This is a genomic window from Achromobacter sp. HZ34, assembly GCF_002209485.1.
GTDB lineage: Bacteria > Pseudomonadota > Gammaproteobacteria > Burkholderiales > Burkholderiaceae_B > Bordetella_C.
Window position 1 is genome coordinate 399,774 of the sequence record NZ_NJIX01000002.1, and the last position, 230,686, is coordinate 630,459.

Here is a 230,686-nt window from a genome sequence, read left to right on the forward strand (position 1 = left end):
TGCTGAAGGACGAAGCCGGCATCGACCTGCTGCATGTCCCTTATCGCGGCGGCGTTCCCGCTGTCACGGCGGTGATCAGCAAAGAGATCGACATGCTGTTCCTGGGCGTGGTCGCCGTCGCCCCGCACATCAGTTCGGGCAAGCTGCGCGCAATCGCCACCACCGGCAAGAACCGCATCCCCATGCTGAAGGACGTGCCTACCATGGCCGAGCAGGGCTTCCGCGATTGGGACACGGGCATCTGGTACGGCGTGGTGGTACCGGCCGGCACGCCGCCGGCCGTCATCGCGACACTGAACAAGGCCATCAACGAAGCGCTCAAGGATGAAGACGTCCGCCACAAGCTGGCCACGGTCGGCATCGAACCCGCGGGGACCACGCCGGAACAGTTCACCGCGCTCATGAACAGCGACATTGCGCGCTGGAAGAAAATCGTGGAGAAGCTGCCTCAGTTGAAGAGCAATGACTGAGGTCTGACGCCCTGCGCCAGGCAAAGGCAGAAGAAGGTAAAGGAAGGGGACGGCGGCGCGCAGCCACCGTCCCCTTCGTTCAGCCAGCCTCCGACAAGCGCTTGGTCAGCGCGGCACGTTCCTGCGTGGCGGCGCCCAGCAAGGCGAAGCCCAGCAAGTTGCCGTCGGCGCCCACATACAGGGACCGCACGCCATCGGCGGCCACGGCCGTGTTCCACTGCCCGCCCGCATCCAGCGGCGGCGCGGCCACGATGGTCGGGCAGGCAGGCGTCTTGATCATCACCGGCATGGGCGGAAAATTCGCCGGCGTCGCGACGCCGGTCAGCGATACCGCCAGGGCACGCGCGGAGTGCATGATGGGCAGCACATAGGGCATGACCAGCCCGTCGATCTCCGCGCAGTCGCCCAGCGCGAAGATATTGTCGGCGCTGGTACGCAGGTGCCGGTCCACCACGATGCCGCGGTTGGTCACGATGCCGGCGGCCTCGGCCAAGGCGGTGCGCGGCCGCAGCCCCACGGCGGACAGCACCACATCGGTGGCGAATTCCTTGCCATCGGCCAAGGTCACACGCAATGCGCCATCCGTCCCGCGATCGACGGCCACGACCGCGGTGTCGAAGCACCATTCCACGCCCAGGCGCGCCAGGGCATCACGCAGGAATGCGCCCCCCTCGGCCGGCACCAGCCGCGACAGCGGCAGCGCGGCGGTGTCCACCACCGTCACGGCGTGGCCGCCGGTGATCAGGTCGTTGGCGAACTCGCAGCCGATCAGGCCGCCGCCGATGATCGTCACGTGGCGCTTGCCGTCGATCAGTTCGCGGAACCTGGCATAGTCGGCCAGATCGTTGACGGTAAGCACGGTATCGGCAGCGTCCCCGCCGACGGGGACGCTGATCTGGTCGGCGCCCAACGCCAGCACCAACTGCGAATAGTTCAGCGCTTCCCCGTCGACGCGCAGGCTGGCGGCCGCCGCATCGATAGCGTCGACCCGGACATTGGCGCGGATGGTAGCGCCAAGCTGGGCGCTCATCTGCTCGGCATCGGCCATGGGAATGCTCGCCGGCAGCTTCTTGCCCGCGATGGCCGTGGAAAGCTGTGGCTTGGGATAAGAGTGCGCGCTATCCGCGGCCAGGAGCACCAGCGGAATTTCACGGTCGAGCTTGCGCATTTCCCTGGCGACGCTATAGCCCGCCAGCCCCGCGCCGATGATGACGACGGGTTCGGTATTCTTGAAAGTCATTGAATTCAGAGTTCTGCCATGACGAAGTCGGATTTGGAAGCGCCGCAATCCGAACAGGTAAAGGATTCCGGAACATCTTCCCAGCGAGTCCCGGGAGGAATGCCTTCTTCCACCAGGCCCGCGGCCTCATCATAAACAAAAGCGCACAGGACGCACTGCCAGACCTTGAATTCCGTGTTCGGTGCCCGCTCCGCCGTGGCAGTGGCGGCTCCCTGGCGAGGCAGGCTCAGGACCAGGGCGTCCAGGCCCGAGGAGCCGGCTTGAAGCTCGAACGCCGCGTCGCCAGGCTGCAGGAAGATGACGGTGATGGCGTTGCGCTGCACGCCTTCGTGGATCAGGCTGCCGCGCAGAACGACCAGGTACTGGCCGTCGGTGCCCGCCGGTGAGGGAGCCATCAATCTGGCACCGGGCGCCAGCCGCACTGCCTGCGCGTCCAGGCCGTAATTATCACGCACGCCGGCAACAGGCTCCATGGCCCCGCCTTCGGCAACTTCGGGGAACTGGATATCCGCGCCTATCTGCCAGGGATGGCGATCCTGCACGCTGTCCAGCCGCGCGCGGCTTTCCGGCATGAACTTGGCCCCGTTGTCGCTGCGGCTGCGCAGCGTCAGGAAGGCACAGCCCGCCTCGGATGCCAGGATGGGACCGTAAGGGGTGTGCTTGCGGGCGAAGTGCAGCTGGAGAGGCTTGATGGGGTGCTTACCGTTCGTCCCGCCGCCCGCGGTGAAAATCTGGAACTCGTCCTCGTCGTGGTAGTGCGTACGCAGGTTGCGGTGGGGGCCTTCCTCCACCAGCATGGCCTGGGCGGTGATGCCCTGCTCGGGATTGGCGACGATGAATTTCGATCCAGCTGGGCCGCTTGCCTGCTGGATAGCGCTTGAGCAGCGCAAGCTCCCCCGTGGCGGGCGCCAGCGCATAAACGCTGATGCGATTGCTGTTCTGCCCCGCGCACACCAGGAAGCGGCCGCTCGGGTCTATGGCGAAGCCGCGAGGGTAATCTTCCACCTCGAAATCGCCCACGCGCGTCATCAGGCCGGTGCCGGCATCGAGACGGAACGCGGTGATCGTATCGGTCTTGCGCACGCTGGCGTAGAGCAACGCCCCGTCCGGCGTGAGGTGGATATCCGCACCCATTGCCCTGCCGGAAAAGTCCGCGGGCACGAGCGATTCATATTGCAATTCCCGCAGCGCCCCCGTCACGCGGTCGACACTGTACGCAGCGACCGATCCGGCATGCTCGTTGACGCAGTAGAGCCGGTCCAGGGTCGGATGGAAGACCAGGTGGCGCGGACCGGATCCGGGACGCGTGGCGACGGCGGCCGTGGCGGCCGCTTCCAATCGTCCGGTGTTCTCGTCCAGGCGATAGACCAGGATGGTCTCGCCATCCACCGACGTGGCGTAGACGAATCCGCCGAACGGCGCTTCGATGATGCAGTGCGCCTTGGGCGGCGTAGTCAGCGTCTGCTGGCACGGCACCGCAATGCGCCCGTCAGCCTCGATGCGATTGACCGTCAGCAAGGCGCTGTCGTAGGAAGCGCCCATCAGGAACCTGCCGTTGCGCGTGGGCGCCAGATAGGCCATCGGCGCCGGCATGGGCTGGGTCTCGATCAACGCCAAGCTGCTGGTCACGGGATCGAGGGCGAACGCCGACAAGGGAAACGGATCGATGCGGATCTGGGCGTACAGCACCTTGCCGTCGCGCGACCAGGCCAGCGGGATGTTGCCGCGCGTCGGCGCGCCGGTCCCCGGCACGTCGACGACTTCCAGCAATTCCAGTCCACCGCTTGCCGGATCCATCAGGAACGCATGGATCTCCCGGCTTTCCGACGAAGAAACATGGACGAGCAAGGACATGGCTTACCTCACGCCGCGGCAGCGAGGACGACCACGCCATCGGCCGCCCTGACGCCTTGACCTTCGGGCAGCACGAACACCGGATTGATCTCCGCTTCGACCAGGCGGTCACCCAGCTGCGCCGTCATCCGCGAGAACGCCACGATGGCGGAGATCAGCGCGGCCACATCGGCCTTGGGACGGCCGCGGAAGCCATCCAGCAGCGGCCAGGTCTTCAGCTCACGCACCATCTCCAGTGCGTCGTCGCGGCTCAAGCCGCGGCCATCGCCTGGCAGCAGGCGCATCGTGGTGTCCTTGAACAACTCCGCCGTGATGCCGCCCATGCCCAGCAGGATGGCCGTGCCCAACGGATCGCGGTGCATGCCCAGGATCAGCTCCGTGCCGCCAGCCACCATTTCCTGGACCAGGAAGCGCTGCACCATAACGCCGGTCTTGCCGTGCACCGCTTCCTTCATCGCCGTCAGGCGGGCGCCCACCTGCTCGGGCGTCAGGCCGACCGCGACGCCACCTACGTCACTCTTGTGCGTGATCGCGCCGGTGAGGATCTTCAAGACGACACGGCCGCCGCAGGCCTGCGCGGCGCGCTCCGCCTCAGCTGGCGATGCCACCACGGTTTCACCGACGCAGGGCACGCCGAAGCGCGCGAACAGCTGCTTGGCCTGGGCTTCATCCAATGACGCCGAGGATGCGCCGGATGACGGATCCGCCGATGTACCGTGGGGGAGTTCGGCCGACGTTGCGCCCGATGTCGCGTCAGATACGCTGGACAGAAGATCGCTCACGTCCACTGCCGCCACGGCATCCGCACTGGTGGGCGCCTGCCACTGCGCATGGTGCAGCATGCCCCCCAGTGCCACCGTGCAGCTTTCCGCGGCGGCGAAGGCCGGCACGCCCCGCTGTGTCAGCAAAGCGGCGACAGCCGGGGCGTGCGGGCTGACGAAGGCAATCACGGGCTTGTCGCTCTCGGGCAGGCAATCCTGGATAGCGCCGGCCATCAGCTCGGGCATGGCCAGGCTGGAAGAGCCGACGATGATCGCCAACGCGTCGTAACTGGGGCTGGCCAGCAGCGCACGAATGGCGCCGCGCAGCAGATCCGGCTGCAGGCCGGCCAGGGTGACGTCGATGGGATTGCGGTCCAACGCGGCGTGGTCGCCGGTCTGCAGGGCGCGCAGGCGCGCGGCGGTCTCGGCGTCCGGAGGCGGCGTGTCGAAGCCGGACACACCCAGGCTGTCGGACACCAGCGTGCCGGCGCCGCCGGTCGACGTCAGGATGGCGACGCGATTGCCGCGCAGTGCACGGCCGGTGGCCAGCGCCACGGGGATGTCCAGCAGGTCGCCAAAGCTCTGCGCGCGAATCACGCCAACCTGCTTGAACAGGGCGTCGTACATGCTGTCGGCGCCGGCCAGCGCGCCGGTGTGGGACACGGCCGCCTTGGCGCCCGCCTCCGATCGACCGATCTTGAAGGCCACGACCGGCTTGCCGGCACGCGCGGCTTTCAGCGCCGCGGCACGGAATTTTTCGGGATTGCGTACGCTTTCCACGTACAGCGCGATGACCTTGGTGGCCTCATCGTCGACCAGATAGTCGATGAAGTCGGCCAGTTCCAGATCCACTTCGTTGCTGGTGGAGATCAGCTTGGACAGACCTATGCCACGCGCCGCGGCGCGCGACAGCAGCGCGCCCAGGATGCCGCCGCTTTGCGACACCACGCCGATGGATCCGACAGGGAAATGATCCATTTCCAGCGCACCGCTGGCCGACAGCACGATGTTGTCGGTCAGGTTGACCAGGCCGATAGTATTGGGACCGAGCAAGCGCATGGCGCCGGCGGCTTCGATCAGTTCGGCCTGCCTGCGCGCCCCTTCCGCGCCGACTTCGGTGTAGCCGCTGGCCAGCACGATGGCGGCCGCGGTGCCCCGCTGCGCCAGTTCGCGTACGGCGACGTGGGCGCGCTCGGCGCCCAGCAGCACGATGCCGACGTCAGGCACGGAAGGCAGCGAGGCGATGTCGGGATAGCAGCGCAGGCCGTCGATATTGTCGGCGCGGGGATTGACCGGGTAGATGTCACCGGCATAGCCATGCTTGCGCAAATAGGCGACGGGGCGCCCGGCAGTCTTCTTGACATCGGCGGACGCGCCGATCACGGCGACGCTGCGCGGATTGAGAAGGCGGGAAATGGCGTTCATATCATCACTTTTGGTTGTTGCGCGCAGCGCCCGGCCAGCTGGTGCTGCCCGTGGCGCTGCTATCGGCGTTGCTTATCGGCATTACTACGCGCGGCGCGCGTTCAAGCGTTCTTCGCAGCGGCGCTCTTGGCCAGGAAGGCCATCACCGACTCCCGGTGCTCGGTGCTCGTGTAGCAGATGCCTTGCGCCTGGCTGCCTTGCGCGAACACCTGTTCGGCGGACATCTCGAAGCTTTGGTTGAGGATGGTCTTGCCCAGCGCCAATGCCGTCGCCGACCCCTTGCTCAACGCCGCGGCCCAGGCTTGCGCGTCAGCCAGCAGGCTCTCGGCGCTGGCCTGCCGGTCAGCGATGCCCAGGCGCAACGCTTCTTCGGCGTCGACCTTGCGCCCGGTGAAGATCAATTCCTTGGCCTTGGACAGCCCTACCCGGCGCGGCAGGAAATACATGCCGCCGCCGTCCGGTACGATGCCGCGGTTGATGTACGACCAGGTGAAGCTGGCGGCGTCGCTGGCGATGATGAAGTCGCACGCCAGCGCGGTGTCGGCACCCAGGCCGGACGCCGCGCCGTTCACGGCGGCGATGGTGGGCTTGGGCATGGTGTGCAGCAGCGACTGCGTGTAGTGCACGCGTTGCTGCCGATGCCAACCGTTGAAGGCGATTTCACCGACCGGCGCGTTCATGCGCTTCTCCATGCCGGAGACGTCGCCGCCCGCGCAGAAGCCCTTGCCGTTGCCGCTGAGCACCAGCGCGCGGATGGCCTTATCCGCGCTGATGCGTTCCAGTGCCTGGATGAACTCGGTGCGCATGTCATCGCTCATGGCGTTGCGCTTTTCCGGGCGATTGAGCAAAAGCGTGGCGATGCCGTCGGTAACGCTCAGTTCGATCAAGCTCGTGGTCATGTCTCTCGTTTCCTCGATTCGACGTGGTGGGTGCCGGTATCTTTTTCTTGGAGATCGTGGGTGGTTCCCCCACTTTCGGTGCGTGTACCAGTGTAGGTTCCGGCATCGGGTTGCGCAGCCCCCTGATTTCCATCAAATGGAAATGGTGATACGCTAGCGCGGCGCTTGGCCACCCCGGTCCTGGCGCCCGCTTGCGCCGCTTCACGCTTACGCTACTTCCTTACGCCACTTCATTCCGCCGCTTCAACCACCAGGTTGCCTATCTCGCCCCATGTCCTCTTCCCCGCCCAAAAGCCAGCGCCGGCAGCATCACGAAGATCCTCTATTGAACCGTTCGCTGGTGCGCGGCGTGGAGATCCTGCGCGCATTCCGGCCGGGTGCGGACCAATTGGGCAATGGGGAAATCGCGGAACGCACGCAGCTATCGCGCGCCACTGTCAGCCGCCTGACGCAGACGCTGGTTGAATGCGGCCTGCTGGAGCACGACCGGGCCCGGCGCAGCTATCGCCTGGCCACGCCGGTATTGAGCTTCGCGCACGCCATGCGGGCGGGGTCTCCCGTGCTGGGCAGCGTGGCGCCCTTGATGCGCACCCTGGCGGAAAAACTGCGCATCAACGTCGGGCTGGCTACCGCGGACCGCGACGAGATGGTCTATCTGGAGTCGTTTCGCTTCAATCGCAAAGTGGCGCTGCGCAGCGTGGTGGCGGGCCAGCGGGTGCCGATGGAGCTGACCTCGCTGGGCCGCGCGTACCTGGCGGTGGTCGATGCCGCGCAGCGCGGCGAACTGCTGGAACATCTGCGGGAACGGCGGCCCGCCGACTGGCCCCAGTTGCGCGACGCACTGGACGCCGCCAGGCTGAGTGTCGAAACGAGAGGCTACTGTGCCGCGTCATGGCAACCGGAAGTCGTCGCCATTGCGGCGCCGCTGGTCCTGCCGGACCGCCCCATCTATGTGCTGAATGTCAGCGTCCGCACCACCGCGGGCATTGCCGCGACGGAGGCGCAGCTGAGCGGTCCCCTGCTCGCCCTGTGCGAGCAGGCGAAAACCGCCTTGTGGGCGGCCGACGCATAGAATGCCCGGCCACCCCCGTGCCTGTACTTGTACCGGTGCCGGTGGCTACCACTTGTACTTCAGGCCGGCCAGCACCACGCGTCCTGCGCCCCAGGTGCAGAGTCCGCCGGAGCAATAGGACAAGTAATCCCGATCGAACAGATTGCTGGCGGTCAAGGACGCCGTCCAGCCATGCATGCTGTCGAACAAGCGTCCCAGGTCATAGTGCAGGGCCAGGTCCACCAAGGTCACCGAAGGCAGTTTCAGATCGTTGGTGGTGTCGCCCCAGGTATTGCCGATGTAGCGCACGCCGGCACCCACCTGCAGGCCTGCCAGCGGGCTCGACGCTATCGTGTAGTCGGCCCAGAGACTGGCGGCATTGCGCGGAATACCCACGGGCACCCGGTTCAGGTTGCTGCTGTTGCTGCGTGTATTCAGCAAGTCGGTGTAGGTGTACGTGGCGATCAACTGCAGGTTGTTGCTGAGGCTGGCGTGGCCTTCGAGTTCGATGCCGCGCGAACGCACTTCACCGGTCTGGATGCTGAAGGTGGTGTGCTCCGGATCGGTCGTCGTGACGTTCTCCTGCGTCAGGTGAAAGCCCGCCAGGGTGACGAAGCTGTTGTAGCCCGGCGGCTGGTACTTCACACCCACCTCATACTGCTTGCCCTTCGTCGGCTGGAAAGGCGTGCCCGAGTAGTCCGTGCCGATCTGCGGTGCGAAGGACTTCGAATAGCTGGCGTACGGGGCGATGCCATTGTCGAATTTGTAGACGCCACCCAGCCGCCAGGTGAAAGCACGATCCGATTGCTCGGTGGACGCGGTGCCGGCCTTGTAGGGATCGAATTGCTCGTGGGCCCAGTCTTCGCGGACGCCGCCCAGGAAGCTCCAGTTGTCGATATCGATCTGGTCCTGCGCGTATAGGCCGAACTGGCGCAAGGTTTGATCGCCCGCCGTGGCGAACTGGAAATTGGGGTCCGGCACGGTCTGGCCGTAGACGGGATTGTTGGGGTCCAGTGACGGGCCGCCCGCCAGGTTGCCCTTGAAATCGTGGTCGTACTGCGTGTGCTGGTAGTCCGCGCCCAGCGTTACCTGGTGGGTCAGCGGGCCAGTGCCGAAGCGGGCAATCAACTGGTTATCCAGCGCATGGGCGTTGACCTGGCCATTGTTCCAATACGGCGTCCGCAGCAGCGTGCGGCCATCGGAAGACACGCTGGAATAGCTCAGGTAGCGGATGGACTGCTCATTGTGCAGGAATCGATAGTTCTGCTTCACCGACCAGGTGTCGTTGAAGCGGTGCTCGAAGGCATAGCCGATCGATTCCTGGGTCTTGCGGAAACTGTCGAAATCCGGCTCGCCGACGTCCAGGCGGCGCGGCAGCTTGACCACCCCGTCGATGGCGGTGCCCACCGCGGGCACGAAGTTATAGCCGCCGGCCTTGGGGTCCGATTGGTAGTAGGCGTACACCGTCAATTTGGTGTCGCCGTCCGGCCGCCACATGATGGACGGGGCGACGGTGTAGCGTTCCTGCCGGTTGTAATTGGTCTGCGTGCCGGTTTCGAAGCCATCGGCCGTCAGGCGATAGAACAGGGTGCCCTCCTTGTTGAGCGCACCACTGAAATCGCCGAATGCCTCGGCGCGACCGTAGCTGCCCGTCTGGATGCCGATCTCGTGCAAGGGTTCTTCGGTAGGCATCTTGCTTACCAGGTTGACCATGCCGCCTGGCGAACCCTGGCCGTACAGGACAGAGGATGGTCCGTGCAGCACTTCGATCCGTTCCAGCATGTAGGGATTGAAGCTGGTCACGTTATAGCCCGCGGCGGAACCGGGCAGGCGCAGGCCGTTCCAGTATTGCTCGACCTGGAAGCCGCGTGCGTACAGGTATTCCAGCGAGTCGGTATTGGTGCCGCGCTGCTCGGGCGTGACGCCCGACGTGTAGCGCAGGGCTTGCGCCACGCTTTGCACGTTCTGCGCCGTCATCTGGTCGCGCGTCACCACGGAGATGGCCTGCGGGGTCTTGATCAGGGGCGTATCGGATTTCGTGCCTGCGCTGCTGCGTTCGGCGACGTAGCCGATGACCGGGCCGGTGCCGGTCTGGCCGTCGGCCGTGACGCGTACCGTGGGAAGCTGCGTGGCATCCTGTGCGCCGGCCTGGGGACCTTTCAGGGTGTAGGCGCCTGCCTGGCTGGCGATCACCTGGATGCCGGAACCGGACAGCAACTGGTCCAGCGCCTGGCGGGGCGCCATCAGCCCCTGGAGGGCGGGCGCGCGGCGATTGGCGACGGTGGCTTCGTCGAACAATACCTGCTGGTGCGCCTGCGCGGAGAAAGCACGCAGTGCGCTGTACAGGGACTGCGACGGGATGTTGAAGCTGACACGGGCTTCCTGCTGCGCGTGGGCCATGGGCGTGGCGGCAAATGCAAAGGCGGCGGCCAGGGCGAGCGCGGTCGGGCGCGGGCGGCACGTGGCGGGCAAGCACCAGGCAGCCAAGGACAAGGCGGCCAAGGGCGTGCGGCCGCGACGGCGCGGCGGAAGTCCGGATTTCATTACCAAGGTTCTCCTGGGGTACGTCATCGTGCGTGGAATGCACTGCTATCTACGTGAGACGCATTCGCAGAAGAAATGAGAACCCGGCAGCGGAAATTAATTTGTAACTGGGCCGGCAGCAATCAGGGCCGGGATACGGGGTCGATCCGATAACCGCCATCGGCTTCGCGCGCCACGCGCACGGGCAGCAGATCGGGCAGCGATTCCAGGAACGCCTGGGGCTGCGCGGTCGCCGCGAAACCGGATACGGGAAGCGTACGCGTGCGCGCGTCGGTGACGCGAACCGGCCTGTCGAGATACCGCGCCAGATCCGCCGCCACGTCTTCCAGCGGCGTGCGACGGAAAATCAATTGCCCTTCGCGCCAGTCGCCTACCATGTCGGTCGTGACGCCATAGATCGGCGTGCGCGTGCAGTCCTTGCCCACGCTGATGGCCTGGCTGGCCGTCAGCACCGCCGGCGCACCGCAGCGGCTGGCGCCACGGACTTCCACGCGGCCTTCGCGGACCTGGACCGTCGTGCGCGTGGGCAGGCTGCGCACGTCGAAGATCGTGCCGACCACCCTCACCTCGTTTTCGCCCGACGCCACCGTGAAGGGATGCTCCGGCGCATGGGCGACATGGAACCAGGCCTCGCCCTGATGCAACTGGACTTCGCGGCGGCGCGGATAAAGCCTGACGCTCAAGCGGGTATCCATGTTGACGGCGATGCTCGATCCGTCAGGCAGATCCAGGGTACGGGTTTCGCCGTGAGCCGTGGCGACGTCCAGTCTATAGGTTGGAAAATTGTCGTAGGCGAACCAGCCACCCGCGGCCAGGACCACGACACAGGCCATCGCCAGGGAGGCGAACAGGCGCGGTGAACGCATGCCGCGCGGCTGCGGCGATATCCGCTCCGCGTCCATGGTCGCCTGCCGGCCTGCGGCCTGCGCCCGCTGCGCGATCGTCGCTTGTGCCGCGGAATCCAGCGCCAGGAAAGGACGCGCCACGCCGGAAAAATCCAGCCACGTCCGCGACAGCGCATGCAACGCCTCGCCATGGCGAGGATCGGCTTGCAGCCAGGCATCGAACTCGGCCTGGTCGGCATCACCCCAATCCGCGTCCTGCCGGCGCAGGTACCAGTCGGCCGCGGCCTCGTGCAGCGCCAGCGCATCGTCGGCGCGGCTCATATCGTCGGCGCGGCTCATACCGTTTCCTCCGGCTCGCCGTCCGCGGCATTGTCAGCGGCATGACGGTCCGTCATCTGATCGGCGCTGGCGTAGCGCACGCGCACTTCGCAATAAGCGAGTGCGCGGCTCAAGTGCTTGCTTACCATGCGGCGAGAGATACCCATACGATCGGCGACTTCGTCCTGTGTCAGACCATCGAAGCGGTGTAACACAAACGCCTCGCGTTGGCGTTCGGGGAGTTCTTGCAGCGCTTGCGCCAATCGCTGCAGCCGTTCGCGGTGCGCCGTCGTGGCGACGGGACAGTTCGATGGGTCCGCCGGCACGTCTTCGGTATGGGTATCAGGGTCGTCGTAGGAAACCATTTTCACCGGCCCCTGGCGCAACTGCTCCCTGGCGCGGTCACGCAGGAGATTGGCGGCGATCTGGAACAGGTAGGGGCGTTGATTCTGCAGCGCGGTGGACTGCCCCGCGGCGGCGAGCCGGGTGAAGGACTCCTGCAGCGCGTCTTCAGCATCCTGCCTGTCCTTCAGGCGACGCTGCAGAAAACGCAGCAACGGCGCGCGGAAGCTCGCGTACATCTGCGTCAGCCAGGATGGGGATTCGTCGGACGGGGCGCTCAATCGAGACTGTACACAAATGAGAATAGGTCGCAATTCTAACTGAAGCGCATTGCCGAGGAAAGCGTTGCGGGCTGCGCAGGCGACGGCGCGGCCGTCACATGCGACCCAATGCCAGGACCTGGCCCGCCCGGGCGAGCCAGGCGAGCCAGGCGGGCCAGGCGGCTTATGCCCGCACGGCCACCATCCCTGCCCAGAACATCGTGTCCTTGCCGACATCCACGTCGTAGTTGCGGGCCAGCGTCAGCTTGCCGTCATCTCCGATGCGAAATACCGTCAGGCCGGCCTGCACGGGCCGTATACGCTCCCCATCGCGCACATCCAGGGGAATATTGTGCTCGGCCACCAGCAGGCTGCCGGTAGGGTCGATATAGAACGTGCGAGGGTAGATCTTGTTCGTGTCGGCGAACTGGATCACGCGCGGCTCGCCCGTGGCCTGGTCGATGGCGTAGACCGCGATGGAGTTTTCGCCGCCCTTGAACACTTTCCTGCCCTGGTAATCCACGGTGCCATCCGCGCGGTTGGCGACGTAGACGAACTTGCCGTTGGGATGGACGTGGATCGCCCCCGCCAGCTGGCGCGGGTCGAAGTCGCCCCTGTCCTTCAGCGTGTCGACATCGTAGGCTGCCTTGGTTTCCAGCTTGCCTTGCGTCAAGCGGTACATGAACAGACGGCTCTCGCGTTCCAGCGAGACGTAAACCCAGGGCTTGGCCGGGTGGAAGTCCAGATGCCGGGGACCAAAGCCGATGCCGCCGTTCGGTGCCACGGAATACTCATGCGACAGGCGCCCATCGGCATAATCGAAGAACTTCAAGGCGCCGGGATCTTCCGCCTTGGTCGGCGTGGAGTCGTTGCCCCGGGTGACCAGGATGGCATGCCGGTTGTCGTTGGTCACGCGGATCTGATGCGCGTAGACCCCACCGTCCAGTTTGCCCTGCTTCACCTCGCCGCCCAGCGTCATATCCGGCTTGATGCGGAAGATGCGCACGCCGCTGGGCTGGTTGAAAGCGACCAGCAGGTTCTTCGAAGGGATATCCGTGCAGACATTGATGGGCCGGTCAGGCAGGGCCACCGGTGCGCCCATGACCTGCGCCTCTCCGCTCGCATGATCCAGGCGCAGCGCGGTCGCGTGATGAACCCCGGCCTTGCCGGATTGCCCGTTGCTGGAGACGACGTAAAGCGCCCTGCCCGACCGATGCGGCCAGGCGTACTGCACATTGGCCGGCAGCTTGACCGAACCGCGCCGGGTAAGCTCGGCCGTATTCAGGTTCACGTCGTAATGCCAGAGTTCGGGCCCGACATTGGCATACAAGGCCAATCGATAGGGTGCGGGTTTGAGTGTGGGTGCGTCCGCGGCGAAAACCATCTTCGGCGCCACGGTTGCGCCCGCCATCAAGGTCAACATCGAACGACGATTCAGCATGTCTCCTCCAATGTGCTTCTATGGATATTCTTGTTGTCACGGCCGCGGCAATAGCGCGAGGGCCTGAGGCTTTTTACCACCGACAGAAACAACGGAAAAGCCGTTTTGGTGCACCCATTCCCGCAGTTCAACCATCACCATCACCCGCACTTGATTTCTGCCCGGATTTTCCTCGGCGACTTGAAGGACAGGACACCGAACCCGGTGAGCGGACTTCTCATCGAACTGGAGCCGTTGCCGATAAAACCCTGACCGGGAGTGCACCTTATTAAGTCATGAGCAAAAGGTATTGGCTCCCTGCGCGCCGGCAATCCTAGTATGCGCAATCGACAGCCGGCTAACTAATAATCGTTAGCCCACGAACCACCGAGGCCATCATGACTCTCCTGCACACGCTGCGCATCGCTCCCAACGTTCCGGTCTTCGACCTACCCATCACCGTCGCCCTGGAGCACGGCCTGTTCGAAAAGCGTGGGCTGGACGTCCAGTTCGTCGACAAGCACGACCCGGTAACGTCCAGCAAGGACGCCTTCCAGCGGCAGAAGGAATCGCTCTACGAATGCGGCAAGGCCGATGCCTACAACCTGTGCGAATGGGCCGGACTGGACCGCTCGGACCGCAGCGGACGGGGCAGCCGGGTCTTCGCCCTGCGTCCGGCCGTCGTAGCCCAGGTGATCCTGTCCTTCGACCCCGCGATCCAGGAACTGCGCGACCTGGCAGGCGTTCCCATCGGCATCAATGAATTCACCGGTTCGCACTACACCGCCCTGCAGTTCCTCGACGGCGCCCTGCCGCGCGACCAGGTCGTGCTGGAGCACGTGGGTGAGCCCTATGTCCGCTACGAGCAGCTCAAGGCCGGCACGCTGCGCGCGGCCTCGCTGATGGAACCCTACGTGAGCCTGGCGCTGAAGGAAGGCGCGCACATCATAGGCGTGAATTTCTATCGGGGCGCCGAAGTGATCTCGCCGGATCTGCCACAGGACCTGCGCGACGCCTACCTTGCCGCCGTCAACGAGGCCACCGAGATCATCGAGGCCGATCGCGACCGCTACAAGCACCACCTGATCACCGCGCCGATACGCGGCCGCATCGAACCGCAAGAGATCGGCAACCACTTCTTCCGCTACGCGCACAGCCGCCCCATGGACGAAGGCCGCTTCGCGTACACCGCGGAGTGGATGGGCACCTGGAACCTGGATCTGCAAAGCGCCCAGTACGAACAACTCGTCCTTTAGTCTTTCCTGAAAATGCAGATCGCAAGTCAACTGGAGCCGTTCTTCAACACGGCTCTGGAGGAAGCGTTCGGCCTGGCGGTTTTGCCGGTGCCGCGCGGTGTCCCGCAAAACCTGCCTGAAGATGTAGTGGCGCTGGTCGCCGCGCCCATGGATACCGCCGCGCCCCGCCCGGCAGGCTGGCCGTTCGGCCTGCAGTGGATCCAGCTGGTGACCTCCGGTACCGACAAGCATCCCGCGTGGCTGCTGGACAGCGTCCCGACGGCCACCGCGCGGGGTGTCGCCGCGCAGCAGATCGCCGAATACGCCCTGGCCGCCATGCTTTATCAGGCCAAGCGGCTGGACACGCTATGGATACGCGGCCCGCAGGACTGGAACGCCGGTCCCTTGGACAGCATCGCGGGCAGTACCGTGGGCGTGGTCGGCCTGGGCGCCATCGGCAGCGCGCTGGCGCGCAAGCTGCTGGCCCTGGACGCCAAGGTGCTCGCCTTGCGCGACCGGCCTGTCCCCACGCCGATCGAGGGAGTCGAGATCCTGCACGACATCGCTGCCCTGCTTGCGCGCTGCGATCACGTCGTGCTGGCGGCCCCCGCCACACCGCGCACGCGGCACCTGCTCAATCGAACGGCGCTGGCCTCGGCCAAACCCGGCTTGCACATTGTCAACGTCGCGCGGGGTGAACTGATCGATGACGACGCTTTGCTGTGGGCGCTCGCCTCCGGCAGCGTCGGCGCGGCCACCCTGGACGCCACTGTCCCCGAGCCGCTGCCCGCCGGCCATCCCTTCTACACCCACCCACGCGTACGCCTCAGCCCGCACACCGCCGCCATCGGCCGTCTGTCCCGCTACGCGCTGGCACAGAAAACCGCGCAAAACCACCAGCGCTGGATCGAGGGACGGCCCCTGCTGGACCTGCTTCCCGCTGCCGATCCCACGCAATCCCTGACATGACCCATCTGCCCGCTCGCCGCCAACTGCTCAAAGGAGCCGCCCTCATCGGCGCGGCCGCCGTCATGCCACGCCTGGCCTCGGCCCAGACGCAATCCCCACTACGCATCGTCCAGCCCGCGCCTGGCACCGCCGGTTCCGTATGGCGTCCCATGTTGGACCGTCTGCATCTACCCCAGTCGAAGCTGCCGCCCTTGCAATGGACGGTTTCCGATCCCGGCAAGATGCAGGTGCAACTGATCGCCGGCTCGCTCGATGTCGGGTTCTTCGGTCCCATCGGCCTGGCGGCATTGCGTGCGCGCGGCCATGACATCGTCCTTTTCGGACCTGGCACCATCAATCATTCGGTGTGGCTGGTCAAGCATGACAGCCCCTTTCGGCAACCCGCCGATCTCAAAGGCCGCAAGATCGCGACGCAGCCCGAAACCGCCGAAACATATCAACAGGCGCGAACTGCCGCGGCGCTGGCCGGCCTGGACTTGAAGCGAGACTTCCAGGTAGTGCAGGGTTCGTCGCTGGCGAACGTAGCGCTATTCGAACGCGGCGACGTGGATGCAGTGATCGTGCTGGAGCCAACCGCCACACGCCTGGTGGCCCAAGGCGCACGGCAGATCGGCCGCGTGAGCGACATGTGGCGCAACGCAAGCGGCGACGCCACCGATCCCTTCCTGGTCGGCCTGGCCGCGCAACGAAGCTGGGTGGACGCGAACCGTGCGGTTGCCACGCAACTGGCGCAGGCCTTCGCCCAGGCCAACGCGCAAATCGCCACGCATCCCGAAGTGCTACGCGAGATCCACGACGAGATCGGCATCAAGGCCCAGGAAAAGCAGGCCCTCGACCTGGCGCCCACGCGTATGCGAAGCATCTATTCGACCCTGTGGAACGCTGCCGTCTGGCGCGGCATGGACAAGCAGATAGAAACCGCGATCGCGGTCGGCATTCTCGACAAGCAAACCGCCGGCACGCCCGTCTATGACGGCGTCGTCCTGGCATGAAGCAGGAGCCTGTACACACCATGAGCACACAAGCCATCGCCTTTCCCGATCCTCGCGAAGTTCGCGCAACCGTGGGCGAAGCGGAATGGGCCGTCCGCGAAGAACTGGCAGCTGCCTACCGGCTGGCTGCCCGCTTCGGCTGGACCGACCATATCTTCACCCACTTCTCCGCCCGCATTCCCGGCGTGCACGACTACTTCCTGATCAATTCCTACGGCCTGACCTTCCACGAGGTCAGCGCTTCCAACCTGGTGCGCATAGACATCGGCGGCGAGGTGCTCTATGACCCGCTCGGCCGCGGCCACAACCTGGCCGGCTACGTCATCCACGGCGCCATCCACAGCGCCCGTCCGGACCTGACCTGCATCCTGCACACGCATACGACGGCGGGCGTGGCGGTCTCCGCGCAGGAAAACGGCCTGCTGACCTATCTGTCGCAGCATGCCGCCCGCTTTCATGGGCATGTGGCCTATCACGACTATGAAGGCTTCGCCTTCAACCGCGAGGAGCAGGCCCGCCTGATACGCGACATCGGCGCGCACCGCATTCTGATCTTGCGCAATCATGGCTTGCTGACGGCAGGCGGCAGCATCGGCGAAGCCTTCCACCACCTGTACTTCCTCGAACGCGCCTGTGGCATCCAGATCGCCGCGCAGGCCGGCGGCAATGCCTTGCGCCAGCCGGCGGATGCCGTCGTCGCGGAAGCCGCGACGGTGTATTGGCGCGGGGTCGGCGGCACCTATACGGACCGCACCTGGCAAGCCTTCCGGCGCGAGCTGGAACGCAACGACGACACGTTCAATCTCTGAAGCGCAGCGGCCACGCCTACGCCTGCCCGCCCAGCAATACCGAAGAAGGAATACATCATGGTTTCCCCGCTACGCCGCGCCCTGCTGAAGGCCGCCGTGCTGGCCACGGCCGGCGGCACCCTGGCCGTGCGCGACCGCGACGGTCTGGCCGCCGCGCTCACCAAGGTCACCCTGCTGGCCGGCAACAAAGGCAGCACCTCGGCCCTGTATCCCCTGCTGCTGAAGTCCAAGGACATCGACACGTCCGGACTGGACATCGAATACATCGGCAGCGCACCCGGACAGATGCAGTTGCAGCTGTTGTCCGGCGCCCTGAATTTCAGCGGGTATGGCGCGCTCGGCGTCGTCGAGGCCAACCAGAAAGGCGCCGACTTCAAGCTGGTGGCGCCATTCGACCTGAATCATTCCAGCTGGATCGTACGCGCGGACAGTCCGTACAAGACCATCCACGACCTCAAGGGCAAGCGGGTCGCCACGCTGCCGATCAACACGGACACGGTGCGGCAGGCCGAGCTCACCGCTGCCTTGCATGGGCTGAACCTGAAGCAGGACTTCCAGATGAGCTATGGGCCGGCGCTGGTCAGCCTGGCGCTGTTCGAGCGTGGGGACGCCGATGCCATCATCGCCATCGAGCCCAACTCCACACGTCTCGTCGCCAAGGGCGCCCGCGAGATCGCCAAGGTCGGCGACTTGTGGCGCGAAGCCACGGGTGACCAGTCCCTGTTCCTGGTGGGCTGGGCTTCCAGCGACGCCTGGCTCAAGCGCAATCCCGCCGCCGCGAAGACCATCGCCAAGGCCTATTACGGCATCAATCGCCTGATCGTGCAGAACCCGGCCCTCGTCGCCGAACCGGCCTTCCTGGACGCGCTGGGCGTGCCCGCAACCGAAACGCGGGCGATCGAGTTGCTGCCGCAACGTATCTCCGCCATCACCTCGGTGGAATGGGACGACAGCGTGGCGCGTAATATCGACAAGCAACTGGACCTGGCCGTCAAGCATGGCCTGCTGGCTTCCCGTCCCGCCGCCGGCATCTTCAGCCGGGAGTACCTGGCATGACACGCGCGCTGGCGCCCGCCCTGCCGCGCGCGGGCTATGCATTGGCGGCAGTCGCCAGCCTGCTGTGCGCCTGGCAAGCCATGGCCGCCGTGGCGCATAGCCCTTTGGTGCCCGGCCTGCCCGACATCTGGCACGAAGTCGTGAGGATCGTCGGCAGTGGCCAGTTGTCGAAGAACCTGCTGGCCACCCTGGGGCGCGTGGCGTCCGGTTTTGTCCTGGCCTTCCTTACGGCATTCGCTCTGGCTTTGGGCATGGGCCGGCGCCGCGGGCTGGCCGCGTTCTTCGAACCGCTGCTGATCGTCGGACTGACCGTGCCCGGCCTGGTGTGGGCCATCCTGTGCATCATCTGGTTCGGCATCAGCCTGGTAGGGTCGGCCATCGCGGTCGCCATCTCCATCGCGCCGGCGATATCGCTGAACCTGATCCAGGGTGTGCGGTCCATCAACGCCGAACTGCTGGAGGTCGCGGCCATGCTGCGCCTGCCCTTGTCCGTGCGCTTGCGGCAGCTTTGGCTGCCCGGGCTGCTGCCCGTCGTCTTCAGCGGCGCCAGGCTGGCCTTGTCGCTGGCCTGGAAAGTCATCGTCCTGGTCGAGATGTTCGGACTGTCCATTGGCGTCGGCTTCCAGTTGAACAGTGAGTTCGGCGCGCAGAACGTCGCCGGGGTACTGGCGTGGACGCTCTGTTTCGCCGTGGTCATGGCCATCCTCGAATACGGTTTGCTGGCGCCGCTGGAAGCGCACCTGCTGCGTTGGCGCCGGGTCGCGGCCGTTTGATTGGGAGAATGATTTGACCACTGCACCCGCCGTCGCCCTGCGCGGCGTATCCAAACGCTATGCCGGTGCCATGCAGGACGTGCTATCCGGCCTCGACCTCCAGGTTCGGCCCGGAGAATTCGTCACGCTGATCGGCCCCAGCGGCTGCGGCAAATCGACCTTGCTGCGGCTGATCGCCGGCCTGGAGCCCGGCTACGGCGGCATCATGGAAATCGACGGCCAGACCGTCGATGGCCCGCAGGCCGCCTGCGGCATGCTGTTCCAGGAACATCGCCTGTTTCCCTGGTTGACGGTGGAGCAGAACGTGGCCCTGGGCGCCGTCAATGAAGCGCTTGACGCCGCGACGCTGACGGCCCTGGTGCGACGCCAACTCGCGCGCGTGAACCTGCCGGATGTCGCGGGCACGTTTCCAGCGCAGCTGTCCGGCGGCATGGCGCAGCGCGTCGCCATCGCGCGGCTGCTGATGGGTTCGCGCAGCCTGCTCTTGCTGGATGAGCCTTTCAGCGCCCTGGATGCCTTCACCCGCCTCAAGTTGCAGAATGAGATGCAGACCCTGTGGCAGACCACGGGCGCCACCATGATCCTGGTGACCCACGATATCGAGGAAGCGGCTTACCTGTCCGACCGTATCGTCGTCATGGCGGCACATCCCGGCCGCATTCAACGCATCGTCGACAACCCGCTGCCGCGCCCCCGCAACCGCGTCGATCCGGCGTTCGCGCGACTGAAAGCGACGCTGTTCGACCTGCTGGATCTGAGCCCGGATCCCGTGCCCAGCGGCGCAAGCGGCGCCGCTGTCAAGAAACTCGTGGAAGCTTGAAATGCCCCGCAATCAGCAAATCAAACTCGGCCTGTTCGTCTTGCACGCCGGCTATCATCAGGGTGGCTGGCGCCTGCCGCAGGCGCGCTCGGGCGGCGAGGACATCGGCCTGATGCGCGATATCGCGCAAAGCGCCGAAGCCGGAAAGTTCGACTTCATCTTCTTCCCCGACGTTCCCGGCAGCGATGCCACGTCCACGCCTTCGGTGGTCAGCCGCTTCGAACCCCTGACGCTGCTCAGCGCCCTGTCCGCCGTCACGCGGCATATCGGCCTGGCCGCCACGGCTTCCACGACTTATCACGAGCCCATGAACCTGGCGCGAATGTTTGCGTCGCTGGATCACTTGAGCGGCGGCCGTGCAGCATGGAATGTGGTCACCACGCTCAGCAAGGAGGCCGCTGGAAACTTCGGTGCACAGGCCCAGGTGCCGCACGCGCAGCGTTATGAGCGGGCCACCGAGTTCGTCCAGGTCGTCCGGGGACTCTGGGACAGCTGGGATGAAGGAGCCTTCCTCCGCGACAAGGACAGCGGGGTCTACTTCGACCCCTCGAAGATGCACAGGCTGGATCATCATGGCGCGCATTTTTCAGTGCGTGGTCCCTTGAACCTGGATCGCCCGCCGCAGGGCTATCCCGTCACCATCGTCGCCGGCGCTTCCGGCCCGGGCCTGGACCTGGCGGCCAGGTACGCCGACATCTCCTTCGGCGCCCAATACGACCTGGCGACCGCGCGTACCCATTACGCCGAGGTCAAGAACCGCGTCCGGGCCCTGGGCAGAAATCCAGACCACGTGCTGGTGATGCCTGGCGTGGTTCCCATCGTCGCCGCCACCGAACAGCAGGCCAAGGAGAAGTTCGACGCCTTGCAGCGCTACGTCTCGATCGAGGAAGCCATTCCCCTGCTGTCGTTCTTCATCGGCCACGACATATCCGGCCTGCCCCTGGATCAGGCACTGCCCGCCACCCTGGGCGAGAGCGAGGCGATGAAAAGCCGCACGACGCTGCTGCTCGACCTGGCGCATCGGAACAGGATGACCCTGCGCGAACTCGCCCGGAGCGTGGCGGCGGCGCGTGGCCACCTGTTGCTGGTGGGCACGCCGGCACGCATCGCCGACACCTTGCAACAATGGTTCGAGTCGCGGGCAGCGGATGGCTTCAACATCCTGCCGCCCTACTTTCCCGGCGGCCTGGATGACTTCATCGAGGGCGTGCTTCCCGAACTGCGCGCCCGCGGCCTGTTCCGCATGGAATATGAGGGCGCGACGCTGCGGGAGAACCTGGGCCTGCCCGTTCCCGCCAGCCAGTATGCGCCCTGATGGAATGGAACAAGACCCGGGATAAGACCGGGGATAAGACCCGCCGATAAACCCGTGGCCGATAAACGACGCGGCCGGATGAAGCTGTCATCCGGCCGCTGTTTCACCCCTGCAAAGCCTGCATCACCTGCCTGTGCACTTCGAACAGAGCTGGATCATCCGGGTCTCGTGGCCGTGGCACGTCGACATCGATGATGCGGACGATCTCGGCGGGCGACCCGCCCATCACCGCGATGCGGTCGGCCAGGAAGGCGGCCTCCAGCATATTGTGCGTCACCAGCACGCCCGTGGGACGCGGGCCCTCGCCGGACAACCACATGGCCTGCAGCAACTGCCGCAGCCGCCGCGCGGTGAGTTCGTCCAGCGCGCTGAACGGTTCATCCAGCAGCAGTACGTCGGGCTGCACGGCAAAGGCACGCGCGATGGAAACCCGCTGGCGCTGCCCGCCGGACAGGAACTGGGGATAGGCCTGGGCGTGTTCGGGCAGCTCGACCCGTTGCAGCAACTGCCGCACGGTACGCGCCACGTCTTCCTTGCCCTTGTTTTTACCCGCCAGCACGATGCCGATATTCTCGGCCACGCTCAGCCAGTCCAGCAATCGGGGCTGCTGGAACACGACGCCCAGGTTGATGCCCTGGAACGGCCGGTCGAAACGCACGTCGCCTTGGGTAGGCAGATCCAGCCCCGCGATCAGGTTCAGCAGGGTGGACTTGCCGCAACCCGAAGGGCCCACCAGCGCCAGCAGTTCTCCAGCACGGATGTCGAGATCCAGCTTGGTAAGGACGGTGCGTTCGGCGGCACTGCCCAGGGGTGGATAGCGCTTGGTGATGCCGCGCAGTTGAATGTTGCTGCTCATCTACCGCTCCCCCGCTTCCAACGATTGGCATGGACCTCCAAGGGCCGGAAGATGCCATGCTCGATCGCCAGCATGGCGATCCAGAACGCCAAGGTCCACGCAATGACGCCTTCGACATCCTGCGTGCTGAACTTGGAGTTCAGCTGATAGCCCACGCCATCGGACATGCCGAATATCTCCACCAGCACGATCACCTTCCACGCGATGGAGAAACCGATGCGGCAGCCCGACACGATGAAGCTGTAAAGCAGCGGCAGCCACACCTTGCGCAACACCAGCGCCGGCGGCAGGCGGAATACGCGCACCATTTCCACCCGCTCATGCTCCAGCGAGCGCACACCTTGGTGCACTGAAATCACCATGGCAGGCAACACGCCCAGGGCCACCGCCACCACTGGCGACGCCAGCGATACGCCGAACCAGATCACGCACAACAGAGCCCACACCAAACCCGGCACGGTCAGCCCCAGGATCACGCCCGGTTCAAAGAATCGCTCCGCTGTGCGCGACACCGCCGTCAGGATACCCACCGGCAAGGCAAACAACAGCGCCAGCAGGAAGCCCAGCGACATGCGCAGGAACGTCACGCCGATTTCGCTGAAGGCAAAACCGCTGCGCACGATTTCCACCAGCTCGCGCAGGATGGCGCCGCAGCCGGGCACCAGGGGTGAGTGCAGCCATACGGCCATGGCTTCCCAGGTGGCGGTCAGCAGCAGGAAAAAGACCACGGGTGGCCAGGCCCGGACCAGGAAGGCGCGCAAGCGCCACGATACGGCGGCGCGGGTCGATGCCCCGCGGGTGCCTTGGCCGCCTTGCAGAATCGCGTCGTCGGAGCTCATTCAAGCCTTCACATAAAGTTTGCGCGACGGCGCGGCATCCAGCAGGCCCAGCTTCACGGCGACTTCGATCTGCTTGTCTATGGTCGCGAAAACGCTGGCGTCCCATTTGGTGGCGTAGGTGGGCGCCAGGCGCTGCGGCAGCAGGTCTATGGCCTTGGTCTCGTCCGCCTTCAGGCCCAGTTCGGCGGCGATGGGCTTGAGACTGTCGGGATGCCGGGCGATGGTGGTGCCGATACGTTCGAACAAGGTCGCCAGCTTGGCCGCGGTCGCCTGGTTCTGCTCATACCAGGTCTTGCTGGCGGCCAGGCCGACCAGGAAAGGATCGTCGGCCTGCCCTGTCGCTTCCTTCCAGATATCGGCAACGCGGGCGATTTCCCGGGCACCGCGCCCCACCAGGCGCGTCGCCGTGGGCTCCAGCGTGATGATGCCATCGACGTCGCCGCGCTCGAACAGCGCCAGGTTGGCGGTCGGCGAGCCAAAGATCACCTTGACGTCTTTTTTCAGGTCCAGGCCGGTCAGCGACGCGGCGATGCGCGCCTGCTGATAAGTCTCGCTGGTCTCGGCCGTGGTGGCGATACGCTTGCCGACCAGGTCCTTGGGCGATTTGTAGGGGCTGTCGCCCCGCACGATCCAACGGCCATGGTTGTTCAGCGCCGGGCCGAACAGGACGATATCGCTGCCGCGATTGGCCAGCGTGGCCAGGCCCACCGACCCGAAGACGCCCACGTCCAGGGAGCCGGCGCTCAACTGCACCTGCATCTTGCCGGGGTCCGCGGTCACCCAGTCCAGGGCGATACCCAGGTCCTGGTCCAGCTTGTACTTTTCCACCAGCGGACGCCAGGCCGAACCCGCGCTACCGGCCGACGGCAAGGTGATGCGCACCTTCTTCTTGTCCTGCGCCTCGGCGGCATAGGCGGCGTTCAGGGCGCCAGGCAACAGGCCCAGCGCTACCGCCGCACCCGACGTCTGGAGAAAATCTCTGCGGTTCATTGCGTTGCTCCTTCCTTCGGCAACACCAGCGCGCGGTGCATGACGCGGCGCTGCGAACCGAAGTCCGGCACGCCACGATGCTGCACGGTGCGGTTGTCCCAGATCAGGGCGGTACCGCTTTCCCAACGATGGCGCGTCTGTACTTCCGGCGCGCTGAGCGCATCGAACAGGATGTCCAGCAGGGCCTGGCTGGTGCGCCGGCTGACGCCCAGGATGCGCTGCGTATACAGCTCATTCACGAAGATCTGCTTGCGCCCGGTCTCCGGATGCGTACGGATCAGCGGCACTTCGATGGGCGGATACTTGCGCCGTTGCTCGGCCCGCGCTTCCAGGTCGTGATAGGCCAGCGTCAGATAGCCCATGGTGTCGGCGTCGTGGACGGCGGACAAGGTCTCCAGATAGGCCACCAGCAGCGGATCGAGCAGATCGTAGGCAGCGGTCGCATTGGCGAACAGCGTGTCGCCGCCCAGCGCCGGCATGGTCTCGCCCAGCAAGGCGGTGTACGGCGGCGAGGTCGGCTGGAACACCTGGTCCATGTGCCAGATGTAGTTCATGCGCGTTTTCTTGGTCGACGCATCGATGGTGTTCAACTGGCCGCTCTTGCCCGTTTCCGGTGTATACGGGGTGTTCATCAGCTTGGCCTTGCCGAACAGCGAGACCAGTTGCTCGAAGTGCTCGACCCCGACCGTACCCGGCTCGAAGCTGAGGAAACCGTAGCGCAGCAGCGCGTCGTACAACAGCTTGCGCACGCCGGCATCGACCGCGCCGGTGCCGTCGATGCGCAGTCCGCTGACGCGCGCGCCTACCGTGGGCGAATAGGGGGTGACGGTCACGCCGGCGTTTTCAGCGGGGCTGGCGAGATAGCGGGTCATATCCAGAATCTTCGGCTGGATCCGGTCGAGTCTGTCGTTGTCGACGACGATGCCGTACATGATGTCTTGCGTCCTGTTGGGTTCTGGTTTTTTGCAGATGTGGGTTGGCGTTTCCGGCGGGGTGTCCTGGCCGGACGTGGCCTTGGCGTATCGGCTACGGCTAGACAGCGGCCGTGTCCACGGGATATTTGTCCGACGTACCCCACTCGTTCCACGAAGCGGGATAGACCGCCGCGCCGGTATGTCCCGCCAACTGCAGGGCGATGAAGGTACGAGCGGCGCGACCGCCGCCGCCGCAATAGACGATGGCGCGCTCATCGGCGGCGACGACATCCTTGACCGCCGGTGCCAGGGCCTGGGCGGCGGCAAAGCGGCCGTCGGCGGCCAATTCCAGGTTCGTGTCCCAGAAGCGCGCGCCCGGCACGCGGCCGCTGCGGCCGGCGTTGCTGCGCTTGCCGGCGTACTCTTCCCTGGAGCGCGCGTCGATGACGCGGACGCCGCCCGCGGGCGCTTGAATTTGCGTAACCGTTTGAGGTTGCGTACTCGTCTGGGTTTGCGTACTCGTCAGTGCACCCGATCCGGCTTGCGCGCTCGCCTGCACCGCGGCCAGCACCTCATCGGCCGTCGCCAGGTAGGCGCTTTGGGGCACCACGGTGAAAGCGGTCGCGGTGACCGCGGGCGGGGCGGTCGTCAGTGCGCCTGTCCAGGCACCGACACCGCCATCGAGCAGGGCGATATGGCCGACGCCGGCATAGGCCAGCGCCCATGCCACGCGGGCGGCATTGGTGTCGTTCAGCGCGCCCGTCACCACTACGCGGGAATCCGGTGTGATCCCCAGGGCCGACAGGCTCCAGGCCAGCACCACTTGCAAGCGCGCCAGCGCCGGCGCGTCGCTGCGGGCAATGGCGTACAGCGACGGCTCGACATGCCGCGCCCCCGGGATGTGACCAGCCCAGTACTCAGCGGCCGGTCGCGTGTCCAGCAACACGACCTGGTCTTGCCCCAGGTGTTGCGCCAGCCAGTCCGGCGTCGCCAGTTCGAAAATTGCCATAGCCCTGCTCCCTTGCGTCCCTTGAGTCCATTACGTCAATTGCGTCCATTGCGGATCGCCATACGGGGCATGCTATCGTCAGCAAGCTAACTATCAAACGCACATTAATTTGTTAGCTTATTTACTATTCTCACTTTTGCGCCCCTGCCAAAGCGCGCAGAATGGCGGGCGTTGTTCCGCATCCTCCTTCGCCCAGAGACATGTCATCTGCCCAACGCGACGCCTCAGATAGCACTGCGCATATCGCCCAGCCCGCCCACGCCGCGCCGGCCCACGCCGCCGAACCGAGTACCCGGGACACCAGCTTCCGGCCCCTGTCCATCCTGGTTGGCGCCGCCTACTTCATGGAGCAGCTGGACGCCACCATCATCAGCCCGGTGATTCCGGACATCGCCCACGACTTCGGCGTCGATCCCTTGAGCCTGAACCTGACGATGACCATCTATCTGCTGTGCTCGCTGGTGTTCGTGCCCTTGAGCGGGCTGGTGGCGGCACGGCACGGCACGCGTACGGTGTTCTCCTGCGCGGTAGCGCTGTTCACCGCCAGTTCCGTGTTATGCGCCATGGCGCCCAGCCTGGCCGCGCTGGCCGTGTTCCGCGCCATGCAAGGCATGGCGGCGGCGCTGATGGTGCCGGTGGGACGCACGGCCATTGTGCATACCACCAGCAGGGCGCAATTGGTGGAAGCCTTGGCGTGGTTCATCACCCCCGCCATGGTGGGACCGATGCTGGGACCGCCGCTGGGCGGGCTGTTCTCCGCCTATCTGTCCTGGCACTGGGTGTTCCTGATCAATGTGCCGGTGGGCCTGGCCGGCCTGTGGGCGGCGCGCAGCATCATGCCGCAACTGCATCACCGCGCGGACCTGCATTTCGATGTGCGCGAGTGGCTGTTGGCCGCCGTTGCGCTGGCCTTGTTGATCCTGTTGATCGAACGGGCCCGGCACGGCGCCAGCCTGCCCCTGCTGGGTAGCCTGGCCGCGGGCCTGGCGCTTTGCGTCTGGCTGTATGTCCGCCGTTTCCGCGGGCTGGCCGCACCCATGCTGGATTTCCGTCTGCTGCGCCTGCCCACCCTCGCCGCCGGTTTCTGGGGCGGATCCCTGGTGCGCGTGGGCTATGGCGCCCTGCCTTTCCTGCTGCCGTTGATGCTGCAGCTGGGCCTGGGCTATACCGCCCTGCAAAGCGGCATCGTCCTGCTGGTCAGTGGATCGATCGCCTTCTTCACCAAGACCCAGACCACCAAGGTGCTGCGCCGCTGGGGCTTTCGGCGGGTGCTTTGCTATAACGGCATCGCGTGCGCGCTGGCATTGGCCGGCTGCGCCCTGTTCTCCCTGCCGCACTGGGGTCTGGTGGGCATCACGGCCTTCGTCTCGATGGCCAGTTTCTTCCGGGCCGTGCAGTTCAATGCGCTTAGCGCCGTGTCCTACGCCGACCTGCCGCGCGAGAAGGTGGCTTCGGCCACCACTTTGAACACCATGGCCTGGCAGTTGGCCATCATGCTGGGGATCTCCCTGTCGGCGCTGGCCGTACAGTGGTCTGCTAATCTAGGCGCCCGCACGACGCCGGCCGGTGCGGATTTCTCGGTGGCGTTCATTCTCGTTGCGCTGTTCGCCTGCGCCGCCATGCCCTGCTACCGCGCGCTGTCCGCGCAGGCCGGCGCGGAACTCAGCGGCCATCGGGCCGGCCCCTAGCCTTATCGATCCCCTTACATGTCCGATCAGCACGTCGAACGACTGTCCCAGCTTTACTCGCGCCCCGGCTTCCTGCTGCGGCGTGCCCACCAGATCTACGTCGCCATTTTCGAAGCGAACTTCGAGCGCCTGTCCCTGTCGCCCGCGCAGTACTCCGTCATGATCGCGCTGCATGACCTGCACGGCATCAACCAGGGCGACCTGGCCAAGGCGATCGGCATGAACAAGGTCACGGTGTCGCAAATCGTCCAGGCCCTGGAAACGCGGGGGTGGATCGCCCGCAAGCAGACCGACGCCGATCGCCGCCGGCGCCAGCTGACCCTGACGGCCGCGGGCCAGCGGGCCTTGAAACAGACCGCCGAGATGGCCGAGGCGACGTACGCCGAACAGATGGCGCCGTTGACCGAGCCTGAACGCCAGCGGCTGTTCAAGCTGCTGCAGCGCATCGTCGACGAGCTGGAACCGCGCGCGCGTACGCCATTCGAACCCATCGTTGCCACGAAGATGGCCAGCGAGGCCTGAGAAGCGCGGCGCTGTGCGGCTGCGGGACCGCTGCGCTGCGGGACTGCGGGGTCGCGGGGCCGCGGCGCTGCAGGGCCGCGGGCCAGGAACGGCACTTGCGCCCTTTGACATTGCTAATCCCGAACCATGCTGTGGAGCGGCCCTCCCCGGCGCCGTAAGCAGTGCAAATTTTCAAGGAGTGAAAGCGATGCTCGAATCCGTAGAAGGTAAGGCCCAAAAAATGGCAGGCCGAGTTCAGGATGCCGTTGGTGGGTTGACCGGCGACGCCGCCACCCAAGTCGAAGGCAAGGTACGCCAGGCAGCAGGCTATGCGCAGGAGTCGTATGGCGAAGCACTCGGCACCCTTCGTGACAAGACCGCCGAAAATCCCATCTGGGCCGTCGCCATCGCGGCAGCGGCCGGTTACCTGCTGGGCACGCTGTCGTCGAGAAGGTAAGCCTCAAGCTTACGTCTTACAGCGTAGTCAGGCGCCGCCCACGCGATGAATCATCGCGTGGGCGGCGCTTCTTTTTGTCTCGCACTTTCGCAGTTAGATTGATTTCAAATCAAGATTGACCGACTTGATCACCAGCGGATAAGTTGCGGTTTCCGACTACTCGGCCGCCCACACTTTGCAAGCGCAGGCGGCGTTCATCAGGCGAGCATGACGATGATCACCTCCGAGCTGGGACCCGACCTGTCCACACGCTTACCCGACGCCCTGCCCAAGCAACGCGAGCTGTATTACGGGGGCGCATGGCAGGCCCCGCGTTCCGGCGTCTATCTGCGCAGTACCAGTCCGGGCACGCAAGCCGACCTTGGCCCCTATGCGCTCGCCGGCGCCGACGACGTGGACGCCGCCGTGAGCGCGGCAAGGCAGGCCTTCCCCGCCTGGCGCGAGACTGCGCCACTGGCACGCGCCGCGCTGCTGCGGCAAGCCGCTGCCGTGATTCGCGCGCATGCCCTGGAACTGGCACTGATCGACGCCGCCGACTGCGGCAATCCGGTCAAGCAGATGCAGGACGATGCAGTGATCGCCGCCACCCAACTGGAGTATTTCGCCGGCCTGGTGCTGGAACTGAAGGGCGAGACCATCCCCACCATGAACGGTTCGCTGGACTACACCCTGCGCGAGCCGTTGGGCGTGGTGGCGCGCATCATTCCGTTCAACCACCCCTTCATGTTCGCGGCCGGCAAGATCGCCGCGCCGCTGGCGGCGGGCAACACGGTCGTCGTCAAGCCGCCCGAGCAGGCTCCGCTATCGACCTTAAGGCTGTTCGAGCTGATTGCCGCTATCTTCCCACCCGGCGTGCTGAACTGCGTGACGGGAGAACGCTCGACCGGTGCGGCGCTGTCGGCCCATCCCGATGTGGCGGCCGTGGCACTGATCGGCAGCGTCAACGCCGGCAAGGCAGTGATGCGCACGGCGGCGGACGATTTGAAAAAAGTGCTGCTGGAATTGGGCGGCAAGAACGCGATGATCGCCTATCCGGACGCCGACCTGGAGAAAATGCCGCTGGGCGCGGTCCGCGGAATGAATTTCACATGGTGCGGCCAGTCCTGCGGCTCGACCAGCCGCCTGTTCCTGCACGAGTCCATCCACGACGAGGTGCTGGCACGCATCATCGAACTGACCGCCACACTGCACCGCCCCGGCCTGCCCACGGACATGCGTACCACCATGGGCGCACTGGTCTCCCGTGAGCAGATGGACAAGGCCCTCTCGTATGTCGAGTCAGCCGTAGCCGAAGGCGCCCGCGTGGCGCACGGCGGCCGGCGCAGCGCCGATCCCGCCTTGGCGCAAGGTTATTTCGTCGAGCCGACCATCCTGTCCGGCGTCACGCCCACGATGCGCGTGGCGCGCGAAGAGATCTTCGGGCCGGTGCTGGCGGTGCTGAAGTGGTCCGACGAGGACGACTTGTTCGCGGCGGTGAATGGCGTGGAGTACGGCCTGACGGCATCGATCTGGACCACCAGCCTGCGCACGGCGCATCGGGCCGCCGCGCGCGTGCAGGCGGGCTATGTGTGGATCAATGGATCGTCCGCCCACTTCATCGGCGCGCCCTTCGGCGGCTACAAGCAGTCGGGTATCGGCCGCGAGGAATGCAAGGAAGAACTGCTGGAATTCACGCAGACCAAGAACGTCAACGTCACCCTGGATTGATGCCCACCATGTCCGCCCTGTCCGCCCCCTCCCCCCTGCCCACCGTCCCCACCGAAGCCACGGATGCCGCCAAGGTCGCTACGGCCGTTACGCCGCTCTCGGCACCGTGGGGCAGCGACTATCTGGCTGCGCTGCTGCGCCACATCGGCCTGGAGTACGTCGCCCTGAACCCCGGCGCCAGCTATCGCGGCCTGCACGACAGCCTGGTCAACTACCTGGGCGACCAGTCGCCCAAGATGCTGACGGTGCTGCACGAGGAACATGCCGTCGCCATCGCGCACGGCTACGCCAAGGTGGCGGGCCGGCCCATGGGCGCCATCCTGCACGCCAATGTGGGTCTGATGCATGGCTCGATGGCCATCTTCGATGCCTATTGCGATCGCGTACCGGTGATGGTGTTCGGCGCCACGGGCCCGGTCGATTCGGCACGCCGCCGCCCCTGGATAGACTGGTTGCATACCGCCAAGGACCAGGGCGCGCTGGTACGCACCTTCGTCAAGTGGGACGCCGAGCCTTCGTCGCTGGAAGGCGCGCGCGATGCCGTGTTGCGCGCCCGCCAGATCGCCACCACGCAGCCGCAAGGGCCTGTGTATGTCTGCTTCGACAGCGCCTTGCAAGAAGCGCCATGCACGGAAGCGCCGCCACTGCTGCCGCTGGCCCGTTACGCACCGCCGCGACGCCCCGGCATCTCGGACCACGTGGCGCGCGAGGTCGCGCAGAGCTTGTACCAGGCCAGACGGCCCGTCATCCTGGCCGGCCGCGTGTCGCGCGACGAAGCGGACTGGCAACGCCGCGTGGCGTTCGCCGAGCATTGCGGCGCCACGGTGCTGACGGACTTCAAGGTGGGCGCCGCCTTCCCGACGCGGCATCCCCTGCATGGCACCACGCCGTCGTTCTTCATGGCCGACGAGGGTCTGGAGAAGCTGTGCGAGGCCGACCTGGTGCTGAGCCTGGACTGGGTCGATCTGGCCGGCACCTTGCGCACGGCCTGGGGCGCAGGGCATCCGCCCGCGCACGTCGTGCAGGTGTCGCTGGACCAAGTGCTGCACAACGGTTTCGGTGGCGAGCATCAAGGGCTGGCCGGTACCGATACGTATCTGCTGTGCGACCCCGACGAGTTCGTGGCGCAGACCCTGGATGCGCTGCGCGGCCTGGGCGCGGCGCGCGTGCAACCATCGACCCAGCCTGCGGCTTCACCCCTTCCCCAGCCAGCGGCGCAGCTTTCGCCCCAGGCATCATCCCCGTCCGCGTCCTCGTCCCGGTCTGACACGCCGGCCACCTTGCCGGCGGCCGCGCCAGACGATGCCGAGGGCATGTCCCTGGGCGTATTCGCCGGCACGGTCAGCGAGCGGCTGCTGCGCAACGCGCCAGCCTGCCTGATCCGCGCCAACCTGGGCTGGCCGGGCGATGCGCATCCCTTGGCGCACCCGCTGGACTATCTTGGCTATGACGGCGGCGGCGGCATCGGTTCGGGTCCGGGCATGGCGGTGGGCGCGGCCCTGGCCTTGCGCGGCACGCCGCGCCTGCCGGTCGCCGTGCTGGGCGATGGCGATTTCCTGATGGGGATCACGGCGCTCTGGACCGCCGTCAGCTATGGCATTCCGCTACTGGTGATCGTGGCGAACAATCGCTCCTTCTTCAATGACGAGGTGCATCAGGAGAAGGTGGCGCAGATGCGTTCGCGGCCGGTGGAGAACAAATGGATAGGCCAGCGTATCGAGGGGCCGGAGATAGACCTGGCCGGCCTGGCGCGTGCGCAAGGCGCCCTGGGCTGGGGTTCCGTACGAACCGCCAGCGAGTTGGCGGAGGCTCTGGATGAAGCGATCGCGGCCGTCCAGGCAGGCAAGGTCGCGGTGATCGATGCCCGCGTGGCCCGCGAATACGCCAAGACCATGGCGAAGGCGCTAGGCCGAGGGCACTGAGCAGCCACTGGACAGCCTCTGGACAGCACTAAGCAGCCGCTGAGCAGCCACTGGGCAGCCGCCCACGGCGGCGGCCCGCAAAGCCCGGCACCATGCCTCGGCCCGCTCAGGACGGCCCGATGTAGCGCGCCCGTGGCCGCACCAGGAATCCTGCCAGGCGTTGCTCCAGGGCGTGAGCCACCCAACCGGCTGCCCGCCCCACCGACATCAACGCCCCGGACGCCCCCACCGGCGCGTCCAGTACCGCCGACAGCACCGCCAGCGCCAGCGGCAGATTGGGCTTCAGGCCCCATTCGTTGCAGGCGTGATCCACGCCCTGCAAGGCCATCTCTCCGCGTTTGCCGGCCGGCCCTACTTCCCGCACGAGATCCAATAGCAAGGTGGCACGCGGATCGCCGTCCGGATACAGCGGATGGCCATAGCCCGGCACGGGACTCTTGCGCGCCAGCAGGTTCTTCAAGTGATCCAGGTAGGCGTCGCAAGAGCTTGCCTGCACCAGCGCGGACTCGGCCTGCTCGCAGCCCAGGCCGGTCAACATGCCTTCGAAAGCGCCCAGCGCCGTGGTCACGCAAGAGAACAGGTCCGCGCCCGCCGATGCCGCGATACGCGCCGCGAAGGTGGCGGGCGCCAGTTCGTTGTCGGCGCTCAGGATCAGCGCGGCGTCCAGCAGACGCAGGTTCTGCGGGCTGTCGCCCACCCGAAGATTGGCGGCCAGGATCTGCGCGATCGATTGCGGCGCATCGTCCAGCGCGTAGCTGGGCGTCGCGGTCAACAGCCCCGTGGCGGCGGACATGGCCTGGATCAACTGGCGCGCGGCCAGCACCGGCGCGCCCAGCGTCAATTCGGGATTGCGGCCCAGGCTGGCGGCATAGGCCTCCACCGCGACAGACAGCAAACGCCGCGAATGATTGCGCCTGGCCACCTGCGCGATGCCTTGTGCCAGGGCCTCGAAACCGGCGCCAGGGCGCGCCGGCTGCCAAACCGCCGAGGTATCGGGCAGCATGCCGTTCCACAGCAGCTCGGTGCAGTCTTCGAAGGCGCGATGGTGATGCACCAGCTCGGCCGCGGGCTTGCCGCGATAGCGCGGGCCCTCGGGACCGATGGCGGTGATGGATGTCTGCATGACGGCATTGCCGCCCCAGCGGATCATGCGTTCGGCGCCCGCGCCGGCCATGGACCGTCCGCGCCCGCGCGCGGCCAGGGCATCCAGGTCTTCCACGTAATACAGATTGCCTTTGCCGCCCACCGCCGGCACGGCCCGCACCCAACCCCGGCTGACGTACGCATACAGCGTCTGCATCTTGATGCCCAGGCGTTCGATGGCGGTCTGTGCATCGACCAGCGTGCCGGCATTGCGGCGGTCCGCGTCGGGCGCCTTCTTGCGTCGACTATCCATACAGTGATATCCCGGCCGGCGGCACAAGGCCCGGCGTTGTAGATCAGGGGACGCGCCTGCAGCGACGCGAATGACGTCCCTGAGGCGCGCGGCATCAGGGGAAGAACGAAGCATGGGGTTGATTGATTGTAAATCAATCTATACACACGTTGATTGCGTCCCTACGATAGCACAACCGATCGGGATAGAAGCCCGCGCGTGGATGCAAAGTACACAAGCAAAAAACACAAGCAAAAACCAGGAGACAACCATGACGGACCCTCTTATCCGGCTGCGGAAATCGGCGCGCCGCTGGACGCTGCAATGCGGGCTGGCGCTGCTGCTGACCGGCACCGCCCACGCCGCCTACCCCGAGCATCCCGTGACGATGGTCTCGGCCTTTCCGCCTGGCGGCAGCACCGACGTGATCGGGCGCATGCTGTCGCCACGTCTGGGCGAGATCTTCAAGCAGACCTTCCTGGTGGAGAACCGCGCCGGCGCGTCGGGCAATATCGCCACCGATTACGTGGTGCGTTCGGCCCCCAATGGCGAGACCATCCTGGTCGGCAACAACACCATGACGGTGAACGCCGCGCTGGGCGTCGCGCAGAACTTCAACCTGCAGAAGGATCTGACGCCCATCATCGCCATCGCCGAGACGCCCGTGGCGCTGGCGGTCAGCAGCAAACTGCCGGTCAACAGCGTGCAGGAGCTGATCGCCTACGGCAAGGCGCATCCCGGCACGCTCAGCTTTTCGTCCTGCGGCACCGGCACCGCGCAGCATTTCGCCGGCGTCGAGTTCGCCCATCGCGCCGGCATCGACATGGTCCACGTGCCCTACAAGGGCTGCGCGCCCGCATTGACGGACGGCCTCAGCGGCCAGGTGCCGGTGATCTTCAACGCCATTTCCAACATCAGCCCGCAGTTGAAGACCGGCAAGATCAAGCTGCTGGCCGTGGCCACCCGCCAGCGCGTGCCCTTCCATCCCGACGTGCCCGCGCTGGCGGAACTGCCCGGCTTCAAGGACTACGACTTCGCGGTGTGGCTGGGCTTCTTCGTGACGGCGAAGACGCCGCAGCCCATCGTCGACCGGCTGCGCAAGGAATTCATGGCGCTGGCGCAGGACAAGGCCACGCAGCAGGCACTGTCGGACCGCCTGTTCGTACCGCTGACCATGGACGGCCCCGCGCTGCAGAAGCAGATCGGCGACGAACTGGTGAAGTGGAAAAAGCTGGCCGACGAATATCACATCACACTCGACTGACGACCATGAGCCAGAACATCCCCCGCTTGCAACTCGACGACATGCGGCCCGACCTGGCCGAATACCTGACGCCCCGCGTGCGTCGCCTGGGATACCTGGGCGAACTGTTCCAGGTGTGCGCGCATGCCCCCGACACCCTGCTGGATTTCATGCGCTTCACGGAATCGTTGAAGGGCGCGCTGCCTGACAACCTGGCCGAGGTGGCGGTGCTGACCACGGCGACGTTGATGGAAAACGCCTACGAACGCAATCAACATGAGCGGCTATGCGTGCGCCTGGGTCTTGGCCGTGAATGGGTGCGCGAGGTAGAGCGTTTGCAGCCCGATGCACACCCGCAGCCCGGCACGGCTCCCCTGATGACGGATGCCGAACGCGCGGTGCAGCGCTACGTCCTGGCCAGCGTGCAAACGCGTGGCCTGCGGGCCAGCGCTGAATTCGAAGCCCTGGTGGCGCTGCTGCCCGCGGACCAGGCCGTGGCCATCGCCATGCTGGCGGGCCGCTACATCACACACGCATTGGTGGTGAACACCTTCGGCCTGCGGCCGCCGGTTCCCTCGATCTGGGAAGACGGCTTCGGCAGCGGCCAGGACCACACCGAGGACGCACAGGCCTCCTCCCAAGGAACGCGATCATGACGAATGCAGAACCCGTGTGGATCACGGAAAACCAGGTGACTTCGCTGCTGACGCTGGCCGAGGCGATTCCCGCCCTCAGCGCGGGACTGCGCCTGCAGGCACAGGGCAAGGCCGCCAGCATGCCCAAGACCATGCTGCAGTTCGGCCCCAACAACCTGCATGCGCTGGGCGCCAGGCTGGGCGACTATGTGGGCACCAAGACCTGGACCCATACCGAAGGCGGCACCTGCCCGCTGCTGTTGCTGTGGAATGCCGCGGACGGCCAACTGGCCGCCGTCATCGAAGCCTTCGCCCTGGGCAATATGCGCACCGGCGGCACCACCGGCGTTGCCACCGACTGGCTGGCGCGCGAGGATGCCCAGGTGCTGGCCATGGCGGGCACCGGTAAACAGGCCCTGTCGCAGATCGCCGCCGTGCTTGCCGTGCGCGATATCAGGGACGTGCGCGTCTACAGCCCCACGGCCGCGTCGCGCGAAGCTTTTGCCGCGCGCATCGCGGCAGCGTTTCCCGAACGGGGCCTGCGTGTCAGCGCCAGCGCCAGCATGGCCGCCGCCTGTGACGGTGCCGACGTAGTGACCCTGGCCACCCGCGCACGCGAGCCTTTCGTCGCGGCCGGCATGCTGGCGCGCGGCGCGCATCTGAATGCCATCGGCGCCATTGCGCCGGACCGCGAGGAATTCCAGCAGGACGTGTTCGACCGGACCGCCGTCGTGGCAGTGGATGACCTGTCCAGCGTGCAACGCCTGTCGCGCGAATTCCGCACTCGCTATGGCGACGACTGGCAGGCGGTGCAGACCCTGTCGCAACGTATCCAGGACGACGTCCGCCGCCCCGCCGACGCCGACCTGACGCTGTTCAAGGCCATGGGCATGGGCTTGTCTGACGTGGCCCTGGGCACGGAAATCCTGCGGCGCGCGCGCAAACAGGGCATCGGCCGTGCCATTCCCAAGCCACTCAAGAGCGAACCGCGCTTTTTCCCGGCGCCGATACCGGACGCCTGCTTGAGCCCCTTCGACCCCGCATAACCTCGATATCAATTCTGGAGACATCGTCATGAGTGAATTTACCCGCGCATTCGAACGGATCAACGGACGCTTCATCGACTGTGGCGGCGAGCCGCCGGCATCGCACAACACGCAGTGGGCGCCCATCGTCGTCACCAAGGAAGAGATCGATGCCGAGGTCGAGCGCCTGGCCTCCCTGCCCCTGCCGGCGTCGGGCCGCCGTGAATCGCTGATCGCGCACCCCAACGCGCGCGAATTTGCCCCCGGCATGGCGCCGGGCATACAGGTGCGCCTATCGGTGCTCAAGCCCGGCGAACGCAGCGCGCCGTTCCGCCACAACGCCACCGAAGTCAACTTCTGCATCCGCGGCCAGGGCGTCACCGACGTCAGTGGACAGAAGGTGGCCTTCAAGCAATACGACGTGTGGAACCATCCCAGCTATACGCCCTACAGCCACTACAACGACGGCCGCGACCTGCAAGTGCGCCTGACGTACTCGAACGTGCCCCTGCTGCAATTCATGGACGTGTACGTGACCGATGGCCAGCCGTCCATGGATGCACGCGTCGGCACGGGCCAGCATGAGGCGTCCGACGATCCGCGCCGTCGCAACCCCTTCGGCATCTTCCCCATCACCGACGATGGCGGCCTGCTGATGCCCTACGAAACCTTGATCAATCCGACCGCGGTGGATTCGCGTACCCTGCATTTCGCCTGGGACAAGGTCAAGCCGCAGCTGGACAAGCTGGAAGCCTTGGGCAAGGACTATGTGGGCCGGCGCCTGTACATGTACTACAACCCGGCCACCGGCCGCTTCAACGGCATCACGCCGAACTTCTTCGCCACCATGACGATACGGCCGCCCAAGATCATCGACCGCCCGCACCGCCATGTCTCGGCCGCCATCAATTACTACTTCTCCGGCAGCGGCTACAGCAGCGTGGCCGGCAACCGCTACGAGTGGAAGGCCGGCGACCTGATGCTGTCCGCACCGGGCTGGGCGGTACACAACCACGCCTCCTATGACGACTACGTCTATGAGCTGACGGTGCAGGACCAGCCGCTGAACATCTTCATGGAATCCCTGCTGTGGCAGGAAGACCTGCATCACCCCGCCGCTGTGCTGGGCAAGCAGGAAGGCTTCATCACCAATCGCCAGGCGGCCTGAGCGCCGGAGTCCCACGATGATCGAATTGAACAACGAGGCCTTGAAGGGCTCGATTCCCCCTATCGTCACGCCGTTCAGGAACGGCCAGGTCGACTACGACAGGCTGGCCAGCCTGATCGATTTCCAGGCCCGCAACGGCACGCATGGCGTGCTGATCAACGGCACCACCTCCGAACCCTCGACGCTGACCATCGAGGAGCGCAACCAGGCGGTGACTGTCGCGGTGCAGGCCGCGCGCGGCCGGCTGCAGGTGGTGGCGGCCACCGGCTCGCAGTCGCACGCCGAAAGCGTGGCGCTGACCGAGCACGCGGCGCGCGCCGGGGTGGACGGCTTGCTGGTGGTCACGCCCTACTACATCCGGCCGCCGCAACGCGGCGTGGCGGCCTACTTCATCGACCTGGGCCAGCGCGTGGATGTGCCCATGATGATGTATCACATCCCCGGTCGCACGGCGTTCAAGACCGACCTGGCGACGCTGGAGCAGATCGCCGAAGCCGTGCCGCATTTCGTCGGCATCAAGCACGCGGTGGACGACCATTCCTTCGTCACCGAGATGCTGCATCGCTTCGGCCCCGAGTTCCGCGTCTTCGTGGGCCTGGAGGAATTCACCTTCCCCATGATGTGCCTGGGCGCCACCGGCACCATGAATGCCGTGGCCAACGTGGCGCCCGCCGACGTGGCGCAGCTGTGCAACCTGGTGCGTGACGGCAAGCTGCGGGAGGCCCGCGCCCTGCACTTCAAGCTGTTCGAGCTGATGAAGATGATCTTCTGGGACACCAACCCGATCCCGCTGAAATACCTGATGAAACGGCTCGGGCTGCTGGAGAGCAACGAACATCGCCTGCCCATGGTGCCCGCGTCACAGGAACTGGAACGTCGCATCGATGCCCTGATCGACAACCTGGAACTGGAGCGCCTGGCCAGATAAGCCAGGAAATAAGCCTGGAATCCGGATCGATGATGCCCCGGGGCGGAATTTTCCCTGGGGCCGGCGGCCGGGACGCCACTACCCGGCCGGTGCATCGCACTCAGGCATCATAGGGTTCGGGGACTGTCCCGGCCGGCAGCGCCGCGCAATGCTCATAGATATCGCCAGGCTTGGTGAACCAGACGTGCTGGCGCCGCGGATGATTGGCAATGTATTCCAGCGCCTTGCGCAGCGCCCGCAGGCGGTAGGGCTGCCCCACGATCATGGCATGCAGGGCCAGGCTGGCCACCAGCGGTTCCGTTTCGCTCTGCTCCAGCATTTCATCGAACTGGTCGATCACCGCGCGCGTGAACTCGTCCGGACTCTGGTGCCGCACCAGCATGGAGGGCGAGTCGTTCAGTTCGAAGGGATACGGCACCGACATGATGCGGCCCGCACGCGTCTTCATCCACACGGGCTGGTCGTCGGCGGGCCAATCCATCAGATATTTGAAACCGGCTTCCTGCAGCAGGTCCGGCGTGACCTTGCTCACGGACATCCACGGCGCCATCCAGCCTGACGGCGCTTGCCCCCAATGTTGCGCGATCTCATCGCGCACCTCTTCGATGAAACGCTTTTCATCGCGTTCCCACATGCCCCCGTGGCGCTCGGCATTGGTGCGGCCGTGCGCGATCACCTCGTCGCCGCGCGCCTTGATCCGCTCCAGGATCTGCGGCGCATATTCGAACAGGGTCGTGTTGATGTTGTGCGATGCCGGCAGCCCTAGCTTGTCCAGCATGTCGAAGATGCGCCACACGCCGATGCGATTGCCATAGTCCGTCCACGCGAACGCGCGCTGGTCCGGCGCGGGCAGCGGTACCGACAGCGAATGCGACAAACCCGCACCGAAGGCGAAGTGTTCGATGTTCACGCCGATGAAGAACGCCAGGCGCTTGCCTTCGGGCCAAGCGTAGCGGGGGCGTTCACCGATGGGGCGATAAGCGTAACGGCCGTGGTGAGGAAGCAGCATGGTCCATCCTTGAAAGATCGGGTTATCCCTTGCCGCCAGGGAAGGCAGTCGGCGAGAGGTCCAAAAACGCTTTTGCGTCGTACCAATTTTGGTTATTATTCCATTATGGATACTTTTTACGGGTAATGGAATACCCTTATCGGGTCCTTCCCCCTCCCCAAAGACACCCGTCATCTGGCAGTGTCATCCCTTTCAGGCCTTCGGAGCGCTTCATGAAACCCGGCCGGTTTGTCTTATACGAGCCCACGTCTGTCGATCAGGCGGTGCTGATGCTCGCGGATGTCGCCGACCAGGACGGCCGCATCCTGGCCGGAGGCCAGACGCTGGTCCCGGCCATGGCTTTGCGTTTTGCGCAGCCTGCCTACCTGATCGACATCAATCGCATCGAGGCATTGGGCGCGTTGATCGAAGACGCCGGCGCATTGCGTATCCATGCCCGGGTGCGCCACGCGGCCTTCCATGCGCCGGCCGCTTCCGGCCCGCTGGGCCATCTGCTCAGTGGCGTGGTCAAGCATATTGCCCACCTGCCCATCCGGACGCGGGGAACGTTCTGCGGCAGCCTTGCCAATGCCGACCCAGCCTCGGAGTGGTGCCTGGTGTCAGTCACCCTGGACGCCACCATGCGCGCCCGCAGTCACACTAGCGGCCCGCGCGACATCGCGGCGGCGGATTACTTCCAGGGGTATATGACCACTGCCCTGCGGCCGGACGAGCTGCTGGAATCGGTAGCGCTGCCTTTGCTGCCGGCGAATGCGCGCTGGGGCTTCGAAGAGTTCAGCCGCCGTGCCGGTGATTTTGCCCAGGCAATGGCGCTGGTCGTACTGGGCATCGACGGTGACGGCAGCACCGGCAAAGGCACAGGCACAGGCGATACCCGTGGCGCAGGCGAACGCGTCACCGACGTGCGCATAGGCGTGGGCGGCGTCGAAAGCACGCCCCGCCGCCTGCGCGAGGCAGAGGCCATGTGCGCAGGCCAGGCACTTACCCCGTCGCTGATCCTCGCGGTCGCCGACCGCGCCGCGGCGCTGGTAGAGCCCATGGATACCACGCCGCAAGAACGCCAGTACCGGCGCGGCCTGGTGCGCACCGTGGTGCAGCGAGCGCTACAACGGGCATTACAACGGCCACTGCAACAAACGCTGCCACGCGCCCTGCCCGCGGACAGTTCGAAAGGGGATGAGGCGTGAAGTTGAACGACATGGACGTTGTACTGCAGGTCAACGGCGAGACCTTCCCCATCCAGGTAGAACCGCGCCGCACCCTGGTCGATGCCCTGCGGGACGATTGCGGCCTGACCGGCACGCACATCGGATGCGAACACGGCGTGTGCGGCGCCTGTACGGTGCTGGTCGACGGCGAACCGCTGCGATCCTGCCTGATGTTCGCCACGCAAGCCGATGGCCGTTGCGTCGAAACCGTGGAAGGCCTGGCGCGCGCCGGCGCACCGCATCCGTTGCAGCAGGCATTCATGGACCAGCACGCCCTGCAATGCGGTTTCTGCACGCCCGGCTTTCTCATGCTGGCGCTCGGCGTACTCAGGCAGAACCCCAACGCCTCCGACGACGAGATCAAGGACGCGATTTCCTCGAATCTGTGCCGCTGCACGGGCTACGTCAACATTCTGGCCGCGGTGAAGCAGGCGCGCGAGGCGCTGGCCCGGGAGCAGGCATGAGTAGTCTCGAAGAACTACAGCGGACGATCTCCGAACCGGAGCGCCTCGATGAGTACCCCGCGCCAACAGATGCCGTGATCGGAAAGTCCGTGGCGCGCCTGGAGGATCCTCCATTGGTGCGCGGGGAAGGCAACTTCGCCGCCGACATCAATTTCCCGCGCCAGCTGCATATGCGGGTGGTGCGATCGCAAGTGGCGCACGGACGGCTGCTGGGCGTGGATGTACGGGAAGCGCTGAAGCTGCCCGGCGTCGTCGCCATCTGGACAGGCCAGGATGTAGCCGACATTCCGCCCATCCCCTTCCGGGCGACCAAGGTGCAGGGGCTGGAGCCCTACTGCCAGCACATCCTGGCGCAGACCCACGTCAGGTATGTGGGCGATCCCATCGCGGTGGTGTTCGCCCGGGACGCCTACGTCGCGGAGGATGCGGCCGACATGGTGGCGCCGGACATCGAAACGCTGCCGGCCTTGCTGGACGCCCGTGATACGCCGGGGGAATTCCTGCCGGGCCTGGACACCGAACCCACCGTCATACGTAAAGGCTACGGCGACGTCGACGCCGCCTTCGCCAGCGCGTGGCGCACCGTGGAGCTGCAACTGGCCGTCGGCCGCCACAGCGGCGTGCCGCTGGAATGCCGTGGCGCGGTGGCCCGTTATGACGCCGGCCGCGACGTCCTGGAAATGTTCGGCGCCGCGAAAAAATCCCATTGGAATCGCGACGAGATGGCCAAGATGCTGGGCCGGGCACCCGCCAGCATGCATCTTTACGAGGGCCATGTGGGCGGCGGCTTTGGCGTGCGCGGCGAACTGTATCCCGAGGACGTGCTGGTGTGCCTGGGCGCGCTGCGCCTGCGCAAGCCGGTGAAATGGGTGGAAGACCGGCGCGAGAACCTGCTGGCCACCAACCATTCGCGCGAACAGTACCACCACATCAAGGCCGCGATCGACGAGTCGGGCCGCATACTGGCCATCGACAACGAGTTCTTCCATAGCCAGGGCGGTTATGTGCGCACGCATGGCCCGCGCGTGGCCGACATGTCCACCGGCCTGCTGCTGGGCCCTTATCTGGTACCTGCCTATCGCGGTGTCGGCCATTTCCGGCTGACCAACAAGACCCCCGCCGCGACATACCGGGCGCCTGGCCGCTACGAAACCACCTTCGTGCGCGAACGCCTGCTGGATGCGATTGCCCAGGCTGCCGACATCGACCCGATCACGGCACGCCGGCGCAATCTGATCGACAAGGCGGAGATGCCGTACACCCGGCCCCTCGACGCCTTGGGGGTGGATATCGTGCTGGACTCGGGCGACTACGCCGGCCTGCTCGACAAGTCACTCGCCCGCGTCGACTGGGACGGTATCCAGCGCGATGCCGAACGGCGCCGCGCCGCGGGCGAACAGGTCGGCATCGGCCTGGCCATGTTCGTGGAGAAGTCCGGCCTGGGCCCCTCGGATCTCGTGCGCCTGACCGTGGACCAGACCGGCACCATTGAACTGGTCACCGGCGCGGGGTCGGTAGGCCAAGGCATGGAAACCGCCCTGGCGCAGATCTGCGCCCACGAACTGGGCGCCGACTACCGGCACGTGCGGGTCATCAAGGGCCGCACGGACCAGATCGAATTCGGCAACGGCGCGCATGCCTCGCGCGTAACGGTCATGTCGGGCTCGGCCACGCAGATCGCCGCGCGCAAGGTGCGCGCCAAGGCGATCGCGGCCGCCGCGCTGGCCTGGGATGTCGAGGCGACGCGGCTGACGCTGCGCGAGGGCGCGGTGCAGTTCCTCGATGCGGCCGACAGCCGCCGCATGACGCTGGCGGAAGTGGCGCGCTATTACCACCCCAGCCAGAAGACCAGCAACGGCCACGAACCCGGTCTGTCCGCCGAGGGATGGTTCTACAGCGAACACATGAACTATCCCTACGGCGTGCATATCGCCCAGGTCGTCCTGGATGCCGGCACCGGTGGCGTCAAGGTGGAGAAATACCTGGTGGCCTATGACGTCGGCCGGGCGGTCAACCCGAAGATGGTGGAAGGCCAGATCATCGGCGGATTGGCGCAAGGGCTGGGCGGCGCGCTGTACGAACAGTTTACGTACAGCCAGGACGGGCAGCCCCTGTCCACCACCTTCGCCGACTACCTGATGATCACCGCGCATGAAATGCCCCAGGTCGACGTGCTGATCACGGAAGACGCACCCAGCCCGCTGAATCCGCTCGGCATGAAGGGCGCCGGCGAAGGCGGCACCAATGCCGTCGGCGCGGCCATCGCCGCCGCCGTGGACGACGCCCTGCGCCAGCCGGGCGCGATCACGCAACTGCCGATCACGCCGCTGGACGTCTACGAACGACTCAACGCCACCGCGTCGTCCCCCGCCCGTGCGGACGACAGCCCTTCTGCCCGCCAGGACGACGATGGAATTCTCGAACAACTTTGAAGTCTCTTTGCCCCCCGCACAGGCCTGGCCCTGGCTCATGGACGTGAAATCCATGGTGCCCTGCATGCCCGGCGCCGAACTGGTGGAAAAGCGTGGCGATGGCTCGTTCCAAGGCAAGATATCCGTGCAGCTGGGGCCGGTGCGCCTGACCTTCGTGTGCGATGCGGTGTTCACGCAGATCGACAACGACGGCCACAAGGCGCATCTGCAAGCCAGCGGCGCCGACGCCAAGGGCCGCGGCACCGCCAGTGCCGACATCGACTTCCACATGCAGCCCAGCGCAACGGGGGCCAAGGTCATCATCGACACGCAGCTGCAATTGTCCGGCGCGGTGGCGCAATACGGTCGCGGCGCGGGCCTTATCCAGAACGTCGCAAACCAGATCGTGTCCCAGTTCGCACGCAACCTGGAAAGCCGTATCGGCCAGTTGAAGGCGCACGCCGCGGCCACGGGAGAGGACTACCTGGGCCGTCCCGCGGGCGCTACGTCTTCGCCTGCGCCAATGATCGCGAACACCGGCATGACCCAAGCCGCATCCACTGCAGACTACGTCAGTGGCTTCAAGGACGGCTTCCAGTCGGGGCACGCCGCGGGCTACGAAGCCGGGCTGCGCATGGCCAGCGCTTCCGGGGGCCAGCGCCACCTCAAAGGCGCGCCGCCGCCCTTTCCACAGGCCAAACCCATCAGCGGTTTCTCCCTGTTCTTCTCCTCGTTGGGCCAGACGATAGCCGGTTGGTTCTCCCGTCCCCCTCGCTAAGCCGTCGCGCTCACTCGATCCTGATTACCGGAGTCCAATCTTGTCCATCAGAAAAAATACTGTCCTGACGCTGCTCGACGAGGGGCAGATGAAGGCCTTCTATGCCGACGGCCACTGGCGTGACGACACCATCTACACCTCGGCGCTGCAACACGCACGCAGCCGGCCCGACCGCTATGCCATCCGCGACGGCCACCAGCGCCTGACGTATGGCGAACTCATCGCGGCGGCGGATGCTTTCGCCGCGCGGCTGGCCGCTGCCGGGCTGAGCGCGGGCGAACGTGTCGGACTCTGGACCTGCAGCCGCGTGGAAACCGCCATCGTCTGGCTGGCATGCTCGCGCAACGGCTATACCTGCTGCCCGTCCCTGCATCGGGACCATACGGTCGAGGATATCTACACGCTGATGGCGCGGGTGCGCGCGTCGGCTTTCATCGGTGAAGCCCAGTGGGGCGCCGATGCCCAGCGCCACGACATCTTCGCGCGGCTCGCCGGCCTCGAATCATTGAAATTGACAGTGACCCTGGCGCCCGTCGGCACGGCAGGCAACGAGGATCTGGTGCGCGGGCCGGCATCGTCGGCTTCGTCCGCTGCGGCTGCCGCGTCGCCAGCTTCGGCATCGACCTCATCCGATGCCGGCGCACCGTCGCAGGATCCGAATCGCGTGGTCTACCTGGCCTTCACGTCGGGCACGACGGGCGCCCCCAAAGGCGTCATGCATAGCGACAACACCCTGCTGGCCAATGCACGCACCATCGCACGCGACTGGCATTTCGGCACGGACTCGGTGCTGTACACGATGAGCCCCCTGAGCCACAACCTTGGCCTGGGCGCCATGATCAGCGCATTCGCATCGGGTTCCGAAGTGGTGGTCCACGATCTTCCCAAAGGCGCCAGCCTGCTCGACCGGCTGCTGCAAACCGATGCCACGTTCGTGTTCGGCGTGCCCACTCATGCCATCGACATGCTCAATGAACTGCGTCGCCGCGGCATGAAGACCGTGGGCCGGTTGCAGGGATTCCGTGTATCGGGCGCCGCCGCCCCCACCAGCGTCGTACAAGGCCTGCTGGAACACGGCGTCACGCCGCAAAGCGGCTACGGCATGACGGAAGCCTGCTCGCACCACTACACGCTGCCCAGCGACGATGCGAGCCGTATCGTCGGCAGTTCGGGCCGCGCCTGCGATGGCTATGAGGTGCGGATTTTTTCCAAGGACGATGCGGACGTGGAACTTGCGCCCGGCGAGATAGGCCAGATCGGCGGCCGGGGCGCCAGCCTGATGCTCGGCTACTTCGACAACCAGCTGGCCACCGAGGAGTCGTTCAACAAGAGCGGCTGGTTCATGACCGGAGACCTGGGGCGCATGGATGCCGACGGCTATCTGGTGATCACCGGCCGCAAGAAGGACCTGATCATCCGCGGCGGCCACAACATCTATCCGGCCAAGATCGAGGGGCTGGCCATGCAGCATCCGGCCGTGGCACGCGCGGCGGCGCTGCCCGTGCCCGACGACCGGTTGGGAGAGAAACTGTGCCTCGCCGTGATGTTCAAGGCCGGCGGCCAGTGCACGCCCGAGGAAATGCTGGCGCATCTGGACCAGGCCGGATTGTCCCGCTACGACATGCCTGAATACTTCGTCGCCCTGCCGGAGATTCCGCTTACCGCCAGCGGCAAGATCTACAAGCGCGACCTGGTCGAAGACGTACGCACGGGCAAGCTGCAAGTCACGCCGGTGCGCTATGGCGTTGCGGCGTAAGCGGTGCCCTGACTGACGTCCTTTCCAATTTACGTCCCTACATTTACAGCCCCATGCCTGACATCCCCGACGCTCCCCCCGCCGACGCGCTGGCCGCCCTGCGTAAAGAACTGGCGCATCCGCCCTTCCACGCGGTGCTGGCGCCTGAAGCGCTGAGCGCCGACGCCGAACGGGGGGAGGTGCGCATACGCCTGCCCTACCAGCCCAGCTTCGGCCGGGCAGCCGGGTCGGACGCCATCCACGGCGGCGTCATTGCCGCGCTGGCGGACCTGGCGGCGCACGCGGCCGTGGCGGTGCAAATCGGCCGCATGGCGCCCACCATCGACCTGCGCATCGATTACCTGCGGCCCGCGCCGGGCCACGATCTCTATGCCACGGCGACCACCCTGCGGGTCGGCCGCGCCGTCGCGCGCGTGGACGTCGTCATCGGCGGTGCCGATACAGCCCCCTACGCCGTGGCGCGCGGTTCCTTCAGCACGCTCGCCCCAGATCCCGTTCGGAGTCCGACATGAAAGCCGCCATGAAAGCCGTCGTCATCCATGAGTTCGGCGAGTTCGCCAGCCACAAGGTCGAGGACATCGTGCCTCCTGCGCCGGCCGACGATGAAGTGCTGATCGAGGTACACGCCACGGCCATCAACTTCGTCGACTCCCTGGTCGTGACGGGCGCCTACCAGTTCCTGCCCGCCCGCCCTTTCTCGCCCGGCAAACTGCCCACGGGCATCGTCCTGGCGGTGGGGGCCGGTGTCAAAGATTTGAGTGTTGGCGACCGTGTCCTGACGCTGGCCGAGCATGGCGGCTATGCCCAGCAGGCTGTCGCCAAGGCCAAGGATTGCTTCCTGCTGCCGCCGACCCTGCCCTTCACGCAAGCCGCGGCGATGGCGCTTTCCTACGACACCTCCTGGTTCGCGCTGATGGAACGGGCGCGGGCACAGGCAGGCGAAACCGTCCTGGTCCTGGGCGCCAGCGGCGGCGTGGGCCTGGCAGCAGTGCAGTTGGCCAAGGCCTACGGCCTGAAGGTGCTGGCGGGGGTGTCCGATCCGGCCAAGGGCGAGCTGGCATTGCGCGCGGGCGCCGACGCCTGCATCGATCTCAGCGTCGACAACCTGCGTGACGGCCTCAGGGACCAGGTGTATGCCGCCAACGACGGCCGCGGCGCGGACATCGTCCTCGATCCGCTGGGCGACCGGTTCTTCGACGCGGCGATCCGCGCGGTCGCGTGGTGCGGCAGGCTGGTGGTCATCGGCTTCGCCGCGGGGCAGATCCCCACGCTGAAGGTCAATTACCTTCTGTTGAAGAACATCGAAGTCAGCGGCGTGCAGGTCAGCGACTACCGCAAGCGCCGTCCGGACCTGATGCAGCATTGCATGAACGAGATCTTCCGTCTCTACGGCGAAGGACGGCTGCTGCCGCTACCCGTCGAAGAGGTTGGCCTGGCGCAGGCCATGGCCGCGCTGGAACGGGTTGCCACGCGCAAGGCGCGCGGCCGCGTCATCCTGACGCCGCAACACGCCTGAACGCCATGCACGGCCGGATTCATTTCGATCGTCATGTACAAATTTCGACTCAGCGTTCCAGAATTGGCTCGCGTTGTACTATTCTGACCGTCAGCCGTCGACCGAGAATTCACGGCTGGAAACGCGCGAAACCTGAGGAGACTATCGACATGCGTTACGAGGAAATCGGGCAACGAGTGAAGGCTTTCCGCCTGGCCTCGGGCCTCAGTGCCGATGAGGTCGCGCAAAAGATCGGTATTTCGCGCACTGCGCTGTACCGCGTGGAAAAAGGCGAGATCGCCAAGATCGATACGCTGGAACGCCTGTCGGACCTGCTGGAAGTGTCCCTGCCCACCCTGCTTGGCGTTGGCATCGAATATATGCCCTCCGCCGTCAGCTACTTCGAGCGTACGCGCCAGCTGGAGGAAACCGCCGACCAGATCATCGTCCTGGCCGGTCCCGTTTCCTTCCTGCTCGCCTCCGACGGCTTCGAACAGGCGCTGCATACCTTGCTTGAAGAAAGCGTCCCTGGCGACGTGCCGCAACGCCAACGGCTTCTCGCCGACGTCAGCAGCGTGCTGGACATCCTGCGCCAGCGCAAGGAAGCGTATCGCCGCCGCCGGCCGAATATCGTCAATCTGGTTTCGGCGGACCAGATCGCCCGCTTCCTGAACAATGGGCTGATGGGCAAGTCCGACCTGCCGGATGCCGTGCGGCGGCAGCGCCACGCGCTGGCCCGCGGCGAGATCGAACACCTTGCCGCCCTGATCGAGGCCGATGATCTTGGCGTGCAGATCGGCCTGGTCACCGACACGCTGCCGATGAACGGTTTCCAGATATTCCGCCAGGCCGACCGCAGCACCTTGACCATCAGCCCGTTCCGCCTGGGTGAACAGCCCAATATCCGCGTCGGCGTCGCCATGGCGACCTCGGCGCCGGAGGCGCTCAAGCTGCATCACAAGATCGTCACCGACGCCTGGCGCACCGCCATGAAAGGCCCCACGGCGGCGGCTTACCTGCGCGAACTGCTGAACGCCGATGCGCCGGCGTCCGCCAGTCGTTCCCCCCGCCGTCCGGAGCCTAAAGCCAAAGCGGTTTGAACCGGTTTGCCAGGCGGCAGTGCCATCCAAGGAAATAACATGACCGAACCTAGAACTGTCGTCCAGCAACTGGTAACCGCCAACCTGATCCTGGCCAACGAGGGAGTCCTCGACGCCTTCGGCCATGTCAGCGTGCGCGATCCGGAACGGCCGGACCATTTCCTGCTGTCGACTTCCAAGGCGCCCGAACTGGTGGTGGCGGAAGACATCATTGCCTACGGGCTCGATTCGGAGCCGGTGGCGCCGCCTGCCGCCGCGCTCTACGCGGAGCGGTTCATCCACGGAGAAATCTACCGCGCGCGGCCGGATGTGCAGGCCATCTGCCACCATCACAGTCCCGCGGTGATGCCTTTCTGCATCGCTGGCAATCCGCTGGTTCCCGTGTACCAGCACGGCGCCATGATGGGTGCGCACGTGCCCCTGTGGGACAGCCGCGACGACTTCGGCGACACCAACCTGCTGGTGGTCAATGCGGAACAAGGCGCTTCGCTGGCGCGCGCCTTGGGTGACAGCGTCATGGTGCTGATGCGCCACCATGGGGCCACCGTGGTGGGTACCGGTCTGCAGGAGCTGGTGTTCCGCGCGGTGACGTCATGCAAGAACGCCGAGTTTCTCTACCGTGCGCTGGCGCTGGGTGCGGTGGAAGGCCTGACCGTGGGAGAAGTGGAAAAGGCGGCCAAGGTACCGCCCATGGCCATGGCGCGGGCCTGGCAGTTATGGGCGGGCCGGGTCGGCTGAATCAGATCAGGTCCAGCGCCGCTTTCAGGCGTTCCCGATGGAAAGGCAGTTGCCGCAGGCGCACGCCCGTGGCATCGAAGATGGCATTGGCGATGGCCGCCGCGCTGGGCACCGATGCCGACTCGCCGGCGCCCAGCGGCCCATGGCCTTCCGCGGGCGCGATATAGGTGACGATGTCCGGCACTTCCTGGAACTTGAGAATGGGATAAGCGCCCCACTCGCGTGACACCACGCCGCGGGAATCGAAGCGAACCTCTTCGCCCAATGCCCGGCTGACGGACTGTATGACATTGCCGTGCATCTGATGCCGCACGCCATCGGGGTTGATGACCAGGCCGCAGTCGTAGCCCACCCATACCTTGGCGACCCGGACCGCGCCCGTGCGGATATCCACCTCCACATCGCAGACCCACGCACAGTAGGCGGACCCGATCCCCGGAAACGTACCATGCACGTATTGATGCTGGGCAAAGCCGCGGCCGCGCCGAATGTGGGGCCGCGCCGCATCGATGGCCGCGAGGGGCCGCCGTGGCGCCGTCTCCCATTGCGCCAGCGCCGCCACCGCTTCGGTCAGTGCGCGCGCCCTGGCGTCTTCCATGAAGCGCAAGCGAAAGGCAACGGGGTCTTCTTCGTGCCGCGCCGCCAGCTCGTCGATGAACGACTCATGGGCGAACACGTTAGGCAAGGCCGAGACCCCGCGCATCCAGGCGGCCCGCACGATGGGTGCCATGTCGCGCACGGTGACGGCGATATCGTCGCAACGGTACTGCGGTACGGCGGTACGGTCCCCCTTGTGTTCGACGATGGGATCAGCCGGCAGCTTGCCGGTCTGCATCAGCACCATCACCGGCGCGTTGTTGGAGGGATAACGGTTGGTGAACGCGTAGGCCAGCGTGCCGGGCCCGGTGACCGCGCCCTGCACATCCATCAACTGCGCGGTGCCCTTGGGCTCCCACGCGTGTTCTTCGTCGCGCATCAGCTGCACGCGCACGGGCGCGCCCAGCTCCCGGGCCAACAGCGCCGCCTCGGCCGAAGCATCGTCGGCGCAGTTCCTGCCATAGCAACCGGAGGCCTCCATCCGCACGATGCGGACAGCTTCCTGCGGCAGATCCAGCAGCACCATGATGTCCACATGCAGGAAATGCGGATTCTGCGAGCCGCTCCACACTGTCACCTTGCCGTCCTGGAAATCCGCGACCGCGCAGGATGGACCGATGGAGCCATGCATCTGGTAAGGCCAGACATAAGTGGCCCGCAAGGCGTCCGTGGCGCCGGATAGCGCCGCCGCCGCGTCGCCGGTCTCCTTCAGGACGCGCGGTGTCGATGGCGATTCGCGCAAGGAGCCGTCCACGTCGGCCAGATCGGCCAGCGGCGGCGGTTGCCGCCATTGAACTTTCAGGGTGCGGGCCGCCTTGATGGCCTGTTCTTCACGACGCGCCACCACCGCGACGAAATCGCCGATGACAACGGTCCTGAGGATGCCGGGAATGGCGGCGATGGACTGCTCGTCCACCGACAACAGGCTGTGGCCTATCATCGCGCCGACGTCACGGCCGTAGTACGGTGGCCGCACGATGCGGGCGTGCAGCATGCCGGGCAAGCGGAAGTCGTGCACGAAGACCAGGCCGCCGGTCACCTTCGCGGGAATATCCACACGTGCCATCGACTTGCCTACGTAGCGATAGTCCTTGGCGGCTTTCAATGGCACGTCGGCACTGACGTCGAGTTCGAAGCGCTCGCCGCGCAGCAGTTCCTGGTAAGGCAGGCCGGGCCCGGCGCCGGGGCCGTACACGACGCCGTCCTTCACGACCAGGGTTTCCACGGCGCAGCCCATGGCCTCGGCGGCCCGCCGCAGCAGGAATTGGCGTGCCTGGGCTGCCGCGCGCCGCATCGGTACCGCCGCGCTCTGGATCGAGGCGCTGGCCGTGGTGGGCCCCTGATCCGGTGTCTTGTCCGTATCGCCCATGACGATACGGACCCTGTGCATGGGCACATCCAGTTCGTCGGCAACGATCTGCGTGAAGGCGGTGCGCACACCCGTGCCCAAGTCCACGTGGCCATTGGCGGCGATCACTTCACCGTCCGCCGTGATCGCCACATAGGTGTCGACGCGCCCTTTGGCGATCAGGTTGACGGCATGACGCGCGGGCGGCTCGCCCTTGGCATCCAGGCGCTCGCGCGAAACCGCTGGGTTGTCCACAACCGCGTTCATTTCACTGCCTCTGCGTGCTGTTCCAGTTCCGCCCGGGTTCGTTCGACGGCTGCGCGCACGCCGGTCCAAGGCGCGGATTGCGGGGCGTACTGTGCGCGCAGGTAGTCGAGCAAGTCCGTGACCTGTTCATCGTTCAAGGTGGCCGCGAAGCCAGGCATATAGCCCAGGCTGCTGTCGGCTGGCTCGGTGATGCCGCCCAGCACCACCCTGATCAGATTGTCGGGCTCGGCGGCCGTGATATTCGTGTTCAGCGACAGGATGGGGCGCACGCCGAACAAGGGGCTTCCTCGCGCCGTGTCATGGCAGGCAGCGCAAGCGCCTTCGTAGACGTTCTGCCCCGCGAGGGACAGGATGCGGGTTTGCGGCTGCATCTGTGGCTGCATCTGCGGCTGCATCTGCGGCTGCATCGGCGGCTGCATCTGAAGCTGCGTTTGCGACTGCGGCTGCGCTTGTGGCTGTGCATCTGCCGGCACCGCGGCCGGCCTTGGCGCGTGCTGCGGCGTTGGAACGTCTATCAACGAGAGTTCTGTCGTTGCCGCCGGGACACCCTGGGTCTGTGCCGGTCCCTGTGCTTGCCCCATGGAGGATTTACCGTGCGCAATGCTTTCCAGGTAAAAAGCCATGGCCTCGATATCCCGATCCGGCAAATCGCGCAGGTTCTCCACCACGGGCGCCATGGGGCCGGCGGCCACGCCGTGCCGCGGCGAGAATCCCGTGCGCAGATAAGCGAACAAGTCCTGCCGCGTCCAGGGCAGCGCGGTGGACGCGGTGCCGTTCAAGGCCGGCGCATTCCACCCGTCCACCACACCGCCAGCGAGAAAGTTGCCGGCATCGTTCTTCTCCGCGCCGAAGGCATTGCGGGGGCTATGGCAGGCCATGCAATGCCCGGCCCCTTGCACGAGATAGGCGCCACGATTCCACAACGCCGTTTGCGAGGCATCCTCGACGTAGGGCTCGGCCTTATGGAAAAGCAGATTCCAGTACGTCATCAGCGGCCTCACGCCGTACGGAAAAGCCAGGCGCGTCTCGGGCGGTCTGGATTTCACGGCGGGCTGCGTCATCAGGTAGGCATACAGCGCCTGCATGTCGCCATCCGAGAATCTGGCGAACGAGGTATATGGGAAAGCCGGGTATAGATGGCGGCCATCCCTGCCGATGCCCTCACGCATGGCACGGTCGAAGGCGGCATAGGACCAGCCGCCCAGGCCTGTCTCCCGATCGGGCGTGATGTTGGTGGTGTAGACGGTCCCAAACGGCGTATCCATGGCGCGGCCGCCGGTGTTGCGCTGACCGTCGGGAGCCGTGTGGCAGGTCACGCAATCGCTGGCGGCGGCGATCAGGCGTCCGCGCTCGATTGCCGCGGAGGAGTAGACGGATAGATCCGGTTGCGCCAAGGGAATCGATGGCCGCCAGGGAATGACTGCCGCGGCCAGCGCCGCAAGCCCTCCGGCGAGGCCTAGCGGCAGTCCCCACCGGCGCCCCCGCCTGGGAATATCGGCCGTGCTCAGGCCGCGGTGGGCAGGGGCTGCGCTGCCGGGTAGCGCGGCAGCGGTCAGTGCGCCTAGTGAAAGCGGCGCTTCCCGCAAGCGGATACCCGTTGCATCGAAGATGGCGTTGGCGATCGCTGCCGCGGCCGGCAAGGTCAGCGCATCGCTGCCGGACAGCCGTGATGGCAGGGCAAGCTGGCTGCCGGCCCGCGCGACACTGAGTGCGGCACCATCGGCGCCCGTGCCTTTTGTCTCGCTCAAGGGCCGAGCTTTCCAATCATCGTAGCGGGTGCCGTCGGTCAACAGATCCCGCGCAGTGCGCGTCAGATGCTGTCCCCAGCGGGCATCGTCACCGTCCGCGATGACCAGTTCATCCAGATGATGGCCGACCGTCAGACGGTCCAGGTTGACCTGCCCCGATGCCGGATCGACCGAGACGTCCACCACCCATGCCGCCCAGGCGCGCACCGGCGGCGTCCGCGACGTATCCGCCACTTCAGCGCACGCCATCCCCTGGCCTTTCAACGGTGCGAGGATCCCCCGCCCGCCGAGCGATGCCTGCTCGTTGAGCGATGCGCCCGTTGCCCGCCGCCCAGCGGGGCCGCGCGGGCCCGCGCGCCAGCCGGCGGCGGCGGCCACGCCCTCGATCAGGGCGCGGCCAGCATCGTTACGTAACTGCGCCAGGCGCCACTGCAGCGGATCGAGCTTCTCGTCGGCGGCCATCTCGTCCGCATAGGTCTCCTGCGCGAACAGGCGAGCCTGCAGTACCTCGTGTGCGCCGATAGTGGCATTCAACGCGACCGGCGCCGCCGGCGGATGCAGAATTTCCTCGTCCGCGTACGCCACATGCGATTGCGGCCCGGACACGCTGCTGCGCCCAGCCCCTGGCGCTTCGCCCGTACCGGGCAAGACATCCAGATAAGCCGCGCTTGGCCGCCCGGCGCCCGGCATCGACAACCGCGTATGCCATTGCGCGATCCTGCGCGCCGCGCCCTGCTCCACGCTTTGCGCCGTGCCATGCTCCAAGCCTCGTGTCGCGGCTTGGCCCACTCCTTGCGTCGCGCCCTGCGTAGCGCCTGGTGCCACGCCTTGCTCCACCCGCAGCAGCGGAGCGACTCCACCGCCGCGGTCGGGCCATACCGCGATGGAAGATTGCAAGGCGTGCGCGATGACGGCGGCATCGACCGCCGCATCGTAGGCAGCCTGATCCGCATGCAGATCGATAGCCACGATCCGGATGCGATCCGGCGCCACGGCGCAAATACTGGCTATCTCGGCGCGCAGCGAGGCCTGGATTCCGGCATCAGGACACGCCGTACGCACCTCAAGCACCGCGGCGTCCCAACTCGCCCAGGCAGGTTGGTCTTCGTAAGGAACGCCCTGCGCGGGCTGCCAGCGATATTCACGGCTGACCGCCGCCGGACGCTGCTCCGCCCCATCCCCGCCGGATGAGCCTCGTACATCAGGTTTGCCAGGCATGTCGGATGCGACGAACGGCCCCGACGTACCAGATTCGACAGAGACCACCGGCGCGCCGGCATCCCACGTCAAACGCAACGCCGCCGCGACCTGGATCGCCTGCTCACGCGATGCTGCAACCACCGCACAGGACGATGCGCCGCGCACCAGGCGATAGGCGACACCCAACGCAACGGCACCGCTTTCGTCCACCTGCTCCAGGACGGCGGTCCTATAAACCGTGCCATCCCAGGATGCCTGCGTCGGCCGCAGCACCACGGCCGTGGCGCAACGCCCCGTGCCGGCCAGATCCAGATTCGACAGGCTGCTCATGCCCCGGTTTCCAACAATTTGGCATCCGCCCTATCGGTTTCCACCATGACGCGAGCCACATCCCGCGTGGCCGTGGCGGGCACTGCCAGCCCGACACCCAGACGGTCCTGGCACCGGCGCGCAGCCAACAGCACCGCCTCCACGATCTCGACATGCGTCCCGCAACGGCACAGGTTGAACTGCAAGGCCCGCTTCACATCGTCCGCGGTCACATCCGGATCGCGCATGACCAGCGCGTGCGCGGTCATGATCATGCCGTTGATGCAATAGCCACACTGCACGGCCTGCCGATCGATGAAGGCCTGCTGCACAACCCCCGGATGTTCCGGCGTGCCCAAGCCTTCCAGCGTGGTGACCTCGCGATCGAGCGCAGCGCGCACCGGAACCACGCAAGAACGCGCGGGCACGCCATCGATCAACACCGTACAGGCGCCGCACTCCCCCAGACCGCAGCCGAACTTCGGCCCGTTCAATTCCAGGTCGTTGCGCAACACGTACAGCAACGGCGTATCCCGCTCGGCATCGACCTCATGGGCACCACCATTAACGCGAATTTTCAAGGGCATGATTCTTGATGAAGAAGGCAAGGCAGCCGCCAGAAACCAGATACGGACACCTCACATCATTCGAGTTCCAGCTTGCTCTCGCGCACCACCTTCTCCCACATATTCTTCTCCGACGTGAAGAAGGTCTTGACGTCGGCCAGGCTCATATAGGAAGACACTTCGCCCGCCTTTTCCAGGCCGGACTTCATCGTGGGCGACTCCAGTGCCGCCTTGACCGCGTCGTTCAAGCGCTTCTGTATGTCCGGCGGCGTCGCGGCGGGCGCGATCAGTGCCGTCCAGAACAGCACGCGAAAGCCCGGCAACGAAGTCGCCATGGTCGGCAGGTCGGGCAATAGCGGGCTGGGCTCGGCACCCGTCGTCGCCAGCCCGCGCAGGCGGCCACCCGCGATGTATTGCGCCGCGGCCGACTGCGTCGCGAACGCGAAATCCACCTGGCCGGAAATGAGGTCGGTCATCGCCGGACCACTGCCTTTGTAAGGCACGTGCACGAAGTTCGAGTTGGATCGCAACTTGAGCAGTTCCCCGGCCATGTGCGGCGTGCTACCCAGCCCCGCCGATGCGAAGCTCAGGCCGCCACCCTTGCCCTTGCCCGCCTCGACGAGGTCGGCCACGCTCTTGATCTTCGACGTCGTCGGCACCGCCAGGACCAGCGGCGACACCGTGACGGTGGAAATCGGCACCACGTCTTTGTCGACGTTGTAGGAGACATGCTTCATCAGGCTGGCGTTGATGACCAGCGCGGGGTCGGCCAGCATGATGGTATAGCCGTCCGGTTTGGACCTGGTCAGCGTGCTCGTACCTATCATGCTGCCGGCACCGGGACGGTTCTCGACGATGACGTTCTGGCCCAGATTGCGTTCCAGTTCGCGGGCCAGCAAACGGCCGACCATATCCACGCCACCGCCGGGCGGGTAGGCCAGGATGAGGGTGATGGGGTGGCTGGGATAGGCGTCCGCCCCCAGGCTGATGCCGGGCGCCAACGCTGCCAGCGTCATTGCCGACGCGCCCAGCAGGAAATCGCGGCGCATACGCCGCTTGGAAAAAAAGGCCTTGAACATGCAACGCTCCGAATTAGGCTATTCGTCCCCATGACCGCCCGTCCTCTTTGTGACGGGTCCCACGGTTGATGCTGGAACGCGGGCGTGCATGCCCTTGTTCCCCCAGTTCGAAAGATAGAGATGTGCCAAAATTGGGTCAACCGATTTAATCTCTCGCCAGACTGAATTTTTTTCATCTGTAAAGCTTCTGGAAGAACGCCCATGTCACATGCCCAGCTGCAACTCACCGCCCTGCGGGCACTGGAAGCGGCAGCACGGCTGCTCAGCTTCAAGGCAGCCGCCCAGGAGCTGCACGTCACGCCTACCGCCATCAGCCACCAGATCCAGCAGCTGGAACGCAGCCTGGGTGTCGAGCTTTTCGTGCGCGTGCACCGCGGCCTGACGCTGACGCCCGCCGCCCAGGCCTGCCTGCCGCACATCCGCGACGGCTTCGCGTCCCTGCGCGCGGCGGTCATCGCCATCCAGGAATACAAGGACGTGGGCACCCTGTCGGTCAGCGCGCCGCCGTCGTTCGCCATGCGCATCCTGATGCCCTTGAGCCAGGAATTCCTGGCCCAGTATCCGGACATCGACCTGCGTATCACCACCAGGATGCGGGTCCCCGTCCAGGAAGCGGCGCGCCCGCAGGACGAGACTGAAACGTTCCGTTCCTGGGCCGAGGAAAGCGACATCGTCATCGTCCTTGGCAAGGACGGCTTCGGCGACCTGGATGCGGAAGAACTGATGCCGCTGTCCGTGCAACTGGTCTGCAGCCCGGGCTTGCTGGAAAACGGTGCGGGCCTGCGCGACGCAGCCGACGTACAGCACTATCCGTGGCTGCACGATGACCGTGGGCTGAAGTACGGCGGCGCGCCGTTCTGGGACCAGTGGTTATCCAGCCAGGGGGTCAGCCCCAGGGAGCACGGACACGGCGCTCATTTCAACCATGCCGCAATGGCCATCGAGGCTGCCGTCAAAGGCATGGGCTTGCTGGTGACCACGCCCTGCTTGTGCTGGAAGGAACTGCGCAACGGCGAGCTGATCACACCGCTGGAACACGCCGTGCCGATCGAGAATTCGTATTTCGTCCTGAACCGGCGCACGCAGCGCCCGGCGGCCGAACTGTTCAAGCAATGGCTGCGCGCGCGTTTGCAGGAACGGAGCCTGGTGGCAAATGTAAGCGATGCGCTTGCCGCAGGATGAATTTTTATCAGTAATGAGGAGTATGAACCGGGTCTACAGGGTATACCCGCAGAGTTCACGTACCAATTTTGGTATAACTTTTGGTGCTGTCACTTCCCTCTCTCATTCGCCATCGCCATGCACCCGCCCCGCAAAGACCTGAATCTCTCCGCCCTGATCGAGCAAGTCCGCGAAAACGACCGTGACCTGCGCGCCTGGGCGCACCTGGCAACGGCGGCCGCTGCCGATGTCGCCACCATGGGTGCTGCCGCCGCTGACAAGCCCCACTCCGGTCCCCTGGTCGGCGTGCCCTTTGGCGTCAAGGACGTCATCGACGTGGCGGGCATGCCGACCCGATGCGGATCCGACGGTTCGGATGCACGCGACGCGGACGTCGACGCCACGTGTGTGAACCTGCTACGCCACGCAGGCGCCGTCCCGATCGGCAAGACGGTCACCGCGGAATACGCTTTCCGCACGCCGGGGCCGACGCGCAATCCCCATCGTCCTGACCACACGCCAGGCGGGTCTTCCAGTGGATCCGCCGCGGCGGTGGCGGCGGGCATGGTCCCCTTCGCCTTGGGCACCCAGACCGGTGGCTCGATCATCCGTCCTGCCGCGTACTGCGGGGTGGTCGGTTTCAAACCCAGCTTCGGCGCGGTCCCGCGCGCCGGCCTGACCTTCACGTGCGAATCGCTGGATGTCATCGGGTGGATGGCTGACACGGTCGATACCGCGGCCGCGATTGCCGAGGTACTGATCCCGCCAGGCCCGGCAGGCGCCGGGACCCGGCGGCCGCCGAAGGTCGCGCTGCTGGCGCAAGCCGCGGAGCATCCCCTTGACGAGCAGGCTGAACAAGCGCTGCACAGCGCCGCCGATCGCCTGCGCGAGCTGGGCGTCGATGTGCATACGCTGGGCGCCTGGGCGCATGCCGGCGAACTCACGCGCACGCATGAGGTGATCATGCGATATGAAATCGCGCGCAGCTTGCGCCCCCTCGCCGATCGCTATTCGTCGCGCCTGGGCGCCGATGTGCTCGACGTCATCGAGATGGGACTTTCGCTGCCCGCGGCCGACTACGCCGCCGCAAGACGGACCCAGGACAGCTTGCGGCACGACTGGGCCGGGCTCATCGGCGACGCCGACTTCGTCCTGACACCGAGTGCGCCCGGCGCGGCCCCCGCCGGCCTGGCCAGCACAGGCTCGTCGGCCTTTAACAGGAATTGGTCCTTATTGGGATGGCCATGCCTGCATCTGCCCACGCAACGCGATGCACTTGGCCTGCCCCTGGGCGTGCAACTGGTGGCGCCTTTCGAACACGACCACGACCTGCTCGCCGCGGCCAGGCTATGGTGGCCAGCACTGCGCGCGCAGTAATCGGCGCAAGCGGTGGCTGAGCGGTGGTTGAGCGGTGCCGGAGCAATATGAGGCAATGGCATGCCGGCCAGCCACGGCCGATACCATTGCGCCTGATGAAACCTATTTCACCTGTCGAACGCTTGTTGTAATACGCGAAACACGCCTTTAGAGTGGGGCTGGAGCGCTCCTCGAAGCGCCGCGATAAACAACAGGAGACAGGAATGTTCAGGCTACCCATGGCCGGGCGAGCTCGCGCCCGGTCCGCGACCCTTACCGCACCCCTTACCGCACCCCCTACCGCCACCGCCACCCGCTCGATCAAACGCGCACTGTTCACCGCCGCCGCCACCGTGGCCGTGCTGGCAGGCGCCCCGGCCCACGCCGACTATCCGGATCACCCGATCACCATCGTCGTCCCCTACGCGCCCGGCGGCGCGGCCGATGCCCTGGCGCGCGTATTGGCGCAGAAAATGGGCGCCAGCCTGGACACCAGCGTCATCGTGGAAAACCGCAGTGGTGCCAGCGGCACCATAGGCGCGAGCTACGTCGCCAAGGCGGCGCCCGATGGCTACACCATGCTGTACGACGCGACGCCGTTCTCGATCAATCCGCATCTGTTCCCGAAGCTGCCTTATTCCAGCAGCGCACTCAAGCCGCTGGCGCTGGTCTCGCTGGCACCCAACATCCTGATCGTGAAGGCCGATTCCCAATACAAGGACGTGAAGGACCTGATCGCGCAAGCCAAGGCCAGGCCCGGCAAGATCAACTTCGCATCGGGCGGCAGCGGCACGGTGCAGCGCCTGGCTTCAGAACTGTTCCGCCAGAAGCTGGAGCTGGACATGATGCATGTCCCCTACAAGAGCGGCGGCCCCGCCATCACCGACGTGATGGGCGGCCAGGTGGACTTCATGTTCAGCACCATGGCGGCATCCTCGCCACTGGTGGCCGCCGGCCGCCTGCGTGCGCTGGCGATCTCGTCGCCGCAGCGCTCGCCTTTGCTGCCCGATGTGCCCACCGTGGCGGAGACGGTGATCCCGGGCTACGAAGTCTATGAATGGAATGGCGTGTTCCTGCCCGCCGGCGTGCCGGACGCCGTGGCCGGCAAATTGCACAAGGCGCTGCTGGCCGCGCTCAATGACCCGGAGGTCAAGAAGCGCTTCAATGACGTGGGCGCGCAGCCCGTGGGGTCCACGCCCGCCCAGTTCGCCGCCTACCTGAAGACGGAAGACAAGAAATGGGCCGAGGTGATCCGCAACGGCAACATCCACCTCGATTGAGACCTGCGCGATGGGCCTGACTAACGGGCCGGTCGCGTGCCCATCATGGCGCGCGACAGCCGCTCCGCTGCGCTCAGGACGGCAGGCTTGTGCTGCTGCAGCACCTCTTCCGTCAAACGCGACAAGGGCCCCGAAATGCATACCGCACCCAGCAGGGTCCAGTTCAGCCCATATACGGGTGCCGAGATACTGGAGACCTCCGGATCGCGTTCACCCAGCGACATCATGTAGCCCTGGCGGCGCACGCTCTCATAGGGTTCGCCAGGCTCGCCCGAGAAAGCAAGAATGACGCGCCCCGGGCTGCCCAGATCCAAAGGCAGGCCCGCCCCCACGCGCACGTGATGGCGGATCGCCTTGGGGCCGTCCACCCGCACCACGCAGATGCGCTGGCTGCCTTCGCGCACATAGAACGTCGCGCTCTCGCCGGTGGCGACGGTCAGTTCCCGCAGCACCGGTTCCACGATGTCCTGCACATTGAACGAGGCCTGGTAACAGGCGCCCAGCCAGCCCGCCGAGCGCGCCAGGCGCCAGCTGCCATCGGCGCGTTGCGCCAGGTAGTCGTCCAGCGCCAGGGTGCGCGCCAGCCGCAACACGGTTGAGCGGTGATAACCCGTGCGCCGGCTCATCTCCGCCAGCGTCAGGTGCGGATCGTCGACGCCGAAGGCAGCCAGGATGCGCATCGCGCGGCGTACCGCGACCACGCCTTCTTCCTGGTCGCCAGCGTCTTCCGCCTTTGCTTCGCTAATGGCTTGATCTTGTTTCATGGGATACGACGTGTTCCGACAAATGAAACGCTATTGTATTAGGCGGAACAGAGTTTCAGAATGAGCCTCACCAAAAATAATCATTACGGAGACAACATGTCCTTGCCCTTCCGCCTGCCCGCAGGCGCGGCGCGGCGCCGTGCCGCCAGCTTTGCCCGCCATTGCCCTTCGCCTGGCGTCTATCTTTCCGCCTTTTTTTGCGCCCTGGCCTGCGCACCGCTGCCCGCCCCGTCCAGCGCGGCAAGCTATCCCGACAAACCCATCCGCGTCATCGTGCCCTTCCCCCCTGCCGGCGGCACCGACCTGATCGCGCGCGAGGTCGTGCGTGAAGTAGCGCAAGCCAAGGGTTGGAACTTCGTCGTGGAAAACCATCCGGGTGCCGGCGGCAACCTGGGCATCGACGCGGTGGCGCGCTCCGCGCCCGACGGCTACACCATCGGCCTGGGCCAGACCAGCAACCTGTCCATCAATCCCACCCTCTATCGCAAGATGCCTTATGACTCCGTCAAGGACCTGGCGCCGATCGGCCTGATGGCGGGTGCCCCACTGGTGCTGGTGGTCGCGGCCGACAGCCCCTATCGCACCCTGGCCGATCTCATCAACGCCGCCAGGAAAGACACCCTGGCGTTTGCCTCGCCCGGCAACGGCACCGTGGCGCATCTATCCGGCGAGATGCTGCAGAAGATGGCGGGCGTGAAGTTCATGCACATCCCCTACAAAGGAGCAAGCCAGGCCGTGGTCGACCTGATCGGCGGGCGCGTGCAGCTCTACATGTCTTCGGTGCCGACGCTGCTGGGCCACATCAAGGACGGCAAGTTCCGCGCCCTGGCCGTGACGTCCGCCAAGCGCGTGGCGGACCTGCCCGATGTGCCGACGATGGCGCAGGCCGGCTACCCGGGCTACGAGGCCGTCACCTGGTTCGGCTACGTGGCGCCCGCCGGCACGCCCCAGGACATCATCGACGCGCTCAGCACCGAAATGAACAAGGCACTGAAGCAGCCCCGCCTGATCAAGGTCCTGCAGGAACAGGGCGCCGATGTCATAGGCGGAACGCCCGCACAGTTCGCCGATGTCATCAAGGCCGACATCCAACGCTGGAAACCCGTGATCCAGGATGCAGGCGTGCACATCGACTGACTCGCATCGACTGACTCGCATCGACCGGCACACGAGGCCAGGGCACGGATATACACGCCGCGCACCGCCTGCCTTACGCCCCGACCCTTTCTTTTCATCGAGGAATTCCCCATGCCTACCCCCGACATCAACAAGACCTTCGAACGCGTATCCGCCGCCGCCGTGCGCGAAGCCGGCCAGTACCAACCCGCCATCCTGGCCGACGTCGCCGGCCGCCGCGGCGCCCTGCATGGCCGCATCCAGGCCTTGCGCCCGCATATGCGCTTCGCCGGCACCGCCTTTACCGTCGAGGTAAGGCCGGGCGACAACCTGATGATCCATGCGGCCCTGGCGTTGGCGCAACCGGGCGATGTCCTGGTGATCGACGGCAAGGCCGACCAGACCTGCGCGCTGATGGGCACCATCATGATGAACGTCGCGCGCGAGCGCAAACTGGCCGCCGTGGTGATGGACGCGGCCGCGCGCGACAGCCTGGATATCGAGGAGATGGACTTCCCCGTCTTCAGCGTGGGCACCAATCCCAACGGCCCCACCAAGCAGGTCGGCGGCCGCATCGGCCATCCGGTGTCGGTGGGCGGCGTCACCGTGCATCCCGGCGACTTCATCTGCGGCGACGCCGACGGTGTGGTGGTGGTGGAACGCGAGAAGATTGAATCGCTGCTGCCGCTGGCCGCTCACAAGGTGAAATCCGAAGCCAAGCGCATCGAGGAAATCAAGAAGGGCAATGTCGATGCGCCCTGGCTGCAGGCCGCGTTGGTGACGGCCGGCGTGCTCAAGCAGGGGGAAACATTGTGACCGCCGCCAGCAAACCGCGCGTCCTGGTGACGGGCGCCGATCTGGCGCCGGCCGCCCTGGACCTGCTGCATGACTACCAGGTCGAATACGCCGGCGCCCGCTTTACCCAGGAACACCTGGCCAGCCTGGTCGCCGTGCACGACCCCGTGGCGCTGATCGTGCGCTACGGCCAGATCACGCCCGCGGTCATCGGAGCCGGCAAATCGCTGCGCGTCATCTCCAAGCACGGCAGCGGTACGGACAACATCGATCGTGCCGCCGCGGCCGAGCGCGGCATCGCCATCGTGGCGGCCACGGGTGCCAACGCGGGGGCGGTTGCGGAGCACGCCATCGCACTGCTGCTGGCCTGCGCCAAATCGGTGGTCGCGATGAATGTCCGCATGCATGCCGGCCACTGGGACAAGGCCACGCACAAGAGCATTGAATTGCGCGGCAAGACGCTGGGCCTGATCGGCCTGGGCGCGATCGGGCGCCGCACGGCAGCCATCGCGCACACACTGGACATGCGCATCCTGGGCCATGATCCCTATGCCAATGACTTGCCGGACTACATCGCCGCGGCACCCCTGGAGCGGATCTGGGCCGAGGCCGACGCCATTTCCCTGCACGCGCCGCTGACCGACGACACCCGAGGAATCATCAACGCGGACACGCTGGCGCGTTGCCGCGATGGGGTGATCATCGTCAATACCGCGCGCGGCGGCTTGATCGACGAACCGGCACTGGTGGCCGCGGCACGCAGCGGCAAGGTGGCCAGCGCCGGCCTGGACAGCTTTGCCCAGGAACCGCCGCCGGCTGACCATCCCTATTTCGGCATGGCCAATCTGATCCTCAGCCCGCACATCGGTGGCGTCACGCGCGACGCGTACGTCAGCATGGGGACAGCGGCCGCCAACAACGTCCTGGCCGTACTGCGGGGCCGCAAGGAGGCAGCATGAGCCCACCCAACCCGCGCTGGAAACAGCGTCCTCCGGGATCCAACTGGGGCGACTTCGGGCCCGATGACCAGCGTGGCCGCATGAACTGGGTCGATCGCGGCAAGGTCCTGCAAGGCATCGCGGAGGTGCGCGAAGGCCTGACCTTCTGCCTGTCCCTGCCGCTGGACTATCCAGGCGGTAGCGCCCTCAACCCCAAGCGGCCGCCGCCACGGCGCTTCGCCACCCTGCGTGACGGCGCCAGTGCCGGCAAGCAGAGCTTCTGCTTTTCCTATGCGGACGAAGACGAACGCATCACCGACGTCGTCTGCGACGACACGGTGCTGATGAGCCTGCAGTACTCCACGCAGTGGGACAGCCTGGCGCACATCGGCAGCCGCTTCGACGCGGATGGCGACGGCCATGCCGAAGCGGTCTTCTACAACGGCTATCGCGCCGGCGTGGAATTGCAGCAGGCCAAGGAAGATCCTGCCGCCGAGCCATGGGCGCGCTTTCCGGATCCGGTGGCCCATTCCCTGGGTATCGAGAACATGGCGGAGCACGGCGTGCAAGGCCGTGGCGTCATGCTGGACTTGCATCGCCATTTCGGCGACGCGCAGCGCCGTGTCGGCTACGACGACCTGATGCGGGTACTGGAGGCGGATGCCGTGGAGATCGAGCGCGGCGATATGGTGTGCGTGCACACCGGTTTCGCGCAACTGCTGCTGGACATGCGCAAGACGCCGCAGGTGGATCTGCTGAAGCGTTCATGCAGCGCGCTGGATGGGCACGATGCGCGTTTGCTCAACTGGATCAGCGACAGCGGCCTGGCCTGCCTGATCGCGGACAATCCCGCCGTCGAGGCCATCCACGTGAACCTGCAGCCGGGCATCCGCGCGCCGCGCTTGCCGTTGCATGAACACTGCCTGTTCAAGAATGGCATCCACCTGGGCGAGCTGTGGTATCTGACCGCGTTGGCGCTCTGGCTGGCCGAGCACGAACGCACGCGCTTCCTGTTGACGGCGCCGCCACTGCGGCTGCCCGGCGCGGCCGGCTCGCCCGCCACACCGGTCGCCACCGTGTAGCGCCGCACAACGGCGAGCCGCGAAAAACACGAACAAGAAACTGGAGACGACATGAAAGTCCTGCGTAACCTCTTCGCCCTGGCCGCCATCGGCTACGGCTGCACGGCGCTGGCGCAATACCCCGACCCTCCCTTGACCATGGTGGTGCCCTACTCCGCGGGCGGCGCGGCTGACGTGCCCACCGTTGCCGAGTCCGGCATCGCCGGCTATGAGATGTACGAGTGGAACGGCATCTTCCTGCCCGCCGGCACGCCACCGGATGTGGTGAGCCGCCTGGAGAAGGCCGTCCACGAGGACGTCAATGATCCGGCGACTAAGCAGAAGCTGGCCAATCTGGGGGCCGAGCCCGTGGGATCGTCATCGCGCGACTTCGGCGAGTTCGTCGACCGCGAGATGAAGCGCTCCGCCGAAGTGCTGAAGCAGGCTGGCATCCAGGCGGGATAAGCGTCGAGCCGGCGCGGCCGCGTCACCTTAAACCGTGGAAACTCTCCCCATGATGACCTTGTACCAGCAGCCCCAGTGGCGCGATGCTGAAATCCACACGGCCATGCCGGCCCATCACCGCCGCACTGGCGTGCGATCCATATGGGCCGATGCCAATCGTGGCGGCGTACCCATCGACTCGTTCCTTGAAGGGCCGGTGTTCGATACGCACGGCAACCTGTACGTCACCGATATTCCCTTCGGCCGCGTCTTCCGCATCGATCCACAAGGGACATGGGATCTGGTCACGGAATACGACGGCGAGCCCAATGGCATGAAGTTCCTGTCCGAGCACGAACTGTTGATCACCGACTACAAGAACGGCCTGGTCAAGCTGGACGTGCGTACCGGCCGTACCGAAGACTACCTGGCGCGGCGCAACAGCGAGCGCTTCAAGGGCGTCAACGATCTGGTGTTCGACAGCCACGGCAACCTGTACTTTACCGACCAGGGCCAATCGGGCATGCACGATGCCAGCGGGCGTGTGTTTCGCCTGGATCCGCGCGGCAAGCTGGACCTGCTGCTGGACAACGTGCCCAGCCCCAACGGCGTGGCGTTGTCGCCAGACGAGAAGGTGCTGTACATCGCGGTGACACGCGGCAACGCCGTGTGGCGCGCGCCGCTGATGGAGGACGGCAGCGTGGCCAAGGTCGGCCAGTTCTTCACGTCTTATGGTCCCAGCGGCCCGGACGGGCTGGCCGTGGACGAGGCCGGCAACGTCGTCGTGGCCAATCCCGGGCTGGGCTATGTGTGGCTGCTCAATCCGCGCGCCGAACCCGTCGTGGTGTGGCGCAGTCCCAAAGGCATGTCGACTACCAACATCGCCTTCGGCGGCCCGGACCGCAAGACCTTGTATTGCACCGAGTCGGTGTCCGGCACCGTCTTGAAAATGGCGGCGCCGCAAGCCGGTTTGCCTTTGTCCCGGCCTCGTTGAATCCCTGGCCCGCGCGGACGACGCCTATCCACGACATGAACACCGCAATACCCATATCGGGCCGCCCATGCCGTGGCCCGGCCCATTGCCCTTGCAGGAGACAATCCATGCCCTCACTTTCGCGTATCCCTTCACATGTCCTTTCGCGGGTCATGTCACGTACGCTTTCTTACGCCCTGCCGCTAGCTCTCGCCCTCTCCGGCGTCGGCGCCGGCGCTGCCCACGCCGCTGAACCGGTCGCCTATCCCGACAAGCCTGTGCGCGTCTACACCGGCTTTGCCGCGGGGGGCCCCACCGACGTCATCGCCCGCTCCTACGCGCAATACGCCGGCACGACGCTGAAGCAGCCCTTCATCGTGGAAAACCGTCCCGGCGCCAACACCATCCTGGCCGCGGGCGCCGTTGCCGTGGCCGCGCCGGACGGCTATACCCTGCTGGCCGCGGCAACCAATCACACGATGATTCCCGCGCTGTACAGCGACAGGGTGAAATTCGATGCCCTGAAGTCCTTTGCGCCGGTCTGCACCGTAGCCATCAGTCCCACGGTGCTGGTGGTGCGCTCTGACTATCCCGCCAAGGACACGGCGGGATTCCTGGCCGACGTGCGGGCCCATCCAGGCAAGCGCACGTATGCGACGCCAGGGATAGGCAGTTCCGGCCACTTCGCCACCGAGCTGCTGGCCGCGCGTGAAGGCTTGCAGATGGTGCATGTCCCCTACAAGGGCGCGGCACCCGCGATGAACGACCTGATGGCGGGACAGGTGGATATGTCCTTCGCCACGTTGGCGTCCGTATTGCCGCAGATCAAGGCGGGCAAACTGCGCGCGCTGGCGGTGGCGGCGCCGCAGCGCTCCGCCTTGCTGCCCGACGTGCCCACCTTCAAGGAAGGCGGCGTCAACGACTACCGCGCGGACGCCTGGTACGGCATCCTGGCGCCAGCGGGCACCCCGGCAAGCGTACTGGCGACCTTGCAGCAGACCGCCCGCGCCTATGTCGCCGACGACAGGACCAAACAGACCATGGCTGCCATGGGCCTGGAATCGAACAGCGTGTGCGGCGCCGATCTCACCGCGCAAATTGCGAAGGAAATAGACACCTATACGGGAATCGCGCGCAAGCTGAAATTGTCGGGAGAATGACTCGGCCGCCCGGGTGCATGCTGGGTCCGGCGGGCGCCGGCACAGTGGCCATCGCCTGGATCGAAGGATCTGAATTGAAGGGCCTCACTCGGAGGCCCTGGTTCAGATATCCCGGCGCCCTCTCAGCCGCCCGCCGCCATCCGGTAATGCGCCTCGTCGAACTTGACCGTGGATTCCATTTCCTGCGGCGCAGGCGCGCTTATTTCACCGGCCAGCTCGCGTACGGGGCCGGAAGATCGGGGCACAACACCAACGAGGGACAACTGTGCATTAACCAGGGCGTCGAAAAAATCTTTCATCGGAAACTCACTTGATAAAACCTGAGATTCGATTCTGCGCGTCCATAGACGAGGGATAAACCGGGAATTCATAAAATGAGAATCCCACTGGACAGAACAATGGACGAGCACGTTCATGAGCGTGTCATCGGGCGTTCAGGTGTGACTCAGAGAGACTGCTTGGCGCGGCGAAAAAGCGGTAAAAACAGAGCGCGGTAAAGCGAAAATCCGACAATTTAGATTTCGTTCATAATCTCCAGCATTGAATCCAGGAGATACATCATGACGAACCCCATCACCGGCGCGATGCTTATCGGTGACGATAGTCTGGACAATGGCCATCGCACACTACAGGCCGTCGATCCCGGCACCGGCGCCAAGCTGGAACCAAGTTTCGCCGAAGCCGGCGCTGCCGAAGTGGATCGCGCATGCGCCCTGGCCTGGGCGGCATTCGATACCTACCGCGAGATCAGCCTGGAAAAGCGTGCACGGTTTCTCGAAGCCATCGGCGAGCAGATCATGGCGCTGGGTCAGCCGCTGGTGGACCGCGCCGTGGCCGAGACGGGATTGCCAGCGGCGCGCATCGCAGGCGAACGCGCGCGCACCGTCGGCCAGCTCCAACTCTTCGCGCAAGTCGTGCGCGCCGGCGAGTTCCTGGATGTGCGGGTGGATAGCGCCCTGCCGCAGCGCCAGCCTTTGCCGCGTCCCGATCTGCGCCTGCGCCAGATTGCCTTGGGACCGGTGGCCGTATTCGGATCGAGCAATTTTCCGCTCGCGTTCTCGGTTGCCGGGGGCGACACGGCGTCGGCGCTCGCGGCAGGTTGTCCGGTGGTGGTGAAGGGTCATCCCGCCCACCCGGGAACCGGTGAATTGGTAGGACGCGCGATACAGGCGGCGGCGCGCGCTTGCGGCATGCCGGCGGGCGTATTTTCACTGGTGCTCGGTGGTATCGAGACGGGCGCCCTGCTGGTCGCGGATTCCCGGATCAAGGCTGTCGGCTTCACGGGTTCGCGCGGCGGCGGCCTGGCGTTGATGGATATCTCCACCAAGCGCCGCGAGCCGATTCCGGTGTTCGCCGAGATGAGCAGCATCAATCCCGTCTTCCTGTTCCCCGGCGCTTTGGCGGCCCGCGCGGAAGCCATCGGCAAGGCCTTCGTCGGCTCGCTCACCTTGGGTGCCGGACAGTTCTGCACGAATCCTGGCGTGGTCGTGGCCTTGCAGTCGCCCGACCTGGACCGCTTCGTGCAGGCAGCCAGCGAGGCCTTGGGCGGCTCCGTTCCAGGCCCGATGCTGACACCTGGCATACATCAGGCGTTCGAACGCGGCGTGAACGCGATGGCGGCGCAAACGGGTGTGCAGGTACAAGCACGGGGCCAGACCGGTACCGGACCCAACCGCGGCCAGGCGGCGCTGTTCGTCACCGATGCGAAAAACTTCCTGGAACAAGAAAGCTTGCAGCATGAAGTGTTCGGCGCCGCCAGCGTGGTCGTCCGGTGCGACAGCATGGAAGAAATGCGGCAGGTCGCCGAAGGCGTGGAAGGCCAGTTGACGACCACGCTGCATCTGGAACCCGCGGACTATGCGGTGGCGCGCGAACTGATCCCCGTTCTGGAACGCAAATCCGGCCGCATCCTGGCCAACGAGTGGCCCACGGGCGTCGAGGTGGCCCACGCCATGGTCCATGGCGGCCCCTATCCCGCCACCTCGGACAGCCGCTTTACGTCGGTAGGCACCCTGGCAATCCGCCGCTTCCTGCGGCCCGTCAGCTATCAAAGCCTGCCCGTGGAGTTGCTGCCTGAAGCGCTGCGGCCGGAGAACCTGGGACGACTTCCGCGACTGGAGGACGGTGTGCGTTTGCTGCCTTGATGGGACCTGCGGGTTCGCAGCTAAGCGTTGACATGGCAGGGATGCACCGCTGCCTCATCCCTGCGCGGTAACTACTTCGAGGGCCGATGGCGCAATGCGTCCACCAAAATCCCCAGTGCCCGCGACGATTGGCGGCGGCTGGGATAATACAAGTGATATCCCGCATACGGTTGGCACCAATCGTCAAGCACGCGCACCAGCCGTCCCGACGATAGGTGCGGCGCGACCAGATCCTCGGGCACAAAAGCCAGGCCGTATCCCGCCAGCGCTGCCTGCACGATCTGGCTGCTGTTGTTGAAGATCCATTGTCCTTCCACGCGGACATTCAATTGCTGCCGGCCTTTGGCAAAATCCCATACCAGCAGGCTGCCATGCGTGGGCAGGCGCAGATTGATGCAGCGATGTTGCGCGAGGTCCCGTGGCGTACGAGGCCTGCCGTTGGCGGCCAGATAGCCTGGCGTCCCGACGACCGCGATTCTCAGATCGGGGCCGATACGAACGGCGATCATGTCCTTGGCTACTTGATCACCCAGTCGCACACCCGCGTCGTAACGCTGCGCCACGATGTCGGTCAAGCCGTAGTCGATCGTGATTTCAACCTGGATTTCCGGGTAATTCGACAAGATGGGCGACAGCTTGGGCCACAGCACGCTGTTTGCCGCGTGCTCCGCGGTCGTGATGCGGATAATTCCGGCGGGCCGGTCGCGCAGCTCGCCGACCGCAACGAGGTCTGCCTCGATGTCTTCCAGCCTTGGGGCCACATTCTCGAACAGCCGCTGCCCGGCCTCGGTCATGGACAGGCTGCGCGTGGTGCGCGTCAGCAATCGCACACCGAGACGCGACTCCAGGTCGCGCACGGTATGGCTGAGCGCCGATTGCGATACGCCAAGTTGCGCTGCCGCCCGCGTGAAACTGCCTTCCTTGGCGACGGTCACGAACACGACGAGATCATTCAGATTCTTGCGCAGCATTTATGACACCGACTCACATGACGACGTCGATTATAACGATCACATTACTGAATCCAGTTTATAGCTCGAGGACATTGAACAGCTCCCGCATAGCGCGAGCGGCAGCCCCTCGCATCTGGCGCGGCCCCGGTTGCGTGGCACCGCCACTGGCACTGAGCGCCGCCACCACGCTGCCGCGCACGCGCAGGGGCAAGGCGACGCAGTTCAGATCCGGTGCGGAGGCACCGATATCCAAGGCATAGCCCTGCGCACTCACACGGACGAGTTCGTTTTCCAGCGACGCGCCGATGGCCTCGGTACGCCGTAGCCGGCGCAGCAATTGCCCCTCGAAGGCGGCAAGCGTCAGGTCGGCGCGCGTGCCACCAGGAACGGCCAGAAAGCAATTCTGCCGAGTCATGTCAGAAAAGGCGTGCAACGCGGGCGCGAAGGCGCGCTGCAACCGCTGCCAGTATCCGTCCGCCGACTGCCCCGCCAGCAGCGACAACCGTGCGCCAAGGCAATACAGCTGCCCGGTCCGTGCCACGTCACCGGTCCCGACCAACGTGTCCAGCAAATGGTGCGTCGTGCTCTTGCCCATGCCGCATTGCGCCGCGAGACCGCCGATGTGGCCGACATCGTCGCGGACTATCCGCACAGGCGAACATCGCTGACTACGCGCTCCCCGGACGTATGGCAGGGTGAACATTACCCCCGTGCATTAGCGCCATACATCCGGCCAAGGAAGATTTATGCCGCCAAGGGCATCTTCGCCAAGAGCTTGTCCAGCGTGATGGGGTAGTCTCGTACTCGCACGCCGGTAGCGTTGTAGATGGCGTTGGCAATGGCGGCTCCCACGCCGCACAGGCCCAACTCCCCTATCCCCTTCGCTTTCATCGGCGAAGAGGCGGCATCCACCCCTTCGATGAATATCACTTCCTGATGCGGGATGTCGGCATGGACAGGAACTTCGTAGCCCGCGAAGTCGTGATTCACGAAGAATCCCACCCGCTTGTCCACCGCAAGTTCTTCCATCAACGCCGCGCCCGCGCCCATGGTCATGGCGCCGATCACCTGACTGCGGGCCGACTTGGGATTGAGGATCCGGCCCGCATCGCACACTGCCAGCATTCGCCGCAAGCGCACTTCAGCGGTGTGCACGTCCACAGCGACCTCGACGAAATGCGCAACGAAGGTGGATATCTGGAATTTCTTGCTGAGATCGCCGAATTCGATGCTGTCCTCGGCCACCAATTCGGCGTCGGCGACGGCGTCAGTGAGCGAATAACTGCGCCCACCCGTCAAAACCTTGCCATCCGAGAACTGAACATCCTGATCGGATATCTCCAGCCGCTCAAGCACGGCCTGGCGCAGCTTCACGCAGGCGGCGTAGACACCGGAGGTCGAACTATTCGCGCCAAACTGGCCGCCTGATCCTGAAGACACCGGAAAGGAAGAGTCGCCAAGCCGCACACGCACCCGATCCAAGGGCAAGCCCAGCATCTCCGCTGCCGTCTGCGCGATGATGGTATAGCTTCCGGTGCCGATGTCCGTCATGTCGGTTTCCACCGTCACGATGCCCCACTGATCCAGGCGCACGCGCGCGCCAGATTTGATGACGGGGCTATTGCGAAACCCCGCGGCCATACCCATGCCGATCAGCCATTCTCCCTCGCGCCGCGCAGCCGGTTGGGGATCGCGCTTCGCCCATCCAAATCGGTCAGCCCCGGTTTTCAGGCATTGGACGAGATGCCGCTGTGAAAACTGCCGCTCGGGATGCAACGGGTCGACCTGAGTGTCATTCAAGATACGCAGCTCGACCGGATCCATCCCCAGCTTCTCGGCCAGTTCGTCCATCGCCACCTCCAGCGCCAGATGGCCCGACGCCTCGCCCGGCGCACGCATGGCATTTCCCTCCGGCAGGTCTAGTTCCGCCAGTTGCAGCGCGGTCATGCGAACGGCGCCCGCATAGAGAAACTGAGTCTGCTGCACGGCATTCTCGGGCTTTCCGCCTGGCAGATTTCCCGACCAGCCCTCATGACCGATCGCCAGCAATTTTCCGTCCTTCCCGGCACCCAGTCGCAGGCGTTGGATCGTTGCCGGGCGGTGCGTCGTATTGTTGAAGATCATCGGGCGGGGCAGCGTCACCTTTACGGGCTGCCGCGCCACCTTGGCGGCCAGCGCGGCCATGATGGCATCCGCACGGACGAACAACTTCCCTCCGAAGCCGCCGCCAATATAAGGCGAGATCAGCCTGACCTTCTCTTTGGGTAGCCCCAGCGTCTTGGCGACATCAGACCTTCCCCAATTGATCATCTGGTTAGAGGTCCAGAGGGTGAGCTGGTCCCCGTTCCAGGACGCGATGGATGCATGAGGCTCCATTGCCGCATGTGCCTGGTCCGGCGTCGAGAAGGTCGCGTCAACCTGCACCGGTGCCGCGGCAAACGCCGCTTCGAAGTCGCCCATGGGTACGCCCGCGCCACGCGGGCCGGACGGCGGCTTGGTCGCGCCATCGCTTTTCGCCTGGGCCAGATCGAAGCGCCCCCTGGAGGGGATGTAGTCGACCTTGAGCTCCGCGGCGGCGGCCCTCGCCTGTTCGAAAGTCGTTGCGACAACCACTGCGATGGCCTGGTGATAGTGGTCGATTTCCACCCCGCCAAACAGCTTCGCGATGTTGTACGTTCCCTTGGTCAAGTTGCCCACGTCCTGCGCGGTAACCACGGCAATGACACCCGGCATGCGGCGGGCCGCGCGTGAATCGATGGAAGAGATTTTCCCTCGCGCGATTGCCGAGGCCACCGGATAGCCGTAGGCATAGCGCGGCCCCGCATCGTTGCGCTCGTAGGCATAACGCGCGGTCCCTGTCGTCTTCAAAGGGCCATCGATACGATCGTGGGGCTGGCCTATGATCCGTTCCTGGTCGATCGGATTGTTATCAGCGGGTTTTTCGAATTTCATGCTCATGCCCCCTTCGCCTGGGCCAGGGCGGCCGCGATAGTCCGTTCCACCAGAGGAATCTTGAAAGCATTGTGCGCTGTAGGCGTTGCCCCATCCAGAAGCCGTGCCACGACGGCGGCCGCCCCGTTGGGCATCTCCGCTTCGGCTTGCTCGATACGCCACGGCTTGTGGGCCACACCGCCGAGCGCGATCCGGCCGCTGCGGTCGGGCTGGACGATCGCCGCCACCGAGACCAACGCGAACGCATAGGAAGCACGATCCCGGACCTTGCGGTAGATGTGGGTGCCGCCAACGGGAGCGGGAAGCGAAACCGCTGTGATCAGCTCACCTTGCTCCAACGTCGTCTCTACGTCCGGCGTGCTGCCCGGCAAACGATGAAAATCCGCGATAGGGATGCGTCTCATCGCGCCATTCGCCCGCACTGTCTCGACCGTCGCATCCAAGGCGCGCAGCGCGACGCACATATCGCTGGGCTGCGTCGCAATGCACTGCTCGCTGACACCAATCACCGCATGCTGGCGACTCACCCCTTCGCGCGCGGAGCAGCCACTGCCCGGCGCACGCTTATTGCAGGGCATGTTGGTGTCGTAGAAATACGGACATCGCGTGCGCTGCAGCAAGTTGCCGGCGGTCGTGGCGCGATTTCTCAGTTGCGCGGAAGCGCCCGCCAGAATCGCGCGCGTCAGTACGGCGTAGTCGCGCCGGACCAGCACATGGGCCGCGAGATCTGTATTGCGCACCAGCGCACCGATGAGCAAGCCACCGTCAGCCGTCAGTTCGATCTTGTCGAGACCGATACCATTTACATCCACAAGATGAGATGGCGCCTCGACCCCGACTTTCATCAGATCCAGCAGGTTGGTCCCACCGGCAATGAATTTTGCGCCGGGCGTGCGCGCTATCGCGGCCGCGGCCTCTTCTTGCGAAGCCGCACGTTCGTAGGTAAATGCTTTCATGCGCGCCTCCCGACGACTTCGACAATCGCTTCCACAATGTTGGAGTAAGCGCCGCAGCGACAGATATTGCCGCTCATACGCTCCCGGATTTCATCGTTTGTCGGCTCGGCCCGAACCTGAAGATCAGCACTGACGTGGCTGGGTATCCCCTGCCGGATTTCGCCTATCATGCCAACGGCTGAGCAGATCTGGCCTGGCGTGCAGTAGCCGCACTGGTAACCGTCGTGTTTGACGAACGCCGCTTGCAAAGGGTGAAGGCGGTCTGGTGTACCCAGGCCCTCGATCGTCGTGATCGATGATCCTTGATGCATCACGGCGAGGGTGAGACAGGAGTTCACGCGGCGGCCGTCGAGCATCACCGTGCAGGCCCCGCACTGGCCGTGGTCGCAGCCTTTCTTGGTGCCGGTCAGCTTCAGATGCTCCCGCAACGCATCAAGCAACGTGGTCCGAGGATCAACCTCGATCTCACGGAGCTCGCCATTGACTTGAAACGCGACGGCTGATGATGCGGATGACCGAAGGTCTTCGGCTGAGGTGGCCTGCGAGGCCGAGGCCAGTGGCGGCGCGGCGAGCGCCGTCGCCGACATCGCCCCCCCAAGCAACAATCTGCGTCGAGATACCTTGACTGGGCCGGTATCGTCCATTGGTCGTTCTCCTTCGATAACCGCTATCGCGGCGGAGGGTGACCATTGATGCTAGCGGGAGGACTATCCCCTGACTAGGTACCGACGACGACATACAGTCATGTCCCTGGCTCATTAATGCCACGGATGGGCAAGCCCTGCCAGATCGACCGGCCTCATCCGCGGTGCGCTTCATCACGCCCGCCTTGCACCCCGTCCGCATGAGCATTGACCGCTTCCAGGCACGCGATGAAGCGCTGCGTGACCGGGTCCAGCGGATGATCGCGGCTCCAGATGACGCCGGTCGGCTTGACCAGCCCATGCAACTGGAAAGGCAGTGCACGCAGCAAGCCCGTCTCTCCGAAGTACTGCGCGGCGTCACTCGGCATGAAGGCGATGGCGTCGGTCATGGAAACATACGTCCGTACCAACTGCGTGGACGTCGTCTCCAGGCAATGACGGGGTAAAGGCACGTCGTTGCTGAGAAAAGCCTCTTCCAGGGGCCCGCGCATGGGCGACCCTATCGTGGGCATCACCCACTCGCGGTCGTGCAAGTCTTTCCACTGCAATTTCTTGCGCCGCGCCAGCGGATGGCCGTTGCGCGCCACCAGTGTCAGCGGCTTGGTGCCCAGCGCCTTTTCGTCCAGGTCGCTATAACTGCGTGAGGGCATCAGGGTACCCACGATCAAATGGATTCCTCGCGTGCGCAACTCCGGCAGCAAGGTGTCGAAGCTGCCTTCCCGCACCACCGCGGATGCGTCCGGAAACTGCTTCTTGAACATCGCCAACGCCCGTGGCAACAGCACGGAAGCCGCTGCCGGCAGCGTGCCGATGGCTACGCTGCCCGACGTACCCAAGGCCAGTGACTTCAAGCCGTCGCGCGCGCGGGCCAGGTCGATATCCACTCGACGTGCATAAGAGATCAAACATTCGCCATAGCTGGTAGGCGTGATGCCCCGCGGCGTCCGTTCGAACAGCTTCAGTCCCACGCCGTCCTCGATTTCAGCCAAGGCCTTGGAAACGGCAGGTTGCGTGAGGTGCAGCACGGCCGCGACGCGGCTGACGTGACGGTGATCGTCCAGTGCAATCAAAAGCCGCAGATGGCGCAGCTTGAGGCTGCCCCGCCAGAAGCTATCGATGTCCATGTCGCTCTTCTCCCCCTCTCCTGCAGGCAAGGGCAGTATAGGCGAGTCATTACCGAATGGTTATATCGGCGACGGGAAATTTTCATTGGATTGCACCTGGGCTTCGTTTCACCATTCGGCTAAGCGTAAATCGCGCCATAACGGAGACAACGATGCCCCAGATCATCAATCGCACGACGCTGCCCAACTACTACGCCACGGACGATCCGTCCCTGGCCGAGGCGGCGGACAGCGCCCGCATAGACATGCGCATGGCGCATGGCAACAAAGTCTCGCTTGCCGTCGCGGTGTGCCAGCCGGGCTACCACCCGGCGCCGCAAATCCACGCCACGGAGCAGCTCAATTACGTGGCGGAGGGCGAAATCTGGATCTATATCGATGGCGACGCGTATCACCTGCAGGCGGGCGACGCCATCCGCGTCCCCAAGATGAAGCCGCACTGGATGTGGAACCGGTCGGAACACCCTTGTACGTTCTACGAATCGAACTGTCCACCGCTGGCTGGCGATGCGCAGGGTGCGGGCGCCCTGTTCGAGGGCGACGTGCCGGCGCAGCACTATCCACACGTCGTCTGGCTGTCCGACAAGTATGCCAAGGAAGTGGAAGACCGCGACGCAGCGGCTGTGGAAGGCCCCCTGCTGGCCCGTGCCGACAGCCTGGCGACCAGCGTCCACGGTGGCGCCATCGGCGCCGCCGCCGCCGGCAAGCTGACGTCGAAGTGCATACACGGCCTGGAACACAATATGACGCTGGCGCGCCGCAAAGGCGGATATCACTCCGCCCCGCACATCCACGACGCCGAGCAGTTGCATACTCCCATCAAGGGTGACATCGACATCTTCACCTCCGACTTCGGTTTCGCTTGCCGCGAGGGAGACTTCAACATCGTGCCGTCCAATACCCCGCACTGGGCTGAAGTCAGCGGCGACGAGGACAACATCCTGCTGCAGGCGCACTCTCCCGTATTGGGCTCGGCGGCCAATCGCAAGGCCCTGCTGACGGACGAGGAACGCGGACTGCCCATTTTCACGGTGTTCAACATGACGCCGTGGCGCGAGCAGGACATCATGAACGTGGAGCAGGTGCACCGAAAAAACATGCAGCGGTCGTGACGCCCCTGGAGGCGTCGACATACCTATAAAAACTGGAGACAAGCATGAACAGGTTTTTCAAGCCACTACGCCGGGGCATCGTCCTGGCTGCCTTGGCAACGCTGGCGCTTCCCGTATGCAGTTGGGCCGCCGCCGATGCCAAAGGCCCCATCCGCATCATCGTAGGCTACAGCCCCGGCAACAGCGGCGACATGATCGCGCGTATCCTGGCGGAAAAAATGAGCACCGAGCTGGGGACGTCGGTCTATGTGGAAAACCGGGTCGGCGCCGGCTCGCGCATCGCGGTCGACGCATTGAAACGGGCAGAGCCCGATGGCAAGACGCTGATGGTGGGGACCTTCTCGGTCATGGGAATTTTTCCCATGATCTTCACCAAGACCACCTACCATTTGTCCGATTTCGAGCCGGTCGCGCACATCGCCAACAGCAACGTGTGCATTACCGCCCCGATCGACGCGCCCTACAAGACCGTGGCGGAGTATGCCGCCTGGCTGAAGCAGAATCCGTCGCGTGCGCAGTTCGGCAATGAAGCGGCGGGCAGCCCGGCACACCTGCTGGGCCTGGAGTTCGGCCGGGTCATCGATGTGAACAACACGCTGATCCCGTACAAGAGCACCACCCAGATGATCTCGGACCTGATCGGCAACCAGATCCCGGCCGCGACGTTGGCGCTGCCCAGCGTCTACAAGCTGCATCAAGCCGGACAGGTACGTATCCTGGCGGTCGCCTCGGAACAGCGCACGCCGAGCGCGCCAGACCTGCCGACGTTGAAGGAATCGGGCTACGACCTGAGCGCCAACAGCATGTACGGTGCATGGATGCCGGCTGGTACGCCCCGCCCTGTCGTCGACCGTATCAGCAAAGCCATCGTCGATGCGGTCGCGCAGGCCGACGTGCAGGACAAGTTCCGCCAGTTGGGCCTGGAGCCGACCGGCAAGGACCGCGCGGAATTTGTACGGATCAGCGATCAGTCCGAAAAGGACTGGGCACGGATCGTGAAGGATACGGGCTTTCGGATAGATGAATGATCCGACGGATGACCTGGCGTATGCCCGGATGCATGACCTGGCGATTCAGTGGCCGGCGCCGCACAGCGCCAGCAAGCCGGACACGCCGTCCTGTTCCTCGAACGACGCCAACCTGGACAGGATGGCGGTGGTGCGCGCTTCTCCCAGCGCAGGCAGGGCAATCGAACGGAACTTGTCGAACACCCGGGTCGATTGCGCCCTCTTGTCGACGATGGGATCGCCGCAGTCATAGGCCAGGGTAAGGCTGTCGCCATCGCGCCGATGGATGGTGACGATGGAATCGCTGAGGGTCATGCCGGGGACCAGGCGCACCTGCACCCGCTGCAACATGGCGGCCACGGCGGGCGTGTCGACCTGCCCCCAGGTCTGCAAGCTACCGGTGTCGATATCCAGCATGGCGAAAGCCGCCGTGGCGCGCAGGCTGAACTTGGCCTCCAGCGCCGTGCGCGGATCCTGGATATTGCAGATTGAACACGCTGCGCCCGCCACCACCTCGATGCGCGACACCGCATCGGCCGCCAGGTCGTGCGCGACACGCAGCCTGGCGATGGCCTCGATGGTCGAATGCGTGCTGTAGCAGGCAGCGTGAAACTTGAACAGGTTGTTCAAAAGGTGGAAGCCACCCCGCTCAACGCCCTCGTTGACCGGCACCGACAGCGCCAGCTCCTCATGGAAATCGCTGCCGTGCACCGCTGCGTAGCCCTGGGCGCATTCAAGCACGTCCACCCTGCTGATGAAATCCTTGCCGGCCAGCAAGGCCGCGCGCAGGCCCGCTTGCGCCGCCAGTCCGGCGTGCAGCGGCTTGGCCATGCTGCCGAACATGGCTTTCAGTCCCGCGGCCTGGGTGGCCGCGATACCTAATGCGTGACAGGCCTGGTCCCGAGACAAACCGAGCAGATGCGAGCAGGTCATGGCCGCCCCCAGGCAACCGATGGTGGCCGTGGTATGGAAGCCATTGGCGTAATGCGCGGGCTCCACCAACCTGCCCACTCTGCAGGCCAATTCATAGCCTGCCACGAACGCGGCGATCAGTGCGCTCGGCGCACTGCCGCGGTACTCGGCCAGCGCCACCGCCGCGGGCAGGATCGCCGCCGACATGTGCCCAGGCACCGACAAGTTGACGTCGTCATAATCCAGCGCGTGGGACACCGTGCCATTCACCAGCGTGGCCTGTGACAGGCTGCCGCGCCAGGAACGCCCAAGCACGGTCGCCTGGGGGTGTCCCCCCTCTTCCTGCGCCATCTCCGCCACGATTCGGCTTACTGGTTCGTCCACTGCCGCGAAAGCGCAGGCCAGCCAGTCGGCCAGGCAATCGCGTGCCACCATGCGCACGTCTGGTGGCAGCGCATCATGGCGTACCGTCAGCCCCTGCTCCACCAGCAGGCGGGTCAAAGGCAAGGAAACGCCGGCTGTCGTCGCCATCATGCGCTACTCCTCCAGGTCGATGCCGGCGCTCTTCAAGCGAGCACCAAGCTTGTCGATGTCGGTTTTCAGCATATCCGCGACCTGCTGCGGCTGCATATACGTCACTACATTGCCCTGAGCGTTCTGCAGCTTCTGGTATGCGGCGTCATCGGCCATCGCCTTGAGCGCTGCATTCACTCTATTCACCGCATTCGTGGGCGTCCCCTTGGGAGCGAACAAGGCATACCAGATCGGGAAGACCATGTCGGGATAGCCCTGCTCGGCCAGGGTCGGCACGTTGGGCAGAAACGGCAGGCGCTTGGCCGACGTGGTGGCCAATGCCACCAGGGTACCGTTCTCGATGGCGGCCTTCACGGCGTCGGTATAGCCTGGACCGGAAATCGACACCACCCCGGCCATGGTATCGGCCATCGCCGGCGCCGCGCCTTTGTACGGCACATGCAGCAGCTTGATACCGGCGCGATGGGCGAACAGGGCGATGGGCAAGTGCGTGGTCCCGCCTATCCCGGCCGACCCGAAACTGTAGCCATCCGGCTTGTTCTTCGCCGCCCCCACCAGATCGGCGATGTTCCTGATGCCCAGGTTCTTGTTGGCCACGATCACATGCGCCGACTCGGCAACGCTACCGATCGGTGCGAATCCATTGGGATCGAAGGGCAGCGGATTGCTGGCCGAACGGGTGTAGGGAAAGATGGCCATCGAGTTGACGGCGAACAGCAGCGTGTAGCCGTCGGGCTTGGCGCGATTGACGAAATCCGTGCCGATGATGCCGCCGGCACCCGGCATCGACATGACGACGATGCTCTGGCCGAGGCGCTGCGACAAGGCTTGCGCCATGACGCGCGCCGCCACATCGGTGGGCCCTCCAGCGGAATAGGGAACGATGAGCTGGATGGGCCGGTCCGGATAGTTCTGTGCATGAGCGGCCTGGACAACGAAGGCGCCGGCCATGGCGGCTGCCACGCCGAGCAGCCGCCGGCGGTTTGGTATGCGATTCACGATGCTTGTCTCCGTTTGTTTTTTTATTGCGCTCATGCGCTGACGCGCTGATGCGCCAACGCGGTACTGCACTAATGCGCCGTGGCGCTACCGCCGGGCCGTGGCGGCATGCTCCCCTGCCCTGCGGCCGAATACCGCACCGCGCAATACCGACGTCGCGCCGGGATAGCGGCCGTAGTAAAGCCCCATCGTTTCCCCCGCCGCATACAGGCCCGGCAGGACGCAGCCCTCGTTCTTGACGACCTGCGCGTTCGAATTGACCTTCAATCCTCCTAGCGTGAAAGTGTTGGCCGAAATAATGGGGTAGGCGTGGAAAGGCGGCGTGTCCAGCGGCACGGCATAGTTGGATTTGCGCGGCGACAATCCTGCCGTGGCCAAGCCATCCAGGGTATGCGGGTCGAACTGGCCACTGCCGCAAGCCCGGTTGTACTCGTCTATCGTGCGCTGCGCGGCCTCGCCATCGAAGCCCATCTTGCGCGCCAGCGACGCGATGTCAGGCGCGGACTCCGGCGGTTGGTCGCTGCGCACGCAGCGCTTCCAGTTGGAAATCCGATTGATCTTGTCGTCCAGGATGCAGTAGGCGATGCCCTTCTTCTGCTCGGCGATCAAGCGTATGGTTTCCTCGTAATGGGCGTCGATGGTGCCGGGCGCTTCGTCGATGAAGCGCCTGCCCTCGCGGTTGATGAGTACGCCGTAGGGATAGACCATGACCAACGCCTCCGATGCGCTGGAACGCGGATCGATGGGCTGGCCATGGTATTCAGCGAAATCACCGGAGGGCGCCGCGCCGATATGCAAGGCCATCTTGATGCCTTCACCCTTGTTGTAATAGCCGCCTGGCGCAACCGGGCGCAGATAGCGCCCCTTCGCCCCGATGTAGCGGATGACCATCTCCGAATTACCCTGGAAGCCGCCCGACGCCAGGATGACGGCGCGGCAATCGAACTGCCGGGGGACGTTTCCCGTATCGGTGGCCTTGACGCCGCAGACCCGGCCATCGGCCGATTGCACGAGTTCGTAAGCAGTCATCTCGTAGAAGAAGCGGACGCCGGCCTTCTCCGCGCAAGCGGTCATCGTTTCCACCAACTGCAGGCCGCCGCCGTTGACGGCGATACGCGGCGAAGGCCGGGGTGTCAGGCCGTAGAAGCCGGCCTCGCCGAAGCTCACGCCATGCGCCTTGAGCCAGGCGATTGCCGGCGGCACGGATTCGGTGAACGTGGAGATCAGCTCCGGATCGGTAAAGGGCAAGGCCTTGACTACAGGCGACCAGTTCTCGTAGTCACGCACGGTGGACTCAGCGAAATCTGGCTGGATGTAGTAGCCGCTGTTATCGACCATCAAGGACTCGAAGTCATGCGCCAGTTCGGTCTCGCTTTTCATGCGCAGATAGGCTTCTGTGTAGCGGGTGTTGCCGCCCCGCTCTTCGTAAGTCGACCGTTCCAGCAGCGCGACTTTGGCACCGGCCTCCGCGGCAGCCACGGCGGCGCTCAGGCCAGCCACCCCACACCCCACCACCACGACATCGAAGCGCGACTCATCATGCGCAACCATAAGGATTTCCTTGCGAAAGAGATATACGGAGTGGCTAGTCTTGGTGATTTCAACGGGCCTCTCAATCGATATTTTCGCCAGCTTGCATGAGTCGTACTCATGTCAACCGTGCGTAGATATCGTGCAGGGACTCGCCTGGCCGCTGTGTATAGTCGGTCCATCGAATTCAAGAAAACAAACGAGGAGACAGCGATGCAATCCGAGTTCACGATGCTTGGTTCCATGGTGGCGCAGGCCGACATCCGCGCCGAACAAACGTCGGCACGGACCGCCATCGACCAGGGCATCAGGGCTGCGTTGCTCTGCACGCTATTCGGTGTCGAACGCGAGGCCTGGGTCTGGCCGTTCCGAGCAGCCCCGGCGTCCGCGCTGCACACCCAGCCCACGGCTACCGGCAAAGTGCAAGTGCGTGCGGCGCAGCGTAACGCGGCGCGCATGCTCGGAGACCTGATGGAGCCGCTGGGCCGCATCGGTCACCTGGGCACGTTGGCGGGCGCCTCGGACCTGGACCCGATGGACCCAGGTCCTTCGCATACGGTATTGGCTGCCACGCTGGCCGCGTGCGTCGCCCAATCCCTGCTGGATGAACAACCTTCCGACGACGCCAACAGCGACGCGGCGATCGGCTCGGCAGTGCTGGCGGGTGTCGAGTCGGCATGGCGCGTGCGCGGTGCGATCACGGGCACCCGGCCGGGCGTCGGCTTCCATAGCCCCGGCGTGTTCGGCACCCTGGCGGCGGCAGCGGCGGGCGCACGCATGTTGGGCCTGGCCCCGGACGCCTGCGCCAGCGCATTGGCCATTGCGCTCACTCGCGCCTCTGGCCTGGGCATCAACAGCGCGGCGTCGATGATAGGCATGACCCATTTCGGTTGGGGCGCGCTGCATGGCCTGGAGGCGGCGCTGCTGGCATCGCAGGGATGGGACGCATCGCGTGATCTCCAGCGTGCCCTGGCCACGTTGTTCGGCGAAGACCAGGCCCGTGCCGCGGCGCAGAATCTGGCAGTGCCCGGTACCCGGGCCGCCGACGCGCTGGTGTTCAAGCGCTATCCCTGCAACATCTACCTGAACCTGCTGGTGGCCATGCTGGAAGAAGTCATCCAGGACGGCCCGGTCGATCGTATCGAGGTATCCATGCCCTGGGTGCCGCACCTGGACTGCGCCCAACCCAAGGATCTAAGGCAGGCGCGCAATAGCGCGCAGGCCGTGGCGGCCATCGCTGGCGCGGGCGATGTTTCCTATGCCGCCTTTTCCGGACCGCCGGGCCCGTGGGTGCCCGGCGCGGGCGTCGCACGCCTGCTTCCCAACGTCCAGCTGCTCATGGACAAGGACGCACCCACCGGCCTGCGTAAGGCCGTGATCGGCGTACGGGCGTGGCGCGGTGCCTCGCTCATCCAGGAGGCCCAGCGGTCCATGCAAAGCCTGCGGGGCTGGGGCGCCGAACACGCGCGCAGGTTGATGGGGCCGTCCGATCCGCATGACGGCGTGGCAGCCTTGTACAACGGCAGCTACCTGCGCGGATTCGCGCATGTGAAAGCGCGGCTGGCCAGCGTGGCGCCATGAACCACGGGAAGTGGTTTTTCAAGTCCCTGCCGGCTCTGCCATCAGCGGTGGACCAGCGGCCGTCGGCGCTGACGCCGCGGCAATTTCGTCCAGCAGCCACTGCCGGAACAGTTCCAGGGCCGGATCGCCGCAATGCCTTGGAGAACTCATCAGGTAGTACGTGCGTTCTGACGGCACTTCATGGGGGAACAGGCGCCGCAAGCTGCCTTTGGCAAGTTCGTCCTGGATGAGGAAGCTTTGCGCCAGCGCCACGCCCAGGCCCTGCTCGGCGGCCCGATAGGCCATGGCCGAGGACTCGAACTTCATGCCGCTTTCCAGCGGCACGTCTTGCGCGCCCACCGCTTGCAGCCACACGCCCCAATCCTCCGGCCTGGCCAGTGAATGCAACAACGCCACGTTCTTCAGATCGGACGGCACACGCAGTGGGCGGGTCCCCAAGCCGATGGACGGTGCACCTACCGCGATCAACCCGTAATCGAATAACTTGTCCGCACGGATGCCATCGTCCACACGGCCATTGACCGCGCGAATCGACGCATGGATGTCGCTGTGCTCGAAGTCCAGGGGCGCGACGGATGCTGTCAGCCGCACCTCGATTTCCGGGTTGATTTCCTGAAATCGTCCCAGGCGCGGAATCAGCCAGTACATCGCGAAGGTGGAAAAAGCCTGCAGATTAAGAACATTCTGGCGTCCCGAATAACGCAGGCGGCGCGTGGCCAGATCGATACGGGCAAAGGCTTCGACGACGTCGCGCATATAGGCTTCACCGTCGGGGGTCAGCGTCACCGCCCGGTGATTGCGATAGAACAGCGCGATGCCGAACAGTTCTTCCAGGTTGCGCACGTGCCGGCTGATGGCGGACTGGGTCAGGAACAACTCTTCCGCGGCCTTGGTGAAACTACGGTTGCGCGCGGCGGACTCGAACGCTCGCAACGCCGTCAATGGGGGCAGGCGAGCCATGGACGGGTATTGCATGATCACGGCGCTTCCATGAGTCAGAGTCATGGACGGTAGCACAAGAAGTCGTTTGAGCAAATTGGCGTCAACCCAGAGAATGAAAGGCTGCGCATCGAGACAAGAGAGACAAATGAAACGCTATCAGCTGTTCATCAACAACGAGTGGGTCGATCCAAAATCGAATACGTGGTTCGAGACCCACGACCCGTTCTCAGGTGAGGCGTGGGCGGAAATCCCCCGCGCCAATGCGGCCGATGTCGATCTTGCGGTGACCGCGGCGCACAACGCGTTCGAGGGCCCCTGGTCGGGCATGTCGGCGAGCGATCGCGGCATGCTGCTGCACAAGCTGGGCACGCTGATAGAACGCGATGCGGCGCATCTGGCAGCGATCGAGAGCCGTGACAATGGCAAGCTGTCCCGTGATGTGCTGGCGCAGATGAAGTACATGGCCAGGTATTACTACTACTACGGCGGCCTGGCGGACAAGATCCAGGGCGCGGTCGTGCCGATCGACCGGCCCAAGGTCTACAACTTCATCCGCTACGAACCCATGGGCGTGGTGGCTTGCATCACGCCCTGGAATTCCTCGCTGCCGCTGACCACGTGGAAGATGGCGCCGGCCCTGTGCGCCGGCAATACCGTAGTCTGCAAGCCATCCGAGTACACCTCGGCATCGCTATTCGAGCTGGCAAGGCTTTTCGTTGAAGCGGGCTTCCCGCCGGGCGTATTCAATATCGTCACCGGCTTTGGCGGCGAAGTGGGTGACCCGCTGGTGCGCCATCCGCAAGTCCCGCGCATCGCCTTCACTGGCGGCGACGAGGCCGGCCGCAAGATTTATCAGGCAGCCGCTGACAACCTGAAGCGTGTCTCACTCGAGCTGGGCGGCAAATCGCCGAACATCGTATTCGACGATGCGGACCTGGACGAGGCGGTGAAAGGCGTCATCGCCGGCATATTCTCCGCCACCGGCCAGACCTGCGTGGCGGGTTCGCGCGTGCTGCTGCAGGAATCCATACACGATGCTTTCGTCGAGCGCCTGGCGCAAATAACCAGGAACGCCAAGGTGGGCGACCCGGCGGACCCTGCCAGCGAGATCGGGCCGGTCACCACCAAACCGCAGTTCGAGAAAATCCGCGACTACATCGATATCGCGAAGAAGGAAGGCGCGCGCTGCATTGCCGGCGGCCATGTCCTGGACGGGCCGGCTTACGGGGCAGGCCAGTTCATCGAGCCCACTATTTTCGTCGATGTCACCAATGACATGCGCATCGCGCAGGAAGAAGTGTTCGGTCCCGTGTTATCCGTCATCAAGTTCAAGGACGAGGAAGACGCCATACGCATCGGTAACGACATCCGCTTCGGCCTGGCTGCAGGCGTGTGGACCACCAGCCTGCACCGCGCCATGCTAATGTCAGAAAAGCTGAAGGCCGGTACGGTATGGATCAACAACTATCGTTCCAGCAGCTACACCACGCCCTTCGGCGGGGTGAAGCACAGCGGTATCGGCCGGGAAGGCGGTATCGAATCGGTCAAGGAGTTCATGGAGGCCAAGAGCGTGTGGATTTCCACGGACCTGAAGATGCCCAGCATCTTCGCGGGTAAGTGATTCGCACGGCTTGGGTGTTGTTGCAACGCGTTCGTCCGCCCGCTGCGGCGGGCTTCAGGAGCAGCCCTTGTTTCCCACGGAAACTCTCGCGGACTATGCGGCGTCGTTTGGCGGCGCCGATCTGCCCGCCGACGTCATGCATCATGCCAAGCGTGCGGTCATCGATTGGTACGCCTCGGTCTTTCCCGGCCTGGCCAGCCCCGTGGTCCGCAAGCTGGAAAGCGCGCTGGCCGAGGACCTGGACCGTGGCCACGCTCGCCTCACAGGCGGACGCAAGGCGACGATGCGCACCGCGGCGTTGATCAATGGCACGGCGGCGCACGCGGCGGAGGTGGACGACAGCTTCCGCGACGCCATGTATCACCCGGGCGCGGCGACCATCGCCGCGGCGCTGGCGGCGGCGCAGCAGGCCAACGCGGACGGACGCGAATTCCTGCGCGGCATCGTGCTGGGATACGAGATCTCGACCCGTATCGGGGTGGTGCTGGGACGAGCACACTACCGCTATTGGCACAACACCGGCACGGTCGGCACCTTCGGCGCGACGGCGGCGGCTGGCCACATCCTTGGCCTGGACCGGACGGCCTTCGCGCATGCCCTGGCGACTGCCGCCACTTTCACCGCCGGCTTGCAGCAGGCGTTTCGGCTGGACTCCATGTCCAAGCCCCTGCACGCGGGCCGCGCCGCGGAAGCCGGCGTACTGGCGGCCTTGCTTGCAAGCACAGGCGTGACAGGATCGCTGGACGTGCTGGACGGCGATGCCGGGCTGGGCCGCGCCATGGCCGCGGGACCGAGCTGGGCTGACATCGGCGCCACCTTGGGCAGCGACTTCCATATCAAGCGCCTGACGTTCAAGAATCATATCGGCTGCGGCCATACCTTCGCCGCCATCGACGGCGCGCTGGCACTGCGCCAGCGTCACGGTCTCGCGCCCGAGGACATCGCCGAAGTGCGCATCGCCACTTACAAGCCGGCGCTGGACATCGCCTGCTACGGCGCGCCAGCAACCGCCAACGAAGCGCGCTTCAGTTTCCCCTTTGTCGTGGCGGCAGCGCTGGTGCACGGCAGCGTACGGTTGACGGCCTACGACGACGACAAGCTGTGGGATCCGCGCACGCGCGCGCTGCTTGAAAGGGTCACGGTCCAGGTCGATCCCGAGATCGATGCCGCTTTTCCGGGCAAGCGCTCCTCGCGCGTAGAGATCATTACCCGCGCCGGGCATCGCCATGAGCATCTACAGGCCAACCGCAAGGGCGATCCGGAAGATCCCTTGACCGATGCCGAACTGCACGACAAATTCATCGAACTATCGGTGCCGGTCATCGGCATGGAGGCCGCACGCGCACTGCTGGCGCGTTTGTGCACCTTGGACGAAGCGGCGTCGCTGGACTTGTAGGACACATGAACCATGGAAGACTCCGCGCAAGACCAAGCCGCCAGCAGCCCAGTCGCAAGACCCTTGCTGTTCACGCCGCTCACGCTACGCTCGGTGACGCTGCGTAATCGCATCGTGGCCTCTCCGATGTGCCAGTACCATTCGGTGGACGGCGGCCCCGGCGCCTGGCAAGAGATCAATTTCGGCAAGTTCGCCGTGGGTGGCGCGGCCGTCGTCTTCGGTGAAGAGACCGCCATCGAACCGCAGGGCCGCAAGACCTACGCTTGCGCCGGACTGTGGAACGAGCAGCATGTCGCGGCCTATCGGCGTCTCAACGACTTCATCACTGAGCAGGGGGCCGTGCCCGCGCTGCAGTTGGGCCACTCGGGCGGCAAGGGTTCATGCCACACGGCATTGCGCGACTGGGCCCCGCTGACCGACGGCGACGCGGCTACCGGCATGCCGCCCTGGCCGACCTTGGTGCCAAGCGCGCCTGCCGCCCCTGCCCCGTGGCCCAAGGCGCACGAAATGGATGCCGCCGACATCCGGTCGCATATGCGGCAGTGGGTCGCTGCCACGCAGCGGGCCGCCGACGCAGGCTATCGGATACTTGAAATCCACGGCGCGCACGGCTACCTCATTCATCAGTTCCTGTCACCCGTCGCCAATCGCCGGCAGGACCACTATGGCGGCTCGCGCGAGAACCGTATGCGATTCGCCCTGGAAATCGCGGAAACCGTGCGCGCGGCCTGGCCACGCGACCTGCCGCTGTTCTTCCGCGTATCGGCGGTGGACGGACGCGGTGGACTATGGGATATCGAGGACACCGTGGCGCTGGCCGCGGCGCTGAAAGACCGCGGCGTGGACGTAATCGATTGCTCGTCCGGCGGGATATCCGGTACTTCCTCCATGCCCGTGGTTCGGCGTATCCCCGGCTACCAGGTGCCGTTCGCGGAGACGATACGCCGGGAGACCGGCTGCGCGACGATGGCGGTGGGCCTTATCACCACCGCCGGTCAGGCGGAAGACATCCTGCAGGCTGGACAGGCGGATTTGGTGGCACTGGCACGCGAGCTGATGTGGAACCCCAATTGGCCCGCCCATGCCGCCGTGGAAATGATGGGGAAGGAGGCCTACGCGCTGCTGCCGCCGGAAGTGTCCGTGCGGCTGCTCCGCCGCGAGGTGATCAACGCGCTGCCTCTGAACCGGACCGGCGCAGCGGCGTCGGCTGGCGAGGAGGCGCTGAGCGAGCGGATCTGACGGGCGGTTGGACACGGCTCACGACATAGCGGAAAAAGGAATTTGCCAGAGTCTATAAAATAGGGAGCCACGGTCCCTATTCAGAACTCTGCCTCCATGCGTACCCGCATCAAATTCTGCGGCATGACCCGCAACGAAGATATCGCCGCTGCGGTTGCGGCTGGCGCCGATGCCATCGGCATGATCTTCTATCCGAAAAGCAAACGCTGCATCGACGTGGCGCAAGCTGCGCGCTTGCGGCGCGCGGTGCCGGCTTTCGTCGACGTCGTGGCCTTGGTGGTCAATGCAACGGAAGAAGAGGTTCGCCGCATCATCGGCGAGGTCGGGCCCGACCTGTTGCAATTCCATGGTGATGAAACGCCCGCCGACTGCCGCGTATACGGCCATCGCTACCTGCGCGCCTTGCGCGTAGGTGGTCCCGGCATGGACACCGCCGCCGCGCTGGCCGCCACGTGCGCGACCTATGGCGATGCCGCGGGCTGGCTGTTCGATAGCTACACGTCGGGATTCGGCGGCAGCGGCCTGGCGTTCGATCACCATTTGCTGGACGACGTCCGCAAGGCGTCCGTGGCAGCGGCTTGCAGCGCGTTGGGGGAGCAGCATGCGCATGCCGCGGTGCCCTTGATTCTTTCCGGCGGATTGACGCCTGAAAACGTCGAAGCCGCGGTCCGCACGGTGCGTCCGTATGCGGTCGATGTAAGCAGCGGCGTGGAGCGTTCGCCTGGAATCAAAGTGCATGATAAGATGCGCGCCTTCGTCGATGCGGTGCGCCGCGCCGACGAGGCTTGAGGAAGGGTTCGGGTGGGTCGAACGTATCGAGAATTTTTGATGCGATTTGACAGTCAAAAAAAACACCCATATAATTCTTCTTCTTTGCAGGCGGTTAGCTCAGTTGGTTAGAGCGCTACGTTGACATCGTAGAGGTCGTTGGTTCGAACCCAATACCGCCTACCAAACGAATTCCAGGCAGCGCTCCGGCGTTGTCCAAGAAGCCCGGTTAAGTCTCTGACTTGCCGGGCTTTTTGTTTTGCCCGTCGTTCAGGGTGGACTATCGCGACCGTCATAGGTCTGTCCCTTGGGTCCGCCGGCCTGCGCTTCGGGGTCGTGAAGACGATGAAGCCCACGGTGCCTGCGGCTGCATCCGCGCCTATCGGCATCCAGGTGCCTCAACCTGCGGCGCTGCCCGATCCGGCCGGCAGGATCAGGCGGGTGCCGTCCAGCTCGCCTAAGGTGAAATGTTCCGGATACTCGATGGCGGCCAGGTAGAGGCCGTCGGGCATGAAGGTGGGCGCGCCCTTCCTGCGATCGCGCGCGGCGAGCAGGTCGGCCATCCATGCCACCGGCTTGCGCCCCTGCCCTACTTGCAACAACGCGCCCATCAGGTTGCGCACCATGTGATGCAGGAAGGCATTCGCACGCAAAGTGACGACGATGAGGTCGCCACGCGTGGCAATGTCCAGGCTGTGCATGACACGTACCGGATGCTTGGCCTGGCATTGCGATGACCGAAAACTGCTGAAGTCGTGCTGGCCCAGCAGCGCCGTGGCCGCCTGGCGCATCGCCTCGATATCCAGAGGCTGGAAACACCAGCCCGCGCGCCCCGCCCACATCGGTGAACGAACGCGATCGTTGATCAGCAAATAAACATAGGTGCGGCTGGCCGCCGAAAAGCGCGCATGGAAATCATCCTGGACGACGCGCGCCCAACGCACCGCAATGCTCGGCGGCAACAGCGCGTTGACGCCGCGTACCCACGACTCCTCACGCCGCTGCGCTTCGGTGTCCAGATGCACGACCTGCATGGCGGCATGCACACCAGTGTCGGTACGGCCAGCGCAGATCGTGGCGACCGGGCGGTCAGCGAATTGCGCGAGCGCCGCCTCCAGCGTGTCCTGCACGGTTTTCCCATGCGGCTGGGTCTGCCAGCCGTTCCAGGCGGACCCATCGTACGCCACGCCTAAAGCAATACGCGGCATCGATCAGGAACGGACGGGATTGCGCGGCGCGACGCCAGGTTCGCGACGGACGGATGCGTCCGTGGGCCTGGAATCGAGATCGAGGTCGATGCCGTCCAGGCGCCGGTCGATCGCCGCGGGATCGATCTCGGTGGCATAGAGGTCTTCGTCCATGTCGTCGTCCTCGTCGTCATCACGGCGCGCGCCGGCTCGGCGCAACAGCCATGCGATGACGAAGGCGATCAAGGTCAAGACCAGCGTCATGAAGATCAGCAGGTTGTCCGAAAGCCAACGCGGCAACGCAGAGGTCGGCTGCGCGGGTTTGCCGCCAGCACTGAGGGCATCGCGGCTGTTCGATCCGTTCGTGCCATTGGCATCGCCGGTACCGTTCGCACTGTTCGCGCGGTCGGCCGAGGACGTGGCGCCCGAATTGGCGGAGCCGGGCACGGTTGCGCTTCCCGGCGCATTGGCACCGGCTGTCGAAGTCCCTGATCCTGGGGAAGGCGCGCCATTGGCGGCGTTCACGCCAGTCGCACCGTTTGCGCCGGTCGCGCCAGTCGCACCGTTTGCGCCGGTCGCGCCCGCCGCGCCGTTTGCACCCGCGCCCGTGCCGCCAGCCGTGCTGGTAGCGCCGGTTGCACCACCGGAGCCGTTCGTGCCGGCCGCCGACGTGCCTGCGGCGGTGGTACCGCCGGAATTGCTCGCGCCGGCTGCGCCCGATCCCGGTGCCGCGCCCGAGGTGGCGGAGCCGGGTGCACCCGCATTGGTTGCCGAACCTGCCGCTGAATTATTCGCGTCAGTGCCGGTGCCGGTCCCAGCTCCAGCGCCAGCGCCGGCGCCAGTTCCAGCGCCATCACCGGTTCCAGTGCCAGTGCCAGTGCCCGCGGCACCCGATTGACCTGCCGCATTGCCAGCGGCTGCGGCTCCAGCCTGACCACCAGCGCCAGCCTGCCCGGCGGCACCGGCTTGTCCGCCCACTGCACCCTGGCCACCCGCACCTGCCGATCCATTCGCGCCAGCCTGCCCATTCGCGGCCAAGCCGGCTGCACCCTGCCCATTCGCACCCGAAGCGCCAGCACGCTGCCCACTCTGCGCGGCAGCCCCAGGCCCACCCGGCAGCGTCAAACCAGCCACGGCCAGTCCGGAACCGTCACCAGCCCCCTGGGCTCCCTGCTTCTGCTGCGCCAACGCAGCATTCAAATCCTTGACGTTGCGCTCCAGTTCGTCGACGCGCGACTTCGCATCCTGGGTGGCCTTGGCGTTCGACGTCTCCGCGTCCGCGCGCGACTGGGCAGCGTCTTCCGCCCCCTGCCCCGCCTGCCCAGGCACACCGCTGGACAAGCGCAGCCTGTCCTGCGCGCCGGTATCCGCTTGCGCCGCCGGCGCCCCCGCACCAATCTGGCCGGAAGTCGTCGGCGCCGGCGCAGCCGCGGCACCACGCCCGGCAGCACCCGCCAGCCCGGCGCGATAACGCGCATAGGCTTCCGCCTGCTCCAGGAAGATACGGCGCGCTTCGCCCGGGTCGATGGCCCGCACGGTGGACGCATCCGGCACGACCAGCCGCGCGCCCGCCTTCACCCGGTTCATATTGTTGCCGATGAACGCCTGCGGATTGGCGCGCCACAAAGCCACGAGCATCTGGTAAATGGTGGCATCCGCCAGCGCATGGCTCTGCGCGATGCCATACAGCGTATCGCCCTCGCGCACCGCCACATTGCCACCGCCACCACCGGCACGCGCCCCCGTGCCCACCGTCGCCTGGGAATTCAAGCCCGGAAAGCCCTTGGCGGTCTGCATCACCGTCAACTGCACAAGCCGCTGGCCCGCGCCGCTGCCGACACTCAGCAGCACATCCACCGCCGGATCCGTCGCCACTTCCGCCGAAGTCAGCCGCACGATACGCTGCGAGGCATCGGCACCGGTCTGCACCGCCAGGCGCAAACTGCCCAACGGCACCGGCGGTTTCAGCCCCGCGCGCTGCCAGGCGTCGGCATCGGCGACGGCAATGCGCAAGCTGGCCTGTTCGTCAGGCGTCAGATCCGTCAGCGGGATCACCACCTGCAAGGGAGCGTTCTGCGCCGACACCACCCGGCTATGTCCCAGACGCGCGGCCCAGGCCGGTTGTACGGCCACGGCCGACGCCGTCAGCAACACCGCCATGGCGCAACGGGTCGCGGTCAGGGAAGAACGGGAGGACAGGCGCGCGGTGCGTGACGTCATAAGCCGATGGGGTCCACGGTCGGAGGGCATGTAGCTGCGAAGGAAAAGTGTAACGTACCTGCCTCGATGCTGAAATGACAAGGGCACCCCGGGTGCCCTTGTTACAGCGTCATCTGGCCGGCAGCCGGCCCTTCGGGCTGGCCGCCGCGCCGGATCAAGCCTCAGCCAGCGCGATACGCAGCATGCGGCGCAGCGGTTCGGCGGCGCCCCACAGCAGTTGATCGCCCACGGTGAAGCCGCCCAGGTATTGCGAGCCCATCGACAGCTTGCGCAGACGGCCCACCGGGATATCCAGCGTCCCGGTCACGGCCACCGGCGTCAGGTCGCGGATGGTCGCTTCCTTGGTGTTGGGTACGACCTTGGCCCACTGGGTGCCGCTGGCGATGATGTCCTGGATTTCATCCAGGGGCACGTCGCGCTTGAGCTTGATCGTCAGCGCCTGGCTGTGGCAGCGCATGGCGCCGATGCGCACGCACAGGCCATCGATAGGCGTGACCGGCGTGCCGAACGCTTCGCCGCGGCCCAGGATCTTGTTGGTCTCGGCCTCGCCCTTCCACTCTTCCTTGGACATCCCGTTACCCAGGTCCTTGTCGATCCAGGGAATCAGGTTGCCGGCCAGCGGCACCAGGAAGTTGTCGGTCGGCAGGTTCTCGTCCTTCTGCTTGGACAACACGCCACGATCGATGTCCAGGATGGCCGAAGCGGGGTCGTCCAGCAGCGGCTTGACGGCATCGTTGAGCAGGCCGAACTGCGTCAGCAGTTCGCGCATGTGCTGCGCGCCGCCGCCCGAAGCCGCCTGGTAGGTCATGGAGGTCATCCATTCGACCAAGTCGTTGTTGAACAGGCCGGCCAGCCCCATCAGCATGCAGCTGACGGTGCAGTTGCCACCGATGAAATTGCGCACGCCACGCTTGAGCGCCGCGTCGATCACCGGGCGATTGACCGGATCCAGCACGATGATGGCGTCATCGGCCATGCGCAGCGTGCTGGCGGCATCGATCCACAGGCCTTGCCAGCCGGCGCCGCGCAGCTTGGGATAGACCTCCGACGTGTAATCCCCGCCTTGGCAGGTCACGATAATCGGCAGTTTTTTGAGAGCGTCAATGTCGTAGGCGTCTTTCAGCGCGCCAGCGCCGTCAGCCCACGCGGGCGCAGCAGCGCCCGCGTTGCTAGTGGAGAAAAACACCGGTTCGATCAGCGCGAAGTCTTTCTCATCGCGCATGCGTTGCATCAAAACCGATCCGACCATGCCACGCCAACCGACGAGGCCCACTGCATTGCTCATTTCTGTACGCTCTTAAAGATTCATGGTTGTTTGGGAAAAAACGGGATTCCGTCGGAATAGACGGGTTTTATGCCGCGGAGCCGTCGTGCGACGGGCAGGTGCGTCCCTGGAACGGGGCGGCGAACGAGACGCCCCGAAGGGCGTGCCGCGCGGCGAGTCCGGTCTTTTTGGACCGAAACACTCCACAATTTAGCAGAAAGCGCCGCGTTTCCCCGAACTGCCGGCGAGGCGCGCAGCCCCGCCGGAGTGGTTTGACGGTTTTTTACGACGTCAGGCGGCGACAGAATGCGCCGTATGAAGCCCGACGCCGCGGGTAAAACCGCGCAGGCAAGCAGCCCGCGCTACGCCAATCAGGCGGCCAGCGCCTTGATCACCGCGTCGCCCATCTGGGTGGTGCCCACCTTCGTGGTGCCCGCCTCATAGATGTCGGCCGTACGCAGCCCATCAGCAAGCACACGACGCACGGCCGCCTCGATGCGGTCGGCCTGGCCGGCCAGGTCCAGCGAATAACGCAGCATCATGGCGGCCGACAGGATGGTGGCCAAGGGATTGGCCACGCCCTTGCCCGCGATGTCCGGTGCCGAACCGTGGCTGGGTTCGTACAAGCCCTGGTTGGACGAATTCAGCGAAGCCGAAGGCAGCATGCCGATCGAACCCGTCAGCATGGCGGCCTCATCCGACAGGATGTCGCCGAAGATGTTGCCGGTGACGATCACGTCGAACTCGCGCGGCGCGCGCACCAATTGCATGGCGGCGTTGTCGACGTACATGTGCGACAGCGTCACGTCAGGGAATTCGCGGGCGACGTCGATGACGATGTCACGCCAGAACTGCGAGGTTTCCAGCACGTTGGCCTTGTCCACGCTGCACAGGCGCTTGCCGCGCTTGCGTGCTGCTTCGAAGCCCACGCGCGCGATGCGGCGCACTTCCGGCTCCGCGTAGCGCATGGTGTCGTAGCCTTCACGCTCGCCGGCGAACGCGCCGTCCGGCGCGCTGCGTTGGCCACGCGGCTGGCCGAAATAGATATCGCCGGTCAGTTCACGGATGATCAGGATGTCCAGGCCCGACACCACTTCCGGCTTCAGCGACGAGGCATTGGCCAGTTCGGGGTACAGGATGGCCGGGCGCAGGTTGGCGAACAGGCCCAGGGAACGGCGCAGGCCGAGAATGGCTTGTTCAGGACGGAATTCGCGCGGCAGGGCGTCGTACTTCCAGTCGCCGACGGCGCCGAACAGCGTGGCCTGCGATTCCTGCGCCAGCTTCAGCGTGGCGGGCGGCAGCGGATGTTCGAACTTGTCGAAGGCGGCGCCGCCCACGGGTTCTTCCTTCAGGTCGAAGGACACGTCCAGCGCCTTGAGCACGCGCACGGCCTGCTCGACGATTTCCGGGCCGATACCGTCGCCGGGGAGAACAGCAATCTTATGGGTCATTACTAGATCCAGATCGAAGATGAATACGTTGTTTTTACTGAAAACGCGAACCGTGGCTACGAGGGCAGGCAACGCCGCCCCCCGTCTCGCCCACGTCAGACCAGCGGGCGGCCGCTGTGCAACCAGGGATGGCGTGCCAGGCGCTCGGCTTCGAACGCGCGGATCTTGTCGGACTGGCGCAGCGTCAGGCCGATGTCGTCGAAGCCATTGACCAGACAGTACTTGCGGAAGGGTTCGATGTCGAACCCGATCTCGCGGCCGTCGGCGGCGATGACCACCTGGCGTTCCAGGTCGATGCGCAGCTTGTAGCCGCCGAAAGCCTTGACCTCGTCGAACAGGCGCGCCACTTCGAACTCGGACAGGATCACCGGCAGCAGGCCGTTCTTGAAGCTGTTGTTGAAGAAGATGTCGGCATAGGACGGCGCGATGATGGCGCGGAAGCCGTATTGGGACAACGCCCACGGCGCGTGCTCGCGGCTGGAGCCGCAGCCGAAGTTCTTGCGGGCCAGCAGCACGCTGGCGCCCTGGTAGCGCGGCTGGTTCAGCACGAAGTCCGGGTTCAGCGGACGCTTGCTGTTGTCCATGCCGGGCTCGCCATGGTCCAGGTAGCGCAGTTCGTCGAACAGGTTGGGGCCGAAGCCGCTGCGCTTGATCGACTTGAGGAACTGCTTCGGAATGATCAGGTCGGTGTCGACGTTTTCGCGGTCGAGCGGGGCCACCAGGCCTTCATGAGTGGTGAATGCTTGCATGATCTGTGTGCGCCTTAACGGAGGGTGCGGACATCGACGAAGTGGCCGGCGACTGCCGCCGCGGCCGCCATGGCGGGGCTGACCAGATGGGTGCGGCCACCCTGGCCCTGCCGGCCTTCGAAGTTGCGATTGGACGTGGAAGCGCAGCGTTCGCCCGGCTCCAGGCGGTCGGCGTTCATGGCCAGGCACATGGAACAGCCCGGTTCGCGCCACTCGAAGCCGGCGGCGATGAAGATCTTGTCCAGGCCTTCACGCTCGGCCTGCTGCTTGACCAGGCCCGAGCCCGGCACCACCATGGCCTGCTTCACGTTGGCCGCCACGCGACGGCCGCGCGCCACGGCCGCGGCCGCGCGCAGATCCTCGATACGCGAGTTGGTGCAGGAACCGATGAACACGCGATCGATACGGATGTCGGCCAGCGGCGTGTTGGGCTTCAGGCCCATGTACTGCAAGGCGCGCTCCATGCCGTTGCGGCGCACGTCGTCTTTTTCCCGATCGGGATCCGGCACGCGGTCTTCGATGGACAGCACCATTTCAGGCGAGGTGCCCCAGGTCACTTGCGGACGGATGTCCTTGGCGTTGATTTCCACCACGCGGTCGAACTTGGCACCTTCGTCGGTGTGCAGGGTGCGCCAGTACTGAACGGCCTGGTCCCACAGCACGCCGGTGGGCGAGAAGGGACGGCCGCGGAAGTATTCGATGGTCTTGTCGTCGACCGCCACCATGCCCGAGCGCGCGCCCGCTTCGATGGCCATATTGCACACGGTCATGCGGCCTTCCACCGACAGCGCGCGCACGGTGCTGCCGCCGAACTCGATGGCGTGGCCGGTGCCGCCGGCGGTACCGATGATGCCGATCACGTGCAGCACCAGGTCCTTGGCCGTACAGCCGAAGGGCATCTCGCCGTCGACCTTGATCAACATGCTCTTGTTCTTCTTCATCAGCAGCGTCTGGGTGGCGAGCACGTGCTCGACTTCCGACGTACCGATACCGAAGGCCAGCGTGCCCACCGCACCGTGGGTGCTGGTGTGCGAATCGCCGCAGACCACCGTCATGCCGGGCAAGGTGGCGCCCTGCTCCGGTCCGATGACGTGCACGATGCCCTGGCGCAGGTCATTCATCTTGAATTCGGTGATGCCGTAGGCGTCGCAATTCTTGTCCAGCGTATCGACCTGCAGGCGCGAGATGGGATCGCTGATGCCTTGCGCGCGATTGATGGTCGGCACGTTGTGGTCCGCCACCGCCAGGTTGGCGTCGATGCGCCAGGGCTTGCGGCCCGCGTTTTCCAGCCCTTCGAACGCCTGCGGGCTGGTCACTTCGTGGACCAGGTGGCGATCGATATAGAGCAAACAGGTGCCATCGGACTCTTGGTTGACGACGTGTGCGTCCCAGAGTTTGTCGTAAAGAGTTTGAGCCATGAGCTTCACCGAAATCGGGGGAAAAACCAGGAAGGAGACCGATTATGCCCCCGTGCCTAAGCTAGTACAACGGCAGCAGTAATACTAGTACAAGCAGTACCACGCACAGGGTCCACCATGCTGCAGCGCACCGTTCCGGCTGGCCCGCGGCGGGGCGCGACGCACAACGGGGGTGACGCGCCGTCAGCCCGTCACCCCCGTTGAGGTGTCCTGCCTGGAACCCCTATGCGTTACACGCCCCGCTGCCCGCGCTGACGCAGGGCATGGTCGATCAGCACCAGCGCCAGCAACGCTTCCGCGATGGGCGTGGCGCGGATGCCCACGCACGGATCGTGGCGGCCCAGCGTCTGCACGGACGTAGGGTTGTTGGCGCGATCGACGGAACGGCGTTCGACCCGGATACTGGAAGTGGGCTTGATCGCCAGCGAAACCGTCACCGGCTGGCCCGACGAAATACCGCCCAGCACACCGCCGGCGTTATTACCCAGGAAACCGTCGGGCGTGATCTCGTCACCGTGCTGCGAACCGCGCTGGGCGATGCTTTCGAAACCCGAGCCCATGGAGACGCCCTTGACAGCGTTCAAGCCCATCATGGCGTGGGCGATATCGGCGTCCAGACGGTCGTAGACCGGTTCACCCCAGCCGGCGGGCACGTTCTCGGCGACCACTTCGATACGGGCGCCGATGGAATCGCCGTCGCGACGCAACTCGTCCATGAAGGCTTCCAGCTCGGCCACCACGCTGGCGTTGGGCGCATAGAAGGCGTTGTTCCCCACTTCATCCCAGGTTTCGAAGGGGATCTTGATGGGACCCAGCTGGCTCATGTAGCCGCGTATGCGCACACCATGCTCTTGCGCCAACCACTTCTTCGCGATGGCGCCGGCAGCCACAGTAGGCGCGGTCAGGCGCGCGGACGAACGGCCGCCGCCGCGCGGATCGCGCACGCCATATTTCTTGAAGTAGCTGTAGTCGGCATGGCCGGGACGGAAAGTATCGACCAGGTTCGCGTAGTCCTTGCTGCGCGCGTCCGTGTTGCGTATCAGCAGGCCGATGGGCGTGCCCGTCGTGACGCCTTCGAACACGCCCGACAGGATTTCCACCTGGTCGGCCTCCTGGCGCTGCGTCACATGGCGCGACGTGCCAGGACGGCGGCGATCGAGTTCCGCCTGGATGTCGGCAGCCTCGAGGGGCAATCCGGGTGGACAGCCGTCCACCACGCAGCCGATGGCAGGGCCATGCGACTCGCCGAAGTTCGTAACGGAAAAAAGAGTGCCTAAGGTATTGCCGGACATGGTGAAGAACTGGAGAATGCTGGACCCGCGTACCCGGATAGGACGCGGCAAGGGGAATAGCGTGGATTATGACATTGCCAGCGGAGAACAGCTGAGCCGAGTGAGTCAGGCGAGCCAGCGCGACGTTTGACGGGAAAATTGCATGCAACGAAAAAATCGGCAATAAATTCTCATAATGAGGAGATTTGCCGATAAATTTCGTTGTTGATTGATAGGTGACTCCCGCCGCACAATGCTAACCCACTGAAATCACTGGATGCTTTCTGTATCACGGCATAGTCGCGATCGTCCGTGCCTTCCGAGCAGCCTGAAATTTTCTTCGCGTAGCCTCGCGCCGGGATGTCCGATGACACCTTGGCTGGTTTGTCGTTTGCGCTGCGTTCCCCATCCTTGCTTATAGGGACAGAGACTGCATGTACGCTCGCTTTCCACAGCTGCACCGCTCCCGCCTCGCAGCGGACTCGCTCGCATTTCGCTCGCTACGCCCGGGTTACGCCCGTGGGCGCGGCGCGCCGGCGCCTTGAGCGCTCACCCGCAAGTCCAGCCCCAGGCCCCCATGACGCCGCCGTCCGCCCCGCCGCCCGCACAGGCTCCCAGCCTGCCGCAGGACGACGCCTGGCAGCCGCCGGCCGACGTGCCGCGCCGACGCGGGCTGGCCATCGCCCTGGCGGCGCTGCTTGGCGCCATGGTCCTGCTGATCCTCATGGCGGGCGCGACGCTGTACGAGCAGTCGCGCACGGCATCCCAGCCCAATGGCGATGACGCCGCCTTCTACAGCTATCGCCTGGTTTCCCAGGTCAATGGCCTGGCGACGGCTGCCAATCGGGCTGCCGGTGGCGGCGATACGCGCGATTTCACGCAGCGGCTGCAAGCCCTGTCCACCTTCGTCAATCCCGGTACCGCCGAAAGCGCGGCCGGCCTGGCCCTGCTGCGCGCCATCCCCGCCGCCGACCGCGACCTGATCGGGTTGGACGACCAATTGCGCACCTGGCATGACACGGCCGAAATCAAGGACACGGTGCGCGTGCGCCAGGCCGCGGTCGAAGTGTCCGACCGCGCCGAGGAATTGCGCGGCATCGCCGACCGCATCGCCAACGCGGTCCAGCGGGAACAAAGCACCATCACGCACGGCAACCGCGCCCAGCTGGCCCAAGGTTTCCGCAATCTCGAATGGACCCTGGCAGGCCTGATCGCCGGCACGGTGATCCTGGCCATCTGGCTGCTGGTGCTGAATCGCCATGCCCGCCATTTCAACCAGCGCATGGCGCAAGCCAACGCCCGGCTGGAATCGGCGGTGGCGCACCGCACGCGGCAACTGGTGTGGCTGGCCAATACCGATCCCCTGACGGGCCTGAAGAACCGGCGCGCCTTCATGGAGACCGCCGAAGCCCAGATTCTGCAATGCCGCCGCTATCCCCATCCGCTGGCCGCATTGCTGATCGATATCGACCACTTCAAGTCCATCAACGACCGCTACGGTCACCATGTGGGCGACCAGGCCATCCGCCGCGTCACGGACACCATCACCAATACCCTGCGCGACAGCGACATCATCGGCCGCTTCGGCGGCGAGGAATTCGCCGCCCTGATGCCGCACACCGACCTGCCGGCCGCCCTGGTCGCCGCCGAGCGCCTGCGCCAGGCCGTGGCGGGCATGAAGATCGGCCTGCTCGAAGGTGGTCCGCTAAGCATGACCATCTCCATCGGCCTGGCCCTGCACGAGCCGGGGCTTTCCCTGGATACCTTGCTGATGCGTGCCGACATGGCGCTGTACCGGGCCAAGAGCGGCAGCCGCAATCGCGTCGAGATCTACGGCCGCGAACGCGAGGAAGTCGCCCAGCAGCAGTAGCGTCCGTCGCCCCCGCCAGCCATGCTCCTTGGGCCATGGCGGCGGCACGGGGTTTATCCCGTGGCCGCTTTTCGCGCCTTTCGCTGCCCTTTCGTCCCGCAAGCGCCGCTTGCCGCGTAAACTAGCGCGGCAGTGATCCGGCCACGACAATCACAACGCGAAGACCGCCGTGCCCGGCTGCCATATCCGGACGATTGCACGCCGCACGCCCCACGCAGCACCCGTACACGTAGCAAATTCGAGTATCCACCATGTCCCTATTGCGCACGACCCTGCTTGGCATCGCGGCCATCACTGCCCTGCTGCTGATTGGTTCCCAGGCGCTCAGCATGTACATAGCGGCCAACGCCATCGATCACGTGATCCTGGCGCTGACGGTGGTAGTGGCCGGACTTTGCTGGGCCGCCAGCGCCGTCGTTCTGCTGCGCTGGCTGGACCGGCGCCTGCTGGCCGAAGTAAGCCGGCGGCTGCGCGCCCTGGGTGATCCTGACGCCGGTGCCGTGCCCCCGCTCCCGCCGTTGCGCGAGTTCGCCAATGTGAACGATGCCCTGGCACGGGCGAGCGACCTGTTCCGCGCCACCGCCGAAGAGGCCAGCGCACGCATCGAATCGATGCAGGTGGAACTCAACCTCGATGCCGTCACCCGCCTGCCCAACCGCCGCTATTTCCATAACGAACTGCGTCGCGCGCTGACCCTGGCCGACAGCGCCGGCACCGGCCACGTCCTGATGTTCCGCCAGCGCGACCTGATCGAGATCAACCGCCGCATGCCGCGCGAAAATGCCGACCAGTGGTTGCGCTCGCTGGCCCACCGGCTGGACCAGTTGCTGGGCCGCCGCCACACGCCGCCCTACCTGCTGGCACGGCTGAATGGTTCGGACTTCGCGCTGCTGATGCCGGCCACCGCGCCCGCGCAAGCCCAGCAAGCCGGCGAAAAATTGCGCCTGGAATTGCGCGCGCTGCGCCTGGCGCTGGGCGAACAGCGCTGGTGCCGCTGGGCGCTGGCCATGGACCACTATGGCCCGCAAGACCAGGCCAGCGATCTGCTGGCGCGCCTGGACCACGCCCTGATGCGCGCGGAAAGCAGCGACGACGACGCCATCGAGCACGCCAACGGCGATAACCGCGGCGACAACACCGGTGAGCACCAATGGCGCGACACCCTCATCGCCGGACTGGACCAGCATCGTTTTTCCCTCGACGTGCAGGCGCTGCGTGGCGCCAGCGATACGGTGTTGCGCAACGAGGCCACCCTGGTCCTGCATGACGCCGAGGCGCCCGCGCCGGTCACGGCCACGCGCTTCATGCCGGCCGCCATCCGCCTGGGCCTGAGCGCGGAATGCGACATCCAGGCGGTGCGGTTGGGCCTGGACTGGCTGGTCTCGCACCAGGGGCAGTTGGCCATACGCCTGGCGCTGGCCTCCTTGGCGCAATCCAATTTCCTGCCCCGGCTGGGCCAGCTGCTGCGCGACCGGCCCACGCAGACGGCGCGGCTGGTCCTGGAGATCGACGCGCATGGCCTGGCCGACAACTATGCCGCCGCGCGCACACTGTGCGAAGTGGCGACCGACGCCGGTGCGCGGGTGGGCGTGCGCCGCCTGTCGAAAAACTTCGCCGCCATGACGCGCCTGCACCAGTTGCCGATCTCCTACGTCAAGATGGGCGGTGAGTTCATCAGCGAGATGACGCAGAGCCCCGGCAGCCGCCACCTGGCGGCGTCGGTCAGTGAAACGGCGCGCCAGTTGAAGATCGATGCCTATGCCGTCGATATTCCCGACGGCAAGACCGAAGTGCTGTTGCGCGAGCTGGGCATCATTCCGGTATGGAGCGATGCCGCGGCAAGCGTGAGCGTCTGAAGCAAACCTTCCGAGGGATACTTTTCGCCGTGCAGAACATCCTGAATACGTTCTCTTTCGCCAGCACTGGCGCGTACTGCGCGCTCGGCGCCGCGGTGCTCATATTCCTGGTGAGCGCGGCCGCCTGGACACGGCGACGGTCCTACGCCAGCGCCGGCTGCACCGTGGCGGCGGCTATCGCGATCTTCCTGTTGCTTAGCGGGGCCATCATCGCGGCCTATGCCGGCGCGCTGCTGACGCTGGTACTGGCCATCGCCTTCGTGCTCAAGGCAGCCGGCCAGGACGCGGCGGCGCGCGACCAGGAGTTCGTTGCCGCCAATCCTGCAGTCACCGCCGGCACGACGCTCGACGCAGGATTCCATACAGCGCCAAGCACAAGACCGGACACGAGATCCAGCGCCAAGCCAGGCACGCGGTCCACGACAGGGTCAGCCACGCTGCCGGCAGCGGCCGGCGACGGCTATGCGCAGATCGAAAAGCGCCTTTCGGCCCTGGCCGACGCCCTGGAGCGCCAGCGCCAGATGCACTCGCTGATGTCGCACGAGATGCGCGCACCGGTGTCCACCATCAGCATGGCCACCCAGTCACTGGAAATGGTGCTGGCCGGCAGCGGCGAGGAAGTCGACCGCCGCCTGGACCGCATCAGCCGCGCGGTTGCCCGCATCACGGAACTGATGGATCAGTTGTTGAGCCAGTCGACGCTGGAAGACGATGCCATGGCGCCGCAACGCACCCGTGTCGACTTGGGCGAGCTGGCGCGCGAAGTGGCCGCCGGCTTGCGCACCGAGGCCGCGCACACGCTGCAGGTGGTGGCGCCGGCGCCCGTCGAGGCATGGTGCGATGGCCCCTTGAGCGGGGTGGTGCTGCGCAACCTGATCCACAACGCCATCAAATACTCGCCCGCCGACCAGCCGATACAAATCGACGTGCGCGCGGCAACCGATGGCGAGCTGGCCACGATCACCGTGACTGACCATGGGCCGGGCATCGAGAAAGACGTGCAGGAGAAGATTTTCGATCCGCATTTCCGCCGTGCCGCCCATCGCGAGACCAAAGGCCTGGGCCTGGGCCTGCATCTGGTGCGCAAGATATGCGAACGCCAGGGCGGGCGCCTGACGGTGGCAAGCGAACCGGGCCACGGGGCCCGATTTACGATGGCTTTGCCGACACGGCAGGAAAGCTGAAATCAGGCTGCGAACACGTAGCCTTGTCCGCGCACGGACAGGACCGGCAGCTTCATGCCGCTGGATTGCGCCTTGGCGCGCAGACGGCTGACCAGCACGTCGATGCGCCGCAATTCGAAATCGCTGGGATTGCTGGGATTGAACAGTTCCGACAACGCCTGGCGACTGACAACGTTGCCACTGGCTTCGATCAAGGCATTCAGGAACAAGCGCTCCTGCGCACTCAGATGCAGCGAAACGCCTTCGGGCGACACCAGTATCCAGCCGCCATCCTGCAGCGACCAGGCCTGCGCCACGCCACGGTCGGCACCCGGCGTTTGCGCCGGACCGCGCGACAGGCGCATGCGCCGCGCCAGGCTGCGGATCACCGAACTCAGCTCAAGCAGGTCGACCGGCTTGGTCATGTAGATATCGGCGCCGCCTTCCAGGCCGCGCACCCGGTCTTCCAGCGCAGCCCGCCCCGTCAGCATGACGATGCCGACCGGATGCAGGGCACGCAGGCGCGTGGCCACTGAAAAACCATCCTCACCACCTTGCACATTCGCGTCCAATATGACGACATCGCAAGGCTGAGTTTCCATCTGCCGATAAAAATCCGCGGAATTCCCACATGCGAAAGAGACGCGGAACCCGTAACCACCCAGTCCCAGCACTAGCTCTTCACGAAAATCCGCATCATCCTCTAACAGACCGATACACAGGACCCCGTCTGCGGCTTGCGTTTGCACGATACATATTCCTTCGGGAAATGCGCCAAGTCACGCCGGAATGGTTTTTCTCCCGGAAATAATGCGTGACCTCCTAAGCCAGAGCACAGCATCGGCGCTGGCAACAAAGCGAAAAGCCGGATAAAAGATCGAGAATATGAGTCTTTTTATCTCTTATTTACAAATCCTTCCCGCTGTGCGGAGGATGCACCAAAAGCGCATACATTGCAATAAAGGATGTCCGATCAAATCGAGGAAAAAGAGAATACTTTCGACAACTGCGACTTTTTCACGACGAACAACTAACTTCCAAGTCACTCGCCCAATCAGGTGGCAAGCTCGCGTAAATTTCCGCACCCGCGTGGACGTCGAAAGGATCCTTAAGGATCCGCAATAATTCGACAATAACCGATGTATCGCCTTCTCTCGCGGCCCGAATTGCATTTTCTGCAAGATGATTCCGCAACACATAGAGAGGATTGATACGATTCATAGCCTTTGCACGGGCATCACGGTCGCCACCCATGGATTCCTGACGCGCCGACCACTTTTGCAACCAGGCCGCGGCGGCCTCCCTGTCCATGTACAAATCCAAAAAGGGTTGGGTCTGTCCCTGCAGGGCCTCGCTCAAGCGGCGGAAGGTCAACGTGAAATCGGCGCGCTGGTCATGCATGAGCTTCAGCAGGCCATCGAGCAGCGCTTCGTCGTCGGGGCGCCAGGGGCCTATCCCCAGCTTGGCGGCCATGCCATCGTGAAAGGCCGTGGTGAACTGGGCCTCGTACGCCCCCAGTTCCGCCTTCACTGCCTCCACGTCGTCGATCAGCACGTTCAATGCCCCGCCCAGGCGGTAAAGATTCCACAGCCCCACCGACGGTTGCCGGTTCCAGGCGTAGCGGCCTTGGGTGTCGGAATGATTGCAGACGTGATCCAGACGGAAAGCGTCCATGAACCCGTAAGGACCGTAGTCCAGCGTCAGGCCCAGGATGGACATATTGTCGGTGTTCATGACGCCATGGCAGAAGCCGACGAGTTGCCATTGCGCCATCAACCGCGCCGTGCGTCCGATGACCTCGCGCAACAGGGCCAGATAGGGGGCCCCCCCTTCGCCCGCCTCGCGGCACGCCGGGTAGTACTGGTCGATTACATAATCGGCAAGCTGGCGCAGCAGCTCGGGCTGGCGTTGCGACGCCCAATGCTCGAAGGAACCGAAACGGACGAAGCTGGGCGCCATGCGGGTGACGATGGCGGCGGTTTCCACCGTCTCGCGCACCACGGGGTCGTCGGACACGACCAGCGCCAACGCGCGCGTGGTCGGAATGCCCAGGCCGTGCATGGCCTCGCTGGCCAGGTATTCGCGCACGGAGGAACGCAGCACCGCACGGCCGTCGCCCATCCGGGAGTAAGGCGTCAGCCCTGCCCCTTTCAGTTGCAACTCCCAATTCCCCTGCGGTCCGCGCACTTCGCCCAGCAGATGCGCGCGGCCGTCGCCCAACTGGCCCGCCCATACACCGAACTGGTGGCCGCTATAGACGGCAGCCAGGGTGTCGCCACCCGGCAAGCGGTCCAGGCCGGCGAAAACGCGCAAGAACGCCTCGCTGCCCAGCACGCCGGGATCCAGGCCCAGCAACGCCGCCGCATCCTCGTTGGCATGCAGCAGCCGCGGCGCGGTCAGCCCCTGCGGCTTGAGCCGGGTATAGAAATCCGGCGGCAGGGCCGCGAAGGAATTGCTCAGTAACAGGTCGTCCAGCGAGGCAGCCAGGGGCATGGTCGAAGCTCGAAAGGGGGTAGAAACACGTGAAAAGCGCGGAGTGCGTGGAGGTCGCCCGTGGTCGCCCGGCGTCGCCCGGGGCCTCCCGGGCCTCTGCCACTCAGGCCCGCGTGGCCAATTTGCGGCGCCGCGCCGCGCGCTTGGCCGGCCACACATACATAATGGCGCTTACGAAAAACACCAGGGCCAGCGCAAGCTCCAGGCCTGCCAGGGCCGCGGAGACGGGCGCCAGGTCGGACATGACCCGCACGGCCCCCTCCATGATGTACAGCAGCGACAGCATGCTGGCCCACTGGTAGGTGTAGAGATCGCCGCGCACGATACCGCCCAGGGGCAGCGCCAGCGGCAAGGCCTTGAGGATCAGCCAGGAGCCGCCTGGGCGCAGCGGCGCCAGCACGCCTTCCCAGAGGACGCACAATACGAGCAGGGCTACCAGCGTAATCGTCGCAACACCACGCAGCCAGGAGTTGGTTTGACCATTCATACTGCTATTATCGCCTGATGAATCACCCAGTACAGTCGGCTGCCGCAACGCCGGCAGGGCCCGAAGCGCCGCCGCAGCGTACCTCATGGACAGGTCGCACGGTCAAACTTTTGCGTTTTGCCGCGAGCAGGACCGCCGAAGAAGAGTTGCTGCAGGTCGCCTCCAGCCTCACTTTCACCACCGTCCTGGCCCTCGTACCCATGCTGACGGTGGTGCTGTCGCTGTTCACCGCCTTTCCGGTCTTCCAGGAATTCCGCATCGCGCTGGAAAATTTCCTCAGCACCAGCCTGATGCCGCCGGCGGTGTCGGACAACATCATGAACTACCTGAACCAGTTCGCCCGCCAGGCGTCGCGCCTGACGGCGATCGGCGGAGCGTTCCTGGTGATCACGTCGATCCTGCTGATCATGACGATCGACAAGACCTTCAACGATATCTGGCACGTCACCCGCCAGCGTCCCCTGGCCCAGCGCGCCCTGATCTACTGGGCCGCGGTGACCCTGGGCCCCGTGGTGGCGGGCGGCAGCCTGTGGGCGACCTCCTTCCTGGCGCGGGAATCCATGGGCCTGGTCAAGGACGTGCCCAACCTGATCGGCCTGACCGTGTCCGTGCTGCCGCTGGCCTTGACCGGATTCGGGTTCGCCGCCCTGTTCTTCATCGTCCCCAATCGCCGGGTCTACTGGCGCGACGCTCTGGCCGGCGGCGTCGGCACCGCCATCGTGCTCGAACTGATGAAGGCGGCCTTCGCCTACTACCTGACCCGTTTTCCCACCTACACGGTGATATACGGGGCATTCGCCACCCTGCCGATCTTCCTGCTGTGGATCTACCTGTCCTGGCTGGCCATCCTGTTCGGCGCCACCGTGGCCGCCAGCCTGCCACTGCTGCGCATGGGACGCTGGGAAGTCAACCGCGAGCCGGGCGCCACCTTCATCGACGCCATCGGCGTGCTGCGCTGCCTGTACGAGGCACAGGGCCAGGTGCCGTCGGGCCGCAGCGCCAGCGGCATGGCCGCCACCCTGCATCTGCACCACGATGAGTTGAACTCGGTGCTGGAATCCTTGAGCGACCTGGGCATGGTCACGCGCACCCAGGATCAGCGCTGGATCCTGTGCTGCGACCCCCAACGCACCCGCCTGGACCCCGTCATCGACCGTTTTCTGCTCGATCGCGGCCAGCCACGCCTGAAAGATTTCCCGGAAGTCATCGCCATCGCCCAGGCCGCCCTGGAAGGCCGCGCCGCGCCCACGCTGGAAGAACTCATGCAGGAAGCGCAAAATACGGGCTCGGGGTCGGCGGACATCCTCAGAATCGAATCGATCAAGAAATAATCCCGGGTTCGCCCTAGGAGGAACTCATCATGTTGAAAGTCAGTGAAATCTTGCGGGTCAAGGGCGATACGCTCTTCACCGCCACCCCGGACACGCCCATCTCGCGCGCGGTCGAAATCATGGCCGAACAGGACATCGGCTCGGTAGTCATCATGGAATCGGGCATGCTCTGTGGCATGCTGACTTTCCGTGAAATCATCCGCCACGTCCATGCCAAGGGCGGCGACACCGGCAATGCCACCATTCGCAGCATCATGGACGACGCCCCGGTCAGCGTCACGCCCAATACCAGCGCCGACGAAGTCCAGCGCCTGATGCTGGAGCGCCACGCGCGTTACATCCCCGTCATGGACGGTCCGATGCTGATGGGCGTGATTTCCTTCTACGACATGGCGCAGGCCATCGTGGCGGCCCAGCAATTCGAAAACAATATGCTGAAGGCCTATATCCGCGACTGGCCCATGGACGAAGAGAACCAGGCGGCGCCGGGCGCCTGAGCGGCTTACCTGAGCCGCTTTACCTAAGCGGCGACGGCTGGCAGGTCGTCGTCGTCACGTCCCAGGCCCTGGCTCCGGCCCTGGTCATCGTCCTCGGGCAGATCGTCCCTGCCGCCGCGCTGGCGCGGATCGTGCAGGCTGCGCCAGGCTTCGTAGATCAGGCCGGGATCTTCGTCGCGCAGGCGTGCGGCGTCCGACAGGATGCGGCGCCAGCGGCGTGCACCGGGCTGGCCGTTGACCAGGCCCAGCAGCGGCCGCACCAGGATGCGCAGCGGAACGCCCTTCGCCACCTGGCTGGTGGCGTAACGTGTCATGGCATCCACCACCTGGGCATCGCCCGGCAGGCGCAGGGACGGCCACAGCTGATGTGAAATTTCCGAAAGGACGCGCGGCGTGTGCCAGGCCGCGCGCCCCAGCATCACGCCGTCGAAGCGGTCGAGCGCCTGCACGCTGGCCTCGGCCTCATCCAGGCCGCCGTTGAGTACCACCGTGCAGTCGGGAAAGTCCTGCTTCAGGCGCAGCGCATCGTCATAGCGCAAGGGCGGAATCTGGCGGTTGTCCTTGGGCGACAAACCCTTGAGCACCGCATTGCGCGCATGCACGACAAACACCCGGCAGCCCACGTCATACAGCTTGCCGACGAAATCCCGCAAGAAACCATAGGATTCGTCGTAATCCAGGCCCAGGCGGTGCTTCACCGTCACCGGCACATCCACCACGTCCTGCATGGCCTTGACGCAATCGGCCACCAGGTCGGGTTCGGCCATCAGGCAGGCGCCAAAAGCACCGCGCTGCACGCGCTCGGACGGACAGCCGCAGTTCAGATTGATCTCGTCATAGCCATACTGCTGCCCCAGCCGGGCAGCCTGGGCCAGCGCTTCGGGTTCGCTGCCGCCCAATTGCAGGGCCACGGGGTGCTCCGCCGCGTCGAAGTCCAGGTGACGCGCGACGTCGCCGTGCAGCAAGGCACCCGTGGTGATCATCTCGGTGTACAGGCGCGCGTGCGGCGCCAGCAGGCGATGGAAATAACGGCAATGCCTATCCGTGACATCGATCATCGGAGCGACGCACAGCCGCCAGTCGGGAGCAGACACAGGAAATAGTCCAGGAAAAATATGGGCGTATTTTACGTCCTGGGGCCTGGCGGCGCCCGGCGGTAGTCTAAAATTGCGCCGCATGCCCTGCCAGAAGGGGCGCCACCTCCCAACCGACTCGATCCGATGGCTGTATTCACGACCGTAACCGACACCGACGCCCGCGACCTTCTGCAGGGCTACGACCTGGGCGAATTGGTATCGCTACGCGGCATTACGGCAGGCATCGAGAACACCAATTACTTTCTCACCAGCACGGGCGGAGAGTACGTGCTGACGGTGTTCGAGGTGTTGACCTACGAGCAGCTGCCCTTCTACATCGAACTGATGCACCTGCTGGCCGAACGCGGCGTGCCGGTGCCCCAGCCGCAGACGCGGCGCGACGGCACCCGCCTGACCCGCATGCATGGCAAGCCCTGCGCCATCGTGTCGCGGCTGGACGGCGGCTATGAGCCGGCCCCGGGCGTCGAACACTGCCGCCTGACGGGCGCCACCCTGGCGCGGGCGCATCTGGCCTCGCAGGACTTTTCCATGCGGCAGCCCAATCTGCGCGGCCTGGACTGGCAACTGCGGACGGCGCCCACGGTGCGTCCCTTCCTGGACGGGGAACAGGATGCCCTGCTCTCCCAGACCCTCGACGAACTGCAACGCCTGTCCGCCACGCCCGCCTGGGCAACGCTGCCGGTCGGCCCTTCGCACTGCGACCTGTTTCGCGACAACGTGCTGTTCACCGGCACGTTCGAAGCGCCCCGCATGGGCGGATTCATCGATTTTTACTTCGCCGGTTGCGACAACTGGCTGTTCGACGTGGCGGTCAGCGTCAACGACTGGTGCATAGACCGCGCCAGCGGCGCCATCGTGCCGGAACTGGCGCGCGCCTGGCTGCAGGCCTACGCGGAGGTCCGGCCCTTTACCGCCGCGGAGCGGCAATTCTGGCCGGCCATGCTGCGCGCCGCTGCCGTGCGCTTCTGGCTGTCCCGTCTTTATGATTTTTACCTTCCCCGCCCCGCGCAGACGCTCAAGCCGCACGACCCGCGCCATTTCGAAAGAGTGTTGCAGTTGCGCCACCGCGTGGAGCCGGAAGCCTTGCCCCTCGACGGCCTGGCCCCATAATTAGTCAACGTATATCACCTTGGCAGCGTAAGTACGACACATGCAAGCAGCAGCCCTTCCCGCGACCGCCGGCTGGCAATGGGCCCGCGACGGATTTCGACTTTTCATGCGCCAGCCGCTACCGCTGTTCGCCTGGGCGCTGGCCATCAGCCTGATGGTCCTGTTCGCGACCTATACCCCGCCAGTCGGTCCCCTGTTCTTCGTCGCCCTGATGCCGGTGGTGACGCTGATGACGCTGTCGGCCTGCAAGCACATCGAAGCGGACCGCACCATGCTGCCCTCGATGTGGCTGAAGCCGCTGCTGAAGCCTGGCGTGCTCAAGAAGTTGATGATCATGGGCCTGAGCTACGCGGGCCTGTGCCTGCTGGCGGGTTTCGTGGCGTTCATGCCCTTTGCCGACGCGCTTACCGAAGGCGTGCGGGCGGCCTCGGTCACGCAGGACCTGACGCCCTTCCTGATGGCGGTGCGCGGGCCGTTGCTGGTCTTCGCCATCCTGTACGTCATCATCGCCGCGCTGTTCTGGCACGCGCCCGTGCTGGTCGCCTGGCATGGGGTGCGCCTGGGGCAATCGCTGTTCTTCTCCGGCATCGCCTGCTGGCGCAACAAGTGGGCCTTCCTGGTCTACGGGCTTACCTGGGTGGCCGCCTTCCTGACCATCAGCTATTGCGGCGACCTGCTGGTGGGCCTGGGGCTACCGCGGCACCTGGTCGGCATTTTGCAGATTCCCGTGAATATCGCGGCGGGCGGCGTCCTGTACAGCAGCTTCTACCCGGCCTATACCTCCGTTTTCAATATCAACAACGCCAGCCTGCAGTTCGACAACGGACACGGCACGGAGGCATGAGGCCAGCCGCCGCGGCGGCAGACCGGCGACGACCTTGATGACCTGCTTGTTGTGATCGAGGAAAAACAGGTCCAGCGGGTAGCGCATTCCCAGCGTATGCACGGCGCGGCAAGGCTGCAACCACACACCGATCGCCCCGCGCGGCGGCGGCCTGCCTGCCAGGCCGCGGAAACGGGCGCACCAGCGCCGCAGGGGCAGCAGGCGCAGGCGGGATCGGGATTGCGCTTGGCATAGCGCTGGTGATTGCGCTGGTGATTGCGCTGGTGAGTGCGCTGGCGATTGCGCAGGTAATTGCGCTGGTAATCGCGCCTGGGATTGCAAGCCGGATCGCGCCTGACTCATTGCAGCGCCTCGCGCAGTTGCACCACGATGGGAAAGCCCAACACCACGAAGGTGCAGGGAAAAATACACGTCAACAAGGGCAGGAGCATCTTCACGGGTGCCCGCATGGCCTGCCGCTCGGCCTGCTGGAAACGCTCGGCGCGCCGTTGTTCCGCCTGTACGCGCAGGATGGGTCCCAGGCTCATGCCCAGGCTCTCGCCCTGGGCCAGCGCGGTGACCAGGATGCGCACGCCGTGCAGGTCCGTGCGCGCAGCCCAGGCATGCAGGGCATCCAGCCTTGCCATGCCGGCGCGCATATCGCCCAGGGCCCATTGCAGTTCGTCCCGCAAGGGACCAGGCGGGCCGTATTCGACGGCCTGCTGCAGGGCCCCGTGCAGATTCAAGCCCGCCTCGACGCACAGCGTGGCCATGTCCAGCAGGAACGGCAGCTCCTTCGCCATCCGCCGCGCCCGCGTGCGTGCCCGCATGCGCAAGGCATGCCGGGGCAGGAAGGCGCCCAGCCCGGCAGCGACCAGGCAGGCGGCCAGCCGAGCGAAGGTCGTAGCGCCGGGATTTGCCCCAGTGTTGGCTCCAGCCCCAGTGTTGGCTCCAGCCGCAGTGTTGGCTCCAGCCCCAGTGCTGGCTCCAGCCCCAGTGCTGGCTCCAGCCCCAGTGCTGGCTCCAGCCCCGGTCTTGGCTCCGGCCGCAGTCTCGACCCTGGTCCCACCTCCCACCCCGAACCCGGATCCGGCCGGCGCCAGCCACAGGCCGGCAAGCAGCAGTGCGATCACCGCCGCGCCCAAGGCGGACAGATAGCTCGCCGCGACCACGTGCGCCGGGGTCAGCAGGCGTTCCAGCCCCGTGCGTTCGAGCAGCCGCCGCAGCCGTCCCCGGCGGCGCCAGGACAGGAACAGCCAGCCGCTGCGCGCGATGCCGTCCAGCCAGGGCCAGACAGCGCGCCACAGCGGCGGCAAGCCCGGCCGGTCCGCTTGCCCCCGCCACAGGGGCAGCAGCCAGGCGCGCAGCAACAACGCCAGGCAGGCGGCGCAAAGCGCCGCCAATGCCGCGGCAATGCCGATCATGGCACCCTCCCGCATGGGTTGATCATGGGTGTCATCGCACCCGCATTGACCACGGGCGGCAGTCCCCGCTCCTTCAAATATCGATGTCGACAATGCGTCGTATCCAACATACGCCTACCACCTCCAGCACCACGAGAACCAACAGGACGGACCAACCGAGCGCCGTGTGCCACAGAGGCTGCATGGAGACGGGATCCAGATACGCCAGCACCACGGCCATGCCGGGCGCCAGCAACCCCACTACCCAGGCTTGCAGGCGTCCTTGCGCGGTCAGGGTCAGCACACGGTCGTGCAATAGTTGCCGCGCGCGCAGCATGGCGGCGATGCGTTCCAGCGTTTCGGCCAGGTTGCCGCCGCTGTGCGCCGCCACCCGCAACGCCGATACCAGCAAACCCACGGCCTCGGACGGCAAACGCGTCTGCAGATTGCCCAGCGCGGCATCGAAGGACAGTCCCAGCCGCTGCTCGCGCAGCATCAGTCCGAATTCCTGCGCGAGCGGCGGTGCCGACTGGTCGACGATGTGCCGCAAGGCACCCGCCACGCTGGCACCCGCACGCAGCCCGGCCGCCAGGGCCTGCAGGGTATCCGGCAGTTGCGCATCGAACCGTGCCTGGCGGCGGCGCCGCACACTGGCGATAAGCAGATGGGTGGCGCGTATGGGCGCGGCGCCGCCCACCAAGGCCAGCACCACGCTGCCGGTGACCGCATAGAGCAACCCGGCGCACACCACGCATAGCAGCACATTGGCCGTCCATAGCTGGCGGGCATCGACGAACAGGAAGACCTCGCTCAACCGCATGCCGGCCTCGTCGGTGTAGATCCGCCGATAGCGCGTCAGCGCCGCGGCGAACCAGCCATAGCTCAAGCTGCAGGCCAGCATCGCGCATAGCGCCGCGCCGGCGGCGATTCCCCATAGCATCATGTCGGCCTCAGCCTCATGCCGACCTCTCGGCCGCGCCTGGAGCGGGCCGCGCGCTGCGACGATCGAACAGGCAGGCCTGCGGTCCACGTCCCTCCTCGCGCAGGCGCTCCACCAGGCGCGGCGCCAGCGCGCAGCCCTGGAAGTAGCCCGGTCCGCTACGATCGAAGCGGAAGATCTCCTGCGTCTGGATACAGCCGCTTTCCATGCCCGTGATCTCGGTGATGGACGTGATCACGCGGCGCCCATCGGCCAGGCGGGCCTGCTGCACGATGATGTGGATGCTGGACGCAATGTGTTCACGCACCGCCGCCAGCGGCAGATCCATGCCCGCCATCAGGATCATGGTTTCCAGGCGGGCCAGCGCATCGCGTGGACTGTTGGCGTGCAGGGTCGTCATCGAGCCTTCATGGCCGGTGTTCATCGCCGCCAGCATGTCGAAGGCTTCCGCCCCGCGGCATTCGCCGACGACGATCCGGTCCGGGCGCATGCGCAGCGCGTTGCGCACCAGGTCGCGGATCTCGATGCGTCCGCGCCCCTCCTGGTTGGCGGGACGTGCCTCCAAACCGACCAGATGCGCGTGATGCAGGCGTAATTCGGCTGCGTCCTCTATCGTCACGATACGTTCGTCAGCGGGGATGGCGTTCGACAGGATATTCAACAAGGTGGTCTTGCCCGAGCCGGTGCCACCCGCCACCACCAGATTCACTTTCTCGCGCACACACAGCGTCAGGAACTGCGTCATCGCGCCGTCGAGCGACCCGATGCGCTGCAGGTCCTCCATCGTCAATTCATGGCGGGGAAATTTGCGTATGGTCAGGCAGGCCCCTTTCAGCGCGATGGGCGCCACCACCGCATTGACCCGCGAGCCATCGGGCAGGCGCGCATCCACCATGGGGGCGCTTTCATCGATACGCCGACCGATCGGCGCGACGATTCTTTCGATGACGCCAAGCACCGCCTGTTCGCTGCTGAAAACCGCCCGGTGCCGCATCAAGCGGCCGCGGCTTTCGATGTAGATTTCGTCATGGCGATTGACCATGATTTCGCTGATGGTGGGGTCTTCGAGCAAGGGCGACAAAGGGCCCAGCCCCACGGCTTCGTCCAGCACCTGGCGCAGCAACGCGCGCCGGTCCGCATGCCGCGGCAGGCGCGTGTCGTCGCGCACCAGTTCCTCCAGCAGGCGTTGCGCTTCGCTGCGCAGCATTGCGTCGCTCATGCGGGCGACGTCGCGGCGGCGCAGATCCAGCGCGTCCAGCAGCGCGGCGTGCAGGCGCTGGCGGTGCGGCAGCATTTCCAGGGCGGCCTGATCCCCCCGCTTGTCTTGCTCGGCATCGTCCTTCGCAACCTCATCCAGCTGCCGGCCCACGGCGGCTATCGGGTGGACCGCGCCGCCCATCTCCGGCGGCGGTGTCGCGGCCGCGGCGACGGGATGGTCCAGCAGGCGCACCCGCATCAGACACGGGCCGACCAGGATCTCGTCGCTCGGTTCCAGGGGGCCATGCTGGGCGATACGCTGCCCATTGACCAGTGTCCCCGCCAGCGATCCAAGATCGTCGATCATGATGCCCATGGCCACCACGGACAGCCGCGCGTGTTCGCGGCCTACCCGCCAATGGCGTATGCGCACGTTGCAGTGGGAGCCGCGGCCCACCAGCACGGGAGGGTCCAGGCGCACCAGGCGGTTCGCGCCGTCATCGAAATGCAAGTCCAGTTCCAGCATGGTGTGCTCCGGATTCAATTCCACTCGTTGATCCCAATGCGTTGATCGCACCGTCTCGATCCCGATGCGCTAATCCCACTGGGATCCGTGGCCGCGATAGGGATCCCAATGAATCGCCGGGGCCGCGCCATTGCCACTGCCACTTTCCGGCGCTGGGACAGGCAGCGGCTCAGACAACCGCGCAGGTGCCTGAACGGGCGCCAGCAGACGCGGCAGCGCGTCGAACGACTCGCGCAATACCGCCTGGCCGCGCCTGACGGTGGCGCGCATGGCGGGATCCAGGCCGGTCACCACCGTCGGCGTGACGAAGATGGCCAGTTCCGTTTCCTGGATCTCCGTGCGCCGCACGCCGAACAGGCGGCCGATCCACGGCAGTTCGCTCAAACCCGGCAGACCGCTGGTGGCGCGTACCTTGCGTCGAGAAAGAAAGCCGCCAATGACCAGGGTGTGGCCGGAGCGCACGTTGAACTCCGTCACGGCACGGCGTGTCTTCAAGGCCGGCCCCGCCAGCGACGGCAGCGCCGCGTCCACCGAACTGGCCTCCACTTCGATGCGCGAGCGCACGGCGCCGCTGGCGCCGATGGACGGCGTAACGCGCAAGGACACGCCATAAGGTTTGAACATGGTCTTCGCCTGGCCGCTGCGATCCGTCGTCGCATAGGGCACCTCGCCGCCGGCCAGGAATTCCGCCGTCGCACCACTGCGTGCCAGCAGGCGCGGCTGGGCCAACACCACGGCTTCGCCGGATTGGGTCAGCAGGTTCAAGCGCGCCCCCAGCAGGGCATTCAATCCCAGATAGCCGGACAGTGGCGCCGCACGCAAAGGAACGGCCACGGGCCCCTTGCCCGGCCGCTGCTCCAGGCGACCGCTGGAGACGGCATCCAGGCTCACGCCGGTGTACAAGCCGCCTTCGGTGGCGGCATCCCAACGCATGCCCAATTCCGCCAAGCGCCCGCGCGGCAGCTCGATCACCTGCACGTCCAGCTGGACCATGCGATCCCATCCGACCTTGCCGGTAAAGTCCAGCACCTGGGGATAGCGTTCCGCCAACGCCACGACCCTGGCCTGGTCGGCGTCGCTCAAGTCATTGCCCTCGATCACGACGTGTTCGCCGACCGCGACGCCGCGCGCCCCGGGAATACGGGCCAGCAACGTGTCGATTTCCGCGCGGGCGCTATGTGTGCCTGCCGGCAGGACGCGTAAACGATATGCCTTGCGCCGGCCGGCTGCCCAGACGTGCAGCGACGATTCGCCGGCGGCGCGGGCGAACACGATCACATCACGGCCGTCCGCGGCAAGGGCCTGCAAGACCCGCCCGTCGCCCACCGCCACGCGTTTGACGCCCTGGTGCGACAGCACGCGCGTTTCACCGACCAGCATGTCGATGGTCTGCGTAGCTTCGGCGGTCTGCGTAGCCGCGGCGATTTGCGTGGCTGCGATGGTCCGCGCCGCTTCGATGGGCGGCTTGCCTGCGCCCTCAGCGCGCGCGGCGGCACCGGCGATCAGCGCCAGGCACAGGATCGCGGGACCGACGCGAATAATGTTGCATATGGCGTTCTTGCCATCCTTGCGCCGCTCACGAGCGACACTGGCCATGTCATCGCCGCAAGCAACGCGATAGCGCCTGGAAATATTCATGGACGATCTCCCGTCATGGCGCGCGTGGCGGCCCGTGTGCGGCTGACCAGGCCCTTGGGCAGAGGCGCGTCGAACAACTCGCCAGGCGCGGCGCGCGCGGCGTCTTCCTCGCTCAGGCCTTCGTCGGCCGCCTGATCGCCGTACAGGATGGCCACGGCCGGCGCGCGCCGTTCGGCGGCCACCCCCAGCAAACCGGCCAGGTCTCCCCGCGCGGCCACCGTGGCCGGTTGCTCATCACGGTGATGGCGCAAGATGGCCGTGATGGTGCCGTCCTGGCGCGCGGCCACCAGCTTCACGGCATCCTCGGGGCCCGCGTCCAGGGTGATGGTCGAATACGCCGCGCCGTCCGCGCCCTGGACATCCGCTCCCTGAACGTCGGCCGCGCCCGCGTCACCTGCGCGGCCCGCGTAGCGTCCTGTCGCCAACACACGCACGCCCTGCAGCAATGGCGCGGTGATGCGCCGGCGCTGATGCTCGAAGGACACGTATAGATCCAGCAGATCTCCCGCCTGCAACATGCCGGACAGGGAATTGATGTCGTCCACCGGTATCGTGATGGCGCGCCGCCCCGTCGCCACGCGGCGCGACAGCGCCTTAGGCCCGGCGCTGGCCAGATGCGCCAATAGCAAGGGTTCGCCGGCGCGCAGTCCATGCGTCAGCACACTGCCGCCGACCTCGTCGACGTGTTCCGGCGGCAGGCTGCCGCTGACGGCCCAGGCCTCTGGAATATCCCGCACGGCCAGATGGCCGGCCTCGACATGAACGCCTGCTTCGAGGTCACGCGCCGCCACCAGGCGCGCCACGGTGGGCACGCGCAACTCGGCTTCGATCTGCGCGATGCGGCCCTGTATGTGATGCCGCGCCGCCCACGCCGACAGCAATCCCGCGGCAAGCGCGACGGCAGCCATGAGCCAGCGCTGGCGGAAGAACACATGCGCCATGGCCCCTCACTCCCGCCAGTCCAGTACGGTGACGATGGCGCTGCCGGGCGGCTGCTCGACCACGACGATGGACAGCTGCATGGCAGCCTTGAACCAACGGCCGGGAAATGCCGCATCCGTTGCGCCGGCGCGCCATCCCTCGCGTTGCAGGGCCGCGCGCAGGCGCGGTCGCAGCTCACCCGGCGTGGCGCCATGGGTCCACACTTGCTGCGCACCCGCCAGCCGCGCCTCACGCCACCGGACATCGAAATGCAGGCGCGCGCCCTCCGGTTGCCAGGGCGCGGCAACCCGGGCGACCGGCGTTTGTTCCAGCGGCAAACGGGACAAGGTGCCCTGGACCCAGCCGTGTCCGCCGTCCGTCAGGCGCGCCGACCAATGGGACTGTGCATCCATGCCTGACAGCACGACCAGGCCGGGTGCCACCAGCAGATCCCGCAGCACCGGCAACTGCCGCGACAGCCATTTGGCGGTCTCGCGTATGTCGCCGGGCGCTTCGAATATCCATCCGCTCAGCGCCTGCCCTTGCACCTGCAGTTGCTCTCCGGCCGACAGGTAATGTCCGCCGGGGGGCAACACAGGCGGGGGCGCGGCGGCAACCGCCATGGCGGAAAGCGTCCTCGGAGCGGTCGAGCCGCTTGCCGCGGCAAGTGCCGCAGGAAGTGCCGCAATCGGCGCCGCCAGGGCTGCCACGAAAGGTGCCGTCGCCACGCCACGAACCATCGCCAGGCTGCAAGGCCAGGCCGCTTTCAAGGCTGCAACGCAAGATTTCTTCATGGCGTTTCCCCCGGCCGGCGGCGCCCGCCGGCGTCAGCGGCGAGACGTTCGTTGGGCACCAGATCGGCCCACCGCGACAGCCAGTCGAACTCGGGCGCGGCGCGTCCCCATCCCGCATCGATGCGGTACAGCGCCGCCGCCACCTGGCGTCCGACGCCTTGCGTGTGGCTGGCGACACCGCGCCACGCTGCCCGGTTGGCGGCGATCCGTGCCTGCGTTTCCCTGTCGCCTGGCGCATGGCCCACCGCGCTGATCAGCGCAGTGGACCGCTGCAAGAAACCCGCCCCCGTGCCGGCACCTTGCCTGCGCGCGTAGGCCCCCGCATGCGCGACGAGCAGGCCGTCGTCGGCCATACCCCAGTCTCGCCGCAGGTCCGCCGTGGCAGCGCCCCCCGGCATCGAAAAGCCTGCCGGCGGCACATGACGGCCTGCGCCGGGCGCCGAGCCAAGGGCCGAGGAAGCGGCCGAGGAAGCTGCCGAGGAAATGGCAGCTGCATGGTCGCCACCACCATGCGCCACATCGAAAACCTGCAGCCGGCTGGCATGCGTTGCGTGCAGGCCATGGCCATGCCATTCGCCCAGCAATGCCACGCTACCCCACAAGGCCAGCAGCAAGGCGATGACGAGATTGGCCTCCAGCAAGGCGTAGCCCTTCTGCCGCAATGGATCACCGGACATCGGCGTCTCCCGCGGCGTCAGCAACTCCGCGCCGGAACTCACTCGGCGATCCCTTGCTCGCATCATGCGTCGATCTGCCGCGCCGTCCATCACTGCGCGCCGCCACCAGATGTGCCTGCCAATACGGACGAAACAGCGTGGCGATTTCATCCCGCCCGTCCTCGCGCGGCCGCGGCCGCACGAAATAGGTCTCGGCGGCACTGGTCACCGTGACGTGCTCGCCCGGTTCCAGTCCGGCGTAGGCGTAGCGTCCTTGCGCGTGCGTGGCGCCCCCATTCGACAAGGCGGGCAGCAATTCGGCGGGCTGGCGCAACACGATCTCGAAACCGGCGGGCTGCGCTGCCCGATCCAGCGGCACTTCGGCGTAGGCCGCCATGCCGCGCCCCTGCCAACGCTGCCGCTGCTGCGTCGCATAAACGTAGGCAAGCGGATTATTGTGGCCGTTGAGCAAATCCCAGCCGGCGTTCTCTTGCACCCACCGCCAGAAGCTCTGCCGCGAAAAGTCCGCCGGCGCATGCGGCAATGCCTCATCGGCAGCCTGCTGGCCGGAATTGCGCACCTTGCCCCACCCCATCGCGTACTCGCGGTAGTAGCAACCTATATATTTATTGGAACGCAAGGCATGATGCGACTGCGTATCGACGGACTCCCAGGTTCCCCGCCGCGTCAACGATGTACCCCCGATGCGGCGCAACTGATGCCTTAGCGTCGGACAGCGGTAGCTGACGGGCCAGGGATTGAGCGCCAGGCCCTTGCGCGGTCCCAGGAAGGCGTAGCGGTCGGTGGCGCGCAAGACCATGGGACGGAAGGCGCCACCCCGACGGCCTGAGTAAAGCCGCACGAAGCCTGGCCAACGATCGTCCGTGAAGGCCAGCGCCAGGCGGTCCCGCTGGACCGCCGCGCCCAGCGCTGGACGTGGCCATTCGGGATAGTTGGCATGCAGCACGGTGCGCATGGCCTGTTGCCGGGTCCGCGGCAAATCCTGCAACACGGCTTGCGCCGCGCGCGCCAATACATCGTGCACCAAGGCGTCATGGCGCGCGTGGGCGTCGGCGAAACGGTCCAGTGCGCCCGCCACGCCCTGGACCCGGACGGCACTGGCATATGCCATGGCATGCGCCGGGCCGTACAGCATGGCGATCAGCATTCCCGGCGGATTGCCCCGCCGAAAGCGCGCCGCCTCGTTCTGGCCGAACTGGGTCCAGCTGGCCAGGGTGGCGACATGGGCTAACGCGATCTGGTGCGCCACCTGCGTGCGGTTGATGTAGGCCAGCAGGTTCAGCGCCCGTGCCTGCACCACGGCACCGCTATAAGCGGCAGCGTCGGCGGCGTGTGTCAGGCGTACACGGGCGGCGACGGTATTGCCATGATCATGCAACACCACCAGCGCCAGCACCCCGACCGACACGAGGCCCAGCGCCAGCGGCAAGGCATGGCCGCGCGCCCGCGCTCTCACCGCCCGCCTCCAGCGGCAGCATTGTTGGTGAAGGATTTAAGCGTCTTTTCCTTGAGCTGGCTGCCGGCCTTGCCCGCGGCGTTCTTCGCCGTGCGGCTGGCACTGGTGCCGTCTTCGCCCGCCAGTTCGCGCGCCATCGCCGCGGTCTGCGCGCGCACCACTTGCCCGAACAATTGATAGACCGCGATTGCCGCCACGGCCACCAAGGCCACGACGACCACGTATTCGGTCATCCCCTGCCCCAGCTGCGCCAGCCGCCCTCGTCGCGCCAGCGCGCGTGGCGGCGTCGCCGATAGGCAAGGCAGGCAGTATGCCCACGGCGGCAAGGCCCGCGCCGACAGCGGCCGCACGCTGCAGCGCCGGCTGGCGAGCATTGGATAGAAGCGATCGGCCAGCACCCGATCCGTGGTCTGAGTTGGTCCCCACATGAGAGTCCCCTGGAAGAAATGGAAGGGACTTCAGTGTGGGCGCGTCCTCCGCGGCTCGCTATCCGCAATAGCCGACGTGGCCAAAAACATCCAGACAGCGAACGCTTATCGCGTTTTTTCCACCAGGCTATGCCTGCAAGGCAAGCCGCGCCGATTTTTTCAACATCACCGGAATCGACTTCGAGGTCGGCGTGTTCGACACATCGCCCACGCTGTTCAGCGGCACCAGCGGATTGGTCTCGGGATAATAGGCGCCCAGGCATCCTTGCGGAATATCGTATTCCACCAGCAGGAAGCCATCCGCGCGCCGTTCCACGTCGTCGTCCCACACCGTGAAGATGTCGACCCACTCACCGGCCCGCAGGCCCTTGCGTGCCAGGTCCGCCTTGTTGACGAACAGCACGCGCCGCTGGCCGAACACGCCGCGGTAACGGTCGTCCATTGCGTAGATGGTGGTGTTGTACTGGTCATGCGAACGGGTGGTCATCAGGACCATCACTTCATCGCCATGGCGCTGCTGCGCGCGATGTATCGGCGTATCCGTTTCAATCTGCGCGACGATGAAATTGGCCTTGCCGCTGGCCGTCTTCCAATCGCGTTCGCGCGATGCCACGCGCAGATGAAAACCGCCAGGCTGGGCGATGCGCCGGTTGTAATCCTCGAAGCCGTCGAACACGGCCTCGATGGCGTCGCGCACGCTGGCGTAGTCGTCGGCGTAGGACAGCCAGTCCACTTTGGCACTACCCAGCGTAGCGTGCGCCATATGCGCGACGATGGCCGTCTCCGACATCAGATGGGCAGACGCCGGCTTGTTCATGCCGTAGGACACATGCACCATGCTCATCGAATCCTCGACCGTGACGCCTTGCGCCACGCCGCCGCGCATATCGATTTCGGTACGTCCCAGGGTGGGCAGGATCAGTGCCTCCTTGCCGTGCACCAGATGGCTGCGGTTCAGTTTGGTGGTGATATGCACCGACAAGTCACAACGGCGCATGGCTTCCCATGTGCGCGGCGTGTCCGGCGTGGCCATGGCGAAGTTGCCGCCCAGCCCGATCAATACCTTGACGTGTCCTGCTTCCATCGCTTCGATGGTTTCGACCACGTCATAACCGTGTTCGCGCGGCGGCTCGAAATCGAAGACGCGGCCCAGGCGGTCCAGGAAAGCCTGCGTCGGCTTGTCCTCGATGCCCACCGTGCGATTGCCCTGCACGTTGGAGTGTCCGCGCACGGGGCAAAGGCCGGCGCCCTCGCGGCCGATATTGCCACGCATCATCATCAGGTTGGACAGCATCTGGATGGCGGCCACCGAATTCTTGTGCTGGGTCAGGCCCATGCCCCACGTGGCGATGACGCGCTTGCCATTGACGTAGATGCTGGCCAGGTTTTCGATCTCGCCGCGCGACAGCCCCGCTTCGCGTTCCAGCGCTGCCCATTGCTGCGCGCGCAGATCCGCCGCATAGGCCTCGAAACCCGCGGTATGCGCCAGGATGAAATCCACATCCAGCACTCGCTCCGTGCCCGCGGCCACGGCGGCGTCATCCAGTTCCAACACCCGTTTGGCCAGCCCCTTGATCAAGGCGAAATCGCCGCCCAGCCGCGGCTGCACGAACGTCGAGGCGATGCGCGTACCGGACCCCGTCAGCATTTCGACCGGGCTTTGCGGATCGGCGAATCGCTCCAGGCCCCGTTCACGCAGGGGATTGATGGAAACGATGGTGGCGCCGCGGCGCGCGCACTCGCGCAGCTCGCCCATCATGCGGGGGTGATTGGTGGCCGGATTCTGGCCGAAGATCAGCAAGGTGTCGGCGTGTTCGAAATCATCCAGCGTCACCGTGCCCTTGCCGATGCCCACCGTGCCGGGCAGACCGCGGCTGGTGGCTTCGTGGCACATGTTCGAGCAGTCGGGAAAGTTGTTGGTCCCGTACATGCGTACCATCAGCTGGTACAGAAACGCCGCTTCGTTGCCCGTGCGTCCCGACGTATAGAACGTGGCCTGGTCAGGATCCTCCAGACGCTTGAGATGGGCGGCGATCAGTTCGAATGCCTGGTCCCAGGCGATCGGCACGTAGCGGTCGCTGGCGGCGTCGTAGACCATGGGATCGGTCAGGCGGCCATGCTGTTCCAACTGATAGTCGCTCTGCGCCATCAGTTCGGTCACCGTCTGGCTGGCGAAGAATGCCGGTCCCACGCGCTTGGCGGTAGCTTCCGCCGCCACTGCCTTGACGCCGTTCTCGCAAAACTCGAACGTCGACGCATGCTGGCGATCGGGCCACGCACAACCCGGGCAGTCGAAGCCATCGGGCTGGTTCTGGCGCAGCAAGGTGCGGTAGTTGCCGCCGGCCACCTTCTCCTTGATCAGGTTGACCGCCACCGCCTTCAGCGCTCCCCAGCCCGCGGCCGGATGGTGGTAAGGCGCGATGCGTGCTTTCTTGTTGGGGGTGTCCATGCTGGGGGTCCGTGCTTGCGCTTGATTCCTGACGGCGCCGGCGCGCGGAAATGGCGCGCAGACACCTGATGGCGCAAGATTACGCGGCTGTCCCCGCAGCGGGGTGTACACCTCCAGCGGCAAAAAAAGAGCACAGTTCGAAAAACCCGCTTAGAATCACCAAACTGTGCTCTGAATCAATGGTTTGCGCTCATGAAGCTGTACCAGAAGCTGGCGGCCGACCTGCAACACCAGATCGATAGCGGCGTGCTGCGCGCCGGCGACAAGCTGCCTTCCATCCGCCAGACCCACCAGCAGCATGGCCTGAGCGTCACGACGGTGGTGCGCGCCTATTCCCTGCTGGAAAGCCAGGGCCTGATCGAAGGCCGCCCGCAGTCGGGTTATTTCGTGCGCAATGCCGACGCCCTGGGTGACACCAGTGCGCCGCCGCCCGACGCCGGCCTGCCGCCGTCGCGGCCGCAGCCCGCGTCCGCGCCCGTGGACGTCAGCCGCCTGGTGCTGGCGACGCTGCGCGCCATCGGCAGCGGCAGCGCCGTCCCGCTGGGGTCGCCCTATCCCGATCCGCGCCTGTTCCCGTTCCAGCGACTGAGCCGCCACGCCCACGCCATTGCCCGCCAGTTTCCCCTGCTGGGCGTGCCGGATGAACTCCCCCCCGGCAATACGGAATTGATACGCCAGATCGCCCGCCGTTATCTGGAAAACGGCGCCCGCGTCGATCCCGCCGAAATCGTCGTGACCCTGGGCGCCACCGAAGCCATCAACCTGTGCCTGCAAGCCGTGGCCAGGCCGGGCGACACCATCGCGGTGGAATCGCCCACCTACTACGCCATGCTGCATGCGATCGAGCGCCTGGGCATGCGCGCGCTGGAAGTGGCCACCGATCCGGAAACCGGCATCGACGTCGACGCGCTGGCCGACATCCTGCGCCATCAGCGCGTGGCGGCCTGCATGGTGATGCCCAACTTCCAGAATCCGCTGGGCTATCAGATGCCCGATGCCAACAAGCGGGCGCTGGTCGACCTGGCGACGCGCCATGACATGCCCATCATCGAAAGCGACGTCTATCATGAACTGCACTACGGTCCGACCCACCCGGGTTCGCTGAAGATGCACGACAAGCGGGGCCTGGTGCTGCATTGCGCTTCATTTTCCAAGAGCCTGGCGCCTGCCTACCGCATCGGCTGGGCCATGCCTGGGCGCTACCGCGACCAGGTGGAGAAGCTCAAGTTCCTGAATACGCTGACCACGCCTTCGATTCCGCAGCGCGCCATCGCTGCCTACCTGCAGCATGATGGCTACGAGCGCCACTTGCGGCGCATGCGCAAGATGCTGGCGCAACAGGCGCGCATGATGATGGCCGCCGTGCAACGCTTTTTCCCGCCCGGCACACGCACATCCAATCCGCGCGGCGGCTATGTGCTGTGGGTGCGCCTGCCGCCGCCCCTGGATGCCATGCGGCTATACCGCCTGGCGCTGGCGCGCGGCATCACGGTAGGGCCTGGTCATATGTTTTCCATCGGCAGCGGTTACCATAACTTCATCCGGCTCAACTACAGCTACGCCTGGTCGCCGGAGATAGAAAGCGCCCTGGTAACCCTGGGGAAATTGGCGGCCTCCTGTTTGCCCAAGGATGCAGCCGCTGCAAGGAGTCGATGATGGTCGTTCCACAAGATAGCCACCTGGGACATACGGATGACAGCCACCCAGCCGTGCCCGCCGCAGCATCGCAGCAAACCCTCGCCGAGAATCCCGGCAACGACAACCTGGATCCCGCGCTCGCGGCGCTGCTGCAAGCCTTCTGGGACACGCACCAGGAAGCGCCCGGCAAACGCCTGTCCCTGGCCCGCCTGAGCAAGCGCGCCGACCTTCCCATGAGCACTTTGCGCCGCACCCTCACGCAACTGGAGGACGGCGGCCTGGTCACTGTGTCGATAGACGAAGACGGTACCGGCAGCGCCTTGGCCACGCCGGAACTGCTGGGGTTGATCGAGGATCTGCTGGGCTGACAGGCAAACTGCAAGGCAGCAAGGAAAAACGCCACCCTCGCGGGTGGCGTTTTGTACTGCGATCAAATCCGCCGCTTATTTTTCCGCGGCATTGCTGATGGCGTTACCGGCACGGCTGATGTCCTTGCCGGCACCCGCCATGGTATTGCAACCGGTCAGCACCAACGCGAAGACCACCGATACGGCCATTATGATTTTCGAGCGCATTATGCGATCTCCTAGCGATAGAACACGCCGGCGTCCGCGCTGACGCCGCGCCGGCGCCTGAATCATACGATCATCGCAAGCAGTTCGGCCAGCCCCGCGGCGCCCGAACGCGCGATTCATAAGAAAAGCCGCAAGGCATACATGCACCTTGCGGCCTGTGGCAGACGCAGCCGGAGCTTACTTCGCGCCCTTGTTGTAGCGCTCGACGCTGCTGACGATTTCCTGATGCGCGGCGTCCACGCCCTTCCAACCCTTGACCTTCACCCACTTGCCCTTTTCCAGGTCTTTGTAGTGTTCGAAGAAATGCTGGATGCGCTTGACGTCTTCTTCCGGCAGATCTTCGTAGGACTTGATGTTGCGGTAAGGGGGATACAGCTTTTCCACCGGCACGGCCAGCAGCTTGGCGTCGCCGCCCGACTCATCGTCCATTTCCAGCACGCCGATGGCGCGGCACTTCACCACGGCACCGATCTGGATCGGGAACGGCGTGAGCACCAGCACGTCGGCCGGGTCGCCGTCTTCCGACAGCGTCTGCGGGATGTAGCCGTAGTTGCACGGATAGTGCATGGCGGTGAGCATGAAGCGGTCCACGAAGATCGCGCCCGAGTCCTTGTCGACCTCGTACTTGACGGGATCGGCGTTCATGGGGATTTCGATGATGACGTGGAACTCTTCCGGCAGCTTTTTGCCGGGGCTGACGCGATCGAGGCTCATGGCTCTAACCTTTAGTCTGAAAACGGTTTCGAAAGAAAAAACGGATAAGGAATGTTGTCTTGGGCGATGGTGCGGGCGCTCAGGCGCCGCCGCCCGGCTTGCCGCCGTCGACCTTCTTGTCGACGCGCGGCTTGTCGTCCGCGGCGGAAGGCGTTTCCCGGGTCTCCGGCGGCACTTCGTCCAGTCCCGCTACCGGCAAGGGCGCGCTATCGAAATAGTCGTCCAGTTCGGCCGGCGGCTCGGCGTCGACCGCCACCGGTTCGACGGGCATGACGGTGGGGTCCAGCAAGCCCAGCTCGGTGTGCGAACGGGCGTCGGGGTCCAGCACGTAATCCGCTGCCGGGGCGAACTCCGGCACGGGGTCGTGCACCGTGGCCGGTGACGGCGCCGGCGCTTCCGACGCGTCGGACAGGAAACCGCTTTCGGCATCCAGGAGGCGCGGATCGGCGTGTGTGTCGGCGGCCGGCAAGGCTTCATCCACCGCCAGCACCGGCAGGGCCACGCCCATGGCCACCGCGGTCGCCTGGCGCCAATGGCGCGCGGCGTCCGTGGGACGATCCAGGCGATCGTAGAGGCTGCCCAGCAAGGCATGCGTGCCAGGATCGGCGCGGCGGCTGACACTGCGCAAGAGATAGCGCTCGGCCTGCCCCCACAACTGCCCGACCAGGCACAGCGTGCCCAGCGCGGTCAGCAGATCGGGATCGGTGGGACGTTGCTGCAACCAGGATTCGGCGCGCTCCAGGCGGCGCGGCACTTGCAGGGCGTCGCAACGCGCATAGGCCGCCACCAGGCGCGGATCGAATTTGCGCGCGATGGCGGCGTCCAGGATGCGCGCGGCCTCGTCGCCCTCGCCCGCCGCCTCGAAGACGTTCGCGGCGGCCAGGGCGATCTCGGGCAAGACGCGCTCGTCGGTCTTCATGTCCTTCCAGATGCCGCGCCAGCCGTCGCCACCGGCGGCGGCCCGCAAGCGCGCCGCACCGGCCACGTCGATCAGGTGCATGGCCTCGTCCTTGTCCATGGCACCGCGCCGCAACAGCCCGCGCGCCAGGGTGAACACCCGCTCGTGATGATTCAAGGCGCGTTCCGCGCGCAACAGCAGGCGCAAGGTATGCAGATGGCGCGCCCCGCCGTCCTGCAGGGGCTCCAGCACCTGCAAGGCCTGCTGCGGCCGGCCCTGCTCCAGCAGCATGTCGGCGCTGACCGTGGCGACGGCCTCGATCAGGCCGGCGTCCGTGCCGGCGTGCTCGCGGGCGCGATCCAGCATCACGTCGCGCCGTACAAACTCGCCCAGGCCTTGCGCCGCACGGGCGGCCGACAGCGCTGCCAGCACACGCCGGTTGCGCGCACGCGTCTGGTCCAGCAATTTGGTGAGATCTTTTTCGGCATGGGCGAAGCGGCCTTCCAGCAGGCCGATCCAGCCGCGCTCCAGCAACTCGTGGTCACGCGCTTGCGCGCGCCGTCCGCGCCAGGCCCGCACCCGTTCCGGGATGGCCAGCAGCCAAGCCAGCAGGCGCAAGCCGATATAAATGGCCAGGAACAGGCCCACCAGCAGCAACACCGCCAGCGTCAGCGACATCTCGATGCGGTAGGGCCAGACCAGGATCAATACGTTGCCCGGGTGTGCGCGCAGCACCACCGCCACGGCAACCGCGACAACCGCCAGCAATAACGTCCAGAACCAGGCGCGCATGGATCAGTCCCGTCCGCGCGAGTTGGTGCCGGCGGCGCCCGTAGCACCCGAAGCACGGATGGCGGCCACGGCGTTCAGGCTGTCGGCCACGTCAGGCACAGGCACGGAGATTTCCGTCTGCGTCAGTTCGCGCGTCAGGTTCAACGCCGCCAGGGTGTCGGCGGAACGGCGGTCGAAATAGGTGTCCAGCGTGCGGTTGACGGTCTCCAGCTCGCTCTTCCAGATGGCCGGCTGGCGCATCAGCAAGGACAGCTGGACCGACAGCAGGCGCTGGCGCAGCGTAGAGCGCAACTGCAGCGCCTGTTCGGGCGACAGCAGCAGGGCCGACGGTTCGTCGACGCGCTGCACGCGGATCAGATCGCCCAGTTCACGCACCAGCGCCGTGCCGCTACGCGCGGGCCACGACGCGATTTCGGCGCGCCAGCGTTGCCACCAGGCGGCATCCGCCGGCAAGGTTTCCTCTGCCACCGGCGGCGCCACGGGGGCGGCGGCCGGCGTGGCATCGGCGGACGCACCCGGCGCCAGCATGCCGGGAGCCACCGCGTCGGGCGCCAGCAGCGGCGCCTTGCCGACCAGGGCGACCAGGCGTTCGATACGGGAAGACTGCGCCGGCACATCGACGGTGGGCACGGCGCGCAGGCGATCGAGGTCGCCGTTGATGGCCTGCTGCAGGCTGGCGAAGCGCGGCCGGTCGGCACGGGCCAGACGGGCTTGCGCGGTTTCCAGGGCCACGATGGCATTGCTCACATTGCCCGCCAGGCGCAGTTGCTGGCTGGCGATGGTCAACATGCGCTCGACATCGTTGGCCAGGACTTCGTCGCTGGAGCTGTCATTGAAGGCCTGCCAGGCCTGTTCCAGCGCCACGTACTGGCTCTGCGTGTCGCGCAGCGCGTTTTCCAGGGCGGCGGCCTTGCCCGCTTGCGCCTGCGCCAGGGCCAGGGCCTGGCGGGCTTCGTTGCGGGTCTGTCCCAGCGCGCTGTTCAGATTGTCGATGCGGGTGGCGACTTCACGGCCGGCGGCCACGAATTCACGGCGCTGCATGTACAGCGCGGCGGCCAGGACGGCCGCCAGCACGATAACGACGACCAGGGCGGAGACGGCGGGCGAGACACCGCTCTTGCGCGTCGGACGCGGCGGCGGAGCGGCTGCGGGCTTGCCCGCGGACGGCGGCGTGGCGCCGGTTGCGGCCGAAGGCACGACCGGCTCAGTGGCAGGGGTATTTTCTGTCATGGGGCGATTGTATTCGCTACGAAAGTGAAACGCGCGTGTGCCGACCTAACAGGCGGAAACAAAAGCTTCAAACAGTGCATCGTTGTCGGGCACCTGCACGCTGATCGCCGCTTCAGCCACCGCTTCCTGGCCTGCCATCCGCCGCGCCAGGGCGGGATGGGTCACTATGAAACGACAGCCGCGCCACCAGGGCAGTACCCCCGCGCGGACGACGTTGTCCAGGACGGCGGCGATCCCTTCCCCGCTGGTCAGCAGCCAGGTCGGCCGCAAGGCCTGGTCGCGCCAGGCGCGCAGTTGCGCCAGTTCGGCATCGCCCCATTGCGCCGGGGCCCGGTGATACGCCGCGTGCGGCACGACTTCCACCCCGGCGCCGCGCAACTGCTCCGCCAGCCAGTCGCGCCCCTGCGTGCCCCGTACGATCAGGACCCGGCCGGGCAACGGACCGCGCCGGCGCAGTTCGTCCCACAAGGCTTCGGAATCATGGCTGGGGGCGTCCGGGCCCGGGTGGATGAGCGTGGCGCCGTCGAAGGCGCCGCTGGCACGCAGCGTGGCGGCGCTGGCCGGCCCTACCGTGGCGACGGCACAGGACACGGGCCAGGAGCGATTGCCGCCCTGCCCGGACTGGCGCAATTGCGCCAGATAATGCCGCGCGGCATTGCCACTGACGAAAACCGCCAGGTCGAAATGCTGCGGCAGCGGCAACTGCCCGGACCCAGCGGGCAGCGTGGCCAACGCCAGCGCCGGCCAGTCGCGCACCTGCCAGCCAGCCGCGCGCAGGCGTTGCGCCAGCGCATCGTTACTGCCCAGGGGCCGCGTCAGGATTGCGATATCGGACATGCTATTCGGATCGCCAGTCGGCCTATACAAAACGCAATGGACAAGCGCGACACAGGTTCGGGCTTGTCCATTGGACGGCCGCACCGGAGAAGACCGGTACGGCCGGAGTGCCAGCAATCAGGAGAAGCTGGCGGCAACCACCGTAGCAATCACGCCCAGGATGGCCAGGACGAACAGCCCTTGCAGCAGGCTCAGGCCGCTTTCGGATTGCTGGAGGGTAGTGGTTCTACGCAGACTCATTGAAGCGCTTCCTTGGAGACGACTTTACGGCCGGCAAACCAGCGGCCCAACAGGACCACCAGCAGCGCGCCGACGATTTCAGCCCCCAATTTAACCATACCGGGCTGCTCCCCGAAATTGCGCGTGATCAAAACATCGGTCACCAGCATGCCGCCGGCGATCCAACCCAGCAGGCCGGCGCCCAGGGTGATGACCAGCGGATAACGGTCGATCAGCTTCAGCACCAGGGTCGAACCCCACACGATGATGGGCACGCTGACCAGCAGGCCGAACACCACCAGGCCGATCTGGTGATCCGCGTGGGCGCCCTGCGCCGCGCCGGCAATGGCGATGACGTTGTCCAGGCTCATGACGAAGTCGGCAATGATGATGGTCTTGATGGCCGCCATGATGGAGCCGCCGCCCTTGATCTTGTCATGGGCATCGTCTTCCGGAATCAGCAGCTTGACGCCGATCCACACCAGCAACAGGGCGCCGACGATCTTCAAGGCCGGGACGGCGAGCAGGGTCAGCGCGAAGGCAATCAGGATGACCCGCAGGATGATGGCCCCGGCGGTGCCCCACAAAATGCCCTGCATGCGCTGCTTGGGCGCCAGGTTGCGACACGCCAACGCGATGACGACAGCATTGTCGCCGCCGAGAAGAATGTCGATCAGGATGATCTGGAAAACCGCCGCCCAACTGAGCGTCTGTAGAAATTCAAGCACGTTACTACCCCCGAAACATGATGCATGTCTATCCAGACGGCGATGCCGCCCCCCCGTCGTCTATGAGACGACGGGGTTGGACCACGAATCGGGATTGTAGTTCAGCTTTCAGTCAGCTTTGCGTCGGGCGATAAGGATTTTCCCTAGTGCCAACACCAACAACGCACCCGCCACACCAACCATAGTAGCGAAGTTGTGCTGTGTCACGCCCAGCGCCGTGTCGATTCGAGCTATCGGTGCCTGCAGCGCGGGATCTCCCACAAGCAGTTCCCCGGCGATGAAACCCAGCAGCGCCGCGCCCACCCAGACGATGAGGGGAAAGCGCTCGATCACCTTCAGCAGCAACGTGCTGCCGAATATCACCAGCGGGATGCTGATGGCCAGGCCCAGCACCAGCAGCGTGGTATCGCCCATGGCGGCGGCGGCCACGGCCACCACGTTGTCCAGGCTCATCACCAGGTCGGCGATCATGATGGTACGGATGGCGGACATCAGCGAACCATGGGTCTTGCCATCGCCGTCTTCCTCGTTCTCGGGCAGCAACAACGTGACGCCGATATAAACCAGCAAAACCGCGCCGATCAGCTTCAGCCACGGCAACAGCAGCAGCTTGGCCGCAACCAGCGTCAGCACGATACGCATGATGATCGCGGCGGCGGAACCGATGACGATGGCTTTTTTCTGTTGCTCCGGCGGCAAGGCACGCGCCGCCAATGCGATGACGACAGCGTTATCGCCAGACAGAAGAATGTTTACCCAGATGATTTGCAGCAATGCGAGCCAGAATGCAGCTTGTGATAATTCCATACCCCTCTTTCCTCGGATCCCCCGAAGTGTTGATAACCATAAACAGGAATGAATTGCGCTGACCGCCTTGTGCGAGCAATGGCAGGTTCTATATAAGTATGTAGCGCGTTTGTGCCGGCATTATAAAGAGCTGAAAGCAAATATTCAGCTATTTGTCGGCTATCTGGAGGGTAAACGATGGGGTTTTACGGGGGTTGATGAAAGAAAAGAGATCCATCCTTTCGTTTTGCTGAATTAAAGCTTAAAAAGATGTCCGGACGAAAAAAAGCCCGCCACCTGGGCGGGCCTTGCGAGCAAGGCCGGTGATCCCGGCCTCCCCCGCGACAAGCAAAGCCGGTTTACATCACCGACTTGAGCAGCTTGCCCATTTCCGACGGGTTGCGGGTCGTGCGGATGCCGCAGCTTTCCATCACTTCCAGCTTGGCGTCGGCGGTATCGGCACCGCCCGAGATCAGCGCGCCGGCGTGGCCCATGCGCTTTCCCGGAGGCGCGGTAACGCCGGCGATGAAGCCGACCACCGGCTTCTTCATGTTGTCCTTCGCCCACAGCGCGGCGTTGACTTCATCCGGACCGCCGATTTCGCCGATCATGATGACGGCGTCGGTGTCGGGATCGTCATTGAACAACTTGAGCACGTCGATGTGCTTCAGGCCGTTGATGGGATCGCCGCCGATACCGACAGCGCTGGATTGGCCCAGGCCCAGTTCAGTGACCTGGCCCACGGCTTCGTACGTCAGCGTGCCGGAGCGGCTGACGATGCCGATGCGGCCCTTGCGGTGGATGTGGCCGGGCATGATGCCGATTTTGATTTCATCGGGGGTGATCAGGCCGGGGCAGTTCGGGCCCAGCAGCAGCGTCTTGCTGTTGATGGCCTTCATGCGGTTGCGCACTTCCAGCATGTCGCGAACGGGGATGCCTTCGGTAATGCAGATGGCCAGGTCCAGTTCGGCTTCGACAGCTTCCCAGATGGCGGCGGCGGCGCCGGCGGGCGGCACGTAGATCACCGAAACGGTGGCGCCGGTGTCGGCCTTCGCTTCCTTGACCGAAGCGAAAATGGGAATACCTTCGAAGTCCTCACCCGCTTTCTTCGGGTTCACGCCAGCCACGAAGGCGGCCTTACCGTTGGCGTAGTCGCGGCACATGCGGGTGTGGAACTGACCCGTCTTGCCCGTGATGCCTTGGGTGATGACTTTGGTGTCCTTGTTGATCAAGATCGACATTTATGAATCCTTGGCTATATCTTATTTGACGGCGGCAACGACTTTGGTGGCCGCTTCGGCCATGGTGTCGGCGCTGATGATGGGCAATCCGGAATCGGCGAGCATCTTCTTGCCGAGTTCTTCGTTGGTGCCCTTCATGCGGACGACCAGCGGAACGCTCAGGTTGACGGCCTTGCAAGCGGTGATCACGCCTTCGGCGATCACGTCGCAGCGCATGATGCCGCCGAAGATGTTGACCAGAATCGCCTTCACGCCCTTGTTCTTGAGCATGATCTTGAAGGCTTCGGTGACCTTCTCGGCCGTGGCGCCACCGCCGACGTCCAGGAAGTTGGCGGGTTCGCCGCCGAACAGCTTGATGGTGTCCATCGTAGCCATGGCCAGGCCGGCGCCGTTCACCAGGCAGCCGATATTGCCGTCGAGCTGGATGTAGGCCAGGTCGAACTTGCTGGCTTCGATTTCAGCGGGATCTTCTTCGTCCAGGTCGCGGTAGGCGACGATTTCCGGATGACGGAACAGGGCGTTCGGGTCGAAGTTGAACTTGGCGTCCAGGGCGATGACGTTGCCCTTGCTGTCGCGGTTCAGCGGGTTGATTTCGACCAGCGAGGCATCCGTTTCCATGTAGCACTGATACAGCTTCTGGAGGATGTCCACGGTCTGGGCGGTCGAGTCGGCGGGCATGCCGATGGCGTCAGCCACCTTCTTGCCCTGCTCGGCGGTCAGGCCGGCCAGCGGATCGATGTATTCGGTGACGATTTTTTCCGGCGAGGAGTGAGCCACTTCCTCGATGTCCATGCCGCCTTCGCTCGAAGCGATCAGGGCGACCTTCTGCGTGGCACGGTCGGTGACCAGCGACACGTAGTATTCCTTCTGGATGTCAGCGCCGTCTTCGATGTACAGGCGATTGACCTTCTGGCCTTCCGGGCCGGTCTGGTGCGTCTTGAGCTGCATGCCCAGGATTTCGCCGGCCAGCTTGCGCACGTCATCGAGCGAACGGGCCAGCTTCACGCCACCGCCCTTGCCGCGGCCACCCGCGTGAATCTGCGCCTTGACGACCCAGACCGGTCCTCCCAACTTCTCCGCGGCTGCCACGGCTTCGTCGACGGAGAGAGCGGGAATACCGCGCGGCACGGGGACGCCAAATTTCTTCAGCAGTTCCTTGCCTTGATACTCATGGATTTTCATGTGTTACCTGTCAGGTCGTATGGGTCAAAAAAGAAGGGTCTGAGGTGGCTTGGTCAGCGTTGTCCTCGCCGACGTACCACTTCGGGTAATGCGTCTGGACCACCGGGCCCGTGACGTCGAGCGCATGGCAGCCATCCAGCTGGAAGGGCCGCTTCCGCGATGTTTCGGCTGTCTCACGACGCCGGCCGGCCATGGCCTGCACCGCAGCGGTGGGCAGCACCAGGGACAACTCGGACATGTGAGTACAGCCCTGCACGCGGCCAAACCTTTCCTTGACGCTCTGACGAAAATTTTTCACCAGATTCATGCCGACCAGGTCCTGGTAGGCCGCTTCGATGCAGGTGCAATGCTCGCCATAGGGGGCGGCATCGTAGGCAGCCTGCGCCGCGACGATGGTGTAGCTATCGTCGATGGTAATACGCAGGTGCATATGGTGTATAGGGCGACCGGCGTGCATGACCGTGCCGTCGCTCCTGGAGAAGTCGTAGTCCTTGACGTCGATGAGCTCCGCTTCCATGTCCCACAGGCCGTCGTCGCGCGCAAAGCCCTGCACACGAATGGATCGTGTGTGCAACGGGGTGCGTGAGGTGTCCGGCGGCGGCAAAGGCATGCGGTTCGACCAAGGTCAGGTTGTTGCAAGGCAACAAAACCTGAAAAGTATAACCCGGGCCGCATTTCAGAAAAAAGCGGGGCGGAACCCCGCGGTTCCGCCCCCTGGAATTTCACTCGGTGTCCATGCCCGCTCAGGCCGCCTCGCGCAGCTTGCGCGCCGCGTCGACCATGCTCACCAGCGCGGCTTCGGTTTCCGGCCAGGCGCGCGTCTTCAAACCGCAGTCCGGATTGACCCACAGCCTTTCCTTCGGCAGGCGCGCGGCCGCCTTGCGCATCAGGTCGACCATCCAGCCCACTTCCGGCACGTTGGGCGAGTGGATGTCATAGACGCCCGGCCCGATGTCGTTCGGATAGCGGTAGTCCTCGAAGGCCTTGAGCAGTTCCATATTCGACCGTGAGGTTTCGATGGTGATCACGTCCGCATCCATGGCGCCGATCGATTCAATGATGTCGTTGAACTCCGAGTAGCACATATGGGTGTGGATCTGCGTGTCGGCCCGCACGCCGCTGGTGGACAGCCGGAAGCAATCGACCGCCCAGTCCAGGTAGGCCTGCCAGTCGGCCCGGCGCAGCGGCAGGCCTTCCCGGATGGCCGGCTCGTCGATCTGGATGACGCGGATGCCGGCCTGCTCCAGGTCGACCACTTCGTCGCGCAGGGCCAGCGCCAGTTGGCGGCAGGTCTGGGCACGCGGCTGGTCGTCGCGCACGAAGGACCACTGCAGGATGGTGACCGGGCCGGTCAGCATCCCCTTGACGGGCTTCTCGGTCAGCGATTGCGCATAGGCCGACCACGCCACCGTCATCGGCGCGGAACGGGCCACGTCGCCAAAAATCACCGGCGGCTTGACGCAACGCGAGCCGTAGCTCTGCACCCAGCCATTCCTGGTGAACGCGAAACCGGCCAGCAGCTCGCCGAAGTATTCGACCATGTCGTTACGCTCGGGCTCGCCGTGCACCAGAACGTCCAGGCCCACTTTTTCCTGGAAGCGGATGACTTCCTCGATTTCCTTGCGGATGGCGTTTTCATAGGCGGCGTCGCTGAGCGCGCCAGCCTTCCAGTCCCGGCGCAAGGCACGGATTTCCTGGGTCTGCGGGAAGGAGCCGATGGTGGTCGTCGGATAGGCAGGCAGCTTCAGCCCCGCCTGCTGCCGGGCGATACGCTCGCCAAAGGCCACCCGTGCCAATTCGACGTCGGCGGACGCGGCCAGGCGGGCAGCGACGGCGGGGTTATGGATGCGCGGCGACCTGGCGCGGGCCTGCAGGGCGGCGCGTTGGCCGGCCAGCTTCTCCTGCACGGCGGTGGTGCTGGCGCCGCCCAGCGCCTGGCCAAGGACGCCCAGCTCGTCCAGCTTCTGCACCGCGAACGACAGCCAGCTCTTGAGCTCCGGATCCAGCTCCGTCTCGAAGGCCAGGTCCACCGGCACGTGCAACAGCGAGCACGACGGCGCCAGCCACAGGCGCTCGCCCAATTGCTGGCGTACCGGCGCCAGCGTCCGCAGGGCGGCGTCCAGGTCGGTACGCCAGATGTTGCGGCCATTGATGACACCGGCCGACAACACCTGGTCGGCACGCAGGGCGGCAAGCACGCCGGCCAATTGCTCGGGGGCACGCACCAGGTCGACGTGCAGGCCGGCCACGGGCAGCGCGGCGGCGGTCTGCAGATTGTCTTGCAGGCCGTCGAAGTACGTCGCCAGCAACAGCTTGACGGGCGCCTTGGCCAGGTCGGCGTAAACGCGGCCATAGGCGGCGCGCCACGTGGCGGGCAGGTCCAGGGCCAGGATGGGCTCGTCGATCTGCACCCATTCGACGTCCAGGCTGGCCAGGCGGCCCAGCACGTCGGCGTAGACCGGCAGCAGTGCGTCCAGCAGGGCCAGCTTGCCTTCGTCGCCCGCGCCGGCACCGAAAGCGTCGCCCTTGCCCAGCCACAACCACGTCAGCGGGCCGGGAATCACCACCTTGACGCCGTGGCCCAAGGCCTGGGCTTCACGGACCTGGTCGAACAGCGCATTGCGCGCCACGCGGAAAGTCTGGCGGGGAGTCAGTTCCGGGACGATGTAGTGGTAGTTGGTGTCGAACCACTTGGTCATCTCGCACGCGGCGGCCGGCGTACCGGTCGGCGCGCGGCCACGCCCCATGCGGAACAGCGTGTCCAGCGTGACGGGCTGGTCGTCCTTCTGCGCGAAGCGCGCGGGCACGGCGCCCAGCAGCGTGGTCCATTCGAGGATGTGGTCGTACCAGGCGAAATCGCCCACCGGCACGAACGCCATGCCGGCATCGGCCTGTAATTTCCAATGCCGGGCGCGCAGTTCGCGGCCCGTGGCTGCCAATTCTTCCTGGGTCGACTTGCCGGCCCAGTAGGCCTCGACCGCACGCTTCAGTTCGCGCTGGGCACCGATACGCGGGAATCCGAATTATGAATGATCGTCATGGTTTTTCAGATAAAGAGAGGCCTGTTCAAGTTCAGCCATTGTGCGCGCAACGGAACTTGAGGCAAAATCAATCTCTGCATTAATTTCATGAAATCAGTTCATACAAATCCATGCTCGAAATTCGCCACCTTGAAACGCTGGCAGCCATCCGCGACGGTGGCAGCCTGCTGGAAGCCGCAGAGCGGCTGCACCTGACGCAGTCCGCGTTGTCGCATCAACTGCGTGAACTGGAAGCCCGTCTGGGCACGCCCTTGCTCAACCGCCGCACCCGGCCCGCACGCCTGACGACGGCGGGACTGCGTGTGCTGGCCCTGGCCGATGACGTCCTGCCGCGGATACGCGCCACCGAACGCGAGCTGCAAAGGCTGGCCGCCGGCCGCACCGGCCGCCTGCACATCGCCATCGACTGCCATTCCTGCTTCCAGTGGCTGATGCCGGCCCTGGACGCCTTCCGCGCCCAATGGCCGGAGGTTGCGCTGGACCTGTCGGCGGCGTTTTCCTTCGCCCCCCTGCCCGCGCTGGTGCGCGGTGACCTGGATCTGGTGATCACCTCGGACCCGCAACCGCTGGAGGCGCTGGAATACGAACCGCTGTTCACCTATGAAATGGTGCTGGCGATGTCCGAAGCCAATCCCCTGTCCCACGCGCGCTATGTGCAGCCGGAACAATTGGCCGACCAGGTGCTGGTGACCTATCCGGTGGACAAGCAAAGGCTGGACGTCTTCACGCGCTTTCTCGATCCGGCCGACGTGGAACCCGCAGGCGTACGCAAGGCCGAGCTGACGCCCATCATCGTGCAATTGGTGGCCAGCAACCGGGGCGTGGCGGCGCTGCCCAACTGGGCGTTGACGGAATATCTGGACCAGGGCTGGTTGCGGGTGAAACCGCTGGGCCCGCAAGGCTTGTGGAGCACGCTGTCCGCGGCCGTGCGGTCAGAGGACATGGACTCGCCGTATATCAAGGACTTCCTGAAGATCGCCCGTGAAGTGTGCTTCCGCAACCTGACGGGTATCAAGGCTGTGCAACGGGACCATAAGGGCTGAGCGTAGCAGTGGCGCGGCGGGCGTTGGATGCCCGCTGCGCGCCGGCCGCGGGCTCTGAGGAAAAAGCCGGGCAAACGCAGCGCGTGACGCGAAACGTCGTTTTACTCGTCGTCGTCGCTGCCGCCCAGGATGCGGCGTATGACGTCGTGGGCGAAGCCGCGGCCCGCCAGGAAACGCGCCTGCTTGGCATACGCGCTGCGATCGCCGGGGGCGGGCCGCTCGCCGAAGCGCTTGTCCCACACCGCACGGGCCCGTTCGTATTCAGTAGCCCGCAGGTTTTCCTGCAGCTCGCTTACCTGGGCCTCGGCCACGCCCTTGGCGCGTAGTTCCTGCACGATGCGGGCGGCGCCTTGACGGTCGGCGCGTCGATGGACCAGGCTTTGCGCAAAGCGCTCGGTGGACAGCCACCCTTCCCGCTCCAGGTCGTCAAGGACCTTGTTGAGTTCGTCCTCGCTGTCGGCGTGCGGCTTCAGCTTGCTCGCGATCTCATTGCGCGCATAGTCGCGCCGGGACAGGAAACCTACCGCGCGTGCCTTCAGGCTGGGGCCGCTGCGCGTGGGGGTAGCGGCCTGAGCGCTCCCGTCAGCGTCGAATTCGCCCCCCCCGCTGTCGTCCGCTCGAGCATGTGAAGGAGACGACCGGGAGCTTTTGAAACGGCGGGTAGAACGCGACGTCCGCGTGTACCCGTCTTCGTCAACGTCGCTGGAGCCAGCATCGGTCCCGGAAGATTTCCCCGGGGCCAACTGCTCGAAGCCACCGTCATCGTCATCATCGGCGCCGGACCGACCAGCCCGGCGCGAGCGCGAGGGTCCGGAGCCCCAGCTCATGCTGGATCAATCCTCTTCGGCTTCCGCCGCGGTGGCAGCGAAGGTATTGGCACGAACGACCACACCCTGGTTCTCGCGCACCCGGTTCTCGATCTCCAGCGCCATCTCCTTGTGCTCTTTCAGGTACTCGCGCACATTGTCCTTGCCCTGGCCGATACGCTCGCCGTTGTAGCTGTACCACGCACCCGACTTGTCGACCACGCCCGCCTGCACGCCCAGATCGATGATTTCGCCTTCACGCGAAATACCCGCGCCGTACATGATGTCGAACTCGGCTTGCTTGAACGGCGGCGACACCTTGTTCTTCACGACCTTGACGCGGGTTTCGTTGCCGACCACCTCGTCGCCCTTCTTGATCGAACCGATACGGCGGATGTCCAGACGCACGGAGGAGTAGAACTTGAGCGCATTGCCGCCGGTGGTGGTTTCGGGGTTGCCGAACATCACACCGATCTTCATACGGATCTGGTTGATGAAGATCACCATGCAGTTGGTGCGCTTGATCGTGGCGGTGAGCTTGCGCAGGGCCTGGCTCATCAGGCGCGCCTGCAGGCCGGGCAGCGAGTCGCCCATTTCGCCTTCGATTTCCGCCTTGGGCACCAGGGCCGCCACCGAGTCGATGACGATCAGGTCGACCGAACCCGAACGCACCAGCGCGTCCGTGATTTCCAGGGCCTGTTCACCGGTGTCGGGCTGCGAAATAAGCAGGTCCGTCAGGTTGACGCCCAGCTTGGCGGCATATTGCACGTCGAGCGCATGCTCGGCGTCGACGAAGGCGCAGGTGCCGCCGATTTTTTGCATTTCAGCAACGACCTGCAGCGTCAGCGTGGTCTTGCCCGACGATTCCGGGCCATAGATTTCGACGACGCGGCCGCGCGGCAGGCCGCCAACGCCCAAGGCGATGTCCAGGCCCAGCGAACCGGTGGAGACGACCTGGATATCGTGCGATACCTCGTTGTCGCCGTAACGCATGATCGAACCCTTGCCGAACTGCTTTTCGATCTGCGAGAGCGCGGCGGCCAATGCCTTGGCTTTTTCGGCGGCGGCGCCCTTGCTGTTTTTGTCGTCCATTAAGGTGTCCTGTCTGAGTCCGGTTTGGCGAATGCTGGATTATGGCATTGGATTCTACTGGACAAAAACCCAGTGTGGCAAGCCCGTCCTGGGATCCCGTCCAGGATACTGCTCGCGTATTCCCGATATGGGCAAGCCCGCCGGGCCATGCCAGAATCGTGCCGGAAGTGTGGAGATAGACAAAAAACCGGACACGAATCCGGTTCGCCCTGGCTGCGACCTCAAATAACCAACACCCAGCGAGCCCGGTTCCATGCGTATTTTGATTGCTGAAGACGACAGCATCCTGGCTGACGGCTTGTCACGCTCATTGCGCCACGGCGGTTATGCGGTGGATGCCGTGCGCGACGGCATGGCCGCTGACCTGGCGCTGTCCGCCCAGGCCTTCGACCTGCTGATCCTCGATCTTGGCCTGCCCCAGTTGGCCGGCCTGGAAGTCCTGCGCCGGCTGCGCTCGCGCAATTCCCATTTGCCGGTCTTGATCCTGACCGCCGCCGACAGCGTCGAACAGCGCGTCAAGGGCCTGGACCTGGGCGCCGACGACTATATGGCCAAGCCCTTCGCCCTGTCCGAACTGGAAGCGCGCGTGCGGGCACTCACCCGGCGCGGCGCCGGCGGCGGCGCCACCCTGGTGCGCCACGGCCGGCTGGTGTTCGACCAGACCGGCCGCGTGGCCATGGTCGACGAACAGACCCTGGACCTGTCGGCGCGCGAAGTCAGCCTGCTGGAAATCCTGTTGATGCGCAGCGGCCGCATGGTCAGCAAGAACCAGTTGGTGGACCACCTGTGCGAATGGGGCGAGGAAGTCAGCACCAACGCCATCGAAGTCTACGTGCATCGCCTGCGCAAGAAGCTCGAACCCAGCGGCGTGAAGATCATGACGGTGCGCGGCCTGGGCTATTGCCTTGAACGGGAACCCGGTGCGAGCTTTCTTTCGAACTGAATCGGCGTCGCCCCCCGCGCTGAACCAGGAAGCGTTGGAAGTGGTGCGTGCGGGCGCACGCGGCCCCAGCTTCCGCCCGCCGCGCCGTTCCCTGCTGGGCGAAATCCTTGACTGGATGCTGGCGCCGCTGTTCCTGCTGTGGCCGATGAGCGTGGCCATCACTTACGTGGTGGCGCAGCACATTGCCGACGTCCCTTACGACCGCTCGCTGGCCAACACGGTGAACCTGCTGGCCCACCAGGCGCGCGTCGTGGACGGCAAGCCGGCCCTGCCCATGAACGACACGCTGCGGCAGGCCTTGCGCGCCGACGAGACCGCCAGCCTGTTCTGGCTGGTGGTCGACAGCCAGGGCCGTTACGTGGCGGGCGATCGCGGCCTGCCCCTGCCCAAGGCGGCCAGCACGGTGGAACCGGGCGTGGTGCGCTTCGACGACGACAGCCTGCGGGGATTCGCCATCCGGGTGGCCTACACGCGGGTGGATCCGGGTACCCCGGCGGACGCCCAGGGCCCCGCCGGGCATCTGCTCACGGTGCTGGTGGCCGAAACCGGTGAAAAGCGCGCGCAACTGGCCAACGAGATCATCAAGGGGGTCATCATCCCGCAGTTCGTGGTGCTGCCCATCGCGGTGCTCCTGGTGTGGTTCGGCCTGTCGCGCGGCGTGGCGCCGCTGAACGCGTTGCAGCAGCGCTTGCGGGCACGGCGCCCCGACGACCTGTCGCCCATCGACGACCGTGCCGCGCCCACCGAAATCGCGCCCCTGGTCGGCGCCATCAACGATCTGCTGGACCGGCTGTCGGCCACGGTGCAGACCCAGCGCCGCTTCGTCGCCGATGCCGCGCACCAGTTGAAGACCCCGCTGGCCGGGCTGCGCACCCAGGCCGAACTGGCCCTGCGCGATGCCAGCGCCGACGAGATGCAGGCCAGCCTGCGCCAGCTGGTCACCGGGTCCGAACGCGCGACCCGGCTGGTCAATCAACTATTGCTGCTGGCCCATGCCGAAAACCCCGCCGCGGTGGGCATGACGCCCATCGACCTGGCCGAGGTCGCGCGCGAGCACACCACGCAGTGGGCGCCGCAGGCCCTGGCCCTGCGCACCGATCTGGGCTTCGAGGACCCGGACGGCGCGGTTCCCATCGCGGGCAATCCCATCCTGCTGGGGGAACTGCTGAACAACCTGCTGGACAACGCCCTGCGCTATACGCCGCGCGGCGGCCGCATCACCGTCAGGGTGCGCCGCCAGGGAAATTACGCTGTGCTGGACGTCGAGGACTCCGGTCCCGGCATCCCCCTGGCCGAACGGGAACGGGTCTTCGACCGCTTCTACCGCGTGCTGGGCACCCAGGCCGATGGCAGCGGACTGGGCCTGGCCATCGTGCGCGAGATCGCCGGCAAGCACGATGCCGTGGTGAGGATCACCGATAACACCGATAGCGCAGATAGCACAGATAGCGCAGGTAGCGCAGGTAGCGCCGGGCCCGCCGCTGACGCCGGCGTTGCAAGCGCAACGCCCGGCACCCGGTTCACGGTGACCTTCCCTCTGGCGCCTTCTTTACATAAAGATACACTTTTAGAATGACGTCTTATAAAAACGTCAGTCCCTCGTCAGTCTCAAGTCCTACCTTGCAGCCTGACCCGGATTGATAACCATCGACCGGGAGAAAGAGCACGGCGCCCGATCGCCGGCCACCCTTCGAGGAGACATCATGAGCACCGCATCCATGCCGCGCGCAGGGGGAGGGGTTGCCGCCCCACCCATGACCCGCAACGAACGCAAGGTAATTTTCGCGTCGTCGCTGGGTACTGTTTTCGAGTGGTACGACTTCTATCTGTACGGGTCGCTGGCGCCCATCATCGCCATGCACTTCTTTTCGGGGGTCAATCCGACGGCGGGCTTCATCTTCGCCCTGCTCGCCTTCGCCGCGGGCTTTGCCGTGCGGCCGTTCGGCGCGCTGGTGTTCGGCCGGCTGGGCGACCTGGTCGGGCGTAAATACACGTTCCTGGTCACCATCGTCATCATGGGCCTGTCCACTTTCCTGGTGGGGTTGCTGCCCAGCTACGGATCCATCGGCATCCTGGCGCCCATCTGCCTGATCGTGCTGCGCCTGCTGCAAGGGCTGGCGCTCGGCGGCGAGTACGGCGGCGCGGCCACCTACGTGGCCGAGCACGCACCGATGGGCCGGCGCGGGTTCTATACCAGCTGGATCCAGACCACCGCGACGCTGGGCCTGTTCCTGTCCCTGCTGGTGATCCTGGGCGTGCGCAGCTACGCCGGCGAAGAAGCCTTCCGCGACTCCTGGGGCTGGTGGCGTGCGCCCTTCCTGCTGTCCTTTGTCCTGCTGGCGATTTCGGTGTGGATCCGCATGCAGTTGAGCGAATCGCCCACCTTCCAGCGCATGAAGGAAGAAGGCAAGGGTTCCAAGGCGCCGCTGACCGAATCGTTCGGCCAATGGAAGAACCTCAAGGTCGTGATCCTGGCCTTGCTGGGCCTGACCGCCGGCCAGGCCGTGGTCTGGTACACGGGGCAGTTCTACTCCCTGTTCTTCCTGACGCAGACGTTGAAGGTCGATGCCAACACCGCCAACATCATGATCGCGGTGGCGTTGTTGATCGGCACGCCCTTCTTCGTGATCTTCGGCGGATTGTCCGACCGTATCGGCCGCAAGCCCATCATCATGGCGGGCTGCCTGATCGCGGCACTGACCTACTTCCCCATCTTCCAGGGCATCACGCACTTCGCCAACCCGGCGCTGGAGAAAGCCCAGGCCAATGCGCCGGTGACGGTGTTCGCCGACCCGGCCACGTGCTCCTTCCAGTTCAATCCGGTGGGCACGTCGTCGTTCACCAGCTCCTGCGACGTGATCAAGTCCTTCCTGGCGCGCAACTCGGTCAACTACAAGAACGAGACCGCACCCGCGGGCTCGGTGGCCAAGGTGCGCATCGGCAACGACGAGTTCACCTCGTTCGAAGGGGCCGGCGTGCCGACGGCAGACTTCAAGGCCAAGGTCGCCGACATGGACAAGACGCTGACGGCGGCCATCCGCACCCACGGCTATCCCGCCAAGGCCGATCCCGCGCAGGCGAACAACGTCATGACCGTGGTGCTGCTGACCATCCTGGTGATCTACGTGACCATGGTGTACGGGCCCATCGCCGCCATGCTGGTGGAGATGTTCCCCACCCGCATCCGCTACACGTCGATGAGCCTGCCCTATCACATCGGCAACGGCTGGTTCGGCGGCTTCCTGCCACCGCTGGCCTTCGCCATCGTGGCGGCAACCGGGAACATTTATGACGGCTTGTGGTACCCCATCGTCATCGCCGCCATGACCCTGGTCATCGGCACCCTGTTCATCCGCGAAACCAAGGATGTCGATTTGAACGACTGACGGATACCCGGGCGTGGCGCCTCGCGCGCCGCTGCCCACGTCCCCTGCCGGGCAGGATGCTGCACCTGCCTGGCCTTGGAAGCTCCCCCACGGGAGCTTTTTTTTGGCCGGACAAAAAAAAACGGCCCGCCTGTTAGGCAGGGCCGCTACGGGAGCACACGATGTCGCGCTGTTTTAAGGCTCGCGGGGAGCGCGGCATCGGTGTCAGAGGGCGTGCATGCGGCCAAAGGACAGGGGGATCAATCGTCCTTTGACGGGTTGCATGACCGTCTTCCGAGCCGGCAGTCTAAGTGCCCGCCTCTGACACCGTCCTGAAAAATCCTATTTACTTTCGCATGCCGGCACCGACCACCACCACGCCCACCACGATGGCGGCAATGCCCGCCCAGCCCGGGATAGGCACGGACTTCTCCGTTTCCGCGGTGGCCTTCACCGACCCGATCTGCAGCACGGTGTCTTCGGATTTGTAGCTGAAGCCCCGGTAGACCAGGGCGGCGATACCCAGCACGATCAGCAGGGCTCCAATAATGGTCGTGGATTTCATGGCGGCACTCGCTTAAGGATGAGAAGAGATGCGGCGGAAGATACCGCGCGCCTTTTGGCGTGTCAGTGACAGAACGTGTCCAGTGTCATGATCGGCGACACGGCCCATGTCGTATAGAATCCACCCTTTTGCCCGACGCCATGTGGTTCAAGAATCTAAAGATCTACCGTCTCTCCGCGCCCTGGACCGTCTTGGGCGACGCACTGGAAGACGCGCTCGCCAAGCACGCCTATCAGGGCGGCAATAACCTGGAAATGCAGAGCCTGGGCTGGATCGCTCCGCGCGAGAACGGCGGCCTTGCGCACGTCGTCAACGGCCAGATCCTGCTGGCGCTGCGCGCCGAGAAGAAACTGCTGCCGGCCACCGTGGTCAACCAGGTGACCAAGGCGCGCGCCCAGGAAATCGAGGAACAGCAGGGCTATAAGCCCGGCCGCAAGCAGATGAAGGAGATCAAGGAGCGCGTCACCGACGAGCTGCTCCCCAAGGCCTTCAGCATCTACCGCGACACCCGCGTGTGGATCGACCCGAAGAATCATTGGATGGTGATCGACGCCGCCGCCTCGGCCAAGGCCGATGAGGTACTGGGCCTGCTGGCCAAGAGCATCGACCCTTTCCCGGTCGAAGGCTTGTACGTCAACCAGTCGCCGGCTTCGGCCATGACCGGTTGGCTGGCCTCTGACGAAGCGCCGTCGAATTTCAGCATCGACCAGGACACCGAACTGAAATCGTCCGGTGACAGCGGTGCGGCGATCCGTTACGTCAAGCACTCCATCGATACCGACGACGTGCGCCGCCATATCCAGAACGGCAAGCAGTGCACGCGCCTGGCCATGACCTGGTCCGACCGCATTTCCTTCGTCCTGACCGAAGGCCTGGACGTCAAGCGCGTCGCGCCGCTGGATGTACTCAAGGAAAACACGGACACCATGGCGCAGAACGACGACGAGAAGTTCGACTCCGACATGGCCTTGATGACGGGCGAGCTGGCCAAACTGATGGCCGAAATGGTGGAAGCACTGGGCGGCGAGAAAAAAGGGATCTGAGCGGGATGGGGCGTATTGCCCCGCCCTGCCTTCAGTATCCGGTTCTCACGGGCCGGCGGTCCCGGGCTATTGCCTGGTCAGATCAATACCCGGTCATCTCCAGATATCCCGTTCCTCCCGGTGCCAGGCGCACCGGACCTTCCCAGTAAGGGAAGGACGTTCCCATCCATGCCTTGGATTGCAGGGCCTCGGCCGTGACATCCACGTCGCCGCCGCCAGCGCCAGCCGCGCCGGCGATGCGCACCCGCCATTTGGTGGGAAGCTTGCGGCCGTCGTCCAGCTGGCTCCACGCCAGGGGATCCAGCTGGATCTGCTCGCCCCGCAAGGCGATCGAATGGCCGTCCGGGCCTATCCACGTACCGGCGCGATACGGCGCCCCCTTGGCCTGGCGCACCTGGAACAGCATCACCTTGGCGCCTGAGGCCAGATGGAGCGAAAACCAGTCCCAGCCCCGCTGGTCGGCGGACAAGGGCTGGCTGCTCCACTCGCGGTCCAGCCATGCCGTTCCCTGCACGTGATGCACCTTGCCCGCGCGTTCGACATTGCCGCTGACTCGATAGAAAGGTTGGCTGTAGTAATACGACGCCTGGCCCTGCCCCGACTTTTCGCTATAGCCGGCATCGCCGTGCAGTACCAGCGGCCCATCGGCCTTGAGATCCAGCCGATAGCCAAAATCCTTGCCACCCGCCTGCATCGTCAGATGATCGATATCCGGGCCTTGCAATGACCAGTCGTCGATCCATGCATTGAAAGGAGATTCGCCACTCGGTTGGGACACCCTGCTCTGGACGCCGGCCTGGCCGATGCCGCCGCGCGCGAATTTTTCGGCGAATTGGTGGGAGTTGGCGTCGGTCAGGGCTGCGTGGGCCATCCACACGTTCGGACTATCCCAGCCGGCCTGCTCGGCACCAGGGCGCAGGGCCGAACGGAACAAGGTCCATTGCACGCCCCAGTCGCGGCCCTCCTCGTCCTTCAGATCCGCCGTCACGTACCACCACTCGATGCGATAGCCATCATGCGGACCATGATCTTGCGGAAAGACCAACGGCCGGCCACGCGTGACCTGCGCATAATCCGCCGCGTCACGCCCCAGGCCGGCGTAGCCGGCATTCGATGCATTCGACGCCTGGGGTGCCTTGGCATCGTCACATCCGCCAAGCAGTGCTGCGGCAACGAGCAGCGGCGCAAGTAACCCAGATCTTGCCTGGACACAGGCCCTCAGCGTGCCCATGGCAGCGCCAATGCCAGCACCCACCGCGCGCCATCGCATCACGTCACGTTTCATCGGCGAACTGCCTGATCAATTCGGCGGGCTGGCGCCGGCGTAATTGCCACACGGGCCATGCGGCGGCCAGCAGGCTCGTCAGCAAGCCCATCAACCCGAGCACCAGCAACTGCGCGGGAAATACATACAAAGGCAGCCGCCAACCGAACGCCTGCACATTGACCACTGCCACCAGGGTCCAGGCCAGTAGAACCCCCAACGGCATGGCGAACAGCACGGTCAGCAGCGACAAGGTCAACACTTGCCCCAATGCCAGCCACGCCAGTTGGCGCCGGGGCACGCCCAAGGCCCACAGCGGCGCCAGTTGCGCCAGCCGGCCCTGGCTCAAGGTCAGCAGGCTGATGAACAGGGCAATGCCGGCCACGCCCAGCGTCAAGGTATTCAGCGCGCCGGTCGCGGCGAACGTGCGTTCGAACACCTGCGTGGACCACAGCTTGATGGAGGCCTGCTCGGCGACCTGCATGCCATCGCCGCCGTAACGCTGTTCGAGTGCTTCCCGCAGCGTCTGTACCGCCCGGTCGCCGTCGCGCGCGGGGGTCGCCACATAGATGTTCACGCTGCGCAGCACGGCTTGCGGACTCAGCCGCCGCAACACCGCGGCGTCCATCAGCACATGTCCCCGTGGGTTGCCGTAATCGGCATAACGCGCCACGACGGTAAAGGTCGCCGGCGTTGCCGAGGGTCCGCCGTCGTTCCCCAAGCTGAACGTATCGCCTATCTTCAACCCCAGATGGCGCGCCAGTTGCTCGCTGACCATGACGCCACGGCCGGCCGCGACGGCGCGCCAGGCATCGTCGGATTGCTCCAGCAGCGGCCATTGCCGCACGGTCTCGGGATCATCGACGACACCCTGCAACTCCACCGGCCAACCGCGCACATTCGTGACGGCGCGCCATTGCGGCAACACCGCGCGCACCTCGGATCGCGTCCGCAGCCACTGCACGGCATCCACACCCTGCGCGCTGTCGCGCGGATTCAGGTAAATGTCCGCCGACAAGCGCTGGTCCAGCCAGCCCACGAAGGTCTTGCGGAATCCTTCGGTCATGCCGCCCACGCCGACGCTGGCGCCCAGGGCCAGCAACAAGGCCATCAGAGCCAGGCTCAAGGCGGGCAACTGTTGCCGGCTGTCGGCCACGAACCAGGACGCCAGCGGCCCGCGTGCGTGGCGCGCGCCCGCGGCCAGCAGCGCATCCAGCAGCGCGGGAAGCAGCAAAGCCGAGCCCAGCAGAATCGCCGCCTGCATGGCGAACGCGCTGGCCAGGCCGTTGCCCCCTATTCCGCATGCCGCCGCGAGCACCGCCAGCAGCGCCGCGCAGGCCACCTGACGCCGTTGCCGCGTCAGCTGCGTCGAGCGCCAGGCTTGCGGCCGGGCGATGGCCAGCAAAGGCAGGCGCGCCGCGCGCCACAGGCTGTCCGCGCCCGCTACCAAGGCCCCCAACAGCGTCATGCCGATGCCGGCGGCCCACCACCATGCGGGCAGGCTCAAGTGGCTGGCGACTTCGGCGCCATACAGGCCGCGCAGGCTGGCCGCCAGATTGCCCAGCAGCACACCGGCCAGCAGGTAGCCGCTGGCCACGCCCGCCAGGCCGCCTGCGAGCGCGAACAAGCCCAGTTCCACACCCAGGGCCGCCATCAATGCCCGCAAGCTGACGCCGCAAGCCCGCAGGGTGCGCAGCAGGCCGCGCCGTTGTTCCAACGCCAAGCCGATCGACGCATGCACGATGAACAAGCCCACGATGAAGGCCAGCATGCCCAAGGCGGTGAGATTGAGATGGAAGCTTTCGGTCAGGCGGCCCAGATCGTCGCGATCTTCCGACCGCGCCATCACCAGGCTGTCCGCCCACGGCGCGGGCGGAGTGAGTTCCGCCGCTTGCGCGGATTGGGTGGACTGGGTCGATTGCGTGGATTGCGTGGATTGGGTGGATTGGGTGGATTGGGTGGATTGGGTGGATTGGGTGGATTGCGTGGGTGACGTTGGCTGGGATGGCTGGGCAGTTTGCCCGACGCGGTCGCCCGGCCCGCTTGCAACCAATAATCGCGATGCCTTGCCTGGCTCGCGCAGCAACGCCTGCGCATGCCCTATATCCATCACCAGCACGCCCGGCGCCAGATCGGGCTGCACATGCAGGACGGGCAATTGCTCCCCATCCAATGTCACCGGCCTGTCGCCCTCGCGCAGGCCCAAGCGGCGCAGCGTGTCGGGCCCCGCCCAGACTTGCCCTGGTGCGCCGATGAAAGTCCCCATATCGAAGGCCTTGGCGACCTGCCCCGCCACTTCGGTCCCCGCCGGCAGGCTCAAGGGCTCGATGCCCATGACCCGCAACGATACCGGCGGCGCGCCGGCGAAGCGCAAAACGCCTTCGATCACGGGCGAGACCTGCCAACCGGCCCGCCGCAGTTCAACATAGACACGCTGATCCAGCAGCCCGCCCTGGCGCGGCAGCCATTGCACCTGCGCCGGCCCCAGCAGCACCGCACTGGCGCGCGCATAGTCAGCGCGCGCCTGCGCATTCAATGCCTGGACGCCACTCCATAAAGCCGTCGCCAGCCACAGGCCGCTCACGATGCTGGCGCATTGCAATGGATGTCGACGCCAATGGCCCGCCAGCGCCCGCATGCAGGAAAAGAACACACGCATTACTTGCGCACCGTCGCCATGGGCGCATCGTTGGACGATGCACTCACATTGCTACCCGTGCCGGCATCGCCCCCGGCATTGCCGTCAGCATCGGCAGGGATCGCGCCCCGCTCGTCCCCGCTCACCCGCCCCAGATGCAGCGTCACGCGGCGGGACAGGCGGGCGGCCATGCGCGCGCTGTGCGTCACCATCAGCAGGCTGCTGCCCGCGTCACGCACCAGCGCCAGCAACAGGTCCAGCACCACATCGCTGCTCGCCTCGTCCAGGCTGCCGGTAGGCTCGTCGGCCAACACCAACCCTGGCCGGCTTGCCAGCGCGCGCCCGATGGCGACCCGCTGCTGCTGTCCGCCGGACAACTGCTCCGGATAACGCGACAACAAGGCCGCCAACCCCAGACGCTCGGCAAGATGCCCTGTCCAGGCGGCGTCGTGGCGCCCCGCCAGCCGTGCCTGGAAATCCAGGTTGGCCGCCACATCCAGGCTGCCGATCAGGTTGTATTGCTGGAACACCAGTCCGATGCCCGTCCTGCGCCACTGAGCCAGGCCCGCCTCGCGCCGCGCGTGCAGCACCTCGCCATCGACCAGTACGCGTCCGCCATCGGGATAGTCCAGCCCGGCAATCAGATGCAGCAAGGTGCTCTTGCCGCTGCCGGACTCCCCCGTCAACGCCAGGCTTTCGCCCGCGGCCAGGCGCAGATCGACGCCGCGTAATACCGGTAGCGCCCCCTGCGCGGTGACGAAGGACTTATGCAGATCCTCGACGATAAGCACCCATGACTCCCAGTGCCGGCAAATGAAATAAAGCCCCTCGGGCCGACCCCGTGGGCGACCCGGCAAACAAAAAGGCACTCCGCCCCATGGGCGAGAGTGCCTTCGGAGACCGCGCCGGGCGCGGTACGACGAGCTTACTCCAAACCGTGGAACACCGAATCGTCGGGTCCGACGTGCGAGGGATGCTGCCACGTCACATCGCGCATCGAGTGCTGCACCAGGCCTTCCACCCCCAACAGCACGGCAAAGATGGCCATGCGGATAGGGATCCCGTTATCGGTCTGGCGGAAGATGGCCAGGCGTGGATCGTGATTCAGATCTACGCTGAGGTCGTTGGCGCCCGGACGGCTGTCGCGCGGCAACGGGTGCATGACGATGGTATCGGGACCGCAATAGGCATCGATGGTGGCGCGATTGATCTGGAAATCCGGCGTATAGCCTTCCTGCGCCTCGTCGACGAAACGCTCCTTCTGCACGCGCGTCGCGTAGATCACGTCCGCGCCCGACAGACCGTCGGCCAGCGACGTCTTCTGCTCGATCACGTTGCCGTTGCGCGAAGCCGTGTCGACGATATACGCCGGCATTTCCAGCCCGGGCGGCGACACCAGCGTGAACTTCACGCCGCGATACAGCGCCAGCAGCTTGATCAGCGAGTGCACCGTGCGGCCATACTTCAAGTCGCCGACCATGGCGATGTGGGCGCCGTCCAGCAGCTTGCCCAGGCGCGAGAATTCGGTAAGGATGGTGTACAGGTCCAGCAGCGCCTGGCTCGGATGCTCGCCGGGGCCGTCGCCGCCGTTGACCACCGGGATATTGGTGGCACGCGCGAATTCCGCCACCGACCCTTGTTCAGGATGGCGAATCACCATGGCGTCGACATAACCGCTCATCACGCGGCTGGTGTCGTAGATGGACTCGCCCTTGGCCATCGAAGAGAACGTGAAGCCGGTGGTGTCGCACACCGAGCCGCCCAGGCGGCAGAACGCCGAACCGAAACTGACGCGGGTACGGGTGCTGGCTTCGAAGAACAGGTTGCCCAGCACCGCGCCTTCCAGCACGCGCGATATTTTCTGGCGGCGCGCGATGGGCTGCATCATGTCCGCAACGCGGAACAGGTCTTCCACCGATTCGCGCGTGAACTGGTCGACCGACAGCAGTTGTGGCCGGCCCTCGACGCTGATGCGGTCGCGCAACGGCCCGGACTGGGCGCTCTGCGTATACTTTTCGAGCAGGACATTGTTCTGCACGATTTCCGAGACGAAACGCTCGACCACTTCCGGCATGGTGCGGAATTCCTGCGAGCCTTCCGGCAACAGCCAGGTATCTAGAGCGCGTCGCTTGACGCCGATACGCGTGGCGAAGACGTCACGCGTCAAATTGAGGCGGCGCATGGCGTCGCGCAGGAAAGCTTGCTGGGAGATGGACATGGTCGGTCCTGAGGAGGTTGTATACGCGTTTGCGATATGTACGCGTTGCGTATATTAATCCTCGATAAAAACCATGTCTATGGCTTTTGCGTACATATCACGCGGTCGCCACCCGCCCGGCTCTGGCGCTGCGCACCTGCAAGGCGATCAAGGCGGCGATGACGCCCGTGGCACCCGAGATCAGGAAAGCGTTCAGGTAGCTGCCCTGCGCGGCACGGACAGCGCCCGCCATGAAGGCGGCACTGGCGGCCCCCAACTGGTGGCCGGCGACGATCCACCCGAACACGATCGGCGCATCCCGCTCGCCGAACGACTCCACGGTCAGGCGCAGCGTGGGCGGCACCGTGGCGATCCAGTCCAGGCCGTAGAACACCGCGAAGATGCCCAGGCTATAGATGGAGAAATCCGAGAACGGCAGGAACATCAGCGACAAGCCGCGCAATCCGTAATAGACGAACAGCAGCTTGCGCGGATCGTAGCGATCGGTCAGCCAGCCCGACGCCGTGGTGCCGACGAGGTCGAACAGCCCCATCACCGCCAACAGGCCCGCGGCGCGCACCTCGGCGATACCCTGGTCATTGCACAGCGCAATGAAGTGGGTGCCGATCAGGCCATTGGTGGTGAAGCCGCAGATGAAGAAGGTGGCGAACAGGAACCAGAAGTTGCGCGTCCGCACCGCCCGGCCCAGCACCGAGAACGCCGCCTTGAGGGGGTTGGTATGCACGGGCGCGGGCGCCTTGTAGTCCGCATCGGCGCCATAAGGCACCATGCCCACGTCAGCCGGCCGCTCCGGCAGGATCAACCAGGCCAGGGGCAACAGGCAAAGACACACGGCGGAAATGGTCAGCACCACGGGACGCCAGCCCCCGCTTTCGGCCAGGGCGGCCAGGCCGGGCAGGAAAATCAAGGTGCCGGTGGCGGTGCTGGCCGTCAGCAAGCCCATCATCAGGCCGCGGTGCTTGACGAACCAGCGATTGACCACGGTGGCCCCGAACACGATGGCCACGCAGCCGGTCCCCACGCCGGACAGTACGCCCCAGCTGACGATCAGTTGCCAGGGTTGCGTCATCCAGGCACTGGCCCCCGTGGCCACGGTCATCAGCACCAGGGCCGACAACAGCGTACGACGCACACCATAGGTCTGCATCAGCGCGGCCGCGAACGGTCCCACCAGGCCATACAGGAATATACCGATCGCCGCGGAGAGGGACGTGATGTCGCGGCTCCAGCCAAAAGCGTTTTCCAACGGCACGATCAGCACGCCCGGCGCGGATCGCTGGCCGGCGCCCGCCAGCAGGGCAAGGAAGGCGATGGCGACGACAACGAAGGCATACTTCTGGCCGAATTTCTGCCCGAACTTCTGCCTGAAAGAAGGCCGCCGGGGCGATTGCTGCTGGCTTGCTGAATTCATGTTACTGACCGGTACGTTTCAGATTGGCGCATAATACGGATCTGGCTGTAGCTATGTCAAGGACATTCATGACCACGAAAACGCTTGCGCCGACGCCATCGCAAACGCCCTCCCCGGCATCTGGCGCGACGGCTCCCGCGGCTACCGAAAAACCGATGCGCGCGGCGGAACGCATCCAGCGCACGGCGTCGGACCTGTTTTACCGCGAGGGCATACGGGCGGTCGGCGTCGACGAGATCGTTACCCGGGCCGGCGTCACCAAACCCAGCCTGTATCGCAGCTTCGGCTCCAAGGACGAACTGGCGGCGTCCTATATGCGTGAATACGACGGCCAGTTCTTCACGCGTTTCGAGCAGGTCATCGCGCCTTATGAAGGCGACCCGCGCGCCCAGTTCATCGCGTATTTCACCTACATCGCCGGCCGCACCGAGTCACCCGATTACCGCGGCTGCGGCATGAGCAATGCCGCTGTCGAGTATCCGCGCACCAGCGACCAGGCGCAAATACATCCGGCGCGGCAGGTTGCGGAAAACAACAAGCGCGAATTGCGACGCCGCTTCCGCGCCATGGCCGCCGCCGCGGGTGCGAGCGACGCGGCGGGCCTGGGCGACGCCCTGTTGTTGATTCTTGAAGGTTGCCTGGTGTCCGCGCAGCTGTTCGAGCTGAATGGCGGCCGCCCATCGAAAGCGGCTCCCGCGGCGGTGCGGCGGCTGATCGATGCCTATCTGGCCGCGGACACCGAGGCCCGATAAGGCTGGGAAAAGCAGCACCCGTGCGCTACGGCGGCCAAGCGATGCCTGGCTGGCACAGGACTGACAGGGCGGCGGCCATGGCCCCGCGGCAAACGCCTTAAACCGGGGCCGGCGCGCTGACCTTCAGCGCTGCATTGCTGTTCTGGTATGACGCATCGTCGTGCAGCATGCTCGAACTATTGGCGACCGTGCTCCAGCAGCCCAGCACGAAAGCCACCACGGCGCACAAGTACGCCAGCACGCCGATCACCATGGGCAGCCAATGCCCGCGCCCGGCCCGGCCGGCGGCGATCTGGCGGAACAGGCTGAAATGCGCCAGATAGGAAAACAAAAGACCCAGCGCGCCGCAAGCCAGGCCGCCGGTAAAGGCCAGCGCGGCCTCCTGCAGGTCGGGCGGGTCGATGTCCGCGCCGACGATACCCATGGAGAAGGACAGCACCAGCAACAAGGCAATGCCATTGGCCAGGCCCAGCAGGCGGAACCCGGCGAGGGCATGCTGGGTCAGGGCTTGATAAGCGTTCGCGGGACGGGTGTTGTCTGGTAAATCCATGGAATGTCGAATGCTCAGGTAGCGGCGGGGGGCGGCATGGGGTCAGGGACACAGCATAGCGGGGAATCGCCGCGGCGGGAACGAGGCTTGCAGCATCTGGCGGGCTTATGTCCGAAGGGGATCCGACGATGAATAAACCACTGCGCCCGTCCAATACTCGCGCCGATCAAGACCACGCGCCGCGCGAGACCAGCCTGAATGCACGGGTATTTCCGCCGGCCACGCCTGTCGATGTGCCCAATCTGCCGAAAAAGGTGGAATCCACCAGGGCGGGCGCCGCAGGCACTGCCGGCACCAAACCGGATGGCCCGGCAGTGGAAACCGATGCGGAACACAACTGGGCCGACAGCACGCAACCTGCCCCCTACAAGAAGAAGGCCCGTACCTCGATTTTCTGACGGCGGGGGCCGCGGCAGTCAGTTGCATGCGCCCCTCGCGTTCACCCTTATCCACACCGGAGGCGTCCATGCCCAACAACGCACGTACTCTCAATCCTGGTAGCGACAAGTTGAGCGACTTCAAGACTCGTGCCGATACGATGGCCGGCACGCACGTCCTGCCCATGCCGGACCAGCAACCCGTGGTAGCCGGCATGCCGCGCCGGGACCGCTCCCTGACCGACCCCGGCGACCCTGGCATTCCCCGTCCGGAAGACGACGGCTATGGCAACAAGGCGTCGGATCTATCCGAAAAATCTTGATAGCCCCTGCACTGCCGCCTGGTCATCCGGGCGGCCGGAGTCATTTCAGTTGCCTGCGTCCGGCAACGGTACGCCCTGCAACGTCGGCGCAGTCCGATCCAGCAAGGGCGCGACGTTGCCGCCGGGCCCCTGGCGGCAGTCCGGCGTGGCCGACTGGATCGACCGGCGGGCCGCTTCCATTTCCGGCTGATCCCACGGATCCCCGCCAAACACGGTGACCGTCACCGTTGCATAACGCGCGGTATTGACCGGGCCATCGGGCCGCACCTTGATCACTTCCAGCAGCTTGGCCGGCTCGGTCCGCTTATAGACCGACACTGTGCCGGTAGCGGTCCGTTCATCGTAGGAAATATTGGACAGGTAATTGAGGCCATAGGCGTACACCACTTCCGTATGGCAAACGCGCACAAACTCGCTGGTCCGACGGAACGCGGCCATGTAGTCGGTTTGTACCGGGAAGGTCAGCGACGGGAAATTACCATCTGATGTGACGCCCTCCGCGGCGCAGCCGCCGAGAAGGACAAGGGCGCTCGCCAAGAGAGGCCGGAAAACGGACATGGATGCTCCAGGGCAAAAATTGGGCTTGAAACCCTGGGATTATGCAGCACCGACGGCCTGCCCTGCCATTTAGCGTGCCGACATCGGTCCTACATAGGCACCCAGTGCGCTGACGCCAGGCCGCGTGACGGCCGTCTTGCCGGCGCGTTGCTCGATGTAATTCATGGCTTCCAGCTGCCCGCGTACGGGTTGGGGAATGTTGAAACCTATCAACGAAGCCTGGGTCCGCAACTCCTTCAGCCAGCGGAATTGTTCCGGCGTCAATGTGGGCGTTGTTCTAAACATTTTTCTGCCTCTTCGAATCCTGGGAAGACGAATGCAGGGGCGCGACGCGGCCACCGGCCCCCGCTCGACCACAGGCCCGTCACCTACCGGCCATGCCGATGGGTGACGGGCCCAGCTTGCGGCTGATTACTTATTGCGATCGGCCGCGCCCTGGATCTTTTCGCCGCCGCGTTCAATGTCCTGGCCCGCGCCGTGCATCGTGTTGCACCCCGCGACCAAAGCGGTGAAAGCAAGCATTACAACGAGAAGGGCTTTGTTCTTCATGGTCTTTCCTTTGATAGGCAATAAAGAAAAATCGATCGAATGGGTCGATTCCCGTCACCTCAACAGCAAACGGCGTGCCCGGGTAAGTTCCCGTGCCGTTACGTTTTAGTACGGTTCTTCCGTACCGACCTCCCGCTGCTTTCCCCCGCCGGCGCGGGCACGGCATATGCCACTTTCGCCGCAGCAGTCACAACCGCAGACCGGAGGCCTTCATGTCCACCAAGCCCGACATTGCACCGAACACTCTCAACCCGCGTACGCTCGACTCCGCCGACGTCCCCGAGGTCCTGGCTCAAAACGCGGTTCCCAGCATTCACCGGGAGCCCGCACCGGGCGAACCGCCCTTGCCCGACGAGCCCCCTCTGCCCGGCGATCCGCCGTTGCCGGGCGATCCCCCGGGATCGCCCCCGTCCCCTCAGGCGCAGTGATGAACTACCCACCCTGACCTCGGGTGCGAACCTGAAACGCCATTGCTGAATTAAAATCGCACCAGCGGCCGCATGACGCGGCCGCTTTGCATTGCGCCATAAGCGGCGCCGGACCTCATCATGTTGCGCATTTCAGAAATCAAGCTGCCTCTCGACCATGCCGAGGATGCACTTCGTCTGGCTATTCTCCAAAAACTGGAGATTGCCGCCGACGACCTCATCTCCTTCTCCATTTATCGGCGTGGCTACGATGCCCGCAAGCAGGCCAACATCCTGCTGGTGTACTCGGTCGACGTCGAGCTGCGCGACGAGGCAGCCGTCCTGGCCCGCCACAGCGGCTCGCCGCATGTGGCCCCCACGCCGGACATGACCTACCGCTTTGTCGCCAATGCCGCCGCCGCGCCCTCCGCCGCGCGACCGGTGGTGGTGGGCATGGGCCCTTGCGGCCTGTTCGCCGGCCTGATCCTGGCGCAGATGGGTTACCGCCCCATCATCCTCGAACGCGGCAAGGCCGTGCGTGAACGCACCAAGGACACTTGGGGCCTGTGGCGCAAGGAAGTGCTGCACCCCGAATCCAATGTGCAGTTCGGTGAAGGCGGTGCCGGTACGTTCTCCGACGGCAAGCTCTACAGCCAGATCAAGGATCCGCGCCATCTGGGCCGCAAGGTACTGGAAGAGTTCGTGCTGGCTGGCGCGCCCGAGGAAATCCTGTGGGTCAGCAAACCGCACATCGGCACGTTTCGCCTGGTCAGCATGGTGGAAAAGATGCGCGCCACCATCGAGTCGCTGGGCGGCGAGGTGCGCTTCGAACAGCGCGTAACCGACCTCGACCTGAACCACGGCGAGCTGCGCGGCTTGACGCTGGCCAGCGGCGAATACCTGCCCTGTAGGCATCTGGTGCTGGCCATCGGCCACAGCGCGCGCGATACCTTCGAGATGCTGCATCAGCGCGGCGTCTTCCTGGAAGCCAAGCCCTTTTCCATCGGCTTTCGCATCGAGCATCCGCAGTCGCTCATCGACCGCGCGCGCTTCGGCAAGTTCGTCAAGCATCCTTTGCTGGGAGCGGCCGATTACAAGCTGGTGCACCACGCCAACAATGGCCGCTCGGTGTACAGCTTCTGCATGTGCCCCGGCGGCACGGTCGTGGCGGCGACTTCCGAACCCAATCGTGTGGTGACCAATGGCATGAGCCAGTACTCCCGTGCGGAGCGCAATGCCAACGCCGGCATCGTTGTCGGCATCACGCCGGACGATTATCCCGGCGGGCCCCTGGCCGGCATCGCGTTCCAGCGGGAGTGGGAATCACGTGCTTATGAGTTGGGCGGTGGCGGCTATCACGCGCCGGGCCAGACCGTGGGCGATTTCATCGCGGGCCGGGCGTCCACCCAGCTGGGTTCGGTCGAGCCTTCCTACAAGCCGGGCGTCACGCCCACCGATCTGTCGACGGCCTTGCCGGGCTACGCCGTGGAAGCCATCCGCGAGGCCTTGCCCGCCTTCGATCGCAAGATCAAGGGCTATGCCATGCACGATGCCGTGCTGACCGCCGTCGAAACCCGCACGTCCTCGCCGCTGCGCATCACGCGCAATAACGACGACTTGCAAAGCGTGAACACCGCCGGCCTGTTCCCCGCGGGTGAAGGCGCGGGCTATGCGGGCGGGATCTATTCCGCGGCCATCGACGGCATCGAAGTCGCGGAAGCCGTCGCGCGCGACATCCTGGCGCGCCAGGCCAAAGTGGCATAAGCCCTTGCCGGCAGGGCGAAAGGCCAGGGATCAGAGTGGAGCCCACGTTGCCGTTTACGGCCGCGTGAGCCCCAGCCGCGCGGCGGCACCGGCGCCGGCGATTGCGCCACCGGCGAAGCAGGCCGTCAGCAGGTAGCCTCCAGTAGGCGCATCCCAATCCAGCATCTCGCCGGTACAGAAAACGCCCGGCAAGCGACGCAATTGCAGATCCTCGTCCACCTCATCCAGGCGCACGCCACCGGCGCTGCTGATGGCTTCGTCGATGGGCCGCGGTCCCGACAAGCGTAAAGGCAGGTCCTTGATGCAACGCGCCAGCCAGGCCGGATCATTGAAAGCCTCGGCCGGCGCGCATTCACGCAGCAAGGCCATCTTCACGCCTTTCAGGTTCAAGCGGCTCTGCAGATGGCTGGACCAGGAACGGGCCCCGCGCGGATGCGCCACGTCCATGGCGACGCGGTCGGCATCCATCTGCGGCAGCAGATCCACCCGCATTTCCGCGTAACCTTGCGCGCGCCATTGTTCCCGCAGGGCGGCGGACAAGGCATAGACCAGCCCGCCCTCCACACCGCTGGCGGTCAGGATGAATTCGCCGCGCCGCATGCCCCCCTGCCCGACCCGCGCCGCCACCGCCTTGACCGGCTCGCCGGCATGGCGTTCACGCAAGAACGGCGTCCACTGCGCATCGAAGCCGCAATTGGACGCCATCAGGTCATTCACGCCGACGCCACGCTCACGCAACAAGGGCACCCAGGCCCCATCCGACCCCAGGCGCGCCCAACTGGCGCCTCCCAAGGCCAGCACCACGGCATCGGCGCTGGCGCTTACCTGTCCCTGCGGGCTGGCGAAAAGAAGTGCGGACGTGGCCGTCCAGCCCAGCCACCGATGGCGCATGTGGAACTGCACGCCGGCGGCGCGCAAACGGGCCATCCATGCCCGCAACAGCGGCGCGGCCTTCATTTCCTGGGGAAATACGCGCCCGGACGTGCCCACGAAGGTTTGCACCCCCAGGCCCTGTGCCCAATCCCGCAGCGCCTGCGGCGACACCGCGCCCAGCCAGCGTTGCACCAGGGGCTGGGCCGCCACGTCGTAACGGCCCAGGAATGCCGGCAAGGGCTCGCTATGCGTCAAATTCAGCCCACCCCGTCCCGCCAGCAGGAATTTCCTGCCGGCCGACGGCATGGCGTCGTACACCTCCACGCGCGCGCCGGCCGCGGCCAGCACCTCGGCCGCCATCAGGCCGGCAGGACCGGCGCCGATGACGATGGCGGTGGCTGGAGATTCGAGCGGACGGACCATGAAAGCGCTTGCGGACGGGCAAAGGCGTAATACTAACCAACCTGCGGCGGGTCGGTTAGCATCGGGGCTGGCGCGGTTTCGCGCGCGCAGCACAGGATGCCATTATGAGTACTACGTCCACCTCGACGCCCGACCAACCGCAATGGGGCTATGAACGTCCCGATTGCCGGGGCCCCAATGCGCTGGGCCTTTTCATCGATGACCTGCAACGTGTGCTGGACATCTACGCCGACGACATCGCGGCACAACCGGCCCAGCTTTACGAAGCCCAGGCCCAGGCCAATGAGTTGGTGCGCCGTTATGCGGCCTTGAAGGGGGTGCCGGCGGCGTTCGAAGGCCAGTCCGTGAACCTGCGCGTGGCGCGTAACAGTGCAGGATCGGTACAGCTGGTGCCGTTGTTTTCCGCCGGACTCAAGCAGGCCCTGATAAGCCTCTTGAATGTCGGCGGACCCAGGCAATAGCAGCCCGGGTATGCGTCAGCAGGCTGACGGCGGCGCGCACCAGCCAGGCTGACTGTTCCAGTACGCGTACTCGCGCCGGCCCATCGGCGCATAACAGCACGCGGCCACCGTAGGCCATCGAGTAGGTCTGGCCGGGTGCGACAGGCATGCGTATGGAAAAAGACGCGTCCCCCAAGGGAACCCATTCCTGCACAACGACACGGCTGCCATGCACCCCCACGATCGTGCTGTCTGCACGCACGAACAACATGCGGGTTTCTCCCCCCGCCAGACTGATATCCCGAATACGTTCGATTTCTGTGTCCATTTGACGGCTCCAACGATCAAAATTGATCTGCCGCCAGATTAGGTTTCACGCAATTGTTCTGGCAGGTACACACTGTGCTTATCTTTATCAAATCAGACGCATAATCACAGCTCTGTTATTGTCTATTTCCAGATAATCTGTATCTACCCTGCCCACCCGGGCACCCGCATGATTCGGCCATGGAACCTCTGTATCAACGCTTGGCCGATCACTATCGGCAAGCCATTCGTTCTGGCGTATTGGCACCCACGGCACGCATGCCGTCCGTTCGTAACCTCGTAAGACTGCATCACGTCAGTCTGTCCACGGCGCTGCAAGCCTGTCGCCGCCTGGAAGACGACGGCCTTATCGAAGCGCGCCCCCGTTCAGGTTATTTCGTCGTAAAGCGCAAGCGGGCGACACTACCGCCCATCGATGAGCCCGAGACCGGCAAAGTGCTGAACCCGGCGTCCTACGTCGGTATCCATGACCGCGTTTCGGATTTCATCGCCAAGTGCGAAATCCACCCCAACAAGTTCAATTTCGCCACGGCGGTGGCGCCTCCCGACGCCTATCCCACCGATGCGCTGAAGCAATCCATGCTGCGCATGGTGCGGCGCCATCCGCAACTGCTCACCAGCACCGTGCCGCATGGCGGCCATCCCTGTCTGCAGGCGGCGCTGGCGCGGCGGGCGCTGGATAGCGGCGTCAACGCCGCGCCGGACGACATCCTGGTCACGCACGGCTGCATCGAGGCGCTGAACCTGGCGCTGCGCGCGGTCGCCAGCCCCGGGGACACCATCGCGGTGGAGTCGCCCGCCTACTTCGGCCTGTTGCAGATCCTGGAAAGCCTGGGCATGCGCGCGCTGGAAATCCCCACCAGCCCGGCTACCGGTATTTCCATCGAAGCCCTGGACCTGGCCTTCCAGACGCATGCCGGTATCAAGGCCGTGGTGGCGGTGCCCAATCTGCACAACCCCCTGGGCAGCATCATGAGCGATGCCGACAAGGCCAGGCTGGTGGAACTGTGCGAACGGCAGAACATTCCGCTGATCGAGGACGACACCTACGGCGCGTTGGCCGAGAGTGACGAACCCTTGCGCGCCGCCAAGGCCTGGGACCGTGAAGGCAACGTCATTTACTGTGCCTCGCTGCACAAGACCCTGGCGCCGGGATCGCGCCTGGGCTGGCTGATCGGCGGCCGCTGGAAGGCCCGCATCGCGATGATGAAGTTCGTGCAGAGCCGCCCCAACGAACCGTTGATGCAGCTGGCCGTCGCCGATGTGCTGGGCGCCAAGGCCTATGATCGCCACCTGGTGCGCCTGCGCAGCCGCCTGAAGGCGCAACGCGAACGCATGGCGCAGGCCATCGCGGATTACTTTCCGCCCGGTACCCGTTTGAGTATTCCGCACGGGGGCATGCTGTTATGGGTGGAGATGCCCGACGGGCGTTCGTCCAAGTCGGTGTTCGAGACCGCGCTGCCCTTGGGCATACGGGTGGCGCCGGGGCGGATGTTCTCCAACTCCGATCGCTACGAACACTTCCTGCGCATAAGCTGCGGCGCGACCTTCACCGCCGATGTGGAGGCGGCGGTCCGCACGCTGGGCCGCATCGTGGCCGGAAAGTCGTCCTGAGCGTCGTCGTCCCGAGCGGCGCCGTCCTGCGCGTTGTGCTGCCCGGCGCTGTGTTTCTGGAAGCCTGCGGTTGACCGCGGTGCCGCGCTCAGCGGCCCGCGCGCTCGCTGGGGAAATCCGAGGAACTCAATAACACCGGCAAAGGATGGCTTTCGCGGAACTTGCGTTCCGCCAGTGCGTGCAGGGTGCGGCGATTGCCGTGATAGGCATCCAGCAGGCTGGCTTCCTCGACGCCGGCGCCGAAACGGGCCCGCAGCACTTCCCAGGAAACGCCTGCCTGGATGGTGCGCGCGCCCGCGGCGGTTTCGAACCAGATCACGTGGGCGGAGCGATCGTTGACGGCGTTGTCATTTATGACAATAGTGTTTGCTGCCATGGAGCTCTCCGTAACGATCAAGGGTCGTGCAAGGGGGATATATGCGAGCTAATCGTAGCGAAGCCCGGCCTTACCGTGTGTAACGTTAGCAAGCATTCGACGTATTTGGGCAACATCATCCAAAAGAAGTTTTGATTTTCCTTGACCACGGCTTCCTGGTGCCGGGCGCGCTACTTGCTCTAGCGTTGGCAACGGTTTGGCGCCTACCCGACGCGCCACCGGATTCACACCCGCTGCCCGTATCGACGAGGCGGAGATAAGGAGAAAACCATGACTCTCGGCACCATTCTGTTGATCATCCTGATCCTGCTGCTCGTGGGCGCCCTGCCCAGCTGGCCGCACAGCCGCAGCTGGGGCTACTACCCGAGCGGCGGCCTTGGCCTGGTCCTGGTCATCGTCATCGTTCTTCTGCTCATGGGAATGATATGAGGTCGGGACAGCGCGGCATGAGAACCGCGTAAGGACGCCATCGACGCTCCCCCCTGGGGAGCGTCTTTCATTGGGCGGGCCGGGCGACGCGACGGGTCGCGTGCCAGCACAACATGGAACCGGCACACACCATGGCCGCGCCCTGCCAGAACGTGAATGAGAGCGGCGCGCTCAGCATGACGGCGGCAAGCGCCGCCGACAGCAAAGGCGTGAAATACGATGCGGCGGCCATCAGGGTGACATTGCCGTGCAGGATGCCGACATTCCATGCGGCATAGCCGCCGCCCATGGCGCCGGCCGCCAGCAGGACCTGTATCAGCACATGGATCGACACCTGGGTCGACCCTTGCGCCGGCAGCGGAGTCGTCCCACCCATTTGCGCCGCGCTCTCGATCCATATCGCGCCGCCATCCTGCAAGGCGTACTGCAACCAGAAGGCCAGTGCGGTCAGGGCGAAGAAAAACGTTATGCCATTGCGTCCCGCTGCCAGGCGCGTGGTCACCGTGCAATAGGCGGCCCACAGCACCGCGCCCGACAAGGCCAGGCCATAGCTCAAAGGATTGTCGCCGACGCTGGCCAGCGGGCTGGCGAGCGACCGCGTTTCGCCGCCCTGCGCCCAGAGCACCCCCAGCAAAGCCAGCACCAGCCCCGGCCAGACCAGCCAGCTGGCGCGCTGCCCGTTGAACAGGATCGCGAAAGCCACCGTCAGGCTGGGCCACAGGTAGTTGACCATGCTGACCTCGATGGCCTGCTGGCCGCTGTGCGCATACCCCAGCGACAGGGCCAGGCAGGTCTCATAGGCCACGAACAACAGGCTGCCCAGATAAAGATAGCGGCGCGGGAAGTCACGCAACGAAGGCCAACCCGCCACGAAATACAGCAGACACGCCCCCGCGGAATAAATCGCCGCCGCGCCCAGCATCGGACCGAGACCCACCGTGACGCTACGAACCAGGCCCACCATCGCGCCCCACAGCAGAATTGCGCACAGGCCAATCAAGGTAGCTTTGTTGCGAGACATAGGTCCTGACGTTGTTGCGCTGTATCAAAACAGCGAAAATACAAAAAAATCAAAATACAAGCCAGATAATCAATTGCGTGTCTACACGCTTGCGGCAGCCTCGGCCCGTGTCGCGGCGGCGCGCAGCACATGGAGTTTGAAGTATGCAGGTGCAGGGCCGGGGATTTCGATGGGGCGTGTATGGGGTGCTCACGCTGGTGATCGTCGCGGGGCTGGGGCTGTCCGCGTTCATGGCGAACAAGGCCGAGAATTTCGGCAAGGCCTTGCGGCCCTTGCTCAATGTGAACCTGCCGGCTTACGAGCATTTGGCCGAGTTTGAACACGCGGTGCTACTTTACCAGTTGGCCCTGAACAAATACGCGACGCAATCCATCGATCACGATCGCTTCGTGATGCTGACGACGAACCAGCGCGAAGACATGAAGCGCGGGCTGGAAATCCTGCTGCGCGATTTTCCCGGCCATACCGACGTCGCCCCCATACGCGCGGCCAGCAGCCGATTGCTGCCCCTGGCCGGCCGCCTGGATGGCATGCTGGCGGACCCGACCAACGCCGGCAGCGGCACGCGCGACCTGCTGCAGCAGGCCAATCGCTACACCAACGACATTCGCGACCAGCTGGTGCAGTTGAAGCACGATGCCACCACCGGCCTGGAGCAAGCGCAGGCACTCACCCACACCAATATCGAGTCGATGTCGCGGCTGGTGCATGCCTATACCCTGCTGACCCTGGCCGCATCGCTGTTCATGATGTACCACGTGCGTGCCCGCCTGCGCAGCGAACACCAGCTTGCCATCCAGGCCTCGCACGATCCCTTGACCGATCTCGCCAACCGCCGTTCGTTCGAACGGCGCCTGCGCCACATCAAGGGCCAGCCGCACACGCTGGCGCTGGGCATGATAGACCGCTTCGACCGGGTGGTCGGCGGCCTGGGCTATACCTTCGCCGATCGGCTGATGCGCGAGATCGCCCAGCGGGTGCGCGCGGCCGCCGAGCAGCATGGCGGCGAAGTCTTTCGCCTGGACGGCGCTACGCTGGCGGTGCTGTATCGCGGCAAGGAAGCGAGCACCGCGCCCGGCACCGCGGCGAGCAATGCAGCCAAGACCGCAGCCAGTACCGCAGCCGGCGCCGAGAGCCACACCGTGGCCAGCATGGTCGGCGGCGCAGGCGCCACGCCGGATGCGCTGGAGACCTTGCGCGAAGCCATGCGCCGGCCGTTTCGCTTTGGCAAACACGAGGTCTTTCCCAGCCTGAGCCTGGGCAGCGCTGACTATCCGGCCCAGTGCAGCGACGTGGGGCAATTGCTGACGCACGCCGACGCGGCACTGCGCGCGGCGCGGGAAGCCGGCGGCGATATCGTCATTCCCTACTCCGATGCCATCAGCCAGCAGACCCGCCACAACCTGCACCGCGAGGCGCAGCTCGCGCATGCCCTGGAACGCGATGAACTGGTGCTTCACTACCAGCCGCAGGAACGCCTGGACGGCAGCGGCCTGGCCGGTTTCGAAGCGCTGCTGCGCTGGCGCCATGGCGATGCATTGATCCCGCCCGCGGAATTCATCCCCATCGCGGAAGAGTCCGGGCTGATCATTCCGATCGGCGCGTGGGTCCTGGAACAGGCTTGCCGCCAGGCGCGCCTGTGGCAGGAACTGGCGCCGGACCGCCCACTGGTCGTGGCCGTGAACATTTCGCCGCGCCAATTCGGCCATCCCGACTTCCTGAACCGCGTGTCCGGCATCCTTGCCGAGACCGGCGTCGATCCCACCCGGATCGAACTGGAAATCACCGAAAGCATGCTGATGCAGGACCACGGCCGCAGCGAGCACCTGTTGCGCGCACTGCGGGAGCTGAGGCTGCAATTGGCCATCGATGATTTCGGCACCGGCTATTCCAGCCTGGCCTATCTGAAGCGCTTCCCGGTGGACAAGCTGAAGATAGACCAGTCCTTCATCCGTTCTCTACGGCCCGGCGGCAACGATGCGGCCATCGTGCGCGCCATGATCAATATGGCGCATCACCTGGGGCTGCGTGTCATTGCCGAAGGCGTGGAGACCGCCACGCAACGCGAATGGCTGCGCGATTGGGGATGCGACGAAATCCAGGGCTACTGGTACGGCAAGCCCATGCCGGCGGAGAGCGCGGGCTTCTTCATCACGGAAGCGCCAGCCTCGGCATGACCCGCGCGGGCCAGCTTGGCCCGCCTAGGGCTGCGTGGCCTGCTGGGCTGCTTGCTGCGCCTGCGCCGCCAGCTGGGCGCCCTTGAAGTTCTCTTCCAGCGCGGCCAGCACCTGATGGAAGACTTCCATCTGCTTGTTCGTCAAGCCGTCCAGGGTATGTTCGAAGAATTCGGCGCGGCGCGGCAGGGCCTCGGCCACCACGCGCTTGCCCTGCGCCGTCAGGGTGGCGTTGATCAGGCGATTGTCCTGTTCATCGATGCTGCGGCTGATCCAGCCCAGGCCTTCCATGGCCTGCAGCTGCCGCGTCAGCGACGCGGGGTCCAGGCGGCACCGTTCAGCCAGCATTTTCTGCGAGCAGCGCCCTTCTTCGTGCAAGGCCAATAGAATGCGCCAGCGCGGCAGGGCGTGCCCCACCTGAGCGCTGAAGGCAGTCATCATCACACGATAGGTCTGGCCTAGCTGCTGGACGGTACGCAGGCCCTGTTGTTCTTTTGCCATGGCGCTATTCTGCCACGGGTCCGGCGGCCGGCTTGCCGACAGCACGCGCCAACTTGATCGGCGGTACCCGCCGCACGCACCACAGGGTCAGGATGGCCACGGCCAGCACCACGATCTGGCCGTCATGGATCGCGCTTACCAGCGATTCCCGCGCCACCTCCAGGAAGGACGCGCCGTTGCTGCCGGCGGCCGCCACCTGGCCCATGAAGTCCGATTGGGCCTGCGGATTGACCAGGATCTGCGGATCATCCAGCTGCGGCAACCAATGCGCCGCCTGGCTGGCCGCCAGGGCAGACTCGACCCCGCTGACATAGCTGTGATTGACCATGGTGCCCACCACCGCCGTGCCTATCATGCCGCCTATCATGCGCAGCGACTGCAGCAAGGCCGTGGCGATGCCCAGATGGGCGCGGCCGGCGGTCTGCTGGGCGAACACGGTCAGGTTGGGCATGACAAAACCCAGGCCCAGACCGGCCATCAGCATGTAGCAGGCAATCAGCACGCGCGGGGTGTAGTGATGGGTGGTGATGACGCCGGCCGTGGCCAGGCACAGCAGCAGGCAACCCACATACAGCATGTTGTTGGGATTCTTGATGCGCGTGACGATACGGCCATTGGTGATGCTGCCCACCGTGATGAAAGCGACCATCGGGGTCACCAGCAGGCCGGCATCCTTGGGCGACAGTCCGAATCCGCCCTGCAGCAACAGCGGCGCATAAAAGAGGAAGGAGAACATGGTCACCCCCAGCAGTAGCGCCAGGGTGAACAACGCGGCCAGGCTGCGATTGCGGAACATGTCCAGCGGCAGCAGCGGTTGCGGGCAGCGCCGCTCCCAGTAGATCAACAGGACAAAGGCCAGCACGCTGGCAATGCCCAGCCCGAACGACGTGGCACTGGCGCCCTGGGTCGGCAGCAGTTCCACCATCAGCTGGATGCCGCCCAGGGCAATGGCGATCAGCACGGCGCCCGGCCAGTCCAGGCGTATCCTGCCCTGGTTCACGCTCTGGCGCAGATGCGGCAGATGGCGCACCACGAACCACAGGCCCAGCAGACCCACCGGCAGGTTGACGTAGAACACCGACCGCCAGCCGTAGTATTCCGTGAGAAAGCCGCCCAGCGTCGGGCCGACCGCATTGGCGATGCCGAAGGCCGAACTGAACATGACCTGCCAGCGCAGCCGCACGTGGGAATCGGGAAAGAGGTCGGGAATACAGGCGAAGGCGGTACCCACCAGCATGCCGCCGCCTATGCCCTGCAGCGCGCGGGCCAGGACCAGGAACAGCATGCTGTTGGCCGCGCCGCACAGCACCGACGCCAGCGTGAAAACAACGATGGCGCCCACGACGAAGGGCTTGCGTCCGTAGTAGTCGCCGAGCCGGCCGAAGATGGGAATGGTCACGACCGACGTCAGCAGGTAGGACGTGGCCACCCACGCATAAAGATCGAAGCCCCTGAGTTCCGCCACGACGGTGGGCAGCGCCGTACCGACCACGGTCTGGTCGACGGCCACCAGCATGACGACGAAGCACATGCCCAGCATGGCCATCAGGGATTGGCGAAACGGCAGCACCTGGCCGGCGGAATGGGGAGTATCTGGAGCACGGGGCGCCATTTATGGACCTATCAATAATTGATCTATCAATCATTCTAGCGCAATGCCGCTTCGAAGGCATGAGCATTCAACCGAAATAGAGGGTCGTTGCGCCGGTGGTACAGTGAAGCCCCCCTGCTGCCCAGCGCCGCATCGCTGCACATGCTAGATACATTGGACGATCTCGATCACCGCCTCATCGCGCTTTTGCGCGATGACGGACGGCTGCCTACCGCCACGCTGGCGAAGAAGCTGTCGGTATCGCGCGGCACGGTGCAGAACCGCATCGATCGCCTGCTGCGCAGCGGCCTGCTGCTGGGCTTCACCATCCGTCTGCGCAGCGAAGTGGAGATTCCGGCGGTGCGCGCCATGACGCTGGTCGAAGTGCGTGGCAATGAAACGGACGCAGTGGTCGGGGCCTTGCGGCGGCTGCCCGAAGTGGTGGAGGTGCACTCCACCAGTGGCCGCTGGGATCTGATCGTGGAGATCCGCGTGCAGGACCTGTCGACCTTCGACCGGGTGCTGCGCGACGTGCGCAGCATCAAGGGCATCGCCAACTCCGAAACCAACCTGATGCTGGCGCATTACAAGTAGCACCCTGCCCGTTCTCGCAAGATCATGCGGCCGGGCCCCTGCACCCAGACCATCCACTAACCTTGCCGCGTCGATGCGTTGACGATGCATCGCAGGGCCGCTTAGAATCGCTTGTCATCCGAACATATGTTCGGACTCCGATCATTCTGAGCACAGATGGCCACCCTCAATCCCAAGAACCAGGTCAACTCGGTCGCCAAGGCCTTCGCCGTCATCAAGGCGTTCGATGCGACGCTGCCTGAAATGACCATCTCCGAGATTGCCGCGCGCGCCGGCCTGGACCGCGGCACGGCGTTTCGCCTGATCCAGACCCTGGTCATGTTGGGCTACGTGCATGCCGTGCCCGACAGCAAACGCTACCGCCTGGGCCTGAAGTGCCTTGAACTGGGTTATGCCGCGCTGTCCAGCCGCCAGGACCTGGCCGATCACGCGGAACCCCTGTTGCGCGCCGCCGTGCCCGCTGTCGCCGATGCGGCATCCCTGGGCACGCTGGACCTGGGCGAAGTGGTGTACTTGAAGCGCGTTCAAGCGGGCCTGGGCCGCCACAACATGCAACGCGGCCCCGGCACGCGCATCGGCGCCTATGGGTCCGCGCTGGGGCACGCCATGCTGGCCTTCCTGCCGCGCGCGCAACAGATCGCCGCGCTGGAAAGCGCGCCGCGCATCAAGCTGTCCGAACACACACTGACCGAACTGGATGCCTTGCTGGCCCGCCTGGATGAAGTCCGCGCCCGCGGCTATGCACTGTCCGATGGCGAGAATGCCTATGGCTTGCGCACCATCGCCGCGCCCGTACTGGCCGAGGACGGCATGCCGATGGCGGGTGTCAGCCTGACGATAGATGCCGGCCGCATGGCGATGGCGGATTTCGTCGCGCAAGCGGCCGACAGCCTGCGGCAACTGGCGCGGCAACTCACCGACGCCGCCCGCCTGTCCGGTGGCGCCATCCGCAACGGCAAGCTGCCAGCCAGGCCGGCGGCCTGAAAAACTTCCACGGCATCGAAAGAACGATCAGAACCTGCAACGCATAACTCAAACCCGGCATTTTTCCACCGCGAGGATAGACATGGAATTGCGTACCAACCGCTTCAAGCGCGATCTCGGCCGCCGCCAGCAGATCGGCATGTTTTCCACTTTGGGCGGCGCCGTCACGACGGAACTCTTCGGCGCGTGCGGCTTCGACTGGATCCTGCTCGACACGGAACATTCGCCCAATGAACTGCCGGACCTGATCCATCAGATGCAGGCACTGGCCGCGCTTGACGTCAACGCCATCGTGCGCCCCGCCTGGTCGGACATGGTGCTGGTCAAACGCATCCTGGACGCGGGCGCGCAGACCTTGCTGTTTCCCTACATCCAGAACGCCGAGGAAGCCGCGGCCGCCGTCAGCTATACGCGCTATCCGCCGCATGGCGTGCGTGGCGTGTCGGGCAGTTCGCGCGCCGCCGCCTATGGCCTGATCCCCGGCTATTTCAACAAGATCGCTGACGAGATCTGCGTGCTGGTGCAGATCGAAACCGTCGAGGGCTTGAAGAACCTGGAAGCGATCGCCGACGTTCCCGGCGTCGATGGTGTGTTCATCGGACCGGCGGACCTGTCGGCATCCCTGGGCCATCTGGGCAACGCCCAACACCCGGAAGTGCAGGCCGCGCTGGACGATGCATTCGCGCGCCTGCACGCGAAAGGCAAGCCCTCCGGCTACCTGACCACGCGCGAGGACGATGCGGCACGCCGCATCGCGCAAGGCGTGAGCTTCGTCGGCGCCGCCACCGACACCTCCATCATCACCAACGCGACCACCAGCCTGCTGGGCCGGCTGCGCCAACCCTGAGCACGGGGCCGATGACATGAAAGACACCGCAGTCTCCTATCCTGAACTGGCCCTGCTGATCGATGGCGAGTGGCTGGACAGCAGCAGCCGCCCCGGTCGCACCATCAGCAATCCCGCCACCGGCGCCGCATTGGGCGCCCTGCCCTACGCCACGGAAGCGGATCTGGCGCGCGCGCTGAGCGCCGCCGAACGCGCGCTGGCCAGCTGGCGCACCGTGCCTGCCTACGACCGCGCGATCATCCTGAACCGCGCCGCCGCCTTGTTGCGCGAGCGCTGCGAAGCCATCGCCACGGCGCTCACGCTGGAACAAGGCAAGCCCCTGGCCGAAGCGCGCGGAGAAATCCAGACGGCCGCCGACATCTTCGCCTGGAATGCGGAAGAAGGCCGGCGCGCGTATGGCCGTATCGTGCCGTCGCGCACGCCCAACCAGCGCAATATGGTGGTGAAGGAGCCGATCGGCGTCGTGGCGGCTTTCGCGCCATGGAACTTCCCCGCCGCCACCGCGGCGCGCAAGATCGCGGGATCGCTGGCGGCCGGCTGCGCCTGCATCATCAAGCCGGCGGAGGAAACCCCCGCCACCGCGCTGGCGCTGGCGCGCGCCCTGGTCGACGCGGGCCTGCCGGCGGGTGTGCTGAATGTGGTGTTCGGCGAACCAGCGCACGTGTCCGGCTATTTGCTGCGTTCGCCTGTCGTGCGCAAAGTGTCGTTCACCGGCTCGACCGTGGTGGGCATCCAGCTGACCACCCTGGCTGCCGCTGACGTCAAGCGCTGCACCATGGAATTGGGCGGCCATGCGCCGGTCATCGTGTGCGACGACGTCGATCCGCGAGAGGCCGCCCGCCTTGCCGTGGCCGCCAAGTACCGCAATGCCGGCCAGATCTGCGTGGCGCCTACCCGCTTTTATGTCCAGGACGGGATCTTCGATGCGTTCGCGGCGGCGTTCACCGAAGCGGCCGCCGCCCTGGTGGTCGGCAACGGCCTGGATCCGGCGACGCAGATGGGCCCGCTGGCGAATCCGCGCCGCATCGAGGCCATGGACAAACTGACGGCGGAAGCGGTGGACCTGGGCGCAAGACTGCTGACCGGCGGCAAGCGCCTGCCGGGCGCCGGCTATTTCTACCAGCCCACGGTGCTGGCCGACGTGCCGGAGCACGCCCGCATCATGAATGAAGAACCGTTCGGACCAGTGGCCATACTCAACCGTTATGCGGAATTGCCCGACGCATTGCTTGCGGCGAATCGCCTGCGCTACGGGCTGGCGGCTTATGCGCACACGCACGATGCGCGGCGCGCGCAGCAGATCGCCGATGGCATGCAGGCCGGCACCATAGGCCTGAACACCTACACGGTGACGCAGACCGAGATGCCTTTCGGCGGCATCGACCACAGCGGTGACGGCAAGGAAGGCGGCATCGAAGGCCTCGATGGCTATCTGGTCACCAAGATGGTGATGCATCTTCCTTGATGCCTTGATGCTTGGGTATCTGCCTGCGTATCACGCGGGCCCGTGCCGCACGAGTGAACGGCACGGACCCGCCCTCAAGCCGCGGCAGACAGGCGTTCTTCCGTCAGGCGCGCAGCCAACGCGTCAGCCCCCACCGGATCCCGCTGCACGAGCGTGGCGCCGAACAGATTCTTGGGGTCGCCAGCGGGCGGCACCAGTGCCAGCATGGTGCCTACCCCATGGGCTTGCGCCAACCGGTCCAGATAACAAAGCGCCGAGTAGTCTTCCAGGGCGAAGCCGACGGAATCGAACACGGTGACCTGCTGGTCCGATTCGCGCCCCGCGGCGCTGCCGTCCAGCACGCGCCATAACTCGACCACGGGAAAATTCGCGGGCATCTGCTGGATCTCGCCTTCGATGCGCGATTGCGGCTCGTATTCCACCACCACCCGCGCCGCCCGCAGGACATCGGCATGCAGTTCGGTCTTGCCGGGACAGTCGCCGCCCACCGCATTGATATGCATGCCCGGTTCGATCATGTCCGGGGTGAGGATGGTGGCATAGGCCTTGTCCGCGGTGACCGTGGTCACGATGTCGGCACCCCGCACGGCCTGCGCCGTGGAGGCGGCGCAAGACACCGCCAGGTCAGGTACGGCATGGGCCAGATTGCGCCGCAGCTTGGCGGTGGCGGCGGGATCGATGTCGTACAGGCTGACGGCTTCGATACCCAACAAGGTGTGGAAGGCGATGGCCTGGAATTCGCTCTGCGCGCCGTTGCCGATCAGCGCCATGCGTCGCACGGCGGGCCGCGCCAGGCGCTGCGCCACCATGGCTGACGTGGCGGCGGTACGTAGCGCCGTCATCAAGGTCAGTTCGGACAGCAGGCGCGGGTAACCGGTCTCGACGTCGGCCAGGGCGCCGAACGCCATGACGGTGGGCAGGCCCAGCGCCGTGTTGCCGGGATGGCCGTTGACATACTTGAAGGTGTAGCGGGAGCGGTCGGCCACGGGCATCAATTCGATCACGCCGCGCGCCGAATGCGCCGCCAGACGAGGGGTCTTGTTGAAGTCGTTCCAACGCAGGTAATCGGCTTCGATGGCGGCCGCGAGTTCGGTCATGAACCGGCCGGCGCCGACGTTGCGGACCAGGGAGGCAAGCTGAGGCACATCGATGAAGCGGGTCATTTTTGGCTCTTTCTGCTGTCTAGTGGGTATGTCCACCATCATGCTTGAGCCGGGAATTAACGAATAGCTAGAAGACTGACCATCTTTACAGCAAAGCCTGGCAGATCGTCAGGTAAAAATGCCGTTTCGCTAGTTTTGTGGGCGTGCAACCCCTGCGCGGCGTACGCCGGTGCTGCGGGAAGATGTTTTTCGCGGCGCTGGCGCGCCGCGTAAATGGCGGCAAGGAAGGGATCGCTCGGCCTATCCGCGGCGCTGCGCCCCGTGGGGCGCGTGCGCTGCATGGATGGGAGCAAGGACCGGCCGGAGCCGAGCCAGCACCTGCACCGTTTACGCGGCGGGCTTGTCGCCGCCCATCAGTTCGTGGACCCACAGCTTCATGCCGTCCCAGCTGCGGCCGAAGAAGCCGGCCTCTTCCACCGGTTCCAGGGTGAGCACCGGGAAGGTCGTGACGGCCTTGTCGTCCAGCATGACGTTGACCTTGCCCACCGTGGCATCCTGCGCCAAAGGCGCGACCAGCGGCTGTGCCTGGGGTGCCAACGCCGGCTTCAGCTTGGTGGCCCACGCACGCGGCACGGTGACCAGCACGTCCTTTTCGAAGCCGATCTTGACGGCGTCCTGCTTACCCTTCCATACCTGCGGCGTAGCCAGCACCTGCCCCTTGGTGTAAAGCTTCAAGGTCTCAAAGTTGCCGTAGCCCCAATTCAACAGCTGGCCCGTATCCGCCACGCGCGCTTTTTCCGAAGGCGCGCCCATCACCACCGAAATCAGCCGGCGCTGGACCGAGGCGCCAGGCCGCAGCGCGGATACGATCATGCAATAACCGGCCGCATCGGTATGCCCGGTCTTGCCGCCCTCGACGGAAGGATCGAGCCACAGCATGCGATTGCGATTGGGCTGGGTGATGTTGTTGTAGCGGAAGGACTTCTGCTGATCGTAGTGGACGTACAGATCCGGAAAGTCCGTCATCAAGCGCGCCGCCATCCTGGCCAGATCCGAGGCCGTGGAATACGTCTGCGGATCGGGCAAGCCGTGCGGGCTGTTGAAGTGCGTATGCGCCAACCCCATGACCTGCGCCTGTTCATTCATCTTCTGCACGAAGGCGCCTTCGGAACCCGCGGCCGCTTCGGCCAGCGCCACCGCCGCGTCATTGCCGGACTGGATCAGCAGCCCCGACAGCAGGTCGTCGATGCTGACCTCCTTGTTCGGCTCGATGAACATCTTGGAACTGCCCGGCGCCACCTTCCAGGCATCCACGGACACCGTGACCATCTGGTCCAGCTTCAGCGTCTTGTCGCGCAGCGCGCTGAAGATCAGGTAGGCCGTCATGATCTTGGTCAGGGAAGCCGGCTCGACACGTTCATCCGCATTGCGCGACGCGATGACGGCACCGCTGGTCTGGTCCAGCAGCAGCCAGGCCTTGGCATTCAGCGTGGGCAGTGGCGCGGTGGTGGCATCGTTCGGAATGCCGAAGACGGGCGGCGGGCCATTGTCGACGACCGGTTCGTCAGCCGCCGGGGCTGCCTTCGCCGCGGACTTCGATGCCGCCTTCGACTTCTCGTTCTTGTGCGTGGGATGCGTCGACGTCGCGGCCGTGGCCTGCATCGGCAGGGCCAGCGAGACGGAAAGACAGATGGCGTTGAGGGAAAACAGGGCGGCGGTAGTGCGTTTCTTCATAAGGGTGTCTGGCGTCTCTATCTCTGTATGTCCAAGCTTGCGAATCGCGAACCGCCAGCAAGCTGCGCATGGCGATTCACCAGCCGCATCGGGTCGGGCGTGCTCGTTAGGCCACGAAAAGGGCCATGAGTTCACATGATCGGATGCAGCATCATACCTGCGCCTTAGTACACCCATCGGATAGGCGTCTCTCATGGGCACGCCTAGACTGTTTTTACAAAACGTATATGCACAAGCAGACTAGTCCACTGACGCAATCGATCGGGGCAAGGGCGCCGATAGCGGACTGGAGAGGAGACAGCATGACGGCGGCCATTTGGGAAATCTCGGTTTCCGAGAACGGCGCGAAGTTCTGGCTGGAGGATGGCAGACGCTACGTGGTCTGCCTGTGCAGCGCGGACGTGCTGCGCAGGGTCGAAGCCCGCACCGGCTTGCAAGGCAGCGCGGCGTTGCGCGCCGTGCAGGGCGAGTTGATCCAGGAAGCGCACCAGCGCCTGGTCGACCAGGAACCGCCGCCGCTACGGCTGCTGTATCACGATTAAGGCTGTTTTCAGGCCTGCTTGTCTTGCGCCTTGCGCGGCGCGGGCCCGAAGGCCGAGCGCCAGGCCGACAGCAACAGCCACCACGCGCCCCATGCCAGCAGCAGGCCCGCGGCGATACCCCAGACGTTTTGCTCAGACGAGGGCCGCGTCAATTGCGACCAGGCACTGGCGCCGGCCCAGACGGCCAGCAGCAAGGCGACGATGCCCCCCAGCAGTCGCAAGGTCCGCACGACCACACGGTTGGTGGACCGCGTCAGCGTGCCTACCCCGTTGTGCCTGACTTGGCCGATATCGCTGGAATCTCTACCGTTCATGTCCTGGTCTCGTCACTGGAAAGGACCTGCATAGGCAACACCTTAAAACGATAGTGCGCCGACGTATACCTTCCAGGGCCGCGCTGATGTAACGAAGCTACACCGTGTTCGCGCGACCAGCCGCGTGCTTTCAGGCCAGTGGCTGCGCGCGCACGGTCCTGCCCGCGCAGACGAAGACGCCGGCGCCCAGATGATGCAGCGTGTGCAGATCGGCGTTTCCTTCGTTGAATTCCCAATGGCCTCGCGCGAAAACACGCGGGTCGGCCGCCGCACTGACTACCTCGACAAAGCAGGTGTCATAGGCGTCTTCGGTGTGGCGTTCGGGAATCAGGCGGCATTCCAGCCACGCGGCCACGCCTTCCTCGACCAGCGGCAAACCGAGCACCGGGCCTGTCACCGTGGGGATGGCGTAGGCGTCGAATTTGTCGCGCGGAGCCAGGTCACGACCGGAGATGCTGCCGACGGCGTAGGCCTTGTCGGCGAAAGCGGCTCCCGGTATGCACAGGCCCACATGTCCGCTGGCCATCACCAGCTCCCGCGTGAAAGTGCTTTTGTCGATGACCACCGCGATGCGGGGTGGCGAAAATTCCACCGGCATCGACCAGGCGGCGGACATGATGTCGCGCCTGCCGCCGGCCGCACTCGTAACCAATACGGTAGGACCGTGGTTGAGCAGCCGGCTGGCGTGCTCAAGGGCAACGGGCTGAAAAAGGCTGGGGCGGTTGCTGGGTGTATTCGGCATGCCCGAGAGCTTACTCGATGCGGGCGGGGACGTAAGTCCGGCCTAAGCCATTCGGATCGATGACTCATTCAGTTGGGGGAAATCCCCGGTTCTGTGATTTGTGCAGACGCAACAATAGCGCTGCCGTGACTCGTCACCATTTGCAAGCGACGTGCAACGGTGTCTTTCAACGCAAACCACAGTTACACAGGAAGCAATCATGTATCTGAAGAACCACCCGAACTGCCGCCCTTTCCATGAAGCCGGTGACATGCCGCAACTGGCCGCGTATTACGAAGAAGGCCGCAACATCATGTGGATGATGCTCCGTTCCGAACCGCGTCCGTGCTTCAACCAGGGGGTGCTTTCCAACATCATTCATCTGGCCCGCGTCGCGCGCGAATCCGGCCTGCCCATCGACTTCTGGGTAACCGGTTCGGAGATCCCCGAGCTCTTCAACGTGGGCGGGGATCTCAGCTTCTTCGTGGATGCCATCCGCTCCGGCCAGCGCGACACCTTGATGGCATACGCCCGCGCGTGCATCGATTGCATCTGGGAGATGTACAACGGCTATGGCACCGGGGCGATCTCCATCGCCATGGTGGAAGGCAGCGCCTTGGGCGGCGGGCTCGAAGCCGCGCTGGCGCACCACTATGTGCTGGCGCAGAACGGCGTGAAGATGGGTTTCCCGGAAGTCGCGTTCAACCTGTATCCCGGCATGGGCGGCTACTCGCTGGTGGCGCGCCGATCCGGCATGCTGGTGGCCGAGGAGCTGATCAGCACAGGCGAGTCCCATTCGGCCGAGTGGTTCGCGGACAAGGGACTGGTCGATCAGCTGTTCGAACCCGGCGATGCGTTTATCGCCACGCGCACCTTCATCGACGTGATGCGGCCGAAGCTGAACGCGATGCGTGCGCTGATCCGCACACGGCAACGGGTCTACCCGTTGTCGCGCTCGGAACTGATGGACATCACCGAAGATTGGGTTCGTTCGACGTTCACGATCGAGTCCAAGGACCTCGCCTACATGGAACGTCTGGTGATGATGCAGAATCGCCGCGTCTCAAGGCTGCGCGCGGTGTCTTGAACGACAGCGACCGTAAGCTGACATAGGGAACCGGGGAAAGCTCAGGCGATCAGTCTGAGCTTTTTCTTTTCTATCATCCAGGCTTCCAGCTCGTGCGCCGGCATCGGCCTTGCATACAGATAGCCTTGCGCGCAGCTTATGCCCGACTGCTCGATATACGCCGCTTCCGCAGGGGTTTCCACGCCTTCCGCCACCATGGAAAAGCCCAGCGCCCGCGCCAGCGTGACGACGGATCCCACCAGCGCCTGCGCATTGGTGTCGGTGTCGACGCCGGAGACAAAGCTGCGGTCCAGCTTGATCACATCGAGAGGCAGCCGCGCGAGCTGCGCCAGCGACGAATAGCCGGTGCCGAAATCATCCAGGTAGATACGGGCACCCAAGGTGCGGAATTGTTCCATCAGCTTGCGCACACGGCCTTCATCCTCGATGAAGCAGCTTTCGGTCAATTCGATATCGAGCAGCCCGGGCTTCAATCCGGCACGGTCGCAAGCCTCGCCAAAATAGTTCGCGACGTTGCCGTCGCTCAATTGCCGCGCGGACACGTTGATCGACACCCGCAGGTCCAGTCCCTTGGAGCGCCAGTCCACGGCTTGACGGGCGGCCTCGCCCATCACCCAGCGTCCGATCGGTCCGATCAGTCCGGAATCCTCGGCATGGCGGATGAACTCGCCCGGGTCGACCCGGCCGCGATCCGGCGATTGCCAACGGATCAAGGCTTCGGCGCTCAGGATATTGCCCGTCGCCAGGTCGACCAGCGGCTGGTAATGCAGCACGAACTGCCCTTCCTGGATGGCCTTGCGCAGGTTCGTGTCCAGCCACATCGCCTGGGCGACCTTCTGGTTCATCTCCGGCGTGAACACCCGGTACGTATGCTTGCCCGCGTCCTTCGCCGCGTACATTGCGGTGTCGGCGTTGCGGATCAGCGTATCCATCGAGTCGCCGTGCTGCGGGTACAGCGTGACGCCGATCGAGCAGCTCGTGTAGATCTCCATCAGCTCCATGCGGACCGGCGTGGAGAAATTGTCGATGATGATCTGCGCGGACTCCTCCAGCAGTTGCTGGCTGGCATTCCTGAAGAACACCAGGAACTCATCGCCGCCCAGGCGCGCCAGCGTCGCGCCTTCGGGCAGGCAGCGCTTGACGATAGTGGAGACCTCGGTCAACAGCCGGTCACCGGTCACGTGGCCATAATGATCGTTTACATGCTTGAAGTTATCGAGGTCGAGGAACAGGATGCCGACCTGCGATGGGGCCGCCGTCCCCGCCGCGTCTTCAGCCAGCGCCGCGCGTATCGTTTCCGTGATCGAGTGCCGGTTCGGCAACCCGGTCAGGACATCGGTATTGGCCAGTTCGGTCAGGCGCTTCTGCGCATTGCGCTCCTCGGTGATATCGACGCCGGAGCAGATCAGGAAGCGCTCGTCGGCGCCGCTGCCGCTCTGCACGAACTTGTTGCGGAACTGATAGAGGCGCGGGCCGTTGATGGTATTGATGTAGCGCTCGACTTCGAAGGGCTTGTCGTTCTCGAAGAAACCGGAGATGTTGCTGCTCGACTGCGCCCCCTGGTCCGCGGACATGAACAGCGCGAACGCGCTCTTGCCGATAACGTCTTCTTCGCGCTTGCCCAGCACCTCTTCGGCCAGTCTGTTGAAGCGCTGGAAGATACCGTGGCGATTGAGCACCACCACCAGCGAGTTGACTTCGGAGACGACCTGCTCGGCAAAAGCCAGGCCCTGGGACAGGTCGCGCGCGACCGAACGGGTATCGGTGAACGCGGATGCGGTGCCCGCCCAGTTGTTCGCGTCGAGCTTGCGGCCCACCATATGCAGGCGCACGGTTTCGCCAAACAGCGACACCTCCAGCTCCAGGGCGGAAGTGACGCCGGTCAGGGTACGGATTTGCGCGGCCTGCTCGGCGCCGAGCGCGATGCTGAGACTAGTCAGGCCGCGGACGGCCGCCAGGTCGAGCGCATTGCTATCGCCGCCCAGGCGCCAATGGGGGCTGCGGGTGCCGAGGTGAAGCTCCAGCAACTCACCGTCATCGTCGTGGTACATGGGCGCGGCCCCCACCAAATTGAACACCTATGGGTTTGTATCTTATCAAAGTATATCTATGCGTTTCAATGTCAAAAAACGACAAGAAATGTTCAATTGAAACGGCGGCAATGCTCTCTCGACATAAAAAAACAGCCGCCATTGCTGGCGGCTGTCTTCATACCTGAGTGACCAGGAAGTCTTTGGTAGCCCCCCTCGGAGTCGAACCGAGCACCAACGGATTATGAGTCCGCTGCTCTAACCAGGCATGAGCTAGAGGGCCTTAAAAATCGCTGCCTGACCCTGCCTATACCTTATTGACCTTCGAGGAAGCTCTTGAGTTTGTCGGCACGGCTGGGATGGCGCAGCTTGCGCAGCGCCTTGGCTTCTATTTGACGAATGCGCTCACGCGTGACGTCGAACTGCTTGCCGACTTCTTCCAGCGTCTGGTCCGTGCTCATTTCGATACCGAAACGCATGCGCAGGACCTTGGCTTCGCGCGGCGTGAGCGAGTCTAACACTTCTTTGACCACGTCGCGCATGGAACCATGCAGGGCCGCGTCCGAGGGCGCCAGGGTGGCCGTATCCTCGATGAAATCGCCCAGATGCGAATCGTCGTCGTCACCGATCGGCGTTTCCATCGAGATCGGTTCCTTGGCGATCTTCAAGATCTTGCGGATCTTGTCTTCCGGCATATCCATCTTCTGCGCCAGCGTCGCGGGATCCGGCTCGGCACCGGTTTCCTGCAGGATCTGACGGCTGATACGGTTCATCTTGTTGATCGTTTCGATCATGTGAACCGGAATACGGATGGTGCGCGCCTGGTCGGCGATCGAACGCGTGATGGCCTGGCGGATCCACCACGTGGCGTACGTGGAGAACTTGTAGCCGCGACGGTATTCGAACTTGTCCACGGCCTTCATCAGGCCGATGTTGCCTTCCTGGATCAGATCCAGGAACTGCAGGCCACGGTTCGTGTACTTCTTCGCGATGGAGATCACCAGACGCAGGTTGGCTTCGGTCATTTCGCGCTTGGCCTTGCGGGCCTTCGCTTCGCCGGTGGCCATGCGCTTGTTGACTTCCTTCAGGTCCTTCAGCGGCAACACGACACGGGCCTGCAGGTCGATCAGCTTCTGCTGCAGTTCCTGCACCGCGGGCACCTGGCGTTCCAGGGTCTCGGCATAGGGATGACCCGCCGCGACTTCGTCGACCACCCACTGCAGGTTGGTTTCGTTGCCCGGGAAGACCTTGATGAAGTGCGTACGCGGCATGCCGGCACGATCCACGCAGGTATGCAGGACGGCGCGTTCCAGTTGGCGCACTTCCTCGACCTGGTTGCGCAGCGTGTCAGCCAGGCGCTCAACCATCTTGGCCGTGAAGCGGATACCCATCAGCTCGTTCTGGATGGCTTCCTGCGCCTTGATGTAGATGCCGGACTTGTAGCCATCGGTCTCGTACGAGTTGTGCATCATCTCGAACTGGCGCGCCACTTCGTCGAACTTGGCCAAGGCCTTGACGCGCAGGTCTTCCAGCTGCTTGCTGCTCATGCCGCCGGCCGGGCCGTCGTCATTCTCGTCTTCGTCGGCGGTGACGCCGGCACCGGCGTATTCCTCGCCATTTTCCGCATCGACCAGGCCGTCGACCACTTCGTCGATCTGCGCCTGACCCTCACGCACGCGGGTGACGTGGGCGATGATTTCATTGATGGTGGTCGGACATGCCGAGATCGCCATCACCATGTGCTTGAGGCCGTCTTCGATCCGCTTGGCGATCTCGATTTCGCCTTCACGCGTCAGCAGCTCGACCGAGCCCATTTCACGCATATACATGCGGACGGGGTCGGTGGTGCGGCCGAAGTCCGAATCCACCGTGGTCAGCGCGGCTTCGGCTTCGTCCTCGACGTCGTCGTCGTTGGCGGCCACGGGCGCGTTTTCGCTCATCAGCAGCGTTTCGGCATCGGGCGCCTGGTCGTAGACCGAGATGCCCATGTCGCTGAACGTGCTGATGATGCCGTCGATGGCCTCGGCATCCACCAGGTCGTCAGGCAGATGGTCGTTGATTTCGCCGTAGGTCAGGTAGCCGCGGTCCTTGCCCAGCTTGATCAGCTGCTTCAGGCGGTTGCGGCGGGCTTCGTATTCCTCGGGCGTCACGGGGCCGCGCGCGATCAGGTCCTTGGCATCGCCCTTGCCGCGCTTGCCGCCACGCTTGACGGGCTTCAGATCGGGCAGGACTTCGCCTTCACCGTCGCCGGCGTCGTCGAAATCACCCGAATCGTTGTTCGGGTTCTTGGAGGGACGGCCCGGGCGGCGGCCGCTGGGCACCGAGGCCGGACGGCCCACCAGTTCAGCCAGCTTGTCTTCCGCCTTCTTGGCCTTGGCCGCCTTGGCGACCTTTTCGGGCTGCTCGCCGGCTGCCTTGGTGGCCCGCTTGACCGCCGTCTTGACGGCGGCAGCCTTGGACGCCACCTTCACGGCCGCCTTGGCCGTGGTCTTCTCCGCCGCCTTGCTCGTCACGCGCGTCGCGCGCGGCGCAACGGCGCCATCTTCGGGCTTTTCAACTGCAGGAGAGGTTATGCCGGTGGATTTGGTCATGGTCGCTTCCGTGGACGTTACAGGCCTTCTGGCCTGCCGCACCGCTATCGGCGGCTCCAGCGAAGCGCGGGGGCCGAGTCAAGTCGCGTACTATAAAACTGCGTTTCAAAACCGCGCCGGTAAACAGCGAAAGCCGAATTACCGTCGTCACAATACGGCCGGCCCCGATATCGCTGACGTCGCGCGGGAGTGCTGGCGGGCCCCAAAGGGCGGATCTGCGGGCGCATCGGCCGTTTGCAGTAAATGTTCGCTCTAGCACTACACCGGCCGACGGCCGCAATACCGGGGGTAGGCCCCGGACCGGTAACGTAGAGGACCCTCCAGGGCCCCGCCACGCCGCCGATCTTGTTCATTCGCAGGCCGTGCAGCGCCATTTGCCAGCGCCTTCGTCCTGCTTTACTCTTGTTCGATTCGGCCTGATTAGACAGATCCTGATCCCCGAAGTTCAGGCACCGAGGCGCCCAAGCGGCCGGTCAGGATGCCGTCACGCATCACTGCCTTACAGCTACTGTCACAGCTTTCCGTCCCTTTTCTCTGAAAATGGGCGGAGAAAACTCTCGATTTTACCGTAATTCCGCTTGTCAAGCACGTTTTAATATCGCGCAACGCTGCGCAAGCTCTTGATAGCGCTCACGCTCCGCCGCTTCTTTCAGCCCGCCTTTGACCAATTCGGTCATTTCGGCGCGCAGGGAATCGAACTCTATCCGGTGTAGCGCATCCTCCCATTCGGCCTGCGGATGAGGCAGTTCTTCCTGCCCCAGCAGGTCAGCGCTCATGCTGCGCAGTACCAGATGGATGTCGGATTCCGGATCCGCGGCCTCCAGCAACGCACCCAAATGGCGGGCTCCGCTGCTTTGTGCCAAAACGATCAAATCCCTCACCATACCCAGGTGGGGACCATGGTCGATAACTTCAAGTTGCTGGTCGCCCATGGTGTCGACCAGCTCGGGGTGCGACAGCAATAATTGCAGCAGACGCTTGGCCAGCGTGGGAACGGGACGGCGCGGCTCGATGACGCCGCCGACCTCGTTTTCGCGGCGCCAACCGCCCTTGCCTTTGCCCTGCCACTTGCCCTGGCCTTTGCCATAGCCGCCGCCACCGCCCTGCTTGCCCTGCTGCCAGCCCTGCTGTTTGCCAGCGCCGGCCCCGGCCCCCTGCTCCGGCATGGAACCCATGCCCGGATCGGGCATGTATTCGTAATCCTGCGACATGCCGTCGAAGTCACCATCGACATAAGCCGGTACGTCGAAGGACGGCGCCCAGTCCTCGGACGGGGGCCCACCGTCGCCGCCGCGCATGCCGTCGGCCGCGCTGCCGGACCCGCCACCGGTCGCGTCTGCGGCAGGGCGCTGTACCGCGCGCGGCCCGGCGTTACGCGCCGCCGCCTGGCCTTGGCCAGCATCCGGCGCACCGCCGTAGGCCTGGGCCTTGGCAGCCTGCTGCGCCATGATCTGCGTCATTTCCTCGGGCGTCAGCTGTACCTGGCGCGCGAGTTCACGTTCGATCTGGATGCGCAACGCACACGGGGGGATTGCCGCGATCAGGGGCATGGCCTCATGCAGGCACGCCGCGCGACCCTCGGCCTCGCCCAGATTGTGACGCTGGCCCAGCTCATCGAGCAGGAAGCGCGACAAGGCCGGCGCTTCGGCCATGCAGGCCCGGAACGCCTCCGCCCCGAACTCCCGCACATAGGAATCGGGATCGTGCTCGTCCGGCAGGAACAGGAAACGCAGCGTGATGTCATCGCGCAGCGCCGGCAGGCAAGCCTGCAGCGCCCGCCAGGCCGCGCGTCGTCCCGCCTTGTCGCCGTCGAAGCTGAACACCACTTTGTCGCTGGTGCGCAGCAGCTTCTTCACGTGGTCCGGCGTGGTGGCCGTCCCCAGTGTGGCGACGGCATTGCCGATGCCCAGCTGCGCCAGGCCGACCACGTCCATATAGCCTTCGACGACGATCACCTGGCCTTCCAGGCGTATCGCCTGGCGCGCCTCCCAGAGCCCATACAGTTCCTGGCCCTTGGAGAACACCGGCGTTTCCGGCGAATTCAGGTACTTGGGCTCCCCTTTGCCGATGATGCGGCCGCCAAAGCCGATCAAGGCCCCGCGCGCATTGCGGATGGGGAACATGATGCGTTCGCGGAAGCGGTCGTACCGGCGCCCGTCTTCCGACTCGATGACGAGTCCGGATTCGACCAGCACCGGGTCGTCGTAACGGGGGAACACCTGCATCAAGCCCTGGCGGTCCGTGCCGGACCAGCCCAGGCCGAACTGCGCGGCGATCTCGCCTGTCAAGCCGCGTTGCTTCAGGTAGCGGATGGCGGGCGCCGACGCGCGCAATTGCTTGAGGTAATGGGTCTGCGCGACATCCAGGGCCTGGGTGTGGCGCGAAACCTCTTCTTTACGCCGCGCCGATTCGGCGCGCTGCTGCGGACTACGTCTGTCTTCCTCCGGCACCGACAGCCCCACCGAGCCGGCGAGCGTGCGCACGGCTTCGGGAAAACTGGCACCGGTGTGTTCGATCAGGAAAGTGATCGCACTGCCATGCGCGCCGCAGCCGAAGCAGTGATAGAACTGCTTGGTCGGACTGACAGTGAAGGAGGGACTTTTTTCGTTGTGGAAAGGGCAAAGGCCAAGCAGGTTGGCACCACCCTTCCGCAGCTGCACGTATCGCCCGACTACGTCGACGACGTCGACCCGGGCGAGCAGATCCTGTATGAATGATTCAGGAATCAATCAGATTCAAGGACCAAGATACAGATCAATACATACGGGGGGGCAGTTGCTGGCTACGAATGCGCTTGTAGTGGCGCTTGACCGCGGCGGCATGCTTGCGCTTGCGCTCGGCGGTGGGCTTTTCGTAGAACTCGCGCGAACGCAGTTCGGTCAGCAGACCCGTTTTTTCAATGGTGCGCTTGAAGCGACGCAGTGCGGCTTCAAACGGCTCATTTTCCTTCAGACGAACGATGGGCATAAATCTACTCAGTTGTTCTCGCGGCTAGTTGACCTATCCGGCCACCGGGGTCAGACGCCCATGCGAGAGGTAGAGGGTAAGGTAAGTGACAACCTGCGATTCTAGCATGGAATCGTTAATCACCAGAGCCTTTTCTGGTCCACGCCTCCAGCTGATGCGGCCGCAGGCTGTCGTAATCCTCGAAAGGCTGGTGGATCCAGGGGTTGGTCGGCAGCTTGTCGACGTAGAAATCGGGCTCCACATGGGAGTGGCCCTTCCACCACAGGACCGCGCTGCGCAGCTCTGTAATGGCGGGGAACTGCTGCTTCAGGTGCTCGCGCACCTTGTTGAAGGTCAGGCCGGTATCGACCATATCGTCCACCAGCAACACGCGGCCGGACAGGCTGCCGCGGGTGATGGTGATGAACTGGGCGATATCCAGGGCGCCCTGCTTGGTGCCGGCCGCTTCGCGATAGCTGCTGGTGGCCAGGATGCCCAGCGGAACGTCGTAAATGCGCGACAGGACGTCGCCCACGCGGACACCGCCGCGCGCCAGGCACAGGATCTGATCGAATTTCCAACCGGAACGGTGCACCAGCAGGGCCAGGCGTTCGATCAGCCGGTGATAGTCATCCCAGCTGACCCAAAGGTCTTTGTCGGTATTCGGCGGCAAGCTCATCGAGGCCACTCCTTGGTTACAGACTATGTGCAGGCAAAAAAACAATGCCGCCCGGCCTGCCCTTCTGTCGAAGGACCGCACCGAGCGGCAGGCCGGACCGGGTCTTGCGCCGGATTATCCCTTCAAGGGATTGCGCAGGACAATGGTTTCGTTACGGTCGGGACCGGTGGAAACCAGGTCGATGGGCACTTCGCAGACCTGGGCCACGCGTTCCAGATAAGCACGGGCAGCCGCCGGCAGCTTGTCGTATTCGGTGATGCCGACGGTCGATTCCGTCCAACCGGGCAGTTCCTCGAACACGGGCTCGGCCATCGCCACGGCGTGGGCGCCATTGGGCAGCACGTCGCGGAACTCGCCGTTGACGCGGTAACCCACGCCCAGGCGGATGGTTTCCAGGCCGTCCAGCACGTCCAGCTTGGTGATGCACAGGCCGCTGATGCCGTTCAGGCGCACCGAGCGCTTGAGCGCGGCGCCGTCGAACCAGCCGCAACGACGCGGACGGCCCGTGACGGAACCGAATTCCTTGCCCACATTGGCCAGGCGCGCACCGATTTCGTCCATCAGTTCCGTGGGGAACGGGCCCGAGCCGACACGCGTGGTGTAGGCCTTGGTGATGCCCAGGACGTAGTCCAGCGACTGCGGGCCGACACCGGCGCCTGCCGCGGCGGCACCCGCCACGCAGTTGCTGCTGGTGACGAAGGGATAGGTGCCGTGGTCGACGTCCAGCAGCGCGCCCTGGGCGCCTTCGAACAGCAGGCGCTGGCCGGCCTTCTGGGCGGCGAACAGGCTGCTCGACACGTCGCGCACCATGGGGGCGATCTTGGGCGCCAGGGCCATGGCCAGGTCGCGCACTTCGTTGGCCGATACCGCCGGCGCGCCCAGGTACTGGGTCAGCACGAAGTTGTGATATTCGAGCAGCTCATTCAGTTTTTCGTCGAACACGGCCGGATTGAACAGATCCTGCACGCGCAGCGCGCGGCGGGCGATCTTGTCCTCGTAGGCAGGGCCGATGCCACGACCGGTGGTACCGATCTTGGCTTCGCCCTTGCGCGCTTCGCGGGCCTGGTCGATGGCAACGTGGTAGGGCAGGATCAGGGGGCAGATTTCGGAAATCTGCAGGCGCGAGCGCACATCCAGGCCGGCCGCCTCCAGTTCCTCGATTTCCTTGAGCAGCGCCTCGGGCGACAGCACCACACCGTTGCCGATGTAGCACGTCACGCCGGGATGCATGATGCCCGAGGGAATCAGGCGCAGAATCGTCTTCTTGCCGTTGATCCACAGGGTGTGGCCGGCGTTGTGGCCGCCTTGGAAGCGGACGACGCCATGGACCGACTCGGCCAGCCAATCGACGATTTTGCCCTTGCCTTCGTCACCCCATTGGGTACCGATGATGACTACGTTCTTGCTCATGATCGAAATGAAAGTCGAGTTTTCAGTGGAAGATCAGCGATCTCCCGGGACCTCCCGGCGACGGGAGGGGTGAGTCAAATCGTTCGGACCGTCCAGGCGCCGTCCAGCAGCGTCAGTTCACGGTCGAAAATGAATTCATCCTGGTCGTGCTCGTGGCCAGGCAGGTTCTGGATGACGATCTCGCCAGCCTGGCGCAAATCACGCACCGCCTGCGCCAGCGCGGTGTCCTGTCCCCACGGCGCGCGTACGGCGCGCGCGCGTTCCGCCGGTGCCAGACCCGCCGCCAGGCGGCGCAGATCCAGGCTGAAGCCGGTGGCCGGGCGGGCCCGGCCGAAGGCGCGGCTGACGTTGTCATAACGTCCGCCCGTAACCAGGGCGTTGTGCCAGCCTTCGGCATACAACGCAAAGGTTACGCCAGAATGATAACCATACCCGCCCACGTCGCCCAGGTCGATGCTTACGGGCAAATCAGGCAGGTAGCTCAGCAGTTGTTCCAGCGCGTCGAGCGCGCGCTCGATACCGGGCAGCGCCGGCAATTCACGGCGGGCGCGCGCCAGCACGGCGACGTCGCCGTACAGGGTGGTCAGCGTGCGCAAGGCATCGATGGTGTGCGCCGCCGGCCCGTCGGGACGTTGCGCCAGGTCACCCAGGCCCGGAATGTCTTTCTCGCGCAACAGGCCCATGATGGTTTCGACATGGGGCTGGGCGGCGGGATCGGCGTCGACGATGGCGCGCACTACGCCCGGGTGGCACAGGTCCAGACGCGGCCGCGACACGCCGGCGATGCGCACGGTTTCCAGCACCAGGCGGATGATTTCCAGGTCGGCCTCGACACCGGCATGGCCGTAGATTTCGGCGCCGATCTGCAGCAATTCGCGGCTGGACAGCAGGTCGACCGGCCTGGCATGCAGCACCGTGCCGCAATAACAGAGCCGCGTCACGCCGGCGCGATTCAGCAGATGCGCATCGATACGCGACACTTGCGGGGTCATGTCGGCGCGCACACCCAGTGTGCGGCCGGAAAGCTGGTCGATCAGTTTGCAGGTGCGCAGATTCAGTTCTGTGCCGGTGCCGGACAACAGTGAATCGATGTATTCGACCAGGGGCGGCGCGACCAGCTCGTATCCGTAAGTGCGATAGAGATCGAGCAGTTCGCGGCGCAACTCCTCGATGCGCCGGGCCTCGGCCGGAAGTATGTCGGCCAGGCTCTCGGGCAGCAGCCAGTTACCCATGATGTACCTGATAACGCCTTTGATTCATGGATGGGCGGCGTCGGGAAGACGGGTAAGCAACGCCCAAACGAAAAGCGGCTGAGGGGCGTAAGCCCGCTCAGCCGCGCGGAATTTTTGAATAGCTTACGGGGTATTGTACATGAAAGCGGGAGACCCTCGATATTCGCCGCTGGCATGGCGCGACGCATGAGCGCTGTTGCAGTGCGTCCCGCTGCGGCCCCAGGCGGCAATGAAAAAGGCGCGCCGGAGCGCGCCTTTTTTCAATCCCCTGCGCTGCTTAGCGGGCGGGGGCGGGGGCGGGCGTGCCGACCGGACTGCCGGGCAGGCCGCCCTGGGCGGCGGTCGGCGTGGAAGGCGTGCCCATGGAGGACTTGAAGAACTGGAAGAATTCCGAGCTCGGGTCCACCACCAGCAGGTCGCTGGGCTTGGAGAACGCCGTACGGTAGGCTTCCAGGCTCTTGTAGAACGTATAGAACACGGGATCCTTGCCATAAGCCGCGGCGTAGATGCTGCTGGCCTGGGCATCGCCCTCACCCATGATGGCCTGCGCCTTGGCATAGGCTTCGGCCAGGATGACTTCACGGCGACGGTCGGCTTCGGCGCGTATCTTCTCGCCTTCGGCGGCACCGATGGACCGCAGCTCGTTGGCCACGCGCGTACGCTCGGCTTCCATGCGGCGATACACCGATTCCGAAATCTCCGGCGCGAACTCGATGCGGCGCAGGCGCACATCGACGATCTGGACGCCCAGGGGCTCGGCGCGCTTGGCCACGTTGGCCAGGATTTCCGCCATGACCTTTTCCCGCTCGGCCGACACCACGTCCTTGACGGTACGCACGTTGACGGCCGCGTTCAGGGCGTCGCGGATCTGCGCCTGCAGGCGTTCCTGCGCGGCGCGTTCGTTGCCGCCGAAGGTCACGTAGTACAGGCGCGGATCGGCGATACGCCACTTCACGTACGAGTCGATCAGCAGGTTCTTCTTTTCCGAAGTCTGGATGCGTTCGGCATCCGTCGATTCGATGGTGAGCGTGCGCTTGTCCAGCGTCACCACGTTCTGGAACGGCGGCGGCGCCTTGAAGTACAGGCCGGGTTCACTGATGACACGGCGCACTTCACCCAGCGAGAACACCAGGGCGTAATCGCGCTCACGCACGATGAACACGCAGGACGAGGCGGCCGCCACGATGATCAGCAGGCCAACCAGGATGGGCAAAAGACGTTGCATATTGAGTAGCTCCTCCGGTTAGCGCGACAGACGGTCGCGAGGCAGCGTGTTGCTGTTGCTGCCGCTGTTGCCGGATTGCTGCCCGGTAGTGCGCGGAGGCTGCGGGATCGACGGCTGGCTTGCGCCAGGCAGGCTGCCGCCCGTGGCGGGCGCCTGCTTGCCGGCGTCCTGCGCCGCCTGCTGGATGATCTTGTCGATGGGCAGGTACAGCATGTTGTTGCCGTCCTTGGCGTCGATCATGACCTTGCCCGACCGCGTATAGATCTCCTGCATGGTTTCCAGGTACATGCGCTCGCGCATCACCGCGGGTGCCTTGCGGTACTCGTTGGCGATGCTGTTGAAGCGCGCCGTATTACCCTCGGCATCGCCGATGACCTTGGCCTTGTACCCTTCGGCCTGCTCGTTCATGCGCGACGCCTGGCCCGAGGCCAGCGGCACGACCTGGTTGGCATAGGCCTGGCCTTCGTTGATCTGGCGCTCGCGGTCCTGGCCGGCCTTGACGGCGTCGTCGAACGCGGCTTGCACCTGTTCGGGCGGCTGCACGTTCTGGATGGCCACGGTGCTGACCTGGATACCGGTGTGATAACGGTCCAGGATCTGCTGCATCAGCGTCTGCACTTCGGTCGCCACGTTGGTACGGCCTTCGTACAGCACGTAATCCATGGGCTTCTTGCCGACGATCTCGCGCATGGCGGTTTCCGCCGCCTGGCGCACGGCCTCGTCCGGATCGCGGGTGCGGAACAGATAGTCCGGCGCGCCGTCGGCACGCAGGCGGTACTGGACCACGAATTGCATATCGACGATGTTCTCGTCGGTGGTCAGCATCAGCGCTTCAGGCAAGACCTTGTTGCGCGAGCTGCCACGGAAGCCGACTTCGAACGTGCGCAGTTGGGACACGTTGACGGTTTCCTGGTTCTGGAAGGGGTACGGCAGGCGCCATTGGAAGCCCGCCGGCGACGTGCTCTTGTACTTGCCGAACTGGGTGACCACGGCCACCTGGCCTTCCTGCACGATGTAGAAACCGCTGGCCAGCCACAAAGCCACCACCACCAGGACGATCAGTCCCAGCCCGATGCGCGTATTGCGGGGCGAAGACGGTGCACCGCCCGTGCCGGTCGGCCGGTTGCCACGGCCTCCGCCCTTGCGGCCGAAGATGGCACCGATGCGGTTATTGAAATCGCGCCAGACCTCGTCGAGATCCGGCGGACCATCACCATTACCCTGGGGGCGCCGCGGCGGCTCGTTGCCGTTTTGGTTGCCACGTCCCCAACCGGGGTCATTCAGATTGAACAGTTTGGATATTAGACGCATTGTTTCCCGCAATCTGACCAGCCTCTGCAATTGCCCCGCGCAACGCATCCAGACCGGCGCGCTCGGCGGCGCTTACAAACACCCGCGCAATCGTACCATGCGCGTTCCGGTCGACCCGCGGGGCCATGTCCACGCGGTCGATCTTGTTATAGACCATGATCACGGGGATGGTTCCCGCGCCGATCTCATTAAGCACTTTTTCAACCTCGAGGATCTGCTCGTCGCGCTGCGGACTGGCGGCGTCCACCACATGCAGCAGCAGATCGGCGTGGACGGTTTCTTCCAGGGTGGCGCGAAACGCCGCGATCAGGGTCGGCGGCAGGTCGCGGATGAAACCCACGGTGTCCGACAGCACCACCGAGCCCGTGCCCTGGATCCAGATCTTGCGCGTGGTGGTGTCCAGGGTGGCGAACAACTGATCGGCGGCGTAGGCGTCGGCGCGCGTCAGGGCGTTGAACAGCGTGGACTTGCCGGCGTTGGTGTAGCCGACCAGCGAGACCGACAACACCCCGCCACGGGCGCGCGCCCGGCGCTGCGTCAAACGCTGGCGCTCGACCTTGTCGAGCCGTTCGCGCAGCAGCTTGACCTTGGCGCCGATCATGCGCTTGTCCATTTCCAGCTGCGATTCGCCGGGACCGCGCATCCCGATACCGCCACGCTGCCGTTCAAGGTGGCTCCACATGCGCGTCAGGCGCGTGGTCAGATGCTGCAGTTGCGCCAGCTCGACCTGCAGCTTGCCTTCATGGCTCTTCGCGCGCAGCGCGAAGATGTCCAGGATCAAGGCCACGCGGTCGACCACGCGCAGCGTGAACGCGCGCTCCAGGTTGCGCTGCTGGGCCGGCGACAAGGGATGGTCGAACAGGACGATGTCGGCGTCGTGCGCTTTCGCCAGCAACACGGCCTCTTCGACCTTGCCCGAACCGATGAAGTACTTGGCGTCGGGACGGTCACGGCGCGCCTTCACCGTATCGACGATCTCCGCGCCGGCGCCGCGCGCGAGCATGGCGAATTCTTCCGCATGCGCGACGTAGTCGGGATTACCCAAGTCGACACTGATGATCAGGGCTCTCATATTCGATTTGACGCCAGATAACGAGACGTTGAACGGTGCAAGGCAAGGACTTCCTGCCGCGGGCTCAACGTAGAACATACTAAAAAAAGCGGCGCCACAGCGAAAATGCCCGCCGACACGTAACGTGCGGCGGGCAAAGGAACTGCGTGGCCGGAGCGAAAATTACTCAGCGGGAATTTCCACCTGGAAGTTCACCGGACGGGCCGGGACGACGGTCGAAATGGCATGCTTGTAGACCATCTGGGTCACGGTATTGCGCAGCAGCACCACGTATTGGTCGAAGGATTCAATTTGCCCCTGCAGCTTGATGCCGTTGACCAGATAGATGGACACCGGCACATGGTCTTTGCGCAGCGTGTTCAGAAACGGATCTTGCAGGGTTTGCCCTTTATTGCTCATTGGCCAGGCTCCATTGTGTTGTTTTGAGGTGGTGGCAAACGCCGAAATCGTTACTCTACAGGGTTTTCCCGGGCGGTGCCACTGAAGTTAGGACTGAAGTTGACACCAGAAATTTCAGCCCAAAATGCCCTTCAACGCTTGCACCAAGCTGTGGCATTCAGCATCCGTTCCGATCGAAATTCGCAAGAATTGATCGATGCGCGGATGACGGAAATGACGCACGATAATGCCGTCCTGCCGCAGTGCAGCAGCCAGTTGCGCGGCATCGCGAGCAGGGTGCCGCGCGAACACGAAGTTGGCGGCCGAAGGCAATACCTCGAACCCAAAAGCGTGCAGATCGGCAGTCAAGGCATCGCGGGTACGCACCACGGCGGCGCACGTCTGCTGGAAATAATCTTCATCCTCGATCGCGGCGACCGCGCCGGCAGCGGCCAATCGATCGATCGGATAAGAATTAAAGCTGTTTTTGACCCGTTCCAGGCCGTCGATCAAGGCCGCCGAACCGATGGCATAGCCCACGCGCAGACCCGCCAGCGAACGCGACTTCGACAGGGTCTGGACCACCAGCAGATTTTCATGGCGCGCCACCAGCGGCACGGCCGACTCGCCGCCGAAATCGATATAGGCCTCATCGACCACCACCACGACGTCGGGATTGGCGGCAACGATGCGTTCGATCTCATCCAGGGCCAACGGGCGGCCCGTGGGGGCGTTCGGATTGGGCAGGATGATGGGGCCGGCGCTCTGCCCTGCCTTGGGTATATATGCCTCCGCGTCGATGCGGAAGTCTTCGGTCAGCGGCACCGTTTCCTGGCTGATGCCGTACAGGCCGCAGTACACCGGGTAGAAGCTGTAGGTGATGTCCGGGAAACGCAGCGGCGCGGCGTGGTTGAGCAAGGCCTGGAACGCCAGGGCCAACACCTCATCCGAACCGTTGCCGACGAACACCTGGGCCGGTTCGACGCCATAGCGCTGCCCTATGGCCTGGCGCAGCTTGTCGGCGCCCGGATCCGGGTACAGCCGCAGGCTGTCGTCACAGGCCGCGCGGATCGCGTCCAGCACCTTGGGCGAGGGCCCGTAGGGATTTTCGTTGGTGTTCAGCTTGACCAGGTTGCGCAGCTTGGGCTGCTCGCCCGGGACATAAGGGCTGAGACCGGCGACCACCGGACTCCAGAAGCGGCTCATGAACCTGTCCTCGCGGAATTATTTGGCCTTGTCCTGCGCATAGGGATTGTGCGAGGACTTGAATTCGATGCGCAACGGCGTGCCGCCCAGGTCGAAGGCGTTGCGGAAACGCGTTTCCAGATAACGGCGATAGGAATCCGGAATCGCATCCAGGGCATTGCCGTGCACGATGACCAGCGGCGGGTTCTGTCCGCCCTGGTGGGCATAGCGCATCTTGGGACGGAAAATACCCTTGCGCGGCGGCTGCTGCTGCTCGATGGCGGCCTGCAGCTCGCGCGTCAGCTTGGGCGTGGACAGCTTGGCGAACGCGGCGGCGTGCGCCATGTTGACCGACTTCAGCAACGCCTTCACACCCGCGCCGCGCAGGGCCGAGATGGTGTGCATGCGCGCGAACGACAGGAAGCGCAGCTTGCGTTCGAATTCACGCTGGATGCGTTCGCGCTGGTCGGCGTCCAGGCCATCCCACTTGTTGATGGCAACCACCAGGGCCCGCCCGGTTTCCAGCACGAAGCCGGCGATGTGCGCGTCCTGCTCGGAAATCTCGGTCTGCGCATCCAGCATCAGCAGGACCACATTGCAGGCCTCGATGGCTTGCAGCGTCTTGATGACGGAGAACTTTTCCACCGCTTCGAACACCTTGCCGCGCTTGCGCAGGCCGGCGGTGTCGATCAGCGTGTAGCGCTTGCCGTCGCGTTCGAAGTCGATTTCGATGGCATCGCGCGTGGTGCCGGGCATGTCGAAGGCAATGACACGTTCTTCGCCCAGCAGGGTATTGATGAGGGTCGACTTGCCCACGTTGGGGCGGCCGACGATGGCCAGCTTGATACGGTGATCGACCGGCAAGGCGCGGAACTTGCCTTCCGGCAGCGGCGCGTTTTCGTCGGTATCGGCCGCATAGGCATCGGCGTCATCCCAGTCTTCGTCCTCGTCTTCCGGTTCCGGTTCGGGCTCGACCAGGTCGCGCAGCGCCAGTTCGATCAGGTCGACGATGCCGTCGCCGTGGGCGGCCGAGATCGGCCGCGGCTGGCCCAGGCCCAGTTCATGAAAATCGCCGGTGGCGGCCATACCCATGCCTTCGGCCTTGTTCACTGCCAGGATGATGCGGCGCTGGCCCGACTTGCGCAGCAGGTCGGCGATTTCGTGGTCATGCGCATTGACCCCGGCGCGGCCGTCCACCAGGAAGATGACGACGTCGGACTCGGCGATGGCCTGCTTGGTCTGGCGCGCCATTTCCAGCAGGATGCCGTCCTTGGCCACGGGCTCGAAACCGCCCGTATCGATGGCGATGAACGGATACTCCCCCACCCTGCCCTCGCCGTAATGGCGATCGCGCGTAAGGCCCGAGAAGTCGGCGACCAGGGCCGCACGCGAACGCGTCAGGCGGTTGAAGAGGGTGGACTTCCCCACATTGGGGCGGCCCACCAGGGCGACGACAGGTTTGAAAGGCACGGAAGAGGAAGTATCAGGTTCGAGAAAATCGCCGTAACGGCGGAAAAGACGCTCAGTTGGTGCTGAGCATCACCAGGTTGCCGTTGCCCGTCTGCACCAGCACGCCTTGCGTGGTGGTGGTCAAGGGCGACACCACGGCATCGCCGCCCACCGAGATGCGCGCCAGCAGTTGGCCGTCGGCACGCGACACGAAATGCACATAGCCATCATAATCGCCCACGGCAACCGCGCTACCGATGACGGTGGGCGCGGTCAGGCGGCGGTTCTTCAGGGCGTCCAGCTTCCACATCTGCTGGCCGCTACGCACATCGAAACCATACAGCAGGCTGTTCTGGTCCGGCGTATAGACGCCATGGTCGTCCACCGCCAGGCCCACGGTGCTGGAAAAATCCTTGGTCCAGATCGGCCGGCCGCCCTGCGACACGTCGAAGCACACCACGCGGCCCTGGTAGGCCACGGCGCACATCAGCGGGCCCAGCAGCCTGGGAGCGCCGACCACGTCGGTCAGGCGTTCCAGGTCGCTGCCGCCCTTGGGCGTCGCGACCGTGCCTTCCCACTGCACATCGCCGGAACTGACGTTGATGGCCATGAGCTTGCCGCCAGGCAGGCCGGTCAGCACCAGGCCCTGCGCGATCACCATCTGCGCGTTCGAACGCAGCGCCAGCGCCGGACCGGGGCGCTGCACGCTCCAGACGCGGTCGCCGCTGTTCAGGTCGAAAGCCTGGATGCGGTAATCGCTGCTGCGCACCACCGCCACGCCATTGCCGACCACCGGCGGAATATTCACTTCACTGGTGGCCTGGGCCTTCCACTTGACCTTGCCGCTGTCGTCCAGCGCGATGACCTGGCCCGAAGGCGTGGCCACCACGGTGGTGGTGCCGTCGCTGGCGGCACCCGCCGACAGGTCGTCGGTGGACACGGACCAGATGGCGCGGCCGCTCAGCAGGTCGTACTTGCCGACCTTGCCGTTGGGGGTGGCGGCATATACGGCGTCGCCGACGACGGTGGGCACGAAGCCCAGGCCGCTGCCGCTGCCGATGGAAACCGACCAGGCCTGATGCACCGACATGCCGGCCTTGTATTCGGTCAGCGGGGTCGGGTCATAGCGCTTGTCGTCCTTGGAAAACAGCGAGCATGCGCTGAGCGCGACGGCAGCGGTTACGCAGGCGGCCAGCGCGAGCGAACGGCGGATAACAGGCTTGAACATCGGCATCAGGCTCCGGCGAGGGCATCGAGTTTGAGTTGCACGACCGGCACCAGGGCATTGGATTGCCCCAGGCCGTCGATCGCGGTCTGGTAGGCGGCGCGCGCTTCCTGGGCCTTGCCCTGGGCAGCCAGCACGTCGCCGCGACGATCGGCGAACAAGGCGGCGAACGGCGCCGGCGGATCCGTCAATTGCGCCAGCGCGTCATCGTATTTTTTCTGGTCCAGCAGGATGCCCGCCAGACGCAGCTTGGCGACCGGCTGCAAGCCGACCTGGCGCTTCTGCCCGGCCAGCCATTCCAGCTGCTCGCGCGCGCCGTCGACATCGTTCTGCGCCTGCAGGGCCTGCGCGGCCACCAGGACGCCACGGCCGGCATAGCCGGTCTTGGGATAGTCGCTGCGCAGGGTGCCGGCGGCCGCCTTGATGCGGGCACTGGCGTCAGCCCCACCCAGGCGCGCGGCGTCTTCCAACGCCTCGAAATAGCCCATGGCCTGGCGGCTGACGTGCCCTTGGTAAGCGCGCCAACCATTCCAGCCGCCCCAGGCCAAGGCCGCGACCGCCACCGCGATGCCCACCAGCAGGCCATATTTGGCCCACCAGGCTTTCAGTGCGTCCAGCTTTTCCTGTTCTTCGAGATCGTATGCCATCCTAACCCTTCGATTTCAAAACCTGCGCCAGCTCGGCCAGTGGGACCTGTTGCTGCGCTTCGTTTTGCGCGCCATCGGCGCGCAGATACTTGATGCTGGCCACCTGGGCGGCCACTTCGTCGGCGCCAAGGATAACCGCAACCCGGGCCCCGCTGTCGTCGGCGCGCTTGAATTGCGCCTTGAAGCCGGTCGGACCGGCGTGCACGATAACGGAAAGACCGGCATCGCGCAGGCTCTCGCCCACGCGCGCGGCCAGCCGCCTGGCGTCGTCGCCCTGGTGCACCACATATATTTCACATTCCGGCACGGCTTGGGCAGGAACGGTTTGGTCCCACAGGTCCAGCAGGCGTTCCATGCCGATGGCGAAACCCACCGCGGGCGCCGACTTGCCGCCCAGCAATTCGATCAAGCCGTCGTAACGGCCGCCGCCGCACACGGTGCCCTGGGCACCGAGGCGATCCGTGACCCATTCGAAGACGGTCAGGTTGTAGTAGTCCAGGCCGCGCACCAGGCGGGGGTTGAGCCGATAGGCAATGCCGGCATCGTCCAGCAGTGCGCACATGCCTTCGAAGTGGGCGCGCGATTCGGCGCCGAGGAAATCGAAAAGCTTGGGCGCGCTGTCGGCCATTTCCTGCATGGCGGGATTCTTGGTATCCAGCACGCGCAGGGGATTGCTGTACATGCGGCGCTGGCCGTCCTCGTCGAGGACATCGCGATGTTTTTCCAGATGCTCGATGAGCGCGGCGCGATGCGCGGCACGCTCTTCGGCCTGGCCCAGCGAATTCAGTTCCAGCCGGATGTCGGTCAGGCCCAGGCGCTTCCACAGGCGCGCCAGCATGATGATCAACTCGGCGTCGACGTCCGGACCGGCGAAACCCAGGGCCTCGACGTCGATCTGGTGGAATTGGCGATAGCGGCCCCGTTGCGGGCGCTCACGGCGGAACACCGGACCCAGCGAGTAGACGCGGTGCGGACGGTCGTACAGCATATTGTGTTCGATGGTCGCGCGCACGATGCCGGCGGTCATCTCCGGACGCATGGTCAGCAGCTCGCCCTTCTTGCCGTCGGGAAAGGTGTACATCTCTTTTTCGACGATGTCGGTGACCTCGCCGATGCCACGCGCGAACAGGCGGGTCTGCTCCAGCACCGGCATGCGCACATTGCGATAGCCGTAGGCATGAAGCCATTCGCGGATGATGCTTTCGAACTGCTCCCAGCGGGCACCCACGCCGGGCAGTATGTCATTCATGCCGCGTACGGCGGCGACTTTCTGGAACGCTTGCGTCATGTCCTTGGGCACGGCGGCCACCCGCAAGTGGCCCCACGCCTCACCTTTTGCTTATTGTGAGACCGGCGAGCCATAGCGGCGCGCCACGTAATTTTCGACGATGACCTGGAATTCTTCGGCGATGTGGTCGCCTTTGAGGGTCACCGTGCGTTCACCATCGACGAAGACCGGCGCCGCCGGCACTTCGCCGGTGCCGGGCAGGCTGATACCGATGTCGGCATGACGGCTTTCGCCGGGGCCGTTGACCACACAGCCCATGACGGCCACGTTCATGCTTTCCACGCCGGGATACTGGGTGCGCCACACCGGCATCTGGCGCCGCAGGTACGACTGGATGCTGTCGGCCAGTTCCTGGAATACCGTGCTGCTGGTGCGGCCACAACCGGGACATGCCACCACCATGGGGGTGAAGGCGCGCAAACCCATGGTCTGCAGGATTTCCTGCGCCACCACGACTTCGCGCGCACGGTCGCCGCCCGGCTCGGGCGTGAGCGAGATGCGGATGGTGTCGCCGATGCCTTGCTGCAGCAGCACCGCCAGCGCGGCGGTCGAAGCCACGATGCCCTTGCTGCCCATGCCCGCTTCGGTCAAGCCCAGGTGAGCGGGATAGTCGCAGCGCGCGGCCAGGTCGCGGTACACCGCGATCAGGTCCTGCACATGGCTGACCTTGCACGACAGCACGATCTTGTCGCCGGCCAGGCCCAGTTCTTCAGCGCGCTGGGCATTGCTGATGGCCGACACCACCAGGGCGTCGCGCATCACCGCCTGCGCTTCCCAAGGTTGGGCGCGGCGGCTGTTTTCATCCATCTTGCGCGCCATCAACTCGTGATCCAGGCTGCCCCAGTTCACGCCGATGCGCACCGGCTTGTCGTGCCGGCAGGCCACTTCGATCATCTGCGCGAAGTTGTCGTCGCGCCGCTTGCCGCCGCCCATATTGCCCGGATTGATACGGTACTTGGACAGGGCCTGCGCGCAGTCCGGAAACTGCGTCAAAAGCTTGTGGCCGTTGTAGTGGAAGTCGCCGACCAGGGGCGTGGACACGCCCATGCGATCGAGTTGCTCACGAATGGCGATGACCTCGCGCGCGGCTTCCGGCGTATTCACCGTGATGCGCACGAGTTCCGACCCGGCCTGCGCCAGATCGCGCACCTGGATGGCGGTGGCGATGGCGTCGGCCGTGTCGGTATTGGTCATGGACTGCACCACCACCGGCGCGTCGCCGCCGATGGTGACCACGCGGTCGCCCCAACGGACGGCCACGGCACGCGTGCGATGACGCGCGGCGGCGCCCACCACGGGGGGCGCATTATCCTGGCAGGGCATCTGTCCCGGGGGCAAAGTCGATTCTTCCATGTCTGGCGTCGTGATTTGAACGCGGCGAACAGCGGCGCTGCGGCCGGCTCAGCCCGCCTGCTTGGATAACCAAGCGGGAACCCAGTGTTGCGGCAACCAGCCCTGCCAGAAGGCATAGGCCACGGCAGCGGCCACGACCACCAGGATGACCACCAGCCACCCCCAGGACGTCGAACTGGTGCGCTCTTCGTCGACGTGGGCGCCGCCGGTGGCCGAATGCAAGGGACCTTGCACCAGGCTGGCAGCCTGGGGAGCGCGCATATTCGGTTCCAGCGAGGCGATGATGGCCTGCGGATCGGCACCCAGCAAACGGGCGTAGCTGCGGATCAAACCGCGCAGGGAAATGCCCTTGGGCAGTTCGCTCCACTGCTCGTTTTCCAGGGCGTCGATCTGGCGCGGCGAAAACTTGATGCGGCTGGCCACCTCTTCGAGCGACCAGCCCTTGCTGGTGCGCAACGATCGCAAAGCCGCCCCTACGGACGCGTTCCCCGCCGTGGCGGAGGTCTCGGATACGAGTTGAGCGGCTTCTTGCGTCATGCGTGCACCTGTTTGATCGGAATTTCCCGGCGCTGCGCGGCGATGCGTTCCGTGATCTTGGTACGGTCGCGCACTTCACCCGCCAGCTGGCCACAGGCGGCGTCGATATCGTCGCCACGGGTCTTGCGCACCGTGGTGATGACGCCGGCATCCATGAGCCGCTGCGCGAAGATACGTACGCGCGCCATCGGCGAGCGTTTCAGGCCGGATTGCGGGAAAGGATTGAACGGGATCAGGTTGATCTTGCAGCGCACCTGGCGCGTGATGGCAACCAGTTCCCGGGCGTGCTGGTCGGAGTCGTTGACGCCGTCCAGCATGACATATTCGAAAGTGATGAAATCGCGCGGTGCATGCACCAGATAGCGATTGCAGGCGTCCATCAGCTCGGCCAACGGATACTTGCGGTTCAGCGGCACCAGTTCGTCGCGCAACGCGTCATTGGGCGCGTGCAGCGAAACGGCCAGGGCCACCGGGCAATCCTGCGACAGGCGGTCCATCATGGGCACCACGCCCGATGTGGACACCGTGACACGGCGGCGCGACAGGCCATAGGCATTGTCGTCCAGCATCAGGCGCAGTGAGGTCAACACCTGGTCGTAATTGAGCAAGGGCTCGCCCATGCCCATCATGACCACGTTGCTGACCACGCGATTGTCGGCCGGCGCGGTTGCAGTGGCGCCTTCAGCGCCCGGCAGGCGGGCACTGGCCAGGTCGGCTTCGAGCACCTTGCGGGCCCACCACAACTGGCCGACGATTTCGCTGGCGTGCAGATTGCGGTTGAAACCCTGGTGCCCGGTCGAACAGAAACGGCAATTGACCGTGCAGCCGGCCTGGCTGGAAATGCACAAGGTACCGCGGTCGTCCTCGGGGATGAACACGGTTTCGATGGCATTGCCCTGGCCGACGTCGAACAGCCACTTGCGGGTACCATCGGACGAACGCTGCTGGGTCATGACCGGCGGCGCCTCGATCAGGCAATTCTGCGCCAGCTGGCCGCGAAACTCGCGCGCCAGGTCGGTCATGGCGTCGAACGAATCGGCGCCGCGCTGGTGCACCCAGCGTTGCAGCTGCTTGGCACGAAAGGGCTTACCGCCCCAGCGCGCCACGAGCCCGGCCAGCTCATCGCCGTCCAGGCCCAGCAGGTTGATACGTTCGACGGTTTCCATGATTTGCGTTTCGCCCCAGCCCGGATTAACGGCTGTGGATGTTGATTTCGGGGAAGAAGAAAGCGATTTCGACGGCGGCGGTTTCGGGAGCATCCGAACCGTGCACGGCGTTGGCATCGATGCTTTCAGCGAAGTCGGCGCGGATGGTGCCCTTCTCGGCCTTCTTGGGATCGGTGGCGCCCATCAGGTCGCGGTTCTTGGCGATGGCGTCTTCGCCTTCCAGGGCCTGGACGAACACGGGACCGGAGACCATGAAGTCGACCAGGTCCTTGAAGAAGGGGCGGGCAGCGTGCACAGCGTAGAAACGTTCGGCATCAGCGCGCGAGAGCTGCTGCAGGCGGGCAGCGATCACCTTCAGGCCGGCCTGCTCGAAACGGGCCACGATCTGGCCGATAACGTTCTTGGCCACGGCATCGGGCTTGATAATCGAGAGGGTGCGTTGGACAGACATGAAAACTCCAATAAAAACAGGGACTTCTAACAGGTTTACAGTAACCGGGCATTCTAACATGCCTATAAGACCCGTCTACATCATAAAATCGCAGGTTTAGCCCGCCGGCGTTGGATCGGTCGGGAGATCTGTCCCCGGAAACGTGTAATGAATAAAGCCGTGAACGACGCCGCCGGAAACGCCGCGTCCCCCGCCGCCGCTGCCGATACGCAGGAGCTCGCCAAGAGCTTCGAGCCGGCCGACCTGGAAGCCCGCTGGTACGCCGAATGGAAGCAGCGCGGCTACTTCGATGCGGGCCGCCACGTCGACACTGGCAATAATGACAGCAGCTACGCCATCCAGTTCCCGCCGCCCAATGTAACGGGCACGCTGCACATGGGCCACGCCTTCAACCAGACCATCATGGATGGGCTGGCCCGCTACCGCCGCATGTCGGGCGACGACACCGTGCTGATCCCCGGCACCGACCACGCCGGCATTGCCACCCAGATCGTGGTGCAGCGCCAGCTGGACGCCCAGAACATTTCCCGCCACGACCTCGGCCGCGAAAAATTCGTCGAGAAGGTGTGGGAGTGGAAGGAACAATCGGGCAGCACCATCACCAACCAGATGCGCCGCCTGGGCGCTTCGGCCGACTGGAGCCGCGAATACTTCACCATGGACGAGCGCATGTCGCGCGGCGTGGTGGAAACCTTTGTGCGCCTGTTCCGCCAGGGCCTGATCTATCGCGGCAAGCGCCTGGTCAACTGGGACCCCAAGCTGCTGACGGCCGTGTCGGACCTGGAAGTGCAGTCGGAGGAAACCGACGGCTTCATGTGGCACATCACGTATCCCTTCGTCGACGGGCCGCAGACCATCGTCGACAAGGAAGGCCAGACGGTGACGCTGCGCGGCATGACCATCGCCACCACCCGTCCGGAAACCATGCTGGCCGACGGCGCGCTGTGTGTGCATCCTGACGACGAGCGCTATCGCCACCTGGTGGGCAAGCTGGTCGAACTGCCGCTGTGCGATCGCAACATCCCCATCATCGCCGACGATTTCGTCGATCCGGAATTCGGCACGGGCTGCGTCAAGATCACCGGCGCCCACGACTTCAACGACTATGCTTGCGCCCTGCGCCACGACCTGCCGCTGATCGTCATCTTCACGCCGGACGCGCACATCAACGAGAACGGGCCGGCACAGTTCCGCGGCATGGAGCGCTACGAAGCGCGCAAGGCCGTGGTGGCCGAACTGGAAGCGCAAGGCTTCCTGGACAAGGTCGAGCCGCACAAGATGATGCAGCCCAAGGGCGACCGCACCGGCGTGGTGCTGGAACCCATGCTCACCGACCAGTGGTTCATGGCCATGAGCAAGCCGGCACCGGAAGGCACGCTGCATCCCGGCAAGAGCATCACCGAGGTGGCGCTGGAAGTGGTGGCCGACGGCCGCGTGTCCTTCTATCCCGAGAACTGGACCACCATCTACAAGCAGTGGCTGGACAACATCCAGGACTGGTGCATTTCGCGCCAGCTGTGGTGGGGCCACCAGATTCCCGCCTGGTATGCCGAGGACGGCAGCATCTTCGTCGCGCACGACGAGCAGGACGCCATCGCGCAGGCGCGCGCCGCCGGCGTGCAGGGCCCGCTGCAACGCGATCCGGACGTGCTGGACACCTGGTTCTCGTCGGCGCTGGTGCCCTTCACCGACCTGGGCTGGCCGGAGCAGACGCCTGACCTGGCGCGCTACCTGCCGTCCAGCGTGCTGGTGACCGGCTTCGACATCATCTTCTTCTGGGTCGCGCGCATGGTCATGATGACCACCCACCTGACCGGCCAGATTCCGTTCAAGCATGTCTACATGCATGGACTGATCCGCGACGCCGACGGCCAGAAGATGAGCAAGTCCAAGGGCAACACGCTGGATCCGATCGACCTGATCGACGGCGTCGACCTGGAAACGCTGGTCAGCAAGCGCACCTATGGCCTGATGAATCCCAAGCAGGCGGGCCAGATCGAGAAGGCCACGCGGCGCCAGTATCCGGACGGCATCCCGGCGTTCGGCGCCGATGCGCTGCGCTTCACCATGTCCGCCTACGCCACGCTGGGCCGTAATATCAACTTCGACCTCAAGCGCTGCGAAGGCTATCGCAACTTCTGCAACAAGCTGTGGAACGCCACCCGCTTCGTGCTGATGAACACCGAAGGCCACGACCTGAGCCAGGCCGCCAGCGCCGGTGAAACGTCGTTCGTGGACCGCTGGATCGTCAGCCAGCTGCAGGATCTGGAAGCCGAAGTGGCGCGCGGTTTCGCCGACTACCGCTTCGACAATATCGCCAACGCGCTGTACCGCTTCGTGTGGGACGAGTATTGCGACTGGTATGTCGAACTGGCCAAGGTGCAGATCCAGAACGGCACGCCGGCCCAGCAACTGGGCACGCGCGCCACGCTGATCCGGGTACTGGAAGTGGTGTTGCGCCTGGCGCATCCCATCATCCCCTTCATCACCGAAGAACTGTGGCAGAAGGTGTCGGTGGTGGCGGGCAAGCGCGCCGCCGACCAGGTCGGCAGCGTCAGCGTGCAGCCCTACCCCGTCGCCAATCCGGCCGCCATCGACAAGGCCGCGGAAGCCGAGGTGGCGAACCTGAAGGCGCAGGTGGAGGCCGTGCGCGCGCTGCGTGGCGAGATGGGCCTGTCGCCCGCGCAGAAGGTGCCGCTGGTGGCCCAGGGCGATCGCGCCGAACTGGACCGCAACGGCCCGTATCTGGCCGCGCTGGCACGCCTGAGCGAAGTGGAGACGGTGGCCGAGCTGCCGGACGTCGGCGCGCCCGTGCAGGTGGTGGGCAGCGCCCGTCTGATGCTGCGCGTGGAAATCGACGTCGCCGCGGAAACGGCCCGCCTGGACAAGGAGATCGCGCGCCTGGAAGGCGAGATCAACAAGGCCAATGGCAAGCTGTCGAACGCCAGCTTCGTCGAACGCGCCCCGGCGGCGGTGGTCGAGCAGGAGAAGGCGCGCATGGCGCAGTTCGGTGAAACGCTGGCGAAGGTGCGCGAACAGCGCAGCAAGCTGGCGAGTTGATCCAAGGGAACGTCCCGCGGGGTTCTTCCCTGCGGGGCTGCCGCCATGGCAAGGACGTAAAAACGGGCGCCATGGCGCCCGTTTTCATTTGCGATGCGATGTTGCCGCGGATGAGATCTTGCCGAGAATCGGACCTTGACGCGGGCGGCGCTTTGCCGCTGGTCAGTCGTTGCCGCGGCTGGCTGCCAGAAGCTTGAGGAAACGCTCGTCGGCGGGCGTCAGCAGGCCCTGCCGGCGCGCGGCATCGAGCAGGTCGGGCCGGCGCTGCGCGGTCAGGCGCAAGGACTGCTCGCGGCGCCAGCGGGCGATGTTGGCATGATGGCCCGACAGCAGTTCGGCCGGCACGCTGACGCCTTCGTAGACTTCCGGGCGCGTATAGTGCGGGCTGTCCAGCAAGCCGGAAAGCGCGGGATTGAAGGAATCCTGCACCGCCGAGGCATCGTCGTTGAGCACGCCCGGCATCAGCCGCACGGCGGCGTCGATGACGGCGAGGGCCGCCAATTCGCCACCGGACAGGACAAAGTCGCCGAGGGAAATCTCGTCGGTGACGCACCTGTCGATGAAGCGCTGGTCCAGGCCTTCGTAACGGCCGCAGATCAGGACCGCCCCCGGGCTGCCCGCCAATTGCTGGGCGGCAGCCTGGTCGAAGCGGCGCCCGGTGGGCGACATCAGGACGACAGGCGCGGGCGCCAGTCCGCCAGCCACCCGCTGTGCCTGGACGGCCTGCAAGGTGGCCTCCAGCGGCCCGGGCATCATGACCATACCGGGACCACCGCCATAAGGGCGATCGTCCACGGTACGGTGCACGTCATGGGTGTAATCGCGCGGGTTCCACGTGTGCAAGGCCCAGCGGGCCTGCGTATGCGCGCGCCCCGTCACCCCCAGGTCCCGGACCACGCTGAACATGTCCGGAAACAGGGTGAGGACGTCGAAACGCATCAGTAATCCAGTGGCCAGTCGCTGTCGATGCGGCGATTGGCGATGTCGACGGTATGCACGTGCGCCTGCACGAACGGCACCAGGACCTCAGCAGGACGGCCCTTGGCATCGAGCACCGTTTCTGGTTCACCCGCTGCGTTCAGGTTCTGCCGAGCGACACGCAAGACCGAATGCGCGCCATTGTCCAGCACGCCCTCGACCAGGCCCAGCAGCACGGGAGCGCCGTCCTGCTCACCATAGAGCGTGCAACCGATCAGGTCGACCCAATAAAACTCGTCGTCTTCCGGTTCGGGAAAGACAGAGCGTGGCGCATAGATCGCCATCCCGCGCAAAGCCTCGGCCTGGTCGCGGTCGGCAATACCTGCCAACTGGGCCACCACGGTCGCGCCTTGCGGGCGGGAAGTCTGGACTTTGTAGATCGCTGTCGAAGCAAAGGACGGCGCAGGCGTTGGGCCCTGCCCCGCCTTGGCGGGCGCCGCAGAGCGCGCCATCCGCCATTCGGGGAGGGAGAGCAGCACGTCGGCCTGTGCCGAATGCGGCTGCACCTTGACCCAGCCCCGCACACCGTAAGCACCGCTGATGCGGCCCAGTTCGATCAGATCATCCGTGCCCGCCGAGGTGGCGGCCGGGACCTTCGTGTTTTCGGGCATGCTCAGCGCTACAGTCAAGCCGAGCCTCAGGCCGCGGCGGAGACTTTTTCCGAATACGTCTTGACCAGGCGTTCAACGGCGGGCGACAGTTGCGCGCCATTGTCAGTCCAGTACTTCACGCGATCCAGCGAGATGCGCAGCTTTTCGCTGTTGTCGCTACCAACGGGGTTGTAGAAACCGACGCGCTCGACGAAACGGCCATCGCGGCGGTTGCGCGAATCGGTGGCCACCAGGTTGTAGAACGGACGCTTTTTGGACCCGCCGCGGGCCATACGAATCACCACCATAGGTAATCCCTTGAATTGGTTATGGAGAACAGTAGATTCTAGCATCGTTCCGGAGTAGCCGGCAAATCGATGCTGGATTGGTGCTTGATTGTTGTATTTCCCACGCGCCGGACCGGACCTGTCCGATCCGCCACGCCGGCAGCAGCGGGGCCCGCCTAGGCCCGGCCCCGGCACGGGCATCAGCCGACGCATCTCAGCCGACGCATCTCAGCCGACGCATCTCAGCCGACGCATCTCAGCCGACGCATCTCAACCGATGTATCGCGTTTCTTCGATGATCGCCTGGGCACCCAGCGCGTTCAGGCGCTTTCCCGCCCGCGTGCCCAATGCCAGCGGATCCGCGTACTGGCTTTCGTCGTAGACCTCGACGGCGCTACGGCCGTCCAGGGCGATGACGATGCCGCGCAGCTTCAGCTTGCCGTCCTCCACCCACGCATAGCCGCCGATGGGCGAATCGCAATGGCCGTTCAGCGCCTTCAACAGCGCGCGCTCGGCCTGGTAGCAGAACATGGTCTGGCGATCGTTGATCGCCGCCAGTACGGCGCGGGCCTCGTCATTGCCGGTGGCGTACTCCGCCACCACCACGCCCTGCCCCACCGCCGGGCACATTTCCTCGACCGAGAACACCCGGCTGATGCGATCGTCCAGGCCGATACGTTCCAGGCCGTTCTTCGCCAGCAGCAAGGCATCGACCGGCGGCGTGGCGCCGCCGTAGTTGAACGTCATGGGAACGCTGTCGTCCATGCGCGCGATACGCTTGTCGGCGGCGCCGCGAAACGGCACGGCCTGGCTGTCCGGAAACAGGCGGCGCAAGAAGGCGGCGCGGCGCACCGAGGCCGTACCGATCACGGCCGGCACCGCGTCCGCGGCCAGGCCCTGCTTGAGCACCATGCAATCACGCGGGTCGCTGCGCGGCAGGCAGGCGCCGATGGAAAAGCGCGTGTCGGCGTAATACTCGTCGTTGCCGGGCAGGTCCTTGAGCGAGTGCATCACCATGTCGGCCTCGCCCCGCAGCATCATGTCGTGCATGGCGGTGATGAACGCACCGCCCTTGCCGCCCATGCCGCCCAGGCGCGTCTTCAGGTCCAGGTCGGCGGCAGCGGGCCGCGTCACCATCTCGAAGGTGTGCTCGGGGAACTGCTGGCTGAGCGCGTGGATGAGGGCTTCGGTCTGACGCACCGCCATCAGGCTGGCGCGGGTGCCGATCTTGAAAGTCTTGGCCATGATGAATTCCAGAAGGCGATCAGCGCCGCCGCAGATAATGCACGCCCACGCCCTCTTCTTCCTGCTGGGCCAGCAGGGCATTGCCGGTCTGCTTGCAGAAGGCCTGGAAGTCGCGCAGGGCGTTGCGATCCGTGGTCTGCACCTTGAGCACCTGGCCGCTTTGCAACTGGGCCAGGGCTTTCTTGGCACGCAGGATGGGCAAGGGGCAGTTCAGCCCCTTGGCGTCGATTTCCAGGTCCGCATCCATCAGAGGCGCTCTTCCACCCACTGGCGCACGCTGGCAATGGCGTCCGGCAAGGCATCGGCGTCGCTGCCGCCGCCCATGGCCATGTCCGGCCGGCCGCCGCCCTTGCCGCCGATCTGTGACGAGACGAAGCCGACCAGGTCGCCCGCCTTGACGCGGCCGGTGAGGTCGGCGGTAACGCCGCCCACCACGCTGATCTTGCCGTCCTGCGAACCGGCCAGCAGCACCACCGCCGACTTCAGCTTGTCCTTGAGCTGGTCGACCATGCCGCGCAGCGCCTTGGGATCGACGGCGCCGATACCGGCGGCCAGCACCTTGACGCCCTTGACGTCGATGGTGGCCTTGGCCGCCAGATCATTGCCGGCGCTCGCGGCCAGCTTGCTGCGGGCCTGGTCCAGTTCCTTTTCCAGGGCCTTGACCTGGTCCTGCACCTGCGCGATGCGGTCGGGCAGTTCGGCCGCGGGCGTACGCAGCACGCCGGCGGCGCGGGCCAGCAGCGCGGTCTGCGCCTGCACCCAGGCCACGGTGTTGTCGCCCGTGATGGCTTCGATACGGCGCACGCCGGCGGCCACGCCGGTTTCACTGACGATCTTGAACATGCCGATGTCGCCGGTGCGCATCACATGCGTGCCGCCGCACAGTTCACGCGAGAAGCCGATGTCCAGCACGCGCACCTTGTCGCCGTATTTCTCGCCGAACAGCGCCATGGCGCCGCCCTTGACGGCGTCGTCATAGCCCATCACCTGGGATTGCGTGGCATTGTTGGCCAGCACTTCGGCATTGACGATGGCCTCGACCCGCGCGATCTGCTCGGCGGTCATCGGCGCATCCTGGGCGAAGTCGAAACGGGTCTTGTCGGGGTCGACCAGCGAACCGCGCTGCTGCACGTGCGCGCCCAGCACCTGGCGCAAGGCCTTGTGCATGAGGTGGGTGGCGGAGTGGTTGCGCACGGTGCGCGCGCGGCGCACGCCGTCGACCCGCGCCAGCAGGGTGTCACCGACCGCCAGGTGGCCGGATTCCAGCGTGCCGTGATGGCCGAACACGCCGGCCTGCACCTTCAGGGTGTCGGCCACGGCGAAGCGCACGCCGGCGGCTTCCAGCAGACCGGTGTCACCCACCTGGCCGCCGGATTCGGCGTAGAAAGGCGTGGCGTCCAGCACCACGACGGCATCCTGGCCCGCTTCGATACGAGGCACCGAAGTGCCGTTGGCGTACAGCGCGACAACCTTGACGTCGTCCAGTTCCAGGTGCTCGTAGCCTTCGAAACGCGTGTCGGCACCTTCGTAGCTCAGGCCTTCCGCCATCTTGAACTTGCCCGCGGCGCGGGCCTGTTCGCGCTGGCGCGCCATGGCGGTGTCGAAGCCGGCCAGGTCGACTTCGACCTTGCGTTCGCGGCAGATGTCGGCTGTCAGGTCGACCGGGAAACCATAGGTGTCATACAGCGTGAACAGCGTGGTGCCATCGAGCTGGCCGCCGGCCGGCACATTGGCCAGGGCGCCTTCGAGGATCTTCATGCCGTTTTCGAGGGTTTCGCCGAAACGCTCCTCTTCCTGCTTCAACACCTGGGCCACGCGCTCGGCCGTATTGGCCAGTTCGGGATAGGCCTCGCCCATCTCGCCGACCAGGTCGGGCACCAGGCGGTGGAAGAAAGGCTTGGTCTGGCCCAGCTTGTAGCCGTGGCGCAGCGCACGGCGGATGATACGGCGCAGCACATAGCCACGGCCTTCGTTGCTGGGGATGACGCCGTCGACGATCAGGAACGAACAGGCACGGATGTGATCGGCGATGACCTTGAGCGAATTGTCGTTGAGATCCGTGATGCCGGTTTCGCGCGCGGCGGCCGCGATCAGCGTCTGGAACAGATCGATCTCGTAGTTGGAATGGACGTGCTGCAGCACCGCGGCGATGCGCTCCAGGCCCATGCCGGTGTCGACGCAGGGCTTGGGCAGGCGCGGCATATTGCCGGCGGCGTCGCGCTCGAACTGCATGAACACCAGGTTCCAGATCTCGATGTAGCGGTCGCCGTCTTCCTCGGGCGATCCCGGGGGGCCGCCCCAGATTTCCGGACCGTGGTCGAAGAAGATTTCCGAACAAGGGCCGCAGGGGCCGGTGTCGGCCATCTGCCAGAAATTGTCCGAGGCGTAGCGCGCGCCCTTGTTGTCGCCGATGCGGATGATGCGCTCGGCCGGCACGCCCACTTCCTTGGCCCAGATGTCGTAGGCCTCGTCGTCTTCCTGGTAGACGGTCACCCACAGCTTGTCGGCGGGCAGCTTGTAGACCTTGGTCAACAGTTCCCAGGCGTACTGGATGGCGTCACGCTTGAAATAGTCGCCGAAGCTGAAGTTACCCAGCATTTCGAAGAACGTATGGTGGCGCGCCGTGTAGCCGACGTTTTCCAGGTCGTTGTGCTTGCCGCCGGCGCGCACGCTGCGCTGCGACGACGTGGCGCGGGTATAGCTGCGCGTTTCCTTGCCGGTGAACACGTCCTTGAACTGGACCATGCCCGAGTTCGTGAACAGCAGCGTCGGGTCATTGCCCGGGACGAGCGACGACGAGGGGACGATGGTGTGTCCCTTGGACTGGAAGAACTGCAGGAATTTCTGGCGAATCTCGGAGGATTTCATCTTGGATGAATCTGCATGGGCATTTTGGGCAATCTTCGATTATATGCAATTGGTTGCGCTTTCGAGGGAGAGGGGCGAGGCCGGGGGCTGTCAACGCACGCAGATGTAGCTGGTTGAGACGCCGTCGGCACTGATCGAATAGTCGGATGTGCGGAAAAACATCAGGGACTCGTAGCCTGGCGGACAGCTGCAATCGCCGGTGCGCGGGTTGGCCGTGGGGACCAGCGCGTACGTCTTGCAGCCGTAGACGGAATTGACGGCGTATGCGCCGCCGAAGCCGCCCGGTGAGTCCCACCGGCCCCCGACACAGGACAAGGGGCTGCCGTCTTCCGTGCGCGCCATCAGGCCGTCGGGCGCGCAGGCATCGCCCACCCTGGCCCGGGCCCCGATGAGAAGATGCCCGTCCGTGCTCAGCCGTTCCACGGCGTGCATGGACCGGGCGGCGTGAATGGCTCCAGCGGCGTGGATGGAATCGTCGGTGTGGATGGCGCCGGCGGCGTCTATGGCTCCCCCTGCATGTACGGAGCCCGCCGCGTGGATGGGGCCTCTTACGTGCACGGACCCCGCCGCATGCATGGAGCCGGCGGTGTGGATGGAGCCGGCGGCGGCCACATCTCCCTGGAAATCCGGATTGCGAGGGTCGCGGACGCGCAGGTAGGGCCACGTCGCGGCAGGGTCCAGTCCCGCCCAGACGGCGACGGTGCCGACGGCCAGGCGGGGGATGTCCGGTGCCGGCGGATTGGGAAACCGGAAATTGGGGCCACGAACAAAATCCGGCATCTGGGCGTCCACGTGGCCGCCGTAACCGCCGGTCGCGGCCAGGATCGCGGCTATCGCGGCGGGGTCGGGGCTTACCTTGCCAGTAAGGGTCGAATCCGTGCCCGGTCCGCCCGCACCTCCGGCCGTCAAGTTATCTGTTTCAGCTCCAACGCCCCAGGCACCGGCCGGTGCCAGGCTGTAGACCAGCGCGTCGAGACGGCATCCCCGGCCCGGACAGGCAGGGTGGCGCAGGATGCGGATGGCGACTCGCATGCCTCCCGCGGATGCGACGGGGAAGCCGGCTGGCAAGTGACCTTGGCGTAACAGCTCATCCAGCCGTGGGGCGTGGGGGTCGGCGTAGGCCAGGCCGCCTCGCGCATCACGCGGCGGCAGGCCTTGCACCAGGTCTTCCTGATGCAGCGCCATCATCCGCGCCAGCGCGCCACGGATTTCCGCCAGCCAGGCACCGCTGGCATTTCCCGCGGCGGCATCGGCCTGCCGGCGCCACCCATCGGCGCCCCACACCGCCGCCAGGCATGCCACCGCCAGCACCAACGCCAGTTCGAATAACAAATAGCCTCGCTGGGCCGAAGCCCACAGGGCCGGATGGGTTGGGTGGACCAGGGAGACCGCCCGCTCCGCGCGAGGGGAGATTCTTGGGCGCCTCTCAGCATTCCCCTTTGCGACTGGACAGCGCAAAGGCAAGCGCAGCGCCGCCGCCTTCCAGGCGGCCGGCGGAAGGAGCAATGCACGAGACATCGGCAATCACCGCACGGTAAACACAAAGGTGTTGGCGTCGCCCGCGCTGCATTGCTCCTGCGCGCGCGCCGGATCGTAGGGCTGGGCGGGGATGCTGGTGGCATCCTTCACCACGACGCCGCCGCCCTTGCCCTCCACCGAGATGATGTCCGCCATGCGCTGCATGACGGCAGCCAGCGTCGGACAGGCGGCGTCATTGACGTGCGTGGCGGTCAAGGTAAAGGCCGATCCTGCGCCGCCCTCGCCCACCGCCGCGGGTGCCAGGGTCAGGGTGCCGTGGCCGGCCTGCCCTTTGCCGCCCAGACCATGCGCCACCGAAGCGGACGCGCCCTCGCCCGTCACGGCGATCACCGACGAACCGCGCAAGGCCTGGGCGAGCAAGCCCGTATGTACCCCTGCATAGGGCGTGGGACCGCTGCCCTGCGCATTGGTCTTGGCGTGCGTGATGTAGCGCTGCAGCGCCTCGCCGACCTTGGGCACCTTGTTCTCGATGACGAAAGTGCCCAGCGCCGGCACGCCGATGATGGCGATCAGCAGCACGATGGCGGTGACGATGGAAACCTCGATCAACGAAAAACCGCTGTCTAAGCGTGACGGATAGGCAGGGCGTGGCAGGGAGCGTGTCATGGTGTCGGCGTCCTTAAGAAAAAAAAGCTGAAAACTTGGTCAGGCAGAAATTCATCCGCCGTGCATGCTGGTCATGGCATGGCGCATCTCATCGATGACGGCGTAGTGCCAGAGCGCCAGGCCCAGCACGGTCGCCAACCCGCACACCAGCAGGCACCAGCGCAGCACCCCGGCCTGCACGCGCAAGCGCGGCAGAAAGCGGATTTCTATTCTTTGCCGGGTACGCGCGATACCGCCTTCCACGCCATGCGCGGCCACCATGTCGGCCAGATACCAGCCCGTTTCGGCGTCGATCAAACCGGTATCGAAGGTGTCGCCGCCCACCAGGCCGGCGTCGATGCGCGCGATCATGGCGGCGATATGCGCGGCAAACCAGGGCGGCGCATCGCGGCCCAGCATGAATAGCGCCTCGCGCAGCCGTGTATCGACATTGCCGCGTTGGCGCACCAGTACGGCCAGCAGCGCCAGGAAACGGATGCAATGGAAGTCGCGATACAGGCGCCAGACCGGCCGGCGGTCCAGCCAGTCGCGCAGGCGTCCCGTATGGCGCGGCAATGCCGCCAGGAAACCCCACAGCGCCGCCGCGCCGGCCAGGCAGGCCAGCGGCAATCCCACGCGCAGCCATTCGGCCGCGCTGAACAACGCGCGCGTCAGCCCGCCATGCCACGTCGCGGGCACGGACTGGAAGACCGCCTGCAGACGCGGCACCGTCCACAGCGGCACGCTGCCGGCCAGCAATAGCGCCACCGCCAGGGCCGCCAGGCCGACCGTGCAACTGGCCAGCAAGATGCCGCGGGCCTGATCGATCAGCGTCACGGCGCGCGCCAGGTCGCGCAGGGTCGCCGCGAAAGCGCCACCGCCGGCGTCCTGCGCCACGCTCAGCAAGGCCAGTTCGCCGGCTGGCAACGTGCCGGCCCAGGCCCGCGCCGCGTCACCCGCGGACCGCTCATAGGCCGACGACCAATGGCGCGCCAGGCGGCCACGGGCCGTGGCCTGGCCATGGCGCCGCGCGTCGTCATCGAAGATGTCGCGCAGCGTCTTGCGCCCTTGCAAGCCATCCAGCAGATCGGCCAGATATTCGTAATAGCTGGCCCTGTGCGCGACGAACACCGCGGCATCGTGGCGCAGGCACACGCGCCGCCAGTACGCGCTAAGCATGGGACGTCTCCTTCCACGCGGCGCGCTCCAGCGCCACTGTTTCGAAAGCGCCAAAGCGGCTTTCGATATCGCGCGGATCGATCTGGCCCAGCGACGCCTTGTACAGCGCACAAGCCATGGCCGACTTGCCGCGCATGTCGGCATCGGTGACGGGTGCGGTGACGCGTTCACGCCACTGCTGGCGCAGGCGCACGTAATCGCGTTGGCGCACGCCGCACAGGAACGCTTCGTCCAGTCCGGGCTCTATCATTTCCGCCACCACGGTGCGGCCGTTCAGGCCCAGCAACTGCGGCAGGTCCGCCTGCGCGCACGCAGGACAGCCGGCGGGATTGCGCACGCGCAGCGTGGCCCCATCCAGCGCGTACAGACCTAGCAGCCGCGCGGCCCAGGCGCGATGGCGTGCGCCGTCGGCGCCGCGATAAAGCGCATCCAGGGGCAGCGCGCAGGCCGCGCACAGGCGCGGCAGCAAGGCCTGCCACACCAGCAGCTTGAGCACGCCGGGAATCGCCAGGAAGTCACGCGACACGCCGATGAAGTCGGAAGCCAGGCGTTCCGGGATCATCCAGGCCGCGCTGGCGTGCGTGGTCGTGTAGAGATTCACGCCGGATCCCGCCAGGTCCATGAAGGCGCGGCCGGTTTCGGCATCGCGTATTTCACCCACCAGCAAGTCGTGCATGGCGCAGCGCTTGATGGTCCGCAGCTTGGCGTCGAACACCGACGGAACCGACTCGTCCAGGCGGCGTCCCACGGTGTTCTGCAGGGCGTTGGCGATCAGGTATTCGACCGGATCCTCCAAGGTGATGACCTTGCGCGTGGCCGGCAAGGACCGGATCAAGGCCGCAATGGTGGTCGACTTGCCGGCGCCCACGGCGCCCGCCAGCACCACCGCGCCGCCTTCGGCCAGGCAAGCGCGACGCAACATGCCGATCTGCGTATCCAGGTAGCCCAGCGCCCGCAGCGACCAGCTTGCGTCATCGGCTTGCGGACGCAGCACGCGCAGGCAGACCGCCGGCCCCGTGTCGGCGGCCAGCGATGCCCAGCGCAGGATCACCGGCTTGCCATCCACTTCGATATCCAGACGTCCCTGCTGCTCGATGCGGGGATCGAACACGGCGCCGTTGCCGCCGCGCACGTCCATCCAGGCCACCGCCAGTATCTCCATCAAGGTGCCGGTGGGCATATGGCGAAAGCGCGGCGGCGCCACGTAGATGCCGCCCAGGGTGTAACGCACTTCGGACTCGGCCCGCTGCAGGAACACGTTGAAGTGCACGTCGCTGGCGTCCTGCCTGACGCCCCAGGCGACGAGGTCGACGAAGGCAGCGGCCAGCGCCGATTTATGCCGGTCCGCCAGCACCGCGCGGCGATTGCGCAGCTGGTCGGCGCCCAGCTGGCCCCGCGCCACCGCCAGCAGCAGGGGCGCGGGCAACAGATACCGCGATGGCCGGGCCATGCGGTAACCGCGCTGCACGATGAGCCGTTCGAGTTCGTCGACCTGGTCGCCGGCCGCATAGTCAGCCAGCAGGAATATCGCCGCGGTCCCGTCGCGCAAGACCACCGGGCAGAGGTGGCCGGACAGTGCTGCCAGATCGAATTCGTCGTTCAAGGGCCGCAGGAAGGCGGGCGACAGGCGGGCGATGTCGTCCTGGCTGGAAAGATGCGGCAGGCTGGCCTGCGAGGGAGGGCGCATGAACATGATTTTTCAGTTCCTGCGCTCTTCCAGCGATCTGGGGGCGTCCAGGCAGGTCACCTGCGCGTGGGTGCCGCTTTGCAGGCGCACGCACTCGCCCAGCACGGCGGCCAGGGCATAGACGCCGGCGCCGCCGCTGGGTGCGTGTTCGGGCCAACGCTGGCCCTTGCGGTAACGCGCCAGCTGGCCGTTGATGCGGACATCGACGTGCAAGCGGCGGCCAACGCCGTAGATGGCGGCGACGGCAACGCGATCGGGCTGGTCGGATCGGGTGTCCGGCCCTGGTCCGGGGCCACGTCCAGCGCCAAGTCCGGGCCCCACTCCAGCCCCACTTCCAGGCCCAGGCATGGGCGGGCTGCCGATGCCGAGTCGATCGCCGCGACGCGCCCGCAGGGCCACCTCGGTCTCCGCCTGCAACAGCGCCTCCACGCTACCCGCCACCGGCCACGCACAGCCCGCGTCCGCCGCCGGCGTATCCGAATGCGCCGAACCTGCCGCGCAGGCTGCGCTCGCGAGCAGGGCCGCTCTCATCACCCAGCGCCCCGGCAAGGTCTCAGTCTCTTTCATAGATGACTCCCTGCAGCTGCGCCATCAGCACGCTGCCGGTGGCTTCGGCGCGCCGGCCCGGCGTCACCGTCAGCGTGACCTCACGCCAGGCGGTCCCAACCGGTGGCGCCTGGAACAAGGCGTAGGAACGCAAAGGACCATGCATCAGCAAGGAACGCGAGTACAGGACGGGAACACCGGGCGGCCGTGCCATGGGGCGCCCGCTTTCGTCCACCGGGGCCGCTACCGGCAAGGCCGCGGCCGTACCCAGGGAAATACGGCCGAAAGCCGGCAGCAGCCTTTGCAAGGCACTCCCCACACGGATATCGCTGGCCTGTCGGCTGCGCAAGGCGGCGGAGGGACCCGCATTTTCAGGAGCCACCGTTGCAGGACTTGAACGCGGCCCCACTGCCACGCGCCAAGACACGCGCGCCTGTTCCAGGCCATCGAAACGCGGCCCCTCGAAGCCCGCCTGCTCACGCGCCGGCGGCGCGGCGGCAAGACGCTGATTGCTGGCGACCGGACTGGCGCGCCGATAGCTGGCCTGGCATATCCATTCCCGCGCCTGCGCGGCACAGCGCGCGGAATCCAACCCCCAGCCTTGCGCCAGCATGGGTAATTGCCGCAAGGAGATGAAGACCTGCCCCAGGCCCGCCGCATCATGCAGTGGCAATGACGCCACCTGGCGCGCCACGGCCGTGCGCCAGGCCAGCATCGGATCGGCCGCAGGCGCGGCCACTGGCGCCGGTCGCCCCCAGTGGCGCCAGGCCTGCCACGCCGCGCCCCCTGACAATCCGGCCGCGAGCAGCACGGCGATACCGCGCGCGCCGGTCGGCGCCAGCCCCACCCACGGACTGAGGCGCCACAGCGTGGTGCCCAGCCCAAGGTTGCCCGTCAAATCCGCCAGATCGAGATTGCGCATGGCCGTGGCCATGCCGGGATAGCAGTGCTCCAGCTCCGCCAGGGCGGTCAGTGCCTGTTCACGGTCCACATAGATGCGGTCGGTGCGCGCCATGACGGCGCCGTCCTGTGTTGCCACCAGCCAGGCCCGCCCCTCATCCATCATCAGCATCCCGGCGGCGGTTCCTTGCGGATGAGACTGCGCGAAGGCCTGCGCCGCGCTATGGCAGGGACGCGGGCGGCCAAGCAGGCGCGTGCAACCGACGGCGGCCGCGCGAGTGCCGCCCTGCACATAGTGCGTGGCCCGCGCTTCGCGCGCGCGCCGCCGCGCCAGGGTCTCCGGCCGGCTGCCCACCAAAGGAAACCAGCGCATGCAGAACACCAGCAGCGCACCGTCCTGCAGATCCATCGTCAATGCTTCGTCCACTGCCTGCACGTCCATCTCCTCGATCAACCTTCCTCGACCTGCGCCGTAACGATCACCACGGTGGTGCTGCGTTCGCTCGCCACCTGGTCGGCGCCGCCCAACAGCAGCGGCGCGCGCGGCGCCAGCCGGCGCCGGTCGTATTCCTCTTGGCGGCGATCGAAGCCCGAGATGACCATGGGTTCGCCCGGCCGCAGCGACACCTGCTGCACCATGCCGCTACCGTCGATGGTGATCTGCTGCAATTCGATCTGGTGCTCGCGGCGGCCGAAAGTCAGCGTCTTCAGCGGCTGCGCGACGGTGTTGTCGTAGGCGATGGATAGCTGGATGCTGCCGTCGTCCTGCGCGTCGGGCACCAGGGTAAGGAAGGAACCGACGGTCTCCTGCTTCTGGCTCACCGACACGGCAGGCATCATGGCGTCATAGCCCCTGCGCCCGCTGTCACCGCTGGTGCCCTGCACCTGATCGACATACGAGAACGTGGTCCGCACGGCATGGGTGACGGGCCGGCGGTTGAGCGTAAGCAGCGGCACGCTGCTATGCCGCACCACCGTGCCGGTGGCGCTCAGTGCGCTGATCAGCGCTTTCGAGTTCGCATAGGGGCCACGTCCGACACCTGCCCCGAACTGGCCGCCGGCCACGGCGTCGCCCACCCCGGCCACGAGCGCGGCCGCGGGTGCATTGGCCGACAAGGCAGCGCGCGCGCTGGTGAAGACGGCGTTCCAATCGATGCCCGAGCGCGCCTGATCCTGCATGACGATAGTGATCTCTTCGAAGACCAGGCGTATGCGCCGCGTCAGCGCCCGGTTTTCGTTATCCAGGAAACGGGCCACGCGATCGAGCGCTTCCGGCGTGTCGGTGACAACGATGGACGCCGCCGCACCGGGCACCGCCGCCAGCACGCCGGCCCTGGTAAGAAAGGGCTCAAGCCGCCCGCGCAACGCCGCCAGGGTGTCTTGCTCGCCCACCGACAAGGTGGTGTGCGAAGCATTGTCGAAGCCCGCGCCGCGCGCCTGCCCCGTGCGGCCAAGGCGCGCTTCGGACTGCGCCGCCGGCGTCAGAGCATGGATGTTGAACACGCGGGTTTCCGTGCGGAAGAATTCGATGGCGCCGTCCTGGTAGCGCCAGAACACGCCCAGGCGCCACGCCAGCGTATCCAGGGTGCGGGCCAGCGGTTGCGGTCCACGGGGCGGTTCCGCGCGCGCCGGCATGTCGGCGGTCATCGCATTGGCGGCCTGGCTCAGGCGCGGCAGGAACAGCGCCTGCGGCAGCAAGGCTTCGGGGCGCACCCGCACCGCCAGGCCGGTGGCTTGCGCGATGCGCTGCGCCAGCACGGGCAGGTCGGCGGCACCGCCGGCGAACATCAAGGTGGTATCGACATCACGCCGCAGGACCGGCGGCAGCGTGGCGGCGCGTGCCAGCGGACGTGGCCGCCCCGCCAGCCAGGGCTTGGCAACGTCCTGCATGGCGCGCCGCCGCTCGACGTCATGCAGCGCCGCTTTGGCTGCGGCGCCGCTGATGGCCGCCGCCACGCCGGTGCCCGCATCCAGGCCCGCGCGCTCGTGGCCTTGCCGCGCATGTTCGCGCACGGCATCCACGCGGGTCTCGGACACGCAGGCCGTCAAGGAGAGCATCAGCGCGGGCCAGGCATGGTAGCGGCTCATGTCGCGGCCTCCCGGGTCGCGGCACGGTCGCACGCTTGCGCGTAAGGCACCACGCGCAGGACGCGATTGGCATAGAAGCAAGGCTGCAGCGGGCGTTCGGCCATTTCAGTGGCGCTGACCAGGGCCCGCACCGCCTGCTTGAAATCGTCGCCGAAGCTCGCGCCGCCAGCCAGGGGAATGTCAACGTCGACGTCCCAGTGTTCGGGCCCGAACGTCCACCCTGCCAGGCCTGCCCAACGAACCAGCACTTGCCGCAGATTGCCGTCGGTGATTTCCGCGTGGAACGCGGGCGTGCTTTCATGGCGCGGAGGCTCGGCCCCATCAGCAGCCGCAGGCGAGTCTGCCGTTGCATCGGCAGCGGGGGCCAGCACCGCGGCGAAATCGGCCGTCTCGTCGAACCCCGAGACCGCCTGTCGCCGTGCCATGGCGCGCAGGCTTCCTCCGCGCATGATCAAGGCCGGCCAAACGCCGTCGATCACAACATAAGGATCGCGGCGTCGATACGGGACGGGCTGCTCACCGCTGCGCCCCACGGCGAAGATCGCCGGCAAGGGCTGGCCGGGAGCGAAATGCAACCACGTGCGGCGCCCATCGTCGAAAACCTGCAGGGGTGCGATCGCGCGTTCACCCGACAGCCGCCAGTTGAAGTCGTAGGCCGTGTCCGGCGTGACGTTGTCCGTGGTGCTGTCCTGCGTGTCCCACGATGGCGACACGCAGGCTGCCACACAAGGCAGGACCGCCAGGCAAGCCGAGATTCGATGGACTGCGCGATGCATGGTGCCTCCACGCGATGCGCACCGGAAGTGGCGCGCGACACATGCATGGTGGCCCTGCCCTTCAAGCCCGACAAGATCGACTTATACGAATGGATCTTTCGGTCCCACTCGCATCACTGCAAGCCACCCGCGACTTTCAGATGGTCGCCGGTGATCCAGCGCGCATCGTCGGACGCCAGGAACGCCGCCACATCGCCGATGTCGCTCGGTTGACCTGCGCGGCCGAGCGGCGTGATGGCAACCATGCCGGCGGCCTGGTCGGAACCGGTGATGCCGCCGCTGTGAGTGCCTTCCGTTTCCGTATAGCCCGGATTGATGGCGTTCACGCGGATCTTGCGCGGCCCCAGTTCCTTGGCCAGCACCGAGGTGATGCTGTCGATCGCGCCCTTGGTGCCGCTGTATACGGACGTAGCCGGCGGCAGGATGGAGGTGATCGTCGAACTGATGTTGATGATGCTCGCGCCTTCACCCAGGTGCTTCACCGCCGCCTTGGTCATCAACAACGTGCCCAGCACATTGGTGTTGAATTGCCGGGTGAATTCGCCTTCGGTCACTTCTTCGATGGCGCCAAAGGCATACACGCCCGAGTTGTTCACCAGGATGTCCAGACGGCCGAATTCGTCGATGGCCTTCTGCACGAGCCTTGCCGTATCGGCTTCCTTGGTGACATCGCCGCCCACCGCGACCGCGCGGCCGCCGGCTTGCCTGATTTCCGCGACCACCGCATCGGCGCCCGCCTGGCTGCTGGAATACGTGACGACTACCGCGGCGCCGCGCGCGGCCAGCGCCTTGGCGATACCGGCACCGATGCCTTTCGATGCGCCAGTAACCAGCGCGACCTTGCCTTCAAGTTTGCTCATGATGTCTTCCAGAATGTGAGGTGAACGAGCCGGACGAATACCGCCCGACAAAAATGTGCCAATTAAAGTAACAATAAAGAGCAAAAAAAATGGACCCACTATCACTTGGCCGTCTTGATCGCGGCCACCACATCGGCCAGGGTCTGCCTGGCCAGGCGCTGCTCGAATCCGCTTTGCGCCTCGCGCAGCACGGTTTCCATGCACACCTTGATGTTCCGGCTGACCTCGCAGTTCTCCGCGGCGGGATAGCAATGCAGCGCGAACGCTTCAGGTGCCTGGCTGGCCCGATAGATATCGAGCAAGGTGATCTGCGAGGGTGATCGCGCCAGGGAACAGGCCCCTGTCTTGCCACGCGTGGTGGTTACCAGACCGGCCTTGGCCAATTTGGAAATCACCCGGCGCACAAAGCTGGGATCGGCATTCACACTGGCGGCCAAGTCCGTTGAACGTAGCGGTTCCCCGTGGTTGACCCCCATGGCGGCCATCACGTGTGAAGCAACGGAAAATTGGACATTGGTCTTGGACACAAATGTGATTATAAGGATCACATTTTAGTTTGCAAGCCCTAATTCGCAAGCCTCAATTCGGCAAGCGTCGATTCGACAGACATGAAAAAAGGACCCACGCATCACACGCAGGTCCCTCCTCGGCCGCGGACTACACGGACAGCACGCGCATTGCAAGCACCGCGGCATTCCTGCCGCGGTCCGCGATCGCGACGTTTACTTCTGTTCCGCGATCACCTTCGCTTGCGCGGCCGCGCTGTTCAGCGCCGACATCGGCGGCGTCTTGCCGTCGATCGCCTGGTCCAGTTCACGGCTCAGCACCGGCTCGATGCGGCTGTAGTTGTTCATGCGGAAGCCGCGGCTGGTTTGCGCCGGCTGCGTACGCATGGCGGTGACGAACTGCTGCGCGCCCGGGATCTTGCTGTAGAAAGACACGTCCGACGCACGGAACGCGGCTTCCGTCAGCGGCAGATAACCCGTCGACTGGTGCCATTCGGCGGCGATCACCGGCTTGGAGAGCCAGGCCAGGAAGGCCGCGGTGGCCTTGTCCGAGGCGGCCGGATGACCTTCCATCGCCCACAGCGCGCCGCCCGTCACGAAGGGACGGCCCGGGGTCGAAGTAGCTTGTGCGTAATACGGCAGCGGCGCCACACCGAAGCTCAAGCCCTTGGCATTGCTGAAGTTGCCGATGGCGCCCGAACCGGACATCAACACGCCGCAATTACCCTTGGCAAAGGACTGATCGGCCTCGTCGCCTTCGGTGTGCTGCGTGAACAGCAAGGAACGCTTCCAGCTGGCCATGAGCGAAATATGGCGCATGTACAGCGTGTCGAACTGCAGTTGCGGTACCGCCTTGTTCTTCGGCGTTTCCAGGCCGTTGTTGTTGCTGGCATACAGCTGGTTATTCACCGCCGCCAGGCTTTCCAGGTGCACCGCGACCTGGTCGCTGGTGGCATACGGGCAGTCCAGGTCGGCCTTGTCGCGCAGCTTCAGCAGTTGATCCTGCAGCTCGGCCCAGGTGCGCGCGGGCGCATTGGGATCCAGGCCCGCCTTCTTGTACTGCGAGATGTTGTAGAACATCACCGGCACTTCGGCCATCAGCGGGAAGGCCAGCAGGCGGCCCTTGGCGTCGCGCGTGAAGCTGGTGGTGGCCGGCAGGAACCAGGCGATATCCTTGATCGGATACTTGGCCAGCAATTCGTACAGCGGCTTGATGGCCTTGAATTCGGCCACCGCTTCAGGCGAGCGGTCGTCGTCAAGTTCGATCAGGTTGGGCTGGCGCTTGGCTTTCACCGCGGCGCTGGCTTCCTGTTTCAGCGCCTGTTGCGAGGCAAAGCCGCGCAGCTTGACCTCCACATCGCCCTGCTCCTTGTTGTACTGCTTGACCAGCTTGTCCAGTTCGGCCTGGTTGGCATTCGTCAGCGTGTGCCAGACTTCGATCTGGACCGGCGCGGCATGTACCACGCCGCCCATCGCCAGCGCGGCACCGAATACCCACGCGCGCCCGCGGACACGCATGGCGCCGGCAGGACTCATCTTTTGCAGTGTCTTCATAGATCTCAGATACCAAGGAAAGGAAATTCCGGCTCAGGCCGCGAGCCATTGATCAGGTCGGCCAAAGCCCGGCCCGAACCCACCCCCATGGTCCAACCCAACGTTCCATGGCCCGTATTCAAATACAGGTTGGGAATGCGGGTGCGACCGATCAGGGGCACGTTCGAAGGGGTGGACGGGCGCAAGCCCGACCAGTAGCTGACGCGATCGAAGTCGAGCGCGTCGGGAAAGAGTTCACGCGCGAGGCGCGTCATGGCGTCACAACGCGCAGGATTCAGAGCGCGGTCGTAGCCTGAAAGTTCCGCGGTCCCCGCCATGCGCAAGCGGTCGCCCAGACGCGAGAACACCACCTTGTGGCTGCTGTCCGTCAGGCTGACCGAGGGGGCACCGGCGTAATCCAGCACGGGGAACGTGGCGGAATAGCCCTTGGCGGGATAGACGTTGCAGGGTATGCCCAGCGGACGCACCAGCAGCGGCGTGAAGCTGCCCATGGCAACCACGAACGCGTCGGCATCGAGCCGGCCGTAGGCGCCTTCAGGCGAGATGGTTTCCGCCCCCGACACCGCCCCACCAGTCGTCAGGAGGCGCGTGACGGAGGTGGAGTAGCGAAACTCGACACCCGCCGTTTCGCACTGCCGCGCCAGCGCGGCGGTAAACAGGTGAACGTCACCGCTTTCGTCTTCCGGGGTGTAGTCGCCGCCGACGATGCTGGCACGATGGCGCGCCAGCGCGGGTTCGATGGCGATGACCTCGTCGGCGGTAAGAATGCGGCGCTCGACGCCGAAGTCACGCATGACGCCGGCGGCTTTCTGCGACAGCTCGAACTCGTCGCTGTCGCGGTAGAAATTCAGGATGCCCCGTTCCAGGTGGTCGTACTGGATGCCCAGCTCGGCGCGCATGCCGCGCAAGGTGGCGCGGCTGTACTCAGCCAGGCGCACCATGGCACGGATATTGGGCGCGAGACGGCCGGGCAGGCATTGGCGCAGGAAGGACAGGCCCCAGGCCCACTGGTACAGGTCGAGGCGCGGCCGGAACAGCAAGGGCGCGTCTTCCCGAAACATCCACTTGACCAGCTTCAGGGGAGCTTGCGGGTTGGCCCAGGGTTCGGCATAGGAAACGGAAATCTGGCCGCCATTGGCGAAGCTGGTTTCCTGCGCGGGACCGGTCTGGCGGTCGACGACCACGACCTCGTGGCCGGCACGCTTCAGCCACCAGGCGGTGGACGTGCCGATGATGCCACTACCCAACACCGCAATTTTCATTCGCTCAGGGCCTTTAGTACTGGAGTGCACGGGAACGGCCAGCGGTGGCCGCGCGGCGAATCGACTGAATCCGGATCGGGAACATCCGGCCAAGAAATTTCCGGCCATGTGACCGGAATAATCCTGATTCGCGAGTGTACCCTGGCCGCCAGGCGTCGCCAGCGGCGTCGTGCCGGCAGGCAATTACCTTGTTACACAAGTCATGGATTTGCCTCTGAGGGCAAACCTTGACGTGTCGAGTAACGCATTGGCGTAAGGCTTTGCCCTGCGAATCCCGACGGGTGGACCGTAGCGGCGGCAGTCGGCCCTGCCTGGGTCCAGGTTCAACGCGGCGCCGGCCTCAGGAGCCGACGTCAGGGCCCAACCTCAGGGGCCAACCTCAGGAGCGGGCCAAGGCCAGGTCCGCTTCCGACGTGAAGGCGTCGGCATGGAATTCCTCGACCGGCAGGCCGCATTGGGTGGTGAACTCGCGGCGCGCGGCATCGACCATGGGCGGGGCGCCGCAGGCATAGACCTGGTGGCCGGACAGGTCCGGCAGGTCCTGCATGACGGCCTCGTGCACGAAACCCGTGCGGCCGCTCCAGCCGTCTTCCTGCAAGGCATCGGAGACGACCGGGATGAACTGGAAATCGGGCATGCTGGCGGCCCAGCCGGCGGCCATCTCGCTCATATAGAGATCGCGCGGGCGGCGGCCGCCCCAATACAGGCGCACCGGCCGGGTGATCTGCTTGTGCTGCATGTGCTCGACCATGGCCTTGATGGGCGCGAAGCCCGTGCCGCTGGCCAGGAACACGATGGGCTTGTCGCTGTCCTCGCGCAGGAAGAAGGAACCGAAAGGCCCTTCGATGCGCAGGATTTCACGTTCTTTCATCTGCGTCGCGCCAGCGCCGAACACGTGGTCGGTGAAATGGCCGCCCGGCATGTGGCGAATGTGCAGCTCCAGCGGGCTGCCCACGTGCGGCGGGGTGGCCATGGAATAGCTGCGGCGGCGGCCTTCCTTGAGTATCAGTTCGATGTACTGGCCGGCGTAGAAGCGGAATTCCTCGGCCGCCGGCAATTGCAGCTTGAGCACGGCGACGTCTTCGCCCAGGCGCTGGATGGAGGTCACGCGCGAGGGCAGCTTGCGGATCTGGATGTCGCTGGCCAGGCGCACTTCGGCCGATTCGACCAGCAGGTCGCTGGTCGGCCTCACCTGGCACAGCAGGGTATAGCCGGCAGCCATTTCCTCCGGCGCCAGGACCTGGGCCGGGTACGGGCCCGCGTCGTACTCCCCGGAGACCACCTTGCCCTTGCAGGTCGAACACGCGCCACTGCGGCAACTGTAGGGAAGCACGATGCCCGCCGCCAGCGCGGCATCGAGCACGGTCTGGCCGCTCTCGATGGGGAATTGATGCTGGCTGGGGGTAAGGGTGACCTGGAAACTCATGGTGAAGGTTCTGCCTATGGACGAGGCCGGCGCGGACCTGGGGCGATGCCCTGGCGCCGGAGAGCTTACGGAGCTATGCCAATTTATTAATCGGTCATTTTAGTGTTTTTGGCAGAGGGGGTTGTAGCAGCAGCCCCGCCCCTGGGCTTACGCAATGGCCGGATGGTGCCCCCTTAGCAAAAGACCAGGCCCCGCTGCGCGGACCTGGCCCCCAGGTCTGAGGAGGTGTGCCCCCGGGGTACAAGCATTTCTGTCTGAGGGGGGTGCCCCCTCCGGGGCATACCCTTTTATTAATCCAAATATCAGGCAGTGACCAGAAATAAGTCGGTAAAAGGCAGGCCTAGAACTCGAATTCGACGTCCACCGCATCGCCGATGCGCAGAACCGACCCGGCGGGCGCGGCGACGATGGCGTTCTGGCCGAAGACGACGCCCAGGTCCAGGCGATGGGTGGCCGCCAGGGTCAGGCCGGGCTCGTCATGCTGTACACCCGTGGCCTGGTCGACGTCGGGAATGCTGCAGCGCGTGCAAGGTTTCACCAGCGCCATGCGCACCGCGCCGACCGACATGGAGGCAACATGGTCCTCTTCGTACGCTTCCAGCTCGCCTTCCACGACGATATTGGGACGGAAACGATCCATGGGCACGGCCGCCTTGCCCTGCGCGGCCAGCTTCCCATTGAGCGCATCCAGGGAAGACTGATTGGCGATCAACAAGGGAAAGCCATCGGCGAAACCGAACAAATTGCGCTGCGCATAGCCAGCCGCTTCCTCAGGGTGGCGCTGCAGCCAGCCCCCTACCCATTCCGCGCTGGCCGAGCGCTGCGCCCCGGCCACGTCGATACGCAGGAATTCACAGGGCCGCCGCAGAAACTGACTGAACCACGCCGCCGCCTGCGCCGAGTCGCGCCGGGCGGGCATGGTGTCGCGCCACACGGTCACTACCTGCGGCTCCCCGTGCAGCGCCGCCCCATCCAGGGCGACGGCCAGGTCCGCCATCCCGGGCGCGGACAGATGGAGATGCGTATCGTCCAGGGCGGTCTGCACCAAGGCCATGGCAGGCAGTTGCCGCTGCGTCAGGAACTGGCCGCCGGACACCACCATCCAGCGCCGGTCGAAAGCCAGGCCGGCCTGGTCGATGGGCGATTCGGACAAGTCGATACCGGCACAGGACTTCACGGGGTAGATATGCAGGCTGCGGATGCGGACGGACATGGCGGGTGGGTGCGTACCAGAGGGGAAACGGGCCGCGCTCCAGCAGAAGCGTCGAGCCAGCGGCGCGGATGAAGAATAGCAGCAAATCCGCAGCCCCCCCGGCACCGGCAGGCCCTCGAAAACCCGTGGCCGCAGCCTGGCGGCAACGCCAGCCCGCCCTGCCACCCGCCAACGGCAAATGCAAAGCGGCAAATGCAAAAACGGCGCGTGCAAGCACGCGCCGTTCACGCTCCACGCCTGACCACGACGCGGAACGAACCTGCCTGACGATCAATCGACCAGCTTCAACTTGTCCAGCGGCTTCAGCGCCTTCATGCTGGAACGGGAAGCGATGTGCTCCGGACGCGGATCCAGACCGTACTTGGGCGGCACCAGCGCGTTCTCGACACTGTTGTAGACGGTGAACACGTTCGCGCGGGGCCACGGCGAAATATTGCTGTTGGACCCGTGCATGGTGTTGCAGTCGAAGAAGATCACCGACCCCGCCTTGCCCGTCATGGGACGGATACCGCCCTGCTCCACCAGCAACTGCAGGCTGACAGGATCCGGCACGCCGTATTCCTGCTTCTTCAGGGACTGCTTGTAGTGGTCCTGCGGCGTCTCACCCACGCAGGAAATGAAATGCCTGTGCGAACCCGGCACCAGCATCAACGGACCGTTGCAGGCATTGTTGTCGCTCAACAGCACCGTGCAGCTGAGCGCGCGCATGGCCGGCATGCCATCTTCCACGTGCCAGGTCTCGAAGTCCGAATGCCAATAGAACTCCTTGCCCTTGAAGCCCGGCTTCATATTGGCGCGCGACTGGTGCACATAGACCTCGGAACCGAGAATCTGCCGCGCCACGTTGATCATGCGCGGATCGCGCACCAGGCGCGAGATCATGGCGCTCAGCGTGTGCACCATGAAAATGGAGCGCACCGCGTCGCTGCCCGGCTCGGTGATCGATTCCTCGCGGCGAATGATGGCCGGATCGCGCGACATGCGGCCGATTTCCGCCAGCACGGCGGCGACTTCGTTTTCCGGCAAGAGGTTTTCCAGCATCAGGAAACCGTCGCGGTCGTAGTCCTGCAGCTGCTGTTCGGACAAGGCATCGGCGTAGCGGCCGTCGCCATGGATCACGGGATCATGGCGCGCCACGATGGCCGACATACGGTCGGTGCGCGAAGCGTATCTGTCTTTCGCGGGTAAATTCATCCAGCGTCCTCCTTTCGTTCAAGCCGCTTCGGCGACCGGCAGGGGATACACACCCTTTTCGTCGTGCACCTCTTGGCCCGTCAGCGGCGGATTGAACACGCAGATCACGCGGCAGGGCTTTTCGCCACCGCACAGCCAGTGTTCATCGTTCTCGTTCAAGGCGTAGACCACGCCCGGCGACAGCATGTACTTCTTGCCATCGGCGATGGTTTCCACGTGGCCGTCGCCTTCGATGACCCACACCGCTTCCAGGTGATTCTGGTAATGGATGTGCGTGCGCGTATGCGGAAAGATGGTGGTCTCGTGGAAGGAAAAACCCATCCCGTCTTTCTTCAGCAGTACGCGGCGGCTCATCCAGGTATCGGTACGGACTTCGTCCTTGGTGCCGATGACATCTTTGACGTTGCGAACGATCATTTGCGTTTTCCTCCAAATTTCAGGATGCGGGCAGAATGGCCCGATTCGGTCAGCGCGTCGGCCACGCTGGCTTCGATGGCATCGAGGCCCCGCTGCAGCAGGTCGTCCTCGATGGTGAGTGCCGGCAGGAACTTGA

Annotated in this window: 204 protein-coding genes, 2 tRNA genes and 2 pseudogenes (2 of these 208 only partly in view); 77 read left to right on the forward strand and 131 right to left on the reverse strand. The window is 65.3% G+C overall.

Going from position 1 to position 230,686, the window contains the following annotated elements:
- Positions 1–470, forward strand: the final stretch of a protein-coding gene (locus tag CEY05_RS08550; RefSeq protein WP_158219291.1) for a tripartite tricarboxylate transporter substrate binding protein. The gene continues 499 nt to the left of window position 1, outside the view; the window shows 470 of its 969 coding nt (coding positions 500–969); the start codon falls outside the window, past its left edge; the stop codon is at positions 468–470.
- Between the two features lie 79 nt (positions 471–549).
- On the opposite strand, the gene CEY05_RS08555 is transcribed toward CEY05_RS08550, so the two are convergent.
- From CEY05_RS08555 to CEY05_RS08575, 5 genes are all read right to left on the reverse strand, one after another.
- The gene (locus CEY05_RS08555; protein ID WP_088598068.1) at positions 550–1,710 is read right to left on the reverse strand and encodes an NAD(P)/FAD-dependent oxidoreductase; all 1,161 of its coding nucleotides are present in this window, start codon (positions 1,708–1,710) and stop codon (positions 550–552) included.
- Between the two features lie 5 nt (positions 1,711–1,715).
- A complete protein-coding gene (locus tag CEY05_RS31695; protein ID WP_233161486.1) occupies positions 1,716–1,859 on the reverse strand; it encodes a rubredoxin in 144 nt (47 codons plus the stop codon).
- A 550-nt stretch (positions 1,860–2,409) separates the two neighbouring features.
- On the reverse strand, positions 2,410–3,564 hold the full coding sequence (locus CEY05_RS08565) for a lactonase family protein (protein WP_088598069.1): 1,155 nt from the start codon (positions 3,562–3,564) through the stop codon (positions 2,410–2,412).
- 8 nt (positions 3,565–3,572) lie between these two features.
- The gene (locus CEY05_RS08570; RefSeq protein WP_088598070.1) at positions 3,573–5,750 is read right to left on the reverse strand and encodes an acetate--CoA ligase family protein; all 2,178 of its coding nucleotides are present in this window, start codon (positions 5,748–5,750) and stop codon (positions 3,573–3,575) included.
- 101 nt (positions 5,751–5,851) lie between these two features.
- Positions 5,852–6,649 (reverse strand): enoyl-CoA hydratase/isomerase family protein, encoded by a 798-nt coding sequence (locus tag CEY05_RS08575; RefSeq protein ID WP_088598071.1) that lies wholly within the window; start codon positions 6,647–6,649, stop codon positions 5,852–5,854.
- Positions 6,650–6,920: 271 nt separating this feature from the next.
- Between CEY05_RS08575 and CEY05_RS08580 the strand changes: the two genes are divergently transcribed.
- The gene (locus CEY05_RS08580) at positions 6,921–7,721 is read left to right on the forward strand and encodes an IclR family transcriptional regulator (protein WP_088598072.1); all 801 of its coding nucleotides are present in this window, start codon (positions 6,921–6,923) and stop codon (positions 7,719–7,721) included.
- 45 nt (positions 7,722–7,766) lie between these two features.
- Here CEY05_RS08580 and CEY05_RS08585 read toward each other — a convergent pair whose 3' ends face one another.
- The 4 genes from CEY05_RS08585 to CEY05_RS08600 all read right to left on the reverse strand — a co-directional run bounded on the left by CEY05_RS08585 (position 7,767) and on the right by CEY05_RS08600 (position 13,450).
- Positions 7,767–10,244 (reverse strand): TonB-dependent siderophore receptor, encoded by a 2,478-nt coding sequence (locus CEY05_RS08585; protein WP_143220327.1) that lies wholly within the window; start codon positions 10,242–10,244, stop codon positions 7,767–7,769.
- A gap of 122 nt (positions 10,245–10,366) precedes the next feature.
- Positions 10,367–11,428, reverse strand: a complete 1,062-nt coding sequence (locus tag CEY05_RS08590; protein ID WP_088598074.1) for a FecR domain-containing protein — start codon at positions 11,426–11,428, stop codon at positions 10,367–10,369.
- A complete protein-coding gene (locus CEY05_RS08595; protein ID WP_158219292.1) occupies positions 11,425–12,030 on the reverse strand; it encodes an RNA polymerase sigma factor in 606 nt (201 codons plus the stop codon). Before CEY05_RS08595 ends, CEY05_RS08590 begins: the two co-directional genes overlap by 4 nt.
- Before the next feature lie 163 nt (positions 12,031–12,193).
- Complete coding sequence (locus CEY05_RS08600) at positions 12,194–13,450, reverse strand: beta-propeller fold lactonase family protein (RefSeq protein ID WP_088598076.1); 1,257 nt, start codon at positions 13,448–13,450, stop codon at positions 12,194–12,196.
- A 377-nt stretch (positions 13,451–13,827) separates the two neighbouring features.
- On the opposite strand from CEY05_RS08600, the gene CEY05_RS08605 reads away from it, so the two are divergent.
- Genes CEY05_RS08605 through CEY05_RS08640 form a run of 8 tightly spaced genes read left to right on the forward strand, consistent with a single transcriptional unit; the run spans position 13,828 to position 21,398 of the window.
- A complete protein-coding gene (locus CEY05_RS08605; protein WP_088598077.1) occupies positions 13,828–14,685 on the forward strand; it encodes an ABC transporter substrate-binding protein in 858 nt (285 codons plus the stop codon).
- A 12-nt stretch (positions 14,686–14,697) separates the two neighbouring features.
- Entirely contained in the window at positions 14,698–15,633 is a 936-nt protein-coding gene (locus CEY05_RS08610; RefSeq protein WP_088598078.1) for an NAD(P)-dependent oxidoreductase, read from the forward strand.
- Positions 15,630–16,625, forward strand: coding sequence for an ABC transporter substrate-binding protein (locus CEY05_RS08615; RefSeq protein WP_088598079.1), 996 nt, complete (start codon positions 15,630–15,632; stop codon positions 16,623–16,625). The genes CEY05_RS08610 and CEY05_RS08615 overlap by 4 nt, the downstream gene beginning before the upstream one ends.
- A gap of 20 nt (positions 16,626–16,645) precedes the next feature.
- On the forward strand, positions 16,646–17,434 hold the full coding sequence (locus CEY05_RS08620) for a class II aldolase/adducin family protein (protein ID WP_088598080.1): 789 nt from the start codon (positions 16,646–16,648) through the stop codon (positions 17,432–17,434).
- A 57-nt stretch (positions 17,435–17,491) separates the two neighbouring features.
- Complete coding sequence (locus CEY05_RS08625; RefSeq protein ID WP_088598081.1) at positions 17,492–18,490, forward strand: ABC transporter substrate-binding protein; 999 nt, start codon at positions 17,492–17,494, stop codon at positions 18,488–18,490.
- Positions 18,487–19,263 carry an ABC transporter permease gene (locus CEY05_RS08630; protein ID WP_088598082.1) on the forward strand — a complete coding sequence of 259 codons (777 nt, stop codon included), beginning with the start codon at positions 18,487–18,489 and terminating at the stop codon, positions 19,261–19,263. The genes CEY05_RS08625 and CEY05_RS08630 overlap by 4 nt, the downstream gene beginning before the upstream one ends.
- A gap of 13 nt (positions 19,264–19,276) precedes the next feature.
- The gene (locus CEY05_RS08635) at positions 19,277–20,083 is read left to right on the forward strand and encodes an ABC transporter ATP-binding protein (RefSeq protein WP_198952725.1); all 807 of its coding nucleotides are present in this window, start codon (positions 19,277–19,279) and stop codon (positions 20,081–20,083) included.
- 1 nt (position 20,084) lies between these two features.
- Positions 20,085–21,398 carry an LLM class flavin-dependent oxidoreductase gene (locus tag CEY05_RS08640; protein ID WP_088598083.1) on the forward strand — a complete coding sequence of 438 codons (1,314 nt, stop codon included), beginning with the start codon at positions 20,085–20,087 and terminating at the stop codon, positions 21,396–21,398.
- 103 nt (positions 21,399–21,501) lie between these two features.
- Here the strand turns inward: CEY05_RS08640 and CEY05_RS08645 are convergent, their stop codons facing one another.
- The 5 genes from CEY05_RS08645 to CEY05_RS08665 form a co-directional block, all read right to left on the reverse strand.
- Positions 21,502–22,254, reverse strand: coding sequence for an ABC transporter ATP-binding protein (locus tag CEY05_RS08645; RefSeq protein ID WP_088598084.1), 753 nt, complete (start codon positions 22,252–22,254; stop codon positions 21,502–21,504).
- The gene (locus CEY05_RS08650) at positions 22,251–23,093 is read right to left on the reverse strand and encodes an ABC transporter permease (protein ID WP_088598085.1); all 843 of its coding nucleotides are present in this window, start codon (positions 23,091–23,093) and stop codon (positions 22,251–22,253) included. The genes CEY05_RS08645 and CEY05_RS08650 overlap by 4 nt, the downstream gene beginning before the upstream one ends.
- Positions 23,094–24,083, reverse strand: a complete 990-nt coding sequence (locus tag CEY05_RS08655) for an ABC transporter substrate-binding protein (protein WP_088598086.1) — start codon at positions 24,081–24,083, stop codon at positions 23,094–23,096.
- Positions 24,080–25,015: a TauD/TfdA family dioxygenase gene (locus CEY05_RS08660; protein ID WP_088598087.1), complete on the reverse strand. Its 936-nt coding sequence runs from the start codon at positions 25,013–25,015 to the stop codon at positions 24,080–24,082. Before CEY05_RS08660 ends, CEY05_RS08655 begins: the two co-directional genes overlap by 4 nt.
- 100 nt (positions 25,016–25,115) lie before the next feature.
- A complete protein-coding gene (locus CEY05_RS08665; protein WP_088598088.1) occupies positions 25,116–26,006 on the reverse strand; it encodes a sulfurtransferase in 891 nt (296 codons plus the stop codon).
- 200 nt (positions 26,007–26,206) lie between these two features.
- Here CEY05_RS08665 and CEY05_RS08670 point away from each other — a divergent pair, with 200 nt between their 5' ends.
- The 5 genes from CEY05_RS08670 to CEY05_RS08690 all read left to right on the forward strand — a co-directional run bounded on the left by CEY05_RS08670 (position 26,207) and on the right by CEY05_RS08690 (position 32,281).
- Positions 26,207–27,694, forward strand: a complete 1,488-nt coding sequence (locus CEY05_RS08670; RefSeq protein ID WP_088598089.1) for an MFS transporter — start codon at positions 26,207–26,209, stop codon at positions 27,692–27,694.
- 18 nt (positions 27,695–27,712) lie between these two features.
- Entirely contained in the window at positions 27,713–28,216 is a 504-nt protein-coding gene (locus CEY05_RS08675) for a MarR family winged helix-turn-helix transcriptional regulator (RefSeq protein WP_088598090.1), read from the forward strand.
- Between the two features lie 187 nt (positions 28,217–28,403).
- On the forward strand, positions 28,404–28,652 hold the full coding sequence (locus tag CEY05_RS08680; RefSeq protein WP_088598091.1) for a CsbD family protein: 249 nt from the start codon (positions 28,404–28,406) through the stop codon (positions 28,650–28,652).
- Positions 28,653–28,865: 213 nt separating this feature from the next.
- Positions 28,866–30,359, forward strand: coding sequence for an aldehyde dehydrogenase family protein (locus tag CEY05_RS08685; protein ID WP_088598092.1), 1,494 nt, complete (start codon positions 28,866–28,868; stop codon positions 30,357–30,359).
- Between the two features lie 8 nt (positions 30,360–30,367).
- Positions 30,368–32,281 carry a thiamine pyrophosphate-binding protein gene (locus tag CEY05_RS08690; protein WP_088598561.1) on the forward strand — a complete coding sequence of 638 codons (1,914 nt, stop codon included), beginning with the start codon at positions 30,368–30,370 and terminating at the stop codon, positions 32,279–32,281.
- Positions 32,282–32,387: 106 nt separating this feature from the next.
- Here the strand turns inward: CEY05_RS08690 and CEY05_RS08695 are convergent, their stop codons facing one another.
- A complete protein-coding gene (locus tag CEY05_RS08695; RefSeq protein ID WP_158219293.1) occupies positions 32,388–33,677 on the reverse strand; it encodes a citrate/2-methylcitrate synthase in 1,290 nt (429 codons plus the stop codon).
- Positions 33,678–33,927: 250 nt separating this feature from the next.
- Between CEY05_RS08695 and CEY05_RS08700 the strand changes: the two genes are divergently transcribed.
- The 5 genes from CEY05_RS08700 to dapA are packed head-to-tail and all read left to right on the forward strand — an operon-like array spanning position 33,928 to position 38,655.
- Positions 33,928–34,920 (forward strand): tripartite tricarboxylate transporter substrate binding protein, encoded by a 993-nt coding sequence (locus CEY05_RS08700; RefSeq protein WP_158219294.1) that lies wholly within the window; start codon positions 33,928–33,930, stop codon positions 34,918–34,920.
- A gap of 5 nt (positions 34,921–34,925) precedes the next feature.
- Positions 34,926–35,555 (forward strand): hypothetical protein, encoded by a 630-nt coding sequence (locus CEY05_RS08705; protein ID WP_088598094.1) that lies wholly within the window; start codon positions 34,926–34,928, stop codon positions 35,553–35,555.
- Positions 35,552–36,580, forward strand: coding sequence for an ornithine cyclodeaminase family protein (locus CEY05_RS08710; protein ID WP_088598095.1), 1,029 nt, complete (start codon positions 35,552–35,554; stop codon positions 36,578–36,580). The genes CEY05_RS08705 and CEY05_RS08710 overlap by 4 nt, the downstream gene beginning before the upstream one ends.
- A gap of 28 nt (positions 36,581–36,608) precedes the next feature.
- Complete coding sequence (locus tag CEY05_RS08715) at positions 36,609–37,727, forward strand: cupin domain-containing protein (RefSeq protein WP_088598096.1); 1,119 nt, start codon at positions 36,609–36,611, stop codon at positions 37,725–37,727.
- 16 nt (positions 37,728–37,743) lie between these two features.
- Positions 37,744–38,655: a 4-hydroxy-tetrahydrodipicolinate synthase gene (dapA, locus tag CEY05_RS08720; RefSeq protein WP_088598097.1), complete on the forward strand. Its 912-nt coding sequence runs from the start codon at positions 37,744–37,746 to the stop codon at positions 38,653–38,655.
- Positions 38,656–38,755: 100 nt separating this feature from the next.
- On the opposite strand, the gene CEY05_RS08725 is transcribed toward dapA, so the two are convergent.
- Positions 38,756–39,664 carry a polysaccharide deacetylase family protein gene (locus CEY05_RS08725; protein WP_088598098.1) on the reverse strand — a complete coding sequence of 303 codons (909 nt, stop codon included), beginning with the start codon at positions 39,662–39,664 and terminating at the stop codon, positions 38,756–38,758.
- A 212-nt stretch (positions 39,665–39,876) separates the two neighbouring features.
- Between CEY05_RS08725 and CEY05_RS08730 the strand changes: the two genes are divergently transcribed.
- From CEY05_RS08730 to CEY05_RS08770, 9 genes are all read left to right on the forward strand, one after another.
- The gene (locus CEY05_RS08730) at positions 39,877–40,851 is read left to right on the forward strand and encodes a xanthine dehydrogenase family protein subunit M (RefSeq protein WP_158219295.1); all 975 of its coding nucleotides are present in this window, start codon (positions 39,877–39,879) and stop codon (positions 40,849–40,851) included.
- Positions 40,848–41,336 carry a (2Fe-2S)-binding protein gene (locus CEY05_RS08735; RefSeq protein WP_369825904.1) on the forward strand — a complete coding sequence of 163 codons (489 nt, stop codon included), beginning with the start codon at positions 40,848–40,850 and terminating at the stop codon, positions 41,334–41,336. The genes CEY05_RS08730 and CEY05_RS08735 overlap by 4 nt, the downstream gene beginning before the upstream one ends.
- A complete protein-coding gene (locus CEY05_RS08740; RefSeq protein WP_088598100.1) occupies positions 41,333–43,768 on the forward strand; it encodes a xanthine dehydrogenase family protein molybdopterin-binding subunit in 2,436 nt (811 codons plus the stop codon). Before CEY05_RS08735 ends, CEY05_RS08740 begins: the two co-directional genes overlap by 4 nt.
- Positions 43,769–43,805: 37 nt before the next feature.
- Positions 43,806–44,525, forward strand: coding sequence for an SRPBCC family protein (locus tag CEY05_RS08745; protein WP_233161431.1), 720 nt, complete (start codon positions 43,806–43,808; stop codon positions 44,523–44,525).
- Between the two features lie 40 nt (positions 44,526–44,565).
- On the forward strand, positions 44,566–46,281 hold the full coding sequence (locus CEY05_RS08750; protein ID WP_233161432.1) for a class I adenylate-forming enzyme family protein: 1,716 nt from the start codon (positions 44,566–44,568) through the stop codon (positions 46,279–46,281).
- Positions 46,282–46,334: 53 nt separating this feature from the next.
- Positions 46,335–46,793, forward strand: coding sequence for a PaaI family thioesterase (locus tag CEY05_RS08755; RefSeq protein WP_088598103.1), 459 nt, complete (start codon positions 46,335–46,337; stop codon positions 46,791–46,793).
- Positions 46,790–47,797: an NADPH:quinone oxidoreductase family protein gene (locus CEY05_RS08760; protein WP_233161433.1), complete on the forward strand. Its 1,008-nt coding sequence runs from the start codon at positions 46,790–46,792 to the stop codon at positions 47,795–47,797. The genes CEY05_RS08755 and CEY05_RS08760 overlap by 4 nt, the downstream gene beginning before the upstream one ends.
- Before the next feature lie 149 nt (positions 47,798–47,946).
- Positions 47,947–48,876 (forward strand): helix-turn-helix domain-containing protein, encoded by a 930-nt coding sequence (locus CEY05_RS08765; protein ID WP_198952726.1) that lies wholly within the window; start codon positions 47,947–47,949, stop codon positions 48,874–48,876.
- Between the two features lie 39 nt (positions 48,877–48,915).
- Positions 48,916–49,614: a class II aldolase/adducin family protein gene (locus CEY05_RS08770; protein WP_088598104.1), complete on the forward strand. Its 699-nt coding sequence runs from the start codon at positions 48,916–48,918 to the stop codon at positions 49,612–49,614.
- Position 49,615: 1 nt separating this feature from the next.
- Here the strand turns inward: CEY05_RS08770 and CEY05_RS08775 are convergent, their stop codons facing one another.
- Genes CEY05_RS08775 through CEY05_RS08790 form a run of 4 tightly spaced genes read right to left on the reverse strand, consistent with a single transcriptional unit; the run spans position 49,616 to position 56,728 of the window.
- Complete coding sequence (locus tag CEY05_RS08775) at positions 49,616–51,895, reverse strand: molybdopterin cofactor-binding domain-containing protein (RefSeq protein WP_369825905.1); 2,280 nt, start codon at positions 51,893–51,895, stop codon at positions 49,616–49,618.
- The gene (locus CEY05_RS08780; RefSeq protein WP_088598106.1) at positions 51,823–55,104 is read right to left on the reverse strand and encodes a cytochrome c; all 3,282 of its coding nucleotides are present in this window, start codon (positions 55,102–55,104) and stop codon (positions 51,823–51,825) included. Before CEY05_RS08780 ends, CEY05_RS08775 begins: the two co-directional genes overlap by 73 nt.
- Positions 55,101–55,670: a (2Fe-2S)-binding protein gene (locus tag CEY05_RS08785; protein ID WP_088598107.1), complete on the reverse strand. Its 570-nt coding sequence runs from the start codon at positions 55,668–55,670 to the stop codon at positions 55,101–55,103. Before CEY05_RS08785 ends, CEY05_RS08780 begins: the two co-directional genes overlap by 4 nt.
- Positions 55,671–55,726: 56 nt before the next feature.
- Complete coding sequence (locus CEY05_RS08790; RefSeq protein ID WP_088598108.1) at positions 55,727–56,728, reverse strand: tripartite tricarboxylate transporter substrate binding protein; 1,002 nt, start codon at positions 56,726–56,728, stop codon at positions 55,727–55,729.
- Positions 56,729–56,929: 201 nt separating this feature from the next.
- Here CEY05_RS08790 and CEY05_RS08795 point away from each other — a divergent pair, with 201 nt between their 5' ends.
- The 3 genes from CEY05_RS08795 (at position 56,930) to CEY05_RS08805 (ending at position 60,525) form a co-directional block, all read left to right on the forward strand.
- Positions 56,930–57,910, forward strand: a complete 981-nt coding sequence (locus CEY05_RS08795) for a LysR substrate-binding domain-containing protein (RefSeq protein WP_088598109.1) — start codon at positions 56,930–56,932, stop codon at positions 57,908–57,910.
- Between the two features lie 117 nt (positions 57,911–58,027).
- On the forward strand, positions 58,028–59,266 hold the full coding sequence (locus CEY05_RS08800; protein WP_088598110.1) for an amidase: 1,239 nt from the start codon (positions 58,028–58,030) through the stop codon (positions 59,264–59,266).
- A gap of 299 nt (positions 59,267–59,565) precedes the next feature.
- Positions 59,566–60,525 carry a Bug family tripartite tricarboxylate transporter substrate binding protein gene (locus tag CEY05_RS08805; protein ID WP_369825930.1) on the forward strand — a complete coding sequence of 320 codons (960 nt, stop codon included), beginning with the start codon at positions 59,566–59,568 and terminating at the stop codon, positions 60,523–60,525.
- Positions 60,526–60,545: 20 nt separating this feature from the next.
- Here CEY05_RS08805 and CEY05_RS08810 read toward each other — a convergent pair whose 3' ends face one another.
- A complete protein-coding gene (locus CEY05_RS08810) occupies positions 60,546–61,289 on the reverse strand; it encodes an IclR family transcriptional regulator (protein WP_088598112.1) in 744 nt (247 codons plus the stop codon).
- A 96-nt stretch (positions 61,290–61,385) separates the two neighbouring features.
- On the opposite strand from CEY05_RS08810, the gene CEY05_RS08815 reads away from it, so the two are divergent.
- The 7 genes from CEY05_RS08815 (at position 61,386) to CEY05_RS08845 (ending at position 67,776) form a co-directional block, all read left to right on the forward strand.
- Positions 61,386–62,426, forward strand: coding sequence for a tripartite tricarboxylate transporter substrate binding protein (locus CEY05_RS08815; protein WP_088598566.1), 1,041 nt, complete (start codon positions 61,386–61,388; stop codon positions 62,424–62,426).
- A gap of 111 nt (positions 62,427–62,537) precedes the next feature.
- Positions 62,538–63,221: an RraA family protein gene (locus tag CEY05_RS08820; RefSeq protein WP_088598113.1), complete on the forward strand. Its 684-nt coding sequence runs from the start codon at positions 62,538–62,540 to the stop codon at positions 63,219–63,221.
- On the forward strand, positions 63,218–64,159 hold the full coding sequence (locus CEY05_RS08825; protein ID WP_088598114.1) for a hydroxyacid dehydrogenase: 942 nt from the start codon (positions 63,218–63,220) through the stop codon (positions 64,157–64,159). The genes CEY05_RS08820 and CEY05_RS08825 overlap by 4 nt, the downstream gene beginning before the upstream one ends.
- Positions 64,156–65,220 carry a cyclase family protein gene (locus tag CEY05_RS08830; RefSeq protein WP_233161435.1) on the forward strand — a complete coding sequence of 355 codons (1,065 nt, stop codon included), beginning with the start codon at positions 64,156–64,158 and terminating at the stop codon, positions 65,218–65,220. The genes CEY05_RS08825 and CEY05_RS08830 overlap by 4 nt, the downstream gene beginning before the upstream one ends.
- Before the next feature lie 51 nt (positions 65,221–65,271).
- Positions 65,272–65,664: a tripartite tricarboxylate transporter substrate binding protein gene (locus tag CEY05_RS08835; RefSeq protein ID WP_088598115.1), complete on the forward strand. Its 393-nt coding sequence runs from the start codon at positions 65,272–65,274 to the stop codon at positions 65,662–65,664.
- A gap of 52 nt (positions 65,665–65,716) precedes the next feature.
- A complete protein-coding gene (locus CEY05_RS08840; protein WP_088598568.1) occupies positions 65,717–66,637 on the forward strand; it encodes an SMP-30/gluconolactonase/LRE family protein in 921 nt (306 codons plus the stop codon).
- A 152-nt stretch (positions 66,638–66,789) separates the two neighbouring features.
- Positions 66,790–67,776, forward strand: coding sequence for a tripartite tricarboxylate transporter substrate binding protein (locus CEY05_RS08845; protein ID WP_088598569.1), 987 nt, complete (start codon positions 66,790–66,792; stop codon positions 67,774–67,776).
- Between the two features lie 122 nt (positions 67,777–67,898).
- Here the strand turns inward: CEY05_RS08845 and CEY05_RS30865 are convergent, their stop codons facing one another.
- Entirely contained in the window at positions 67,899–68,192 is a 294-nt protein-coding gene (locus tag CEY05_RS30865; protein ID WP_143220329.1) for a hypothetical protein, read from the reverse strand.
- 144 nt (positions 68,193–68,336) lie between these two features.
- Between CEY05_RS30865 and CEY05_RS08850 the strand changes: the two genes are divergently transcribed.
- A complete protein-coding gene (locus CEY05_RS08850) occupies positions 68,337–69,920 on the forward strand; it encodes an aldehyde dehydrogenase (NADP(+)) (RefSeq protein WP_088598116.1) in 1,584 nt (527 codons plus the stop codon).
- Between the two features lie 71 nt (positions 69,921–69,991).
- Here the strand turns inward: CEY05_RS08850 and CEY05_RS08855 are convergent, their stop codons facing one another.
- From CEY05_RS08855 to CEY05_RS08880, 6 genes are all read right to left on the reverse strand, one after another.
- The gene (locus CEY05_RS08855; protein WP_088598117.1) at positions 69,992–70,891 is read right to left on the reverse strand and encodes a LysR family transcriptional regulator; all 900 of its coding nucleotides are present in this window, start codon (positions 70,889–70,891) and stop codon (positions 69,992–69,994) included.
- 58 nt (positions 70,892–70,949) lie between these two features.
- Entirely contained in the window at positions 70,950–71,576 is a 627-nt protein-coding gene (locus CEY05_RS08860; protein WP_088598118.1) for an IclR family transcriptional regulator C-terminal domain-containing protein, read from the reverse strand.
- A gap of 41 nt (positions 71,577–71,617) precedes the next feature.
- The gene (gene paoC / locus CEY05_RS08865; RefSeq protein ID WP_088598570.1) at positions 71,618–73,825 is read right to left on the reverse strand and encodes an aldehyde oxidoreductase molybdenum-binding subunit PaoC; all 2,208 of its coding nucleotides are present in this window, start codon (positions 73,823–73,825) and stop codon (positions 71,618–71,620) included.
- 2 nt (positions 73,826–73,827) lie between these two features.
- Positions 73,828–74,781 carry a xanthine dehydrogenase family protein subunit M gene (locus CEY05_RS08870; RefSeq protein ID WP_088598119.1) on the reverse strand — a complete coding sequence of 318 codons (954 nt, stop codon included), beginning with the start codon at positions 74,779–74,781 and terminating at the stop codon, positions 73,828–73,830.
- Complete coding sequence (gene paoA, locus CEY05_RS08875) at positions 74,778–75,425, reverse strand: aldehyde dehydrogenase iron-sulfur subunit PaoA (protein WP_088598120.1); 648 nt, start codon at positions 75,423–75,425, stop codon at positions 74,778–74,780. The genes CEY05_RS08870 and paoA overlap by 4 nt, the downstream gene beginning before the upstream one ends.
- A 155-nt stretch (positions 75,426–75,580) precedes the next feature.
- Positions 75,581–76,549 (reverse strand): LysR substrate-binding domain-containing protein, encoded by a 969-nt coding sequence (locus tag CEY05_RS08880; protein WP_088598121.1) that lies wholly within the window; start codon positions 76,547–76,549, stop codon positions 75,581–75,583.
- Positions 76,550–76,701: 152 nt separating this feature from the next.
- Here CEY05_RS08880 and CEY05_RS08885 point away from each other — a divergent pair, with 152 nt between their 5' ends.
- Both CEY05_RS08885 and CEY05_RS08890 read left to right on the forward strand, forming a co-directional pair.
- Positions 76,702–77,661 (forward strand): cupin domain-containing protein, encoded by a 960-nt coding sequence (locus CEY05_RS08885; RefSeq protein ID WP_158219297.1) that lies wholly within the window; start codon positions 76,702–76,704, stop codon positions 77,659–77,661.
- A gap of 44 nt (positions 77,662–77,705) precedes the next feature.
- A complete protein-coding gene (locus CEY05_RS08890) occupies positions 77,706–78,689 on the forward strand; it encodes a tripartite tricarboxylate transporter substrate binding protein (RefSeq protein ID WP_088598123.1) in 984 nt (327 codons plus the stop codon).
- 45 nt (positions 78,690–78,734) lie between these two features.
- Here CEY05_RS08890 and CEY05_RS08895 read toward each other — a convergent pair whose 3' ends face one another.
- From CEY05_RS08895 to CEY05_RS08905, 3 genes are all read right to left on the reverse strand, one after another.
- Positions 78,735–80,114, reverse strand: coding sequence for an MmgE/PrpD family protein (locus CEY05_RS08895; RefSeq protein WP_088598124.1), 1,380 nt, complete (start codon positions 80,112–80,114; stop codon positions 78,735–78,737).
- 3 nt (positions 80,115–80,117) lie between these two features.
- A complete protein-coding gene (locus CEY05_RS08900) occupies positions 80,118–81,113 on the reverse strand; it encodes a tripartite tricarboxylate transporter substrate binding protein (protein WP_158219298.1) in 996 nt (331 codons plus the stop codon).
- 87 nt (positions 81,114–81,200) lie between these two features.
- A complete protein-coding gene (locus CEY05_RS08905) occupies positions 81,201–82,664 on the reverse strand; it encodes an FAD-dependent oxidoreductase (RefSeq protein ID WP_088598126.1) in 1,464 nt (487 codons plus the stop codon).
- A 192-nt stretch (positions 82,665–82,856) separates the two neighbouring features.
- Between CEY05_RS08905 and CEY05_RS08910 the strand changes: the two genes are divergently transcribed.
- Positions 82,857–84,224: an MmgE/PrpD family protein gene (locus CEY05_RS08910; protein WP_158219299.1), complete on the forward strand. Its 1,368-nt coding sequence runs from the start codon at positions 82,857–82,859 to the stop codon at positions 84,222–84,224.
- An 18-nt stretch (positions 84,225–84,242) separates the two neighbouring features.
- Here the strand turns inward: CEY05_RS08910 and gcvA are convergent, their stop codons facing one another.
- The gene (gcvA, locus tag CEY05_RS08915; RefSeq protein ID WP_158219300.1) at positions 84,243–85,199 is read right to left on the reverse strand and encodes a transcriptional regulator GcvA; all 957 of its coding nucleotides are present in this window, start codon (positions 85,197–85,199) and stop codon (positions 84,243–84,245) included.
- A 112-nt stretch (positions 85,200–85,311) separates the two neighbouring features.
- Between gcvA and CEY05_RS08920 the strand changes: the two genes are divergently transcribed.
- From CEY05_RS08920 to CEY05_RS08940, 5 genes are all read left to right on the forward strand, one after another.
- The gene (locus CEY05_RS08920) at positions 85,312–86,787 is read left to right on the forward strand and encodes an aldehyde dehydrogenase (RefSeq protein WP_088598129.1); all 1,476 of its coding nucleotides are present in this window, start codon (positions 85,312–85,314) and stop codon (positions 86,785–86,787) included.
- Between the two features lie 67 nt (positions 86,788–86,854).
- Positions 86,855–88,183 (forward strand): MmgE/PrpD family protein, encoded by a 1,329-nt coding sequence (locus tag CEY05_RS08925; protein ID WP_088598130.1) that lies wholly within the window; start codon positions 86,855–86,857, stop codon positions 88,181–88,183.
- A gap of 12 nt (positions 88,184–88,195) precedes the next feature.
- Positions 88,196–89,422 (forward strand): NADH:flavin oxidoreductase/NADH oxidase, encoded by a 1,227-nt coding sequence (locus CEY05_RS08930; protein ID WP_088598131.1) that lies wholly within the window; start codon positions 88,196–88,198, stop codon positions 89,420–89,422.
- A 96-nt stretch (positions 89,423–89,518) separates the two neighbouring features.
- Positions 89,519–90,211: a phosphoribosylanthranilate isomerase gene (locus CEY05_RS08935; RefSeq protein ID WP_088598132.1), complete on the forward strand. Its 693-nt coding sequence runs from the start codon at positions 89,519–89,521 to the stop codon at positions 90,209–90,211.
- An 88-nt stretch (positions 90,212–90,299) separates the two neighbouring features.
- A tRNA-Val gene (locus tag CEY05_RS08940) sits at positions 90,300–90,376 on the forward strand.
- Between the two features lie 212 nt (positions 90,377–90,588).
- On the opposite strand, the gene truA is transcribed toward CEY05_RS08940, so the two are convergent.
- The 7 genes from truA to aroC form a co-directional block, all read right to left on the reverse strand.
- Complete coding sequence (truA, locus tag CEY05_RS08945; RefSeq protein ID WP_088598133.1) at positions 90,589–91,398, reverse strand: tRNA pseudouridine(38-40) synthase TruA; 810 nt, start codon at positions 91,396–91,398, stop codon at positions 90,589–90,591.
- A gap of 3 nt (positions 91,399–91,401) precedes the next feature.
- The gene (locus CEY05_RS08950) at positions 91,402–93,597 is read right to left on the reverse strand and encodes a FimV family protein (protein WP_158219301.1); all 2,196 of its coding nucleotides are present in this window, start codon (positions 93,595–93,597) and stop codon (positions 91,402–91,404) included.
- Positions 93,598–93,751: 154 nt separating this feature from the next.
- Complete coding sequence (gene asd / locus CEY05_RS08955) at positions 93,752–94,882, reverse strand: aspartate-semialdehyde dehydrogenase (protein WP_088598135.1); 1,131 nt, start codon at positions 94,880–94,882, stop codon at positions 93,752–93,754.
- A 350-nt stretch (positions 94,883–95,232) separates the two neighbouring features.
- Entirely contained in the window at positions 95,233–96,312 is a 1,080-nt protein-coding gene (gene leuB, locus CEY05_RS08960; protein ID WP_088598136.1) for a 3-isopropylmalate dehydrogenase, read from the reverse strand.
- Positions 96,313–96,407: 95 nt separating this feature from the next.
- Positions 96,408–97,061 carry a 3-isopropylmalate dehydratase small subunit gene (leuD, locus tag CEY05_RS08965; RefSeq protein ID WP_088598137.1) on the reverse strand — a complete coding sequence of 218 codons (654 nt, stop codon included), beginning with the start codon at positions 97,059–97,061 and terminating at the stop codon, positions 96,408–96,410.
- Positions 97,062–97,075: 14 nt separating this feature from the next.
- A complete protein-coding gene (gene leuC, locus CEY05_RS08970; RefSeq protein WP_088598138.1) occupies positions 97,076–98,479 on the reverse strand; it encodes a 3-isopropylmalate dehydratase large subunit in 1,404 nt (467 codons plus the stop codon).
- A 230-nt stretch (positions 98,480–98,709) separates the two neighbouring features.
- Entirely contained in the window at positions 98,710–99,771 is a 1,062-nt protein-coding gene (gene aroC, locus CEY05_RS08975) for a chorismate synthase (protein WP_088598139.1), read from the reverse strand.
- Positions 99,772–100,327: 556 nt separating this feature from the next.
- Between aroC and CEY05_RS08980 the strand changes: the two genes are divergently transcribed.
- The 3 genes from CEY05_RS08980 to CEY05_RS30870 all read left to right on the forward strand — a co-directional run bounded on the left by CEY05_RS08980 (position 100,328) and on the right by CEY05_RS30870 (position 104,660).
- Positions 100,328–101,620, forward strand: coding sequence for a GGDEF domain-containing protein (locus tag CEY05_RS08980; protein ID WP_088598140.1), 1,293 nt, complete (start codon positions 100,328–100,330; stop codon positions 101,618–101,620).
- A 251-nt stretch (positions 101,621–101,871) separates the two neighbouring features.
- The gene (locus CEY05_RS08985; protein ID WP_088598141.1) at positions 101,872–103,476 is read left to right on the forward strand and encodes an EAL domain-containing protein; all 1,605 of its coding nucleotides are present in this window, start codon (positions 101,872–101,874) and stop codon (positions 103,474–103,476) included.
- A 29-nt stretch (positions 103,477–103,505) separates the two neighbouring features.
- Positions 103,506–104,660 carry a sensor histidine kinase KdpD gene (locus CEY05_RS30870; RefSeq protein WP_158219302.1) on the forward strand — a complete coding sequence of 385 codons (1,155 nt, stop codon included), beginning with the start codon at positions 103,506–103,508 and terminating at the stop codon, positions 104,658–104,660.
- A 2-nt stretch (positions 104,661–104,662) separates the two neighbouring features.
- On the opposite strand, the gene CEY05_RS08995 is transcribed toward CEY05_RS30870, so the two are convergent.
- The 3 genes from CEY05_RS08995 to CEY05_RS09005 form a co-directional block, all read right to left on the reverse strand.
- Complete coding sequence (locus CEY05_RS08995) at positions 104,663–105,388, reverse strand: response regulator transcription factor (RefSeq protein ID WP_088598142.1); 726 nt, start codon at positions 105,386–105,388, stop codon at positions 104,663–104,665.
- Positions 105,389–105,656: 268 nt separating this feature from the next.
- Positions 105,657–107,132 (reverse strand): YdiU family protein, encoded by a 1,476-nt coding sequence (locus CEY05_RS09000; protein ID WP_088598143.1) that lies wholly within the window; start codon positions 107,130–107,132, stop codon positions 105,657–105,659.
- A 103-nt stretch (positions 107,133–107,235) separates the two neighbouring features.
- Positions 107,236–107,619, reverse strand: a complete 384-nt coding sequence (locus tag CEY05_RS09005; RefSeq protein ID WP_088598144.1) for a DUF2069 domain-containing protein — start codon at positions 107,617–107,619, stop codon at positions 107,236–107,238.
- Between the two features lie 17 nt (positions 107,620–107,636).
- Here CEY05_RS09005 and CEY05_RS09010 point away from each other — a divergent pair, with 17 nt between their 5' ends.
- Positions 107,637–108,950: a YihY family inner membrane protein gene (locus CEY05_RS09010; RefSeq protein ID WP_088598145.1), complete on the forward strand. Its 1,314-nt coding sequence runs from the start codon at positions 107,637–107,639 to the stop codon at positions 108,948–108,950.
- 29 nt (positions 108,951–108,979) lie between these two features.
- Positions 108,980–109,447 (forward strand): CBS domain-containing protein, encoded by a 468-nt coding sequence (locus CEY05_RS09015; RefSeq protein WP_088598146.1) that lies wholly within the window; start codon positions 108,980–108,982, stop codon positions 109,445–109,447.
- Between the two features lie 23 nt (positions 109,448–109,470).
- Here the strand turns inward: CEY05_RS09015 and dusA are convergent, their stop codons facing one another.
- Entirely contained in the window at positions 109,471–110,505 is a 1,035-nt protein-coding gene (gene dusA / locus CEY05_RS09020; RefSeq protein ID WP_233161488.1) for a tRNA dihydrouridine(20/20a) synthase DusA, read from the reverse strand.
- Positions 110,506–110,667: 162 nt separating this feature from the next.
- Between dusA and CEY05_RS09025 the strand changes: the two genes are divergently transcribed.
- Positions 110,668–111,654 (forward strand): homoserine kinase, encoded by a 987-nt coding sequence (locus tag CEY05_RS09025; protein ID WP_088598148.1) that lies wholly within the window; start codon positions 110,668–110,670, stop codon positions 111,652–111,654.
- 40 nt (positions 111,655–111,694) lie between these two features.
- The gene (locus tag CEY05_RS30875; RefSeq protein WP_233161436.1) at positions 111,695–112,498 is read left to right on the forward strand and encodes a BPSS1780 family membrane protein; all 804 of its coding nucleotides are present in this window, start codon (positions 111,695–111,697) and stop codon (positions 112,496–112,498) included.
- A gap of 9 nt (positions 112,499–112,507) precedes the next feature.
- Here the strand turns inward: CEY05_RS30875 and CEY05_RS31990 are convergent.
- From CEY05_RS31990 to CEY05_RS09080, 11 genes and pseudogenes are all read right to left on the reverse strand, one after another.
- Positions 112,508–112,840: pseudogene (locus CEY05_RS31990) on the reverse strand (hypothetical protein); the annotation flags it as partial.
- The gene (locus tag CEY05_RS09035; RefSeq protein WP_088598571.1) at positions 112,837–113,901 is read right to left on the reverse strand and encodes a type II secretion system F family protein; all 1,065 of its coding nucleotides are present in this window, start codon (positions 113,899–113,901) and stop codon (positions 112,837–112,839) included. The gene CEY05_RS09035 and the pseudogene CEY05_RS31990, both read right to left, overlap by 4 nt.
- A gap of 73 nt (positions 113,902–113,974) precedes the next feature.
- Entirely contained in the window at positions 113,975–114,820 is an 846-nt protein-coding gene (locus CEY05_RS09040; RefSeq protein WP_088598572.1) for a type II secretion system F family protein, read from the reverse strand.
- A 16-nt stretch (positions 114,821–114,836) separates the two neighbouring features.
- On the reverse strand, positions 114,837–116,543 hold the full coding sequence (locus CEY05_RS09045) for an ATPase, T2SS/T4P/T4SS family (RefSeq protein WP_088598150.1): 1,707 nt from the start codon (positions 116,541–116,543) through the stop codon (positions 114,837–114,839).
- Positions 116,544–116,612: 69 nt separating this feature from the next.
- On the reverse strand, positions 116,613–118,181 hold the full coding sequence (locus CEY05_RS09050; RefSeq protein WP_233161437.1) for a type II and III secretion system protein family protein: 1,569 nt from the start codon (positions 118,179–118,181) through the stop codon (positions 116,613–116,615).
- Positions 118,178–119,122 carry a Flp pilus assembly protein CpaB gene (gene cpaB / locus CEY05_RS09055; protein ID WP_088598151.1) on the reverse strand — a complete coding sequence of 315 codons (945 nt, stop codon included), beginning with the start codon at positions 119,120–119,122 and terminating at the stop codon, positions 118,178–118,180. The genes CEY05_RS09050 and cpaB overlap by 4 nt, the downstream gene beginning before the upstream one ends.
- Before the next feature lie 6 nt (positions 119,123–119,128).
- On the reverse strand, positions 119,129–119,896 hold the full coding sequence (locus tag CEY05_RS09060) for a hypothetical protein (protein WP_143220333.1): 768 nt from the start codon (positions 119,894–119,896) through the stop codon (positions 119,129–119,131).
- Positions 119,893–120,573 (reverse strand): hypothetical protein, encoded by a 681-nt coding sequence (locus CEY05_RS09065; protein ID WP_088598153.1) that lies wholly within the window; start codon positions 120,571–120,573, stop codon positions 119,893–119,895. Before CEY05_RS09065 ends, CEY05_RS09060 begins: the two co-directional genes overlap by 4 nt.
- On the reverse strand, positions 120,563–122,029 hold the full coding sequence (locus CEY05_RS09070) for a pilus assembly protein TadG-related protein (RefSeq protein ID WP_088598154.1): 1,467 nt from the start codon (positions 122,027–122,029) through the stop codon (positions 120,563–120,565). Before CEY05_RS09070 ends, CEY05_RS09065 begins: the two co-directional genes overlap by 11 nt.
- Positions 122,026–122,262 (reverse strand): hypothetical protein, encoded by a 237-nt coding sequence (locus CEY05_RS09075; RefSeq protein ID WP_088598574.1) that lies wholly within the window; start codon positions 122,260–122,262, stop codon positions 122,026–122,028. Before CEY05_RS09075 ends, CEY05_RS09070 begins: the two co-directional genes overlap by 4 nt.
- A 322-nt stretch (positions 122,263–122,584) precedes the next feature.
- The gene (locus tag CEY05_RS09080; RefSeq protein WP_088598155.1) at positions 122,585–124,906 is read right to left on the reverse strand and encodes an FdhF/YdeP family oxidoreductase; all 2,322 of its coding nucleotides are present in this window, start codon (positions 124,904–124,906) and stop codon (positions 122,585–122,587) included.
- Between the two features lie 192 nt (positions 124,907–125,098).
- Between CEY05_RS09080 and CEY05_RS09085 the strand changes: the two genes are divergently transcribed.
- Both CEY05_RS09085 and CEY05_RS09090 read left to right on the forward strand, forming a co-directional pair.
- Complete coding sequence (locus CEY05_RS09085) at positions 125,099–126,562, forward strand: PLP-dependent aminotransferase family protein (protein WP_088598156.1); 1,464 nt, start codon at positions 125,099–125,101, stop codon at positions 126,560–126,562.
- Entirely contained in the window at positions 126,562–126,912 is a 351-nt protein-coding gene (locus CEY05_RS09090; RefSeq protein ID WP_143220408.1) for a helix-turn-helix domain-containing protein, read from the forward strand. Before CEY05_RS09085 ends, CEY05_RS09090 begins: the two co-directional genes overlap by 1 nt.
- A 75-nt stretch (positions 126,913–126,987) precedes the next feature.
- On the opposite strand, the gene CEY05_RS09095 is transcribed toward CEY05_RS09090, so the two are convergent.
- The 12 genes and pseudogenes from CEY05_RS09095 to metE form a co-directional block, all read right to left on the reverse strand.
- Positions 126,988–127,119: an entericidin A/B family lipoprotein gene (locus CEY05_RS09095; RefSeq protein WP_088598157.1), complete on the reverse strand. Its 132-nt coding sequence runs from the start codon at positions 127,117–127,119 to the stop codon at positions 126,988–126,990.
- 177 nt (positions 127,120–127,296) lie between these two features.
- Positions 127,297–127,833 carry an inorganic diphosphatase gene (gene ppa, locus CEY05_RS09100; RefSeq protein WP_088598158.1) on the reverse strand — a complete coding sequence of 179 codons (537 nt, stop codon included), beginning with the start codon at positions 127,831–127,833 and terminating at the stop codon, positions 127,297–127,299.
- A gap of 79 nt (positions 127,834–127,912) precedes the next feature.
- Positions 127,913–129,523: a heme biosynthesis HemY N-terminal domain-containing protein gene (locus tag CEY05_RS09105; RefSeq protein ID WP_088598159.1), complete on the reverse strand. Its 1,611-nt coding sequence runs from the start codon at positions 129,521–129,523 to the stop codon at positions 127,913–127,915.
- A gap of 3 nt (positions 129,524–129,526) precedes the next feature.
- Positions 129,527–130,753 carry a uroporphyrinogen-III C-methyltransferase gene (locus tag CEY05_RS09110; RefSeq protein ID WP_088598160.1) on the reverse strand — a complete coding sequence of 409 codons (1,227 nt, stop codon included), beginning with the start codon at positions 130,751–130,753 and terminating at the stop codon, positions 129,527–129,529.
- A gap of 45 nt (positions 130,754–130,798) precedes the next feature.
- Positions 130,799–131,590 carry a uroporphyrinogen-III synthase gene (locus tag CEY05_RS09115; RefSeq protein ID WP_088598161.1) on the reverse strand — a complete coding sequence of 264 codons (792 nt, stop codon included), beginning with the start codon at positions 131,588–131,590 and terminating at the stop codon, positions 130,799–130,801.
- A 117-nt stretch (positions 131,591–131,707) separates the two neighbouring features.
- Positions 131,708–131,830 carry a hypothetical protein gene (locus CEY05_RS31915; RefSeq protein WP_255407754.1) on the reverse strand — a complete coding sequence of 41 codons (123 nt, stop codon included), beginning with the start codon at positions 131,828–131,830 and terminating at the stop codon, positions 131,708–131,710.
- Positions 131,827–132,537, reverse strand: coding sequence for a TerC family protein (locus CEY05_RS09120; RefSeq protein WP_088598162.1), 711 nt, complete (start codon positions 132,535–132,537; stop codon positions 131,827–131,829). The genes CEY05_RS31915 and CEY05_RS09120 overlap by 4 nt, the downstream gene beginning before the upstream one ends.
- Positions 132,538–132,645: 108 nt before the next feature.
- Positions 132,646–133,344, reverse strand: a complete 699-nt coding sequence (locus CEY05_RS09125; RefSeq protein WP_088598163.1) for a TerC family protein — start codon at positions 133,342–133,344, stop codon at positions 132,646–132,648.
- Between the two features lie 338 nt (positions 133,345–133,682).
- Complete coding sequence (sucD, locus tag CEY05_RS09130) at positions 133,683–134,564, reverse strand: succinate--CoA ligase subunit alpha (protein WP_088598164.1); 882 nt, start codon at positions 134,562–134,564, stop codon at positions 133,683–133,685.
- Between the two features lie 21 nt (positions 134,565–134,585).
- Positions 134,586–135,746, reverse strand: coding sequence for an ADP-forming succinate--CoA ligase subunit beta (sucC, locus tag CEY05_RS09135; RefSeq protein WP_088598165.1), 1,161 nt, complete (start codon positions 135,744–135,746; stop codon positions 134,586–134,588).
- A gap of 10 nt (positions 135,747–135,756) precedes the next feature.
- The gene (locus CEY05_RS09140) at positions 135,757–136,356 is read right to left on the reverse strand and encodes a DUF2889 domain-containing protein (protein ID WP_088598166.1); all 600 of its coding nucleotides are present in this window, start codon (positions 136,354–136,356) and stop codon (positions 135,757–135,759) included.
- A gap of 133 nt (positions 136,357–136,489) precedes the next feature.
- A pseudogene (gene metE / locus CEY05_RS09145) lies at positions 136,490–138,786 on the reverse strand (5-methyltetrahydropteroyltriglutamate--homocysteine S-methyltransferase).
- A gap of 111 nt (positions 138,787–138,897) precedes the next feature.
- Between metE and CEY05_RS09150 the strand changes: the two are divergent.
- The gene (locus CEY05_RS09150; protein WP_088598167.1) at positions 138,898–139,830 is read left to right on the forward strand and encodes a LysR family transcriptional regulator; all 933 of its coding nucleotides are present in this window, start codon (positions 138,898–138,900) and stop codon (positions 139,828–139,830) included.
- A 101-nt stretch (positions 139,831–139,931) separates the two neighbouring features.
- Here the strand turns inward: CEY05_RS09150 and recX are convergent, their stop codons facing one another.
- A complete protein-coding gene (gene recX / locus CEY05_RS09155) occupies positions 139,932–140,657 on the reverse strand; it encodes a recombination regulator RecX (RefSeq protein ID WP_088598168.1) in 726 nt (241 codons plus the stop codon).
- A 6-nt stretch (positions 140,658–140,663) separates the two neighbouring features.
- On the reverse strand, positions 140,664–141,728 hold the full coding sequence (recA, locus tag CEY05_RS09160; RefSeq protein WP_088598169.1) for a recombinase RecA: 1,065 nt from the start codon (positions 141,726–141,728) through the stop codon (positions 140,664–140,666).
- Between the two features lie 253 nt (positions 141,729–141,981).
- On the opposite strand from recA, the gene CEY05_RS09165 reads away from it, so the two are divergent.
- The 3 genes from CEY05_RS09165 (at position 141,982) to CEY05_RS09175 (ending at position 146,057) form a co-directional block, all read left to right on the forward strand.
- On the forward strand, positions 141,982–142,671 hold the full coding sequence (locus tag CEY05_RS09165) for a response regulator transcription factor (protein WP_088598170.1): 690 nt from the start codon (positions 141,982–141,984) through the stop codon (positions 142,669–142,671).
- A 115-nt stretch (positions 142,672–142,786) separates the two neighbouring features.
- Positions 142,787–144,247, forward strand: a complete 1,461-nt coding sequence (locus CEY05_RS09170; protein ID WP_088598576.1) for a sensor histidine kinase — start codon at positions 142,787–142,789, stop codon at positions 144,245–144,247.
- A gap of 127 nt (positions 144,248–144,374) precedes the next feature.
- The gene (locus CEY05_RS09175; RefSeq protein ID WP_088598171.1) at positions 144,375–146,057 is read left to right on the forward strand and encodes an MFS transporter; all 1,683 of its coding nucleotides are present in this window, start codon (positions 144,375–144,377) and stop codon (positions 146,055–146,057) included.
- Positions 146,058–146,382: 325 nt separating this feature from the next.
- Here CEY05_RS09175 and CEY05_RS09180 read toward each other — a convergent pair whose 3' ends face one another.
- Positions 146,383–146,601, reverse strand: a complete 219-nt coding sequence (locus CEY05_RS09180; protein ID WP_057652543.1) for a hypothetical protein — start codon at positions 146,599–146,601, stop codon at positions 146,383–146,385.
- Between the two features lie 140 nt (positions 146,602–146,741).
- On the opposite strand from CEY05_RS09180, the gene CEY05_RS09185 reads away from it, so the two are divergent.
- Positions 146,742–147,644: a recombination-associated protein RdgC gene (locus CEY05_RS09185; RefSeq protein WP_088598577.1), complete on the forward strand. Its 903-nt coding sequence runs from the start codon at positions 146,742–146,744 to the stop codon at positions 147,642–147,644.
- Between the two features lie 82 nt (positions 147,645–147,726).
- Here CEY05_RS09185 and CEY05_RS09190 read toward each other — a convergent pair whose 3' ends face one another.
- The 5 genes from CEY05_RS09190 to CEY05_RS09210 form a co-directional block, all read right to left on the reverse strand.
- Complete coding sequence (locus CEY05_RS09190) at positions 147,727–148,929, reverse strand: lipocalin-like domain-containing protein (protein ID WP_198952727.1); 1,203 nt, start codon at positions 148,927–148,929, stop codon at positions 147,727–147,729.
- On the reverse strand, positions 148,919–151,567 hold the full coding sequence (locus tag CEY05_RS09195) for an ABC transporter permease (RefSeq protein ID WP_088598172.1): 2,649 nt from the start codon (positions 151,565–151,567) through the stop codon (positions 148,919–148,921). The genes CEY05_RS09190 and CEY05_RS09195 overlap by 11 nt, the downstream gene beginning before the upstream one ends.
- Complete coding sequence (locus CEY05_RS09200) at positions 151,567–152,337, reverse strand: ABC transporter ATP-binding protein (protein WP_088598173.1); 771 nt, start codon at positions 152,335–152,337, stop codon at positions 151,567–151,569. Before CEY05_RS09200 ends, CEY05_RS09195 begins: the two co-directional genes overlap by 1 nt.
- A 134-nt stretch (positions 152,338–152,471) precedes the next feature.
- Positions 152,472–153,764 carry an aspartate carbamoyltransferase gene (locus tag CEY05_RS09205; RefSeq protein ID WP_088598174.1) on the reverse strand — a complete coding sequence of 431 codons (1,293 nt, stop codon included), beginning with the start codon at positions 153,762–153,764 and terminating at the stop codon, positions 152,472–152,474.
- A 97-nt stretch (positions 153,765–153,861) separates the two neighbouring features.
- A complete protein-coding gene (locus CEY05_RS09210) occupies positions 153,862–155,175 on the reverse strand; it encodes an MFS transporter (protein ID WP_088598175.1) in 1,314 nt (437 codons plus the stop codon).
- Between the two features lie 68 nt (positions 155,176–155,243).
- On the opposite strand from CEY05_RS09210, the gene CEY05_RS09215 reads away from it, so the two are divergent.
- Complete coding sequence (locus CEY05_RS09215; RefSeq protein ID WP_088598176.1) at positions 155,244–155,927, forward strand: TetR/AcrR family transcriptional regulator; 684 nt, start codon at positions 155,244–155,246, stop codon at positions 155,925–155,927.
- A gap of 97 nt (positions 155,928–156,024) precedes the next feature.
- Here CEY05_RS09215 and CEY05_RS09220 read toward each other — a convergent pair whose 3' ends face one another.
- On the reverse strand, positions 156,025–156,477 hold the full coding sequence (locus CEY05_RS09220) for a hypothetical protein (RefSeq protein WP_088598177.1): 453 nt from the start codon (positions 156,475–156,477) through the stop codon (positions 156,025–156,027).
- A 128-nt stretch (positions 156,478–156,605) separates the two neighbouring features.
- Here CEY05_RS09220 and CEY05_RS09225 point away from each other — a divergent pair, with 128 nt between their 5' ends.
- The gene (locus CEY05_RS09225) at positions 156,606–156,875 is read left to right on the forward strand and encodes a hypothetical protein (protein ID WP_143220335.1); all 270 of its coding nucleotides are present in this window, start codon (positions 156,606–156,608) and stop codon (positions 156,873–156,875) included.
- Between the two features lie 68 nt (positions 156,876–156,943).
- Positions 156,944–157,177, forward strand: coding sequence for a hypothetical protein (locus CEY05_RS09230; RefSeq protein WP_088598179.1), 234 nt, complete (start codon positions 156,944–156,946; stop codon positions 157,175–157,177).
- Positions 157,178–157,222: 45 nt separating this feature from the next.
- On the opposite strand, the gene CEY05_RS09235 is transcribed toward CEY05_RS09230, so the two are convergent.
- From CEY05_RS09235 to CEY05_RS09245, 3 genes are all read right to left on the reverse strand, one after another.
- A complete protein-coding gene (locus CEY05_RS09235) occupies positions 157,223–157,735 on the reverse strand; it encodes a BPTD_2524 family lipoprotein (protein ID WP_198952728.1) in 513 nt (170 codons plus the stop codon).
- A 69-nt stretch (positions 157,736–157,804) separates the two neighbouring features.
- Entirely contained in the window at positions 157,805–158,020 is a 216-nt protein-coding gene (locus CEY05_RS09240) for a hypothetical protein (RefSeq protein ID WP_143220337.1), read from the reverse strand.
- Positions 158,021–158,146: 126 nt separating this feature from the next.
- A complete protein-coding gene (locus tag CEY05_RS09245; protein ID WP_088598181.1) occupies positions 158,147–158,284 on the reverse strand; it encodes an entericidin A/B family lipoprotein in 138 nt (45 codons plus the stop codon).
- Positions 158,285–158,832: 548 nt separating this feature from the next.
- Between CEY05_RS09245 and CEY05_RS09250 the strand changes: the two genes are divergently transcribed.
- The gene (locus tag CEY05_RS09250; RefSeq protein ID WP_088598182.1) at positions 158,833–160,455 is read left to right on the forward strand and encodes an NAD(P)/FAD-dependent oxidoreductase; all 1,623 of its coding nucleotides are present in this window, start codon (positions 158,833–158,835) and stop codon (positions 160,453–160,455) included.
- Positions 160,456–160,509: 54 nt separating this feature from the next.
- Here the strand turns inward: CEY05_RS09250 and CEY05_RS09255 are convergent, their stop codons facing one another.
- A complete protein-coding gene (locus CEY05_RS09255) occupies positions 160,510–161,751 on the reverse strand; it encodes a TIGR03862 family flavoprotein (RefSeq protein WP_088598183.1) in 1,242 nt (413 codons plus the stop codon).
- Between the two features lie 104 nt (positions 161,752–161,855).
- Between CEY05_RS09255 and CEY05_RS09260 the strand changes: the two genes are divergently transcribed.
- Complete coding sequence (locus CEY05_RS09260) at positions 161,856–162,212, forward strand: hypothetical protein (protein WP_088598184.1); 357 nt, start codon at positions 161,856–161,858, stop codon at positions 162,210–162,212.
- Positions 162,213–162,698: 486 nt separating this feature from the next.
- A complete protein-coding gene (locus CEY05_RS09265; RefSeq protein WP_088598185.1) occupies positions 162,699–164,132 on the forward strand; it encodes a PLP-dependent aminotransferase family protein in 1,434 nt (477 codons plus the stop codon).
- A gap of 88 nt (positions 164,133–164,220) precedes the next feature.
- Here the strand turns inward: CEY05_RS09265 and CEY05_RS09270 are convergent, their stop codons facing one another.
- Positions 164,221–164,508 carry a DUF1488 family protein gene (locus tag CEY05_RS09270; RefSeq protein ID WP_088598186.1) on the reverse strand — a complete coding sequence of 96 codons (288 nt, stop codon included), beginning with the start codon at positions 164,506–164,508 and terminating at the stop codon, positions 164,221–164,223.
- 270 nt (positions 164,509–164,778) lie between these two features.
- Between CEY05_RS09270 and CEY05_RS09275 the strand changes: the two genes are divergently transcribed.
- On the forward strand, positions 164,779–164,937 hold the full coding sequence (locus tag CEY05_RS09275) for a DUF3309 family protein (protein ID WP_082621576.1): 159 nt from the start codon (positions 164,779–164,781) through the stop codon (positions 164,935–164,937).
- A gap of 67 nt (positions 164,938–165,004) precedes the next feature.
- Here the strand turns inward: CEY05_RS09275 and yddG are convergent, their stop codons facing one another.
- Positions 165,005–165,958 carry an aromatic amino acid DMT transporter YddG gene (yddG, locus tag CEY05_RS09280; RefSeq protein WP_088598187.1) on the reverse strand — a complete coding sequence of 318 codons (954 nt, stop codon included), beginning with the start codon at positions 165,956–165,958 and terminating at the stop codon, positions 165,005–165,007.
- Between the two features lie 143 nt (positions 165,959–166,101).
- On the opposite strand from yddG, the gene CEY05_RS09285 reads away from it, so the two are divergent.
- Complete coding sequence (locus tag CEY05_RS09285) at positions 166,102–168,135, forward strand: bifunctional diguanylate cyclase/phosphodiesterase (protein WP_088598188.1); 2,034 nt, start codon at positions 166,102–166,104, stop codon at positions 168,133–168,135.
- Positions 168,136–168,159: 24 nt separating this feature from the next.
- Here CEY05_RS09285 and CEY05_RS09290 read toward each other — a convergent pair whose 3' ends face one another.
- Together CEY05_RS09290 and CEY05_RS09295 are read right to left on the reverse strand one after the other, a co-directional pair.
- Complete coding sequence (locus CEY05_RS09290) at positions 168,160–168,633, reverse strand: MarR family winged helix-turn-helix transcriptional regulator (RefSeq protein ID WP_088598189.1); 474 nt, start codon at positions 168,631–168,633, stop codon at positions 168,160–168,162.
- A gap of 4 nt (positions 168,634–168,637) precedes the next feature.
- Positions 168,638–170,245, reverse strand: coding sequence for an MDR family MFS transporter (locus tag CEY05_RS09295; protein WP_088598190.1), 1,608 nt, complete (start codon positions 170,243–170,245; stop codon positions 168,638–168,640).
- A gap of 141 nt (positions 170,246–170,386) precedes the next feature.
- Between CEY05_RS09295 and CEY05_RS09300 the strand changes: the two genes are divergently transcribed.
- The 4 genes from CEY05_RS09300 (at position 170,387) to CEY05_RS09315 (ending at position 174,114) form a co-directional block, all read left to right on the forward strand.
- Complete coding sequence (locus CEY05_RS09300; RefSeq protein WP_088598579.1) at positions 170,387–170,818, forward strand: Lrp/AsnC family transcriptional regulator; 432 nt, start codon at positions 170,387–170,389, stop codon at positions 170,816–170,818.
- Positions 170,819–170,974: 156 nt separating this feature from the next.
- Complete coding sequence (locus tag CEY05_RS09305) at positions 170,975–171,802, forward strand: IclR family transcriptional regulator (protein ID WP_088598191.1); 828 nt, start codon at positions 170,975–170,977, stop codon at positions 171,800–171,802.
- An 82-nt stretch (positions 171,803–171,884) separates the two neighbouring features.
- Entirely contained in the window at positions 171,885–172,649 is a 765-nt protein-coding gene (locus CEY05_RS09310) for an HpcH/HpaI aldolase/citrate lyase family protein (protein WP_088598192.1), read from the forward strand.
- Between the two features lie 16 nt (positions 172,650–172,665).
- Positions 172,666–174,114: an NAD-dependent succinate-semialdehyde dehydrogenase gene (locus CEY05_RS09315; protein ID WP_088598193.1), complete on the forward strand. Its 1,449-nt coding sequence runs from the start codon at positions 172,666–172,668 to the stop codon at positions 174,112–174,114.
- Between the two features lie 74 nt (positions 174,115–174,188).
- Here the strand turns inward: CEY05_RS09315 and CEY05_RS09320 are convergent, their stop codons facing one another.
- Together CEY05_RS09320 and CEY05_RS09325 are read right to left on the reverse strand one after the other, a co-directional pair.
- A complete protein-coding gene (locus tag CEY05_RS09320) occupies positions 174,189–175,277 on the reverse strand; it encodes an ornithine cyclodeaminase (RefSeq protein ID WP_088598194.1) in 1,089 nt (362 codons plus the stop codon).
- Between the two features lie 327 nt (positions 175,278–175,604).
- Complete coding sequence (locus tag CEY05_RS09325; RefSeq protein WP_198952729.1) at positions 175,605–176,951, reverse strand: D-alanyl-D-alanine carboxypeptidase family protein; 1,347 nt, start codon at positions 176,949–176,951, stop codon at positions 175,605–175,607.
- A gap of 302 nt (positions 176,952–177,253) precedes the next feature.
- On the opposite strand from CEY05_RS09325, the gene CEY05_RS09330 reads away from it, so the two are divergent.
- On the forward strand, positions 177,254–177,493 hold the full coding sequence (locus CEY05_RS09330; protein ID WP_088598195.1) for a hypothetical protein: 240 nt from the start codon (positions 177,254–177,256) through the stop codon (positions 177,491–177,493).
- An 8-nt stretch (positions 177,494–177,501) separates the two neighbouring features.
- Here CEY05_RS09330 and CEY05_RS09335 read toward each other — a convergent pair whose 3' ends face one another.
- Positions 177,502–177,807: a hypothetical protein gene (locus CEY05_RS09335; RefSeq protein WP_088598196.1), complete on the reverse strand. Its 306-nt coding sequence runs from the start codon at positions 177,805–177,807 to the stop codon at positions 177,502–177,504.
- 130 nt (positions 177,808–177,937) lie between these two features.
- Positions 177,938–178,549, reverse strand: coding sequence for a flavin reductase family protein (locus CEY05_RS09340; RefSeq protein ID WP_088598197.1), 612 nt, complete (start codon positions 178,547–178,549; stop codon positions 177,938–177,940).
- A 199-nt stretch (positions 178,550–178,748) separates the two neighbouring features.
- On the opposite strand from CEY05_RS09340, the gene CEY05_RS09345 reads away from it, so the two are divergent.
- Positions 178,749–179,615, forward strand: coding sequence for a crotonase/enoyl-CoA hydratase family protein (locus CEY05_RS09345; protein ID WP_088598198.1), 867 nt, complete (start codon positions 178,749–178,751; stop codon positions 179,613–179,615).
- A gap of 41 nt (positions 179,616–179,656) precedes the next feature.
- Here CEY05_RS09345 and pdeR read toward each other — a convergent pair whose 3' ends face one another.
- From pdeR to ndk, 21 genes are all read right to left on the reverse strand, one after another.
- The gene (gene pdeR / locus CEY05_RS09350) at positions 179,657–181,666 is read right to left on the reverse strand and encodes a cyclic di-GMP phosphodiesterase (RefSeq protein ID WP_088598581.1); all 2,010 of its coding nucleotides are present in this window, start codon (positions 181,664–181,666) and stop codon (positions 179,657–179,659) included.
- Positions 181,667–181,849: 183 nt separating this feature from the next.
- Positions 181,850–181,928, reverse strand: a tRNA-Ile gene (locus tag CEY05_RS09355).
- A gap of 31 nt (positions 181,929–181,959) precedes the next feature.
- Positions 181,960–184,236, reverse strand: a complete 2,277-nt coding sequence (rpoD, locus tag CEY05_RS09360; protein ID WP_088598199.1) for an RNA polymerase sigma factor RpoD — start codon at positions 184,234–184,236, stop codon at positions 181,960–181,962.
- A 581-nt stretch (positions 184,237–184,817) separates the two neighbouring features.
- Positions 184,818–186,965 carry a DNA primase gene (gene dnaG / locus CEY05_RS09365; protein ID WP_088598200.1) on the reverse strand — a complete coding sequence of 716 codons (2,148 nt, stop codon included), beginning with the start codon at positions 186,963–186,965 and terminating at the stop codon, positions 184,818–184,820.
- 25 nt (positions 186,966–186,990) lie between these two features.
- The gene (gene rpsU, locus CEY05_RS09370) at positions 186,991–187,203 is read right to left on the reverse strand and encodes a 30S ribosomal protein S21 (RefSeq protein ID WP_012417992.1); all 213 of its coding nucleotides are present in this window, start codon (positions 187,201–187,203) and stop codon (positions 186,991–186,993) included.
- Between the two features lie 115 nt (positions 187,204–187,318).
- The gene (locus CEY05_RS09375; RefSeq protein ID WP_088598201.1) at positions 187,319–187,861 is read right to left on the reverse strand and encodes a phosphoribosyltransferase; all 543 of its coding nucleotides are present in this window, start codon (positions 187,859–187,861) and stop codon (positions 187,319–187,321) included.
- A 114-nt stretch (positions 187,862–187,975) separates the two neighbouring features.
- Positions 187,976–189,271, reverse strand: a complete 1,296-nt coding sequence (locus CEY05_RS09380; RefSeq protein WP_088598202.1) for an adenylosuccinate synthase — start codon at positions 189,269–189,271, stop codon at positions 187,976–187,978.
- Between the two features lie 74 nt (positions 189,272–189,345).
- A complete protein-coding gene (locus CEY05_RS09385; RefSeq protein ID WP_088598203.1) occupies positions 189,346–190,503 on the reverse strand; it encodes an ATP phosphoribosyltransferase regulatory subunit in 1,158 nt (385 codons plus the stop codon).
- A 277-nt stretch (positions 190,504–190,780) separates the two neighbouring features.
- A complete protein-coding gene (gene hflC, locus CEY05_RS09390; RefSeq protein WP_088598204.1) occupies positions 190,781–191,728 on the reverse strand; it encodes a protease modulator HflC in 948 nt (315 codons plus the stop codon).
- A gap of 18 nt (positions 191,729–191,746) precedes the next feature.
- Complete coding sequence (gene hflK / locus CEY05_RS09395; RefSeq protein WP_088598205.1) at positions 191,747–193,039, reverse strand: FtsH protease activity modulator HflK; 1,293 nt, start codon at positions 193,037–193,039, stop codon at positions 191,747–191,749.
- A complete protein-coding gene (gene hflX, locus CEY05_RS09400; protein WP_088598206.1) occupies positions 193,005–194,111 on the reverse strand; it encodes a GTPase HflX in 1,107 nt (368 codons plus the stop codon). Before hflX ends, hflK begins: the two co-directional genes overlap by 35 nt.
- Positions 194,112–194,273: 162 nt before the next feature.
- Positions 194,274–194,510: an RNA chaperone Hfq gene (hfq, locus tag CEY05_RS09405; RefSeq protein ID WP_057652584.1), complete on the reverse strand. Its 237-nt coding sequence runs from the start codon at positions 194,508–194,510 to the stop codon at positions 194,274–194,276.
- A gap of 114 nt (positions 194,511–194,624) precedes the next feature.
- Entirely contained in the window at positions 194,625–195,695 is a 1,071-nt protein-coding gene (gene hisC / locus CEY05_RS09410; protein WP_088598207.1) for a histidinol-phosphate transaminase, read from the reverse strand.
- Between the two features lie 18 nt (positions 195,696–195,713).
- Positions 195,714–197,144 (reverse strand): ribosome biogenesis GTPase Der, encoded by a 1,431-nt coding sequence (gene der / locus CEY05_RS09415; protein WP_088598208.1) that lies wholly within the window; start codon positions 197,142–197,144, stop codon positions 195,714–195,716.
- Positions 197,145–197,196: 52 nt separating this feature from the next.
- Entirely contained in the window at positions 197,197–198,351 is a 1,155-nt protein-coding gene (gene bamB / locus CEY05_RS09420) for an outer membrane protein assembly factor BamB (protein ID WP_233161438.1), read from the reverse strand.
- A 5-nt stretch (positions 198,352–198,356) separates the two neighbouring features.
- Positions 198,357–198,995: a tetratricopeptide repeat protein gene (locus CEY05_RS09425; RefSeq protein ID WP_088598210.1), complete on the reverse strand. Its 639-nt coding sequence runs from the start codon at positions 198,993–198,995 to the stop codon at positions 198,357–198,359.
- A 1-nt stretch (position 198,996) separates the two neighbouring features.
- A complete protein-coding gene (gene hisS / locus CEY05_RS09430) occupies positions 198,997–200,283 on the reverse strand; it encodes a histidine--tRNA ligase (RefSeq protein WP_088598582.1) in 1,287 nt (428 codons plus the stop codon).
- 51 nt (positions 200,284–200,334) lie between these two features.
- Positions 200,335–201,636, reverse strand: coding sequence for a flavodoxin-dependent (E)-4-hydroxy-3-methylbut-2-enyl-diphosphate synthase (gene ispG / locus CEY05_RS09435; protein ID WP_088598211.1), 1,302 nt, complete (start codon positions 201,634–201,636; stop codon positions 200,335–200,337).
- A gap of 48 nt (positions 201,637–201,684) precedes the next feature.
- Positions 201,685–202,173, reverse strand: a complete 489-nt coding sequence (locus CEY05_RS09440) for a RodZ family helix-turn-helix domain-containing protein (RefSeq protein ID WP_088598212.1) — start codon at positions 202,171–202,173, stop codon at positions 201,685–201,687.
- Positions 202,170–203,339, reverse strand: coding sequence for a 23S rRNA (adenine(2503)-C(2))-methyltransferase RlmN (gene rlmN / locus CEY05_RS09445; RefSeq protein WP_088598213.1), 1,170 nt, complete (start codon positions 203,337–203,339; stop codon positions 202,170–202,172). Before rlmN ends, CEY05_RS09440 begins: the two co-directional genes overlap by 4 nt.
- A 25-nt stretch (positions 203,340–203,364) precedes the next feature.
- Positions 203,365–203,790 (reverse strand): nucleoside-diphosphate kinase, encoded by a 426-nt coding sequence (gene ndk, locus CEY05_RS09450; RefSeq protein WP_088598214.1) that lies wholly within the window; start codon positions 203,788–203,790, stop codon positions 203,365–203,367.
- A 147-nt stretch (positions 203,791–203,937) separates the two neighbouring features.
- On the opposite strand from ndk, the gene CEY05_RS09455 reads away from it, so the two are divergent.
- On the forward strand, positions 203,938–206,850 hold the full coding sequence (locus CEY05_RS09455; protein WP_088598215.1) for a valine--tRNA ligase: 2,913 nt from the start codon (positions 203,938–203,940) through the stop codon (positions 206,848–206,850).
- Between the two features lie 162 nt (positions 206,851–207,012).
- Here CEY05_RS09455 and trmD read toward each other — a convergent pair whose 3' ends face one another.
- The 23 genes from trmD to ectB form a co-directional block, all read right to left on the reverse strand.
- Entirely contained in the window at positions 207,013–207,789 is a 777-nt protein-coding gene (gene trmD, locus CEY05_RS09460; RefSeq protein WP_088598216.1) for a tRNA (guanosine(37)-N1)-methyltransferase TrmD, read from the reverse strand.
- Positions 207,789–208,439 (reverse strand): ribosome maturation factor RimM, encoded by a 651-nt coding sequence (gene rimM / locus CEY05_RS09465; RefSeq protein WP_088598583.1) that lies wholly within the window; start codon positions 208,437–208,439, stop codon positions 207,789–207,791. The genes trmD and rimM overlap by 1 nt, the downstream gene beginning before the upstream one ends.
- 26 nt (positions 208,440–208,465) lie before the next feature.
- The gene (gene rpsP, locus CEY05_RS09470; protein ID WP_088598217.1) at positions 208,466–208,726 is read right to left on the reverse strand and encodes a 30S ribosomal protein S16; all 261 of its coding nucleotides are present in this window, start codon (positions 208,724–208,726) and stop codon (positions 208,466–208,468) included.
- Between the two features lie 249 nt (positions 208,727–208,975).
- Positions 208,976–209,950, reverse strand: a complete 975-nt coding sequence (gene hemC / locus CEY05_RS09475) for a hydroxymethylbilane synthase (protein ID WP_158219303.1) — start codon at positions 209,948–209,950, stop codon at positions 208,976–208,978.
- 19 nt (positions 209,951–209,969) lie between these two features.
- Positions 209,970–210,197 (reverse strand): sulfurtransferase TusA family protein, encoded by a 228-nt coding sequence (locus tag CEY05_RS09480; RefSeq protein WP_088598219.1) that lies wholly within the window; start codon positions 210,195–210,197, stop codon positions 209,970–209,972.
- Positions 210,197–212,818, reverse strand: coding sequence for an alanine--tRNA ligase (gene alaS / locus CEY05_RS09485; protein WP_088598220.1), 2,622 nt, complete (start codon positions 212,816–212,818; stop codon positions 210,197–210,199). Before alaS ends, CEY05_RS09480 begins: the two co-directional genes overlap by 1 nt.
- A 90-nt stretch (positions 212,819–212,908) precedes the next feature.
- Positions 212,909–214,150 (reverse strand): hypothetical protein, encoded by a 1,242-nt coding sequence (locus CEY05_RS09490; protein WP_088598221.1) that lies wholly within the window; start codon positions 214,148–214,150, stop codon positions 212,909–212,911.
- A gap of 192 nt (positions 214,151–214,342) precedes the next feature.
- Positions 214,343–214,963, reverse strand: a complete 621-nt coding sequence (locus tag CEY05_RS09495; protein ID WP_088598222.1) for a type 4 pilus major pilin — start codon at positions 214,961–214,963, stop codon at positions 214,343–214,345.
- A gap of 51 nt (positions 214,964–215,014) precedes the next feature.
- Positions 215,015–216,121, reverse strand: coding sequence for a general secretion pathway protein (locus CEY05_RS09500; protein ID WP_088598223.1), 1,107 nt, complete (start codon positions 216,119–216,121; stop codon positions 215,015–215,017).
- On the reverse strand, positions 216,114–217,814 hold the full coding sequence (locus CEY05_RS09505; RefSeq protein WP_088598224.1) for an ATPase, T2SS/T4P/T4SS family: 1,701 nt from the start codon (positions 217,812–217,814) through the stop codon (positions 216,114–216,116). The genes CEY05_RS09500 and CEY05_RS09505 overlap by 8 nt, the downstream gene beginning before the upstream one ends.
- Before the next feature lie 6 nt (positions 217,815–217,820).
- A complete protein-coding gene (locus tag CEY05_RS31415) occupies positions 217,821–218,375 on the reverse strand; it encodes a hypothetical protein (RefSeq protein ID WP_198952731.1) in 555 nt (184 codons plus the stop codon).
- Entirely contained in the window at positions 218,362–219,690 is a 1,329-nt protein-coding gene (locus tag CEY05_RS09515) for a type 4b pilus protein PilO2 (protein ID WP_158219304.1), read from the reverse strand. The genes CEY05_RS31415 and CEY05_RS09515 overlap by 14 nt, the downstream gene beginning before the upstream one ends.
- Positions 219,691–219,704: 14 nt before the next feature.
- Positions 219,705–221,342 carry a hypothetical protein gene (locus CEY05_RS09520; RefSeq protein WP_088598227.1) on the reverse strand — a complete coding sequence of 546 codons (1,638 nt, stop codon included), beginning with the start codon at positions 221,340–221,342 and terminating at the stop codon, positions 219,705–219,707.
- Positions 221,339–222,118 (reverse strand): TcpQ domain-containing protein, encoded by a 780-nt coding sequence (locus tag CEY05_RS09525; protein ID WP_088598228.1) that lies wholly within the window; start codon positions 222,116–222,118, stop codon positions 221,339–221,341. The genes CEY05_RS09520 and CEY05_RS09525 overlap by 4 nt, the downstream gene beginning before the upstream one ends.
- Positions 222,119–222,231: 113 nt before the next feature.
- Positions 222,232–222,978, reverse strand: a complete 747-nt coding sequence (locus CEY05_RS09530; RefSeq protein WP_088598229.1) for a glucose 1-dehydrogenase — start codon at positions 222,976–222,978, stop codon at positions 222,232–222,234.
- A 101-nt stretch (positions 222,979–223,079) separates the two neighbouring features.
- Positions 223,080–223,526, reverse strand: coding sequence for an Rrf2 family transcriptional regulator (locus CEY05_RS09535; RefSeq protein WP_369825909.1), 447 nt, complete (start codon positions 223,524–223,526; stop codon positions 223,080–223,082).
- Positions 223,527–223,700: 174 nt separating this feature from the next.
- Positions 223,701–225,038 carry an extracellular solute-binding protein gene (locus CEY05_RS09540; RefSeq protein WP_088598231.1) on the reverse strand — a complete coding sequence of 446 codons (1,338 nt, stop codon included), beginning with the start codon at positions 225,036–225,038 and terminating at the stop codon, positions 223,701–223,703.
- A gap of 5 nt (positions 225,039–225,043) precedes the next feature.
- Positions 225,044–226,300 (reverse strand): D-amino acid dehydrogenase, encoded by a 1,257-nt coding sequence (locus tag CEY05_RS09545; protein WP_088598232.1) that lies wholly within the window; start codon positions 226,298–226,300, stop codon positions 225,044–225,046.
- A 379-nt stretch (positions 226,301–226,679) separates the two neighbouring features.
- Positions 226,680–227,726 (reverse strand): CDP-6-deoxy-delta-3,4-glucoseen reductase, encoded by a 1,047-nt coding sequence (locus CEY05_RS09550; RefSeq protein WP_088598233.1) that lies wholly within the window; start codon positions 227,724–227,726, stop codon positions 226,680–226,682.
- A gap of 340 nt (positions 227,727–228,066) precedes the next feature.
- Positions 228,067–228,939 (reverse strand): MOSC domain-containing protein, encoded by an 873-nt coding sequence (locus CEY05_RS09555; protein WP_088598234.1) that lies wholly within the window; start codon positions 228,937–228,939, stop codon positions 228,067–228,069.
- Between the two features lie 270 nt (positions 228,940–229,209).
- Entirely contained in the window at positions 229,210–230,133 is a 924-nt protein-coding gene (gene thpD, locus CEY05_RS09560; RefSeq protein ID WP_088598235.1) for an ectoine hydroxylase, read from the reverse strand.
- Positions 230,134–230,151: 18 nt separating this feature from the next.
- Positions 230,152–230,550, reverse strand: a complete 399-nt coding sequence (locus CEY05_RS09565) for an ectoine synthase (protein WP_088598236.1) — start codon at positions 230,548–230,550, stop codon at positions 230,152–230,154.
- On the reverse strand, positions 230,547–230,686 hold the final stretch of the coding sequence (gene ectB / locus CEY05_RS09570) for a diaminobutyrate--2-oxoglutarate transaminase (protein WP_088598237.1). Its footprint extends 1,168 nt past the window's final position; 140 of the gene's 1,308 nt are visible here — the last part of the coding sequence; its start codon lies beyond the right edge, outside the window; it ends in the stop codon at positions 230,547–230,549. Before ectB ends, CEY05_RS09565 begins: the two co-directional genes overlap by 4 nt.

Coding starts and splice junctions, on each gene's coding strand:
- CEY05_RS08555 (WP_088598068.1), bottom strand. CDS start 1,710: ATGACTTTCAAGAATACCGAACCCGTCGTCATCATCGGCGCGGGGCTG.
- CEY05_RS08565 (WP_088598069.1), bottom strand. CDS start 3,564: ATGTCCTTGCTCGTCCATGTTTCTTCGTCGGAAAGCCGGGAGATCCAT.
- CEY05_RS08570 (WP_088598070.1), bottom strand. CDS start 5,750: ATGAACGCCATTTCCCGCCTTCTCAATCCGCGCAGCGTCGCCGTGATC.
- CEY05_RS08575 (WP_088598071.1), bottom strand. CDS start 6,649: ATGACCACGAGCTTGATCGAACTGAGCGTTACCGACGGCATCGCCACG.
- CEY05_RS08580 (WP_088598072.1), top strand. CDS start 6,921: ATGTCCTCTTCCCCGCCCAAAAGCCAGCGCCGGCAGCATCACGAAGAT.
- CEY05_RS08585 (WP_143220327.1), bottom strand. CDS start 10,244: ATGAAATCCGGACTTCCGCCGCGCCGTCGCGGCCGCACGCCCTTGGCC.
- CEY05_RS08590 (WP_088598074.1), bottom strand. CDS start 11,428: ATGAGCCGCGCCGACGATATGAGCCGCGCCGACGATGCGCTGGCGCTG.
- CEY05_RS08600 (WP_088598076.1), bottom strand. CDS start 13,450: ATGCTGAATCGTCGTTCGATGTTGACCTTGATGGCGGGCGCAACCGTG.
- CEY05_RS08605 (WP_088598077.1), top strand. CDS start 13,828: ATGACTCTCCTGCACACGCTGCGCATCGCTCCCAACGTTCCGGTCTTC.
- CEY05_RS08610 (WP_088598078.1), top strand. CDS start 14,698: ATGCAGATCGCAAGTCAACTGGAGCCGTTCTTCAACACGGCTCTGGAG.
- CEY05_RS08615 (WP_088598079.1), top strand. CDS start 15,630: ATGACCCATCTGCCCGCTCGCCGCCAACTGCTCAAAGGAGCCGCCCTC.
- CEY05_RS08620 (WP_088598080.1), top strand. CDS start 16,646: ATGAGCACACAAGCCATCGCCTTTCCCGATCCTCGCGAAGTTCGCGCA.
- CEY05_RS08625 (WP_088598081.1), top strand. CDS start 17,492: ATGGTTTCCCCGCTACGCCGCGCCCTGCTGAAGGCCGCCGTGCTGGCC.
- CEY05_RS08630 (WP_088598082.1), top strand. CDS start 18,487: ATGACACGCGCGCTGGCGCCCGCCCTGCCGCGCGCGGGCTATGCATTG.
- CEY05_RS08640 (WP_088598083.1), top strand. CDS start 20,085: ATGCCCCGCAATCAGCAAATCAAACTCGGCCTGTTCGTCTTGCACGCC.
- CEY05_RS08645 (WP_088598084.1), bottom strand. CDS start 22,254: ATGAGCAGCAACATTCAACTGCGCGGCATCACCAAGCGCTATCCACCC.
- CEY05_RS08650 (WP_088598085.1), bottom strand. CDS start 23,093: ATGAGCTCCGACGACGCGATTCTGCAAGGCGGCCAAGGCACCCGCGGG.
- CEY05_RS08655 (WP_088598086.1), bottom strand. CDS start 24,083: ATGAACCGCAGAGATTTTCTCCAGACGTCGGGTGCGGCGGTAGCGCTG.
- CEY05_RS08660 (WP_088598087.1), bottom strand. CDS start 25,015: ATGTACGGCATCGTCGTCGACAACGACAGACTCGACCGGATCCAGCCG.
- CEY05_RS08665 (WP_088598088.1), bottom strand. CDS start 26,006: ATGGCAATTTTCGAACTGGCGACGCCGGACTGGCTGGCGCAACACCTG.
- CEY05_RS08670 (WP_088598089.1), top strand. CDS start 26,207: ATGTCATCTGCCCAACGCGACGCCTCAGATAGCACTGCGCATATCGCC.
- CEY05_RS08675 (WP_088598090.1), top strand. CDS start 27,713: ATGTCCGATCAGCACGTCGAACGACTGTCCCAGCTTTACTCGCGCCCC.
- CEY05_RS08680 (WP_088598091.1), top strand. CDS start 28,404: ATGCTCGAATCCGTAGAAGGTAAGGCCCAAAAAATGGCAGGCCGAGTT.
- CEY05_RS08685 (WP_088598092.1), top strand. CDS start 28,866: ATGATCACCTCCGAGCTGGGACCCGACCTGTCCACACGCTTACCCGAC.
- CEY05_RS08690 (WP_088598561.1), top strand. CDS start 30,368: ATGTCCGCCCTGTCCGCCCCCTCCCCCCTGCCCACCGTCCCCACCGAA.
- CEY05_RS08695 (WP_158219293.1), bottom strand. CDS start 33,677: ATGGATAGTCGACGCAAGAAGGCGCCCGACGCGGACCGCCGCAATGCC.
- CEY05_RS08700 (WP_158219294.1), top strand. CDS start 33,928: ATGACGGACCCTCTTATCCGGCTGCGGAAATCGGCGCGCCGCTGGACG.
- CEY05_RS08705 (WP_088598094.1), top strand. CDS start 34,926: ATGAGCCAGAACATCCCCCGCTTGCAACTCGACGACATGCGGCCCGAC.
- CEY05_RS08710 (WP_088598095.1), top strand. CDS start 35,552: ATGACGAATGCAGAACCCGTGTGGATCACGGAAAACCAGGTGACTTCG.
- CEY05_RS08715 (WP_088598096.1), top strand. CDS start 36,609: ATGAGTGAATTTACCCGCGCATTCGAACGGATCAACGGACGCTTCATC.
- dapA (WP_088598097.1), top strand. CDS start 37,744: ATGATCGAATTGAACAACGAGGCCTTGAAGGGCTCGATTCCCCCTATC.
- CEY05_RS08725 (WP_088598098.1), bottom strand. CDS start 39,664: ATGCTGCTTCCTCACCACGGCCGTTACGCTTATCGCCCCATCGGTGAA.
- CEY05_RS08730 (WP_158219295.1), top strand. CDS start 39,877: ATGAAACCCGGCCGGTTTGTCTTATACGAGCCCACGTCTGTCGATCAG.
- CEY05_RS08740 (WP_088598100.1), top strand. CDS start 41,333: ATGAGTAGTCTCGAAGAACTACAGCGGACGATCTCCGAACCGGAGCGC.
- CEY05_RS08745 (WP_233161431.1), top strand. CDS start 43,806: ATGGACGTGAAATCCATGGTGCCCTGCATGCCCGGCGCCGAACTGGTG.
- CEY05_RS08755 (WP_088598103.1), top strand. CDS start 46,335: ATGCCTGACATCCCCGACGCTCCCCCCGCCGACGCGCTGGCCGCCCTG.
- CEY05_RS08760 (WP_233161433.1), top strand. CDS start 46,790: ATGAAAGCCGCCATGAAAGCCGTCGTCATCCATGAGTTCGGCGAGTTC.
- CEY05_RS08765 (WP_198952726.1), top strand. CDS start 47,947: ATGCGTTACGAGGAAATCGGGCAACGAGTGAAGGCTTTCCGCCTGGCC.
- CEY05_RS08770 (WP_088598104.1), top strand. CDS start 48,916: ATGACCGAACCTAGAACTGTCGTCCAGCAACTGGTAACCGCCAACCTG.
- CEY05_RS08780 (WP_088598106.1), bottom strand. CDS start 55,104: ATGAGCAGCCTGTCGAATCTGGATCTGGCCGGCACGGGGCGTTGCGCC.
- CEY05_RS08785 (WP_088598107.1), bottom strand. CDS start 55,670: ATGCCCTTGAAAATTCGCGTTAATGGTGGTGCCCATGAGGTCGATGCC.
- CEY05_RS08790 (WP_088598108.1), bottom strand. CDS start 56,728: ATGTTCAAGGCCTTTTTTTCCAAGCGGCGTATGCGCCGCGATTTCCTG.
- CEY05_RS08795 (WP_088598109.1), top strand. CDS start 56,930: ATGTCACATGCCCAGCTGCAACTCACCGCCCTGCGGGCACTGGAAGCG.
- CEY05_RS08800 (WP_088598110.1), top strand. CDS start 58,028: ATGCACCCGCCCCGCAAAGACCTGAATCTCTCCGCCCTGATCGAGCAA.
- CEY05_RS08810 (WP_088598112.1), bottom strand. CDS start 61,289: ATGAAACAAGATCAAGCCATTAGCGAAGCAAAGGCGGAAGACGCTGGC.
- CEY05_RS08815 (WP_088598566.1), top strand. CDS start 61,386: ATGTCCTTGCCCTTCCGCCTGCCCGCAGGCGCGGCGCGGCGCCGTGCC.
- CEY05_RS08820 (WP_088598113.1), top strand. CDS start 62,538: ATGCCTACCCCCGACATCAACAAGACCTTCGAACGCGTATCCGCCGCC.
- CEY05_RS08830 (WP_233161435.1), top strand. CDS start 64,156: ATGAGCCCACCCAACCCGCGCTGGAAACAGCGTCCTCCGGGATCCAAC.
- CEY05_RS08835 (WP_088598115.1), top strand. CDS start 65,272: ATGAAAGTCCTGCGTAACCTCTTCGCCCTGGCCGCCATCGGCTACGGC.
- CEY05_RS08840 (WP_088598568.1), top strand. CDS start 65,717: ATGACCTTGTACCAGCAGCCCCAGTGGCGCGATGCTGAAATCCACACG.
- CEY05_RS08845 (WP_088598569.1), top strand. CDS start 66,790: ATGTCACGTACGCTTTCTTACGCCCTGCCGCTAGCTCTCGCCCTCTCC.
- CEY05_RS30865 (WP_143220329.1), bottom strand. CDS start 68,192: ATGAACGTGCTCGTCCATTGTTCTGTCCAGTGGGATTCTCATTTTATG.
- CEY05_RS08850 (WP_088598116.1), top strand. CDS start 68,337: ATGACGAACCCCATCACCGGCGCGATGCTTATCGGTGACGATAGTCTG.
- CEY05_RS08855 (WP_088598117.1), bottom strand. CDS start 70,891: ATGCTGCGCAAGAATCTGAATGATCTCGTCGTGTTCGTGACCGTCGCC.
- CEY05_RS08860 (WP_088598118.1), bottom strand. CDS start 71,576: ATGTTCACCCTGCCATACGTCCGGGGAGCGCGTAGTCAGCGATGTTCG.
- paoC (WP_088598570.1), bottom strand. CDS start 73,825: ATGAAATTCGAAAAACCCGCTGATAACAATCCGATCGACCAGGAACGG.
- CEY05_RS08870 (WP_088598119.1), bottom strand. CDS start 74,781: ATGAAAGCATTTACCTACGAACGTGCGGCTTCGCAAGAAGAGGCCGCG.
- paoA (WP_088598120.1), bottom strand. CDS start 75,425: ATGGACGATACCGGCCCAGTCAAGGTATCTCGACGCAGATTGTTGCTT.
- CEY05_RS08880 (WP_088598121.1), bottom strand. CDS start 76,549: ATGGACATCGATAGCTTCTGGCGGGGCAGCCTCAAGCTGCGCCATCTG.
- CEY05_RS08885 (WP_158219297.1), top strand. CDS start 76,702: ATGCCCCAGATCATCAATCGCACGACGCTGCCCAACTACTACGCCACG.
- CEY05_RS08890 (WP_088598123.1), top strand. CDS start 77,706: ATGAACAGGTTTTTCAAGCCACTACGCCGGGGCATCGTCCTGGCTGCC.
- CEY05_RS08895 (WP_088598124.1), bottom strand. CDS start 80,114: ATGATGGCGACGACAGCCGGCGTTTCCTTGCCTTTGACCCGCCTGCTG.
- CEY05_RS08905 (WP_088598126.1), bottom strand. CDS start 82,664: ATGGTTGCGCATGATGAGTCGCGCTTCGATGTCGTGGTGGTGGGGTGT.
- CEY05_RS08910 (WP_158219299.1), top strand. CDS start 82,857: ATGCAATCCGAGTTCACGATGCTTGGTTCCATGGTGGCGCAGGCCGAC.
- gcvA (WP_158219300.1), bottom strand. CDS start 85,199: ATGCAATACCCGTCCATGGCTCGCCTGCCCCCATTGACGGCGTTGCGA.
- CEY05_RS08920 (WP_088598129.1), top strand. CDS start 85,312: ATGAAACGCTATCAGCTGTTCATCAACAACGAGTGGGTCGATCCAAAA.
- CEY05_RS08930 (WP_088598131.1), top strand. CDS start 88,196: ATGGAAGACTCCGCGCAAGACCAAGCCGCCAGCAGCCCAGTCGCAAGA.
- CEY05_RS08935 (WP_088598132.1), top strand. CDS start 89,519: ATGCGTACCCGCATCAAATTCTGCGGCATGACCCGCAACGAAGATATC.
- truA (WP_088598133.1), bottom strand. CDS start 91,398: ATGCCGCGTATTGCTTTAGGCGTGGCGTACGATGGGTCCGCCTGGAAC.
- CEY05_RS08950 (WP_158219301.1), bottom strand. CDS start 93,597: ATGACGTCACGCACCGCGCGCCTGTCCTCCCGTTCTTCCCTGACCGCG.
- asd (WP_088598135.1), bottom strand. CDS start 94,882: ATGAGCAATGCAGTGGGCCTCGTCGGTTGGCGTGGCATGGTCGGATCG.
- leuB (WP_088598136.1), bottom strand. CDS start 96,312: ATGACCCATAAGATTGCTGTTCTCCCCGGCGACGGTATCGGCCCGGAA.
- leuD (WP_088598137.1), bottom strand. CDS start 97,061: ATGCAAGCATTCACCACTCATGAAGGCCTGGTGGCCCCGCTCGACCGC.
- leuC (WP_088598138.1), bottom strand. CDS start 98,479: ATGGCTCAAACTCTTTACGACAAACTCTGGGACGCACACGTCGTCAAC.
- aroC (WP_088598139.1), bottom strand. CDS start 99,771: ATGTCCGGCAATACCTTAGGCACTCTTTTTTCCGTTACGAACTTCGGC.
- CEY05_RS08980 (WP_088598140.1), top strand. CDS start 100,328: ATGACGCCGCCGTCCGCCCCGCCGCCCGCACAGGCTCCCAGCCTGCCG.
- CEY05_RS08985 (WP_088598141.1), top strand. CDS start 101,872: ATGTCCCTATTGCGCACGACCCTGCTTGGCATCGCGGCCATCACTGCC.
- CEY05_RS09000 (WP_088598143.1), bottom strand. CDS start 107,132: ATGCCCCTGGCTGCCTCGCTGGACGACCTGTTACTGAGCAATTCCTTC.
- CEY05_RS09005 (WP_088598144.1), bottom strand. CDS start 107,619: ATGAATGGTCAAACCAACTCCTGGCTGCGTGGTGTTGCGACGATTACG.
- CEY05_RS09010 (WP_088598145.1), top strand. CDS start 107,637: ATGAATCACCCAGTACAGTCGGCTGCCGCAACGCCGGCAGGGCCCGAA.
- CEY05_RS09015 (WP_088598146.1), top strand. CDS start 108,980: ATGTTGAAAGTCAGTGAAATCTTGCGGGTCAAGGGCGATACGCTCTTC.
- dusA (WP_233161488.1), bottom strand. CDS start 110,505: ATGATCGATGTCACGGATAGGCATTGCCGTTATTTCCATCGCCTGCTG.
- CEY05_RS09025 (WP_088598148.1), top strand. CDS start 110,668: ATGGCTGTATTCACGACCGTAACCGACACCGACGCCCGCGACCTTCTG.
- CEY05_RS30875 (WP_233161436.1), top strand. CDS start 111,695: ATGCAAGCAGCAGCCCTTCCCGCGACCGCCGGCTGGCAATGGGCCCGC.
- CEY05_RS09035 (WP_088598571.1), bottom strand. CDS start 113,901: ATGATCGGCATTGCCGCGGCATTGGCGGCGCTTTGCGCCGCCTGCCTG.
- CEY05_RS09040 (WP_088598572.1), bottom strand. CDS start 114,820: ATGCTATGGGGAATCGCCGCCGGCGCGGCGCTATGCGCGATGCTGGCC.
- CEY05_RS09045 (WP_088598150.1), bottom strand. CDS start 116,543: ATGCTGGAACTGGACTTGCATTTCGATGACGGCGCGAACCGCCTGGTG.
- CEY05_RS09050 (WP_233161437.1), bottom strand. CDS start 118,181: ATGAATATTTCCAGGCGCTATCGCGTTGCTTGCGGCGATGACATGGCC.
- cpaB (WP_088598151.1), bottom strand. CDS start 119,122: ATGGCGCATGTGTTCTTCCGCCAGCGCTGGCTCATGGCTGCCGTCGCG.
- CEY05_RS09060 (WP_143220333.1), bottom strand. CDS start 119,896: ATGAAGAAATCTTGCGTTGCAGCCTTGAAAGCGGCCTGGCCTTGCAGC.
- CEY05_RS09065 (WP_088598153.1), bottom strand. CDS start 120,573: ATGTCCGGTGATCCATTGCGGCAGAAGGGCTACGCCTTGCTGGAGGCC.
- CEY05_RS09075 (WP_088598574.1), bottom strand. CDS start 122,262: ATGACCGAATACGTGGTCGTCGTGGCCTTGGTGGCCGTGGCGGCAATC.
- CEY05_RS09080 (WP_088598155.1), bottom strand. CDS start 124,906: ATGGACACCCCCAACAAGAAAGCACGCATCGCGCCTTACCACCATCCG.
- CEY05_RS09085 (WP_088598156.1), top strand. CDS start 125,099: ATGAAGCTGTACCAGAAGCTGGCGGCCGACCTGCAACACCAGATCGAT.
- CEY05_RS09090 (WP_143220408.1), top strand. CDS start 126,562: ATGGTCGTTCCACAAGATAGCCACCTGGGACATACGGATGACAGCCAC.
- CEY05_RS09095 (WP_088598157.1), bottom strand. CDS start 127,119: ATGCGCTCGAAAATCATAATGGCCGTATCGGTGGTCTTCGCGTTGGTG.
- ppa (WP_088598158.1), bottom strand. CDS start 127,833: ATGAGCCTCGATCGCGTCAGCCCCGGCAAAAAGCTGCCGGAAGAGTTC.
- CEY05_RS09105 (WP_088598159.1), bottom strand. CDS start 129,523: ATGCGCGCCTGGTTCTGGACGTTATTGCTGGCGGTTGTCGCGGTTGCC.
- CEY05_RS09110 (WP_088598160.1), bottom strand. CDS start 130,753: ATGACAGAAAATACCCCTGCCACTGAGCCGGTCGTGCCTTCGGCCGCA.
- CEY05_RS09115 (WP_088598161.1), bottom strand. CDS start 131,590: ATGTCCGATATCGCAATCCTGACGCGGCCCCTGGGCAGTAACGATGCG.
- CEY05_RS31915 (WP_255407754.1), bottom strand. CDS start 131,830: ATGAGTCTGCGTAGAACCACTACCCTCCAGCAATCCGAAAGCGGCCTG.
- CEY05_RS09125 (WP_088598163.1), bottom strand. CDS start 133,344: ATGGAATTATCACAAGCTGCATTCTGGCTCGCATTGCTGCAAATCATC.
- sucD (WP_088598164.1), bottom strand. CDS start 134,564: ATGTCGATCTTGATCAACAAGGACACCAAAGTCATCACCCAAGGCATC.
- sucC (WP_088598165.1), bottom strand. CDS start 135,746: ATGAAAATCCATGAGTATCAAGGCAAGGAACTGCTGAAGAAATTTGGC.
- CEY05_RS09140 (WP_088598166.1), bottom strand. CDS start 136,356: ATGCCTTTGCCGCCGCCGGACACCTCACGCACCCCGTTGCACACACGA.
- CEY05_RS09150 (WP_088598167.1), top strand. CDS start 138,898: ATGCTCGAAATTCGCCACCTTGAAACGCTGGCAGCCATCCGCGACGGT.
- recX (WP_088598168.1), bottom strand. CDS start 140,657: ATGAGCTGGGGCTCCGGACCCTCGCGCTCGCGCCGGGCTGGTCGGTCC.
- recA (WP_088598169.1), bottom strand. CDS start 141,728: ATGGACGACAAAAACAGCAAGGGCGCCGCCGCCGAAAAAGCCAAGGCA.
- CEY05_RS09165 (WP_088598170.1), top strand. CDS start 141,982: ATGCGTATTTTGATTGCTGAAGACGACAGCATCCTGGCTGACGGCTTG.
- CEY05_RS09170 (WP_088598576.1), top strand. CDS start 142,787: ATGCTGGCGCCGCTGTTCCTGCTGTGGCCGATGAGCGTGGCCATCACT.
- CEY05_RS09175 (WP_088598171.1), top strand. CDS start 144,375: ATGAGCACCGCATCCATGCCGCGCGCAGGGGGAGGGGTTGCCGCCCCA.
- CEY05_RS09180 (WP_057652543.1), bottom strand. CDS start 146,601: ATGAAATCCACGACCATTATTGGAGCCCTGCTGATCGTGCTGGGTATC.
- CEY05_RS09185 (WP_088598577.1), top strand. CDS start 146,742: ATGTGGTTCAAGAATCTAAAGATCTACCGTCTCTCCGCGCCCTGGACC.
- CEY05_RS09190 (WP_198952727.1), bottom strand. CDS start 148,929: ATGAAACGTGACGTGATGCGATGGCGCGCGGTGGGTGCTGGCATTGGC.
- CEY05_RS09195 (WP_088598172.1), bottom strand. CDS start 151,567: ATGCGTGTGTTCTTTTCCTGCATGCGGGCGCTGGCGGGCCATTGGCGT.
- CEY05_RS09205 (WP_088598174.1), bottom strand. CDS start 153,764: ATGTCCATCTCCCAGCAAGCTTTCCTGCGCGACGCCATGCGCCGCCTC.
- CEY05_RS09210 (WP_088598175.1), bottom strand. CDS start 155,175: ATGAATTCAGCAAGCCAGCAGCAATCGCCCCGGCGGCCTTCTTTCAGG.
- CEY05_RS09215 (WP_088598176.1), top strand. CDS start 155,244: ATGACCACGAAAACGCTTGCGCCGACGCCATCGCAAACGCCCTCCCCG.
- CEY05_RS09220 (WP_088598177.1), bottom strand. CDS start 156,477: ATGGATTTACCAGACAACACCCGTCCCGCGAACGCTTATCAAGCCCTG.
- CEY05_RS09225 (WP_143220335.1), top strand. CDS start 156,606: ATGAATAAACCACTGCGCCCGTCCAATACTCGCGCCGATCAAGACCAC.
- CEY05_RS09230 (WP_088598179.1), top strand. CDS start 156,944: ATGCCCAACAACGCACGTACTCTCAATCCTGGTAGCGACAAGTTGAGC.
- CEY05_RS09235 (WP_198952728.1), bottom strand. CDS start 157,735: ATGTCCGTTTTCCGGCCTCTCTTGGCGAGCGCCCTTGTCCTTCTCGGC.
- CEY05_RS09240 (WP_143220337.1), bottom strand. CDS start 158,020: ATGTTTAGAACAACGCCCACATTGACGCCGGAACAATTCCGCTGGCTG.
- CEY05_RS09245 (WP_088598181.1), bottom strand. CDS start 158,284: ATGAAGAACAAAGCCCTTCTCGTTGTAATGCTTGCTTTCACCGCTTTG.
- CEY05_RS09250 (WP_088598182.1), top strand. CDS start 158,833: ATGTTGCGCATTTCAGAAATCAAGCTGCCTCTCGACCATGCCGAGGAT.
- CEY05_RS09255 (WP_088598183.1), bottom strand. CDS start 161,751: ATGGTCCGTCCGCTCGAATCTCCAGCCACCGCCATCGTCATCGGCGCC.
- CEY05_RS09260 (WP_088598184.1), top strand. CDS start 161,856: ATGAGTACTACGTCCACCTCGACGCCCGACCAACCGCAATGGGGCTAT.
- CEY05_RS09265 (WP_088598185.1), top strand. CDS start 162,699: ATGGAACCTCTGTATCAACGCTTGGCCGATCACTATCGGCAAGCCATT.
- CEY05_RS09270 (WP_088598186.1), bottom strand. CDS start 164,508: ATGGCAGCAAACACTATTGTCATAAATGACAACGCCGTCAACGATCGC.
- CEY05_RS09275 (WP_082621576.1), top strand. CDS start 164,779: ATGACTCTCGGCACCATTCTGTTGATCATCCTGATCCTGCTGCTCGTG.
- yddG (WP_088598187.1), bottom strand. CDS start 165,958: ATGTCTCGCAACAAAGCTACCTTGATTGGCCTGTGCGCAATTCTGCTG.
- CEY05_RS09285 (WP_088598188.1), top strand. CDS start 166,102: ATGCAGGTGCAGGGCCGGGGATTTCGATGGGGCGTGTATGGGGTGCTC.
- CEY05_RS09290 (WP_088598189.1), bottom strand. CDS start 168,633: ATGGCAAAAGAACAACAGGGCCTGCGTACCGTCCAGCAGCTAGGCCAG.
- CEY05_RS09295 (WP_088598190.1), bottom strand. CDS start 170,245: ATGGCGCCCCGTGCTCCAGATACTCCCCATTCCGCCGGCCAGGTGCTG.
- CEY05_RS09300 (WP_088598579.1), top strand. CDS start 170,387: ATGCTAGATACATTGGACGATCTCGATCACCGCCTCATCGCGCTTTTG.
- CEY05_RS09305 (WP_088598191.1), top strand. CDS start 170,975: ATGGCCACCCTCAATCCCAAGAACCAGGTCAACTCGGTCGCCAAGGCC.
- CEY05_RS09310 (WP_088598192.1), top strand. CDS start 171,885: ATGGAATTGCGTACCAACCGCTTCAAGCGCGATCTCGGCCGCCGCCAG.
- CEY05_RS09315 (WP_088598193.1), top strand. CDS start 172,666: ATGAAAGACACCGCAGTCTCCTATCCTGAACTGGCCCTGCTGATCGAT.
- CEY05_RS09320 (WP_088598194.1), bottom strand. CDS start 175,277: ATGACCCGCTTCATCGATGTGCCTCAGCTTGCCTCCCTGGTCCGCAAC.
- CEY05_RS09325 (WP_198952729.1), bottom strand. CDS start 176,951: ATGAAGAAACGCACTACCGCCGCCCTGTTTTCCCTCAACGCCATCTGT.
- CEY05_RS09330 (WP_088598195.1), top strand. CDS start 177,254: ATGACGGCGGCCATTTGGGAAATCTCGGTTTCCGAGAACGGCGCGAAG.
- CEY05_RS09335 (WP_088598196.1), bottom strand. CDS start 177,807: ATGAACGGTAGAGATTCCAGCGATATCGGCCAAGTCAGGCACAACGGG.
- CEY05_RS09340 (WP_088598197.1), bottom strand. CDS start 178,549: ATGCCGAATACACCCAGCAACCGCCCCAGCCTTTTTCAGCCCGTTGCC.
- CEY05_RS09345 (WP_088598198.1), top strand. CDS start 178,749: ATGTATCTGAAGAACCACCCGAACTGCCGCCCTTTCCATGAAGCCGGT.
- pdeR (WP_088598581.1), bottom strand. CDS start 181,666: ATGTACCACGACGATGACGGTGAGTTGCTGGAGCTTCACCTCGGCACC.
- rpoD (WP_088598199.1), bottom strand. CDS start 184,236: ATGACCAAATCCACCGGCATAACCTCTCCTGCAGTTGAAAAGCCCGAA.
- rpsU (WP_012417992.1), bottom strand. CDS start 187,203: ATGCCCATCGTTCGTCTGAAGGAAAATGAGCCGTTTGAAGCCGCACTG.
- CEY05_RS09375 (WP_088598201.1), bottom strand. CDS start 187,861: ATGAGCTTGCCGCCGAATACCGACAAAGACCTTTGGGTCAGCTGGGAT.
- CEY05_RS09380 (WP_088598202.1), bottom strand. CDS start 189,271: ATGAGCAAGAACGTAGTCATCATCGGTACCCAATGGGGTGACGAAGGC.
- CEY05_RS09385 (WP_088598203.1), bottom strand. CDS start 190,503: ATGGGTAACTGGCTGCTGCCCGAGAGCCTGGCCGACATACTTCCGGCC.
- hflC (WP_088598204.1), bottom strand. CDS start 191,728: ATGCAACGTCTTTTGCCCATCCTGGTTGGCCTGCTGATCATCGTGGCG.
- hflK (WP_088598205.1), bottom strand. CDS start 193,039: ATGCGTCTAATATCCAAACTGTTCAATCTGAATGACCCCGGTTGGGGA.
- hflX (WP_088598206.1), bottom strand. CDS start 194,111: ATGAGAGCCCTGATCATCAGTGTCGACTTGGGTAATCCCGACTACGTC.
- hfq (WP_057652584.1), bottom strand. CDS start 194,510: ATGAGCAATAAAGGGCAAACCCTGCAAGATCCGTTTCTGAACACGCTG.
- hisC (WP_088598207.1), bottom strand. CDS start 195,695: ATGAGCCGCTTCTGGAGTCCGGTGGTCGCCGGTCTCAGCCCTTATGTC.
- bamB (WP_233161438.1), bottom strand. CDS start 198,351: ATGTTCAAGCCTGTTATCCGCCGTTCGCTCGCGCTGGCCGCCTGCGTA.
- CEY05_RS09425 (WP_088598210.1), bottom strand. CDS start 198,995: ATGGCATACGATCTCGAAGAACAGGAAAAGCTGGACGCACTGAAAGCC.
- hisS (WP_088598582.1), bottom strand. CDS start 200,283: ATGACGCAAGCGTTCCAGAAAGTCGCCGCCGTACGCGGCATGAATGAC.
- ispG (WP_088598211.1), bottom strand. CDS start 201,636: ATGGAAGAATCGACTTTGCCCCCGGGACAGATGCCCTGCCAGGATAAT.
- CEY05_RS09440 (WP_088598212.1), bottom strand. CDS start 202,173: ATGACGCAAGAAGCCGCTCAACTCGTATCCGAGACCTCCGCCACGGCG.
- rlmN (WP_088598213.1), bottom strand. CDS start 203,339: ATGGAAACCGTCGAACGTATCAACCTGCTGGGCCTGGACGGCGATGAG.
- ndk (WP_088598214.1), bottom strand. CDS start 203,790: ATGTCTGTCCAACGCACCCTCTCGATTATCAAGCCCGATGCCGTGGCC.
- CEY05_RS09455 (WP_088598215.1), top strand. CDS start 203,938: ATGAATAAAGCCGTGAACGACGCCGCCGGAAACGCCGCGTCCCCCGCC.
- trmD (WP_088598216.1), bottom strand. CDS start 207,789: ATGCGTTTCGACGTCCTCACCCTGTTTCCGGACATGTTCAGCGTGGTC.
- rimM (WP_088598583.1), bottom strand. CDS start 208,439: ATGCCCGAAAACACGAAGGTCCCGGCCGCCACCTCGGCGGGCACGGAT.
- rpsP (WP_088598217.1), bottom strand. CDS start 208,726: ATGGTGGTGATTCGTATGGCCCGCGGCGGGTCCAAAAAGCGTCCGTTC.
- hemC (WP_158219303.1), bottom strand. CDS start 209,950: ATGGCCAAGACTTTCAAGATCGGCACCCGCGCCAGCCTGATGGCGGTG.
- CEY05_RS09480 (WP_088598219.1), bottom strand. CDS start 210,197: ATGGATGCGGACCTGGAAATCGACGCCAAGGGGCTGAACTGCCCCTTG.
- alaS (WP_088598220.1), bottom strand. CDS start 212,818: ATGAAATCCTCCGAGATTCGCCAGAAATTCCTGCAGTTCTTCCAGTCC.
- CEY05_RS09495 (WP_088598222.1), bottom strand. CDS start 214,963: ATGACACGCTCCCTGCCACGCCCTGCCTATCCGTCACGCTTAGACAGC.
- CEY05_RS09500 (WP_088598223.1), bottom strand. CDS start 216,121: ATGCTTAGCGCGTACTGGCGGCGCGTGTGCCTGCGCCACGATGCCGCG.
- CEY05_RS09505 (WP_088598224.1), bottom strand. CDS start 217,814: ATGTTCATGCGCCCTCCCTCGCAGGCCAGCCTGCCGCATCTTTCCAGC.
- CEY05_RS31415 (WP_198952731.1), bottom strand. CDS start 218,375: ATGAAAGAGACTGAGACCTTGCCGGGGCGCTGGGTGATGAGAGCGGCC.
- CEY05_RS09520 (WP_088598227.1), bottom strand. CDS start 221,342: ATGAGCCGCTACCATGCCTGGCCCGCGCTGATGCTCTCCTTGACGGCC.
- CEY05_RS09525 (WP_088598228.1), bottom strand. CDS start 222,118: ATGCATCGCGCAGTCCATCGAATCTCGGCTTGCCTGGCGGTCCTGCCT.
- CEY05_RS09530 (WP_088598229.1), bottom strand. CDS start 222,978: ATGAGCAAACTTGAAGGCAAGGTCGCGCTGGTTACTGGCGCATCGAAA.
- CEY05_RS09540 (WP_088598231.1), bottom strand. CDS start 225,038: ATGAAGACACTGCAAAAGATGAGTCCTGCCGGCGCCATGCGTGTCCGC.
- CEY05_RS09545 (WP_088598232.1), bottom strand. CDS start 226,300: ATGAAAATTGCGGTGTTGGGTAGTGGCATCATCGGCACGTCCACCGCC.
- CEY05_RS09550 (WP_088598233.1), bottom strand. CDS start 227,726: ATGAGTTTCCAGGTCACCCTTACCCCCAGCCAGCATCAATTCCCCATC.
- CEY05_RS09555 (WP_088598234.1), bottom strand. CDS start 228,939: ATGTCCGTCCGCATCCGCAGCCTGCATATCTACCCCGTGAAGTCCTGT.
- thpD (WP_088598235.1), bottom strand. CDS start 230,133: ATGAATTTACCCGCGAAAGACAGATACGCTTCGCGCACCGACCGTATG.
- CEY05_RS09565 (WP_088598236.1), bottom strand. CDS start 230,550: ATGATCGTTCGCAACGTCAAAGATGTCATCGGCACCAAGGACGAAGTC.